Source organism: Ignavibacteria bacterium (genome assembly GCA_041649015.1).
GTDB lineage: Bacteria > Bacteroidota > Ignavibacteria > Tepidaquicellales > Tepidaquicellaceae > CAIKZJ01.
The window spans coordinates 115,344-346,029 of the sequence record JBAZNU010000001.1; the positions used below are offsets into that span (position 1 = coordinate 115,344).

At 35.6% G+C, this 230,686-nt stretch carries 201 protein-coding genes, 2 tRNA genes, 1 other RNA gene and 1 pseudogene (2 of these 205 only partly in view); 65 read left to right on the forward strand and 140 right to left on the reverse strand.

Going from position 1 to position 230,686, the window contains the following annotated elements:
• On the reverse strand, positions 1–325 hold the beginning of the coding sequence (locus WC644_00415) for a N(4)-(beta-N-acetylglucosaminyl)-L-asparaginase (GenBank protein ID MFA5010390.1). Its footprint begins 665 nt before the window's first position; only the first 325 of its 990 coding nucleotides appear in the window; the start codon lies at positions 323–325; the stop codon falls past the left edge of the window.
• A 246-nt stretch (positions 326–571) separates the two neighbouring features.
• On the opposite strand from WC644_00415, the gene WC644_00420 reads away from it, so the two are divergent.
• Genes WC644_00420 through chrA form a run of 3 tightly spaced genes read left to right on the forward strand, consistent with a single transcriptional unit; the run spans position 572 to position 3,479 of the window.
• A complete protein-coding gene (locus tag WC644_00420; GenBank protein ID MFA5010391.1) occupies positions 572–2,011 on the forward strand; it encodes an NADP-dependent isocitrate dehydrogenase in 1,440 nt (479 codons plus the stop codon).
• Positions 2,012–2,021: 10 nt separating this feature from the next.
• Positions 2,022–2,303, forward strand: coding sequence for a 4a-hydroxytetrahydrobiopterin dehydratase (locus tag WC644_00425; protein MFA5010392.1), 282 nt, complete (start codon positions 2,022–2,024; stop codon positions 2,301–2,303).
• A 3-nt stretch (positions 2,304–2,306) separates the two neighbouring features.
• Positions 2,307–3,479, forward strand: coding sequence for a chromate efflux transporter (gene chrA, locus WC644_00430; GenBank protein ID MFA5010393.1), 1,173 nt, complete (start codon positions 2,307–2,309; stop codon positions 3,477–3,479).
• Here chrA and WC644_00435 read toward each other — a convergent pair.
• The 8 genes from WC644_00435 to WC644_00470 form a co-directional block, all read right to left on the reverse strand.
• On the reverse strand, positions 3,476–4,861 hold the full coding sequence (locus WC644_00435; protein ID MFA5010394.1) for a HAMP domain-containing sensor histidine kinase: 1,386 nt from the start codon (positions 4,859–4,861) through the stop codon (positions 3,476–3,478). The two genes, chrA and WC644_00435, sit on opposite strands and share 4 nt — an antisense overlap.
• Before the next feature lie 69 nt (positions 4,862–4,930).
• The gene (locus tag WC644_00440; protein MFA5010395.1) at positions 4,931–5,128 is read right to left on the reverse strand and encodes a hypothetical protein; all 198 of its coding nucleotides are present in this window, start codon (positions 5,126–5,128) and stop codon (positions 4,931–4,933) included.
• Positions 5,129–5,154: 26 nt separating this feature from the next.
• Entirely contained in the window at positions 5,155–6,876 is a 1,722-nt protein-coding gene (locus WC644_00445) for an acyl-CoA dehydrogenase family protein (protein ID MFA5010396.1), read from the reverse strand.
• A gap of 17 nt (positions 6,877–6,893) precedes the next feature.
• Complete coding sequence (locus WC644_00450; GenBank protein ID MFA5010397.1) at positions 6,894–7,907, reverse strand: electron transfer flavoprotein subunit alpha/FixB family protein; 1,014 nt, start codon at positions 7,905–7,907, stop codon at positions 6,894–6,896.
• A 30-nt stretch (positions 7,908–7,937) separates the two neighbouring features.
• Positions 7,938–8,822, reverse strand: a complete 885-nt coding sequence (locus WC644_00455) for an electron transfer flavoprotein subunit beta/FixA family protein (protein ID MFA5010398.1) — start codon at positions 8,820–8,822, stop codon at positions 7,938–7,940.
• Between the two features lie 82 nt (positions 8,823–8,904).
• Positions 8,905–9,306 (reverse strand): nucleoside 2-deoxyribosyltransferase, encoded by a 402-nt coding sequence (locus WC644_00460; protein MFA5010399.1) that lies wholly within the window; start codon positions 9,304–9,306, stop codon positions 8,905–8,907.
• Between the two features lie 273 nt (positions 9,307–9,579).
• Complete coding sequence (locus tag WC644_00465; protein ID MFA5010400.1) at positions 9,580–10,809, reverse strand: PQQ-binding-like beta-propeller repeat protein; 1,230 nt, start codon at positions 10,807–10,809, stop codon at positions 9,580–9,582.
• 255 nt (positions 10,810–11,064) lie between these two features.
• On the reverse strand, positions 11,065–12,420 hold the full coding sequence (locus WC644_00470; GenBank protein ID MFA5010401.1) for a glycine--tRNA ligase: 1,356 nt from the start codon (positions 12,418–12,420) through the stop codon (positions 11,065–11,067).
• 183 nt (positions 12,421–12,603) lie between these two features.
• Here WC644_00470 and WC644_00475 point away from each other — a divergent pair, with 183 nt between their 5' ends.
• On the forward strand, positions 12,604–14,100 hold the full coding sequence (locus tag WC644_00475; GenBank protein MFA5010402.1) for a T9SS type A sorting domain-containing protein: 1,497 nt from the start codon (positions 12,604–12,606) through the stop codon (positions 14,098–14,100).
• 71 nt (positions 14,101–14,171) lie between these two features.
• On the opposite strand, the gene ispG is transcribed toward WC644_00475, so the two are convergent.
• The 12 genes from ispG to WC644_00535 are packed head-to-tail and all read right to left on the reverse strand — an operon-like array spanning position 14,172 to position 26,989.
• Positions 14,172–16,067, reverse strand: a complete 1,896-nt coding sequence (gene ispG / locus WC644_00480; protein ID MFA5010403.1) for a (E)-4-hydroxy-3-methylbut-2-enyl-diphosphate synthase — start codon at positions 16,065–16,067, stop codon at positions 14,172–14,174.
• Positions 16,064–16,999, reverse strand: a complete 936-nt coding sequence (locus WC644_00485) for a rhomboid family intramembrane serine protease (protein ID MFA5010404.1) — start codon at positions 16,997–16,999, stop codon at positions 16,064–16,066. Before WC644_00485 ends, ispG begins: the two co-directional genes overlap by 4 nt.
• Before the next feature lie 13 nt (positions 17,000–17,012).
• Positions 17,013–17,735 carry a phosphocholine cytidylyltransferase family protein gene (locus WC644_00490; protein ID MFA5010405.1) on the reverse strand — a complete coding sequence of 241 codons (723 nt, stop codon included), beginning with the start codon at positions 17,733–17,735 and terminating at the stop codon, positions 17,013–17,015.
• A 4-nt stretch (positions 17,736–17,739) separates the two neighbouring features.
• Complete coding sequence (locus tag WC644_00495; GenBank protein MFA5010406.1) at positions 17,740–18,597, reverse strand: CDP-alcohol phosphatidyltransferase family protein; 858 nt, start codon at positions 18,595–18,597, stop codon at positions 17,740–17,742.
• Between the two features lie 22 nt (positions 18,598–18,619).
• On the reverse strand, positions 18,620–20,761 hold the full coding sequence (gene ppk1, locus WC644_00500) for a polyphosphate kinase 1 (GenBank protein ID MFA5010407.1): 2,142 nt from the start codon (positions 20,759–20,761) through the stop codon (positions 18,620–18,622).
• The gene (locus WC644_00505; protein ID MFA5010408.1) at positions 20,758–21,330 is read right to left on the reverse strand and encodes a DUF192 domain-containing protein; all 573 of its coding nucleotides are present in this window, start codon (positions 21,328–21,330) and stop codon (positions 20,758–20,760) included. The genes ppk1 and WC644_00505 overlap by 4 nt, the downstream gene beginning before the upstream one ends.
• Positions 21,330–22,397, reverse strand: coding sequence for a histidinol-phosphate transaminase (locus WC644_00510; GenBank protein MFA5010409.1), 1,068 nt, complete (start codon positions 22,395–22,397; stop codon positions 21,330–21,332). The genes WC644_00505 and WC644_00510 overlap by 1 nt, the downstream gene beginning before the upstream one ends.
• A 31-nt stretch (positions 22,398–22,428) precedes the next feature.
• Entirely contained in the window at positions 22,429–23,199 is a 771-nt protein-coding gene (locus tag WC644_00515) for an enoyl-CoA hydratase-related protein (protein ID MFA5010410.1), read from the reverse strand.
• Between the two features lie 6 nt (positions 23,200–23,205).
• Complete coding sequence (locus WC644_00520; GenBank protein MFA5010411.1) at positions 23,206–23,994, reverse strand: ABC transporter ATP-binding protein; 789 nt, start codon at positions 23,992–23,994, stop codon at positions 23,206–23,208.
• A gap of 25 nt (positions 23,995–24,019) precedes the next feature.
• Complete coding sequence (gene sixA, locus WC644_00525; GenBank protein ID MFA5010412.1) at positions 24,020–24,511, reverse strand: phosphohistidine phosphatase SixA; 492 nt, start codon at positions 24,509–24,511, stop codon at positions 24,020–24,022.
• Between the two features lie 24 nt (positions 24,512–24,535).
• Complete coding sequence (gene mtaB, locus WC644_00530; GenBank protein MFA5010413.1) at positions 24,536–25,879, reverse strand: tRNA (N(6)-L-threonylcarbamoyladenosine(37)-C(2))-methylthiotransferase MtaB; 1,344 nt, start codon at positions 25,877–25,879, stop codon at positions 24,536–24,538.
• 57 nt (positions 25,880–25,936) lie between these two features.
• Complete coding sequence (locus WC644_00535) at positions 25,937–26,989, reverse strand: UDP-N-acetylmuramate dehydrogenase (protein MFA5010414.1); 1,053 nt, start codon at positions 26,987–26,989, stop codon at positions 25,937–25,939.
• A gap of 772 nt (positions 26,990–27,761) precedes the next feature.
• On the opposite strand from WC644_00535, the gene WC644_00540 reads away from it, so the two are divergent.
• From WC644_00540 to WC644_00550, 3 genes are all read left to right on the forward strand, one after another.
• On the forward strand, positions 27,762–29,465 hold the full coding sequence (locus WC644_00540; protein ID MFA5010415.1) for a glycosyl hydrolase family 8: 1,704 nt from the start codon (positions 27,762–27,764) through the stop codon (positions 29,463–29,465).
• Between the two features lie 88 nt (positions 29,466–29,553).
• The gene (locus tag WC644_00545; protein ID MFA5010416.1) at positions 29,554–30,843 is read left to right on the forward strand and encodes an aminopeptidase P N-terminal domain-containing protein; all 1,290 of its coding nucleotides are present in this window, start codon (positions 29,554–29,556) and stop codon (positions 30,841–30,843) included.
• A 178-nt stretch (positions 30,844–31,021) separates the two neighbouring features.
• Positions 31,022–31,504: a DUF255 domain-containing protein gene (locus tag WC644_00550; GenBank protein ID MFA5010417.1), complete on the forward strand. Its 483-nt coding sequence runs from the start codon at positions 31,022–31,024 to the stop codon at positions 31,502–31,504.
• A 174-nt stretch (positions 31,505–31,678) separates the two neighbouring features.
• On the opposite strand, the gene coaD is transcribed toward WC644_00550, so the two are convergent.
• The 11 genes from coaD to tmk all read right to left on the reverse strand — a co-directional run bounded on the left by coaD (position 31,679) and on the right by tmk (position 41,101).
• Positions 31,679–32,176 carry a pantetheine-phosphate adenylyltransferase gene (coaD, locus tag WC644_00555; protein MFA5010418.1) on the reverse strand — a complete coding sequence of 166 codons (498 nt, stop codon included), beginning with the start codon at positions 32,174–32,176 and terminating at the stop codon, positions 31,679–31,681.
• Positions 32,160–32,705 (reverse strand): RsmD family RNA methyltransferase, encoded by a 546-nt coding sequence (locus tag WC644_00560; protein ID MFA5010419.1) that lies wholly within the window; start codon positions 32,703–32,705, stop codon positions 32,160–32,162. Before WC644_00560 ends, coaD begins: the two co-directional genes overlap by 17 nt.
• A gap of 1 nt (position 32,706) precedes the next feature.
• Positions 32,707–33,588: a hypothetical protein gene (locus tag WC644_00565; protein ID MFA5010420.1), complete on the reverse strand. Its 882-nt coding sequence runs from the start codon at positions 33,586–33,588 to the stop codon at positions 32,707–32,709.
• Positions 33,589–33,597: 9 nt separating this feature from the next.
• Positions 33,598–34,086, reverse strand: a complete 489-nt coding sequence (locus tag WC644_00570; protein ID MFA5010421.1) for a helix-hairpin-helix domain-containing protein — start codon at positions 34,084–34,086, stop codon at positions 33,598–33,600.
• The gene (locus WC644_00575; protein ID MFA5010422.1) at positions 34,087–34,956 is read right to left on the reverse strand and encodes a carboxypeptidase-like regulatory domain-containing protein; all 870 of its coding nucleotides are present in this window, start codon (positions 34,954–34,956) and stop codon (positions 34,087–34,089) included.
• 246 nt (positions 34,957–35,202) lie between these two features.
• The gene (locus tag WC644_00580; protein MFA5010423.1) at positions 35,203–36,000 is read right to left on the reverse strand and encodes a TIGR00282 family metallophosphoesterase; all 798 of its coding nucleotides are present in this window, start codon (positions 35,998–36,000) and stop codon (positions 35,203–35,205) included.
• Positions 36,001–36,402 carry a YkvA family protein gene (locus WC644_00585; protein ID MFA5010424.1) on the reverse strand — a complete coding sequence of 134 codons (402 nt, stop codon included), beginning with the start codon at positions 36,400–36,402 and terminating at the stop codon, positions 36,001–36,003. It lies immediately after the preceding gene.
• Between the two features lie 9 nt (positions 36,403–36,411).
• A complete protein-coding gene (locus WC644_00590; protein MFA5010425.1) occupies positions 36,412–37,710 on the reverse strand; it encodes a dipeptidase in 1,299 nt (432 codons plus the stop codon).
• A 1-nt stretch (position 37,711) separates the two neighbouring features.
• Positions 37,712–38,836, reverse strand: a complete 1,125-nt coding sequence (locus WC644_00595) for a 5-(carboxyamino)imidazole ribonucleotide synthase (protein ID MFA5010426.1) — start codon at positions 38,834–38,836, stop codon at positions 37,712–37,714.
• Positions 38,836–40,488, reverse strand: a complete 1,653-nt coding sequence (locus tag WC644_00600) for a S41 family peptidase (GenBank protein MFA5010427.1) — start codon at positions 40,486–40,488, stop codon at positions 38,836–38,838. Before WC644_00600 ends, WC644_00595 begins: the two co-directional genes overlap by 1 nt.
• Positions 40,481–41,101 carry a dTMP kinase gene (tmk, locus tag WC644_00605; protein ID MFA5010428.1) on the reverse strand — a complete coding sequence of 207 codons (621 nt, stop codon included), beginning with the start codon at positions 41,099–41,101 and terminating at the stop codon, positions 40,481–40,483. The genes WC644_00600 and tmk overlap by 8 nt, the downstream gene beginning before the upstream one ends.
• A gap of 80 nt (positions 41,102–41,181) precedes the next feature.
• On the opposite strand from tmk, the gene WC644_00610 reads away from it, so the two are divergent.
• From WC644_00610 to WC644_00635, 6 genes are all read left to right on the forward strand, one after another.
• Positions 41,182–42,162 carry a YdcF family protein gene (locus WC644_00610; protein ID MFA5010429.1) on the forward strand — a complete coding sequence of 327 codons (981 nt, stop codon included), beginning with the start codon at positions 41,182–41,184 and terminating at the stop codon, positions 42,160–42,162.
• Between the two features lie 46 nt (positions 42,163–42,208).
• On the forward strand, positions 42,209–42,679 hold the full coding sequence (gene nusB, locus WC644_00615) for a transcription antitermination factor NusB (GenBank protein MFA5010430.1): 471 nt from the start codon (positions 42,209–42,211) through the stop codon (positions 42,677–42,679).
• Positions 42,669–43,922 (forward strand): MFS transporter, encoded by a 1,254-nt coding sequence (locus tag WC644_00620; GenBank protein ID MFA5010431.1) that lies wholly within the window; start codon positions 42,669–42,671, stop codon positions 43,920–43,922. Before nusB ends, WC644_00620 begins: the two co-directional genes overlap by 11 nt.
• A gap of 7 nt (positions 43,923–43,929) precedes the next feature.
• Positions 43,930–45,195 carry an Nramp family divalent metal transporter gene (locus WC644_00625; GenBank protein ID MFA5010432.1) on the forward strand — a complete coding sequence of 422 codons (1,266 nt, stop codon included), beginning with the start codon at positions 43,930–43,932 and terminating at the stop codon, positions 45,193–45,195.
• A 245-nt stretch (positions 45,196–45,440) separates the two neighbouring features.
• A complete protein-coding gene (locus WC644_00630; GenBank protein MFA5010433.1) occupies positions 45,441–49,304 on the forward strand; it encodes a hypothetical protein in 3,864 nt (1,287 codons plus the stop codon).
• 89 nt (positions 49,305–49,393) lie between these two features.
• Positions 49,394–51,937: a hypothetical protein gene (locus WC644_00635; GenBank protein MFA5010434.1), complete on the forward strand. Its 2,544-nt coding sequence runs from the start codon at positions 49,394–49,396 to the stop codon at positions 51,935–51,937.
• 751 nt (positions 51,938–52,688) lie between these two features.
• Here the strand turns inward: WC644_00635 and WC644_00640 are convergent.
• Positions 52,689–55,139: a T9SS type A sorting domain-containing protein gene (locus WC644_00640; protein MFA5010435.1), complete on the reverse strand. Its 2,451-nt coding sequence runs from the start codon at positions 55,137–55,139 to the stop codon at positions 52,689–52,691.
• 70 nt (positions 55,140–55,209) lie between these two features.
• Between WC644_00640 and WC644_00645 the strand changes: the two genes are divergently transcribed.
• Positions 55,210–56,412: a hypothetical protein gene (locus tag WC644_00645; protein MFA5010436.1), complete on the forward strand. Its 1,203-nt coding sequence runs from the start codon at positions 55,210–55,212 to the stop codon at positions 56,410–56,412.
• 169 nt (positions 56,413–56,581) lie between these two features.
• Here WC644_00645 and WC644_00650 read toward each other — a convergent pair whose 3' ends face one another.
• From WC644_00650 to nuoH, 15 genes are all read right to left on the reverse strand, one after another.
• The gene (locus WC644_00650; GenBank protein ID MFA5010437.1) at positions 56,582–57,211 is read right to left on the reverse strand and encodes a hypothetical protein; all 630 of its coding nucleotides are present in this window, start codon (positions 57,209–57,211) and stop codon (positions 56,582–56,584) included.
• A 205-nt stretch (positions 57,212–57,416) separates the two neighbouring features.
• Positions 57,417–60,470, reverse strand: coding sequence for a T9SS type A sorting domain-containing protein (locus WC644_00655; GenBank protein MFA5010438.1), 3,054 nt, complete (start codon positions 60,468–60,470; stop codon positions 57,417–57,419).
• A gap of 74 nt (positions 60,471–60,544) precedes the next feature.
• Entirely contained in the window at positions 60,545–61,438 is an 894-nt protein-coding gene (locus WC644_00660; protein MFA5010439.1) for a T9SS type A sorting domain-containing protein, read from the reverse strand.
• A 64-nt stretch (positions 61,439–61,502) separates the two neighbouring features.
• A complete protein-coding gene (locus WC644_00665) occupies positions 61,503–63,962 on the reverse strand; it encodes a T9SS type A sorting domain-containing protein (GenBank protein MFA5010440.1) in 2,460 nt (819 codons plus the stop codon).
• A gap of 484 nt (positions 63,963–64,446) precedes the next feature.
• Complete coding sequence (locus WC644_00670; protein ID MFA5010441.1) at positions 64,447–65,277, reverse strand: helix-turn-helix domain-containing protein; 831 nt, start codon at positions 65,275–65,277, stop codon at positions 64,447–64,449.
• A 479-nt stretch (positions 65,278–65,756) separates the two neighbouring features.
• Positions 65,757–67,064 carry an ABC transporter permease gene (locus WC644_00675; protein ID MFA5010442.1) on the reverse strand — a complete coding sequence of 436 codons (1,308 nt, stop codon included), beginning with the start codon at positions 67,062–67,064 and terminating at the stop codon, positions 65,757–65,759.
• Positions 67,061–67,978, reverse strand: a complete 918-nt coding sequence (locus WC644_00680; protein ID MFA5010443.1) for an ABC transporter ATP-binding protein — start codon at positions 67,976–67,978, stop codon at positions 67,061–67,063. Before WC644_00680 ends, WC644_00675 begins: the two co-directional genes overlap by 4 nt.
• Positions 67,979–68,023: 45 nt before the next feature.
• A complete protein-coding gene (locus WC644_00685; protein MFA5010444.1) occupies positions 68,024–69,199 on the reverse strand; it encodes a PQQ-binding-like beta-propeller repeat protein in 1,176 nt (391 codons plus the stop codon).
• Positions 69,200–69,323: 124 nt separating this feature from the next.
• The gene (gene trxB, locus WC644_00690) at positions 69,324–70,280 is read right to left on the reverse strand and encodes a thioredoxin-disulfide reductase (GenBank protein MFA5010445.1); all 957 of its coding nucleotides are present in this window, start codon (positions 70,278–70,280) and stop codon (positions 69,324–69,326) included.
• Between the two features lie 42 nt (positions 70,281–70,322).
• Positions 70,323–71,990 carry a tetratricopeptide repeat protein gene (locus tag WC644_00695; GenBank protein ID MFA5010446.1) on the reverse strand — a complete coding sequence of 556 codons (1,668 nt, stop codon included), beginning with the start codon at positions 71,988–71,990 and terminating at the stop codon, positions 70,323–70,325.
• Between the two features lie 300 nt (positions 71,991–72,290).
• A complete protein-coding gene (locus WC644_00700; GenBank protein ID MFA5010447.1) occupies positions 72,291–74,402 on the reverse strand; it encodes a helix-hairpin-helix domain-containing protein in 2,112 nt (703 codons plus the stop codon).
• A 22-nt stretch (positions 74,403–74,424) separates the two neighbouring features.
• Entirely contained in the window at positions 74,425–75,213 is a 789-nt protein-coding gene (locus WC644_00705) for an Omp28-related outer membrane protein (protein ID MFA5010448.1), read from the reverse strand.
• Positions 75,214–75,252: 39 nt separating this feature from the next.
• The gene (locus WC644_00710; GenBank protein MFA5010449.1) at positions 75,253–76,905 is read right to left on the reverse strand and encodes a DUF6029 family protein; all 1,653 of its coding nucleotides are present in this window, start codon (positions 76,903–76,905) and stop codon (positions 75,253–75,255) included.
• A 29-nt stretch (positions 76,906–76,934) separates the two neighbouring features.
• Entirely contained in the window at positions 76,935–77,429 is a 495-nt protein-coding gene (locus WC644_00715) for a TlpA disulfide reductase family protein (protein ID MFA5010450.1), read from the reverse strand.
• A 9-nt stretch (positions 77,430–77,438) separates the two neighbouring features.
• The gene (gene nuoH, locus WC644_00720) at positions 77,439–78,479 is read right to left on the reverse strand and encodes an NADH-quinone oxidoreductase subunit NuoH (protein ID MFA5010451.1); all 1,041 of its coding nucleotides are present in this window, start codon (positions 78,477–78,479) and stop codon (positions 77,439–77,441) included.
• Positions 78,480–79,075: 596 nt separating this feature from the next.
• On the opposite strand from nuoH, the gene WC644_00725 reads away from it, so the two are divergent.
• The gene (locus WC644_00725; GenBank protein ID MFA5010452.1) at positions 79,076–79,636 is read left to right on the forward strand and encodes a hypothetical protein; all 561 of its coding nucleotides are present in this window, start codon (positions 79,076–79,078) and stop codon (positions 79,634–79,636) included.
• A gap of 386 nt (positions 79,637–80,022) precedes the next feature.
• Positions 80,023–80,631: a hypothetical protein gene (locus WC644_00730; GenBank protein ID MFA5010453.1), complete on the forward strand. Its 609-nt coding sequence runs from the start codon at positions 80,023–80,025 to the stop codon at positions 80,629–80,631.
• A 99-nt stretch (positions 80,632–80,730) separates the two neighbouring features.
• Here WC644_00730 and WC644_00735 read toward each other — a convergent pair whose 3' ends face one another.
• The 3 genes from WC644_00735 to WC644_00745 are packed head-to-tail and all read right to left on the reverse strand — an operon-like array spanning position 80,731 to position 82,358.
• A complete protein-coding gene (locus tag WC644_00735) occupies positions 80,731–81,393 on the reverse strand; it encodes a hypothetical protein (GenBank protein MFA5010454.1) in 663 nt (220 codons plus the stop codon).
• Between the two features lie 29 nt (positions 81,394–81,422).
• Positions 81,423–81,929 carry an NADH-quinone oxidoreductase subunit J gene (locus tag WC644_00740; protein ID MFA5010455.1) on the reverse strand — a complete coding sequence of 169 codons (507 nt, stop codon included), beginning with the start codon at positions 81,927–81,929 and terminating at the stop codon, positions 81,423–81,425.
• Between the two features lie 57 nt (positions 81,930–81,986).
• Positions 81,987–82,358 (reverse strand): co-chaperone GroES family protein, encoded by a 372-nt coding sequence (locus WC644_00745; GenBank protein ID MFA5010456.1) that lies wholly within the window; start codon positions 82,356–82,358, stop codon positions 81,987–81,989.
• A gap of 125 nt (positions 82,359–82,483) precedes the next feature.
• On the opposite strand from WC644_00745, the gene WC644_00750 reads away from it, so the two are divergent.
• Positions 82,484–83,953, forward strand: a complete 1,470-nt coding sequence (locus WC644_00750; protein MFA5010457.1) for a potassium/proton antiporter — start codon at positions 82,484–82,486, stop codon at positions 83,951–83,953.
• Positions 83,954–83,995: 42 nt separating this feature from the next.
• On the opposite strand, the gene WC644_00755 is transcribed toward WC644_00750, so the two are convergent.
• From WC644_00755 to WC644_00775, 5 genes are all read right to left on the reverse strand, one after another.
• Positions 83,996–86,218 carry a glycoside hydrolase family 2 protein gene (locus WC644_00755; GenBank protein MFA5010458.1) on the reverse strand — a complete coding sequence of 741 codons (2,223 nt, stop codon included), beginning with the start codon at positions 86,216–86,218 and terminating at the stop codon, positions 83,996–83,998.
• The gene (locus tag WC644_00760; protein MFA5010459.1) at positions 86,215–88,266 is read right to left on the reverse strand and encodes a family 20 glycosylhydrolase; all 2,052 of its coding nucleotides are present in this window, start codon (positions 88,264–88,266) and stop codon (positions 86,215–86,217) included. Before WC644_00760 ends, WC644_00755 begins: the two co-directional genes overlap by 4 nt.
• 1 nt (position 88,267) lies before the next feature.
• Complete coding sequence (locus WC644_00765; GenBank protein ID MFA5010460.1) at positions 88,268–88,909, reverse strand: chloramphenicol acetyltransferase; 642 nt, start codon at positions 88,907–88,909, stop codon at positions 88,268–88,270.
• Positions 88,910–88,973: 64 nt separating this feature from the next.
• The gene (locus WC644_00770; protein ID MFA5010461.1) at positions 88,974–90,044 is read right to left on the reverse strand and encodes a M42 family metallopeptidase; all 1,071 of its coding nucleotides are present in this window, start codon (positions 90,042–90,044) and stop codon (positions 88,974–88,976) included.
• A gap of 2 nt (positions 90,045–90,046) precedes the next feature.
• Positions 90,047–91,039, reverse strand: coding sequence for a lipoate--protein ligase (locus WC644_00775; GenBank protein MFA5010462.1), 993 nt, complete (start codon positions 91,037–91,039; stop codon positions 90,047–90,049).
• An 800-nt stretch (positions 91,040–91,839) separates the two neighbouring features.
• Here WC644_00775 and WC644_00780 point away from each other — a divergent pair.
• The 3 genes from WC644_00780 (at position 91,840) to WC644_00790 (ending at position 95,072) form a co-directional block, all read left to right on the forward strand.
• Positions 91,840–92,004 carry a hypothetical protein gene (locus tag WC644_00780; GenBank protein ID MFA5010463.1) on the forward strand — a complete coding sequence of 55 codons (165 nt, stop codon included), beginning with the start codon at positions 91,840–91,842 and terminating at the stop codon, positions 92,002–92,004.
• Positions 92,005–92,009: 5 nt separating this feature from the next.
• A complete protein-coding gene (locus tag WC644_00785) occupies positions 92,010–93,668 on the forward strand; it encodes a T9SS type A sorting domain-containing protein (GenBank protein ID MFA5010464.1) in 1,659 nt (552 codons plus the stop codon).
• Positions 93,669–93,992: 324 nt separating this feature from the next.
• Entirely contained in the window at positions 93,993–95,072 is a 1,080-nt protein-coding gene (locus WC644_00790; protein ID MFA5010465.1) for an EFR1 family ferrodoxin, read from the forward strand.
• Between the two features lie 335 nt (positions 95,073–95,407).
• Here WC644_00790 and WC644_00795 read toward each other — a convergent pair.
• A tRNA-Phe gene (locus tag WC644_00795) sits at positions 95,408–95,480 on the reverse strand.
• Positions 95,481–95,688: 208 nt separating this feature from the next.
• Positions 95,689–96,318, reverse strand: a complete 630-nt coding sequence (locus WC644_00800) for an NAD(P)H-dependent oxidoreductase (GenBank protein MFA5010466.1) — start codon at positions 96,316–96,318, stop codon at positions 95,689–95,691.
• A gap of 186 nt (positions 96,319–96,504) precedes the next feature.
• Here WC644_00800 and WC644_00805 point away from each other — a divergent pair, with 186 nt between their 5' ends.
• The 7 genes from WC644_00805 (at position 96,505) to WC644_00835 (ending at position 103,678) form a co-directional block, all read left to right on the forward strand.
• Complete coding sequence (locus tag WC644_00805) at positions 96,505–97,299, forward strand: DUF4239 domain-containing protein (GenBank protein MFA5010467.1); 795 nt, start codon at positions 96,505–96,507, stop codon at positions 97,297–97,299.
• 85 nt (positions 97,300–97,384) lie between these two features.
• Positions 97,385–97,837, forward strand: coding sequence for a YhcH/YjgK/YiaL family protein (locus tag WC644_00810; GenBank protein ID MFA5010468.1), 453 nt, complete (start codon positions 97,385–97,387; stop codon positions 97,835–97,837).
• 162 nt (positions 97,838–97,999) lie between these two features.
• Complete coding sequence (locus WC644_00815) at positions 98,000–98,728, forward strand: hypothetical protein (protein ID MFA5010469.1); 729 nt, start codon at positions 98,000–98,002, stop codon at positions 98,726–98,728.
• Positions 98,729–98,845: 117 nt separating this feature from the next.
• A complete protein-coding gene (locus tag WC644_00820; protein ID MFA5010470.1) occupies positions 98,846–101,338 on the forward strand; it encodes a CHAT domain-containing tetratricopeptide repeat protein in 2,493 nt (830 codons plus the stop codon).
• A gap of 28 nt (positions 101,339–101,366) precedes the next feature.
• The gene (locus WC644_00825; GenBank protein MFA5010471.1) at positions 101,367–102,593 is read left to right on the forward strand and encodes a CHASE2 domain-containing protein; all 1,227 of its coding nucleotides are present in this window, start codon (positions 101,367–101,369) and stop codon (positions 102,591–102,593) included.
• A 19-nt stretch (positions 102,594–102,612) separates the two neighbouring features.
• A complete protein-coding gene (locus tag WC644_00830) occupies positions 102,613–103,434 on the forward strand; it encodes a hypothetical protein (GenBank protein MFA5010472.1) in 822 nt (273 codons plus the stop codon).
• 70 nt (positions 103,435–103,504) lie between these two features.
• Positions 103,505–103,678, forward strand: a complete 174-nt coding sequence (locus tag WC644_00835) for a hypothetical protein (protein ID MFA5010473.1) — start codon at positions 103,505–103,507, stop codon at positions 103,676–103,678.
• Positions 103,679–103,795: 117 nt separating this feature from the next.
• Here WC644_00835 and WC644_00840 read toward each other — a convergent pair whose 3' ends face one another.
• A complete protein-coding gene (locus WC644_00840) occupies positions 103,796–106,570 on the reverse strand; it encodes a glycosyl hydrolase (GenBank protein ID MFA5010474.1) in 2,775 nt (924 codons plus the stop codon).
• 166 nt (positions 106,571–106,736) lie between these two features.
• Here WC644_00840 and WC644_00845 point away from each other — a divergent pair, with 166 nt between their 5' ends.
• Complete coding sequence (locus tag WC644_00845) at positions 106,737–107,753, forward strand: glycosyltransferase family 9 protein (GenBank protein MFA5010475.1); 1,017 nt, start codon at positions 106,737–106,739, stop codon at positions 107,751–107,753.
• 3 nt (positions 107,754–107,756) lie between these two features.
• On the opposite strand, the gene WC644_00850 is transcribed toward WC644_00845, so the two are convergent.
• On the reverse strand, positions 107,757–108,575 hold the full coding sequence (locus WC644_00850; protein MFA5010476.1) for a glycosyltransferase: 819 nt from the start codon (positions 108,573–108,575) through the stop codon (positions 107,757–107,759).
• A gap of 259 nt (positions 108,576–108,834) precedes the next feature.
• Positions 108,835–109,461, reverse strand: coding sequence for a hypothetical protein (locus WC644_00855; protein ID MFA5010477.1), 627 nt, complete (start codon positions 109,459–109,461; stop codon positions 108,835–108,837).
• A 352-nt stretch (positions 109,462–109,813) separates the two neighbouring features.
• Here WC644_00855 and WC644_00860 point away from each other — a divergent pair, with 352 nt between their 5' ends.
• The 5 genes from WC644_00860 (at position 109,814) to WC644_00880 (ending at position 114,118) form a co-directional block, all read left to right on the forward strand.
• On the forward strand, positions 109,814–111,127 hold the full coding sequence (locus WC644_00860) for an LptF/LptG family permease (GenBank protein ID MFA5010478.1): 1,314 nt from the start codon (positions 109,814–109,816) through the stop codon (positions 111,125–111,127).
• 11 nt (positions 111,128–111,138) lie between these two features.
• Positions 111,139–111,235, forward strand: an RNA gene (ffs, locus tag WC644_00865) — signal recognition particle sRNA small type.
• A gap of 20 nt (positions 111,236–111,255) precedes the next feature.
• The gene (locus tag WC644_00870) at positions 111,256–112,263 is read left to right on the forward strand and encodes a Gfo/Idh/MocA family oxidoreductase (protein MFA5010479.1); all 1,008 of its coding nucleotides are present in this window, start codon (positions 111,256–111,258) and stop codon (positions 112,261–112,263) included.
• Between the two features lie 40 nt (positions 112,264–112,303).
• Positions 112,304–113,017: a response regulator gene (locus WC644_00875; protein ID MFA5010480.1), complete on the forward strand. Its 714-nt coding sequence runs from the start codon at positions 112,304–112,306 to the stop codon at positions 113,015–113,017.
• A 21-nt stretch (positions 113,018–113,038) separates the two neighbouring features.
• Positions 113,039–114,118: an ATP-binding protein gene (locus WC644_00880; GenBank protein ID MFA5010481.1), complete on the forward strand. Its 1,080-nt coding sequence runs from the start codon at positions 113,039–113,041 to the stop codon at positions 114,116–114,118.
• A gap of 6 nt (positions 114,119–114,124) precedes the next feature.
• Here the strand turns inward: WC644_00880 and WC644_00885 are convergent, their stop codons facing one another.
• Genes WC644_00885 through WC644_00895 form a run of 3 tightly spaced genes read right to left on the reverse strand, consistent with a single transcriptional unit; the run spans position 114,125 to position 117,084 of the window.
• Positions 114,125–115,153 carry an aldo/keto reductase gene (locus WC644_00885; protein ID MFA5010482.1) on the reverse strand — a complete coding sequence of 343 codons (1,029 nt, stop codon included), beginning with the start codon at positions 115,151–115,153 and terminating at the stop codon, positions 114,125–114,127.
• Between the two features lie 60 nt (positions 115,154–115,213).
• Positions 115,214–116,443 (reverse strand): phospholipase D-like domain-containing protein, encoded by a 1,230-nt coding sequence (locus WC644_00890; GenBank protein MFA5010483.1) that lies wholly within the window; start codon positions 116,441–116,443, stop codon positions 115,214–115,216.
• A 5-nt stretch (positions 116,444–116,448) separates the two neighbouring features.
• Positions 116,449–117,084 (reverse strand): phosphatase PAP2-related protein, encoded by a 636-nt coding sequence (locus WC644_00895; protein MFA5010484.1) that lies wholly within the window; start codon positions 117,082–117,084, stop codon positions 116,449–116,451.
• Positions 117,085–117,228: 144 nt separating this feature from the next.
• Here WC644_00895 and dnaG point away from each other — a divergent pair, with 144 nt between their 5' ends.
• Complete coding sequence (gene dnaG / locus WC644_00900) at positions 117,229–119,133, forward strand: DNA primase (GenBank protein MFA5010485.1); 1,905 nt, start codon at positions 117,229–117,231, stop codon at positions 119,131–119,133.
• Positions 119,134–119,829: 696 nt separating this feature from the next.
• On the opposite strand, the gene WC644_00905 is transcribed toward dnaG, so the two are convergent.
• The 8 genes from WC644_00905 to cysS are packed head-to-tail and all read right to left on the reverse strand — an operon-like array spanning position 119,830 to position 125,378.
• On the reverse strand, positions 119,830–120,276 hold the full coding sequence (locus WC644_00905; GenBank protein MFA5010486.1) for a DUF4870 domain-containing protein: 447 nt from the start codon (positions 120,274–120,276) through the stop codon (positions 119,830–119,832).
• 14 nt (positions 120,277–120,290) lie between these two features.
• Positions 120,291–120,488 (reverse strand): twin-arginine translocase TatA/TatE family subunit, encoded by a 198-nt coding sequence (tatA, locus tag WC644_00910; protein MFA5010487.1) that lies wholly within the window; start codon positions 120,486–120,488, stop codon positions 120,291–120,293.
• 23 nt (positions 120,489–120,511) lie between these two features.
• Positions 120,512–121,183 carry a phosphoribosylformylglycinamidine synthase subunit PurQ gene (gene purQ / locus WC644_00915; protein MFA5010488.1) on the reverse strand — a complete coding sequence of 224 codons (672 nt, stop codon included), beginning with the start codon at positions 121,181–121,183 and terminating at the stop codon, positions 120,512–120,514.
• Positions 121,184–121,438, reverse strand: a complete 255-nt coding sequence (gene purS / locus WC644_00920) for a phosphoribosylformylglycinamidine synthase subunit PurS (protein ID MFA5010489.1) — start codon at positions 121,436–121,438, stop codon at positions 121,184–121,186. It abuts the gene before it with no gap.
• A 9-nt stretch (positions 121,439–121,447) separates the two neighbouring features.
• Positions 121,448–122,257, reverse strand: coding sequence for a hypothetical protein (locus tag WC644_00925; protein MFA5010490.1), 810 nt, complete (start codon positions 122,255–122,257; stop codon positions 121,448–121,450).
• Positions 122,254–122,844 (reverse strand): sigma-70 family RNA polymerase sigma factor, encoded by a 591-nt coding sequence (locus tag WC644_00930; GenBank protein MFA5010491.1) that lies wholly within the window; start codon positions 122,842–122,844, stop codon positions 122,254–122,256. Before WC644_00930 ends, WC644_00925 begins: the two co-directional genes overlap by 4 nt.
• Before the next feature lie 45 nt (positions 122,845–122,889).
• Positions 122,890–123,957: a DNA polymerase III subunit delta gene (gene holA / locus WC644_00935; GenBank protein ID MFA5010492.1), complete on the reverse strand. Its 1,068-nt coding sequence runs from the start codon at positions 123,955–123,957 to the stop codon at positions 122,890–122,892.
• A gap of 5 nt (positions 123,958–123,962) precedes the next feature.
• A complete protein-coding gene (cysS, locus tag WC644_00940) occupies positions 123,963–125,378 on the reverse strand; it encodes a cysteine--tRNA ligase (protein ID MFA5010493.1) in 1,416 nt (471 codons plus the stop codon).
• A 45-nt stretch (positions 125,379–125,423) separates the two neighbouring features.
• On the opposite strand from cysS, the gene WC644_00945 reads away from it, so the two are divergent.
• Complete coding sequence (locus WC644_00945; protein MFA5010494.1) at positions 125,424–125,600, forward strand: hypothetical protein; 177 nt, start codon at positions 125,424–125,426, stop codon at positions 125,598–125,600.
• Positions 125,601–125,608: 8 nt separating this feature from the next.
• Here WC644_00945 and tnpA read toward each other — a convergent pair whose 3' ends face one another.
• The gene (gene tnpA / locus WC644_00950; GenBank protein MFA5010495.1) at positions 125,609–126,058 is read right to left on the reverse strand and encodes an IS200/IS605 family transposase; all 450 of its coding nucleotides are present in this window, start codon (positions 126,056–126,058) and stop codon (positions 125,609–125,611) included.
• A gap of 373 nt (positions 126,059–126,431) precedes the next feature.
• Here tnpA and WC644_00955 point away from each other — a divergent pair, with 373 nt between their 5' ends.
• Together WC644_00955 and WC644_00960 are read left to right on the forward strand one after the other, a co-directional pair.
• Positions 126,432–127,811 (forward strand): M20/M25/M40 family metallo-hydrolase, encoded by a 1,380-nt coding sequence (locus WC644_00955; protein ID MFA5010496.1) that lies wholly within the window; start codon positions 126,432–126,434, stop codon positions 127,809–127,811.
• A gap of 218 nt (positions 127,812–128,029) precedes the next feature.
• Positions 128,030–128,614, forward strand: a complete 585-nt coding sequence (locus WC644_00960; GenBank protein MFA5010497.1) for a DNA-3-methyladenine glycosylase I — start codon at positions 128,030–128,032, stop codon at positions 128,612–128,614.
• Between the two features lie 72 nt (positions 128,615–128,686).
• Here the strand turns inward: WC644_00960 and WC644_00965 are convergent, their stop codons facing one another.
• The 5 genes from WC644_00965 to WC644_00985 are packed head-to-tail and all read right to left on the reverse strand — an operon-like array spanning position 128,687 to position 133,086.
• A complete protein-coding gene (locus WC644_00965) occupies positions 128,687–129,334 on the reverse strand; it encodes a chromophore lyase CpcT/CpeT (GenBank protein ID MFA5010498.1) in 648 nt (215 codons plus the stop codon).
• The gene (purE, locus tag WC644_00970; protein MFA5010499.1) at positions 129,331–129,828 is read right to left on the reverse strand and encodes a 5-(carboxyamino)imidazole ribonucleotide mutase; all 498 of its coding nucleotides are present in this window, start codon (positions 129,826–129,828) and stop codon (positions 129,331–129,333) included. Before purE ends, WC644_00965 begins: the two co-directional genes overlap by 4 nt.
• Positions 129,829–129,845: 17 nt before the next feature.
• Positions 129,846–131,273 (reverse strand): PP2C family protein-serine/threonine phosphatase, encoded by a 1,428-nt coding sequence (locus tag WC644_00975; GenBank protein ID MFA5010500.1) that lies wholly within the window; start codon positions 131,271–131,273, stop codon positions 129,846–129,848.
• Between the two features lie 6 nt (positions 131,274–131,279).
• Complete coding sequence (locus tag WC644_00980) at positions 131,280–131,558, reverse strand: oxidative damage protection protein (protein MFA5010501.1); 279 nt, start codon at positions 131,556–131,558, stop codon at positions 131,280–131,282.
• 1 nt (position 131,559) lies between these two features.
• Entirely contained in the window at positions 131,560–133,086 is a 1,527-nt protein-coding gene (locus tag WC644_00985) for a bifunctional UDP-sugar hydrolase/5'-nucleotidase (GenBank protein ID MFA5010502.1), read from the reverse strand.
• A gap of 214 nt (positions 133,087–133,300) precedes the next feature.
• On the opposite strand from WC644_00985, the gene WC644_00990 reads away from it, so the two are divergent.
• Positions 133,301–136,684, forward strand: a complete 3,384-nt coding sequence (locus tag WC644_00990) for a PAS domain S-box protein (protein ID MFA5010503.1) — start codon at positions 133,301–133,303, stop codon at positions 136,682–136,684.
• Here the strand turns inward: WC644_00990 and crtI are convergent.
• From crtI to WC644_01060, 14 genes are all read right to left on the reverse strand, one after another.
• Positions 136,681–138,147, reverse strand: a complete 1,467-nt coding sequence (crtI, locus tag WC644_00995; protein ID MFA5010504.1) for a phytoene desaturase family protein — start codon at positions 138,145–138,147, stop codon at positions 136,681–136,683. The genes WC644_00990 and crtI overlap by 4 nt on opposite strands.
• A 3-nt stretch (positions 138,148–138,150) precedes the next feature.
• Complete coding sequence (locus WC644_01000) at positions 138,151–139,095, reverse strand: phytoene/squalene synthase family protein (GenBank protein ID MFA5010505.1); 945 nt, start codon at positions 139,093–139,095, stop codon at positions 138,151–138,153.
• A gap of 2 nt (positions 139,096–139,097) precedes the next feature.
• Entirely contained in the window at positions 139,098–140,588 is a 1,491-nt protein-coding gene (locus WC644_01005; protein MFA5010506.1) for a phytoene desaturase, read from the reverse strand.
• Positions 140,585–140,893 (reverse strand): lycopene cyclase domain-containing protein, encoded by a 309-nt coding sequence (locus tag WC644_01010; protein MFA5010507.1) that lies wholly within the window; start codon positions 140,891–140,893, stop codon positions 140,585–140,587. The genes WC644_01005 and WC644_01010 overlap by 4 nt, the downstream gene beginning before the upstream one ends.
• The gene (locus tag WC644_01015) at positions 140,893–141,213 is read right to left on the reverse strand and encodes a lycopene cyclase domain-containing protein (protein ID MFA5010508.1); all 321 of its coding nucleotides are present in this window, start codon (positions 141,211–141,213) and stop codon (positions 140,893–140,895) included. Before WC644_01015 ends, WC644_01010 begins: the two co-directional genes overlap by 1 nt.
• The gene (locus WC644_01020) at positions 141,203–141,967 is read right to left on the reverse strand and encodes a carotenoid biosynthesis protein (protein MFA5010509.1); all 765 of its coding nucleotides are present in this window, start codon (positions 141,965–141,967) and stop codon (positions 141,203–141,205) included. Before WC644_01020 ends, WC644_01015 begins: the two co-directional genes overlap by 11 nt.
• Positions 141,957–143,159, reverse strand: a complete 1,203-nt coding sequence (locus tag WC644_01025) for a glycosyltransferase (protein MFA5010510.1) — start codon at positions 143,157–143,159, stop codon at positions 141,957–141,959. Before WC644_01025 ends, WC644_01020 begins: the two co-directional genes overlap by 11 nt.
• Positions 143,110–143,793 carry a lysophospholipid acyltransferase family protein gene (locus tag WC644_01030; protein ID MFA5010511.1) on the reverse strand — a complete coding sequence of 228 codons (684 nt, stop codon included), beginning with the start codon at positions 143,791–143,793 and terminating at the stop codon, positions 143,110–143,112. The genes WC644_01025 and WC644_01030 overlap by 50 nt, the downstream gene beginning before the upstream one ends.
• Positions 143,794–143,825: 32 nt before the next feature.
• Entirely contained in the window at positions 143,826–144,689 is an 864-nt protein-coding gene (locus WC644_01035) for a cobalamin-dependent protein (GenBank protein MFA5010512.1), read from the reverse strand.
• 80 nt (positions 144,690–144,769) lie between these two features.
• On the reverse strand, positions 144,770–147,934 hold the full coding sequence (locus WC644_01040; GenBank protein MFA5010513.1) for an efflux RND transporter permease subunit: 3,165 nt from the start codon (positions 147,932–147,934) through the stop codon (positions 144,770–144,772).
• Positions 147,935–147,955: 21 nt separating this feature from the next.
• Positions 147,956–148,987 (reverse strand): efflux RND transporter periplasmic adaptor subunit, encoded by a 1,032-nt coding sequence (locus WC644_01045; protein ID MFA5010514.1) that lies wholly within the window; start codon positions 148,985–148,987, stop codon positions 147,956–147,958.
• Positions 148,988–148,996: 9 nt separating this feature from the next.
• Positions 148,997–150,331 carry a TolC family protein gene (locus WC644_01050; protein ID MFA5010515.1) on the reverse strand — a complete coding sequence of 445 codons (1,335 nt, stop codon included), beginning with the start codon at positions 150,329–150,331 and terminating at the stop codon, positions 148,997–148,999.
• A 4-nt stretch (positions 150,332–150,335) separates the two neighbouring features.
• Positions 150,336–150,959: a TetR/AcrR family transcriptional regulator gene (locus WC644_01055; GenBank protein ID MFA5010516.1), complete on the reverse strand. Its 624-nt coding sequence runs from the start codon at positions 150,957–150,959 to the stop codon at positions 150,336–150,338.
• A 170-nt stretch (positions 150,960–151,129) separates the two neighbouring features.
• A complete protein-coding gene (locus WC644_01060) occupies positions 151,130–151,495 on the reverse strand; it encodes a cupin (protein MFA5010517.1) in 366 nt (121 codons plus the stop codon).
• A gap of 130 nt (positions 151,496–151,625) precedes the next feature.
• On the opposite strand from WC644_01060, the gene WC644_01065 reads away from it, so the two are divergent.
• Positions 151,626–151,967, forward strand: a complete 342-nt coding sequence (locus WC644_01065; protein ID MFA5010518.1) for a (2Fe-2S) ferredoxin domain-containing protein — start codon at positions 151,626–151,628, stop codon at positions 151,965–151,967.
• A 17-nt stretch (positions 151,968–151,984) separates the two neighbouring features.
• Here WC644_01065 and WC644_01070 read toward each other — a convergent pair.
• A pseudogene (locus WC644_01070) lies at positions 151,985–152,113 on the reverse strand (dienelactone hydrolase family protein).
• 89 nt (positions 152,114–152,202) lie between these two features.
• Between WC644_01070 and WC644_01075 the strand changes: the two are divergent.
• Entirely contained in the window at positions 152,203–153,672 is a 1,470-nt protein-coding gene (locus tag WC644_01075; protein MFA5010519.1) for a glycoside hydrolase family 130 protein, read from the forward strand.
• Positions 153,673–153,679: 7 nt separating this feature from the next.
• Here WC644_01075 and WC644_01080 read toward each other — a convergent pair whose 3' ends face one another.
• On the reverse strand, positions 153,680–155,920 hold the full coding sequence (locus WC644_01080) for a glycosyltransferase family 4 protein (protein ID MFA5010520.1): 2,241 nt from the start codon (positions 155,918–155,920) through the stop codon (positions 153,680–153,682).
• A 326-nt stretch (positions 155,921–156,246) separates the two neighbouring features.
• Here WC644_01080 and WC644_01085 point away from each other — a divergent pair, with 326 nt between their 5' ends.
• Entirely contained in the window at positions 156,247–158,754 is a 2,508-nt protein-coding gene (locus tag WC644_01085; GenBank protein MFA5010521.1) for a pyruvate formate lyase family protein, read from the forward strand.
• The gene (locus WC644_01090) at positions 158,726–159,670 is read left to right on the forward strand and encodes a glycyl-radical enzyme activating protein (protein MFA5010522.1); all 945 of its coding nucleotides are present in this window, start codon (positions 158,726–158,728) and stop codon (positions 159,668–159,670) included. Before WC644_01085 ends, WC644_01090 begins: the two co-directional genes overlap by 29 nt.
• A 736-nt stretch (positions 159,671–160,406) precedes the next feature.
• Here the strand turns inward: WC644_01090 and WC644_01095 are convergent.
• The 10 genes from WC644_01095 to WC644_01140 all read right to left on the reverse strand — a co-directional run bounded on the left by WC644_01095 (position 160,407) and on the right by WC644_01140 (position 168,611).
• Positions 160,407–161,666: a HipA domain-containing protein gene (locus WC644_01095; GenBank protein MFA5010523.1), complete on the reverse strand. Its 1,260-nt coding sequence runs from the start codon at positions 161,664–161,666 to the stop codon at positions 160,407–160,409.
• Positions 161,667–161,987, reverse strand: a complete 321-nt coding sequence (locus WC644_01100; GenBank protein MFA5010524.1) for a helix-turn-helix transcriptional regulator — start codon at positions 161,985–161,987, stop codon at positions 161,667–161,669.
• A 454-nt stretch (positions 161,988–162,441) separates the two neighbouring features.
• Positions 162,442–162,618 (reverse strand): hypothetical protein, encoded by a 177-nt coding sequence (locus WC644_01105; protein MFA5010525.1) that lies wholly within the window; start codon positions 162,616–162,618, stop codon positions 162,442–162,444.
• Between the two features lie 136 nt (positions 162,619–162,754).
• Positions 162,755–163,288 carry a hypothetical protein gene (locus tag WC644_01110; protein ID MFA5010526.1) on the reverse strand — a complete coding sequence of 178 codons (534 nt, stop codon included), beginning with the start codon at positions 163,286–163,288 and terminating at the stop codon, positions 162,755–162,757.
• A 194-nt stretch (positions 163,289–163,482) separates the two neighbouring features.
• A complete protein-coding gene (locus WC644_01115) occupies positions 163,483–164,214 on the reverse strand; it encodes a hypothetical protein (GenBank protein ID MFA5010527.1) in 732 nt (243 codons plus the stop codon).
• A 58-nt stretch (positions 164,215–164,272) separates the two neighbouring features.
• Positions 164,273–164,728, reverse strand: a complete 456-nt coding sequence (locus WC644_01120) for a hypothetical protein (GenBank protein ID MFA5010528.1) — start codon at positions 164,726–164,728, stop codon at positions 164,273–164,275.
• A gap of 45 nt (positions 164,729–164,773) precedes the next feature.
• Complete coding sequence (locus WC644_01125; protein ID MFA5010529.1) at positions 164,774–165,388, reverse strand: hypothetical protein; 615 nt, start codon at positions 165,386–165,388, stop codon at positions 164,774–164,776.
• Positions 165,389–165,406: 18 nt separating this feature from the next.
• Positions 165,407–166,153, reverse strand: coding sequence for a hypothetical protein (locus WC644_01130; GenBank protein MFA5010530.1), 747 nt, complete (start codon positions 166,151–166,153; stop codon positions 165,407–165,409).
• Positions 166,154–166,171: 18 nt separating this feature from the next.
• Positions 166,172–167,431 (reverse strand): ATP-binding protein, encoded by a 1,260-nt coding sequence (locus WC644_01135; GenBank protein ID MFA5010531.1) that lies wholly within the window; start codon positions 167,429–167,431, stop codon positions 166,172–166,174.
• Positions 167,432–167,621: 190 nt separating this feature from the next.
• Positions 167,622–168,611: a WYL domain-containing protein gene (locus WC644_01140; GenBank protein MFA5010532.1), complete on the reverse strand. Its 990-nt coding sequence runs from the start codon at positions 168,609–168,611 to the stop codon at positions 167,622–167,624.
• Between the two features lie 144 nt (positions 168,612–168,755).
• On the opposite strand from WC644_01140, the gene WC644_01145 reads away from it, so the two are divergent.
• Positions 168,756–169,172, forward strand: coding sequence for a hypothetical protein (locus WC644_01145; GenBank protein ID MFA5010533.1), 417 nt, complete (start codon positions 168,756–168,758; stop codon positions 169,170–169,172).
• 123 nt (positions 169,173–169,295) lie between these two features.
• Here the strand turns inward: WC644_01145 and WC644_01150 are convergent, their stop codons facing one another.
• Entirely contained in the window at positions 169,296–170,810 is a 1,515-nt protein-coding gene (locus WC644_01150; GenBank protein ID MFA5010534.1) for a DUF2779 domain-containing protein, read from the reverse strand.
• A gap of 155 nt (positions 170,811–170,965) precedes the next feature.
• On the opposite strand from WC644_01150, the gene WC644_01155 reads away from it, so the two are divergent.
• From WC644_01155 to WC644_01195, 9 genes are all read left to right on the forward strand, one after another.
• Complete coding sequence (locus WC644_01155) at positions 170,966–171,532, forward strand: hypothetical protein (protein ID MFA5010535.1); 567 nt, start codon at positions 170,966–170,968, stop codon at positions 171,530–171,532.
• 349 nt (positions 171,533–171,881) lie between these two features.
• Positions 171,882–172,085 (forward strand): hypothetical protein, encoded by a 204-nt coding sequence (locus WC644_01160; GenBank protein ID MFA5010536.1) that lies wholly within the window; start codon positions 171,882–171,884, stop codon positions 172,083–172,085.
• Positions 172,086–172,089: 4 nt separating this feature from the next.
• On the forward strand, positions 172,090–172,389 hold the full coding sequence (locus WC644_01165; protein ID MFA5010537.1) for a hypothetical protein: 300 nt from the start codon (positions 172,090–172,092) through the stop codon (positions 172,387–172,389).
• Positions 172,390–172,459: 70 nt separating this feature from the next.
• A complete protein-coding gene (locus WC644_01170; protein ID MFA5010538.1) occupies positions 172,460–172,705 on the forward strand; it encodes a hypothetical protein in 246 nt (81 codons plus the stop codon).
• 140 nt (positions 172,706–172,845) lie between these two features.
• Positions 172,846–173,649 (forward strand): hypothetical protein, encoded by an 804-nt coding sequence (locus WC644_01175; protein MFA5010539.1) that lies wholly within the window; start codon positions 172,846–172,848, stop codon positions 173,647–173,649.
• Positions 173,628–174,299 (forward strand): ThiF family adenylyltransferase, encoded by a 672-nt coding sequence (locus tag WC644_01180; GenBank protein MFA5010540.1) that lies wholly within the window; start codon positions 173,628–173,630, stop codon positions 174,297–174,299. Before WC644_01175 ends, WC644_01180 begins: the two co-directional genes overlap by 22 nt.
• A 27-nt stretch (positions 174,300–174,326) precedes the next feature.
• Positions 174,327–175,178, forward strand: coding sequence for a hypothetical protein (locus WC644_01185; protein MFA5010541.1), 852 nt, complete (start codon positions 174,327–174,329; stop codon positions 175,176–175,178).
• Positions 175,179–175,210: 32 nt separating this feature from the next.
• Entirely contained in the window at positions 175,211–175,408 is a 198-nt protein-coding gene (locus tag WC644_01190; protein MFA5010542.1) for a hypothetical protein, read from the forward strand.
• 191 nt (positions 175,409–175,599) lie between these two features.
• Entirely contained in the window at positions 175,600–175,920 is a 321-nt protein-coding gene (locus tag WC644_01195; protein ID MFA5010543.1) for a DUF2958 domain-containing protein, read from the forward strand.
• 102 nt (positions 175,921–176,022) lie between these two features.
• On the opposite strand, the gene WC644_01200 is transcribed toward WC644_01195, so the two are convergent.
• Positions 176,023–179,745 carry a hypothetical protein gene (locus WC644_01200; protein ID MFA5010544.1) on the reverse strand — a complete coding sequence of 1,241 codons (3,723 nt, stop codon included), beginning with the start codon at positions 179,743–179,745 and terminating at the stop codon, positions 176,023–176,025.
• A gap of 297 nt (positions 179,746–180,042) precedes the next feature.
• Here WC644_01200 and WC644_01205 point away from each other — a divergent pair, with 297 nt between their 5' ends.
• The 5 genes from WC644_01205 (at position 180,043) to WC644_01225 (ending at position 186,821) form a co-directional block, all read left to right on the forward strand.
• Positions 180,043–183,201: a type ISP restriction/modification enzyme gene (locus tag WC644_01205; GenBank protein MFA5010545.1), complete on the forward strand. Its 3,159-nt coding sequence runs from the start codon at positions 180,043–180,045 to the stop codon at positions 183,199–183,201.
• A gap of 50 nt (positions 183,202–183,251) precedes the next feature.
• A complete protein-coding gene (locus WC644_01210) occupies positions 183,252–183,893 on the forward strand; it encodes a hypothetical protein (GenBank protein MFA5010546.1) in 642 nt (213 codons plus the stop codon).
• Between the two features lie 218 nt (positions 183,894–184,111).
• Positions 184,112–186,007, forward strand: coding sequence for a DUF4209 domain-containing protein (locus tag WC644_01215; protein MFA5010547.1), 1,896 nt, complete (start codon positions 184,112–184,114; stop codon positions 186,005–186,007).
• A 24-nt stretch (positions 186,008–186,031) separates the two neighbouring features.
• On the forward strand, positions 186,032–186,409 hold the full coding sequence (locus tag WC644_01220) for a hypothetical protein (GenBank protein MFA5010548.1): 378 nt from the start codon (positions 186,032–186,034) through the stop codon (positions 186,407–186,409).
• Entirely contained in the window at positions 186,399–186,821 is a 423-nt protein-coding gene (locus WC644_01225) for a hypothetical protein (GenBank protein MFA5010549.1), read from the forward strand. Before WC644_01220 ends, WC644_01225 begins: the two co-directional genes overlap by 11 nt.
• A gap of 195 nt (positions 186,822–187,016) precedes the next feature.
• Here WC644_01225 and WC644_01230 read toward each other — a convergent pair whose 3' ends face one another.
• The 11 genes from WC644_01230 to WC644_01280 all read right to left on the reverse strand — a co-directional run bounded on the left by WC644_01230 (position 187,017) and on the right by WC644_01280 (position 195,343).
• A complete protein-coding gene (locus tag WC644_01230) occupies positions 187,017–187,766 on the reverse strand; it encodes a hypothetical protein (GenBank protein ID MFA5010550.1) in 750 nt (249 codons plus the stop codon).
• A gap of 234 nt (positions 187,767–188,000) precedes the next feature.
• On the reverse strand, positions 188,001–188,294 hold the full coding sequence (locus tag WC644_01235) for a polyhydroxyalkanoic acid system family protein (protein ID MFA5010551.1): 294 nt from the start codon (positions 188,292–188,294) through the stop codon (positions 188,001–188,003).
• Positions 188,281–188,571, reverse strand: a complete 291-nt coding sequence (locus tag WC644_01240) for a hypothetical protein (protein MFA5010552.1) — start codon at positions 188,569–188,571, stop codon at positions 188,281–188,283. The genes WC644_01235 and WC644_01240 overlap by 14 nt, the downstream gene beginning before the upstream one ends.
• Before the next feature lie 40 nt (positions 188,572–188,611).
• Positions 188,612–189,949, reverse strand: coding sequence for a GTPase (locus WC644_01245; protein ID MFA5010553.1), 1,338 nt, complete (start codon positions 189,947–189,949; stop codon positions 188,612–188,614).
• Positions 189,950–190,362: 413 nt separating this feature from the next.
• On the reverse strand, positions 190,363–190,851 hold the full coding sequence (locus WC644_01250) for a hypothetical protein (GenBank protein ID MFA5010554.1): 489 nt from the start codon (positions 190,849–190,851) through the stop codon (positions 190,363–190,365).
• 28 nt (positions 190,852–190,879) lie between these two features.
• Entirely contained in the window at positions 190,880–191,494 is a 615-nt protein-coding gene (locus tag WC644_01255) for a GxxExxY protein (protein ID MFA5010555.1), read from the reverse strand.
• A 482-nt stretch (positions 191,495–191,976) separates the two neighbouring features.
• A complete protein-coding gene (locus WC644_01260; GenBank protein ID MFA5010556.1) occupies positions 191,977–192,936 on the reverse strand; it encodes a hypothetical protein in 960 nt (319 codons plus the stop codon).
• Positions 192,937–192,963: 27 nt separating this feature from the next.
• The gene (locus WC644_01265) at positions 192,964–193,503 is read right to left on the reverse strand and encodes a hypothetical protein (protein MFA5010557.1); all 540 of its coding nucleotides are present in this window, start codon (positions 193,501–193,503) and stop codon (positions 192,964–192,966) included.
• A complete protein-coding gene (locus WC644_01270; protein MFA5010558.1) occupies positions 193,490–193,699 on the reverse strand; it encodes a hypothetical protein in 210 nt (69 codons plus the stop codon). Before WC644_01270 ends, WC644_01265 begins: the two co-directional genes overlap by 14 nt.
• 341 nt (positions 193,700–194,040) lie before the next feature.
• Complete coding sequence (locus tag WC644_01275; GenBank protein ID MFA5010559.1) at positions 194,041–194,565, reverse strand: hypothetical protein; 525 nt, start codon at positions 194,563–194,565, stop codon at positions 194,041–194,043.
• A 217-nt stretch (positions 194,566–194,782) separates the two neighbouring features.
• Positions 194,783–195,343 (reverse strand): hypothetical protein, encoded by a 561-nt coding sequence (locus WC644_01280; GenBank protein ID MFA5010560.1) that lies wholly within the window; start codon positions 195,341–195,343, stop codon positions 194,783–194,785.
• Positions 195,344–195,897: 554 nt separating this feature from the next.
• On the opposite strand from WC644_01280, the gene WC644_01285 reads away from it, so the two are divergent.
• From WC644_01285 to WC644_01300, 4 genes are all read left to right on the forward strand, one after another.
• Positions 195,898–196,509 (forward strand): ATP-dependent Clp protease proteolytic subunit, encoded by a 612-nt coding sequence (locus tag WC644_01285; GenBank protein ID MFA5010561.1) that lies wholly within the window; start codon positions 195,898–195,900, stop codon positions 196,507–196,509.
• Between the two features lie 61 nt (positions 196,510–196,570).
• On the forward strand, positions 196,571–197,017 hold the full coding sequence (locus tag WC644_01290; protein ID MFA5010562.1) for a hypothetical protein: 447 nt from the start codon (positions 196,571–196,573) through the stop codon (positions 197,015–197,017).
• Positions 197,018–197,148: 131 nt separating this feature from the next.
• Positions 197,149–197,469, forward strand: a complete 321-nt coding sequence (locus tag WC644_01295) for a helix-turn-helix domain-containing protein (protein ID MFA5010563.1) — start codon at positions 197,149–197,151, stop codon at positions 197,467–197,469.
• The gene (locus tag WC644_01300; GenBank protein ID MFA5010564.1) at positions 197,469–198,545 is read left to right on the forward strand and encodes a tyrosine-type recombinase/integrase; all 1,077 of its coding nucleotides are present in this window, start codon (positions 197,469–197,471) and stop codon (positions 198,543–198,545) included. The genes WC644_01295 and WC644_01300 overlap by 1 nt, the downstream gene beginning before the upstream one ends.
• A 59-nt stretch (positions 198,546–198,604) precedes the next feature.
• Here WC644_01300 and WC644_01305 read toward each other — a convergent pair.
• Positions 198,605–198,677, reverse strand: a tRNA-Lys gene (locus WC644_01305).
• A gap of 467 nt (positions 198,678–199,144) precedes the next feature.
• Here WC644_01305 and WC644_01310 point away from each other — a divergent pair.
• The 4 genes from WC644_01310 (at position 199,145) to WC644_01325 (ending at position 203,807) form a co-directional block, all read left to right on the forward strand.
• Entirely contained in the window at positions 199,145–199,852 is a 708-nt protein-coding gene (locus WC644_01310; protein MFA5010565.1) for a Crp/Fnr family transcriptional regulator, read from the forward strand.
• 88 nt (positions 199,853–199,940) lie between these two features.
• On the forward strand, positions 199,941–200,669 hold the full coding sequence (gene ric, locus WC644_01315; protein MFA5010566.1) for an iron-sulfur cluster repair di-iron protein: 729 nt from the start codon (positions 199,941–199,943) through the stop codon (positions 200,667–200,669).
• A gap of 284 nt (positions 200,670–200,953) precedes the next feature.
• Positions 200,954–203,215, forward strand: a complete 2,262-nt coding sequence (locus WC644_01320; GenBank protein MFA5010567.1) for a nitric-oxide reductase large subunit — start codon at positions 200,954–200,956, stop codon at positions 203,213–203,215.
• Between the two features lie 25 nt (positions 203,216–203,240).
• Positions 203,241–203,807 (forward strand): DUF6448 family protein, encoded by a 567-nt coding sequence (locus WC644_01325; protein ID MFA5010568.1) that lies wholly within the window; start codon positions 203,241–203,243, stop codon positions 203,805–203,807.
• A gap of 308 nt (positions 203,808–204,115) precedes the next feature.
• On the opposite strand, the gene WC644_01330 is transcribed toward WC644_01325, so the two are convergent.
• The 22 genes from WC644_01330 to WC644_01435 form a co-directional block, all read right to left on the reverse strand.
• A complete protein-coding gene (locus tag WC644_01330) occupies positions 204,116–205,291 on the reverse strand; it encodes a DegT/DnrJ/EryC1/StrS family aminotransferase (GenBank protein MFA5010569.1) in 1,176 nt (391 codons plus the stop codon).
• Between the two features lie 405 nt (positions 205,292–205,696).
• A complete protein-coding gene (locus WC644_01335) occupies positions 205,697–206,287 on the reverse strand; it encodes an N-acetyltransferase (protein ID MFA5010570.1) in 591 nt (196 codons plus the stop codon).
• A 144-nt stretch (positions 206,288–206,431) separates the two neighbouring features.
• A complete protein-coding gene (locus tag WC644_01340) occupies positions 206,432–207,580 on the reverse strand; it encodes a Gfo/Idh/MocA family oxidoreductase (protein ID MFA5010571.1) in 1,149 nt (382 codons plus the stop codon).
• A gap of 265 nt (positions 207,581–207,845) precedes the next feature.
• Positions 207,846–208,976: a nucleotidyltransferase family protein gene (locus WC644_01345; GenBank protein MFA5010572.1), complete on the reverse strand. Its 1,131-nt coding sequence runs from the start codon at positions 208,974–208,976 to the stop codon at positions 207,846–207,848.
• A 651-nt stretch (positions 208,977–209,627) separates the two neighbouring features.
• Complete coding sequence (locus WC644_01350) at positions 209,628–210,068, reverse strand: four helix bundle protein (GenBank protein ID MFA5010573.1); 441 nt, start codon at positions 210,066–210,068, stop codon at positions 209,628–209,630.
• 178 nt (positions 210,069–210,246) lie between these two features.
• On the reverse strand, positions 210,247–211,287 hold the full coding sequence (locus WC644_01355) for a sugar transferase (protein ID MFA5010574.1): 1,041 nt from the start codon (positions 211,285–211,287) through the stop codon (positions 210,247–210,249).
• A 233-nt stretch (positions 211,288–211,520) separates the two neighbouring features.
• Positions 211,521–211,910 carry a four helix bundle protein gene (locus WC644_01360; GenBank protein MFA5010575.1) on the reverse strand — a complete coding sequence of 130 codons (390 nt, stop codon included), beginning with the start codon at positions 211,908–211,910 and terminating at the stop codon, positions 211,521–211,523.
• A gap of 97 nt (positions 211,911–212,007) precedes the next feature.
• Complete coding sequence (locus WC644_01365; GenBank protein MFA5010576.1) at positions 212,008–213,780, reverse strand: capsule assembly Wzi family protein; 1,773 nt, start codon at positions 213,778–213,780, stop codon at positions 212,008–212,010.
• A gap of 566 nt (positions 213,781–214,346) precedes the next feature.
• Positions 214,347–215,150 carry a hypothetical protein gene (locus WC644_01370; protein MFA5010577.1) on the reverse strand — a complete coding sequence of 268 codons (804 nt, stop codon included), beginning with the start codon at positions 215,148–215,150 and terminating at the stop codon, positions 214,347–214,349.
• Positions 215,151–215,416: 266 nt separating this feature from the next.
• Entirely contained in the window at positions 215,417–216,469 is a 1,053-nt protein-coding gene (gene wecB, locus WC644_01375; protein ID MFA5010578.1) for a UDP-N-acetylglucosamine 2-epimerase (non-hydrolyzing), read from the reverse strand.
• Positions 216,466–217,506, reverse strand: coding sequence for a DUF354 domain-containing protein (locus WC644_01380; GenBank protein ID MFA5010579.1), 1,041 nt, complete (start codon positions 217,504–217,506; stop codon positions 216,466–216,468). Before WC644_01380 ends, wecB begins: the two co-directional genes overlap by 4 nt.
• Before the next feature lies 1 nt (position 217,507).
• On the reverse strand, positions 217,508–217,798 hold the full coding sequence (locus WC644_01385; GenBank protein MFA5010580.1) for an acyltransferase: 291 nt from the start codon (positions 217,796–217,798) through the stop codon (positions 217,508–217,510).
• Positions 217,799–218,145: 347 nt separating this feature from the next.
• A complete protein-coding gene (locus WC644_01390) occupies positions 218,146–218,295 on the reverse strand; it encodes a hypothetical protein (GenBank protein MFA5010581.1) in 150 nt (49 codons plus the stop codon).
• 532 nt (positions 218,296–218,827) lie between these two features.
• Entirely contained in the window at positions 218,828–220,660 is a 1,833-nt protein-coding gene (gene asnB / locus WC644_01395) for an asparagine synthase (glutamine-hydrolyzing) (GenBank protein MFA5010582.1), read from the reverse strand.
• Positions 220,660–221,628: a glycosyltransferase family 4 protein gene (locus WC644_01400; protein MFA5010583.1), complete on the reverse strand. Its 969-nt coding sequence runs from the start codon at positions 221,626–221,628 to the stop codon at positions 220,660–220,662. Before WC644_01400 ends, asnB (WC644_01395) begins: the two co-directional genes overlap by 1 nt.
• Before the next feature lie 7 nt (positions 221,629–221,635).
• Positions 221,636–223,489 (reverse strand): asparagine synthase (glutamine-hydrolyzing), encoded by a 1,854-nt coding sequence (asnB, locus tag WC644_01405; protein MFA5010584.1) that lies wholly within the window; start codon positions 223,487–223,489, stop codon positions 221,636–221,638.
• A gap of 35 nt (positions 223,490–223,524) precedes the next feature.
• Positions 223,525–224,616 (reverse strand): glycosyltransferase, encoded by a 1,092-nt coding sequence (locus WC644_01410; protein MFA5010585.1) that lies wholly within the window; start codon positions 224,614–224,616, stop codon positions 223,525–223,527.
• 84 nt (positions 224,617–224,700) lie between these two features.
• Positions 224,701–225,510 carry a methyltransferase domain-containing protein gene (locus tag WC644_01415; protein MFA5010586.1) on the reverse strand — a complete coding sequence of 270 codons (810 nt, stop codon included), beginning with the start codon at positions 225,508–225,510 and terminating at the stop codon, positions 224,701–224,703.
• Positions 225,511–225,677: 167 nt separating this feature from the next.
• Positions 225,678–226,778 (reverse strand): glycosyltransferase, encoded by a 1,101-nt coding sequence (locus WC644_01420; GenBank protein MFA5010587.1) that lies wholly within the window; start codon positions 226,776–226,778, stop codon positions 225,678–225,680.
• A complete protein-coding gene (locus WC644_01425) occupies positions 226,775–227,779 on the reverse strand; it encodes a hypothetical protein (protein MFA5010588.1) in 1,005 nt (334 codons plus the stop codon). Before WC644_01425 ends, WC644_01420 begins: the two co-directional genes overlap by 4 nt.
• A 239-nt stretch (positions 227,780–228,018) precedes the next feature.
• Positions 228,019–229,317: an oligosaccharide flippase family protein gene (locus WC644_01430; protein MFA5010589.1), complete on the reverse strand. Its 1,299-nt coding sequence runs from the start codon at positions 229,315–229,317 to the stop codon at positions 228,019–228,021.
• Positions 229,304–230,686 carry the 3' portion of an asparagine synthetase B family protein gene (locus WC644_01435; protein ID MFA5010590.1) on the reverse strand. 285 nt of this gene lie beyond the right edge of the window, so 1,383 of the gene's 1,668 nt are visible here — the last part of the coding sequence; its start codon lies beyond the right edge, outside the window; the stop codon is at positions 229,304–229,306. The genes WC644_01430 and WC644_01435 overlap by 14 nt, the downstream gene beginning before the upstream one ends.

The following is a 230,686-nucleotide window of genomic DNA, read 5'->3' on the forward strand; positions in this document are numbered from 1 at the left end:
CGCATCCGTAATTTTCATCCATGATGCATGCATCAAGCGTTACATGACCGTCACTGTCAGGCAGACCTCCGTAACCGACTGTGTTTACCTTTGGATCAGCTTCGGTTACTTTTACTCCCGATTCAACAGCATCCAGCGCCCGTCCTCCGTTTGACAAAATTCTGAAAGCCTCTTCATTTGCAGGTATACCGAAATTCCAAGTGGAAAGAACCAAAGGCATATTAACCGTACCTTTTGCAAACCTGCTCAGGTTAAGTGGTTTCACGAACGGTATTGCTCCCGCGAACAATGAAACGTTCCTTATAAATTTTCTTCTGTTTATCATAAGGTGTATTTGTTTTGTGTAATTAAATTATATTAGAGTAAATATTAAAGTCGTTAATAAGTACACAATTTTATTTGGGTTGCCCTTAAACGAACTAAAATAAAAACTTTATCGTTTAACCTATTATAAAGTCAAATATTAATTGATTTTTCACAATCTTAATTTAATCCATATAATTATTAATATTTACTTTATTTTTCTTATTTTGTAATTTGACAAATAATTTAATAATTGAAAGGTAGAAAAATGGCAAAAATCCCTATTACAGTTGCGTATGGCGACGGAATCGGTCCCGAGATTATGGATGCGACTTTAAAAATTATTCACGCGGCAGGTGCTGAACTCGATATTGAAACTATTGAGATTGGAGAAAAAGTTTATTTAAACGGAAACTCTACAGGTATTGCTGCTGAATCATGGGATTCACTTAAACGGACTAAGGTATTCCTAAAAGCTCCTATCACAACCCCTCAGGGCAGCGGTTATCAAAGCTTAAATGTTGCCACAAGAAAAATGTTCGGACTTTACGCAAACGTAAGACCATGTGTTTCTTATCATCCTTTCATCAGAACAAAGCATACTGTAATGGATATTGTTATAATTAGGGAAAATGAAGAAGACCTTTATGCGGGTATTGAGTACAAACAATCGAGACAGGTTACACAAGCATTGAAGATTATCTCAAGACCCGGAACAGAAAAGATTGTTAGATATGCATTCGAGTTTGCAACGAACAACAACAGAAAGAAGGTTACGTGTTTCATAAAGGATAATATTATGAAAATCACGGACGGTATGTTCCATAGGATTTTTAACGAAATAGGCGAGGAATATCCCGATCTTGAAAAAGAAGTTTGGATTGTTGATATAGGTGCAGCTAAACTCGCAACTACACCCGAGCAGTTCGACGTTATCGTTATGGAAAATCTTTACGGTGATATTCTTTCAGACGTTACTGCCCAGATGACAGGCTCCGTTGGACTCGCAGGCTCTGCAAACATCGGTGAGGAGTTTGCAATGTTCGAAGCTATTCACGGATCAGCTCCAAAAAGAGCAGGGCAGAATTCTGCGAACCCTTCAGGATTACTCCTTGGCGCTGTCATGATGCTTGTTCATATAGGACAACCGGAAGTTGCCGCAAAAGTTCATAACGCCTGGCTAAAAACTCTCGAGGACGGAATTCATACCTATGACGTTAACGACGAGGTTCATCACACAACACCCGTTGGCACAAAGGAATTCGCTCAGGCAGTAATTGAACGCATAGGTCAAATGCCATCGTCCTTTAAAGTTATTGAATATTCATCAAATCCTTCGCACAGAGTTGGTTCCGTTTCCGAAAAGAAACGGGATGAAGAAAGAAAGGACCTTGTGGGCGTTGACGTTTTCCTTGACTGGAACAGCGGTAAGCCTGCCGACCTTGGGAATATGCTGACACGAATTAAGTCTGATAATCTTAAACTTATTACTATCAGCAACAGAGGAGTCAATGTTTATCCGGACGGCTCTCCATACATAAACTGCGTTGACCAGTACAGATGCAGGTTTATGAGCAAGGAAAAAGGCGGGATAATAACTCACAACAATATAATTGACCTTCTTGCTAAATTAAGAGAAACCGGTTTTGATTTTATTAAAATTGAAAATCTTTACAACTTCGACGGCTCTGCTGGATTTTCTAATTAAATAACACACGATGGAAAAAATTAATCCTGATTTGGTTATTGAAAGAATTAAAGAAGTAAAAGGATGGTTCGTTGACGGTAATGCTATTAAGAAAACCTTCAAAACAAAAGGCTGGCCATCAACTGTGGGTCTCGTTTCAACAATAGGAACAATCTGCCAGCAGTTCGACCATCATCCCGATTATCTTTTAATGAAGTACGCTGAAATTGAAGTATCATTCTCAACACATACAGCCGGGGGCATTACACAAAAAGATATTGACATAGCTATTGAGATAAATAAGTATGCATAGTAAATGCAGATTACCAATCTAAAGATATTTAAGTATTTTTTATATCTTGGTGTAGCGGGCTTTGGAGGACCTCTTGCTATAATTGATTATATAAGACGCGACCTTGTTTTTGATAAAAAATGGATGACACTCGATGAGTTCAAAAGTTATTTCGGTTTCTCACAAATCTGCCCCGGTCCTCTTGCATTTCAGTTTGCTTTATATTTCTGTTATTTTAAAAAAGGATTCTGGGCGGCAGTACTTGCAGGTATCGGATTGGTTCTTCCCTCTTTCGTTTTCGTTCTTTTATTTTCTATCTTCTACAAAGAATTCAGGGACGTTAATTATGTTGCTTGGGCCCTTTACGGAATCAGTCCTGTTATTATCGCAATCATTTTTTATTCGGGTTACAACCTTAGCCGAAACGTGTTTCAAAAGGATGTATTCCAGTATGTTCTGTTCTTTTCGGCAATTGCAGTTTCAGTATTTCTTAAACTGCACATTCTTTTACTTATTGTTTTATTCGCTGCAATAGCTTTGATTTATTATTCTGTAGAAAAAGAGGTTAAAAGTAACAAGGTGAATTCCTTCAGTATTTTATTATACAGCGGTTTAATTCTTGCTCTGAAAGATTTCTCCGGAGCTATCCTCAATTTCCTTAACCACCTTAACAGCAAGCTGCTTGATATTGTTTACGTTTTTATGAAGGCAGGCGGACTGACGTACGGCAGCGGATTCGTTATAATAGGAGTACTCAGAGAAGATGTTGTTGTAAACTTTCAGTGGCTTACATCAAAAGAATTTCTTGACGGAATTGCATTCGGTCAGATTACTCCGGGTCCGGTGGTTATTACATCGACTTTTATCGGATACATGGTATCAGGGTTTTTAGGATCACTGCTCGCAACAGTTTCGGTCTTCCTTCCTTCGTTTGTTTTAGTAATGATTGTCGCCCAGATAATCGAAAAGATTAAGGACAACTTCTATCTTCTGTCGGCTTTGAAGGGCGCAAACGCAGCCGCAATAGCGGCAATCATTACAGTTGCATATTTTCTTTCTTATGATGCAATAATTGATTTGTGGTCTTTAGTATTATTTTTGCTGGCGGGGCTTGTTCTCTTTTCTACTAAACTCAAACCATACTATTTAATAATTATAGCAGCTGCTGTAGGTATAGTTATAAAGTTTTATACTTAAATATGCGGTAGCGTAATTACAAACTCTGTTCCTTTTCTTCCTTCTTTTGTAATCCTTGAGGGACTGTGAAAAGTTATCTCGCCGTCATGCTGTTCAATTATTTCCTTTACAACTGAAAGTCCCAGACCTGTTCCTTCAATTCCTTTTTTTCTTACATTGTTAGCTCTGTAAAAATCGTGAAACATTTTCCCCTTATCCTCATCTGGAATACCCATGCCGTCATCCGCTACAACAATCTCTATTTCACCGTTATCAATATTTCTCAGAAATATTCTGACTTCTCCACCGGGCGAATTATATTTAACTGCATTACCTACCAAATTTGATACAACGAGTTCAAAAAGAGGTCTGTCAAGTTTAACCTTTTTCTTATTATTTCTGTCATCTAAAATTTTAACATCGACATTCATACTATGGATTTGTGACTCTTTCTTTAAAATAGTATCGTTAAAGAGTTCAATTAAATCAACTTCTTCTTTTGAAAGTGTGTCCAGCAGCTTTAGTTTGGATATCTTTAATATATCATTAATAATCGCAATAGCTTCTTCTGTTCTTATTCTTGTCCGTTTAATTTTATCGCTTACTTCATTGCTTACCTCCCCAGTAAACCCGTTGAGTATCAAATCAATGTTCGACTGTGCACCAACAAGTGGACTCTTGATTTCATGTACGATACCCATAGTATATTTCATCTTGGTCTTTTCTGCATCACGAAGCCTGTTAATAGCAAGCTTTAATTGCTGCGACCTTTGATAGTGCGAGCGTGCAACAGTGTTGGCAAGATACACACTTACAATCATCATAGTGCCGAATGAAGAAATTACTATAAGTATATACTTGTAATTATCGAATAAAGGAGCCTCAAGCAGATTACCGAAACTATGATGTGGTACTACACCGTAATACTCCAGAAATGAAAATGTTCCGAGATATGCAACAATTATCCCGCATATTATATATACAATGTATCCCGGAAGTATAAGACTTCCGATTATCATGTGAAATACAAAGAACATGTAAAATGGACTTTCAATCCCGCCTGAATAGTAAGAAATTAGCGCTATAGCAAGCAGGTCAATTATTATCTGATTAAAAGCAAAATGCAGCTGGTTAAATCCGTATTCAGAGTTTTCAACAAAACCTGAATTTTCCATGAAGCTGAATCCTATATTTAGTACGAATAGTCCCACCGCAATCATTGCATAAGCCCAGAGTTGCTCGGATGTAAAATTAATGCCAAAAAATTCTTGTGTAAAAACTACAAAGAGTGCAAAGCCTGCAACGATAATGAATCGCAGCTTTATAAGCCACTTGTTTCGGGAAGATATTAGTGACCACAGCTGCTCGAAATCTATCGTATTTGGTGGTATGAAGTTTAGCACATTAAATAAGGTTTAGATTGTTATAATAAATTTATTTCATCTGTAAGGGAAATGAAATAAATCTATTTATTAATAATAAATGTTAGTAACATCTATTATCTCTGCTTCTTTGTCCCGCTCTTTCAGGAAATTTATAAACTCTGAGTTACGGTATTCATCCTTCGTTTTTTCAAATTCGCTCATCAAGGCTGCAATTTTTTCATACTTTAAGGAGCTCTTGAAAAAATTCAAATCCTCTTTATCGTCGAATATTCTGTAGTAAAACATTTTTAATCCTCCAACTATAAATAATTTTAAACTAAAATTTTATCGGCATGCAGCAGGTCAGAAAATAATTCGTTCTTTATTGTATCTGCATTCTTCTTCGCATTTGCAAGCGAAGTTATTATGTATCTGTTTGCAGTGAATATTTTCTTATCGCTCTTCTCTGCCTCGTCAAGCAGCATGTAACCAACGAATACATAAGAATAAAGCTCAACAAGGTCTTTCGCCGCTACATCCTGAAATGCCGTGTCTTTCTTATCCATTACGTATTTCAGGCAGTCATAAAAGATATTGCGGATTTCTTTTACGTAATTCGCAAGCCTCTCCAGCCCTCCTGGATATTGTTTCTTCTCTTTCTTATCAAAATGCTCTTTAAGAATATCATTAATAACTCCGCTTATTGCTGCTACTATCTGTAACTGTGATGTCCCTTCATATATATTTGTTATACGGGCATCACGTACAAGCCTTTCTACCCTGAATTCCCGCATGTATCCTGTTCCGCCGTGTATTTGTAATGCATCGTATGCTATTTTGTTTGCACATTCTGTTAAAATATATTTTGTAATCGGTGTTAAAAGGTTTGAAACTTTGGTTATATATTTTAATTCCTCTTTTAACTCTGTTACGGGCTTTCCTTCCTTTTTAAATTTTGTCATTTGGTAATCAAGCTTTTCTTTTAAATCAACATACATTCCCGCTGAATATAATAATGATCGGTTGTACTCAAGCATCACTCTCATATCAATCAGTATATTAGCAACCGCAGGTATGTTGTATATCGCCTTCCCGAACTGCTCCCTGTCTTTTGCATACATCAATGCTTCCTCGTATGCTGCTTGCGAAATGCCCAGTGCCTGCGCCGAAACACCCATTCTTGCTCTGAACATTAAATCTAACACATACTTTATTAGCCCGAATTTTCTCTGTCCAACTAATTCACAAGGTGTGTCATTGAACTGAAGTTCGCATGTCGGCGAACCGTGTATTCCGAGCTTATGCTCTATACGTCTTACTACTACTGTCTTGTCGGCTATACAGGCAAACATGCTCAGCCCGCGTCCGTCCTTTGTTCCCGCCTCAGAACGTGCTAATACAAGATGTACATGAGCATTCCCGTTTGTTATAAATCTTTTAACTCCTCGTAAAAACCATTTCCCGTTTTCATCCTGATACGCCTGAAGTTTCACTGCTTGCAAGTCAGAGCCGGCATCGGGTTCTGTTAATGCCATCGCTCCCGTATACTGCCCCGTGCAAAATCCGGGAATATATTTTTCTTTCTGCTCCTCCGTCCCGTATTTCTCAATCATCTCAGCAATATCCTGCAAACCAAAAATATTCATAAGCGATGCATCTGCTCTTGATATTAATTCCGTAGCCATCATGTATATCGTAAGAGGAAAATTCATCCCGCCGTATTTATGCGGAAGTACCATCCCCATCAGGTCTGCTTTCGTTAGCTCTTTCAGGTTTTCCTGTGTGCCTTTTGCATATTCAACTTTTCCGTTCTCGAAATGTGCACCCTCTACATCAACCTCCGATGCACGCTCTGCTATGTAGTTTCCGCAAAGATCTCCGACCATCTCGAGTACTTTTCTGTAATTCTCCATCGCATCTTCATAATTGACCGGAGCATGCTTGTATTCTTTTGAATACTCATAATTATTCTCAGCCATGTCAACTACCCTGCGGTAATCAAGGTTGTCGAAATGAAAGAGCAAATCGTTGTTATCAGTGAAAAAATTTGGCATTATATTCTGTTATATTTTTATTTCAGTTTATGTTTGTATGTTTCTATCAATAACGGTATTACCTGAGTTGCATCACCAACTATTCCGTAATGTGATACACTAAATATCGGAGCGTCAGGATCTGTATTAATAGCAATGATTTTCTTTGCCTCCTGCATCCCTGCTCTGTGTTGTATCGCACCTGAAATCCCGACTGCTATGTATAACTTCGGTCTTACTGTTACACCCGTCTGCCCTACCTGTCTCTCAGGACCTATAAAACCCGCATCCACAGCCGCCCTGCTTCCTGCAACCTCACCGCCAAGAACATGCGCAAGATCATGTATAAGTTTGAAGTTTTCTTTTGAACCAAGACCGTAACCGCCTGCTATTATTATCGGTGCGGCTTTCAGATTTACTTTGCTCTCTTCTCTGTGCTGTTCAATAACTTCAAGCAATCCGTCTATATCTATCGGCTTATATGGTACTTCAGTAATTTTAACTGGAAATGGTTTTTCGTAAGGATGCATTTCCATTACTCCTTCACGCACCGTTGCCATCTGAACTCGTACATCTGGAGTTATTATAGTCGCGACTATATTCCCTCCGAATGCCGGCCTGATTTGTAAAAGCAATTGCTTGTATTCCTTGCCAAGATATTTTACATCTGAAATTTTTAAATCAGTGCAGTCAGCCGTCAATCCGCTCTTTGTGTTTGAAGCAACTCTCGGAGCTAAATCCCTTCCATAAACCGTAGCACCAAAAAGAACTATCCTTGGTGTATGCTTTTTTATCAACTCATTCATTATCCTGCTGTATGGCATTGTCCTGAATAACTTTAAATCAGGATGGTCAATCAATACTGCCTCATTCGCTCCGTATTCAAAAGTCTGCTCTGCAATTCCTCTCGCCTCATGACCTATAACTATTGCCTTCAGGACACCTTTCAAACTGTCAGCAAGCTTTCTTCCCTTGCTCAGCAGCTCAAAGCTTACATCAGCTGGTTTACCGTTTCTCTGCTCTACGAAAACCCAAACTTCATTGTTATGCATTTATATAATCTTTAAAATTCTTTTTGTTATTTAAAATATTCTGTCTTCAATCAGTTTATCCACAAGCGATCCTATCCCCTCTTTTGTCGGTTCGACTATTTCCTGACTCCCCCCTGCAAGTACAACCGATTCAACCTTATGTACCTTCGTCGGAGAACCCTTTATACCGCATCTTGTCTCATCAACCTTTAAATCATCTGCCGAAAATGTTGGTATGAAAAGACCTCTTTCTTCGTACTCATGCTTTAATGAATCAATATACAATAATGAATTTCCTTCAGTCAGTTTCTCAAGTTCCGTAAGTGTCTTCGCTCCTTTGTATGCCATCATTCTCTTCGCCCGGAAAGGTCTCGGTTCTGCGGCACCCTTCAAAACTGTTATTAATACTGGCACCTTGCACTGTACAACCTCATAACCGCCGTCAATCTTCTTCTTTATCTTAATCTTTCCGTCTTTTATCTCAAGAATCTCTTCCGCATAAGTTATCTGTGGTATGTTTAGTTTCTCCGCAGTCTGCGGTCCCACCTGTGCTGTATCACCGTCAATCGCCTGCCTGCCCGCAAATATGAAATCATAATCTCCGATTTTATTTATCGCTTCGCTTAATACATAAGATGTAGCAAGTGTATCCGCACCCGCAAACTTCCTGTCGCTGACCGCATACACCTCGTCCGCTCCCATGTATAGGCATTCGCGGAGTATGTCCGATGCCCTCGCAGGTCCCATCGTTATTGCTATAACTTTTCCGCCGTATGTTTCCTTTACCTGTAATGCAAACTCCAAAGCAACCTTATCTTCATAGTTGAAAATCGCCGGTAGCATCGAACGGTTAACTGTTCCGTCGTCCTTCATAACTTTCCCGGAAATGTTTGCCGTATCAGGTACTTGTTTTACTAATACAATAGATTTATACATTGATTATTATATGTACTTTAATAATTAATTTTTAATATACCAAAGTTATGTTTTTATAAAAATGTTAATTTACGATTCTCCGCTAATCAAAAAAATCACTAAGTATTTCGTCTAAGTCATCCATATTTTCATACATCTCGAATTCAACATAATCGCATCCTGATATCATCGCTGAAAGTTTCTTACCATTCTTTTGCTTTAAACACAATATCCTTTTCCCTCTCTCAATTCCATACCTTATTTCATACCCTACTCCCAGCGACGGGTTTGTAACTTCTGCTGCAATCACATCACATTCATCAATCCATTTCAAATCTCTGTCATGAATCTCTTTATCGGATAAATCCGTCTCTCCGTCTGTTTTCATACTTGAAAAATGCTCCGTTAAAACCTCACCATATTTCTTTAACAAAGAAATCAGTTCTGCATTTTTTATATTGTTTTCAGCCGACCCTCTTATAGAAGTCGCATAATAAATTTTCATGGGGCTTTCCTTATAAATGAGATTTAAAATAATTATTTATTTCTACTTAAAAAACCACGAAATTACCCCCCTTCCTTAAAACCACCCCTAAATATTCCATTTCGACCCTAATTTCTGCCCCAAATACCCTTTTTTTCTGTATGCCTGCGTTATGACTGCGATATGCCTGCGATATGTCTACGATATACCTGCGATATCTTAATATGCCAAAAACACGCAAAAATCTTATCTTTTAGACAAAATGGTTGATGCTTTTAGAAAAGGTGTTTACTTTCAGTTTCCAAGACAATAAAGCCAGCCGTCTTTGGATGCTATGTAAACTTTTTGGTCGAAAACTATGGGTGTGGCTTCAAAATATAGCGGTTTCTTATCAAGAAGTGTAAAATTCAAATCTGCATCAAACTCAAATAAATATATCTCTCCATATCCCGCTGCAATAAGTTTGTCCTTAAAAATTATTGGTGTAGAAATCGACTGCCCTATTTTATATTGAAATACTAATTCCGGTTTATCAACAGTCGTCCTTCCGTCAAAACTTTTCGTCGTCCCGTCTGTGCTTTTATAATCAACAACATAAAGATACCCGTCTATCCCGGAAAACGCAGCAAGCGATTTCATTCCCTTCTCTTTGTATTTATCATTTATGCTTGCACTGCCTATCACTCCGCCGTTCCATGTTAATAATCCTTTATTACCCGTCGGGAAGTACCATACAAGTGCGTCTTGCGGCTCTTTGCTCGGATCAAGTTTCAGCATTCCCCCGTTACCCGCTATAAACTGCTTCTCTACAGAAACCAGCAAGCAGCCATCTTCTGTCACAACAGGCGAACCGTTTAAATCAGCCCCTATATAATATTCCCAGTCAATCTCACCGCTTGCAATATTATAACCGTAAACATACCCGGAACCCGCAGCAACATAAACTTTCCCGTTAAGATAAGAGGGCGAAGATTCTGTTATTAAATTTCCACCCCTTCTCGCTGCGTCTTTATCGCTGTATAAATTTAACTCTGTGTAAACCTCCGGCTCATAAAACTTACCGCTCTTAAATGCATAATCATCATTCGGATTAAATACTCTGAAGACTCCGTTCTCAAGCCCTATGTATGCTGTATCTCCAAGAATCAAAGCAGAACCGTCAACATCCCTGCTCATACTCCTTGTTCTTTCAATTCTCATTCTGAAAAGCTCTTCCCCATTTACCGCAGAAACACTTCTGTAATTATACTCAAGCCCTGATCTCTGCCGGCTTCCCTGAAGCACTGCAAGTTTTCCCTCTTCTCTGTCCGTCGTCTTGTTGTAATACAATGTTCCCGTTCCTTTTATTGCATCATCAAAAGAATATTTCCATTCAACCTCTCCCGTCTCTGCATTTATCTTTCTCAGTTTATAATCATACGAACCTTGAATTAAATACAACTCATCCTTTTCTTTAAACAATAGCGGCTGTCCTGTCCATCCCGCGCCGTATCTCATATTCGTCCCGCCGTCATTAAATGGCATATGCGATGGAGCCCCGTCAAGCCAGCACTTCCAGATTACATTCAGTTCAGAAGGAGGATTATCGCCATAGTAGCATCTCTTCTCATCACCGAGAAATGAACCTACTATTATTTCATAATCCCTTGATTGTTGTATAGTATCTGCTGCAACTTTCTTCGCAGTATCTGTGGTAGGAATATCATCCTTGATTTCACTCTTACATGAATATAAAAATGAAACAAGTATTGCTGATATTATTATAACGTATTTGATATATTACTTTATTTTCTTCAGCAGATATTCAACAAGGTTATCCTTGTTAATCCTTTCCTGAGCCATACTATCCCGTTCACGCACTGTCACAGTATTATCGCTCAAAGTATCCGAGTCAACCGTTATGCAGAAAGGCGTTCCGCATTCATCCTGCCTGCGGTATCTTCTGCCTACCGCACCCGAGTCATCATAAAACACTCTCATGTAATCCCTTAAATCTTCAGTAATGTTTCTTGCTATATCCTGCATTCCGTCTCTGTTCACAAGCGGAAACACTGCCGCCTTTATCGGTGCAAAAGCAGGATGCAGATGCAATACTGTCCTCACTTCCGAGGATTTAGTACCATCCGAATTCTCCTTTGCGACTTCTTCTTCGTCATAAGCATTAAGTAGAAAAGCCATAAAGCTTCTTGAGGCACCTGCCGATGTTTCAATCACGTATGGGGTAAACCTCTCCTTTGTCTGATCGTCAAAGTACTCTATCTTCTTTCCCGAGAACTCCGTATGTCTCTTCAAATCATAATCCGTCCTGTTATGAATTCCCTCTATCTCGCCGAATCCAAAAGGAAACTCATACTCTATGTCAACCGCTGCCTTCGCATAGTGAGCAAGTTTATCGTGTTCATGTATGTTCAGCTTCTCTTTTGGAATACCGTATTTTATAAACCAGTTAATCCTCTGCTCTTTCCAGTATTCAAACCATTTCCCGTCTTCATCAGGTCTTATAAAAAACTGCATTTCCATCTGTTCAAATTCTCTTGTACGGAAAAGAAAGTTCTTAGTATTAATCTCATTCCTGAATGCCTTTCCAACCTGTGCTATCCCAAACGGAAGCTTCTGACGCGAACCCTCCTTTACGTTTAAAAAATTAACATAAATTCCTTGTGCCGTCTCCGGTCGTAAATACACAATGCTCGACGATTCCTCAAGCGGTCCTATAAACGTCTTAAACATTAAGTTAAAATTCCTTGCCTCCGTAAACTTCCCCTCGTTAAAACACTTTATTGCCTTCCGCCCTTTGTAACCTTTATTCCCGCATTCCGACTCTTCAAGCTGGTCAGCACGGAAACGCCCTTTGCATTCCTTGCAGTCAACCATCGGGTCTGTAAAGTTCTCAACGTGTCCCGAAGCTTCCCAAACGCGGGGATGCATAAGTATCGCCGCATCAATCCCTTCAACATTTTCGCGGTAAGTCATTTCTTTCCACCATGCCTGCTTAATGTTATTCAGCATCTCAACTCCTAGCGGACCGTAATCCCAGCATCCGTTTAAACCACCGTATATCTCCGAAGACTGAAAAACAAAGCCTCTTCGCTTTGCTAGTGAAACTACTTTTTCCGTTATATCTACTTTTCCCATTTAAATTTTAACTTAATGAAGTCACAAATTTAAACATTTTGGCATTAAGATTAAGTGCATATAAAATATCAGGCAAGAAATCATTCCCGGCTTAAATCTTTTAAACTATAATTTTGCACTGTATTTATTTAAAATAATTATTATTTATGCATATATTTCTAATTTAACATTAAAGGAGTCATAATGAGAAAAGCATTACTGTTAGTTCTATTTTCTTTCTTTATAGTTTCAGGATATGCTCAGGAAGTGAAGATTGAAAATGCTATACCAACAGGTATTAATACAGTTCAAAGTCCATTATGGGGGAATGATGTCGTTATTAGTAATTTTGAACCTATTGGACCAATTACTGCAATAAAAGCAGCCTCGGGAACAATTTATGTTGCAATTAATGACACACTTGCAACTTCGAACCTTGGACTGATTATTATGCAGTCAACAAATGACGGAAACACTTGGTCTCTTTATCCGCAGGGTATTAATCTTAGAACACAGTACACTAAGTTAAAACTTATTAGTGCTGGTGGTGCTGCAGATTCAATATATCTGTTTATGCAAATTGGAAGTACAGTTTATTCTTGGAACTTCAGAAATCAAACGTTAAATGATGCTGGGTACGGTGGTATTTTGTCCACATTTGATGTTGTCGGTGCAACTAATGGAGCTTTATACTATTTTTATGATACAATCCCAACAGGAGTAAGGCGGTACAGCTCTATTGATGGCGGGTTATCATGGATTAACAGAGGTCTTATTACAAGTTCGGGGGTTAGACCCAAAGTAGCAACACAAACAGGTGACACAATTATTCTTAATTATTACGGTCCCGTTTTGTCAGATACGGTTACATCAAAAATCAGAGCTGCGAGGTATAGACAAACAGCACCCGGAACATTAACATCATCAGGCTTTCAGGATGTAGTAACAGAATTAGTTGCAAAAACAGAATTCAAATCAGTAATGTTTAATGGAGTTGTATGGTTCATCTATACTTCCGGAACAACAGGAGCAATAGATATTAAAGGTAGGATTAGTACAAACGCAGGTGCAAACTATGATGCTGCTATTGACATTGCAGCAAATCCGAATGTTGATGAATACTGGTTTGATGTGAACTTCTTCTCGGGTGGTGGTTTTGATTTATCCTATTATTCAGACAGTCTTCAAGCTGGGGCTCCAACAAATAATACAGATAAAATGATGTATTGTTTTGCAACCGTTGGCGGATCATCATTTGGTTCACCCACGCAAATCAGTTCAAATCCACCTTCATGGTCAGATAAAGGCTATATACCTGTTATTTGCGAAATTCCGCCTTCCGACTTAGGAATAGTTTGGGTTGGCATGAATGCAGGAGCAAAACTTTATTGGGACAGGTATAGTGCAATTACTAATATCGGAAACAGCGAAACACCAGTTAGTTACAGCTTAAGCCAGAATTATCCAAACCCGTTTAATCCAACTACCAAGATTAACTTTAATTTAGCAAAGAACGGAATTGTTACACTCAAAGTTTACAATATTCTTGGTAAGGAAGTTGCTAAATTAGTAAGCGGTAACTACAATGCAGGAAGCTACTCGATTGATTTCAATGCAAGCAAACTTTCAAGCGGAGCTTATTTCTATTCTATTGAAGTAAATGGTTTCAAAGATATTAAGAAAATGATGCTCGTGAAATAATCTCAACATAAACATAATTAAAAAGGCTGTCATTCACATGGCAGCCTTTTTGTTTAATAAAACTTTATAAATCATTCGGGTTCTACCCAGTCTTTATTCTCTTTGATGAGATTTATTAGTTCATCAACTGCTACTTCTGAATCAATGCTGCGTTTAACTACTTCCTTTCCTCTATAAAGGGTAATCTTTCCGACTCCGCTGCCAACATATCCATAGTCTGCATCGGCCATTTCACCCGGACCATTAACAATACAACCCATGATTCCAATCTTCAGCCCTTTAAGATGGTTTGTTTTTTCCCTTACCTTTGCCGTCGTTTCCTGAAGGTCAAATAAAGTTCTGCCGCATGATGGACAAGATATATATTCCGTCTTTGATATCCTTGTTCGAGATGCCTGAAGTATTCCAAAAGAAATGCTGTTCACAACTTTCTTCGATACAACATCTGACTCAAGCCATATTCCGTCACCAAACCCGTCTATCAGGAGCCCGCCTGCATCCGTTGCGGGATATACAAGAAACTCTTCCTCAGATAAGCTCTTATAGTTCTTCTTAATCACTACAGGACATTTTATATTCCTGGATATCAGCCCTTCACCAATGTCTCTTGCTTTCCTGTACGAAAGTTCTTCTGTACAGTTAAGTATAATAACTACATTTGAATCTGTAACTAAACTGGTTAATATATCATCTGATATATCATTCGTATTTAATACCAGAAATTTATTAAAATCTTTATCCGTTAAATCTAGATAGACGGATTTGTTTAGTAAAGGATATGATTCTTTGCTTGATCCCAAGTTTAGCCAAAAATTATAATTAAATATTTTCTTTAAAGTACCTGGGAGCTTATAATCAATATCCTGAGAACCAAGATATATAAAGTCAGGAGCCATATCACCGATGTTCCATTTATCCAGCGTCTCGCTGTAATAGTATCCGACCTCTTTAAGGCCTTTGTAAGAATCGAATACTTCTTTATCAGCCGATAATATTACAACAGGAACATTCGTACCGCCTATATTATTATCTGTGGTTATGCTTTCACGCTGATTATAAGTAAAAGGATTTATAACTTTTGGAAACTGAGTGTCCTCAGTTAATTCCTTTATATCTGCGTATCTGTTTATAAGTGTCTTGCAGACAGGTATTTCATACTCGGGTTCTTCCGTAAGTGAAACCCTAATTGTATCACCAAGTCCTTCTTCAAGCAATGTACCTATTCCAAGTGATGATTTAATTCTTCCGTCTTCTCCGTCGCCCGCTTCCGTAACTCCAAGATGAAGGGGATAATTCATGTTTTCACTTATCATTTGTTTCACCAGCAATCTGTATGCCTGTACCATTACCTGAGGATTGCTCGACTTCATCGAAAGAATAATGTTGTAATAATTCTCATCCTCACAAATCCTTAAAAACTCCATCGCTGATGCTACCATTCCTTCAGGTGTATCTCCGTAACGGCTCATAATCCTGTCCGAAAGCGAACCATGGTTAGTACCCACACGCATTGCCGTTCCGTACTCTTTACAAATTTTAATTAACGGAATGAATTTGCTTCGGATACGTTCGAGTTCTTGTGAATAGGATTTATCGGTGTACTCAATTGTTTCAAACTTCTTCTTATCGGCATAGTTACCCGGATTAACACGAACTTTCTCAACTATTCGTGCAGCTACTTCAGCAGCGTTTGGAGTAAAATGAATATCAGCAACGAGCGGAGTTTTATATCCCCTCTTTCTTAGTTCATTCTTTATTTCAGAAAGGTTCTTTGCTTCTTTTATACTGGGAGCAGTTATTCTTACCAGTTCACCGCCTGCTTCAATAATGCGTATTGACTGTTCAACAGTACCAATGGTGTCCATTGTATCTGTTGTTGTCATAGATTGAATGCGGATAGGATTAGCACCACCAAGAAGTAAATCTCCAATATTTACCTCACGAGTCCTGAATCGTTTATATATCATCTTAATTTCTTGCTCTCCTGAAACAAAATTCTCTTTTCTTCTTCCGTCAGACTTGCGTAACCATTCGCACCAAGTTTATCTAGAATTGCATCAATCCTTTTTTGAGCTTCCTTTTCATTTCGTCTCATATCATCTTCGTACTTGCTTTTTGAAAGGTCTTCGAAATTTGCATCATAAACATTCTTAGGTGGTTCATACCTCGGTGGCTCCGGTTTCTTTTCAAACATATCCCTGAGGTTATTAAACACATTGTTATCCTGACCCTGATTCTTAAAAAACTTTGGTTTACCTTTATTAAGTATAAAATAAACATAAAGGAATCCGACAACTCCTCCGCCAAGATGTGCGATATGAGCTATTCCCGACTGGGACTGCGATGCAACAGCGAATACTTCAATCAGAATGTATATAATGACAAGATATTTTGCTTTTATCGGAAGCATAAAGTATATATATATATACCTATTCGGAAATATCATACCGAATGCAATTAACACTCCATATATAGAACCGGAAGCTCCAACGGTTGGAACGTTAGGTGGAATATAACTCACAAGCGGTGCAAGGAAAGCATTTGCAATACCTGCACCTACCCCGCAAACAGTATAGAATATGAAGAATGTTTTGGAACCCCACATGTTTTCAAGTTCCATACCGAACATCCATAACGCAAACATATTAAAGAATAGATGAGAAAATCCGCCATGCATATACATGTACGTGAACAACTGCCAGGGTCTGAAAAATGGAGATTCATAAGTGAATAAGGCAAAGTTCTTTACAAATAAATCCCCTACAGGAACGCTTCCCGCCTTGAGTGTATCAAGGAAGAAAAACTGCAGTATGAAGACGCCTATGTTTGATATCAGCAGATATTTAATAACAGGCGGAAACATACTAAAGCCGCCTACCCCTCTCCTAAAATTATTCAATGTTTTTGCTTTTTTATTCTTGTTGTGCTTTTTGATAATCTTCCACAGTATCTATTTCAACGCACTCATACTCTGAAACATCTATGCTGAATATACTGTTCCGTGGGTCATTTCTTCCGATTATTTCCTCAAAGGTCTTTTCATAAAACTCATTAACATTATTTTCGTTTAATATTTTCCGGTCAAGTATCTTAAATATCTCATCACCGAAGCTTTTTGAAAACTTTTCTATACCTATTGATTCTCCAACAGCTTCTTGAATTGGAACATCCTTAGCCATTCTAAGAATTCTATTGTTATTGTCAACCGTAACCTTTATTTGTTCTTCATCAAGTTTCACTCTTGTATTTACGGCAGCAGCATTTTCATTCGTGTCATCAAGAAGTTTTCTAATTATTCTTGAATCAAAAAGTATATCACTGTCAAGCAGAATAAATCCGTCCTTTACGAAATTCTTAGTCATCCATAAAGAATAAGAATTGTTATTGTTAGAGTAATCAATGTTTGACAGAAACTCAATTTTAACATCCGCAAAATTCTTGTTAAGATAATCTTTAATCATATTTTCTCTGTAGCCTGTAACAAATATAAAATCATTAATTCCGTTTTTTAAAACATTTTCCATCGTCCGATGCAGTAGATTTTTTCCACAAACATCCAGTAAACATTTTGGAGTAGTATCTGTTAAAGGTCTAAGTCTTTTTGCAATACCAGCTGCTAATATTATCGCTTGCATATAATTATTTTGATATTCCGTTTAGTGTTTTCTTCTGAATAATATAAAGAACTAACAGCATTAGATTTCCGGCCGTAAAAGTAATCCATAGATAGATATCCAATCGGTTTAAGAAAGCTGCCAGTATTGCTGCCGATAAATGCGTGGTTGAACCAATCCAGCTCCATGCTCTAAGTAGCAATATGTTTTTTCTCTTGTAGAGTTCTGGGGAAACATTAAGCCTTTCATCTTTCGCGGCTCCGCTCTGAACTGATATGTATTTTAAATAAATATTAACGAGGAATTTCTCGACTAATCTTCCTTTAGATCTTTCGAGAACTTTCTTAAGTCTGGAAAACTCATCGAACTCATCCTCAAGATTATTACCTTTGTTGTAAACGTTCAGCATATAAACGTTTCTGTAATTATCAAAATACATGTTTTGAAATATACGTGAGACAGCCCCGGCCAGAGTTATTAACCAAACATATAGATAATCACCCGTTGAAATGCTCAATCCTATACCAATACCAAGAAACATTGAGAATCCCGTTACATAATCTATGAAACCGTCAATGATCCGTCCAATCCCGGTACCGTTTTTCTTAAGCCGTGCAAGCTGACCGTCAGCACAGTCCAGTATATTAGAAATAAGTAATGCTATTCCAGCAAATATAAAAGACTGAGGTGTTCCGAATGAAAATAACACTCCGGTCAAAATACCAAAAAGCATCGAGAATGCGGAAATCTGATTAGGAGTAATATTCGTGGAATATATTAACTTTACAAACAAGAATGAAAGAGGACGATAGAAATATATATCGAGTATTTCCTCAACATCAAAACTTTTTAAAGAACTTTTAAACTCTGTGTACCAACTCATTTTTTAATTACCTGTAATCCTTTTAATGTAATATTTTCTTTTGCTTAAGTTTCTTAAGCCTCTTTTTGTATTCCTTCTTAGATTCTGCAATATACTTCTTTTTAACCTGAGCTACAAAATACTCCTGTACGTTAAAATATTCCTTTTCACCTTTGTCATTTTCAGGAATCTCTATCTTAGAATAAGTGCCGTCGCTGTTTAGAATACGAGCTTTAACGTTATCTTTTAGATAGAGTGCAAGAATTTCTTCAAGGTCTTCTATTATTCTCGGATTTTCAATCGGATAAAGCATTTCAACACGTCTATCAAAATTACGTTGCATAATATCGGCTGAACCTGAATAAATAACCGGTTTACCATTATTGTAGAAATAATAGATACGGCTATGCTCAAGAAATCTACCTACAATGCTGATTACTCTTATGTTTTCGCTAACACCTTTTATGCCGGGTCTCAAGCGGCAGATACCTCTAATAATTAAATCAATTTTTATACCTGAATTAGATGCCTGAAAAAGTTTGAATATAAGTTTGTCATCAACAAGGGAATTTGCCTTAATAATAATTCTTCCGTTCTCGTTTACCTTATGAGATTCTATTTCATCATCAATGAACTTACTCAGATTCTTACGCATTGTGTAAGGAGCAACAAGAAATTTTTTGTACTCCTTTTGCTTCGAGTGACCCGTAAGATAATTAAAAAGGTCTGAAGCATCTTTGCAGAAATCCTCGTTGCAAGTAAAAAGTCCAAGGTCTGTGTAGATTCTTGAAGTTATTGGATTATAATTGCCGGTACTTAGATGCAGATACCGGGTCATCTTTCCGGATTCTCTTCTCACAACAAGAAGGAGTTTGCAGTGTGTCTTTAAGCCTGATATTCCGTAAACGACATGCACGCCTGCATTCTCAAGTCTCTTCGCCCAGATAATATTATTCTCTTCATCGAATCTTGCTTTAAGTTCAACTACGGCAGTGACCTGTTTGCCGTTTTCTGCTGCATGAATAAGAGATTTAATAATCGGAGAATCACCGCTTGTTCTGTAAAGAATTAATTTTATCGCGAAGACATTCTTATCCTCTGCTGCCTGTGCAATAAACTCGGTGACAGAAGAGAATGAATAGAAAGGATGATGGAGCATAATATCCCGTTTCCTTATTGCTTTAAAGAAATCATCCTCATCGAGGAAGAAAGATGATATCCTCGGCATGTATCCTTCGTCTTTGAGCGTCCTCTTATCTATACGGTATAGATACATTAAATCACCAAGGTTTAAAGGTCCATCAACTTTATATATTTCAGTATTATCAAGTTCAAGGTCATCAATAAGAAAGTTTAGTATTTTATCAGGTATTTTTTCCTCCACTTCAAGTCTTACGATGATTCCGAGCCTTCTTTTTTTCACTTCTTCTTCTATGAGGGTAAGGAGGTCTCCCGCCTCCTCTTCTTCAAGCTCAAGGTCGGCATTTCTGGTAATACGGAAAGCATAGCAGTCCGTAATCTTCATTCCGGGATATAGTTTATGGGCATTGGCTTCGATAAGTTCTTCAAGTAAAAGAAAATGAGTGCTGTTTTCTTTTCCGATAGGAATAAACCTAGGGAAGTTTCCCGGTATCTGAAGAACCGAAACTTTACCCTCAACTATTTCAGTATCTGGGTCATCAAGTACGATTGCGAATGCAAGTGTTCTGTTTACAAGATTTGGAAACGGGTGAACGTTATCCATAGCAATAGGGGTAAGAACAGGAAATATTTCCTCATCAAAATATTTATCCAGTTTTTTCTTTTCGTCATCAACAAGATCATAGTATTTGAAGAACTTTATATTTTGCTCTTCGAGATGAGGAACAAGTTCTTTATTGAACAACCTGTACTGCTCTTTAACCATCGGGCAAAGTTCCTGATAGATATATTCGCGTTGTTCCTGAGCAGTAAGCCCGTCGGATGTTGTTTCATTTACATCGCTTACAATCTGTCGTTTGAGACCAGATACGCGAATCATAAAGAACTCATCGAGGTTAGTGCAGAAAATAGATATGAACTTAACGCGTTCAAGAAGAGGCTGAGACTTATCCGCAGCTTCCTCAAGAACCCGCCTGTTAAATTCTATCCAGCTTAGTTCTCTGCTAAAGAGATAATCGGATCTTATTTTATTCTTACCGTTCAATAATTAGTTATCTGAAAATTTATTTTATCCCCCTCTTTAACTCCATACTTATCGGAAAATCCTGCGACAACTTCGACAACATACATTGCTTTCTTTTCAGAAGGTAAAGACTTTTCTGAAAAAGGTGTAGTATTCCTATGAATTTTTACTATCTCTTTGTTTTCATTTACAAACATTATATCGAGTGAAAGCGGCGTATTTTTCATCCAGAATGATTGCAATTCAGAAATAGGAAATACAAAATACATCCCCTGTGATTCATCCATAGACTTGCGGTACATAAGCCCCTGTGTTCTTTTTCTGTCATTATCAGCTATCTCAACATCTATCTTCTTTATCGCTTTTCCATCTTTGCTAGAGAGAAACTCAACTTCACCCTGCTTCACAAACTGCGGCTCAGTTGGTTCTTTCTTTTCAATAACCACCTTTTTTTCTATTGGTTTCTCTTCATTCATCATAGTATATATGAAATATCCTGCAGCAATAACAACGACTGCAATAAGCACATAAATAAAGTAGTTAGGTTTATTTGGTGCTGTTTTCTTTTCTGCTGCTTTCTGTTTTGCCATTATTTCTTTCCTAAGTATTCCTTAATTGAGTCTATTAAATAATAATTCTGTTCGCGAGTGCCGAGTGTTATCCTTGTTTCTGTTTTAAACGCTTCTTCGTCAAGGAATTTAATTAGGAGATTTCTTTCTTTTAGAAATTTATCGAGACCTTTTCTTATATCATGCGGCATATCAACAAGCATGAAGTTTGCGTAAGACTTATATGGAGTAAATCCATCCATTTTAGAAAACTCCTTGTAGAAATACTCTTTGTCTTCCTGCATCATTTTTGTAACTCTTTCATAGTATTCGGAATCTTTGTAAGCAATCTCGCCAAGTTTTTCCGATATCCTGTTATATCCAAGGTATCTTACAGTATAATTCATTAATTCTTCAAGATTCTTGCCGGCGAATGAATAACCGATGCGACAACCTGCAAGAGCAAAGTACTTTGAGAAGGTTCTGCATATAACGAGGTTAGGAAATTCATCGAGGAAAGGCTTAACATAATCATTCTCTGTAGAACCGAATCCCCAATAAGCTTCGTCAATCATAACGAGAGCGCCTCTGCATGCATCGAGGAATCTATGCAAATCTGTTTTAGAAATCTTGTTGCCTGTCGGATTGTTTGGAGAAGCAATAAGAACAATCCTTGGACTTTCTTTGTCATAGATTTCAATCATTTTATCAACATCATAGGCAAATGTTGCGATACCATCCTCTTCACTTCTGACCATAGGGTATTCAACGTTGAATCCGCCAACTTCATAAGCAACCTTCTTATAATACCACCATGCTTCTTTTGGAATAAGAATCTTTTCTTTCCTATCGAGATAATAGTGAATAATTTGTTTCAGCAGGTCTTCACTTCCGTAAGAAAGTATAACCTGCTTTTCTGGAAGTTTGAATTCATCTGCTATCATTTTTGATAGGCTAGATTTGATACCTTTCGAGAACTCCCTTGAATAGTTTGAAAGTTCATCGATAGTAACATGCTTGAGAAATTCATAGCATTTTGGTGATGGTCCGTACTGGGATTCATTCCTATCCAGATACTGAAGTTCTTTATATTTTTTGGGGTCTGTCATATTGTTTTAATATTTGATGTTAATAAATATATTACTTTTTAGTTAAAAACTTTTTAATACCGTTTTTACAATCTTCTGACATACGGGTAAGCGTGTTCATATCGACTGCATACTCAAGTGCAGCCTCAAAACCCATTGAAGAAATATTTTTAAACATTTCTTTAGTGAGCATCACAGAGCTTGACGGAAGCTGATTAAGGGAATCGCAGAGCTGATTTGTGTAGCTTTCAAGCATTGCCTGCTCAACGACGTAGTTAACAAATCCCATTTTAAGTGCTGCGGGAGCAGTTATAAACCTTGAAGTCAGCAGCAAGTCCTTTGCATGAGTTTCACTGACACGTTTGAGAAGGAAAATCATAACGATAGCAGGAATAAAGCCGATTCTAACTTCTGTGTAACCAAACTGAGCTTTATCAGATGCGACTATAAGGTCGCAGGCACTTGCGATACCGCATCCCCCAGCAAGAGCATAGCCGTCAACCATTGCAAGGGTCGGTTTCTTACAGTTATAGATTGCAAGCAAGAGATTTTTATAGTTGTTTGAATCTTTCTTATTTTCGAGAACATCAAAATCCTGAATCTTATTCAAGTAGTCAAGAAAAAGACCCGAACAAAAATTACTGCCGGCACCGGTTATAATCAAAGATTTAGTATCGTCATCTTCTGAAATGGTTTTAACTGCATAAGTAAGTTCACTAATCATTTCATCGTCAAGCGAGTTTCTTTTATCCGGTCGATTTAGAATAAGCTTCTTTGTCTTACCTTTATCCTCGAGTAGAATTTTATTAAAAATCTTTTTCATAGCCGTTTAGTTTGGTATAAAGTTTATGTGGAACTCGTTTTCGAAGTTAAGAATCTGAGACTTAATCCTAAAATACTTTTCAAGAGACTCCTGTGTAATAATATCGAGTGTTCTGCCAGATGAGACAATTTTACCTTTTTCGAGCAGTATGGTTTCATCTGTATACTTTAAAGCTATATTCAGGTCATGAATAACCGTCATAACGGTTAATCCCTTATCTTTATTTAGCTTTGCAAGAACGTTAAAGATATCGTACTGATAATTGACATCAAGATAAGTAAGCGGTTCATCGACAATTAGAATCTTTTCCGAGAGGTCATTTCTACAATCAAGCTGTACGAAGGCAAGTGCGATAATAACCTTTTGTTTTTCACCTCCGGAGAGTTCGAACAGCAGTTTATCCTTGAGGTTGACGATAGAAAGCATTTCGAGAGCATTACCAACGATTTCTTTTTCTTCGTTGTTAGTTCTGAAATCAGTAAATGATTTATACGGATACCTGCCGAGACACAGAAAATCAAAGACTCGAATATTCATATCGAAGAATTGAATTTGCTGCGGTATGAAAGACAGGTGCCGGGCGATACTTACTGAGGAAAGAGAATTAATGTTCTTTCCATTGAAAAGGATTTCCCCCTTATAATTTCCTATGATACCAGATAGAAGATTGACCAAGGTTGACTTCCCTGAACCATTCCTGCCAATAACGGCATAGAACTTTCCTTTGCTGATGCTAAGGTTAACATCGCTTAATATAAGTTTACCGTTTCCGTAAGAAAATGATACGGAATTCATAGACAGCAAAGGCAATGTCATAAGATTACTTTATATATTGAGAGTTCTTGTAATCATAAAACCACTGAAATTGACCTAAGCCCTTATCAGGGTCGAAATCGATGAAACAAACGCCTGATTTCTTAAACTGGAAGTTCGGTTCTTTCTTATCGGAAAGACCTTCAATAAGCAGAGAAATGAGAGGTTCATGTCCGACGAGAGCAATTGAATTAAAGACAGTGTTTCTCTTTAATAGTTGAGCAACTTTAGCCACAGAGCCGTTGAGGAGGAGTTCGTTTGCAACTTCCACATCATGCTTGTATTTAAGTGTAGATGCGAGAACTTCGGCAGTCTGGACGGCTCTAATCAAAGGGCTTGTAAAAATTTTATCTAAGTCCAATAAATAATCTTTAAGACTTTTAAAAACCGTAGTAGAGATTTTACGTCCTTTAGGAGTTATGTATCTTAATTCATCCGTACGGACTGATTCGGTTTCATAATCAATTGCTTCTGCGTGTCTAATCAAAAACAGTTTCATTTTTTAATATTTTAGTTTAGTATGTTAGTTAATTATGTGACTATCCACGGATTTAACACCGTTTAAATTCGTAAGCATAACTTCTGATATACTGTTATGCAATTTAATATCATTTATAGTTCTAACTCTAATGTAATTATCAGTCCAGCCCTCTATGTAATCGACACCATTAAAAGTAACGACTTTGTTTTCAAAGAGAACTTTCTGTTTAGTGTTCAAGTGTCTTGTGTAAAAATCATACTTCTTCTTCGCAGAAAGGTTTCTTAAAGTTTCACTTCTCTGCTTTCTTTTATTAATATCGACTTTACCGTCTAACGATACAGCCAGAGTGTTTTTGCGCTCAGAATAACTGAAAACATGCAGATAGCTGACTTTTAGTCCGTCGATGAAATCATAGGTGTTCCTGAAATTTTCATCTGTCTCGCCGGGAAAACCAATAATAACATCAACCCCAATTCCGAGACCCGGCAGTTCATTGTTTAGCTTTTCCACTAAGTCACTGAATAACTGTAAGTTATATCTTCTTTTCATAAGTTTCAAGATACGACTATCTCCACTCTGAAGCGGGATGTGAAAATGCTTACAGAACTTATCCGAGCTTTTCACGAGACTAATTACTTCGTCAGTGAGAAGATTCGGTTCAATAGAGCTTATGCGAATCCGCTCAATGCTTAGTTTATCTAGTTCGTAAAGGACATCAATAAGTTTTTTCGTTTTGTTGTTTTCGAAGTATTTATAATCGCCGGTATTAACACCGGTAAGTATTATTTCTTTGTAACCAGAATCAATAATCTTCTTTGCATTGTCAACAACTTCTTCCAATGGCAGACTACGCGAAACACCTCTTGCCATAGGAATAGTGCAGAAACTGCAATTATAGTCACAACCATCCTGAATTTTCAGAAAGGCACGTGTTCTTGAATCAGAGTCTGCAGAAAATGCACCTTTAATTTCGTCGTCTGCCTTGCCAACTTCCGAGACAAAGATACGCGGTTTATTCTCCTTGAAAATACATGAAATATCTTCGAGTTCGACATTATCAAGATATTCAAACAGCCGAAGCTTTTCCTTTGAACCGAGAATAAGGTCAACGCCTTCAATTTCTGCAATTTCCCCCGGCTGAAGCTGAGCATAGCAACCCGTAACAATAACATAAGTTTCCGGATTTTTGCGAAGAACACTCCTGATAATCTGCCTGCATTCTTTATCGGCATTATCCGTAACAGAACATGTATTTAGAACAAAAATATCAGATTCTTCGCCATAATTATGCAACTTCATACCCTTCAGCTCAAATTGTTTAGCCAGAGTAGAAGTTTCGCTATAGTTCAACTTACAACCGAGTGTATGTAAAGATACTCTCTTCATTAATAAATTTACAATTTTTCAATAGTATATTTAATGCAAAATATTTTGTATATCAAATCAGGAGATTAATTCCGGTTCACGGATGAGATTAATTCCGAATTTCAGAAAGACTTCACATTGAATTTTTTCTGAAAAGACGATTAAATCCTTCGTTGAACCGCCCTTATTAATCAATGCGAGAGAATGTTTTGAAGAAATCCCTATACCGTTTTCTAAAAAACCCTTATTAAATCCAGAATTTTCAATTAACCAGGCAGCGGAAACCTTGAATTGCTCCCCTGATTTAAAACAAACCGGCTGCAAATTCAATTCATTGCATTTGCTTAAAAACTCATTGTAAGAATCTTCATTAATAAGAGGATTGGTGAAGAAAGAGCCGCAGGAAATCGAGTTTTCATCGTTTTTATTGTAAATCATCGATTTAGCTGCTCTAATTTCAAGAACGGTATTTCTGATTAAAATATGTTTGCTAATATTATTTTGAAAGAAATGAAAGCTTGGGTGTGAGTTTATTTTATCTTTTAGTTCTTTATATTTTATAACGGGTACGGAATTAAATTTCAGTTTAAAGGTAACTTCGGTAATGATGTATTTTCCTTTATCATTTGATTTGAAGCGGCTGTTTCTGTAAGAAAATTCGCAAGACTCTTTTGGGAAGGTCTCGAATTCAAGGGTTTTCGTGTTGATGGCTTTCACAGATTCAATAACGTCGGAAACTTCCTGACCATAAGCACCAACATTTTGTATAGGGGTTGCACCTACGCTGCCGGGGATACCCGAAAGGCACTCGATACCTGAATAACCATTATTGACAGTGTGTTCAACAAATGAATCCCAGTTTTCGCCGGCTTTTACTGTAAACAAATCGTCTTTTCGCAAGATACCTTTTGAATTGATATAAATTATAACACCTTTGTATCCGTCATCGTTGAAAATTGTGTTGCTGCCGCCGGCGAGAACATGGTAAGACAGGTTTTCTTTGACAGCATAATTGACTGCATTGATAATTTCGCTGTCGTTTTTGCATTCAACAAATTTATCTGCAGCGCCTCCGAGATTAATAGTAGTAAAATCTGAGAGTTTAACGGATTTAAAAGAAATATCACTCATATTTTAAAATAGTGTTTTTTGAGGAAGAATAATATTCAGTAAATATTATACTCCTATTTTGGGGTGTAAGTTACGGCTTTAGAGATTTGATATTGGGGGAGGGGGTTCGGATTAGGTTGATTCGGCTCTAGTTCGAGAGAAATAGCCGAGAAATACGAGAGTACTCCGTATTATAACCGTACTATTATTGGAAAATTACCGTGTTATTATTGGAGATTTGAAAGAAGTGCTGTTTTTAAATGTATTTAAATGACTTTTTGTGTAAATCATTTACCTTTTTAAATGAAATATATGGATTTTCATTATGTTTTATGACTTAATAATTGTGACAATAAAAGTCAAGATAGAGTTCCCTTTTTATGTAAAATAGTATGAAAAGCTTATTAAATTTTGGGGGGATGAGATTACGTCAAGTATTCAGAAGAGATTTCTGAGTTTTTTAAGCAGGTTTTATCGACTGAGTAGTTGTTTGCGAAAGGTTCAGATTTGAGATTAACATTCGATTATATTTTTAATAACAAAGACTAGAATATTTTGGCGATATGTACAAAATAGTTATATATCTGCTTATAAATTACGAGACCAGATACTTTTACAAAAGAAATGAATTAATATTTTGAAAGAGAAATATTAATATGTGATTTAATTAAGCGGGGGGGATTATTTTACAGGTAAAATTTTTTAATGCTTTTAATAGAAATGTTTTGAATTGACACTCTGTATTTTTACACTTACCTTTTTAAAATACAGAAATACTTAATTTGTTTTGACTATGAAAACAACAATTTTAATAATACTATCATTGATTTGTTTATCTACAGTAAACTCTCAGAACTACCCTTTTCCACAGAACGTAATATACAAATACGGAATATACCCTTCGAATAAAAACCATATTGACTTGGATACAACATTCATTAACTGGAAAGCAAGGCATGTTACGAGTCAAGGAGCCGGCGGGTACAGAAGGGTGTTGTGGGATACATTAAGGATGACAGTATCTGAGGGAATCGGATACGGAATGCTGATTTCCGTGAATATGAATGATAAGCCATTGTTTGATGATTTACTCGGTTATTACAATATTCATTTAGGTCCAAACGGACTAATGAACTGGATAATAGATTCGTTAGGAAATAATTATTTCGGCTTGCAAGGTTCAGCAACTGATGCCGAAGAGGATGTTGCTTATGCTTTAATATTAGCTGACAGACAATGGGGAAGCGGCGGAAGTATTAATTACATGCAAGCAGCGATAAATGTAATAAATAAAATTTATGAGTTTGGAATTGATACAGTTTACAACCTGCCTAAATCAGGCGATGAATCGGGCGGACTTTACAGAGTAAATACATCTTACTTTGCACCAGCATATTACAGGGCGTTTGCATATTACACGGGAAACAGCGGTTGGGACAGTGTTATTAACGGATGTTATAATTACTTGGTATTTATTAATAATGATACGACGGGATTAGTACCTGATTGGTGTCTTCCTGATGGAAACCCTATGCCGCCGTGTCCTCCGCCATATACATGTAAATATTCATATCATTACGATGCAACAAGAACTCCGTGGAGAATCGGTATGGATTACCTCTGGTACGGAGACATGAGAGCGAACAATTTCTGTTCATTAATAACATCATTCGCAAGAAGCGTCGGGTCAGCAAACATACTTGATGATTATGCGTTGAACGGAACGCCGCTCGGGATGTATCATAATAATGCATTTGTAGGACCATTTGGAGTAGGAACGATGGCGACAGACGCCACATTTCAGAATTTTTGCGACAGCATATACAGAGAGAATGCGACGACTTATAGCACAAGATGGAATTACTTCAATTCCTCCTTAAAGACACTGACATTATTAGTCCAAACGGGAAATTTTATACCACTTGATTATCCGCTTCCTGTTGAACTTACATCATTTACGGCAAACGTAAATCAAAGAAACGTTATAATGAACTGGAGTACTGCTTCCGAAATCAATAATTCAGGTTTCGAAGTTCAGCGCCTTGATGCCGATGGCAGCTGGAATGAAGTAGCATTCGTCAAAGGACACGGCACTACATCAACACCTGTAAATTATTCTTACGAAGACAAGAACCTGACGACAGGCACATATTCATATTGCTTAAAGCAAGTTGATTACAACGGCAACTATGAATACTTCAACCTGAACTCAAAAGTTGAAATCGGTACGCCGCAGAAATATTCAATATCACAAAACTACCCGAACCCGTTCAACCCGGTAACTAAAATATATTTTGATATACCGAAATTATCATCAGTAAAAATTTCCGTGTATGACGTATCGGGACGTGAAGTGAAAGTGCTTGTGAATGAGAAGTACCAACCGGGCAATTACGAAACTGTGTTTGACGGCAGCATGTATTCAAACGGAGTCTATTTCTATAAAATTCAGACGGGCGATTTTACAGAAACAAAGAAAATGATTTTGATGAAATAAGGACATATGTCCGTATAGTAAGTAATACAATAGATTATTTTATTAAAATATTTTAACTTACAAAATAACAAGAAAAATATAACACTGTATGAAGAATATAACTATTGATAAAAGCGTTTATATCAGTAACAGAAAGAAACTGACGAAAGAACTGAAACCCGGGTCGATGGCAGTGGTGGTATCAAACGATACTATGCCGACAAATTCTGACGGGACGATGAAGTATAAGCAAAGCAGTGATATGCTTTGGTTGACGGGCGTGGGGCAGGAGGAGACGATACTGATAATGTTTCCTGACTCGCCTGATAAGAATTTCAAAGAGGTACTTTTTCTGAGGGAAACGAGCGAACTGATTGCAATTTGGGAAGGGAGAAAACTTACAAAAGAAGAGGCAAGGGAGAAGACGGGAATAGACAACATCATGTGGCTTTCGGAATTTGACAGAGTGTTCAGAATGTTGATAACAGATGCCGAGAATGTTTATATAAATTCAAACGAACATAAACGTGCAGTAATAGAGGTCGAGACTCGAGCGGCAAGGTTTATAAAGAAATGGAAAGAACAATATCCTCTTCATGAATACCAAAGACTTGCACCAATAATTAACAGGCTGAGAATGTACAAGTCGAAGGAGGAGATAGAAATGATGCAGCATGCCTGCGACCTTACAGAAAAAGGATTCAGAAGGGTTTTGAAATTCACAAAGCCGGGTGTTATGGAATATGAGGTTGAAGCAGAATTTGTGCATGAGTTTATACGAAACGGAGGAGCGTTTGCTGATTACTCGCCGATAATAGCATCAGGAAAAAGCGCCTGCGTGCTTCATTACATAGAAAACGATAAGGTTTGCAATGACGGGGATGTACTGCTGATAGATACGGGTGCTGCGGTTAACAACTACAATGCCGATATGACGAGGTCAATACCCGTGAAAGGAAGATTTACAAAGAGGCAGAAGAAGGTTTACAATGCAGTGCTAAATGTGATGAAATTTACGACATCACAAGTTGTAAAAGGCGGAATTTGGAAAGAAATACAAAAGGCAACTGAAGAATGCATGGAAAGGGAGCTTGTGAATCTGAAGCTTTTGAAAATGAGCGATATAAAGAAGCAAGATCCCGCCTGGCCTGCACTTAAGAAATATTTTATGCATAATGTATCGCATTACTTAGGGCTGGACGTGCATGATGTAGGATACTTTGAAACTCCTTATAAACCCGGTATGGTGTTTACCGTTGAGCCGGGAATATACATACTTGAAGAAGGGCTTGGAATAAGGCTTGAGAATAATATACTCGTAAAAGAAAAGGGCAACTTTGATTTAATGAGAAACATACCGCTTGAAGCAGACGAGATAGAAGAGATAATGAACGGGTAGTTTGTTATTAATAAAAGGGGATTTTCAAGAAGATCCGCCTACAAAGTGAATTAGACTTAGCTATTTATGACGCTGGATTCCCGCTTCCGCGAGAATGACAGGGGGAAATTGGCACACAAAAATGGAACAATTTTTGTTACATTTGGTATAATAAACAAAGAAAGAAATAAACAGAAAAATGAAATCAAGAATAATTAGTTTGTTAGTATTAGCTGTGCTAGCAACAAGTACTTTAAGTGCGCAGACTGGATTTCAGAGCGGGCTTGAGAATGCAAAGACTTCGAACAAAAAGGTTCTGATTAATATATATTCCAGTACTGATACCTGGTCACAGAAAATGGAGCAGGTTTATTCGACAGGAAATATTATGAATTACATTAATGAAAACTTTGTGTATGTTAAATTGAATGGCGAGGGTTCTGAGGTTATAAAATATAATGGTAATGATTACACATCTGCTTCACTTGCAAAATTTTTTGGTGCGACCGGATATCCTTCGCATGTATTTTTAGCACCTGACGGAACGGTTTTAAAATTCAGTTATAATGGTGAAAGTAATGGTGTGTTTTCAGGATACCTTGATGCTCCTGAATTTGAAAAGCTGCTAAAGTATTTTGCAGAGAATAAGTATAAGAATACTGATTTGAATAAGGTATTTTAGTTATTACACGATTGGACTAAAGCCCAAATATTGCAACTCTTTTATTCCGTCAGCTAAAGCAGACGGCAATTAAATAAGCATTGAGATAGGCCTCAGATGTTCCAGGCGGCATTTAAAGACATTAGATACGTATTATTTGCTGCTTACGGCAATTATAATATCAATAATATTAGATTACTTCTCATTAAATTTTTGCAGCAGTTTTTTTCTTATTAAGTCGGGAACAAAGTTCTTTATATCGGCATGAAAGCATGCAAGCTCCCTTACAAGAGATGAGTTCAGATAAGTGTACTTTTCGTTGGGCATTAGAAAGACTGTGGTTATCTGTGGAGCGAGTATTCTGTTTGTTAAGGACATCTGAAATTCAAATTCGAAATCAGAAATTGCCCGCAATCCTCTTATGATAACCTTAGCTTTTTTCTTCACGGCAAAATCTACAAGCAATCCGCTGAATACTTCAACTCTTACATTCCTGTATTTCTTAACAACTTCAAGAACCAGTTCTTTTCGCTCCGATTTTGAAAACAAAGGATTCTTGTTTATGTTATGTGCTATACCGACAATGACCACATCGAAAAGCTTTGATGCACGCTCGATTACATCAAGATGTCCGTTTGTAATAGGGTCAAACGTTCCCGGATATACTGCGATATTATTATTGTTCTTTTTCATTTTTTAAAAAATTATAAAAGCTGAAAGATGTAATGCCTATATCTTTTCTTTTGACGAGATACTCTTTGTACTTATCAATATTGATAAATTTTTTCGAATGTTCAAGAATAAAGTAAGTGTCCAGTTTCGAAATATTATCAAGCAGTTTATTATAGTTTGCGTAATTATAGGGTGGGTCGGCGAATGTAATGTCATACTGCTCTTCGGAATTATGCTTCAAGAAGTAAACAGCATCAGATTTAACAACATTTGTTATGTCTTTCAGTTCGAGTGACACAATGTTTTTTAAAATAGACTCTGTGTTTTTATCGACGAAGCAGCAAAACCCGGAGCCACGTGAGATGCACTCTATACCAAAACTGCCCGAGCCTGCGAATAGGTCGAGTATCCTGCACTCATTAAGGTCAAAAGAGTTAGAGATAATATTAAACAAAGTTTCTCGAGCCCTATCAGTCGTAGGTCTTACACTGAGCGATGAATTAGAAACCGCGAGAACCCTGCTTTTAAGATATCCTGATATTATCCTCATATTACAACAATCCAAAAACCGAGGTGAAAGAATGAGACTGTAGTTTATCCGACCTGTTTTCAAGGAAAAGCGAATCGGGTTTGTATAATTCAAACGGGTCTGCAAGACTTACTTTTTGCTTAAGCTTTGCTTTTTCGAGAAAGCTTAGAAAAGCATGTGCCTTATCTTCACCGTAAAGAAATATATTGTTAATTTCTTCAAACCCCGATATCTGCAGCATTTTCTTCAGCTCTTCAAGCACAACGTCATAATTATTTTCCCTAACATTAACGGGCATAAAAAGGGAGACCGAACCGTTAATGTAGAAAGTAATATCTACGCGATCATTCCTAACGCCTACAGATACGAAATTTTTCGCATAGTTCTTTGAAATAAAATTACCCGCCGTAAAGACGTCAAAGTTAACACCGGATATTTTCAGCGATGAGACCTCAGAAATTCTACGTGTGACTTCAGTTATGTTTTTGTGATATGCAATAATAAGAGTATTACCGAGAAGATTAAGTTCATCGTTTCCGCGATTAATCTTCTGGAAGTTTATCTTAAAGTTCTTATAATTTTCGGGATAGAAATTGGACAGTTCCCAAATAAGACTTGAGTTTATATTTTCTGCTTCATCCGAGAATTCAAGCGGAATGCAGCTGATGTAAGCGAGTCGAGAATCAAGTGCGAGCTTAATAGAATCCGCAATTACATTATGCTTGTGAAGATGTGACACGAGAAGCTCAGTAAATTCAGATACTTTTTTTGAGTTTACTTTTGGCTCAAGATAGAAGAAGCCGGATTCAATAAATTCAAGCTGGTCAAGATATATCACTCTTTCAGAATTAAACTGAAGGAGTCTTATCCTTGTACCTGAGTATTCAATTAGTAAATTATTCAAATTATAATTTTATTCAACAGTTATAAAATTTTTCATTTTATCAAACTTTTTCTGACCAATACCTTTTATTTTCATAATATCTTCTATCCTTTTAAAGCCGCCGTGCGTTTCGCGGTACTCGATTATTTTATCGGCAGTCGAAATACCAACTCCGGGCAGCTGAATTAGCTGGTCTTTAGAAGCAGTGTTTATGTTAATACTTTTTTCTGCGAGGTTCTCGCCTTTCTTTGTTTTTGTCTTACTCTTAGAATCTGTGGTTTTTAATGTGTCATCAGCAACAATAGTTTCAGAGTTTTGCGGATTAGTATCGTTAATATTTACACTTGAATTTTGAGAAAATATTTTCCCTGCTTTCTGATAATCGAAATTACTTTTGCTTGAAGAATTATTAACAAATAGTTTAAGCCCTAAACCTGCGAATAAAATAACCAGCAGAAGAAGAAGTACGCGTGTTTCGCTCCTTGTAAAATTCAGTTTGCTAAATATTGTATTCATCATTTATTCGTTTGGATTAAATAAATTTAAGCCGCCGCAATTAACTTTAACATCAATTATGAGTTTGAACTGATTCTGCGCAATAGTGTCAATGTATGAATAATTAAGAAAGAACATTCCGTAAACCGGAGGAGACAAATTTCTTCCGTTCAGCCAGAATGAATAAACACTGTTAGGCATGTTTGGTGTTTCGTTAAACGAAGGAATTCGGTCTTCAGTGAAATCCCTTACCGGGTATATGTTTCCATCAACAGTATAATATCTTGAAAGGGTATCAAACTGTTGTTTAGTGAAAGTATATGAATTATTTAAAGGATTCTTTAAAGCATTGCTGAACTTAGTTTGAAATCCTGTTAAGTGTTCTGCAAGGTCACCGGAACGCAGGTAGAAGTTATTGCTTGTGCCTGCCGAATCGCGAAGGTGCATATCGTACTGATTGGTATTTTCGTTCACGACAAAACCGAGGAAAAGGTCTATAGCGCTGAAAGAAAATGAATTAAAATATTCCGTTAGTAATTTATTGCTGAATATATAGAGGTTAGAAAAAAACATTTTTATGTTTACATTCACAGTATCATTACTGACTGAAACAGGAACACTTTTATAATTGTATCCCTGTTTTTTTAACGTTAATGTATAATCGCCGCTATTCACGCCAGTCATAAAGAAATAACCCGAAGGATCTGTAATAGAATTTGATATAAAGGGTACTGCAGATATTGTCACATCAGGAATACCTGAACCTGAAATTGAATCTCTGACAAAGCCTCTGATAACTCCGCTAGCAAGACCCGGCGAGGTAGATGAATCACATCCAATCATTGCTGATATGATAATAAAAATAAATAATGCTGTGATTAATTGTTTAGTCATTTAATAAATTAGTATAAATGAATGAAAATTTCAATTATAATGAAAAAATGCTGCAAACGTAAAAGAACGCACACTCAAAGAACCGATTTAATTATGATATACACTTATTGAGAACAAAGATTTAAAATTGAACGATGGAACACGGATGAGCACGAACTGCTTTTAGCAGTCCGGTTATACGGATTATCACGGATTGTATATTATAGCTTGAGAGCAAAACTAATAGTATTGCTTTTAACATAATAATTAAAACTCGGGGTAAAGAATTCTTTTTATTGAATTTGCTTTACCTGTTTCCGAATCTATATCGGCAATGATGCCGGCAAAACGAACGTCACCATCTGCAACTTCGTGTTTATGAGGCGTACCGAAGATGTACCTTCGGATTGATGCATCAGCTTTCATACCTATCACTGATTCATAAGGTCCGGTCATTCCAACGTCGGTGATATAAGCCGTACCTTTCGGCAGTACTCGGCTGTCTGCTGTCTGAACGTGAGTATGTGTACCGACGACAACTGAAGCACGTCCGTCTGCATACCATCCAAACGCAATTTTTTCGGATGTTGCTTCACCGTGAAAATCCACAAAGATTACTTTAGCTTCTTCTTTAATTTTTTCGTAAAGGCGGTCGAATGCCCTAAACGGACAGTCAAGAGGTTTCATGAACACCCGTCCGATAAGATTAACTACGGCTATATTAACGTCCTTGTTTGAAGCTTTAAAAACTCCGTAACCGTTTCCGTAAACACCTTTGGGATAGTTTAATGGACGCAGTATATTTTTGGATTCATCAATAAACTTATGCGACTGTATTTTATCAAGTGTGTGATTTCCTCCAGTTAGAACGTTAATGGGAAGTGTCAGAAGCGTATCGGCATCACGTTTAAGGATACCCATACCCTCTGAAATGTTCTCACCGTTAGCAATTACAAAATCTATCTTTTCTTTTTCAATTAATCCGGGCAGCACCAGCTTTACCATATTAAAACCGGGAACACCGATAACATCCCCTATAAAGAGTATTCTTACATTCTTATTCATCTAAAAATAATCCCCCGGATTCAAACCTCGCCACTGACAGTATTTGATAAGTTCGTCGCGAAGTGAGTTAAACACTAATGCAAGAACTATTGCATCGTCCGTAAACCCGATAACTCCCATGAAGTCGGGCATTAAGTCAAGCGGATTTATAAAATATACTATGGCTGTCGTAATGACAGCAATTGTTTTCCATGGTACATTCTTATAGTTCTTCTTTTTATAATCTTTAAGCATTTCAAAACCGAGTTTAACCTGCTTAAAGAGCATAAAGAACTTTTTAGGATTCAGATTACTTCTTTTTTCCTCGAATACCTTTTCATTACCTATAACTTCGTCAATCTTTTTCTCATCAATCTTATCGACAGATGAACTAAAGGTTTTTACGATATCTTCTTTTTTCATATATTAATATTATTTACTGCAAACCTGTTTCAGAACTCTCAGGAAATTCTCCCCAAGAATTTTTCGAATCTCCTCTTCCGTGTATCCCCTTTCCCATAGCCTTGCTGTGATTACAGGATAACAAGTGGCATCGTATATTTCATTCGGTGCTACAATTCCTCCGTCGAAATCGGAACCGATACCGATATGATTTATACCGACAAGAGATTTTATGTGATCGATATGGTCAATCAGGTCATCAAGAGAAGTTCCGCCATCAATCGGATGAGCTTTCATGAATTCATAACGTTTAACATTAAACGTAATTAAATCGTCTTTATATTCATTGTATAAATTATCGAGTTCTTTTCCATATTTTGCCTTGTAGTTGGCAACACGGTTAAATTTTCCGTTTTGATTTATAAAATCATCGAGAAAATTTACCATTATTACACCGCCTGTTTTTGCTATTGCAACAATCTGGTCATCTTTAAGATTTCTGTAATGCGGGTTTAAGACATAGCAGTTTGAGTGTGAAGCTATCACGGGATTTTTAGTCATTTCAATTACATCCCAAAAAGTTTTTTCCCCCGAATGTGATACGTCAACAAGCATCCCCAACTCCTCCATTCTTGCAACCACCTGCTTTCCGAAATTAGTCAAACCTTTGCCCGTTCCTTTTTCTGATTCATCCCGGGCAGAAGAACCAATTCTATTCGACTTATTCCATGTGAGGCCAATATACCTGACCCCGGCTTCATACAATTTATTTACGTTTTCAACATCATCATGCACCGCAACACCGTCTTCAATCCCGATCATTCCGCAGAATTTTTTCCCTTTCATTATTCTCATGACATCATCGTAGTAGTAAGCTATTTCAAAATCATCAGAATATTTATTTTCATAATCTTTTAACCGAGCAATCTGTTCGTTTGCGAATGCATATGCACGTTTGCTTTCGCTGCCCGGTATCCAGACTGCAAATACCTGCATATCAACTCCGCCCTCCGCAAAACGCGGAAGACCTGAGAAAGTAAAATTATCTTTTCTTCCCAGGTCAGCACCTTTATTAAAGACCTGATAAAGAAAATCATTATGAGTATCTATTACGAATGCTTCATAATGAAGTTTAAAAACATCACTTAAATCTTTCAAATTATTCTTTGTGTCCTGTTTAGTTTTATCTGTTGAATCAAGAGGAATGGTAATTACCTTTTTATCCGTCGATTCCTGCTTTATTTCATTCTTGCAATAAATTAAAAAATTAACTGAAAACGATAAAAGCAAAAATCCAAAAAGTATTTTATATTTAAGTCCGAATTTCATCTTAAAATTTAATTTGAGAATGATACTTATAAGCCCTGAATAACAAATCCGCCATATCGTTTCCAACAAGAGTAATATGTCCCATTTTTCTTCCAACGCGGGTTTCCTCTTTACCATAGTAATGAATGTATGCGTATTTGTCCTTTACTAGATTGTAATATCCTTCAAGATTTGCTTTACCGGCTCTGCTTCCGAGAAGATTAATCATTACTGAACATGGATATATCATATCCGTTGAACCGAGCGGAAGCCCTGTTATAGCGCGAACATGGTTTTCAAACTGAGATACATAACATCCTTCAATTGTATAGTGACCTGTATTATGAACGCGGGGAGCGAGCTCGTTTACATAAAGCTTACCGTCCTCCATAAGAAAAAATTCAACAGCAAGAACACCTATATAGTTTATGCTTTCAACGATTTTAACAGCAATATCTGTTGTTGTTTCCGTGTTTTTATTATCAAAATCTTTCGATGCTTTAACGATGCTGCAGATATGGTCCTTCTGAATAGATTCAACAACAGGATAAACTTTTACTTCTCCGCTAACACTTCTTACAACTTGTACGGCGAGTTCCTTCCTGAAGTCAATAAAACTCTCGCACATTAGTTTGCCGCGTTCAGAAAGAGCGTTAAAGGCTTCATCAATCATTCCTTCTTCATCAATCCTGAGGTTACCCTTCCCGTCATAACCCATTGTACGTGATTTAAGAATAACTGGATAGCTATGTATCCGTGCGAAATTTTTAATGTCATCTAATGTATTTACCTCTTCAAATTCAGGGACAGGAATGTTTAGCTCTTTTAATTTCTTCTTTTGTAATAACTTGTCCTGAATCAACCCGACAATATCCGAACCCGGAAGACATTTCACTCTCGATGCTTCAACGTGCTCAATATATTTTTTATCTATGAATTCATTTTCGAGTGTGACAAGGTCGCACTGTGATGAAAATTCATTCAACTTCTCAAGATTGCTGAACTTCCCTACAATTTCCCTGCTGCATATCTTGCCAGCGGGAGAATCGGGAGATTCGCTGTATATGACATATTCAAAACCATACTTAGAAGTTTCTTCGATTATCATTCTTGCAAGCTGGCCCCCGCCAAGTATCCCGAGTCTCATCAGTTGATTCCTAATATTGAATTATACCTTTGCGAATCGAGAATAATGCTAATGGCTTCCTGAAGTACCTTATCAGAGCTGAAAGTTGCTTCTATCTGTTCCTTTTCTTCCACTATCATTTTATTTATTTCCTCTTCGATACTCTGTTTTATTTCTTCCTTTGCTTTCTGCATCTCTTCTGATTCTTCTGTGTTAATTGTCTGTTCGATTGCATTAATATAATCCGAAAGAGTACCGTCGAGATTTTTTTCGGCTAATGATTTTTTCAATTCATCCAGCTTCTTTTCGGGTAAAGATTTAAAATCAAAATTTCTGACATTTAAAAAATTTATAAAATCAGTATAAGTTTCATCGGTTGCTTTGAAGACTTTTATTCCGGAATTGACCGCAACATAATCAGACGCATATTTAAAAAACATATCCTTCATGAGCAGAGCTTTGTGAATTTCGCTTTCTCCCGATGATTTAATTTCCACGTCCGGCATTATCCCACCGTTTGCATATACCGGCCTGCCGTTAAGTGTCTTAAACTCTTTGTTCCTGAAACTCTCAAGGTTATTGAATACTCCGTGTTTATTCTCGAGGAAATAGTCCTTGCTCTGAATCCATCTGCCGGAAGGAGTAAAGTACCTTGCGATGGTTATCTTAAGATTTGACCCGAAGTCAAGATCTTTTATATTCTGAACTAATCCCTTTCCGAAAGATTTCGTACCAACTATAACTCCCCTGTCAAGGTCCTGAACTGCTCCGGCCATGATTTCTGATGCTGAAGCTGTGCCCTCGTTTATCATCACAACCACGGGTACATCTTTATTCAGAAGTGGTGTATCTTTTGAAAAATATTTCGTTTCCGAGCCGCTCTTATTCCCTTCTGTAGTAAGCAAAAGATTGTTCTTTTCAACAAACATACCGAGCATATCAATTGATGCTTTAAGAAAACCGCCTCCATTATTACGCAGGTCGATAATGAGTCCCTGAATGTCTTTTTCTGACTTCAGAGTTCTAAGTACGTTTTCAAATTCAGTAGCCGAATTTGTCCCAAACCTGTCAAGTTTAATGTATGCAATGTTTCTATCATAATTCTTCAAGAAACCGTAATAAGAAATATCTTTTAGAATAATCTCCTGACGTGTAAGTTCAAATTCAAGAAGTTCTGTATCGCGTTCAACGACCATTAAGAGCTTTGTTCCGACTGTTCCACGGACACGTTTTCTTACAGTTTCAGTATTCAGTGATGTTATATCTGTACCGTCAATTTTTCTTATTATATCCCCTCTTCTGAGTCCTTTACGCATTGCCTCATACCCGTTCATTATATCAATAATAATAAGAGCTGAATCGCGGTAGCTTATTGTAATACCTATTCCTCCGTACTTCCCTGCTGTTATAAGGTCAAGTGACTCCTTGTCATTTTCGCTGTAATATACCGTGTATGGATCAAGCGTACCGAGCATACCGTTAACACCTGCTTCAAAAAATTTATCTGCATTAATCTTATCAACATAGTTAAGAAGAATTTCTTTATATACATCCCCGAAAATCTCCATATTCCTGTTTATCTTATCGTAAACATCCTCCTTATACTGAGCGGATGAGTTTACAGCAAAAAGAAGAGATATAAAGATTAACAGTATTCTCCTGTTTTTATACATTTGCGTTCCTTTTCCTTAATATGTTTAAAATTTCGGTTTGCAATTCTTCAATAGATTTACTTCCGTTTAATTTAACAAAACGGCTTTTATTTATTACCGCAAGTTTTCTGTAACCGTCAATGACTTTCTTGAAATAAGCTGATTTCTTGCTTTCCATTCTGTCTCTTGTTTTCTTCATCGCGGCACGGCGTCTTGAAGATTCCGCCATATCTATATCAACAAAAAATGTGATGTCAGGGTTTAATTTATTTGTAGCAATTTTATTAATTTCTTTTATGGTTCTTATCTCAATCTTTCCGCCGTACCCCTGATAAGCGGTCGATGAATCGTAATACCTGTCGCAGATAACTATGTATCCTTTTTGAAGATGAGGTTTTATAACTTCTTCCGTAAGTTGCTGCCGTGATGCTGAAAAAAGTAGGAACTCTGTCAGTGCAGTCATTTTCTTATGTGATTTATCCAGAAGTATATCTCGAATTCTTTCTGAAGTATGCGTCCCTCCCGGTTCACGGACAAGAATAACCTTTCGTTTTCTTCTACGGAGGTAATCGTACAATAGTTTTGCCTGAGTTGATTTTCCGCTCAGGTCAATTCCTTCAAACGTAATAAACATTTTGATTATAAAATAGATTTAAGCACTTTAAAATAAGTAATTTTTTATTAATTTACTTACGATAAATTAATCTTCAAATATTGTTTAAAAGCAAGAATTTCATATTGTTCTTTGTTTTGCTGACGGTTGTTTTCTCAGAATTTTTACTTACTAACCTGAGATACTCTAATCAGGAGCTTATGCTCGATAACTATTCGGTTTACATGACAGGAAACCTGATGACGGGTATAATAACATTTATCCTTGTTGTATTTTTGTTTTTAAATATCTTCTCTAAGAAAAAGTACAGGACGGGCGTACTTATGGCGCTCCTTTTTATATCCGTTGCGGATGTGGCAATTCTGCTGTTTTCGTACTCGATTCTGGATAAAGAAAAGAAAGTGATTCTGTTTGTTTTATACTTCCTTATAAAAGTATTTTTGTCAATATCTGTTATTGTACTATATTTTTCATCTTCAAAAAAGATGCATCTGCTGAACAATCTCGGTTATCTGCTCCTGTTCCTTGTAATTATATTTTCTTTAACTCTTTTTACTGTTTATAATTTTACCGACGACTCCCATAAATACAAGACAGGGGTCAGAAAAGCAGACGCAGGTGTTATACTGGGGGCCGCCGTATGGGGTGGCAACCGTCCTTCTCCGGTTCTTAGGGAAAGAATTAACAAGGGCTTCGAAATATATGAGAAAAAATACGTGACAAAACTTATTCTTACCGGTGGGGGGTCGCCGAATGAACTTACCGAAGCCGAGGTATCAAAAAATGAACTCATAAAATACGGTGTTGATCCCAGAAATCTGCTTATTGAAGCAAAGTCGAATTCTACGAATGAGCAAATTCAATTTGTAAGAGATAAGTATTACAAAAGGTTTAACTATCAGAAACTAATTTTGATATCTGACAATTTTCACCTTTTCAGAGCAAAAGAATTATGCAGGTTCAACAATATGAATGCCGACGCATTTTCATCGGATACTCCGCTCTCAACCGAAAGTTATCTGAACTTCTGCATTAAAGAATCTTTCGCCGTATTATTATTTTGGCTTTCAGGTATAGGTTAGCAATTTTTGTATAGATAAAATCATAAAATTTTAGTTCTTTAAATATATGTCTAAAAAAAGAAGACTTATCAGGATTAAGGCACTCGAAGTGCTGTATGCACACCAGATTTCAAGAGAGCCTATAGATAAAATAAAAAATGACTTAATCTCGGAAATAAAGGATAACGAAGATTATGAATTCGCATCCGGACTTATTGACTCCGTTCTGAAACACCAGAGAGCAATAGACCAGATGGTAAGAGAAAAAATTGATAATTGGCAGTTCGAAAGAGTTTCTATTCTTGACAAGATATTAATCCGCATGTGCATAGCGGAACTTCTTTTCTTCCCTGAAATACCCCCAAAAGTTTCGATAAACGAAGCTCTGGAAATCGCTAAAATATACTGTTCGCAAAGAAGTCCGACGTTCATAAATGGCGTCCTTGACGGAATACTCACGGATTTAAAGAAAGAAAACAAACTTAATAAATCAGGCAGAGGACTTATAGATTTTAAAAAACCAGAGAATGAAAAATAAACAGCAGGTTTTTATATGGACGCTTTTTGATTTCGCAAACTCGTCCTACGCTGTTATTATCGTCGCTTTTGTTTTTGCTGTTTACTTCACTGATGTTGTCTGTTCGGCTAAACCGGTCGGAGATTTCTATTGGTCGCTCGGTATAAATGTCTCGATGATAATCTCTGCGGTCTTAAATCCTATTTTCGGCGCTATCGCCGACCGCTCTTCAAACAAGAAGCATTACCTTTTTATCTTCACACTGCTTTGTGTTATACCAACAGCACTTATGTATTTCACTGGCGAAGGGACGATAATTTTTGCTCTTGTTCTCTTCGTGCTTTCAAACATAGGCTTTCAGACAGGTATTACATTTTACGACGCTTTTATATCCGACATGGTTGACGAAAAGGACTATAACAAAGTTTCTTCTTACGGTTACGCTGTCGGTTACGTAGGCTCGCTGATATCTGTTCTGCTGGTATTTCCGCTAAAAGATAATTACAATCTTTTGTTTCTTATAACTGCTTTATTCTTTCTCGTATTTTCTCTTCCTTTGTTTTTATTCCTTAAAGAGAAGAAAAAGGATAAGCAAATTAAAACCGGTGCATTAGATAACATCACTTATGGTTTTAAAAAAGTTTTTAACACTATTAAACATATTAATAACTATAAAAACCTCAGAAACTATCTGATTGCTTACTTTCTCTACATTGATTCTGTAAACACTATTATATTTTTTTCCGGAATATACGCAAGAAAAACCCTCGGGTTTGAAACAATGCAGCTTGCAATTTTCTTTATACTCGTTCAGTTAACCGCAATGATCGGTTCACTCGTATTTGCTAAACTCGGAGATAAACTCGGTATAAAGAAATCCATAATTATTAATATTTTATTCTGGATTGCTATCTTAATATTCATTTATATATTTGTTGATGTTGAAACTTATCTTATAATGGGCAGTTTCAAAATCCATTATTTCTTCATAGTCGGCGGATTTGCAGGACTATTCCTCGGCTCAACTCAAAGCCTCTCTCGAACGCTGATGACGGAACTCACGCCATTTGAAATTAAAACAGAGTTCTTCGGCTTCTATTCTTTATTCGAAAAAACATCTACTCTTATAGGTCCTCTGACATTTGGTTTAATATCGTGGCTCACCGGCTCACAGAAGCTCGCTATATTTTCATTAACCGCTTTCTTCTTGCTTGGCCTCTGGATGCTAAAGCATGTAAAGGAAGAATCCGCATGTAACGTATAACATGGGTATAAAAAATTTCATTAAAGACCTCAGAAACAAGAAAGAACATCGACCGGTTTTCGGAGGACTTGAAATTTTTAAATATATCGGACCGGGACTGCTCGTTACGGTCGGTTTTATCGACCCGGGCAACTGGGCTTCAAACATTTCTGCAGGGGCAGATTTTGGATACACACTTCTATGGATGGTAACGCTTTCAACTGTAATGCTAATCATACTTCAGCACAACGTGGCACACCTTGGAATCGTTTCCGGTCTATGCCTGTCTGAAGCAGCAACTTTTCACACGCCTAAACCTGTTTCAAGAACTATTTTAGGTTCTGCGGTACTCGCATCCATATCAACCTCACTTGCAGAAATTCTCGGTGCTGCAATAGCATTAAATATGCTTTTGAAGATTCCGATAAAAATAGGTTCTTTAATTACCGTTATAGCGGTCAGTATTTTACTCTTCACTAATTCATACCGGCGAATAGAAAAATATATCATAGGTTTTGTTTCCATTATTGGAATCTCATTTATATACGAATTGTTCATCGCTGATGTTGACTGGGGAAGTGCAGCTATGGGTTGGATTACACCAAACATGCCCGACGGCTCTATTATGATAGTAATGGCAGTGCTGGGTGCTGTCGTTATGCCGCATAATTTATACCTTCACAGCGAAATCATCCAAAGCCGTCAGTGGAACCTTGAGAATGAAGATGTAATTAAGAAGCAGCTCGATTATGAATTTTATGACACTCTTTTCTCAATGGTAATCGGATGGGCAATTAATAGTGCAATGATAATTCTTGCTGCTGCTGCATTTTTTAAAAACGGACTGCCTGTCAGCGAACTCGAACAGGCAAAGTCACTTCTTGAACCACTGCTCGGAAACTACGCTGCAATTATCTTTGCTGTTGCACTGCTCTTTGCTGGGTTTGCTTCAAGTATTACCTCCGGTATGGCAGGAGGTTCAATTCTTGCCGGAATGTTCGGTGAACCTTATGACATTAATGACAGCCACTCAAAACTCGGTGTCGGCATTTCTCTTATTGCTGCTTTGATAATTATTCTTTTCATTAGCAATCCGTTTAAAGGACTTATTATATCACAAATGATTCTAAGCATTCAGCTTCCATTCACAATATTCCTTCAAATATATTTAACCTCTTCTAAAAAGATTATGGGTAAACATGCTAACAATGTTTTCACAAAATATTTATTACTGCTTATAGCGGCTGTCGTAACTTACCTTAATATCCGGCTTTTCATTTCATTCTTCGTATAAGAATTTACGGTTTATTAATATTTTTCTTATTTATTTTATTTGTGTTTACATTTGATTCCTAATAATACATATTATCCCCTGTTTAGTTTTTGAATATTTACAAGATCTTTTCAATTTTATTGCTGAACAAGGAGGAATGTCTTTTATGTTTGTTCTTGACATAAGGCAAACAAAAGACTAAATTAAATCAGAGTTTAATATCTGATATAAAACGGATTTATAATCTCATAAACTAAACGGAGAACATGAAAAACAACTTTACAGAATTCACTCTGAATTTTGCTTCATTGCATTTGTTCAGACGTATTTCTATTGCCTTTGCTGTTATATTATTTGTTACATCGGCTGTGCATTCACAGTCGTCAATTCAAATAAAACTCCAGCAGCCTCCTCCAAATCAGTTAAGTATAGCAGACCTTTACAACATTGAACTAAATAACACTTCAAATAATGATGTTGAGTTCTATCTGTACGGTACTCTAAATGAATCAAAAGCAGGGCTAATAGCATCTGCAACCACCACCCCCGTTAAACTAAAAGCAAAAGAAAGAAAACGATTCAAAGCAAGCGACCTGCCGAAAACTCCTGAGGTATCCTATCCAAGCAGGGATAGCCGGTATAAAGATGCTCTCATGAGAAAAGGCTCTTTACCCGACGGTAACTATACAATCTGCGTCTATGCAAAGCAGACAGGTACAAACGATGAACTCGGAAGCGATTGCAGAGATAATGAAATCAAAATCGAACAGGAAGTTGAAATAAGTTTGCTAACCCCGGAAAATAAATCAGAAATAAACACAGATGAGCCGCTAATGTTTAGTTGGGTTAGTATGGGAAATCTTAAGGGGAGTTATAAAATTAAGATTGTAGAAATATCCTCAGACGAATCTCCCGAAGCAGCAATGATTCATAGTAAACCTTTTTTTGAGAAGGAATATTTAAAAACAAATTTCGTGTATCCCTCAACCGGACAAAAACTGCAGCCCGGGAAAAGGTATGCATGGCAAATCAGCAATGGGAAAGTCATAAGCGGAACTTCAACCTTCATGATAGTATCAGGCGGGGGTCAAATAACTGTTTCCCTTACACCTGTAATTGCCGCTAACTGCTGTTTTGCTGTAAACGTAAACAACAGTACTGGAACGCTTTCCTATGATGCTTTTAGAATGGTTCTACCTGCAAATTACATTCAAAGTGCAAATCCGGTAAATTGCAGTGTAATGCCAGCCGCGCCACCAATTACTAATCATATGCTCTGGAAAGGGCTCGGTGACTTTCAGGCAGGAACAAACAATTATGGAACAGTTTGTTTTACAAGTGCTTCAGCACCGTTTCAAATTTTTATTCAATGGTCAACAAACGGGGGCGAATCATACGCTAATATTATGGATACGCTCACGGTTAACTGCGGTCAAACGACTCCAACCAGTTTCTGTACTGATTTCGAGAACAACACAATATCAAACTGGAAAACATACACCAATGACGCTGGGAATATCACAAATTCAACTAATAATATGTATGTCTTTTCACCAGGTTCAACAATAGGTTCATCAAATTATTCTCTTCGTGTAAACGACGTTGCCGGATCTACATTTATTTATAACAAAGTAAACTATGTAGGAAATTATTCACAATTTACGGGAAATTGTTTATGCTATGATTTTAAACTTATAACAGATGCCATGGGAATGGTTGTAAATCCAAGAATATATTTAGTTCAGAATTTTGACGAAACACAACCAATGGTATGGGGAACAAACCCGCAGATAGCCGCCGTATTTACTGCTTCGACTTCTGTTCAAGATAGTTCAGACTGGGTGCATATATGCGCACCTTTAGGACCATGCGCTAACGGATCTCTACCTTTAAGTTCGGAAGGAACCTGGAAAGTATTAAATGGTGGGGATACTTGCACGAACTGGACTAACTTACTAAGCAATGTAACTGCAGTAATGTTTTTAGTCGATATGAGCGGCTCGTCAGGGAACGAAAAATTTCTTATAGATAACGTCTGTATCATGAACTGTAATCCACCCCATGGTTCATCAAATCCATGCGATTCATTAACAGCAACCATTTCTCCGTCTCCAGTCGGAAACTGCTGCGGTGTGATTAATTTAAGCCAACCGCAGAATTTAGCTGGTGTCAATACGATTGAGTTTCTGCCGCTTGGACAAAACACATTCGTGTCTGGAAGTCTCGGAAGCAGCTACACGGGCTGGATGTACACATCATCAAGTCCGCAGAATTACACTGTTAAAAAGAATTCTGGCGTACCCGGCGGACAGCTCAACGGATTCTTTAATTTCTGTCTTTCAACGCTTTCAAGTCCTCAGCAGATTGTCGTTAGCTGGAAAAATGATAATACTATTATATGTTCAGACACTGTGAACGTCAATTGTAATATCCCTTGCGTAACCTTTAAACAGGATACGCTTGTTTGTAACGGTAGTAATTACGATCTGACATATTCGATTACTAACAATTCTAATTTCAGTATCGGTGTCGTAGAATATACAGTTCTTTCTCCGACGGGTGCTGTGATAACTCCGGTTTCATCCGCTATATCACCCGCGCTGGGTAATAATCAGACATCAGGTTCTATCACAGCAGTAATAAGCGGTGCAGATGAAAACACGAATATCTGCATACTCATGAAATACATTAGTCCTGACAATTGCTGCTGGTGCTACGATACTTTATGTATAACAACACCATCATGTATTTGCGAAGATGTAAGCGCTTCGATTACAGGAGACCCATATAATTGCTGTTACGATTTGAACCTGATTAATAACGCTCCCGCTAATTATTTTACTCAGGTGAAACTAAAAACAGAATCAGGAACTATGTTCAGCACGTGGACAGCGGCTTCTGGAAGCGGCTGGGGTTCGATGAATATATTTCCTTCCAACGAAATACAGTATGTTCATTCGAGCGGATTTATTCCAACCGGTAATCAAAACAATATTCTTAATTTCTGCCTGGCAGGATTTACAACATCTCCGCAAAAAATTCTCGTCGAATGGATTAAAGACGCTGAAATTGTTTGTATAGATACACTTACAACAACCTGTCCTCCAAGAGAAGAACCGAAGAATAACTGTGCACAAATAATAAACGACTCGATCGAATGCCTTGCAAACGGCACTTTCAAGTATAATTTCCAGATACAAAATAATTCGAATAATACAACAACAGGATTTATACTTAATCCTATATCTCCATCCGACCTGACGCTATCTCCGGTAAACTTCCCGAACGTAAGTATAGGACCAAATGGTATTTCAACTCCTCAATCATTAATTATCAGCGGTGTCGGCGAGGGAGTCAACGTTTGCTTTGAAACAGCTATTTACAAACACATCGGACAAAACTATAGTTGGTGCTGCCACGGAGATACTGTTTGCATCACAACTCCTGTTTGCAAGCCGCCCGAAGTGCCATGTAAGTTCAAGGCTAAAGTTCTGGATGTTAAATGCGAAGATGACCATGGTAATGCAAGATATTCTATAGAATTTAAAATAAGCAACCCAAACAGTAATCCGGTAATGTTAAGCAATATTACGTCAAGTAATCTTACTTTAATTTCACCTGCTTTACCAAGCATTTTAAGTCCGGGAACAAGTAACATTACTTGTGTTTTTACTTCAAATGGTGCGCCGGTAAATCCTGCTTGTTTTACATTTAGTTTTGTAGATGATAAAAATCCAAAAGATACTTGCAATGAAACAGTATGCAGAGATTTACCTCTCTGTGTTAATCCAATAGATTGCGGCTGCGACAAGAACTGGTCAGGTAGCATAAAAATCGGTTCAACTACTATTGGCTGTAACTCTAAGATAATAAAAACTGTTAACGCCGGACAGAATACGGTTACAGCACCTGTTTATAGTTGTATTGCACCATGCGTACCAAAATATCAATATACGGTAAAGAAATCCGGGCAGACTGTAACAAGCGGAACAAGTAATAGCAATAGTTTCACTTATAATTTTCCTGCAGGTACATACACAATAACTTATGAGGTGTTCTGCGGTGAAAAACTCTGCGGTGAATGCAAGATAACTGTTAATTTTAGTGGCGGTACAGAGGGTCCTAAGTAAACAGTTATTTATTGAAATAAATGAGCGGAAAGGTAATTCTGCTCTTTATTTCTTTTTAATTAAGAATTAAAATATATTAATTATAAGATATGAAGAAAATAATTTTTACTGTTGTCTCATTAATACTGTTTACGGTAAATTTGTTCGCGCAGGTAAATGTTTATCTCGAACAGCCTCCTCCATTTCAGTTTAAGGCTGATAATCTGTGGAAAGTTACGTTATCTAACAGCGGTTCGGCTGTTAACGTTTATCTCTTCGCTCAGGTTACTGACATAAAAACTAATCAGAAAGTTGCAGAGGGAAGAACTTCAAGCTTTTTACTTCCGACTGGCTCCAAAAAAGTTAATGCTTCCGAAATAAGTCCTATTGATATTAAAAAATATGATAATAACGTCGAGAAAACTTTAAACAGTACAGGTACTTTCAAGAGCGGAGAGTATAACATCTGCATTTATGCAAGAAACTCTGCAGATGGTTCCGACCTCGGTTCTTTCTGCAACGATTATGAAATTCTTAACGTCACTCAAACAGAATTGATTATGCCGGAAGATAACGAAGAAGTCAGTACTTTCCAGCCGATGTTTTCATGGCTGCCGCCAACGCCCTACCCGACTGGAGTTAGAGTTACTTATGAAATTTCATTTTATACAATTTTAAACAGGCAATCCGCTTACTATGCTACCATTTCAAACCCCGCTTCTTACGTTGAGAAAAACATTAAATCAAACTTGTTTCAGTATCCTCTCGTCGGTAGAAGATTCGTTCACGGAATGAAATATGCTTGGCAGGTTAAAACTTATTTCGATGGATCGCTCATGAATCAAAGCGAAATAAGAACATTTTTGTACAAGGACTTAACATCGGATGAACTCAGCAGCGACAGTCTTTTAAAATCTAACACTCGTGATTTCGGAAAAAATTATGACAACGAAAATGTGCAGAATAATTATAACCTGAGATTAAGCACCGGAGGCACAACAAAAAACTCAGTGTTCGGTACAAAATCTTTTGATTTCGGTCTGTCGTATAAAATTGGAAGCAATTTTCAAAACGAACAATCAAAAAATTCCGAATCTCCCGCAAACTTTGGATATATTAACATTAGTCCAACTGTCGCATTCTATGGAATACCTTTTAAAATGGACCTGTATTTAGATACTAAACAAAAAGATTACAGACAAAATATTAACAGCTTCGCCTTGTTATTTGACCTGAACAGTCTAAAAAATCAAATAAAGGAAAAAATCGGCGATGAATCTAAAAAGTTACCGGGGCACTTAAAATTTATTTCTATGTTCAAGGAAATTGGTATTTGGGAAACTTATCCGACCTATACCGAATACACTGTCAGCGGTGTTAAAGTTAAAGGTCTTGATTTTACTTTTAATCCGGGCTTGCTTTACTTGAAAGCGACTGGTTTAGGTAACCTCGACGCTATTCCGGATTCTGTCTATGCAAGAAATCTGTACGCTGGAAGCATTGGTGTCGGCGAGAAAGAAAACTCCCATCTTCATTTCACGTACATGAAATCTTTTGATAGAGAAAATACCATAAATCCGTCAACTGTCAGTTCATCATTAGGCCCCCCTTCAATCATCCCAACCCCGGGTGAAAACACATTGCTTGGTGCAGATGGAAAGCTTAATCTGTTGAATGAAAGAATATCACTTGAATCTGAAGCCGTCGTCACAGTTACTACACGTGATAAGTTCGCTCCAAAACTTGCAGCCGGCGATATACCATCGTTTCTCGAAAACCTTACAAATGCTAACACAAGCAGCCAGTATGACCTAATGTACAGAATAAAAGGTGCATTTAATCTCCCTGAGACAAAGTCTAATCTCGGTATTGAGTATAAACTCATCGGACCGGGCTTCATTTCTTACGGCGCACCAGGTATTTCTGGGAAAGGACAGATGAGGCTGAAAGTTACTCTCGATCAGGAATTTCTAAATGGCATCATTTTGTTTAACGGCGGTTATGAACATAAAAATGACAACGTCGGCGAATTAAATTCTATAACAACTTATACTAACAAGTATGATTTCAAAGTTAAATTCAAATTTGATAAAACAGCAAACTTAACTCTTAGGTACATGCCTATTAGGTCCTTTAATAACGGTCCTCATGTCGATTATTATGAAAATGACCTCGATATCCTTTCATTAGTCTCGGGATATAAGTTATCCGCAAAATCCTTCTTTGCAAATTCACTCCTGATTATTACATCAACAAAAAGTTCTGACAATAGACCGCAGGATTCGGCGTATTTCTCAATCGTAGATTTCACTTTCAGGGAAGATATTAACTTTAAAAAACTTCCGTTGACTTTATCCGCTTCACTTACATATAACATAAAAAATACTCCTCTGGATAATACTAACATGACCGGTTTTGGTATTATGGGTTCTTACACTGCTTTCGATATCTGGAATAATTCCCTTGGCTTTGATTTCACAAATGAATGGGGAACGAACAGAAAATTCGGAATATCGTTTACCTCTAGCGTTCCGTTTTGGAATGTCGCTGATTTTTATTTAACCGCGGAACAGAATTTTTACAGGGAGAAATATTATCTTTACGGAAATAACGATGAGTTCGTTCTTACAGCAACATTATCCAAAAGTTTTTAATTTCTTAATGAAATAGCCCCGCTGCATACGACAATAATTTTTATCTTTACCCGCAAAGCGAATTTAAATACATATCGCTTCCTGCAGGGCTAAAGTTTTATGCCTTACCCCCTTCAGCAGGTTTAAACAGATATACGCTCTGTTCGTGTTTCTTTATATCTCCCCAAGATTCTCTTATTTAATTTCATACTTGAATTTTGGCTTACAGTTTGGGCTAACAAACAACAACTAACAACCATCAACCAATATACCTTCCTACTTATAATCACAAAATTTTTCGAAATTGTGCCACGAAAATTCTCATTTCTAAAATATTTTCGCCCTTAAAAAAATCTTTTTCATTAAATAATTCCATGTATTTCTTGTCACTTATAATCCGTACAAAAAAATCGACAAAAATATGCCGTGTCCAGATTTTGGTTCTTGTAGTGATTAATAATGAAGGGAGTGAGTAAAATATTGTAATAAATATTTCTCTGTTATTTTTTAAGTTTTATTCCCCGAAAATGCTCAAAAATCGCACTTTCGTTTTTTCTTAATCTTTCAGTCACCTTGTACTCAGATTGGTCTTAAATTGGTCTCGAAAAATATTCCTGTTTTATTGTCCGATTAGTGCTCACTGCTTTTTATCATAAAAAAAGCCCGTAAAAACGGGCTTTCAAATAATTTTAAATCTTTCTCAACTGTTTACTGACCACTGTTTACTGATCACTGATTATGCGTTCTTTGCATCCCGACTTGTCGGGACTGATTACTTCACAAGCATCATACGCTTTGTCTCGGAAAAATTCTCCGACACAAGTTTGTAAAAATAAATTCCGCTGCTAAGATTATCACCTCGGAATGATGCCTCGTATGTTCCTGCATTTAGATTTTTATTTACGAGTACTGCAACCTCCCGTCCGAGAGCATTATAAACCTTTAGGGTTACAAATCCATATTTGACAATCCCAAAGGAAATCTTTGTTGATGGATTAAACGGATTCGGATAGTTCTGGCTTAAATAATATTTATCAGGAAGTTCGGAATTATAGTTAGTAATGCCAAGCAACGAACCGTTAAGCTCCCATGTACCGCGCCCGTGAGTCCCGATGCGTAATTTACCTGATGCTGAATTATAATCCATATGCATCGCCACTGTGTTAGGAAGACCGTCCGCGAGTTCAGTCCAATTTGTTCCATTATTGGTTGTCATAAAAACTCCAACATCCGTTGCTGCAAGAATAATGTTTGTGGCAAAATTCGGATAGTAGAACATACCGTCGTTTATCGGAGAATCAGGAAGATTTCCGTAAATGCTGAACCAGTTCACTCCGCCGTTTGTTGTTTTGTGAATTTTATTACCGCCGAAACCGGACATCGTAACGAGAGCAACATCAGAAGAATCAGGATGAATATAAATACTTGTTATTGTCTTATTCGGTAAACCTGAATTCGATAATGCGAATGTATACCCTCGGTCGTTTGATTTATAAACAGAGCTTCCCGATGTAGCATACATAACTTTTGTGTCAGATTTGCTTATTGCCATCTCACGTATTGTCCCCGATGTGCCTGAGGATATTGCAACCCAGGACGATCCCATATTTGTCGATTTAAACACCTGCCCTCTCGCAGTATAAAATATTGATACCGAATCCGGATGTGCTATAATCGGACCGACCCAGGCACCTGAACCCGTAAGACCGGTTGTTGCACTCGACCAGGATTCCCCGTTATTAACCGACCTTCTGACACCGTTATTCTGAGTCTCGCCTAACACGTAATTTGAATTCAACGGATGGAAACATACCTCTCCTCCGTCACCGCCGAAAGCAGCATTCCAGTTTGCAGTACCTTTCGTTCTTTGTGTACCGTTGTCTTGAGTACCGCCTGCAAGATGATTAGCGTTTGATGGGTCAGAGGTCATTCTGTAGAACTGTGTTAAAGTCAATCCGGCATTTCTGTTCATCCATGAATCGCCTTTGTTTGATGAATACCATATACCGCCGTCGTTAACTGAAATACACACATTTGAATCGGTTGGATGGAAATCCATGTTGTGCTGGTCAACATGAACGTTCCCGCCTGAATAACCGTTTGTGTTGTTCACAAAAGTGTTACCGTTTGTTGTTCTCCATATATCTATCGAGCCGACGTAAGCTATATTCGGATTAAAAGGATTTACGTGCATGTAAAAATCGTACCATGCCTGTGAACCGCTGAAATCAGTCCCCACGGATATCTGCGAATAATTCAGTCCGCTGTCTGTCGATTTGTAAACAGTAATTGAAGAACCTGAATATTTTGATATATAAAGAACATTCGGAAATGATTTACAGATTGCTATATGATTTCTTGTTCCCATACCTGGTGTAAATGTAACAGTATTGAAATTTGCACCGCCGTCGGTTGACATCTTGTATGATGTTCCGGAACCGACTATATAAGCCTTTGTTCCGTCTGGGGAGAATACAATGTCATCACATCTTCCGCTTACAACAACGGACCAGGTTAAACCTGCATCCGTACTGACATGAAGACCAGACGTACCGAGGGCTGCAAATAAAGTATTCGAATTACCGGGTTTAATAACAAGCCTCGAGAAATATGAACTGAAAGGTAAACCCGCTGTAATGCTTGTCCAGCTTTCTCCGCCATTTGTCGACTTTAGCAGTCCTCGTCCGTAGTATGAAGCACCGCTGTATGTGGCTTCTCCCGTACCGTAGTATATGATATTCGTATTATTCGGATCAATCGCAAGTGCTCCGGATGAAAGAGACACTTCAAAGTCAGATTTTGAAACCCAGTTTAATCCGCCATCTGTTGACTTCCAGATTCCGCCGTTTGCCGCACCGACATAAATGATATTCGGGTTTGAAGGGTCAAACTTAACGGTCACTATTCTTGATGAAATATTTCCATAATCGAAATAATATCCGGGTGTAGGTCCAAGGTTAGTCCAATTTACAGTTGGATAGGAAACTCCGCTTTCTCTCCGCAGTTTCATTTTTTCATCAAAAGCTTTCTGATACGCACCATCCGGTATAAAATTGTTGGGATACATCCGTTGCTCATGAAACCACCTTTCACGGTTAAAAGCCTTTCGTGACTTTGTGTAGTCGTCCGCTTTATCATATACATTGTTTGGAATATTTAGATCCTGTGCTGTTATAACCACAGGTATAATGATAAACAGTAAAAGAACAAAATACTTTTTCATTGCATTGTAGCTTAATTTTAAAATTGATATTTGTCTATAAAATATATAACATACACGAATAAATAAAGTTATGATTAATTCCGATTTTGAGCTTATAAAACTGAACAGAAATTTCGATAAAGCAAACTCCGTTCTTGATGATATTCTCGACGGTAAATGTCCAAGCATGAATCTTCTCGATTCTCTTTACGGAGTAAAGAAATCGAGGGCGATTCATTCACTAATAAAAGAATTTCTTGTGTCGGGTAATTTTTTCAACAGAATCAAAAGAAGAACCGACATAAACGCTCCTGCGGAAATCACACTCGCAAGAAGAGAAATTGAAAACGACCATAACTATCAGAAGATACACTCAGCAATACTGCTTAACAAACTACCCGACTTGAAACTACTTGAAACGTTTTACGGTGAATATTCAACATACGTTAAAAATATAATAACCCTGTATGCCCAAAAAAACCTCAGAAGAAAATGTGAGATAAGCGCTGCTTCTCACCTGAACCGTGTTGGAGCATGCGTTTTCCAGCTGAAGATGAATGATACAGGTAAATACGACTACAGCTCCACAGCAGTCTTGCACGATTCAATAGAGGACCTGCTTACATTAACTAACTTGAAATCAGGAGAAGGAATTGATGCGGACGTTTACAATAAGTTTATTGAAGAGTATATACCCGCAGACCTTCAGCAGGCTGTAAAGATTCTGACAAACCATTATGACCTTTTAATATCATATATAAGAGAAAAACTGCTTGATGAAGATAAGGCACTTACAAGAAAGAATATACTTGCTGAACTTGAATCAATAGAAATACATAAGCCTGCTGAACTTATAGTCTATGTGCAAAAGATGATAGAACTTCTTGCTGAAGCTGATGTAGAAGAACACGACTTTGAGGGTATTAAATGGGAATGCTACAGAAACCTTTATCTCGAGGGGATTGCTCATACAACTTTGCTAAATGACGACCACAGAATATACGAAATAAAAGGTGTTGACCTGTCGGATAATTCTCACGGTAAAGGCTCTCTCTCTGTTGACGCAAGAATTAGGAACATAAAGAAAAATCTGATGTGGGGAATAAAAGGTTACGCTATGCAATCGACATGGAAACCTTTCAATGATCATATTCAAGAGATTGTACAGGATACACTCGAATCGGCACAGTATATTATTCTAAGTGATTTGTTAAAACCCGATTCGTCTATGGATTTCATGATGTCAACACTCCTTAAGATAGAAAAACTCGAAAACGTGTTTTTTGTGAATTAGTGAGAATGTTATTCTTAAGAGAAAATGATTTGAAAACTCTCGATTAAGGCTTTATACTTTTAAAATGATTTTCCCATTGATAAACAACTTCATCTTTTTAATTTCATCAGTGTGTATAATCATTTTGCGTGCAATTGGCAGTGAACTTATTTAGACGTAAATCAAAAATCTAAATCCAAAACAATCCTATAAAAAACGCAGATATTAAAAGCGTTATTAATATCCATACTCTCGATACAAAAATTGATAAACTTATATTAGGCGAAAGTATTTTATTTCTAATTAGGGTTAAAACTGGTATGCTTTCTTCTTTAAGAATTCTAAACACATTTTTCACCGAGTATATACATATCGCAAAAAGCGAAGCCATTAATCCTGCACCAACACCATTTAATGAAAGCCCGAAAGCATGATTCATGCTCCATGTATTGTGATTTACCAGAAGTATTAAATTTATAAATATAATAAGAGGAATACTTGTATAAAGTCCGTATATTATTATTTTAGACACACTCTCATCTTGTTTTACAATCCAGATAAATGATATGTTAATAGCAATCATTAAAAAATAAAATATATACATAATAAAATTCAGTCCGGTGATTGATTCAATTCTTTCCTGCTCGTCAATATCTGGTATTATAATTAGAGTTTCAAAGATACTGCTTGAGTAAATTGACTTGAAAGATAATGTTGATTTAGAAGGACTACAGTGACTTTCGTTCATAATGTGTAATAACAAATATACAGTAATTATTACTACAACACCAATAGGAGTGGCTTTATAAATATTGTTCAATATTTTTGTTTTAATAAGTGTAAGAAACCGAACTCAACAAGAATAATGCTTAAAAAAAGAATAACCGCATAATAAAAAACAAGTAGGAATACCATCTGATTAAATGAAGTTAAATCATAGTTAAATTTAACAAAAAGGCGGACTTTCGTCCGCCCCCCTGTCTATATCGCTCTCTCTTTGCTTTTCACTTTTTTCTACTTACCGTTTACCTGATAAGCATCATCTTCTTCGTCATACTATAATCACCACCCGATGACTTTGCCGTTATCCTGTAGAAGTATGTTCCGCTCGATAAATTCGATACATTAAATTGTTCGGTGTAAAAACCCGCTGTTCTTACGTCATTTACAAGCGTTATAACTTCCCTGCCTGTTATATCATAAAGTTTGATATTCACTTTACTGTCAAATGGAAGTGAGAAGTCAACCTTTGTTACAGGGTTGAAAGGATTCGGATAGTTCTGACTCAAATCGAACTTAGTAGGTAAACCTACCTCTACTGTATTTGATAGTGTATGATACTCGAAGTTTCCGTTGTTATCAATCTGCTTCAGACGGTAGTTGTACTTTCCGCTGTTGAGCTTCTTGTCTTCAAAAGTATAAGTTATATTTAAAGTTGAATTTCCTTTTCCTGCGACATAACCTGCTTTAATCCATTGTTTATCTCCTGATAGGCTTCTTTCAACTTCAAAACCAGAATTGTTATTTTCACTTACTGTCTCCCATGTGAGTATTACATCTCTACCCTTGAGTGATGATGTGAATGAAGTAAGCTTAACCGGAAGCGGATTGTCACTATCCGTAACTGTGAACGCGGAGAATGTAGTTAAACCATACACTTTAATCGTATTATTTGCCGTATTCAATTCATATTGTCCGGGTCCTGTTCCTTCTGTAAGGTAAGGCACCCATGTAACGCCATTGTCGTCTGATTTTGCAAGTCTAACTTTATCCTCAGCACTCACTGTACCAAGTTGTGACTCAGAATATGTATAAGTTATATCGTATGTATAACCGGCTCCACCTGTTTGAGTGACAGTAAAATATCCATTCATGAATTTTTCACCTGCTTTTCCACTCGTTCCGGGAGGCGGAACACCCGGATAATTAATTACATCCAGGTTTGCTATCCCGCCTAAATTACTGAAGTTTAAATCAAGTATGCTTAATCCATTAACTGTAACAATATTTGAACCGGTTACTGGTGGTGTTATCGAAACAGGTGTCGGAGATACACTCGGTTGCCCAAATTCATACGCTCCGATATCCGGTGTACCTAAAGCAACCGTTAAAGGTCTTGGATTACCTGCATAATCGTTTGTAATTTCTGCAATATGGGTCCCGTTATTGTAAACTGTCCAACTGTTAGCATTCGTACCATCCGGAATTAAATTTGTTGATGATGTGAATCCGGGATATCCGCTTACTGAATAAGATTCTCTTGTCGGTCCTACTGCTGCTTTGAAATCTGCAAATGTTTGATATGAGGTTGTTCCGTCGTAAAATATTATATTGCTCTCACCCGGTGTACCAGCATAAAACAAATTGTTATTTGATAAATCAGAATAATTATTCAAAGTTGTTCCGCCCCTTCTAAATGCACTGGCTATACCTGTTCCCGATGGCACGGAGGCATTTACTAAAATATTGTTCCGCATATCGAGTGTAGCCATTGTTGACGTTGTAAACGCTGAATCATAAACACAAGTCGTCCAGAAATCAGCACCTCCTGTCAATGCATTCAAATATATTGTGTTATAATAGATACCTATATTTGAAGATGCAGTTTTTGATGATATACTGATTCCACGAATCGCATCAATCTTTGGACTTGTGTAATTAGAATTTATACCATAAATCAAGTTATTATATACTTTCACATCAACTCCGCCGGTTATATTTATTGGATAAACCCTGGCTGCGACTGTAGCATTAAAGTTGGATATTGAGTTACGATACATATTTATAACGCCGCTTCCACTGATAGTAAACGCAGTAGCGGTACCTGTACCGTAATTCACAGTAATATCTGAAATGTTATTTTCATAAACATTTGCAGTGTCAACCGAACCTAAAGAAAACAAAGAAACGGAACCCAAATTGATAGTATTATTTCTTACCGTATTTGAGTACACATTCAATGTTAAATTAGAAACGCCGTTAGTTAACGCACTAAACACTCCAGAACTGCCGTGAACACAATTCTCTATTGTATTGTGATGTATGTTCAAAGTACTGGTTGCATCACCGGCATTATTTCCAAACGCATATCCTGCTCTTGATCCTGCTGTTGTAAATGTAAGTGTATTATAACTATAGGTTATCGTAGCTGCTTTTGTGTAACTTGAATAAATTGCATAAAAGAAGCAAGTACTCGCTGCACCGCCGCCCGCTGTGTTGTTTATGTTATTATAAGACGCAATAAAATTGTTACAAAAAGAAGAATATATTGCATAGCAAGAACCCGAAGTACCACTCCACTGAAAATCTTGTATTGTGTTACCCGCTCCTTCCTTCCCAATAGTTATGTTCTGATCGTAAAAATCGTACGGTGACGCATGGTTATATCCCTGGATATAAATCCCCTGATTTACATTCTGTATTATGTTATTACTTACCTCAATATTTTCATTTCTGCCGCTGAAATCCGTCACTGTTACTCCACCATTAGTACTGGCGGTCAATGCTGTAGGTCCATTTGATATGTGTATACCGGCTACCACGTTGTATGTAGTACTTTTTAACATTGTTATAGTACAGTTCTTAATTATGACGTTTTGACATCCATCGGTTCCGCTTGGTTTATACGTGTAATAACCGTATTCTATCTTGGAATCACCCGATTGAACATCTACACCGTTGAATGTTATATAATCCGTACCGTTAATTTGTATTATTGCATCTCCATCACCTCCAAGCCCTGTAGTTGCTTTAGTTCCTTCATCTGTTCTTGTAATCTTAGGATTATCACCTGAAGTAGATTTATCCCTTTGGAAAATAATCATATTTGAAGACGTTCCTGTTGCGGTTATTATCAGAGGCGCAGTTATACTTTCAGTAAATCCAGCTTCAATATTGAAAGTAACACCGCCGGCTCCAACACCACTCGAGTTGAGGTCGGTAATTGCCGCTGTTATAGTTGAGTAATCCCCTCCCGCAGCTTTTATTGTTTTCACGCCCGTCAGCTGCGCTTCAGCACTTTGTAAGAATAAAACTGCGGAGAGCATTATAGCCACTATGAATAAATAAAATGTTTTCATTTGTTATTCAAGTTTTAATAGTTTTAAAAATATTATTTTATATCTTTGTATTTTATAATTACTTACATATAACGTCACTTAATTAACATCATTTTTCTTGTCTGAACAAAACTTCCACTTGTTAGTTCGTAGAAATATAACCCGCTCGAAATATTCGAGGCATTGAAATCAACTGAATAGTTTCCGCTATTCTTCACTTCATTTACAAGTGTTGAAATCTCTTTACCGAAAATGTTATAAATTTTCAATGTCACCAATCCTGATTTCGGAATTGAATAATTAATACTTGTTGTCGGGTTGAAAGGATTTGGAAAGTTCTGTTCAAGTTTATATTCTTTGGGCGTTTGTAAATTCACGTTCGGATCAATTGCGTTAGGTCCTATATCTACTCCATAATTAACAATATAAGCATCCTGTCCCTGAACACCAAACGGATTTGCCGTAGTACTGTATGTTCTCTTCTTCCCCGTAAGATATGTGTGGCCATGGATGTATGATGCCGAACCTGAAGCACCGCGATGTTCAAGCTGAATTATTAAACTTTTCGTATTGTCGTATACAAACGGATGATCTAATGTGAATACAAGCCAGGTCAACGGTGTCCCGGAAAGAGATACAGTTGCTCTATGATAAACAGTATCCATTGGTCCTGTATAAAAAGCACTTGTTGGTAAATCGTTAATCGTAGCCTGACCAAGCATAAGATTTACTTGATTATAAGTGAACGGACCAAAATTTTTAGCTGTAAGGATGTATACTTTTAAGATACTTCCGCTCGGTGCGGGTGTCGGATGATTTAAATCTCCGGATCTTGAAAGCCATTGTACCATCCTGCCTGCTCCAGTACCGAGAGGGAATGTGTTACTACCGGGGTTAGTATCATTGTAATTGTAAAAGCTCGGGTATTGGGCAGAAACACAAGCTGTTATAACAAACAGCAAAACAAATAGATAACTTCCTTTTTTCATTTTATTCCTTTTTTAATTAATAAGTTTATTGAACAAAAAATATGTTTTTAAAATTATGTTTTTACTATTTAATTAACACCATTTTTTTAACCATTAAAAATCTGGCTGATTCAAGTTTGCAGAAATATACTCCGCTTGATAATTTTGCCCCGTTGAAGGATACTATATATGTCCCCGCATTTAATCTGGAATTGTCGTAATATGATTCGACTTCTTTTCCCTGCATATTATATATCTTTAATGTAACATTGTCAGTTTGGGGAATACTGAATTGAATATTTGTAACAGGATTAAATGGGTTTGGATAGTTCTGTTCAAGAATGTAATTTTGTGGAAGATTTATACTTTCATTTATTCCGGTTGCGATTCTTTCATACGCTCCTAAATCGGGTGTGACAAGATGTCTCGGAATACTATCGTAATCAAATAAAATACTAATTGGTGTTGTAATAGGCAAACCCGCATCATCACACTGCGATGGACTATTTAAGTGTAAATTATACGGTGGAGTTATTACATTTATGAACGGAGGATTTGTGCTTATAGAAAGACTGTCTTTCGGAGTTATTAAAGCTTTATATTCCGTTAATGTCTGCAAATTGTTGGTGCTGTCGGTGTAAATTAACCTGTTTATTCCGGGAGTCCCGGCGTAAAAACAGTTGTTATTTGAAATATTAATATTATTAAATATACCCGCTCCGCTTCTTCTGAATACTACTGTTTTACCTGTACCATTTGGTTTGGAATGATTCACAAATATATTATTTCTCATATCTAGAGACGCTGTGGTTCCTGTTGAAGAGTAAGCGTGATAAATACATGAAGTTCCGTAATTTTCACCAACGGATATTGTGTCTTTCAAATAAATTGTATTATAATAAATCCCTATGGCAGAATTCACAGTGCTCGATGTTATACTAATTCCTCTTATAGCGTCAACATTACTTACTCCTGATAATCTTAAATCACTTATTAAATTATTGTATACGTAATCTGTCGCACCTCCCTGAATAGATATGCCGTATATAGATTGTACAGTCCCGGATAAATCATGAATCTTATTTCTGTGAATATTGCATAATACACCACCACTTACTTTAATTCCAATTAAACTTTCACCGAGCGAATTACAATTTATACCGGTAATTATATTATTATATAAATTTACTGTACCATTACTAATACTAATTCCCTCAATTTTTGCAGTACCTGTGGTGGTACTATAATTTGAGATGTTGTTGTTATAAGCGTTTACTACACCGGAATTAAATAGAAATCCATAACAGGTTCCGCTGCTTGAATTAACAATATTGTTTGAAATTGTATTATTGTACACATTTGCACTATCTACAGAGCCGGGAGCAATCAATGTAGAAGCACCATTATTAATTGTGTTGTTGTTGATTAAGTTAGAGTAAATATTAAGTGTAACAGAGCTAACTCCGTTATTTATTGCACTAAAACCTCCCGAATTACCTATGACACAATTCTCAATTATATTGTTATGTATATTAAATGTACTATTACTATCGCCGGCATTATTTCCTATTGCGTAAACTAACCTCGTCCCCGAAGTTGTTAAACTCAGTGTATTATAACTGTATGTTGTATTCGCTGCTTTTGTATAACTTGAAAATATTCCATAGAACCAGCACAAACTCGGCTCCCCGCCTCCTGCTGTATTAAATAAACTATTATATGAGGCATTAAAATTATTACAGTACGCTGAATATATACCAAAAGTTGATCCTCCCGTACCCGACCACGAAAAATTCTGTATTGTGTTTCCTGATCCCGATATTCCGATTTTTATATTTTGATCGTAATAATCGTAAGGAGCAGTAGTGTGTTTATATCCTGATACATAAACTCCATGATTGACATTAATTATCGAATCGCCACATACAACAATATTTTCATTTCTCCCTGTGTAATTCGATACAGTAACACCTGTATTCGAACCTAAGGAAGTAGGTCCGTTTGAGATATATATTCCAACGTTTATATTACTAACAGTACTTTTAATTAAGGTAACAGAACAGTTTCGAATGGTGTCGTTTTGACATCCATCAGTTCCACTGGGTTTATAAGTATAGAATCCGTATTCAATCGTTGATTGAATTGCTTGCACATCTATACCGTCAAATACAATATAATCAGTTCCATAAAATTGAATAATACCGTCTCCGTCACCCCCAACCGATGTGGTTGTTTTAGTTCCTGCATCTGTTCTGGTTATTTTAGGATTTGTACCGGAACCGCTTTTTTGAAATATTATAGGGGAAGTTGTTGTTCCTGTCGCAGTGATAGTTAACTGAGCGCTTGTACTTTCAGTATATCCTGCTGTTACATTAAATGTAACTCCACCACTTCCCACACCGTTTGTATTAAGGGCGTTTATAGCGGATGATATTGAAGCATAATCACCGGGGATGGTTTTTGCTCCGGATATTGGTTGCGATTTTACATTTTGTGCGCAAATAAAAATGAGAAGTGAAATAGATGTAATTATAAAATTTTTCATTTCAGTATTTTTGTTTAATAAATGAGGCGTATATTTTTATAACGCATTTATATTTAATAATAATAGAACCTTTCAAACCTTAAATCTTTATAGAGACAATTAATAACGAGTATTTTTTTTGATAACATATATTATTACCCCTCTTATGGGTAATAATATATTATGAATATATCTTATTGTCAATGTAAATGGAACATTATTACTTATGGGGGGGGGTAATAAAATTTATTACTCTATCTGTGGGTAACAGTAATTCGCTTACATTTTTATAATAACAGAAATATTTCGTTTGTAACGGTATTTGGGAGTTAATGATATATTAGTTTATCCGGAATCAACATGTTGGAAATTAATTCTAAATAAATTCTCGGTTTAGTTTCGAGGGATTCATAAGCAGCTAAAATGCTCTTTTGTTAATAATATTAATTAGAGTATTTATTTATTACGCTTTATAGAATTGTACTAGTATTCTCAAGCATAAATATTATTTAAATGGAAGTGATTTTTCCCATAACCAGTTAAATAACATTTTGCATGTTAATGCAAGCTCATGATGTTCCACAAAAATCATTGTAATATTATTCGATTCACCGAATTTTTGAAGTAGCGGGAAGATAACAGTTCTTTCGTCACACACGACCATTTTTATCGGGAGGGATGCGATTAGTCTTGCTTGTTGCCCAAGTTTTATCTGGTGCCGTAAATATTTCTGAAGCCATACTATCTCCATTAGCTCTTTCTCTTCATAAATATTCCTGCAAATTACTCCCCTTTTAATCAATTTTGCTTCTTCTTTTTCTTGCTCGGATAATCGTTTAGAAGTATCACAAACATATGGACCTTTGTTAAATGTCAAAAAATCATACTTGGTCTTTTTAATTGCCTGAACATACTTATTTTGTATTTGAACTTTGTCTCGAAACACTTCAACAAAATCCAGAGGACCAACAATATCTTTATTCTGCTCATAAATTGGTGTATATGTGCTGATAAGATTTTCTAACGCATCAATTTTTTTCTCTATCTCTGTTTGATACTCATTTTTAAATTCATTGAGTACCGTTCTGAATGCTGTCTTAGGCTCTACTGCTCCGTAATACTTTTCTCTCCCCGAGCCCCACTGTGTAACAATTCCTCTGGCAACCATTTTTTGTAATACTTCATACATTTTTGTTCGGGGTATATCTACTGAATCCTGAAGTTCTAATGTTGTAAATCCTTTCCTGGTAAGAAGTCTTATATAAACCTTTGCTTCTCTTTCGGTGAGCCCTAGATTAATAAACATTTGTATCTGCTTTCTGTTGTCGCGTACCATATTCTAATTCTTAATTTATTTAAAATAAGTTATGAGTTTAAAAAATAACTTAACCAATAAATATTATTTTAAATTCAAGACCCTGTCATAAACATTATATTTTTTTGGGGAATATATTTAGTTATTTTTTCATTTTTCAAACTTATTAAAAAGTTAGGATAAAAGCAATCATATAATTATTAGCGGTACAAAAAAATTTATTGATTGAACCGTCGCTCATATTTAATATACAGGATAGTATATTTGTAAATATTTTTTAAAATTCGCTGCACGATGATTTGCTGCTCAATGATTAATAAGGGTTTATGTATTTCCTGTTTTTAAACTTTGAAGTGGTTTTTGTTCTGTTTCTGATTTCTCAATTTGAGCTATTTGCAACATCATAATATAGTGATTCTTCCACATTATAGTGATCTAACCTCGTAAAAAATTTGATTATATAAGAAAAATAAAAGAGATGCTGAATTATGATTAAAGCTTTAATCGTTGAATATATTTCCCCTTTTGAAATTGAAATAGCTGATAATATTCACTAACACACCAATTCCGAGTAACATCCCGACATAAGGCAGAATTTCTATAAAACCCGAACCTCGCCATAGCACTGCAATAAATCCTTCAATCGACCAGTATGTTATCGTAAACCTGCTGAAGAATTGAATTATCTCAGGCATCATCGAAACTGGAAACCATGAACCGCCCACTGCGCTCATCGTCAGTATCAGTAGCGTTCCAAGTCCATTTGCTTGTGCTGAGGTTTTTGTGAACGAGGCTAAAAACATACCAAATGCCGTACAAGCTATAGATGAAGCTATGATTAAAAGTATTAGGTTATGAAAGTTTGAGAATATATCTATCTTGAATAAAAGAGCGCCGCAAAGGAAGAGAACTGTAAGCTGTAAAATACCAATTGCCATGTTATAAAGATATTTGCTCCAGAGAATCTGTGTCCTCGTAACAGGTGATGAAAGTAGTCTTATCATAACCCCCGTCTGCTTTTCTTCAAAAAGTGAACGAGCAGCTGCCGACAGTGAAAAAAGCAGAAACATCATCGCCCATCCACCCACGTTCCTCGTTGCCATTGAGTTCGCTACATTCTTACCCACAAGCTGATACTTTTCCATGTTCAGCATGTTGTCAAAGATATTAAACCCTTCTTTAACAGTGTCGGACTTAGATTTCGTGTTATTAATATTTCCAAATATATCCGCTGTATCAACATTAAAGTATTTGCTCACAACTTTGTTAATTTCCGAATTAAATTTTTTACTGCTGTCTTTCCCGAGTACATTTTCGGATTTCTTGTTCAAACTTTGTGTAAATACTTCTGGAATGCTCTGCATTATTGTCTGCTGTAATACACCTTCAATTATGTTGCTTTCCATATCGTTCTTAGGGTCATAATAATATTTTATTTTAAGACTGCCCGATGTATCAGTGAAAGCATCCTCAGGTAAAACTATAGCTGTAGAAAATTTTCCCGCTATTACAGCATTCTTAATCGTAATGGAATCATAATTTACAATTTCGTCCTTTTCATTTTTGAAAGTTTTTATCAGTTTAAATGTCTTGGTTGTATCAAGTGTACTTTCGATTCTTTTTGCAACAGAACTATTACTCTGATTAACAAACCCAAGTGCAAGTTTCTCAAAATCTCCTGCACCGCTGAACACCGAACCGAATAATGCAATCAAGACCATCGGTACTATAAATGTAAGGCTGAGAGCAACCTTGTCCTTAAAGAATTGTATAAAATCTTTCCTTATTAACTGTAAAATAATTCTCAATCGCGCAGCCTCCGTCCTGTCAGATGAAGAAACAATTCTTCAAGTGTTGGCTTTTGAAGAATTAAGTTTTCTGTTCCTATTTTATTTTCTTCGAGAGTTTTTATAAATGCAGAAAGATTCGTTCCTTCATTTAATTTGATTTCATACTTATCTGAATTTGTGTAAATGCTTCCAAACTTCTTAAAATCAAACGGAAAAGATTCGGGTGTTCGATTCTTTGATATATAAATATGTCCTTTTATTGGAAGAAGTCTCAGCAGTTCATCTGTGGTACCTAATGCAATAATTTTTCCGTTATCAATTATCGCTACCCTATTGCAAAGTCGCTCTGCTTCCTCCATATAATGTGTTGTGTAAACTATTGTAAGTCCTTCATTATTTAGTTTCTCGAGGAAATCAAAAATTGCATTCCTCGATTGCGGGTCAACTCCAACAGTTGGCTCGTCGCACAATAGTACTTTGGGCTGATGAAGTAATGCTGTAATAAGGTTAAGCCTGCGTTTCATTCCCCCGGAAAAATTCTTAACTGTATCCTTGCGTCTTTCATACAACCCGACTGCATTCAGATATTCGTTTATATTATTCTTGAGTTTGGATGAATCTATATTATAAAGTGAACCGAAAAATTTCAGATTCTCATCTGCGGATAGGTCACCGTATAATGCAACAGACTGAGGCACAAAACCAAGTTCGCTTCGGAATTTTAACTCTTTGCCATTTACTTCCTCCCCGTTAATATTAACAGAACCGGAATCAGCAGAAAGGTAACCAATTAGAATGTTCATTAGAGTCGTCTTGCCCGCACCGTTAGGTCCGAGCAATCCAAAGAATTCTCCTTTGTTGATTTCCAGACTCACATCATTCAATGCTTTTATTGTTTTGAATGATTTCGATATATTATTCAGTTTAATCATAGTCTGTAATTACTTATTTAATGCAAGCAATTCAAGACCAAAAATTCAATTCACTGATTGAATTCTTCCGGCTCTTTTCGGGGCAACAACCATTCTTCCCTGCGGCAAGAGGACAGGTGGAGGATTAGAGCCGGACAAATTTGTCGGGACCTCCCATCTCTTTACACCCAGAGATGAAATTGAACCTGCTAAAATGAGACTTCCGTCACCGATGTAATAAACATTGTCAGCATCATCGAGTAGCAGACCTTCAGCACCGAGTGAACTATTAAACGTGTTGCATCTCCACTTCTCTGCTCCTGAAGTATCAAAAGATACAACAAAACTTCCCATAGATACAATTATATAATTTTTTGATGTTATAACCGGCGACGAATAATCATTTGCTCCTGTTTTAGTCCACTTTGTTTCACCAATTTGATTCAGACAGTATAGTATATTATCAGAATGTCCAATAAAATATATATTCCCGAATCCATCCATTACGAGTCCGGTGGATGCTTTGGAATAACTTTTCTGCCAGATTACAGTACCCGATTTATCAGTTTTAACAAGAACAGAATTTTGTGCAAATGTATATATATTATCATCACGGTCAATCATTATTTTGGAATAATACATTCCTTTCAGTAAAGTATTTGTCCAAAGTATGCCTCCGTTTGGAGAAATTGCAGAGAGTCCGTTTTGTAAAAATGTATAAAGGGTTCCGTCTTTGCCTACTGCCGGAATACATACTTCGGCATTACTAATAAACCATTTTTCTGTTCCGGAAGAATCAATACAGTATAGCCTGTCTGCTATTCCGGGTTTAAATGCAACAAAGTATATATTCGTCTCATCCTTGTTCAGACTGATTCCTGCATAATTCCATTGAATCAGAGAATCTTTTTTCCAGACCACCTGCCCGTCAGGGGAGAATTTATACAATGCACCGAGAGGATAAATCTGATGTATATAATATATGAATCCGCGCGAGTCAACGCAAAACTCGCTGCCGTCGCTGTAACTCCCCGACGGAAAAGTGTACAACCAGCCAAGTGTACCGTTTGCGACAGGATTCATTACCGCATCGGGAGCATAAGGGCTTGAAGTATTGCGGGAGTTGTATCCTGGCATAGGCCATATCGGACTTGTATCCGGTATTGGGTTCAAAGGATTTGTAGATTCAGTGCAGCTGTAAAGGATTATTGATAAAAGTATAGCAGCAATTATATTCTTCATAATAAATGAGATTTTTATAGTAATGTTATTAAATCTATTTATTTAAAATTTGTAAACTATTTTACCTGTATCCCCGCATAGCTTTAAATCAATGCGGGGACAAAATTATTCGGATAAATAAATTCTAACACTCAAGTGACTCAAGGTAACGCTCTGCATCTATTGCCGCCATACAGCCCGTACCCGCTGCCGTTATCGCTTGACGGTAAACACTGTCCTGTGCATCACCGCATGCAAAGACTCCTTCAATGTTTGTTCTTGTTGAGGACTTCTCGGTAATAAGATATCCGACATCATTCATGTTAAGCAATCCGTTGAAAATCTGTGTGTTTGGCTGATGACCAATCGCCATGAATACTCCTTCGCATTCATGTAGTTTCACTTCGCCGGTCTTAACATTCTTTAATTTTATACCGGTTACTGCTTTCTTGTTTCCGTCTTGTGTACCGACAATTTCATCAATCACGGAATTTAAAGCAAATTTAATCTTGGGATTCTTCTGTGCACGTTCAAGCATTATCTTTGACGCCCTGAATCCTTCTCTTCTGTGTATGACGAGTACTTCTGATGCATGCCTCGTTAAATAATTTGCTTCCTCCATTGCAGTATCGCCGCCTCCGACTACTGCTACTCTAAGATTTCTAAAGAAAAATCCGTCGCATGTTGCACATGCTGAAACGCCAAACCCCATAAACTTCTTTTCAGATTCAAGTCCAAGATACTTTGCCGAAGCACCCGTTGCTATAATAACTGTATCTCCTGTATATTCCGTACCGTCGTCAGCCCATACTTTTAAAGGTTTTGCAGAAAAATCGACCTTTGTGATTGTTTTAAAATATGAAACAGCTCCAAACCTCTGTGCCTGCTTTCTCATAATGTCCATCAGAACAGGACCTGCTATTCCGTGTTCATATCCGGGATAATTTTCAATATCAGTCGTAATCATAAGCTGTCCGCCCGGCTGTGAACCCTCGAAAATCACTGGTTCAAGATTAGCACGTGCTGTATAAATTGCTGATGTTAAACCGGCGGGGCCGGTTCCGATGATAATAACTTTGTGTTGTCCTTTGTTATCAGACATTTTAATAATCCTTTCTGTAAATATTTTTATAAACTATGTAATCTATTCGTTGAATTGTATCTTACGCTTAATCTCTTCACTATTTGGGCTGAATTCAAGAGCTTTCTTCCAGTAGTAAACTGCTTTTTGCTCATCCTTTAAGGCAAAATGTACATCACCAAGATGGTCAAGCAGTACAGCGTTAGATGCGTTAATTGATACTGCTCGTTCTATGTATTCAAGTGCTGACCTGTAATCTTTCATCATATAAAGTATCCATCCGTAAGTATCAAGATATGAAGGATTGCCCGGCTCTTTGTTTACGGCTCTTCTTGACATATCCTCAGCCTTTTTCAGATTCTCACCGCGGGTTGATAGATTGTAAGCATAATTATTAAGCAGCAGAGCATTATCAGGATCTATCTGCAATGCCTTTTCATAGGTATCGTTTGATTCTTTGTATTGCTTGTTTGAATTGTATGCGAGTGCAAGAGATGATACAATACTTAAGTCGTTTGGATTAAGCTGCATAGCTTTTTCATAGAAACTTATCGCTTCGGGAAGCAAATTCAGCCGCTGAAGTGTAAGAGCATACGAGAAATTCATTCTATAATCATCGGGAGCAAGTTCAAGTCCTTTGCTTAGAGCTGCTTTTGACTCTTCATATTTTTCGAGTGTGAAAAGTCCGTAGCCCAACTGCAGATAGGCTTGCTTCGATGTGTCGGCATATGACAGCCCTTTCGTGAATTTATCGAATGCTTCGTTATTTCTTTTATTGATTATATCCAGCTCACCGAGATAATAATACGGAGCCCAATTTTCAGAGTATTTATTATTCAGATAAACAAAAACATATTCAACTATATCGGAAGTTTTAGAGTCCTGACTCATCATACCGAAATACATTTCCCCGAGCTGTATTTTCTCCTGAAATGTAAGAGAATCTTTACCTATGATTTTGGCAAACTCAATAAAACCTTTTTCAATTTCATTCTTGCGAAAATAAAGTTTCACAATCTCTGCCTGTATCTGTTTATCCTCAGGATTAAGAGCAGAAAGTCTTTCATAGATTAACTTTGCACCTTCCTCATTATTTAGCTTTGTGTACAATGAAGCAAGTTCAAGCAGCAGACTCTTATTGTACGGGTCAAGTTTGAGAGAATATGATAGAACTTCAGCGGACTTTTCATAATTATTCTTTGTATTGTAAATATCATACATCCTTTTGAGTACATCAGGCTCAAACCCGTAAAAATCAGTAATACGCTCATAAACAGCAACCGCATTATCCGGCTGACTCAGCTCCTGATATGCTCTTGCGAGTGAATACAGTACATAAACGTTTTCTGAATCCCGTGCGAGAACCGACTCGTATATCTGAACCGCCTTATCTACCTTACCGGTACCGTAATAAATGTTGGCTTTTAGAATAAGATAATCAGGATTGTTTTCGTTGTACTTTAAAGCATCATTAATATTGATAAGAGCATCCTGATACTTTCCTGTTTGCACTAATATATTTGCTATTGCAAAATATATTCCTCCTGCTTTCTGTTCCTGAAGAGCGGTTTTATACAGTTCCAGTGCTCCTTTATAATCATTCCTTAGTTCAGTAGACTTTCCTGAAATAAAATACTTAAGAGCATTTGTGTTCAGACTGTCACCATGCTGAGAAAAAACCGAAACAGTGGAAAAGCAAATTAGAAAAAATATTATCTTTATTTTAAGCATTCGGATAAAATATGCTTAATTCAGAAAATTCTAAAGTCAAAAAGGATGATGTGCAGTTACAACTTGACAAAGTCATAAAATGAAAAGTATTTATTAATCAGCAATAATCAGTCTCAATTATCTTCTATGTTGTGCTAATTTTTTCTACTATATACAGTTCCTATCTGTGTTAATCTGTATTAACCGTGTAAATTCGTGTTCTATTTATGAATACTTTCTCATTATATTTTCGTATTAATCAGCGATAATCAGTCTCAATCGTCTTTTATCTGCGTGCCATTCTTTTGTATTAAAATCTTTTTAAAAGAGTATCTCCAGACCGAGATTGAAACGGTTATTTAAATCACTCTGTATCATATCGTTGCCCGTTCCGATTGACTTCACACCGTCATAGTAAGTAGCAGAATATTTAGCGGCAAGCTCTGCAAAAGCAAACGGTTTGTACTTTAGAAGTATATACCAGCGTGTACCATTACCGTAAAGTCCGGTATTTGTCATTACACCGCGAAGATCTTCTTCAAACTCATAAACACGTGAATCATAGTCATCAGTCTGGAATACAATAAACCTTGTTGAAACCGAAAGATTCTTCAGTACAAAAGCTTTAAGGTCAGTGAAGAAAAGAAAACCTTTGTTGTTCCCTCCGAAGTTATCATACTTCACCATTACATATTCATACCTGGATCGAATCCTTAAAGTACCGGAAATGTCATAATCAAACCCAATCCGAACGTTTGTCTGGCTGCGGTTATCAATCTTCTGTACCTCGCGGTTGTACTCATCATTAACCGTTCGTGGCTCTTCTTTATTTTTATTCCTGTATTTCATATAAATAAGAAATCCCTTGCCTGCTTTGTATTCAGCGTTCAAAAGAAAGTCATTGCCTGTAGTCGGTACAGGATTATAGTAAGTTCTGTAAGGAAACTTGAACTGATCGAAATAAGTCTCTACTGAAAATTCTTTGAATGGCTTTAGACTCAGTCCTGCATAGAAACCGTTTTCATTATAAGTATTACCGTTGTTTTCTCCAAAACCGAAAGAATGAACAGGCACAAAATCTTCAGGATAATTACGATAGAGGAAAATTACTTCAGCAAACTTTGTTAACGTAACCTGCAATGCTGATAATGAGGCTACACGGCTCGATTGCGAACGAGCAAACTCGCCGAAGAGATTAAAGTTCTTGTATATGATATCATAATCAACGCTAATCATATTAGCTTTATCACCCGTGAAACTGAACAGTTGTTTTGAACTGTCTTGAGAAAACGATTTTGAAAACTTTGAAGTCCAGTATGTTGCACCAAGACGGAGAAAACCGTAATCCGCAAATATTCTCCCTCCGAGTAGCTGCTCCTTTGAAGAACCCTTTCTGTTTTGCTCGCTTATAGTTCTGTGGTTTCCGTCGAAGTAGATACTGGAGAGTTCGTTAAGTGTAGTATCAACAGTGGCATCAAAGTAATTATCTGAATAAAAGATGAAGAAGTTATAGTTTTTAAAAACTACGTTAGCAGCACCTCCGCGAAAGAATTGTATTTCATTAGTAGAACGGTAAGCGTCAATTTCATAGTTATTCTTTTTGACTATGTTAACAGCCTCAGCACCTTTTGAGAATGAAAGCGAAGTCCAGAGACCAAGTCCTTGTCCGAAATTCAGAGTGTAATCTCCGGCAATTATCTTGTTTACAAACTTCCAGTTGTTAAGCTCAAGATATCCCGAATAATAATCTGCATAGTTTGTTTCTCCAGGGTCTTTTTCCACCGTCAGATTTGCACCAAGAGAAAAGTCGCTGCCTTTATACAATCCCGTTAACCTATTATAGAACTTAAGCTTTGAGCCGCTATAATTACCGTTAATATATCCTGCCCTGTCCTGAAGGTCCTGCTGAACACGGCTCCTTATGTTTACATCAGTGTTCTTCAGTATATTATTCGTATAATATTGTTTCTGCGGAATAACTTTTCCCGTTTCCTCTTTTACAACGTCTGACTTTGAACTCTTTGCAAAAAGATAGACCTTCACCTTTTCGTAAAGGTCCTGAGTTACACCGTCTACTTTTAACATCTCCCTTTTTGACCTGAAACTTCCGTTCTCATTCCTGTAATCAATAATCTTCTTCGCAGTAATTGAATTCATATACGGAACTTCTTCAAGTTGTTTAAGAGTGACTGTATTAAGGTCGAGGGGATTTGCTTTAAGGTATTCCATTTTATCAAGAAGCTTGGAATCCTCAGAATCCTCAAGAACTGATTCAAGAAGTTTTTCTTGATACCTGAAAATGTTAAGGTCAGTGGTATCGGGAATTATCCGCAGTGTGTCAGTCTGCGCTGACAACCGTGAATAGCCTATAATACTGCCCTGAAGAATAATCATGAAAACAAAGAATATATATTTAAGTACATTCTTATTCACGGGGCAGTATTATTTTAAAAAATCAGAACCTGATTCTTTCTACGCCATAGACTGTTTTCCCTGAAGCACTCTGTACAAAGACTACTATGTAAGAGTTATTGTAATTTATCGCTGTATTTAAATTGTAATTTTTCGTTACGTTTAAAAGTGTACCCGTCTGTAAAGATACATTATCACCCGCATTATCAGTCAGGAAATTCCTGAAAGTGTTTTGATGATATTTTTCACCGTTCGTTCCCTGATAATACAATTCGCTTTCTGTGATTGCAATAAAAAGTTTTAGGTCGGAAACGGAGCTCGTTGCTGTCTGAAGAAGCGATACATTCACAGTACCGTTTCTTGACGACGTATCGTAAGTGTTAGATATTCCCACTTCGATTGAGTTCCTGTTCTCGAGCTGTGTATTTATCGTATTCAGCCATGCATTCTGATCGTAGCTCGGCATACCCTTACCCATTAAGCTTGCAGCGGGATTCCAGAAATACTGGTAGTAGCTGTGTCTCGCCGCACTGGCTGTTGAGTTGTATAAATAGTACGGGTCGTATCCGTTAAAGTTGGAATGATATCTTATTATAATTACGTTTGTGTCGTTAATCGTAATTCCTTTCAAGCTGTCAACATTATCGAGAAAATAACCCGGGGGCGGGCAGTTAGGACAATTGACTGCTGTGAAGAATTCAACGAGCACTTTGCTGTTAGCCGTTGAAGTATTCGTCTGAATAACTGGATTGTCGTTGGATTCGCAGGAAGATAAAAGCAGACCCGAAAGGAGCAATCCGACAACTGATAATATTATGTTTTTGATTTTCATATTATAATATCTTTTATAAGAGTAACAACTCTAAACTTATTAAAATTTTGAATTAACTGTTAATCGAAAACCTTCGAAAGGTCTTACATATCTGCATATACCGTTCGTACACTTTACACCGCCTCTTTCGGTTCCGTAAGAAACAGTAACTGAATTCGTCGGATTGATTTTGTAAGAAACCTCGCCGACCAGCCAGTTCTTTTTTCCTGTCGGCTCTTGATCGCTGGTTGTCCACTCGTAACTGATTGTAGCTGATACATTGGGTGAACGTGAAACGCTAAGCGATACAAGCTGATTTATAAAATTCGGGTCGTTCGGGTGTTGTGAGTTGTAAACGAACTGCTGTTCGAAGTTCAACTTCGCAGTATAGTCTTTAATAAAGGTGTACCTGAACTCAGTAGGTATTGTATGTATTTTCATCTTTTCAGAAGCGGAAGGATTTAGGTTATCATATATAACCGAATTCTGATAATCATAAGCGACTTTACCATAGAACTTATCCGAAAAATATCTTTCACCTTCAAGGAAAAACTCATACCAGGGAGAGAACTCGTCTCCGAGATCTGGCATCCAGCTGTTGCTCCTGTCAACTCTCTGATAAATAGTAAGCCCGCCCGGGCTGATATCTTCATAATTATAGTGCCTCGATGCTGCTGCAAGATTTACATTGAAAGTTGTTTTATCGTCAGGAGCGTAAACAACATCAAACTGTGCTCCAACCTCATCGTTAAAATCAACAATATGTGGATACCTTGAAAGTAAAGTCGTAGAATGTTCTTTAACCGCAGTCGGCGGATTCTGGAACGGCAGCATACGTGTCGGCCTGTCAAGACTCCTGTAATCGGGAGCCGTTAAATCAAACCTGTAGTTTTTATAGTCCAGAGTAAATCCTATCTTCGGAATTGAATAAGAAACAGACGAATAAAAACCGTCGCCATTAGCATGGAACGGAATAGGATATGTTGTATTCTGCATTGTGTTAGTGTGCTTATGAGCATAAGACGCAAAAACCTGTAGATTGCCGATGTTCAGCGATGCATATCCTTCAGGAATGTAACTCTGCAGTGCAGTAGTGTCAAACGCAGCAGGAACAGAGCCCTGTGCGTAAACATAGTTCGTTCCAAAAGTTATGTTCTTTATCGGTGATATCTCAAAGTTGCCCGCCCTTATATCATATGTTTCAACTCTTTCGGGTTTAAGATTATCATTGAAAACTATCCTGCCCAGCATAAGCAATCCTTTTGTCTTAACAGGTTTCTTCTCTCCGAAAGTTTTCTTGTAAGAAACCTTAACTCCGTCAACACCCGTATCGTAGAAAAGTGCTCTGTCTTCAAAAGTGTTGAAAGAAAGACCTTTGGCAACAATCTCCCAGTAATCTCCCGCGCGGAGGTTCAGTCCGACATCTGTATTGTTGTACTCAACAAACCTTTTTTTAATACCTCTGTAATTAACACCGTATTCAATAGGCTGGTCAATTTCATACCTCATACCAAAAATAATATCGTTCACCGATAGGCGTGCATCCGTGACGTTCTCAAAATATTCTTTAGAATACGAATTACCGAGGAAAGTCTCCGTACCGCTTCCATACCTTAGAAGATTGTTTACAGCTGCTTTAACATCAAGTTTAATCTGTGCATCGGCAGAAACAGCAATACCGAGAAATATTATACCTAATAATAATTTTTTCATAATGTAGTGGGGAAAAATTTATTTTATAATTATTTAATATTCAGACCCTCTTTTATTTCCTTTTCTATAATGACCTCATCGCCCGTCTTAAATCCGACATGCACGGCAATGATTTCCTTCTTTTTATTCAGCATAACAGAATAGGGCATTTCATCCTTACCGCTGTACCCTTCAAAAACACGCTTATCTGTATCAAGCAAAACGGGGAAAGAATAACCCTGCGCTGTTATAAATGCTTTTACTTTCGCCACTGATTTCTGATTGTCAACACTAAGAGCAACATACTCGAAACCCTGTGAATTATACTTATCGTACAGCTCCGACATCTTCTTCATTTCTTCTTTGCATGGCGTACACCAGGTTGCCCAAAAACTCAGCATTACGATTTCTGATTTCTCAAGAATCTTTTGCATGCTTACGTCGTTTCCATCAAGATCGGGAAGAGTGAATTCATAGTACATCTGTGCCTTTGCAAATGTTACAAAAACAAATGTTAAAACTAAAAGACAAATTACTTTTTTCATTTCTTTATATTATAAATTAAGTTTATAAAATGTCAGTACAAGAGCCGTTATTACCAGATTGGCAATAGCGAGTGGAAGCATAACCTTCCATCCGAGATTCATTAGCTGGTCATACCTGAACCTTGGTATAGTCCATCTAACCCATATAAACACGAACACCATAAACACAACCTTCAGTACAAACGCAAGCACCTGAAGAATACTCACCAGAATATCAGGCAGTCCTAATGTCTGTAAATAAGGCACCTGCCAGCCGCCGAGATATAGCGTTGCGATTACGGCAGAAGAAACAACAACAGACGCATATTCAGCAAGAAAGAAAAGAGCAAACTTCATACTTGAATATTCTGTATGGTATCCGCCCACAAGCTCCTGCTCAGCCTCGGGAAGGTCGAAGGGAGTGCGGTTTGTTTCAGCGAAAGATGCAACAAGAAAAATAATAAAACCAATCGGCTGAAGAATTATATTCCATTTCCACCCGTACTGATTTTCAACTATTGTATCCAGCTGTAACGAGCCGTTTATAAGTATAACACCAAGCACGGCAAGTCCCATCGAAAGTTCATAGCTTATCATCTGTGCCGACGCACGCAGTCCGCCGAGAAGTGAATACTTATTATTAGAAGACCAGCCACTGAGTGTAATCCCATAAACGCCGAGAGAGAGCAGCGCAAGAATGTAGAGAATGCCGATGTTAACGTCTGCAATCTGAAGCTTAATCTCTCTGCCCGCAATTAGAATCTTATCACCGAATGGAATTACAGCAAAAGTCGAAAGCGCCACAAACATTGAAATTGCAGGAGCAAGAGAATGCACAAACTTATTTGCTTTTGCAGGGACAATATCCTCTTTAAGTATCAGCTTTATCGCGTCTGCTAAAGGCTGTAAAAGACCTTTATAACCTACCCTGTTCGGACCTATACGGTTTTGAGTAAACGCGGAAACTCTTCTTTCGGCATAAACAGTGTACGCAACAGCAGTAAGCAACGTTATCTCCACAACTAAAATCTTTAATACAGTAATAATTATATCAATCAACCATTCGGACATAGAAAAGTATGTTACTAATTTTAATTTATTATAAAAGTTACTAAAAATATTTTTAAAATTTAAGTTAGAAATATTTAATAATTACAAACACACCATTTTATTTCTAACTATCTTATATTGTTACCTCTTCACTTTATTACTTGATCATCATTTTAACTATTTCCACTCTTCCTTCCTTCAAATCCATGTGTGTTTGTAAAATCCGTGAGGATCAACGTTCTATTTCTTTCTCTGCGTCTCCTCTGTGCTACTATCCGCAAAAACGTTGTAATAGAAACAAACTTCTAAAAATAATAAAATGTAATTTTATATGTTTATTAAACAATTTATAACTTTTACTATTCTCTTTGCTACCTCTGCGAACTCAGCGGTTATATTTAATCTTGTTCTTTGCACTGAAAAGTCTTGTTCTTAGTTATGAAAAAGATTTTCTTCTCAGCATTAAAAATTTTCTTGCTCTCTATAGTTAATATATCTATTCTCTGCGCCCTCCGTGCTACTACCGTAAAACCGTTGTAAGTAAACGCCCCTCTTCTTTTAAATCCGGCTCTGATCCTGCTTCAATTAACCGTATAAAGAGATTTAAGCTTAATTCTATGTTCGCAAAATCTGTTAAAGAGTTTCCGTCTGCTTATGATCTCTGGGCTAAAAAAACACGGAACAAAATGTCACCTTATAATTGTGTCTTTAAAAACAATTATGATGCTATCGAACATAATGATGTTTCTCAGTATGTTCGTATATTCCCCGATTCTAATTTCTTCGTACATCCGGAATCTTTCATTTTTAATAAAGATTATCTATATGTATCTTTTAATCCCGCTGAATCAAACATCTCAAATTACAACAACGTAAAATACTTTCAGGCTGCCGTAATTATCTTCTGTAAAGATTCAATTATAGATATTCAAGATGAATTTAGATTTATTAACTATTTGTCTCCGCTGCCTAAAGTGAAAAATAACGGAACAGTTTCTTTAAGCCTTGCTCTCAGCAATAATGAAATCATTAATCCGGAAATGCCCTCACTGTTGGATTATCAGAAATCAGAACTAACATTCTTCAGTCAGCATTCTGTTTTCATTGCCTTTATGACTCTCGGTTACGGCAAAAACATTATGCACAACTCTCAAACAATCAGCATTCTCAATCAATAACCCCTCACTCACCCTTCCCGTATTATGCTTCATGCATCTTACGGGAAGGTCCTTTCTTTCTTATAAATCACTCCAATCTATGATAGCAATGCAAACAATATGTTTTGATTGTAAATTCATCCTTGTTCATATAAATATGGAATACCTAACGGTATTCTATCTGTATGCGATATATCAACTACCGATATGGAATGCCTACGGAATTTTCTTCAATTACTACAATTATTAATCGCGTAGCGATTATATGTTGATAGCAGCATTATTTCACATTTACTTAATTGCAATGTTCATTTCAGATCGTGGGTTATTTTCATTGGCTTGATATTTTAGGAATATTCAGCGATTTTAAAACATGGTATCTTTTAAAAACTTTAATAATAATAAATATGAAGATAAAATTACTTATTGCGTTTGTTATTCTGACGGTATCAGGAATGGGTATTGCACAAGACATAAAAGATATTGGTGTTAAAGAAAGTGCATCAATTCAGAGTACTACAAAACAGTTTTCTGATAACCTATTCTTTGGAGGAGATTTCAGCGCAAGTTTCGGGACCTATTCTCAGATAACAATAGCTCCATCTATCGGATACAAGTTAAGCAGTATGTTCGCCGCGATTCTTAAAGTGGGTTACTCACACGGCTGGACGAGTGATTACAAAGACCAGAGCGGCAGCACTCTCGGTTATGATAATTTTGGCACGAACCTTACATTAAGATTTTCACCGGTAAGACAATTTTATGCATTACTCGAACCCGCATATTACAGCTACGAAGCACCGATTGCATATTCTTCCGGAACTACTCTGCTTTATTATGGAAAAGAAAGAAGGTCTGTACCATTTGTATTTCTTGGTGCAGGAGTTTATCAGGCTATACCAAATTCAAGATTTGGATTAACAGCTGAAGTAAAAGTTGATTTACTTAACGATAAAAACTCACCGTATAAGGAATGGACTCCAATGTATTCAATCGGTGCGACTTTCGGATTTTAGTTTTTTGAGAAGCTGTTAAAAGGTAGAACTTTATAAAAAGGCTTTTATAAAAAAGGCTGATATTTCTATCAGCCTTTTTTTTAAAATAAAATTAAATTGTTATTTAAGTAATACCTTGTTGTTCACAAGCTGCTCAGCCGTTGCTTTTACGAACGACTTCGTGAAGTCGGTTATTGAAGAAGGATTAACTGTTTCAGAGACCATTGAATAATCAACTTCACCGTTATCGTTATCATAGATGCTCGTTTCAATGTAAATCTCCGTGTCGGTTACGTAGTAACCCGGTGCGTACAGTGTGTTATAACTCATGAAGTAATAGCTGTAATAAGGTGCATAGTAGTATGAGGGCATGTATGTCGGCGTTCCGGGAACATACTTCTGTTCAGACTTCGCATCTTTAACCTTCATAATCATAATGCCGTCAATGTTGTTTTCTTTCATTTTTTCAACAATCATTTTTTCGGCTGCGCTTTTATCGTCAACCTTGCCGTCTTTATCTTTATCGAATGCATCATATGCAAATATATCATAGGTCGTGATACATTTTATTCCCGATGTTTTGAGTTCTTTAACCATAGCGTCTTCAATCGACCTTCGGGCAACAATGTTATCTTTTGTAACTGCAAGAATTGCTAATTTACTAAATTTCTTCCCCGTAAATCCTTTTGCTTTCCATGTATCGGTTATATACGTCATAGAACCGCATGAATAGAGGAATGACGAGAGTATAAACGCTGTAATAAATAGTGATAATTTTTTCATAGTATTAAAAAGTTAAATTTTAAAATTACTCATTCAAACTTTTTCTTCGCAAGAACAACTGCGCCTACAACGGCGGCAAGCAGAAGCATTCCTGCAGCAAGAACGTGGAATGAATATGTTGTGAATAAAACCTTACCAAGACTTTCTGCGGTGCCTATCTGTTCCGCAGTTTCACTCATCTGCTTCCCCTGGAACCCGAAATAAAACGAAATCCCGAGAACACTTAAAAGCAGTATTGAAATAAGTATTGACGTAATCTTTTTAATTGAAAGAGGTTCCGTAACCTTAGACTCTTTTCCCACATTTAAAAGCATGATAACGAAAAGGAACAAAACCATTATGGCTCCCATATACACAAGCACCTGAATTATAGCAATGAACTGAGCTTTAAGAAGCAGGTATATCACCGCAACCGTGAAGAAATTCAGGATTAAAAATATAGCGCTGATGATGGGATTTTTTCGTGTAACCATAAACAGTGCGGAAACAACAGCCGCCGCACCAAACACCAGAAATATAATCGTTTCGAAACTCATTAATTGTAATTTACCAAATATAAGATTAATAATACAAAATTATAACTCAAATTTTAATCAAAACTCTTCACGCTCCACCATGAGAATCTGGCTTTGCGGTACTATGTAATACTTTTCATCCCTGTAAACGACTTCAATAGAGCTTTTCTGAAGAAAGATTGCGAGGTCACCTTCTTTAACTTGCAGCGGAATGTATTTAACTTTTTCATCGTTCTGTTTCCATGATTCATCGAGGTCATCTGCAGGCTGTGCGAGCGGGTATCCGGGACCTACTTTCATTATATAACCCGTCTGTACGATTTCCTTTTCCTGAACTCCGGGCGGCAAATACAGGCCGGTTTTAGTCTTATCGGAAAGAGATTTAAGTTTTATTAGAACCCTGTCTCCTACTATTATTAAGTTTTTAAGTTTATTTTCTGTAAATTCCATTTTAAGATATTTAATAAATTTACATATAGATTTTTGAACAAGAAATGTATTTAAATAGTAAAAAAACTTAATGTTTTGTATATTAATAATTCAAATGGATAACATTTCAGATTGCATATAATTAGATGAGTTTAACAACGGAAAATGTTTTACTCGTAGGATCAATTCTGTTGATTATTTCCGTACTTGCGGGTAAGACTTCATATAAATTCGGAGTTCCGGTGCTTATATTCTTCCTTGCGATAGGCATGCTTGCAGGGTCGGAAGGAATTGGGGGTATTTATTTTGATAATCCAAAAGTTGCACAGTTTATAGGAATAATAGCATTAAACTTTATACTTTTCTCCGGCGGGTTCGAGACTGATATGAAATCTATTAAACCGGTGATGTGGAAAGGAATCGTTCTTTCAACTTTTGGAGTTCTTATAACCGCTTTTGCTGTCGGTTTATTCGTCTGGTATTTTCTCGGGTTTACTATTTATGAGGGATTACTTCTTGGTTCTATAATATCTTCGACAGACTCAGCCGCAGTTTTTTCAATACTGCGTTCAAAAAGTCTTGCGCTTAAACATAACCTCCGTCCGTTGCTTGAACTCGAAAGCGGAAGCAACGACCCTATGGCTTACGTACTTACTATAGTCTTTACGGGTCTCGTTATACATCCTGAAACAACTTTGCTAAGTTCGATACCGATGTTTATTCAGCAGCTTGTTCTCGGCACCGCTATGGGGCTGGGGCTTGGTTATGCAAGCAAACAGGTTATTAATAAAATTAAACTCGACTATGAGGGTTTGTATATCGTTCTTGTTATTGCTCTAATGTTCTTTATTTTTGCTTCAACTGATTATATTGGCGGTAACGGTTTCCTCGCTGTTTATCTATCCGCTGTTTATCTTGGAAATCAAGAATTGATTCACAAGAAAAAATTACTCAAGTCGTTTGATGGTTTTGCATGGATGATGCAGATTGTTCTTTTCGTTACGCTCGGACTGCTTGTTTACCCGAGCCACGTAGTTCCTATAATAGGAACAGGACTTATAGTTTCAGCTGTGTTGATTTTATTCGCCAGACCATTGAGCGTATTTATAACATTGTTGCCGTTTCAAATTACTACGAGAATGAAGATGTATATTTCATGGGTAGGACTTAGGGGTGCTGTACCTATTGTGTTTGCAACTTACCCTCTAATTGCAGGAGTCGATAAAGCTGGGCTCTTCTTTAATATAGTGTTTTTTATTTCAGTATCTTCTGTTCTTATTCAGGGAACAACTCTTCATGTTGTTGGGAAATGGCTGCATCTTACACTGCCCGAATCCGTGAAACCACGTACAATAGTCGATATGGAAAGGTTTGAGAGTATTAAATCATATCTGCACGAGATAATAATCCCTGCAAATTCATTAGTAGTGGGTAAAGAAATTGTAGAGATTGGATTTCCGAAAACCGCACTTATTTCATTCATAAGAAGAAACAGCAAGTTCTTTTCCCCGGGCGGCTCAACGGTTATTGAAGCCGGAGATAAACTTTTTGTACTCGCTGAAAGTAATGAGAGTATAAAAGAAGTTTATAAGTGTCTGGACGTGGAGGAGAATTAGAACATTAGGATGACGGTATTATAAATTGCTCCCGCGAATTCATTATTTTCTGTTTCTAATACTTGATATTTCTGTGCCGTCTTTAAAGACAAGCATAAACTCTACATCTCTGTAGTAAGAATTTGCAGCATCATACTCATAGTATTTTGCGGATGAGTTTGCGGGGATCTTCACATCAATAGAATCGAGTATATCTTCGTCAGAGTTTATGATGAGAAGCGATGCGTATTGTTCCGTCTGCTTATCAGAAACAATATACAGATTTAACTTTCCGTTTTCTTCCTTTGGAATCAGTATAGTTTCGGCGTAAAGTTCTTTCACGATGTTCAATGACGGCTTAGGGATACCGTAGTAATCAATTACAGACCATGAAACGACGGGATTGCAATCGTTGAACTGCCATAGAAGTGTTCCCATGCAGTAAGGTTTTGCAAGACGCTGTGCTTCGATTGCAGTAATCAGACAAAGTTCCTGAAGCTCCTGCGTGTTCCGTATATACTGTTGATAATCATCTGTGCTGATATCATACATCTTCATGTACTTTGATAGAATTTCATAGCCTGTCGGATGCCTCTGATGAGCTTTTAATACGTCTGAGAATAAGTATCTGTCCTTTGGTTCCGTAAATTTGTTTATTGTTGAAGTATCGGGAAAGCTCTGAAATCCGTATTCGCTCATGAACCGCGGTACTTTCTTTTCGAGTGTATCGAATTTTGACATGCCCCACCAGATGCCCCAGTAGTGAGAATCTCCATGAGTCATGCTTTCTTTTCTGCCCCAGCCGTACTGAGGAGAAGTAGTCACATAAGATGTTCCGTTGGAATAATTCTTAACCAGTGACGGAAGTAGTTCATGAAATACTTTCTTATAGCCATTCCATATTATATTTTTCTGGTCATCGTTATAAGAGTTCTGCCAACCCCAGTTTTGCCAGCCCTCGTCGTTTTCATTATTACCGCACCATAAAGCAAGCGAGGGATGATTGCTTAGACGCTTTATATTATACTCAGCTTCTGCTTCTACTTTTCCGAGGAAGTCGTTATCCCACGGATACATCGCACATGCAAACGTGAAATCCTGCCAGACGAGAATACCGTTTTCATCGCACTGATTGTAAAACTCATCATCTTCATATACTCCCCCTCCCCAGACACGAAGCATATTCATGTTAGATTCTTTTGCGAGTTTAATCAACTGCCTGTACTTTTCTTTGGTTACACGCGGAAGAAAGTTATCGGCAGGGATGAAGTTAGCGCCCTTCATGAATACAGGTAGGCCGTTTAGTTTAAAATAAAATGATTTGCCGTAAGAATCTTCTTCCTGAATTAGTTCAATCTTTCTTATTCCGGCTCTAATACTTTTTGAATCAAGTACTTCATCTGCATATTTCAGCCTTACTTCAAAGTTATACATGTATTGTTCACCGAGTCCATTGCTCCACCATAGTCTTGGTTTTTCTATTGTTATTGTTTTATCATCGCCGGATTGATATTTGTTAACAGTGTTGTCATTCTTATTTATAATTTCAATCTGATAGATATTGTCTGTTTCGGAATATATATTAGTTTTAAAATCAAGAATTACATTGCTTAAGTCGTCGCTTAAAGATTGATTTATTAAAACATTATTTAATCTGGCTTTATTATATATCTCCATATATACATCGCGCCAGATACCGCATGTAATAAAACGCGGCGACCAGTCCCAGCCGTAGTGGTAAGCCGCTTTGCGTGTAAATACTCTTTCGCTGACAGGCAGATTTGGAACTCCTGTATTCTCAAAGAATGTTTTTGCAAGACTTTCATCAATTGCGAGCGGAGAACGGAAAACAACTTCAAGAACGTTTGTGCCTTTTACAAGATACTGATGGAAATTGCTAATCCGATACTCAGTGAACATGTTATCCGTGCTCAAGATGTTGTTACCGTTTATGATAACCTGTGCGTAAGTATCAAGCCCTTTGAAGACAAGGTCTATGCGGGTTTCATCGTTTATAACATCGAATTCAAATTCTGTTCTATAAACCCAATCTTCTTTTTCTATCCATTGCACTTTCTTTTCATTGTCGCGGTAAAAGGGGTCTTCGATTTTTCCGTTTGCAAGAAGGTCTGTATGAACTGTACCTGGGACGCCGGCGGGCATATACTGCAAATCCTTTGCGTTCCTGAATGCCCAGTTAGTAAAGGGAATTCTTTTTAGTTGCGAATATGAATTCATACTGCTCATAATAATAATAACAAGTATATATGTATAAAGTCTTATCAATTTGATTTCTGTTTAACAAACTCAAGTAATTTCAAAAGATTATCTGCATAGGGTATTTCAAGCTCTGCAACCGGCGCTTTTATCCTTAAAAGTTCTTTCTTGTAATTATTATACTTCTCTTCACTCAAACCTGAATCTTTTTGTATTGTGAATAAATCTTTCAGGATTCTTACTGATACATTTATATTTTCAAACAATGGCAGAATTTCAGCGAGCTTTGGATATAATTTCATTAGTTCAATTTCCTGTGCGGTGAAATCTGTACCTAAATACTGTAAATCAGGGAGTACAATTTCGTCCCCTCTGAGTTTTCTGCCGATAGAATTATTAATAAAAACTCCTAACGGAGCGTCAGGCTTCAGAACATCAACAAACCTGTCAAACGGAGTAAACTGACTGTACTTAGTGTACTTATGACGGTTGTAGTATTCAACGGGTTCGGGAATGCTCAAATAAACTATTACTTTTACTGATAACTCTGGGAGTACAGATGCAGCCATCATTCCGGAAAATTTTTCATTCAGGTTTATCTTTACACGCCATAGCAAGGATTCATTAAATCTTTCAAACATAACTTCGTTATTGTAAATGGAATCCTGCCCGAACGTTTTTCTACCCGACCAGAGGACTTCAGCGATCGCTGCTGTACGGGGCCAAATGCGCGTAAACACGTTAGTTGAATCGACAAGTTCAGCCCACATTGTTGCTTCACCGCCGAGAATATATTTCTTCTCTTCATCCGTCAATCCAATGTCTGGCGGAAGAGGGTCGTTATAGTAATGGTCAACCATGCTCTGGCAAAGGTCAATATAATAACCGTTAGACAGTATTGAATAATAACCGCTCTTTGCGGCTGTCATCATTCCCTGCTTACCCTGCCATGAATGAATCATAATGCTTTTGGGTAGCTCTGTGCTGAGTATCTCATCCCAACCAATCATTTTCTTGCCGTGCTTTTCAATAATCTTTTGGATACGTTTATTGAAGTATGCCTGAAGCTCGTGATTATTCTTTATATTATTTGCTTTCTTGAATTCCTGAATTGCCTTGCTCGAATCCCACTGTTTGCCGCTGTTCTCATCGCCTCCTATATGAATGTATTCATCGTTAAAGAGTTGTGACATTTCTTTGAAAAACTTATCAAAAAACTCGTATGTTTCTTCGCGTGTCGGGTCAAACGTAGGGTCAAACACACCGTAGTGCCTCTCAATCTCGTACGTACCCGGAAGACTTGCATATTCCGGATAACCTACAAACCAAGCAGAAGAATGCCCGGGAATATCGAACTCGGGAATAACTCTTATTCCCCTGTCGTTAGCATATTTAATAATTTCTTTTACGTCTTCGTGAGTGAAGTACTGTCCGTCAGAGCCCAATTCATGCAGTTTTGGGAATGTTTTGCATTCAATACGGAAACCCTGATCTTCAGAAAGATGCCAGTGCAGAACGTTCATTTTGAACATAGCCATAGCATCAAGGTTTCTAAGGATAACCGACTTTGTGATAAAGTGACGGCAGACATCCATCATAAGCCCGCGCCACTGAAATCGGGGAGAATCCACAATCTTAAGACATGGAATGAAAACATGATTTTCACCTGTTTGAATTAACTGGAGCAAGGTTTCCACACCACGCATTGCTCCGATATCCGTTAGTGCTGATATTATAATCCTGTCACTTTTTACTTCAAGTGTATAGCTTTCATCGGTATTCACATCAGGACCAACTTCTGAAGAGCATTTTATTTCTATTACAGGTTTAACGCCACTGTTATCTTTATTAGTCCATGCCAATAATAAGCTTTTAATGTCGTCATCTTTTCGTTGAACATAATCAAGAAGCTTTTGAGATTTTACTCCTGTGTATTCTATTATGTATCCATTATTTAATATAAATTCTCCTTTGCCTTCAAGTGATAGCGACTGCGGATACGGCACAAGATAGTCGGTCGGCTTTAAGTCAGGTTTTGATAGTTGCGCATAAGAATAACTAATAGAAAGACACGCAACAACGAATAATAATAAAGTTATCCTAAAGTAATTTCTCATTTTAAGTATAATATTTATCGGGATTTGCGAGTATTTCAGAGAGCTTAAAATAATACTTAGAAACATGTATTCCGTCCATGAGACAGTGATTTACCTGCACGGAGAACGGCATCATAATTTTTCCGTCCTGCTTAAAATTCTTGCCGAATATAATACGGGGAACTGAATCTTTATAGCCTATTCTCATAGGGTTTGTAACACTTGTGAATGAAACCCACGGCAAAGAAGAAATAAAAATAAGGTCGTCTTTGCCTTCCTGGTCTTCACCGACGATGATTTTTCCCTTTGCTTCGTCTGACGTTTTCCGGTATTCATTGAGAAAGTCGCCGAATTTCTGTTTATACGGAATTATGAAGTTTGTATAAACATCCTGATCAGAAATCATAGCAACTCCCGGATGAACGATATCATGTATTACTATTTTATCCCCCTGTATTCTGTACCTGAATTCTTCTATCTCGTTGCAGGAACGCATAACTGCATAAAGAACGGTTCTAAAAAGTGAATACTTATTCTTCTGAGAGAACCTGAAAGTACTCGTAATGTTCAGGTTTGTACAGATATTAAAATAAGGTATTTCGAAATTCTTAAAGAATTCAAAATGCTTTTTTCGTTTCCAGTTTTCTTTGTCTAAGTATTTCATTTTCTATCACTGTTAGCAGTGAAAATAACACTGCATTTTATCACTGTGTATAAGGAAAAAGATTTTACTTAATATAGCGAAAATCGGTTCCTGCTTTCAGCTGAAGCAGGAATTCATACATCAGCTTAATTGTGTTTTCTATATCATTTTTATGAACCATCTCGACTGTAGTGTGCATGTACTTTAAAGGAATTGATATCAATGCCGAAGCAACGCCCATGCCTGAGTATGCGAATGCGTCTGTGTCAGTTCCTGTTGAACGTGAGACGGTATCGCGCTGGAATTTAATTTTCTTCTTTGTTGCAACATCAATGAGCATGTTCAAAACGTTGTTATGAACAGCGGGACCATACGTAAGAACAGGACCGCAGTCTGACTTAGTGTCACCCTGGGACTTTTTATCGTACATAGGTGCATGGGTATCGTGGGTAACGTCGGTTACGATTGCAACATTCGGATTTATTCTTCTTGAAATCATTTCGGCACCGCGCAGACCGATTTCTTCCTGAACAGAGTTTACGATATAGAGTCCGAATGGGAGTTTCTTCTTGTTCTGCCTGATTGTTCTTGCAACCTCGGCGATTACGAAACCGCCCATTTTATTGTCAAGAGCACGTCCGACAAAATACTTATTGTTCAGCATCATTAGTTCATCTTCAAACGTTGCTACGCATCCTACGTGAATGCCGAGTTTCTCAACTTCTTTCTTCGTAGTGCAGCCGCAGTCAAGGAATATATTCTTTAAAGTAGGTGCCTCTTCCTTCTGCAGGTTTCTAACATGAATAGCAGGCCAGCCGAATACCGCTTTAACGATTCCTTTCTTTGTGTGTATGTTCACGCGTTTCGAAGGAGCAATCATGTAGTCAGAACCGCCGTTGCGTTTGAGATATATATAACCGTCGTCAGTTATATAACTTACGAACCAGGATATCTCGTCGGCATGGGCTTCTATAACGACCTTATATTCAGCTTTGGGATTAATAACTCCGACTATCGTGCCGTAAGTATCGCTGATGTAAGCATCTATATATGGCTTTATATAGTCGAGCCAAACCTTCTGACCGGGAAATTCAAAACCGGTAGGAGATGCAATGTTTAAGTATTTTTCGAGGAAGTTTCTGCTTTCAGGTCTCATTTTTAATCACAAATAAATTTAACAAAATCTTTTAATTCAATATTGCCGAAATAATATTTAAGGTCCATATTTTTCAGTGCTGATTCAACATCTTCATCTTTGAAGAGAATGCCAGCCAGTTTATTTTCAATGTCTTCTGAATCGCCGTACCCGAGGAAATCGCCGTAAAACTTTATATTCTGAATCTCGCCGTCTTTAACGAAAATGCGTACATCAATCTGTCCAAAATCGAATCTATTAACTTTTTGAATGTTGAATTCGGGAGAACGTCCGAAATTCCATTCCCATGTTTTGTACCTCTGTTCAGACAATTTATGAACATGTTCCCACTCTTTTTCAGTTAATATGTATAAAGGCAGCGATTCATATTCTTTAAATATAGAGTTTGTTATCCTTTCTTTAAACTCATTTATTGTCATGCTTTCATCAAGAAACTCAGAAATGTTTGCCACGCGGCTGCGAATGGATTTAATACCTTTGCTTTCAATCTTATCTGCTTTAACATTCAAAGCCTGAACAACATCATCAAGGTTTGAATTGAACAGCAATGTACCGTGAGAGAACATTGACTTCAGGTTTGTAAACTGGGCATTGCCGGAAATCTTTTTTCCGCCGGCAACGATGTCATTGCGGCCGCCGAGCTCTGCATCCACACCCATTTCACGGAGAGTCTCGACAACGGGTTTAGTAAACTTTTCAAAGTTATGAAAGAATTCGGGAGAATATTTTGTAATGAAACTAAAGTTCAGGTTACCGAAATCGTGGTAAACAGCACCGCCACCTGAAATTCTTCTTACAATTTTTATTCCTTTATCATCAACATACTTTTTATTTATTTCTTCGATTGTATTCTGGTGCTTGCCGATGATTATGGACGGTTCATTTATGTAGAAAAGCATGTATATTTCATTTTCCACGTCGAGATTTCTTACACAGTATTCTTCGAGTGCAAGGTTGACGGTCGGGTCGTTATTGTCGTTAAGAATAAGTTTCATAACAATGAAAATATAAAAATAAGTTATAAGATTTAATTCAAAAGAGACTGCTACGAAGACAAAACGGATAATTTAGAGCTGTTATCAGTAATCTGTAATCAGTGATCAGGGGTTTTTCAGAGACCAATTTGAGACCAATCTGAGTACAAGATAACCGAAAGATTAAGAAAAAATGAAAGTGCGATTTTTGAGCATTTTCAGGGATTTGAAACTTAAAAAATAACAGAGAAATTTTATAAGCATATTTTACATACTCCTTTCATTATTAATCACAACAAAAACTAAAATCTGGACACGGCAACTTTTGGTCGATTTTTTTGTACGGATTATAAGAGACAGGAAATACATGGATTTATTTTAAGAAAAAGATTTTTTTAAGGCGAAAAATATTTTTAAAATGAGAATTTTCGTGGCACAATTTCGAAAAATTTTGTGATTAATAATGAAGGGAGCATGTAGTTGATGGTTGTCGGGTGATAGTTGATAGTTTTCTGCCGTGATTGATGAGGCAAGCAAAAAACATGCACTTGACGATGATAAATTATCATGATAAGATCCCCGATAAGAGCACTCGGGGATGACAGGATGGGGGGAGACAGTGTACAAAGTACAGCGTATAGCGGGCAGCGGGCAGCGGGCAGCCGACAGCGGACGGAAGAACTGTGAGCAGTAAGAAGTAAGAGATAAGAAGTGAAAGTGCGAAAAAAGTAAAAACCCCTTGATGAGATCCCCTGTAAGAACACCATGGGACGACAGAATGGGATTGGATTTAAATTGAGAGAGGAGGGACTGATGTTATCATGATGAGATCCCCGATAAGAGCACTCGGGGGTGACAGAATAGGGGGCAGCGACAGAATGGAAGAGCGGATAAGAGGAGATCTATATACAAAAATATTTATGTTGTATGTTTCGGGATTAGTTATTAGAATGCAGAAGAATATTTTAGCTCACTTTAATTTATAAGAATTATGAAGAAGTTAATTCTAACTACAGCTATAGCAATAATTCTGAATTTCATTTCTGCAGTTTCTTATTCACAGTCTTTCACGGACGTTGTTGCACTTCAAAGAGTTTACTTTACAGGAAATAATATATTTAATTACTTTCAGAACACGGGGATATTCAATCAAAACACAACAAACGGAAACACTGCCGGTTTATTCTGGGCGGCGGATTCTATGAAGAGTTACTGCTTTACGGCGGGGTTCAATATGTCGGCAATAATAAACGGCAAACTCGCACAGTTAGCAGGATCTTACAAGGGAGAATATGCTCCGGGTTATTTTATTGATTCATTGTACAATACAAATACGGATATGAAACTTTATAAAGTTAACAGGACTGATAATTCATGGAATAATCCTGACTATGCAAACTGGTATAAAATGATTCCGTTCGGCGCTCCCTTTGAAGACATAAACAATAACTGCATTTATGACGACGGTATTGACAAGCCCGGTGTACCAGAAGCGAGCCAGACTTTATTTATAGTATATGCAGACGGGGATTTGTCACAAAGAAGTCCAGGTGAAGGTTTTGGCGGCGGAATTAAAAATCCGATATTCGGTACAGAAGTACGCTTGACAGTATGGGCTTATGAGATTTATTTACCTGATGTACAATACATGAGATATCAGATTGTAAACAAAAGCAAAAATACATGGGACAGTACGTACTTCGGAATATTTGCCGATCCTGATTCTCCTCTGCCAGATTTTGCAAGTTATAGAGATATTCCCGGATGCGACACACTTTTAAATCTTGGTTACAGCTGGAATAATGATTCTACTTTTGTTTGCGGGGCTTACGGCGTTCAGCTTTTACAGGGACCTTATAATAAAGTTACCGGGGATACGATTGGAATGACAGCGTTTACTTTCAGCAGAATGCAATATCTTTGTCAAGGAGAAGCAAACGGAGAGCCGCGAAGTGCGTACAACTACATGAAAGGATACAAGACAGACGGTACGTCGTTTCTTGACCCAACATACACACCATACAAAAAGACAAAGTTTGCGTTTTCGGGAGACCCTGAAACGAATGCGGGATGGACGCCTGCAAAAGGATTTATCTTTAATTGCGGCGGGGTTGACACGGGGGCTATTATTCTGCTACCCGGATATGACGATAAATTTCTTTTAGGAACGGGAGCGGATAATTTGAGAATTATGCCGGGTGATACGCAGAATGTGTACTTTTCACAATTACTTGCTAAAGGAATAACGAATAAGAACTCAGTAACAAAGCTTAAGTCTCTTGCATATTCTAATATAGTGTTTTTCAAGTCGGGCATGGCACAAGACGTTGAGAAGAACTGCGGAAGCGTAAAACCAATACCTGATGATTTCGGGATATCGCAGAATTTTCCAAATCCATTTAACGGCAGCACGATTATACGGTATAGTATTCCGAGAAGTTCATACGTAAAAATTACCATTTATGATATGCTCGGGAAAGAGATTGCAGTGCCTGTGAACGGACAGATATCGGCGGGTTATTATGAAACGAGCATATCGGCAAAGAACCTTTCATCTGGGATATATTTTTACAGGATGGAAGTTACGGATAATACAGTAAGCAATTCTTTGAAACTCGGAAGGGTTTACAAGATGGCCGTGATTAAATAATGGGATATGTCCTTATTTTGTTAAAGTCATTTTCTTAATGTCATACAAAACGTTATCACCGATAACCGGCAGAAGTAAATCCCGCTTGAGAAGGCAGAAGCATTCAAGTCAAACTCAAACGTACCGGGAGAAAGTTTACTGATTAGAACGAGTTAGTTAATGTACAAAATCAGAAAACAGGATTTTTGAAGTTAAAGTACCGGTTAATTTTCAATGATTAATTCATTGAATCACAGTATTCTAACGAAACGATAAATACGTTGTATAAATTTGGGGAAAGCGATATTTTATATATATCCATTGTAAGGAGTATAATTATTATACATGAAAAATATTGCTAAGACGTCAGTTTTCGACTCGCTGGTTGTGTATTATTTTTCGGGAACCGGGAATGCACTGAGAGCTTCGGAATGGATTTCCGAAGCAGCCGAAAAGTACAATATGGTAATTCATCTTCATTCCATTGACAGGTTTGATAAAATCATTCCCCCGGAATTGAAAGACAAAACACTGATTGCTTTTTGCTATCCAACACACGGTTTTAATCCAGCTCCGCTAATGCTTAATTTTATTGTTAAATTTCCGCGGGGTAAATCATCCATTGTTCTTATCAACACAAGGGGTGGACTGAAATTCAGAAATGTATATTTTCCGGGTATAAGCGGACTGGCACAGCTTCTTCCGATGCTGATTCTTTTCTTGAAGGGTTATAAAATCAGGGGTTCGCTACCGTTTGATATGCCGTCTAACTGGATTTCTATTCATCCCGGCCTTACAGATTCTGCCGTAAAGGATATCATTAAAAGAAGAAGAGAACAAATCTTCAGGTTTGCGGAAAGACTTTTAGAAAAAGGCAGAGCGTTTAGTTATAAATTTTTTGTTTATATGCCTCTTGATATATTTGTTGTACCTATAACAGTCGGTTATTATTTCTGCGGAAGGTATATATTAGCAAAATCTTTTTTTGCATCTGCTGATTGTAATGACTGTAGAATTTGCGTTGATAACTGTCCAACACAATCAATCAGGCTAATAAATAACAGACCGTACTGGAAATACACATGCGAAAGCTGCATGAGGTGCATAGGAATCTGCCCCAAAAAGTCTATACAGACTGCTCATTCATTCGTTATTACTATGATTTATTTATTTTCACTTATTCCGGTTACTGCAGCGGCGGTTAATATACTCGATCTGAAATCTTCCGGCATATTGCAGGATATTATTGTACGCGTGATAAACTGGATAGCAGTGTTTATATTTATGGTTGCGGGATATTTTATCTTTTCACAGATGCTGCGCATAAAAATAGTTAACCGTATTTTCGAATATACATCTTTCACGCGATATTGGAAAAGATATATTGTTCCGGAAATAAAACCAAAAGACTTCCATTTCAAATAAATGATGTTCGGTTTTTCAAAATAAATGTTATAATGGAATGTATGTAAAGTACATACTTATAATTATTGTGGACAGGGCCGGAATCGAATCCCGATGTATCGGGACTTTTCAGAATTACTCGTTACCAATGGCGTGTGTCGTTAATCCTTGAAAATCCTTATTCAAAATTTGTTTGGGACATTTCTTTAATTTCTTGTTATCCGATAAAATCAACACGAATTCCCTCTGCATATACACACTTTTATACACAGTTGTAAAATGTTAAGGATTATGAGATTTTTCAGATATGAACTTAACTGCCTCAGAAAAGTGATACTTAGTGTACCAAAGATGAGTGGACAGGGCCGGAATCGAACCGGCGACACACGGCTTTTCAGGCCGTTGCTCTACCTACTGAGCTACCTGTCCTATATATTTTTTAACAACAACTTTGCGGCTTTTTCCCGAGAACTCGGGATTGCTCTACTCCCGATATATCGGGACTACCTGTCCTAAATTAAAGAGTTACAAATATATTAATTTAACGGTTTAAAATAAAGTAATAAAGATGTATTATTATCAACTCTTTTATTTTTATTGGGGCTGTTTGGTTATTTTTTAGATGTTCTCCAACTTTTTAAGTCATAATAATAAGTTTCTGTATAGGTCTGCGTACTTTCTTAGCCTTTGCAAGAAAATCGTTTTCTTCATCACGATAGCCGAGTGCAAAAAGGGCAGCACTTTTAAGCCCTCTATCTTTAAGGTTTAGAATTTTATCAACTTCATCAGGAGAGAAACCTTCTATCGGTATCGAATCAACGCCTTCAAGTGCTGCGGCAGTAATTGCCGTTCCAAGCGTTAAATATGTTTGTCTTACTGCCCACTCATGTTTTTCTTTTGCGGTCCGACTGTTTACAAACTTCATTATATGGTGCTTAAGTTTTTCAAGTTTATCAATAGTCAAGTTCCTTTCTGCGGCGACGAAACTCAGATAATCCTGAACATGTATTTCTGTCACATTATCCCAAGCTGCAAAAACTAATAAATGGGAGCATTCTGTAACCTGCGGCTGGTCAAATGCGGCTAACCTTATTCTCTTTTTAAGATCTTCGCTTTCAATCATATAGATATTATATGGCTGTAATCCGTATGCAGAAGGTGATAGTCTTACAGCTTCCAAAATTCTGTTTATCTTTTCTTCGGGTAGTTTAAAGCCGTTCATTCTCTTAACTGCATAACGCCAGTTTAGTGCTTCGAGTAATTGCATACATAATTTCCTTTACTAATTATTTTAAATGTTAATAAATTAATTTATTATCATTAACTTCATTAAATTGTAATTTAACGATAGAATGAAGAAGATATAATTTATATTTCTTTAAAACAGGGAACAAATTTTTAACGTTTTATTATTAAATATTTTTGATTAGTTTTTATCAAACAATACATTATTATGAAAATATTTCTTGATTTACCGTTTATAGCTTCTATTGCCATTCTTTCGGTTATTTTCATTGTAATATTTATCGTAACCGAAAAACTCGTTATCCGGAAACTCCAGCAAGACATACTTCTGGAAAATCATACTGTAAGCGGATTCATATATAACGCAGTTTGCGTTGTATATGCTGTATTAATTGCTTTTGTTGTTTTTGTTATATGGACAGATCTTGAAAACACAAATGCAAAAATCGAGGGTGAAGCGAATAACCTTCTGAATCTGTATTATGATTCAAATGCTTATCCAGACTCTATCAAAAAGGAGATTCAATCAACAATCCGGGATTACACAAAAGAGGTCACTCAGGATGAATGGGTCAGCCTGGCTGAGGGAAAAAGCGACCCAGAAGCACAAAGATTGTTCATAAAACTGAACAGAATATTTCTTAGCATAAAATCCAGTGAAGTGGCAAATACTGAGGTTCTTTCTCAGTCACTTGACAATATGAAAGAAATCAGAGAATACAGAAGGCACCGTATTTTAAGCAGCAAACAGAATATGCCCGACATATTATGGCTAGTTTTGATAATTTCAGCAGTTATTATTATTGCATTTACTTTTCTCTTTAGCGTAAAAGTGGCGTGGCAAAATAATGTAATGACTGCTTTTTTAGTGTTTGTCAATGTACTTGTTTTATACCTTATATATGTACTTGATAATCCATTCAAGGGTTATGATGCCATAAAACCGGATGCATTTCAGCCACTGATAGATATTATTACCAGAGTTGCCAAGAAAACACCTTAATAATTATTAATAAATAGTTGACAGCATATTGGATGTCAGGTTAATCTTTATCAACACAGCAATATAATTTTAAACTTATTATCTAATGATAATCGATAAACTAAGCAATTCAGGCATATATGAATTTAAAAATGAAAGAATAAAAAAGGCTATTACTTTTATCAAATCAACGGACATTGATTCACTTCCTGACTGCATGTCTGAAATTGATGGTGAAAATATTTATGTAATAAAAAGTGTTTACAAAACGAAAAACAAGGAAGAGTCTTATCTTGAAGCTCACAAAAAGTACATTGATATTCAGTATATAGTAAGCGGTACCGAAAAGATAGGATATGCGCCTTTGAATTCACAGAAAATACATAAGGACTATGATGAAAAAAACGATTACGAACTTTATGGGGGCGAATGCTCTTACATAACTTTCAGCAAGGGTATGTTTGCAATACTCTTCCCCGAAGATTTACATAAGCCTGGTATAATTAATGACACTAATTCCGAAGATGTGACAAAGATTGTTGTAAAGGTAAGAGTTTAGTTAAATATCATAATAAAGTGTAATAAGGTACGGAGTTGAATAATCCGAATAAGATATTTTAAATTTTATAGTATAATAATGAAATTAAAATTAATATTATTATTATTTTTCATTTTACTTATGACGCCCTATCTGTTAAAAGCACAGGACTGTTATATTATTATGAAAATTAAAGGTACAATAGTGCTTGAAAGCACAGGACAAGTACTGCAGAAAGATGACCAGATATGCGGAGACGATAAGGTCATATTCAAGACACCGGATGCTGCTGCATTAGTACACAGTTCTGCAAAAGGCAGGTACACGTTAAAAGCTAATAAAAGCAAAGTGGGTGAGCTTGAAGGTGTTATTACCAGTGCTGTCTCTTCCGCATTATCAAAAAAAACAGCCAACCTCGAGACAAAGAGCCTCGATTTACCTGTTAGAGATGTGTTTGATGTTGTTTATTGTGTAATTGACAAATTTGAGTATACTATTGATGATAATGTGTTTCCCGTCAATGATGATAATTATTTCTTGATTCGTTTTAAATACAATAATATTCTTCAGGAAATAAGGTTAAATAATAACAATAATATTGTCTATCTGAACAAACAAGATATATCAGAAAAAATAGCAAATAATGGAGAAATTAACCTGATAGAGGATGTTGCATTGTATTATTACAGTGGTCAGGACTCAGATAATCTGAAAATAGTGGACGCATTTGATTTATCGCTTCCTGATGAAAAAGCACTTGCGAATGAGCTTTCAAATTTTAAAGTACTACTTAAGACTTCCGGCAGGTCAGATGGACAAATTCAGGATGATCTTATTGTGTATATGTATAATGCTTACGGTAATGTAAACAAGGATAGTTTTCTTAAATGGGTAAGCGATAATGTTAAATAAACACCTCGTTTAAGCGGGGCTTTATTCATTATTGTTAGAATTAATTACTTCCGTGATATTTTATTGTATATTTTGATATACAATAATTATATATTTTAGTTCATAATAATATTAAGTATGAAACATGTATTTTTTACTATAATATTTCTTTCAATAATTTCATTTTCAACTCTCCCTGTACATTCACAGACACTTGACTCATTATTTGACAAAATAGATAATTACTTCGATGCAGCATCATACGAACAGGCAGTTGAATATTCTGAAAAAGCTTTGTCCAAAGCAGAGAAAGATTACGGCAGTAAAAGCAGCCAGTATGCAATTGCACTCGATAAAAGAGGCCGGTTATACTGGATATACGGAGAGTATGAGACTGCAGAAAAATACTATCTTCAATCACTTGAAATAATAAAAAATAATACAGGAATAACGAATTCTGTGTATGCAACTATTATGTTAAACCTTGCACAGCTTTATTCCTACATGGATAATTACAATAAATCTGAAAGGACATTTATTCAGGCCGTTGAGATAAGAAAACAGGTCTTTGGAGACAGGCATAACAATTACGCTGAGGCACTTTATCGCATGGCATCAATGTACTTTGATTTTAACCAGTTTGATAAAGCAGAAAAAACATATATTCAGGCTCTGGATGTAATAAAGAAAATCTCGGATTATGATTACTCTTTATTTGCTCAAATTTTGAGCGAGCTGAGTAACCTTTATGAAGAGCAAAACCAATTTTATAAAATGCCTCCGCTTCTTAATGACCTCTTACAGTCAACAGAGAGAACGAAAGGAAAAGAGCATCCAGATTATAGGTTTTATCTTTTGTGGTCCGCACAAATATTCTTCAAGATGAAACTAATGGATAAAGCAGAACCTTATATCCTCGAATGCTTATCGATTGACATTAAAGATATAAACAACTCATTTTACTATCTATCTGAAAATGATAAACTCAGAATGATGGATTATTATCTCCAAAACGCCAGCCTTTATTATTCGTGCGCATTAGAGAGAATAAAAGATAATGATGATATGCTGAAAGATATTACAAATTTCAGACTGATGACAAAAGGCCTGGTACTTTATTCAACTAACGGTGTAAGGAAAAGAGTGTTTTCAACAGACGATCCTTCTATTGCATCAATATACAGTGAACTTATTGAAGTCAGAACGGAGCTGTCAAAAGCATATACAAAAACAATAGAAGAACAGCAAAAAGCAGATTTAAATATTAAAATACTTGAAGAAAAAGCAGAACAACTTGAAAGAAATCTCAGCAATTTATCTGAGTACTTTAAATCAGAGAAAGAAACCTACAACGTAAACTGGGAAGATGTCAGAAACTCACTCAATTCAGATGAAGCTGCAATAGATTTTCTTAATTTCGAATACTTCGACAGTAATACAAACGATACTGTATACTGTGCAATTATCATTAAAAAAGATTTTCAAACCCCGATAATAATAAAACTTTGCAACAAACAAGATATTGATAAATATATAATTACTGAAGACGAAAACGATATTTATATCAAAAATGCTGTTGCCTGTAAAGGTCTTTATGAATTGATCTGGAAACCACTTGAGGGATATCTCGAAAACAGTAAAATTGTCTATATATCAACGTCCGGTATACTTAACAGAGTATCGTTTCACGCCCTTGCAACCGATGATAACACCTATTTAATCGATAAGTATGATATCAGATACACGGGTAATCTCAAAGATATAATAACACTCGCAAAAAACAGAAAAACCGGACAGGGTAATAACAAAGCAAGTATTTTTGGAGGGATAAAATACGATTTAGACCCTTCAGAAATGTCAGACAATGCAAATAGGTTTAGAAATATTCAGCAAGATGAAGCTGAGAATAAAGTGAGCATAAATGAAATCATCGGAAACTCTGAAGACAGAGGCAGGGGTTGGAAATATCTAAAGGGCACGGTGGCAGAAGCCGAAAAAATATATGATTTACTTCGAAAAAATAATTATGATGTCTCGATGTTTGCGGGAGGAGACGGTAACGAAGAAGCATTCAGGTCTTTGAGCGGTAGTAATTCACCTTCAATTATTCATCTCGCAACACATGGTTTCTTTTTTCCCGGTCCGCAAAAACTCCAGCAAGATGAGAAACTTGTAAAAAACATAAATAACTCAAGAAGTGCTTTCAAAAATGATATAAATCCTATGTTCAGGTCAGGAATTGTACTTGCAGGAGCCAACAATATTTGGAAAAACGGAAAGAATATTGAAGGTGTAGAAGACGGAATATTAACTGCATATGAAGTCAGCGGTATGAACCTTCTTAATACAGACCTGGTGATACTATCTGCCTGTGAATCAGGACTGGGAGATGTGCGCGGAGATGAGGGGGTATTTGGACTCCAGCGGTCATTTAAAATTGCCGGTGCAAAGAACATAATTGTAAGCTTATGGAAAGTACCCGATAAAGAGACAGCAGAATTAATGGAATTGTTCTATTCCAACTGGATTGACAAGAAGATGCAATTGGAAGAAGCATTTGCAGAAGCTCAGAAAAGTATGCGTTTAAAGTATATTGAACCTTATTACTGGGCAGCTTTTGTACTAATATAATAATTTTTCATTTAACGAATTATTAAAAATGTCAAGATTTAATGTACTGAAAATTTTTAAGAATAAGAGACGATTCAGGTTAATTGTTGCAAGTATTCTTCATGCTCTGTTTCTTGTTGCTGTAACACTCTGGTTACTTCAGAAAAATTATACATATGGAGATGAAAAGTTTGTTATACGCTGGAGCTCAATAATAAAGAAAATGGTCTTTAAAATAGATGATAAACCACCAAGGAACGATCTTCTCTTTATAAACACATCCTATGACAACATGCTTATTGACAGACTTGATGATGACGGATTCTCTGTGGGAAATCAGGTTATAACTGACAGGGAAAAGCTTTCGAGACTGTTTGAAATAATGAAAAATAATAACTCAAACCATAAATACGTAATCTGTGATATTTTCTTTAAAGACCCATCTCCTTATGACTCTTCTCTGAACGAAAATATTATGAAATTAAAGAATATTATAATACCTTATCATATCAGTTCAGATAGCGAAATTCAGGAGCCGCTTTTTAAAATCAATAAGGGCTTTTCAGACTACAACATTATCGAAGGTTCTTTCCTGAAATACTCACTGATTCAGTTGGATTCACTTCCGAGCCTTCCTCTTAAAATGTATATGGATTTATATAATGCAAGTTTTTCAGGTAAGGGAATTATATGTCTAATGAACGGAAAACCGGCATTCAATACAGTGATTATTGATTTCAAGGTAAGATATTATGATATACGAGAAGACATGTCCCCAGAGCCGTATCCTTATGTAAACCTTGGAGAGTTTATGTCTCTTCCAGATTCTGTAATTGCTAAAACAATTAAAGACAGGATAGTAATAATAGGTGATTTGCAGGAAAGAGACATGCATCAGACTTTAATTGGTACGATGCCGGGATCTATAATACTGTTAAACGTTTTTCTTACTTTAAAAGAGTCTGAAAATCTCATTAAACCGTTGTTTCTGGCTATATTGTTTTTAACTTATTTTCTTATTTCACTTGATGTTTTTTCCGACAAAAATATACTTGAGCGAAAATACATCAGAATGCTTTCACAGAATCGTATTGGTAAATTTTTTGTCAAACTTTTTAAGTATATTTCTTATCTGATTATTGCATCGGTTATTATTTACATATTGTATAATATTCATTTAAATATTTTAATAATTGCATTATACTTTAATTTTATTGATTCTCTTTTAATTAAAATACGAAACAAACAAAAGGCAAAATTTGAAGCCGGCATATAGAATCATTATATTTTAAATTATGAAAAATAAAATAATAATATTACTGATATTTGTTTTTCTTGTTTCTTCTATTCTTTTGAAGGGACAGGATTGCTACATAATAATGAAGATAAAAGGAACTATTGTACTTGAGAGTACAGGTCAGGTTCTTCAGAAAGACGACCAGATATGCGGAAATGATAATGTCATTTTCAAAACAGCGGATGCTGTAGCTATTGTACACAGTACTTCAAAAGGGAAGTACACACTTAGAGCTAATAAAAACAGAACCAGTGAAATTGAGGAGGTAATCATAAGTACTGTGTCAACAGTATTATCAAAAAACACGGCAAATCTCTCAACTCTCGATACAAGAAGTTCAGATAATCCCCTGATTGATGACTTCGGAACTTCATTTTGCGTTATAGATAATTATGAACTCTATTTAGATGAAGATAAGTATCCCTCAGGGAAAGACTATTACTTTATGATTTGTTTTATCTACAATGATTCCCCAATTGAAACAAAACTTGAAAATAACAATAACGTTGTTTACTTGAACAAGGAAATCATATTTAAACCATTATCAAAAGATGCAGAACTGACTAAATTAGAAAATGTTTCGTTGTATTATTGCAGCAATAAAAACCCGGATAAGCCCCTATTAATTAACGCCTTTGACTTATCGTTCCCTGATGAAAGGATACTTAAAGATGAACTTTCCAATTATATAATGCTGCTAAGAACATCAGGAAAAACAGAAGAGGATATTCAGGAAGAGCTGATAGAGTACATGTTTGATGTTTATGGAAGTGTTAACAATGAAAACTTTCTTAAGTGGGTAAATGAGAACGTAAAATAAATAAACCTGTTTTTCCGAAAGAGATTATGAACCTGAATAATTTTGATTTAACTAATAAAATTAGATACTTTTGACTGAGATACTAATTATAAGACCGCAAAGCATACAACTGGGTGATACTATTTGTTCACTCCCTATGTTCAAAGCACTGAAGAATAAATATCCTGATTCTTATAAAACATTTATAGGATGTCCGACTAATTATAACATTAATCTAAAGAAACTGAAACGGTATATAGATTAATTTATAATATTCGGAAAGATAACATCGAGACAGTTTTCTTAAATGGTAAAAGGATAATGTAAAATAAAACCCCCTTTTCTCGTTAAAGAATAAGGGGCAATAATTACTTGTTATTATTTATTTTAAAAGAATAATCTTTTTAGATGCAGCGAAACTGCCAGCTTGTATCCTGTAAACATACATACCGCTTGACAAACCTGCTGCGTTAAAATCAACAGTATATGTTCCTGTTTTCAGTTCCTGATTTACAAGAGTTCTCATTTTCCGTCCGAGAATGTCAAAAACTTCAAGCCTTACTAATCCGCTTTTCGGAAGTTCAAATTTTATAGTAGTTGCAGGATTAAAAGGATTTGGATATGCATCGTAAAGTTTAAACTGATTTGGTGTCACAGTACCGATATTATTTATGCCGACACTTGCATACATCCTTGTTAGAATTCCGTAGAATACATTTGATTTTGAAGTCCCGTCATCAAAATTTCCTGCAAATCCTCTGTAATTCTGGAAGTTTGCGTATGCGAGCTGCGGTACTGCAATTGCCTGCACAGGAATATTGTAGGTCATAACAGGCCATATTGCAATATTTTGAGTCGTAAATAATGTTAAATCCTGAAAGAGTGTTGATGGTTGATTGTTTGTATAAACTTTATTCCATACTTCAGATGCATAATTAAAGTCCCACATCTTTTCTATGAACGGGACAAACGGAAGCATATGCACGCCATAAATATATCTTGGAATATTACCGTATGTATTGCTTATAACAAGGCTATGCCATAAATTACCGACAACAAGATGTTTCGAGTTATAATCAGAATACGCAGGGTTCGTGCTTTGAAATGTTCTATAATATTTTCTAAATGCTCGTATTTCTGATGCAAGCATAAGCTTGCCAGTATTTTTTAGGTTATCATTTCCCATCGCAAGCCCGAAAAGATACATTCCATAATATGCCGTGGCTGCTTCACTCACGCTTTCCTGGTCTCTGCCAGCTCCCTGTGTCTGCACTCCGTTCATCCATGAGTTGCCGTCATACCAGTCTTTATGTCTATGCATTGGAAAGTAAGGGTCCTTAGTAGAGGCAGACGGAGAGGCAGGATTCCCTATATCCCTGCAAAGAGCAAGTACTTTGTTGAAATAGTCATTTCCATTATCGGAAAATAAATTCGGTTTCTTTTTAGCAACAACAGCCGCTGCATAGATCACATAACCATAATGAAATGCATGGTCATTGTATCTGGCATTTCCAAAATCAAAATTATACACAAGGGGGTCGCTATTATCCATAGCAACATAAGAAAGATACGAGATAATTCCTCCGTATCGGTTATCCCAAATCAGCTTGTTATTCTGTCCTCCAGACCAAGAAGGGGGAGGAGGATTCCATGTCAGATTTGTACCGTCAACCCATTTTTTAATAAAATTAAAAACAGTATCTCTCGCCGCCGATGAAAGGATTGTCAGAGTATCTTTTCTCCAGTTACCAGGATCCGAAACTTGATACCTCTCTATAAGTTCGTCGGCAATAACAATCACCCTTGCCATTCTGGTAATATTCTTTCCAAATCCATAAGGAGAGGTAGTAGGTTGATTTGTACCGTTTGGAATCTGATATTTAGCGCCCACGGTTGTATCAAAATCTGCTTTTAAATGAAAGTAAAGTGAATCATACCATTTTGTTGTATTGTTAGGAACATTCGTCAGATTACCTGCGGCTCCATACCATGAGTAATCAGGTATCATATTTTCTATCATGTTCCAAGTTTTACCGTAGACCTCCTTCATGTCGCCTCTCATGGTTTTGAACTTTAGTGTGTTTGAAGTAGCATTTGTGAGCATATCCTGATGATGAGGCAGTGACATCATAAGAAGTGAGTCACTATTGCTATTTGTAATAAAGTTAAAATTAAAATTGAATTTTGTAGTATCTGATGTAACAGAAGAAGAAATTTTTCCGCTTAAAGGTATATATTTAGAATATCTGTCGAGCAGATCGAGCCTTGCGGATGAATCTGCGGCATTCGGATCTGCATTCTGAGTTGTAACATATGCTATTCTTAAGTATCCGGTAAAAGGATTGGAGCATGTAATTTCTCCAGGTAGAAAAGAAAGCGTAACATCACTCGTTGAGTAAAGAACAAAAAGCTGCTTATTTGAACCAGCTCCCGCCAAATAGATCTTAAATCTGTTACCCGTTATAACAGTAGCCGGAGAAGCCTGTATTGGATTTCCATTAACAGAAAGCATTGAATTATATGGGGTGTAAAACAATGGCCTCAAGTTTTGATATTTCATAGTATAATAAGGCATACCTCTAACAACCGGACACTCCATGTAACCTGACCCTGCAGACCATCTGAATGTTGCGGATAAGTCATCATAATTATAAAGTGCTCCTTTTGTAATCAATGCACTGTCCAGTGTGCCGAAATAATAATAAACTGAGGACAACCAGTTGACCTGATTTGTCGTATCAGCCGGATTCCAACTCCAGTTAAAGAACTGATGGTCAGGGGTTACATATCCGAATCCGAAGAGTTTGGTGTTTGTAATTTCTCCTGATGATTTATAGGCGGCTATCATATAAGGAAAAGGGAATATCTTTTCCGCACCTACATCCTGCCTGCCCGGTACGTAGTTGAAAGACGGAAATGTACCCTGCTTCATTATTGCATTTGCAAACCATGCATTCGTCGGATATGGAAATTTTAACGAGTCATACATGTATGTCAGCGGAATTTTGTTCTGAACGGCACTTCCGAGCGTAGCAAGATAAGGCTGTGACGTCGAGAAAGGCTGTCCGTAGTTCCATTGCGAATATGAATCTTGATTAAGTACCAAAACGGAAATCATTGTTAAGATGACAAAGAATAGAAGTTGTTTTGCTCTCATTGTTTGTTTTTTGTGGTTTATAATTAATCCGTTATTTCAGACATAACTTATTAATTTAACAATAATTCTTAATAATAGTAATTACTTTTCATGTAAACATCACATCAATAATATCATTTATTTTATATTGTAATAGTTTTAAATTAATTTAATAAACTTAGAATTATTGACTGAAATATTAATAATAAGACCGCAAAGCATTCAACTTGGAGACACAATATGCTCCTTACCAATGTTCAAAGCTTTGAAGACTGAATATCCCGACTCATACATTACGTTTATCGGCTGTCCAACGAATTACAAAGTAGACCTCAGGAAACTTAATCCATATATAGACGAATTTACGGTATTCAGAAAGGATAACCTCAAAGTTGTATACTATTTCTTTAAATACCTGAGGAAGAAGAAATATGATTTGATAATTGTACCAACAACTATAAGAATTTCTTCGACATCGTACATTATTGCCGCACTCGCAAGAGGAAAAAAGAAAATAGGATTTGCAAGAGTTGATGAAAAGAAAAACAGGCTTAGATTTGTTCTTGACGTAAAAATTGAAACCAAATGGAAGCGTGACGGAACGAATCAGGTGTTTCGGTTTCTTGACAGCGTGAAGCCGCTTGGATGTGATATTTCAATTGACGAGATAAAGCTGATGAGAATAGATCTCAGTGAGGAGGATGTAGCATTCGGCAGCGCATTCGCTGCGGCAAATTTCCCCGATAAGAGCAGACTTGTTTTTGGATTTCATCCTGGCGCAGGAAAAGTTTCTTATATATGGGATGTTAACAACTTTTTTGAGCTTATAAAGAAATCTTACGAAAAGTATAATCCTTATATATTAGTTACTTCGGGTATTCTGGATAAAGATATTACGGAAAATCTTGTATTAAAGCTAAGGGAGTCAAATATCCCCTACATATACAATAAAGACATGGATGTTTACGGACTTGCCTCCATATTAAAACATGTTAACGCGTATGTTACGAGTAATACAGGTGTTATGCACCTCGCTGCATTCGCGGGGACTAACACAGTTTCTGTATTCCATAAAGGAGAAGCAAAAGAATGGCAACCGCTTTATAATAATTCTGTTTGTGTGGAATCAAGGACTGACAGCATCAATGGAGTAACAATGGAAGAAGTGTTTGAAAAAATTACTGGATTTAATTTTGAAAAATAACACCTAAGCTTTTATAATACCGTTTGTACAATAAAATTCCTTCTTAAGCTTTACGTTATTATGGAAGTAATCGTAATTAGTATTGCTTTCGGCTGTTTTAGGATGATACATATGAAAAGCCACAGCGAGATTTCTCACGGACTTAAATTCTGCATCAATAAGTCTAAGGCGATGTTCAACGTCGGAATCCTCACCTATGCCCGGTCCAACATAATTTTCATCAAATCCATTTATTTTATAAAGCAGCTCTTTTGAAACAGAAAAGTTACACCCCACTATGCGCATGTTTCTGCCAATAACTTTTCGGATGGTTTTGTTCTTTAGAATAATACCCTCTTCGGCTGTTGAAACGGGGTTGTTAAATCCTATAGATTTTCCGAGTGCTTTAATATAAAATCTATCAAAAGAATCTGATACAACCAGTTCTTCGTTTAATTCATCAGAAAGTTTCTTATTTAAATGCACTCTTCTGCCCACAAGAACAAGGTTCTCTCCAGAATTTTCGTAATGTGCTTTGATGAAATCTTTATGAGGGATGCAGTCGCTATCGAGAAATATTAAATAGCGGCTGTTTGAGGAAGCAACAGCTTTATTAAGTATTTTATTCTTCCGGAACCCAAGGTCTTCCTGTGTAATATATTTAATACTGTAATTAGCTTGGCTCTTATAATTACGGACAAAACTTTCCATTTCCTCTCCCGAGCCGTCGTCAGCAATAATAACATCAAAGTCTTTATGAGATTGTCTTGACAAAGCTGAAAGCAAAATTCCAAGTTCTCGTACCTTTTTATAAACCGATAATATTAATGTGATAGATTTCATAATCATTAAAAATTACATCATTTATGTGTAAAAGAAAATATACTTTTAATAATTACGAATGCCTATTTACTGTAACTTTATCCTCCTTATCATTGTTGAACACAAAACTCATATAATCATAAATATGCTTGGAAAGTTTTTTGATAGAAGTCTGAAAATTGTAGAGAATGTCGGTAATAAATTACCGGCTCCCTCGATACTGTTTAAATCTTAAATTTAAATTATCGAAAATATTATTTTTAATTATCCATAACTGTCATTAATTATCCATATTGTATGAAATATTCAGACCGATAGAGTATATATTGCGAGGATAGTCATGATTCCAATTAAAAATAAATTTGTTATCCAGACCTGCGGAAAAAGATTTTGAAAATTTATAATTTACTCGGAGTGAAACAATATTCTCTAAATATAATTGAGTCAGATAGAAATAACCGACACTGGTAGAAGTGAAAAGTATATCCCGAACGATATCGAAACCTACGCCAAGTGCAGCTTGAAAGGCAATACCACCATCACTTTTATTAAAGAGTCCATACACGCCCAGGTCTATATAGAAAATGTATACAGTGTTTATGTTAAAATCGAGTGATGTATAAAATATATTTTTGTTATCATCGTAACGCATAAGTCCTGATGAGAGAGTAAAATAACTATCTTGAGTAATACTCTTAACTAAAGTTTTCGTTGCATTGATAACAGTGTCCTTTTGTTTTAAAGTGTCCACCTGAAGAGTATCACCAATTCTATTTAGTAAAAGGCCATTAATCTCTTTAATCTGGAAATCGGAAGTTATATTTTTAGAAATGCTTTTAAGCGACTGTGAAAATATAGATGATGTTGAGATGAATATAATAACGAATAATATTATGTGTTTTTTCATAATTAGAACTACAAGTCGATGATTAACAAAATGTTTGTTTGATTTTGATTGGAAGTGGTTCGGATTCCATAATTCGATTCTGTGTTTTTTATGAGCCGTTATGGCTGCTTCGCTAATTGCGATTTGTTCATAATGAAATTTGAAATAATTTTATTCAAGGACATCTCTAAAAACATCATTTCTTAACTGTTTAATAATATAACTTGGTGCATTTTCTATTAAGATACAATACCCTTTTAAGCTGCTGATAAGTGCAAACTTTTTTCAATTTAATTGGTCAGTTCAAATATGGACTCTCTCAATATAGTGAATTTGTCTGTTTTATGATTTTCAATTTTAATATTTTCATTAGTTGATAATCTATAAATACATACTTAAAGCTCATGCAGGACCGTTCGTCTTTTCATTAATGACGCTGATGTTTCTATTTCTGTTTCAGTTCCTTATAAAATCAATCGATCAGCTTGTAGGCAAAGGTCTTAGTCTTTGGATAATCATACAGCTTATTTCTCTGAACCTTGCGTGGATGGTAACACTTGCAGTACCTATGGCTGTCCTTGTTTCAACGCTCATGGCTTTTGGAGGACTTTCGTCTGCGAATGAAATTACCATTATGAAAGCAGGCGGAATTAGTCTGAAGAAACTTATGATACCCGTGATGCTGCTTGCTCTTGTTGTGACATATTTGATGATTCTTTTTAATAACGATGTGCTCCCCGAGGCAAACCATCAGGCAAGAATACTACTTCAGGATATTTCAAAAACAAAGCCTACTTTTATACTCGAAGCAGGCAAATTTTCAGATGACATCGGCGGTGCAAGGATACTCGTAAAGAAGACTTTTGAAAACAGCAACAACATTGAAGGTGTTTTTATATACGATTATTCAAGTCCGGAAACAAGGAATGTGATTTCCGCAGAATCAGGAGATATAAGTTTCACGAGTGATTTTAAGTATATTATTATGAACCTAAGAAACGGAGAGATTCATCAAACTAATTTAAGAGACTTAACAAAAGATTACAGATTAGTCAAATTTCAGGAACACCGGATTACGCTCGATGCTGCCGGATTTGGGTTCCAAAGGTCGAACGATAACGCATTCTCAAGGGGCGACAGAGAGCTTTCTTCAAAAGCAATGAACGTTATGGTGGATAGCCTAAGAATATTTAAGAACAAGAACAGAGATTATTTCATCGAAGAAATCAGAAATGCCGTAAAAAGAATCGCAGGCATACAATATAAAGATACTGTTTACAAAGAAATCACTGAATCGGGAATGAGGTCAAGCAACAAGGATTCTATTATGGTGTTAATGAGTATAATAAAATCAAAGAAAGACATGTATGAAAATCAACTTCAATCGATATCGGCAATACAAAAACAGATTGATTCTTACGATGTAGAGATTTACAAGAAATACTCAATTCCGTTCGCATGTCTTGTATTTGCTCTTATCGGCGCACCACTGGGATACAGAGTTAAACGCGGAGGATTCGGTATTGCCGCAGGGTTTTCGCTTTTCTTTTTCCTGCTTTACTGGGCATCGCTTATCGGCGGTGAGAAACTGGCAGACAGGGCTATGTTAAGTCCTTTTCTTGGCATGTGGCTGGTTAATATTTTACTTGGATTGTTCGGATTGTATTTAATGTTTAAATCATCTTGAGTATATTGTTTTGTCAAGCCCCGAACAATATGATGTTGCCCAACCCGGTCAGGTCAGGAATGAAGCAGCCGTAAGTAACCAGTATGTGATTCGGGTGTCTTGACATTTTTAATATAAACTTCAATTATATGGAAAAAACCAAATTAGCAGTAATAGGTCTTGGAAGCATTTCACAGGTAATGCATCTGCCGATATTAAACAAGATTAAAGAGGCAGAATTGACAGCAATTTGCGATAAAAATAATTCAAAGTTTAAAAACATTTCAAAAAAGTACAGCGGGGCAAAAGCATATAAAGATGTAAGTTTACTGCTTCATGAAAATCCTGATATTGATGGAGTTGTCATTGCAACTCGCACAGACGACCACATGGAAACAGCTATAAAATGCATTGAAGCGGGAAAGCATATATTGGTCGAAAAACCAATCGGTCTTAATGCAGTTGAAGCAGCTAAGATTGTTGAAGCCGGAGAAAAAAACAAGAAAATTGTAATGGTAGGTATGAACAACAGATTCAGAACCGATGCGATGTTAGAAAAAAGCTTTGTCAGGGCGAAAGAATTAGGGGATATATTTTATGTAAAGACAGGATGGTTAAGGTCTCAAAGCTCAAACGAAAAGTGGTTCATGAACATGGAAAAAGCAGGCGGAGGTGTATTTGTAGATAATGGAATAGCAATGCTTGATCTTGGTATGTGGATGCTTGGTTTTCCTGACGTAAAAAGCGTATCTGCAATCAATTATTACCATAACTCGAAAACAGTTGAGGACTCCAATTTTACGCTCGTGAAATTCAAGAACGGTTCAACTCTTACCATAGAAGTAAGCTGGAGTTTATTAAGAAACGGTGAGTTTTTCTATTGTAATGTTTTCGGAACTAACGGAAGCGGATCTATAAATCCATTGAGAATTCACAAAAAGGTAAATAAACAAATGTTTGATATGACCCCGAAAAATATCAAGCACAATCCTGCGATATTCAAGTCAAGTTATGAAAATGAACTAAAGTATTTTATCGGGTCTATAAGAGGTACTCATACACCCATTTCCACAGGAAAAGAAGCTTTGGTTGTGATGGAGGTCGCAGACGCGGTTTATAAATCGGCTTCTGCGGATAAAGAGGTAATATTTAAATAACATTAAGATAACTATTTCTTAACATAGAAGGGTTACGTTTATGAAAAAACGTAAAATGAATTTTAAGATACTGGTCGTTGACGACGAAAAAGACATTGTAGATCTGCTTAAATACAACCTCGAAAAGGAAAAAGAATTCGAAGTAATTACCGCACTAAACGGCAAAGAGGCTCTTTCAAACGTAACCGAAAATAAACCTGACCTTATTCTGTTAGATATTATGATGCCTGAAATAAACGGTTTTGAGGTGTGTAAGAGATTAAAGAGCAACGCAGCGACATCCAAAATTCCGATAATATTCCTTACTGCAAAAGAGAATGAGATAGATGAAATAATAGGGCTTGAGCTTGGAGCAGATGATTACATTCAAAAACCTATCTCGCCGAGAAAAGTTATCGCAAGAGTAAAGTCTGTTATCAGAAGAACGTATGCCGAAGAAGAGAAAACTATAAAGACTGATGAGTACATAAAGTTTAAAAATCTGCAGATAGATTCAGTTTCTCATATAGTAAAGATTGACAGCGAAGAAGTGTTCTTTCCAAAGAAGGAATTTCAACTCCTTCATTTCCTCCTTTCAAACAGGGGTAAGGTACTATCCAGAGAAGTGTTATTAAACCAGATATGGGGCGAAAACATCTACGTTGTAGATAGAACTATAGATGTACACGTTGCAAAAGTAAGGGAAAAACTTGGTGAATATGCTGATTACATAGAAACGATAAAAGGTCTCGGATACAGGTTTAACGCTGAATAAATATTTTATACTGACCCATAATTGAAAAAGATAATATCATTCCATAACTACCTGCCGCTGATTATTGCAATCGAATCTGTTTCGCTTATGCTGCTCTATGGCAGAATTGATACAGTATCTTTTTCAATTACCTCTGCAACTTTTATCATTATAACCATTGCTCACATTTATCTGCATGCAAGGTCAAAGACAGAGCGTACAGATTTCTTCGGTAAATATTCAAAACTGCTAATGTCCGATGAAGAAACTCATGCATTAAACAACTATGAAGCAAAGATATCTAAAGTGAACAACATAGTAGAAGAAATGAATTCAAGTTTTGATAAACTGTCCGCGAATGATGAGTTTAAAGAAATATTCAACAGCTTTTCTCTTATTATTAACCGGCTTCTTGACGAGCTGAACACGGCGAAAATATTTAAAGTAAACAGGAATGAGTTTCTTGGCAATGTTGCACATGAACTTCGTACACCAATTTTTGCAATACAGCTTTCGCTTGAAACGCTTGCTGACGGCGCTATAAACGATACCTCTGTGAACAAAGATTTTCTTGAAAAAGCAAAAAGGCAATCGACAAGACTGAAGGAATTAGTTGATGACCTGATTCATATTTCTAAATTAGAAGAAGGCATGAAACTGAGCAAGAGATATTTTTCAATCAATCAGCTTATTAAGGATACGATTAATGAATTGAGCGAAATTACAAAGAGAAAGAGCATAAACTTATTGTTTGAGACAGAAATTAAAGATGTCTCTGTTGTGTTTGCCGATGCAGAGAGAATCAAGCAGGTATTAATAAATCTAATTGATAACTCTTCCAAATACACACTTGAAAACGGCAACATAACTATATCTACAAAGCACGTTGACAAATGCGTGTATGTATCAGTAGAAGATACAGGACTTGGCATACCAAAAGAAGATTTACCAAGAATATTCGAAAGGTTCTACAGGGTTGACAAGACACGGTCGCGCGATATGGGAGGAAGCGGACTTGGTTTATCAATCGTAAAACACATACTTGAGCTTCATAACAGTCAGGTTAAAGTCGAAAGCGAACCCGGAAAAGGAACAAAATTCGAGTTTAACCTGCCTGTATAATTTCTGTTACTTTATAATTCTGTCTTTCATTCCCGAATATCCGTTTATAGTCATCGGTGCACTCAAAAGAAAGTCGTGCGGAAATCCGTATTCAATACTGCTGACTTCATCAAGTTTTTGAATAATATCTTCTGACAGTTTAACATCGAGGCATTTCATGTTTTCAATAAGCTGAGTGTCTGTTCTTGAACCGACTATAGGAATAAAAAGCCCTTTCTTCTGTCTGACCCAGTTAAGAGCAATAACGGTACCGGGTATTCCTGTCTCATTGCTTATCTTCTTAACTTCTTTTGCTATATTTGTATTTCTCTCGTTAAGTCTGGCACTGCCCTCTTTAATTCTTTTAGGTGATTTATCATCATTCGTAAGATATTTTCCGCTCAGCGCACCTCCTCCGAGAGTACCCCATGGAGTTACTGCGAGTTCAAAATGATTTGCCATAGGAATTAGGTCGCGTTCAGCACCACGCTGAAAAAGGGAATACTCAATCTGCAATGCGACTACTTTAGCCCATCCGCGGATATCAGCCATAGTATTAGCACTTGATACAACCCAGGCGGGAGTATCGGAAATACCTATGTATAAAACTTTACCTGAAGATACAAGGTCGTCAAATCCTCTCATAACTTCATCTATCGGTGTAAGGTAATCCCATGCATGAAGCCATAACAAATCAATGTAATCAGTATTGAGTCTTTTCAAAGAATCCTCAACTGAATTCATCATGCTTTTTCTGCTGTTGCCCGAAGCATTTAAGTTGCCGGGACTTCCCGGATTTTTAAGCGTGTATTTAGTCGCGAGCACATAGTAGTCCCGCTGATGGGATATAAATTCGCCAGTATATTTTTCGCTTGTTCCTTCATTGTAAAGGTTAGCGCAATCAAGGAAATTGCCGCCCGCATTTACGAAAGCATCAAACACTTTCTTGGAGTCCTTCTTTTCAGTTCCGAATCCCCACTCAGTACCGAAAGTCATTGTTCCGAGGCAGAGTTCCGAAATTCTTAATCCTGATTTGCCGAGTAATCTGTAGTTCATATATTGATTTTAATGTATGCTTTTAAAATAATTGTAACAAATAAGGCGTGGAATAAATTCTTAATCCCTTTTTACTGATTTATATTCTTTGTTAACATCAACCATCCCGGCATAGCCGCTGTTCCAGACTCGCATAAATACACTTTCGAGATCTTCTCTTACTTTTCGGTTATCGATTATGAACGTAGCATTACGGCATTCGTAAAAATAGCTGCGTTCAAAGTTTGCAGTGCTTATCCATGAATACTTATCACTTACCATCATCTTGCAATGCTGGACGCGGGAATAAGGTATAAATCCATCGCTGTATTGTGGTATAGTTGAAAGCTTAACTTCGATTCCATTTACCTTTGAAAGTTCTTTAATCCGGTCAATTGCATCCTTTTTTATAGCCCAGTCAGAGAAAATAATTTTAACATCGACTCCCCTCTCAGCCGCTCTTCTGATTTCGTCGTCTATTGTTGTGAAAGGAGAATCTTTACTCTTGCCTTTTGTAGAATATGAAAAATAGTTGATATAAAGTTTGTCCTTTGCATTTCGAATAAATCTAACAAGTTCTGTTTCTTCTTTTGCAAACCCTTTGTTGACAAGGTCATTAGGACTGAATGCGGGATACAGTTTCACTTTGCCGTAGTCAAGTGTGTGAAGAGTTCGTTTATTCTTATAAGTGTAAATCCTCTTAGACGATTTAGATTTCAACTGTTTAATGTTTAGGTCAGAATAATCATCGCAAAGCTGCCAGTCAGTTTCAAAGATTCTCATAAACATTACTGCAAGGTTTTTATCTTTAACCCTCACGCCGAGTTCGTGTATGTGTTTTAAAGCGCGGTAATCAAAGTTCTGGCTTCCGAGAAAGAGGTCTTCTTTGTCAACGACAAAATACTTTGCATGCATTACTCCGCCTGCAATTTTTCCAAATGGAATTTTCTTCAGGAAAATATTCGGAATATTTCTGAACACTTTATCGCTTTCCGGATATCTGCTATAGAAGTTTTCGTCGATAATAATTCTAACCTGTACTCCCCTATTTGCGGCAACAATAATTTCGTTTATAACTAATTCAAGAGGTTCGCCCTTTTCATTTGCGATGTAGAATGTTTCCATGTCAATAGACTTCTTTGCAGACTTTATCATTTCAATCCAGACATCTGTTGTACGGGGTAATTTAGACTCTTCGAGAACTGTTTCCACAGGAACAGATTCCACAATCTGGAAAATGGATTGTGCACGAACGAATACTGTAAACAGAAGAAATAACAGAACGAGTAAAAAATGTTTTCTTATGTACATTGTGTTTATAATTGTGATTTCGGAAACAACTTTGTATTTAAATGAAGAATTATTCTGTAGCAACCGTAAGCAACGAATGGAGCGACAAAGACATCGATTGAATAATGAACTTTCTGAAGAATAACAAATGAACCCACAAGAAATGTATTTACAAGGTACACGTACTTCAGCCAGCGTTTATGTGTTACCAGAAAAATCATGAAGAGAGTTGAAGTATGACCTGAAAAGAAAAGGTCTTTAGTGATTTTTGTACCTGTGCCAATGACAAATACCAGAGGGTCATTAAGGTCTATAGTGCCAACAGGCGTCTCGAGAGGAACAACGTACATCATAGCCATGCGGACAAGAACGAGTAATGAGTATGTCTGTAGTGCAACAATTAAATCGTTCGGATGATTAACAGCGAGATACAACATACATGTCAATATTGAAAGATATATCAGGGCAAAAACCGGTATGTTCAAATCGACAGCATTAAACCAATAGAATACGGGGTCATCGAGTACTACTCCCGGGCGACCTTCGACATAAGCAATAAACTTTGCGAGCGAGGATACACATAAAATTAGTACAATAATCGTGATAATAAGAATCAGTGCTGAATTTTTCTGTTTGAAGTATGCGTTCCAATTATTTATCATAAAAACTTAAATTTAGTGATGAATAAATTAACTAAACGCTTTTAAGAATAAAATGAAGTAATGTTAATATTCACAGTATAATTTCCTTCAGTCAAAACAAGTTTCTGTATATTAACAAAAAATCAAATTAAGTATATTTTAAAAATGAAGATACCCGATGAAATATTTGAAGAGATACTAAGGTCAAACGACATTGTTGACGTAATTTCATCATACTTACAGCTCAGACGCAGAGGAAAATCCTTTTTGGGGCTTTGCCCCTTTCATCCCGACAAGAATCCTTCGCTGAACGTATCGCAGGATAAGCAACTTTACCACTGTTTTTCATGCAAGGCGGGCGGGAATGTTATCACGTTTGTTCAGGAGTATGAAAAAATCACTCCAATGGAAGCAGTTGAAAAACTTGCACAGAGGGTTGGAATAACACTTGGAAAGTTTTCATCAAGACCCGACATCTCAAATGAAATTACAAAACTTTTTGACATTAATCAAAGAGCAGCGAAATATTTTCATGAAAGCCTGATGACAGTTGGCGAGCAGGAAAAGGAAATGGTATGGGACTACCTCGACAAACGGGGGCTTGACAGGAGCATCATCACGAAATTCGGAATCGGTTATGCACGCAGCAGCTGGCATTCGCTCGAAAACTACTTTATAGAAGAAGGAGTTTACACACATTCAGATCTTGAACTTGCAGGGCTTGTAATCAGGTCGGAGAAAGATTTTAAGTATCACGACAGGTTCAGAGGCAGACTAATATTTCCCATCTTCAACGAAAGCGGCAAGGTTATCGGATTTGGAGGCAGAATTCTTAAGGGTGATGACGACACTGCAAAGTACATAAACTCACCTGAGACGAGAATTTATTATAAAAGTAAAACGCTTTACGGGCTTAACTTTGCTAAGGACAGCATACGCTCGAACGATTCTGTAATACTTGTTGAAGGATACATGGATGTTGTTTCGCTATATCAATCTGAAGTTACAAATGTTGTTGCATCGAGCGGAACGGCTTTGACAGAAGAACAGATAAGTTTGATTTCCAGATACACAAAGAATGTCATTCTTCTGTACGACTCTGACTTGGCGGGCATCAAAGCGGCGAAGAGAGGGATTGAACTTATACTTGACAAAGGATTAAACATTAAAGTAGTAACGCTTCCGGACGGAGAGGACCCAGATTCATTCGTAAAGACTCACGGTAAAGCAGCATTTGAAAGAGAAATTGAAAAGAGCCAATCGATAGTTTCTTTCATCAGTTCGATTTACGAGAGAGAAGGAAAACTTTCAACACCGGAAGAGAAATCTGACTTCGTGAAAGAAATAATTCAGTACATTGTGAGAATGCCAGACAGAATAAAAGGCATGTTTTACATAAAGGAACTTGCAGAAAAATACAAACTGTATGAATCCGATATGAGGGACGAGTACAACAGAGCAGCAAAGAAGTACAAGCAGACACAGTTTCCTAAATCTTCGGTAGTTATTCCAGAAAGAAAATCATACGGAAAGAGAGAAGGCGACAGAAGACCGCCGCAGGCAGAGATTGAATTTGTAAATATGTTTGTTAGAGGAGATTTTAAAAACCCAACATACTTAAAGGGTGTAAATTATCTTGTTGACAACGTTTACATAGATTACATATCAAACAAGATAATACTGAAAACCGTAGAAATGCTTCTCGACGTTTGGCACAACGAAGAGAAGATAGATGTTGCGATACTCATATCAACTATTGAAGACGAAGAAATAAAAGCTCTTTTATTAAGCCAGACAAAACAGAAATACGAAATAATACCAACAGAGCATTTGCCGCCAGACAGCATTTTATCTATAGTTGAACGGACACCGATCGATTACCAGAAAATGGCAAAGGATATAATCAACATGCTGAAACTGAACAGTGTTAACAGGAAAATCAGGGAGTCGATTAAGAAATCAAGCAGTATTGAAGAGAACAGGGAACTACTCGACGAGAAGAAAAAAGTTATCAGGAAAAGTGAAAAAACAAATTCACAAGAAAAAAGAAAGCCTGAAAAGAATAAATAGGTTATTACCACACAAATTTCACAAAAAATAAACCTCGCTGAATTGCTTTATTTTTTGTTAAAACTTGAAACCCAAATGAGACTAATTTGAGACCAAGGAGAGACTAATCAGGGTACAAGGTAATCGAAAGGTTAAGAAAAAACTATAACTTCAGATTTAAAGGCATTTTTATCACCAAAGCACTAAAACCACCAAAAGGAAATTTTTGACCATTTTCTATGTGTGCCCTTCTACTATTAATCACAACAAAAACGGAAATTTGGACACGAAAAATGTAGGAAAAATTTTTGCACTATGGATTTATACAAGAAAACAAGCCGGATTTAAAGGGTAAAAATTTCTACACTAAAAAACGGTGTCCAAATTACAAAAAATGTTGTGATTAATAGTAGGAGGGGCATAAGAGAAGTTGATAGTTGATTGTTGTTAGTTTACAGTCCCAATTATGAAAATGGAATCACGGAATGAGAAAACTTGGGAGTACGATGGAACATTAAAGTTTGCTTCACGTGTATTGCGGATTTGTGCATCTTAAAGTCTAAAATGAAGGACATGAACTGTAATGCCTTCCTAAGCCTGAGCTTGGGAAGGAGAGATAATATTAACATTTATTGAGAATTTTCAGATAGAATATGTGATAAGATTCCCTGCAGGAGCATCAGGGAATGACAAGTTTAATCGAGATTTTCTTTTTGTTTAGCTGCCGTAAACCTTTTTGTAGATTATGTTGCCGATTATTGGGATTTTGGTGTAGGCGCCGTGGTAGGATTTTACTGCGAGATAGATTTCGTAGCCCATAGCACCGAATAAGGAAATAAAAATCAATCCGTAAAATAAAACTATGAAAAGAATTAATGCTATAGATAATTCCCCCGAGCCGGATGTTGATGTTGCTGTAATAAGTCCGAATCCAAGACCAATAAATATTATGAGAAGAGCGAAAATACAAATAAGGAAAACAAGAAGGACAACGTAAGCTATTTGAAAGAATATTGATTGTAGAGCATGGTAACGAATAAAGCGTGATTTATCTTTCTGTGTTGCCCAGAGGATAATGGGGAGTATAATTCCGCCGAAAAGCAGAGACAGATGCGAGAGCATTGCCATTAATCTTTCTTCGTTAGAGAGGTTTTCCTGCTGCATGGAAACTGAAAGAACTATTCGGTTTTCTTTTCAGGTTTAACTTCTGTATTTGCGGCTTCAGTTATATCTTTTTCAATATCGGTCGTTGCTTTTTTGAATTCTTTAACGCCTTTTCCGATACCCTGCATAAGTTCAGGAATTTTCTTAGCGCCAAAAAGAACAAGAACGACTACGATTATTAATATTATTTCAGGTGTTCCAAGACCGAACATTTTAATACTCCGTTTTTAAATTTTTAAATAACACTTTCCGCTATGCCCTGCAGAAGCCTTACTCCGTCCGTACCGCCAACATTCGGGTCGGAGGCTCTTTCGGGATGAGGCATCATGCCCATAACATTACGGTTAAGGTTTTGAATACCCGCTATGTTATAGACAGAACCATTCGGGTTTTCATTGTACGTAAACAATATCTGGTTGTTACCTATCAATCCTGCGAGGGTATCTTCACTGCAGAAATAATTACCTTCGCCGTGAGCAATAGGAATGCTTATATTTTCCTTAATCCCGTACTTGTAGGTAAAAATACTCTTATTATTTTCCACTTTCAAGGACACAGATTTGCAAATAAACTTCAGGTTTTCGTTTTTGAGAAGTGCACCCGGAAGCAATCCTGATTCGCATAGTATTTGGAAGCCATTGCAGATACCGATTACTATACCGCCGTTGTTAGCAAATCTAACGACATCCTGCATAATAGAAGAGAAACGGGAGATAGCACCGCAGCGAAGATAATCGCCGTAAGAAAATCCGCCAGGGAGAAGGATTATATTTCTATCGCCAACATTTCCTTCTTTATGCCAGAGGAATTTAGTATCAACTCCTACTATATCCTTGAATACATGGTATGCGTCATGGTCGCAGTTTGAACCGGGGAATACGACAACGCCGACTTTTGCTTTTGACATCTACTCTCCGTCTTTAAAAATTTCGAAGGAATAGTCTTCCATGACGGGGTTAGCAAGAAGTTTTTTACATGCTTCTTCAGTAATAGTATTTGCCTGAAATTCATCAGGAACATCAATCTTAAGTTCAATATATTTACCGATACGTGTATCAACGATATTACCGTAACCGAGTGATTTAAGAGAGTGTTCAACTGCTTTGCCCTGAGGGTCGAGAATGGTTTTTCTTAGGGTAATCAATATCCTTGCTGTGTACATTATAGTAAGTTAATTATCAATAATTTTCTGCTTAAGTTTTTCAAGGATTTCTTTTGTTAAATTTTTCGACATCTTTTTCTTTACGTCTTCTTTTGCTTTGATTCCAGTATTTTTGTCAATATCGGATTTAATCTTATCGTTATCCTTAATCAAAGGTGCGGAAATTTTCTTATCCGGCTCGACACCTTTGTTATTATTCTCAATGCGTGATTCTTCTTTAATCATAGACTTTTCGACGGCTTTATCTATTTCTCCAGGAGGGTTTCCGTTTTTTTTGACTTCATTCCCTTTTTCGGGAGGAGTAGTTTCTTTTCTGGAATCGATTACATTAACCTTTGAAGGAGCTTCTGTTTTTGGCGAGCGCAGAATGTATGTCTCGTTATAGCCTTTATTAATTTCTTTCTTTTCCGGACTTGGAGACTTTCCTATTTCGAGGTCGTTGACTAAATCCTTTCCGGGGATACTGCTTTTTGTAGTTTCCTTCGTCAGAGCATCAGAAGAAGCGGGAAGTTTTTCGTTGCTCAAGGATAATTCAGATGTCTGCTTTTTCATGTCACCTGTATTAAAGACAGATAAGTAAATAGACAGCACAACGATTCCGATAACAGCAAGAGATACTGCGGGAATTGTCCATGCGAGAGATTTTTTGCCGAAAAGAATATCCCAAAGCCCGTTTTTGCCAGGTTTAGACTTAACGGAAAGAGGTTCAAGCAAATTAATCCTCCTTAAGAGTTCACTCTCGAATCCGTCGCGCGCTTTAATGCGCGGCAGTTTTTTGAGTTTTTCTCTCAGGTCAATATGTTGTTCGTCTTTATTCACTTTTCATTGTAAGGATAAATATCGCTTAAAATTTTCTTTAGTTTTTCTCTACCGCGGTTAATCCTTGATTTCACTGTTCCCATAGGCAAACCTGTTATTTTCATAATTTCTTCATATTCAAGGTCTTCAATATCCCTCAGAATAATAATGTTCTTAAAATCTTCATCAAGCGAATTAATTGCCTGTTGAATATGATAGTTCTCAATACCTGCGTTTGCTGTTTCTTCAGGAGTGAAACCTTTATCAGTGAGTTCATAGTCCTTATCATTCTCGGGGTCGAAGTCGCTTAAAGAAATTGTACTCATTTTGCTTTTTTTCTTAGCATTTGTTTTTGCTGTATTAACAGCAATAGTATAGAACCACGTTGAAAACTTTGCAATCTCTTTGTACAAATGCTTCGAGCGATAAACTTTAACAAAAGTATCCTGTGCCAGGTCTTCCGCTTCTTCCCTGCTGCCTGTGTACCTATAAAGAAAGTTTACAACTTTATTCTTATACCTGAATACAATTTCATTGAACGCATTGACGTCATCATTTTGAAACATCAGAATAAGTTCTTCGTCGGTATTACTCCTGTATTCCGGCAATATATAATATTTTACTTAAGTAAATGATATTTTGTTCCTAATATATTAAAGATTCACAAGGTTATGAATAAGATTGTTAATAACCAGTCTTTTATCTTTCTCCGAAAATTTTAAGGTTTTATCAGTTTGATAAATATAATCAAAAGCTCTTTGAATTTTAAGTTCATTCACGCCTGACATGTAGTTTTTATACAGATTGTACATTTTCGGACCCTCTTTGTACAATTTGAGCTCTTTATACAGGTTGAAACCCTCGGACATATTCTTTAAAATGGGGTCCTGAAGTTTATGAATGTTGATGAACAGATTATTCATGTAACCGACAAACCTAAGCTCGACCTCTTTAGATGAATCGGTCTGTTTTCCGCTCATGTTGTTGTAAATTTCTATGGCTTTTTCAAAGTTTCGGTTAAGAATAGCTTCGAAAAGGTTTTGTTCGGTAAAATCTTTTGTCATACCAACGCAAAGATTAACATCCTTTATCGTAATTTTTTCCGAATCCATGCAGAAGGTTTTGAGCTTTTCAATTTCAGTGAATATTTCGTCGTAAGAAGGATTTACAAATTGCAGAAGGTGGATTAGTGCATCCTCATCGACCTCGTAACCTTTAAGCTGATCGCGGCACCATTCGAGCAGTTCCGATTGTGTATCTTTTGAAACTACATAAATCTGTATACCAGTATTTTCAAACTCTTCAAAGTTAGAGAAAGTGAATTCCTTATCTGCGTTTAGAAGAATAAGCAGATTATCAGGATTCGGATTTTTGAGATAATTAAGAAAACCTGTTTTTGCATCTTTCTGCATACCCCTTGTGCCTGTTTTTTTGACTATCCTATATATGATTATTTTTTTCTCGGACAGGAAACTCAGGTTCGAGCATTCATTAATAACTTCTTCGATTGAAGTTTCATCCGAGAAAAATGTTTTAAGGTTTTCTCTGGGATTATATTTCTTCCCGATAAATTCTGCTGCAAGGTCGGAAATGATTTCTTTGATAAGAACCTTTTCGGAAAGAAACAGAAGCATAGCCGGGGGCGGCGATTTCAGGATTTTGTTCCTGAAAGCTCTGTAAGTTACGGAATATTTCGATCCCTGGTTGTTAGCTTTTGCCATTATGTCTATAACTTTTTAATATCAAATTCACCGCCTTTTTTATCGAGAAGTTCGTATCCAAGTTCTTTTATCTGCCGGCGGATATCATCGGCAAGTTTGAAATCTTTATTTAATTTTGCTTCTTTGCGTTTGTTAGCAAGTTCTGTGATTTCAGAAGGTATATCGCTGATTGCTTCTGCTTCAAGTTTATCCAGATCAAGACCAAGTATTTTATTGAAGTCGTTAACAAGAAATATTTTTTCATTGGGATTTAATTTATCATCTTTCATAACTTCCCATGTCAATGCGAGACCTTCAGATATGTTAAGGTCGTCATTTATGCTTTTCGTAAATTTATCAATGTAATTGATTACATTCTCATTTGAATCCGTGATTTCAATATTACTTGTGTTCGTTTTTATTTCTTTAATTTTATTTTTAAGATTTTGAAATCCGTTGCGGGCTGCATCAAGATTATCGAAAGAGAATTTAATTTTCTTTCTGTAATGAGTCATTAGCAGGAAGTACCTGTAGTCAAGGGGTGAATAACCTTTATTAATAAGTGTCGGCAGACGGAGGAATTCGCCAGCTGATTTTGACATCTTACCTTTCTCTTCGATGAGAAATTCGCCATGGAGCCAATAGTTCACAAACTTTTCGCCCGTGCATGCCTCTGCCTGTGCGATTTCGTTTGTATGGTGAATCGGTATATGGTCAACACCGCCGCAATGAATGTCAAAGTGTTTTCCAAGAAATTTTATGCTCATAGCAGAGCATTCAATATGCCAGCCGGGGAATCCTTTACCAAACGGAGATTCCCATTCCATCTGACGTTTCTGGTCTTTAGGAGAAAACTTCCAGAGAGCAAAATCGGTTTTACTTTTCTTTTCATCTGAGAAAGCAATTCTTTTTCCTTCTTCGAGACCTTCTACGTCGAGCAGAGCCATTTTGCCGTAATCGGGAAACTTGCTTGTATCGAAATAAACTCCATCGTTGGTAGTGTATGTATAGCCTTTTTTATCGAGGCACTCAACCATTTCAATCTGTTCTTTAATAAAGTCAGTTGCCTTGCAATAAACTGAAGGAGGAAGAATGTTTAGAAGTTGAATATCTTTCCTGAAAGCATCAGCGTAGAATTCGGCAATTTCCCATACGGTTTTTCCCTCGCGTGCAGAGCCCTTTTCCATCTTGTCTTCGCCCTCATCGTCATCGGAAACAAGATGTCCGACGTCGGTTATGTTCATGACGTGGGTTACGTCATATCCATTGTAGAGGAGAACTCTTTTAAGAATGTCTTCGAAGAAGTAAGCCCTAAGGTTTCCTATATGTGCAAAATTATAAACCGTAGGACCGCAGCAATACATACCTACTTTACCTTGCTCGATAGGGATAAACTCCTCTTTGGTACGTGAGAGAGTATTGTAAAGAAATAGTTTGTTCATTTTATAAATTACAACTTATTGCAGTGAAATTAAATTCAAATTGGAATGACGGAAAGGCATGAGAGGATATATGATAACAGGAGAGGAAAAGAGATATACAAAGCACAACAAACTGATTTTAAAACCTCGAAGAGGTTTAATATGAGTAACCCCCGACAAAGGTCGGGGGTATTTACTAATATTGACAACCCTGAAGTCCTGCCTGCAGCAGGCAGGGGTTAAACAAAACCTTACTTCATAAGATATTTCTCATTATACTCTATTCCATTATCAACAAGAAACTTTTTGTATTCGTCAAAGAAGTTAATCTTCTTATGGTGTTCCTTCTGATTTTTTATGTATGCTATAACGATATCCTTTTCCTTGATAGATATTGTTATTGCTGCATAACCTTCTGACCATCCTTTAAAGTCATTAAAATCAGTACTCTTCTTCAGCCACAAAGAACTCGCAACTTTTATATCCTTTACTAAGACCTCAAGTGGTACTGAAGGAGGCAGGTCGCAAAGCAAATGAATATGATCCTCTACACCATTAATTCTAAACAGATGGCAGTTATGGTTTTTAACTATCCCCCAAATATATTTATAGAGTTCAGCTGAGTGCGAATCGGTAAGTGTTTTTTGACGACCTTTAGTACCGAATACAATATGATAGAAAATTTGTCTGTAGCTGCTCATAAGTGTAATTGGTTTTTGGTGTAAAATATTTTATTTTGGTTTTATATTCAACCCCTTCGGGGTTGGATTTTTGTTTTACTTTCCCCCGGCTTCGCCGGGGGTTATTCATATTAAACCCTTTCAGGGTTTCTTTGAGAGGTGCTTCTTTAAAACCTTGCAGGAGGGTTTTGAGAGGTGCTTCTTTAAAACCTTGCAGGGGGTTTGTGAGAGGGGCTTTTTTAAAACCTTGCAGGGGGTTTGTGAGAGGGGCTTTATTAAAACCTTTTAGATGTCTTATAAAGTTGTTAAGATTATTATTTTTAGCAATTATTATTAAAATGGATTTTTATATATTGTTAAACTTTTGTTTATTAAAATTCGTATTATTATAATTATGAGATTATACTTCAGATACTTTTTCACATTCATATTGCTTTTTATTTCATTAAACGCTGTATCACAGGATAATGATTTGGTTGTGATACGGAGTATTTACTCAGAAGCTCTGACGAGTACTGTTTCTTATGAGATGCTAAGGGATTTATGCAAGGACATCGGAGGAAGATTAACAGGGTCGAAGAATGCGAATGATGCGGTTAAGTTCATTGAGAGCAGGCTTAAAGAAATGAAAGTTGATAATGTTTATTTGCAGGAATTGAAAGTAAGGAAATGGGAAAGGGGGGAAAAGGAAGTTGGATATGCGAACACAAACAAGGGCAGGGTAAATTTTAATGTATGCGCACTTGGAATATCGGTGGGGACGGGTGATAAAGGTATAGAGGCGAAAGTTGTTGAGGTAAAAAACTGGGATGAACTAAGAAACCTTGGCAAGGAAAATGTGCAAGGCAAGATTGTATTTTTCAGCAGAGCAGCAGACCAGTGCGGATACACAACGGGATACGGATACGGGAGTTCGGTTGACCAGAGAGTCAGGGGTGCAATAGAGGGAGCGAGGTATGGAGCAGTTGGTGTAATTGTCAGGTCGGCAACAGTATCTTACGATAATTATCCTCATACAGGAGTGATGAGATACAACGATTCATTGACGAAGATACCTGCAATAGCAATATCGACAAAAGATTCGGACTTGCTAAGCAATCTTTTGAAAGAAGATAAAGAAATGACGTTTTATTTCAGAACGACATGCCATCAGGACGAGGATACAGAATCTTTTAATGTGATAGGAGAATTAAGAGGCAGCGAGAAACCCGAAGAGATAATAGTTGTAGGCGGTCATGTAGATTCGTGGGATCTGGGAGAAGGGGCGCATGATGACGGCGCAGGGATAGTGCAAACGATAGAAGTATTAAGGATTTTTCAAACGCTTGGAATAAAACCGAGGCACACAATAAGGTTTGTAGGGTTTATGGATGAAGAGATTGACCAGAAAGGCGGGAGAAAGTATGCAGAGATTGTAAAAGCAAAAAATGAGATTCACCTTGCAGCTATAGAGACAGACGGCGGAGGATTTACGCCACATGGATTCTCTTTTGAGGTGAGCGAAGAAAAACTACAGCAGTACAAAGATCTGCAGAAATATTTTGAACCTTACTGGCTGCACTTATTTGTAAAAGGCGGAGGAGGTGTTGATATAAGTTTTTTGAAAGAAACGGGAACAACTCTGATAGGATTAATTACAGATTCACAAAGATATTTTGATTATCATCATTCTGCAAATGATGTGTTTGAAAACGTGAACAGAAGAGAGCTACAGCTAGGGAGTGCATCAATAGCCGCATTAGTTTATCTTATTGACAGATATGACATAAGATAAAATGATTTGAAGCGTTGACGCTATGTTTTTATTTTGATGTTAAAGAAAAGTGCGATTTCAGAAGATTTTAGACTGAAACTTTGAGTTGGTGATGTAGGAGCAGACTTAAGGCTATTTAAGAGCCAACTGAGAGCAAGTTATAGAAAAAAATCGAGACACGGAAATTTAATAGTATTTAGACTGTGTTTTCACTTTAACAAATTTTTATTTTATAAAATATGAAGAAAAATATAAAAGACTGTGAATGGACCGGAAACAATCCGCTCATGATAGAATATCATGATAAAGAATGGGGTGTACCGCTTCATGATGACAGAAAACTTTTTGAGTTTATAATACTGGATGCATTTCAGGCGGGGTTAAGCTGGAATACAATCATAAACAAAAGAAAGAATTTCAAAAAAGCTTTTGATAATTTTAATGTGAAGAAAATCGCGAAATACGATGAGAAGAAATATGAATTGCTGATGAATGATGCCGGGATAATCAGGAATCAGCTGAAGATACGGGCAACGATAACAAATGCAAAGGCGTTTCTTAAGGTGCAGAAAGAATTTGGGAGTTTTGATAAATACATCTGGCAGTTTACGGGGGGTAAAACGATAGTGAATAAATGGAAAACGTTAAAGGAAATTCCAGCAAAGACGAAAGAATCTGATGCTATGAGCAAGGATCTGCTGACGAGGGGGTTTAAATTTGTAGGTTCGACGATATGTTATGCGTTTATGCAGGCGGCGGGGATGGTGAATGACCACCTTGTGAGCTGCAGCAGGTATAAGGAAGTGCAGAAGATACAGCAATGAGATCATGGAATAGAAGAAGAGAAATACATGTAAATAAATTTTTAGAACAAGAGATTTTCACCACTAAGATTATTAGTTGTTGAGTTTTTTGAAGATATAGCCGCCTTTAGCGGTGCCCCATACTTGTTCATCCTTTTCGTTGAAACCTCTGTCCCAGCTAATCATGGCATCTTTTTTAATAATAACTTCGCTAGTTGCATATTTTGCACTGCGAAGGTCGCTTTCACAATTTTTTCCTTTTGTTGAGCCCGTGAATGAGCCGTCGTCATTTTTTCTCATAAAAACGGAACAACCTTTTCTCTGAGTAAGATTAGAAGGATTCAGGTTTTCAAGAGGTTTTTCACTTTTCCAATCTCCAGCATATTTCAAGGGATCAGGAAAAGTAAATACTGCACTTTCGAAAGAACCATCGGGCAGCTGAGTAAGTCTGTAAATCCTTTGCTTGTAAGGTTTATCGGCTGATGAAACGGAAGCCTGTTCGGCATAAATCCATATACCATCAGTTCTATCATGCCACATTCTTTTCATGTGAAGAACAATGTTGAAGTAAGTTGTGTCTTTTTGCGACTGCTCTTCGCTTGAGAACGAACCCTGCAGGTACGAGGCAAGAAGCGACAAATCATCCTGTTCAACATTTTCATCTTGATTAGGAATTTCTATCTGAGCGTTAAGACTTCCAATAAGAAGAGAAAATAATATTATTAAGAAATAATTTTTCATTTTGAGTTTCTATTAAGTTTATTATTCTTTCGAAGAGATTCTTTTTCGATATCTCTCTTAAACTTCAGTACCTTTGATAAAAGTTTCTTATCTGAAGTACCGAGAATTTCGACTGCAAGCAAGGCAGCATTACGGGCGTTGTTGATAGCAACAGTAGCAACAGGGACACCGTAGGGCATCTGTACGATAGAGAGAAGAGAATCAAGCCCCTTGAGAGCTTTTGTTTCAACAGGAACGCCTATCACAGGAACGGGCGAATATGCAGCAGACATACCCGGAAGATGTGCAGAACCGCCTGCTCCTGCGATGATTACTTTGATACCTCTTTTGTAAGCATTCTTCGAATAGGATGCCATAAAATCGGGAGTACGATGTGCAGAAGTAATTTTAACTTCATAGGTTACTCCGAACTTATCGAGTATTTCAGAAGCCAGATTCATAACCGGAAGGTCTGAATCAGAGCCCATGATTATTCCAACTACAGGTTTTGACATAATAATAATTTTTAATTTTAACTTCTCGAAAGAACAAGAATACTTATATCATCTATCTGTTCGGTGTTACCGGTAAACCGGTTAACGTCTTTAACTAAACCCTCGAGCAGCTCTGCGGGGCTGCTATCCGTATGCATATAAAGATAGTCTTCAAATTTTTCAAAACCATATTCGTTTTTGTTACTATCCATTGCTTCAATAATACCGTCAGTGTACAAAAGAAGCTTATCACCTTTTTTAAAATCGAAAGTAACCAGATTATCTTCATTAATACTTGCGAAAGCATCTACGGCCCCGAGTGCAACACCATGCCGTCTTATTTTAAACAGCTCATTTGAGCCAGCCGAAATCTTATAGGGAGGAAGATGACCTGCATTGAACAAAGTACACTTATTCCGATTAGAATCGATGACTGCAAAAACTGCCGTAACAAACATCTTTCTGTTTTGAGTACGCCGAATCATTTTGTTAAGTTTAATGAAAACCTCCTCGGGGTTTGCAGTATCCTCAAGAATCAGGTGCATACAGCTTCTGAGTCCTGAAAGCAGCAAAGCACTTGCGACACCATGACCAGACACATCGCAGATAAAGATTCCTGTTTGGGAATCAGATATCTTAAAATAATCATAGTAGTCACCACCGACTTCATTTGCGGGAATTGAAGTTCCAGCAATGCTAAGGTCTCCGATTGATTTAGCACTTTCCGGAAGCATAGATAGCTGAATCTCGCGTGCATAGTTAAGCTCCTTTTTCATTCTGATGCTTTCATAATGCCGCTTATAATAGACATCGTAGTTCTTGCTGAATTTATTCTGCTTTCTGCTTTCAGTAGAGTAAGCAATCATAAAACAGACTGAAGCAATTATGAGCCCCGGCAATATATCAAGGAAATTGATATTGCGGAAGAATATGAGCTCAGAAAGTGCAGGAAGTCCAAAAACAAGAGCAAATAGCCTTACGATATCACTTTTTTTAAAGCGGAAAAAAAGGAGGGACAGCGAAAAGAAGATAATAATATTAGTCGTATCGCTTTTTTCTTCATCGAGGGTTACTTTAACACTACTGCTTTTATTATCAAGTTTTTCAATGACAGTTTTAACAGGTGTTCTGCTTTCGACTATGTTTTGAAGAATATCTGAAAGCATGAACAGCAACAGGGCTGATATAACAAGGGTATAAATTCTTTTGCGTATATTCTTTTCGGTGAATATCCTATGATAGAAGATTTTTACAACGAGAGAAATACCGAAAATAAAGAATGTTGAATATGAGTCAAATTCGATTTCGCCGTCGAACAGAGTAGTAAGAGTAACAAATCCAAATACAATATTAAAGACAAGAACAAACTTTTTGAGGGCAGAATAATTTTTCTCATCCTGATGCAGTTTATAAGAATCCTCTTTAGAGAGTTCAAGATACCTATCGAATTCGAAAGCCGTGACCATGAATGATTACTTTTTTTCCGGTGTGTATTCTTTCGGCAGTTCACCACCAGAGCCGAACAAGTACTCTTTCATCTGATCCAGAAATATTTTATCTGTATCGGGGTTTGAAAGGTCGAGTCTGTATTCATTAACGATCATTTTAAAATAATCGAGAAACATTTTAAAAGCTTCTTTAGAAACATTATCGTAGACCTTTTGTCCGAGTTCTCCCTGCACGGGGAGCCTATCGAGGCCGGGGAGGTCTTTTTTCAATTTAATACAATGTACAATTCTTGGTTCTGCCATATTATTTTTCCTTTACTAAAAAGAGTCTTGTTTCAAATACGTTATTAATTACTTTTTGTTGCTTAACGGCATCGAGCAGGGCATCTCTATCGATAACATTTGTATCGAATGCATTAATCTCCTCACCGAAATCTCCGAAATATTTTTTAGCCTGCGAAGCGGTATAGCTGTTTGTTACTACAGAATAAATTTTTTCAAGGTCAATTTGAGAGCCATTGACTTCAATACTCAGGACGAAATCATCGTTATCATCTTTTATTTTATCGGGATCAACTCTAACAATCATCCCGGAGAAAATTATCATATCGTAACCGTTCAGCTCTTCATCTTTAGAAGCCATTCTTACGTTATTAGCAATCATCTTGCGAATAGTTTTACCCGATACAGAGAAAGTCATTATATTATTTCCGAAAGGATTTATTTCCCAAATATCGCCTACGGTTATATCACCCTTAAGCATATCTTTACGAATGCTTCCTGCATTCAGGAAAGCAATATCGGTATTGAACATTGCTCTTAAAGCGTCTGCAGTCCACTGACCGCAATTATTCTTTTTCCAGTCAACTTCAAGGGTGCCAATAACGCTTTTCATTACGGGTTCGATAGCAGCAATCATGGTATCAACTTTTGCTGCGGCGACTAAATCGAAGACAGCAGAATCGAGCACGGTTTCATTTAGTTTTCCGAAATAATCTACGATAGTATCTTTTTCAATATCAACCTTAAGGTCGAGTTTACCGAGAAATTTACCGTATGAGCCAGCCTGAACGATTAAAGTACCGTTGATGACTTTGGGTTTAAAAATTGGTGTATGTGAATGTCCGCCAACGATGACATCAATATCGTTATGAAACTTTGACGCAAAAACGCTGTCCATTTCAACGCCGTTATGAGAAAGGAGGACGATAAGGTCACAGTTAACATTTTTTAATTCAGAAAGGTTAGCTGTAATAACGGAATCGATATTCAGAACAACAATAGAATCGACGTTTTTCGGAAGGGTGAGAGTTTTTAAATCGTCCGGAGAAACACCGAGAATTCCTATTTTAACGCCGTTCTTTTCCTTTATAGTATATGATTTTGCAAAATTCTTATTTTTAGAGGGGATAAATATATTCGACGCGAGAACATCGCAGTTGAGCGAACTAAGACCATTAGCAAGCTCGGAAGAACCGTAGTCAAACTCATGATTGCCGATAACGAAAGCATCGATATTATAAAGGTTCAGAAGTTCAATCTGTGACAACCCTTTTGTTATGGAAGAAATGGGACTTCCCTGATAATCGTCACCTCCATGAAGAACGAGAGAATTCTCATTCCTGAATTTATTGAGGTATCCAAGCATGGAAGCAGTACCGCCGACGAAATAATTTATAGTTTCGCCGTCTTTCTTTTTTGATGTTTTATACGGTAAGTTTCGGGCATGGAAATCGTTCCAGTGCAGAATAGAAATCTCTTTAACGTTATCCTGAGAGAAGGAATAACCGCAAATAAAGGTTAATAATAATACAAAAAATGTTTTCTTCATAAATTATGAAATGATTGTTTATCAATAAAAATACTCATAATTTAAAACATAAAGAATGTATAAAGCGTTTAAGGGTAACCAATAAATTAAGGAATAGATAACATATTCTTTTATTAACCGGGTATGGTTTTTGCACAAGTAAACGATAAAAAATTGCTTTTTACATTATTGAATAATTTATTACATTATAAACGAGACAAAAAGGAGTGTGATTTTGAAAGAAACGGACAAAAAATCAAAAACCGACACTGTAAACAATGTAAAAATAACAGAGAAGATAAGTCCCGAAAAGTTATTTACATTTATTGAGAGCATACCTGATTACATAGCTTTATACGACAAGAAAGGAAACTATGTATATCTAAATCATTACGCAAAAGGTTATACACAAGAAGAAACCATAGGCAAGCACTATACACTCTACCTTCCGGAAGAATCCAAGAAAATTTACAGAAAAGCATTTAATCAAGCAAAAAAAACGGGCGAGACGCAGTATGTAGAGTATTTTGCACCCGGTAACGACGGAGCGGTGAAATATTATGAGAGCTATATTGTTCCTTTGACTGAATCCGGAACATTTTTAAACATGATGGTGATAGCGAGGGATATTTCGGAGAAAAAAGCCATTGAGAACTCGCTTAAGGAAAGTGAAGCAAATGCGAGGGCAATAATGGAATCAACTTCAGACTCGATAATATTAATAGATAAAAAAGGGTTTGTCCTCGATACGAATGAGGGGCATGCAAACAGGTTTGGTTTAACCCGAAAAGATTTAATCGGAAAAAATCTGAAAGAGTTTTTACCCAAAAATTTATACAGAACCAGGTTTAAGAACGTAAAAAAATGTTTGGAGACGGGAAAACCCGTTAACGGAGAGGATCTCCGTGATAATCGATACACAGAATTCGGTATATATCCAATCAAAACGAATAAGAAAAAGCCTGACAGGGTGTCAGTGTTCTCAAGAGATATAACAGAAAAAAAGCAATTGGTTGAAGAACTGGAAAGGATAAAAGACTTTTCAGAAAACCTTTTGCAAACTGCTAATACGATTATAGTCGGACTTGATATTAACGGCAGGGTAAAATTCATAAACAATGCCGGAGAAAAAATAACAGGTTATACGAAAGAAGAGATAAAAAATCTTGATTGGTTTGAAGTTCTCGTACCAAAAGACCGTTTTCCTGAAGTCTGGAAAATGTTTGATATACTTACAGCAGGAAAGGAATTAAAGAATTTCGAGAATCCAATAATAACAAAGTCCGGAGAAGAGCGACACATACTTTGGCAAAACAATCAAATGTATGAAAACGGGAAAATATCCGGCACGTTATCTTTTGGATTAGACATCACGGAAAGAAAGAAAGCAGAAGAGGAAACCAAATCAAGTTTTTCTCTGTTAAGAATTGCCGGGAAGACAGCAAAATTTGGTGGATGGAGTGTAGATCTTTCTAACAATAAATTAGAATGGTCGGATGAAGTTGCGAAAATTCATGAGATCCCTGCTGGATACTCACCTACTGTTGAAGAGGGTATCAATTTCTATGCACCTGAATACAGGGAAACAATTAAAAAACTCTATGGAGATTGTGTAAAAAGAGGTGTATCATTTGACAAAGAATTACAGATAATCACAGCAAAAAGAGAGAAACGATGGGTCAGGTCAATAGGAGAGGTGGAAAGAGATGCAGACGGGAAGATAATAAAAGTGTACGGAGGGTTTCAGGATATAACAGAACAAAAGAAAGCCGAGGAAGAATTACGAAACAGTGAGAATAAATTCAGACTGTTGTTTGACGACAGCCCAAGCATACTGTTTTTAATACAGGAAGACGGGAAGTATTACAATGCCAATAAAGCTGCAGTAAAAAGGTACGGATACACAGCCGATGAGTTCAGGAATTTAACACCAATGGACATCACACTTCCTGAGAATATGAGTGAAGCATCAAAAAAGGTATCGAACGCTTTAATAAAAGAGTTACACTTTGAATGGATACACGTCACAAAAGACGGGTCAAGCTTTCCAGTAGAAATATTTACAAAACCCATAACTATAAATAACCGTTCTTTTATTTTTGTCGAGGTAAACGATATAACAAAAAGAAAGCAGGCAGAAAATGAACTTAGGCTTTCGGAAGAAAAATTCAGAAGGGCATTCTTGTCAAACCCGGGAATAGCATGCATCAGTACTATCAAAGAAGGGACCTTTATTGATGTGAATGAAAAGTTCTGCAAAGGTATCGGTTGGGAGCGCGAAGAAGTAATCGGCAAAACATCGAAGGAATTGAACATTTTTGAAGACTATCAAAACAGGGAAAAAATTATTGCAATAATAAATAAAAACGCTTTTATTAATGATTTTGAATTAAGAATAAGAACAAAGAGCGGAGAAATAAAAGACACCATTTATGCAGCCGAGAAAATATATATGGACAACAAGGAATGCATACTTTCGCAAATATTCGACATAACAGAGAGGAAAAAAACGCAAGAAGCATTGAAAGAAAACAAAGAATTGTATCATTCTTTATTTGAGAAAAACACAGCGGTAAAACTATTGATTGACCCAAAAGACGGTGCGATAGTTGATGCCAACTCGGCGGCATCAATGTATTACGGATATCCGCATGACAAATTGACTGAAATGAAAATCAGTGACATTAATACTTTGACTGCCGCTGCGCTTTCGGAGGAGATGCAAGAGGTATTGTTAGAAAAGAAATCTTACTTTAATTTCAAGCATAGACTATCCGACGGAAATATTCGAGATGTAGAAGTATATTCGAGTCCGATATACATTAAAGGACGCGCGTTACTACAGTCAATAATTCACGACATCACAGAAAGGAAAAAAACCGAAGAACTATTAAAGAAGAGTGAAAATAACCTGCGCGAGATGAATGCGGCAAAAGACAAATTCTTTAATATAATTGCACATGATTTAAGGAGTCCCTTCAGTTCAATTTTAGGATTCAGCAATTTACTGGAAGAGCAAATGGAAACAAAAGATTATGAAGGAATAGAGGAGTATGCAAGTTTTATTCACAAATCAGCAACTCATGCAAAGTCATTATTGGAAAATCTTCTCAATTGGTCGCGTTCACAAACGGGTAAAATGGAATTTAGACCTGAATACATAGATTTGAAAGAGCTACTGGAAGAGACATTACTATCACTTAACGACGTTTCGGCACAGAAGACAATAACCATAATGACGAAAATGGACAAGAATGTTCCTGTTATTGCGGACAAGACAATGACGGGGATAGTATTAAGAAATTTAATTTCTAATGCCATAAAGTTCTCACATCCGAGTGGAGAGATTTTAGTGTCTGCTGAGCAAAATCCTGATGAAATACTTGTATCGGTAAAAGACAGCGGAGTTGGAATAGCAAAGGAAGACATAACAAAACTATTCAGGATAGATATGAATCATACTACGTTAGGAACAAACAGAGAAAAGGGAACGGGATTAGGGTTACTACTTTGCAAGGAGTTTATAGAAAAACACAGAGGAAAGATTTGGGTTGATAGCAAAGAAGGAAAGGGAAGCACATTTTATTTCACTCTTCCCAAGAACTGGGCTACAGGTTAATACTGTACGTCAGCAATTAATTCCGAAACGTTTTTCCCCGAGAGAATAACCAGAGGAATTCCTCCTCCCGGATGAGCAGATCCACCGCAATAAAACAGGTTTTTGAATTTCTTTGAACGGTTTGACTGTCTTTTGAAGGCAGAAAATCTGGTGTTTGAAGAATATCCGTACAAACTGCCTTTATAGCTTCCTGTCTGATGTTCCATAATTTCCGGATTCAGTACTTTTTCAAAAAGTATTTTACTCCTAATATCAGTTTCAATTACTGATTCAATTTTATCAATGATTAAAGCACGGTATGTTTCGGTTAGTTCGAACCAGTTCTGGTTAAGATTTGGAGGGGTATTAATCATTACAAACCAGTTCTCGCAACCCTCAGGTGCGTCAGCAGGATTAAACTTAGAGGATACGTAAATATAGATGGTGACATCATCGGAGATGGTTTTTTCAAGAAAGATGCTATTAAACTCTTTTTTATAATCTGCAGAGAACAAAATGTTGTGTGTATCAAGTTGAGGAAATTCCGTATTAATTCCCCAATAAAAGACCATAGCAGAGGATGAGAGTCTTTCCTCTTTTATTTTAAAATCACTTTCCGAGAAAAATAGTTTGTTAGCCGAGAGTGAATCAAGATTTGACACATAGTAATCAAAAGAATAAGGCTTGTTTTCTGATATTAGTGATTCAATTTTATTTCCGGATTTTCTGACGGATGAGACGTTTCGGCTGAGCATAAAATTAACGCCTTTCTTCAGAGCGAGATTCCACAGGGCTTTTACGAGACTATACATTCCTTCGGACAAGTAATATCCACCGAGAGAATTTTCGACATGAGATATAAGATTAAGTGTTGCCGGTGCAAGGTATGGATTAGAGCCATTATAAGTAGCATATCTATCGAACAATTGGACAAGTTTAGGGTCAGAGAAAAAAGACTTGTTTGCCTCATGCATTGTGCGGAACGAATCTATTTTACGGATTTTAAAAAGTGTTTTAACTGAGTTAAAATTTAACAACGATTTTATTCCCATATAAGGATCGTACAAAAATATCTTTTTAGTAAGGTCAAATATTACTTTAGAATACGAGAAATACTCAGATAAATTATTGGAAGTATCCGAGGTTTTAGATTCAATTTCTGCAGCAAACTTATTGAAATCACTATAGGCATTAAGTTCTATCCCGTCAGGATAGAAATATTTACAAAGTACATCGAGTTTTTTAACGTCAAGATAATCTGATAAATGTTCACCTGCTTCATCGAACAATTGTTCAACAACATCAATCATTGTAAGCAAAGACGGACCTGTATCGAAGCGAAAGCCCTGATGGGAAAACGATGATGCTTTACCTCCGGGGAGGGAGTTCTTTTCAAATACAGTTACTTCAAAACCTTTTGATGCGAGGTGAATTGCAGCAGATAAACCGCCGATGCCTGCACCGATAATTCCAACAGTTTTCAAGGATTAACTCTCCAAATTAACGGCCGGTTTACTGCCAGACTTAATGGCTGCTTTTCCTTTAGATGAACGCTTATCAGAAAATATTTTCATTGTCATCATAACTTTTGAGAAAGTACTAACATAATGACGTTTAGAATATACATCGTAATTATTGTTTTCAATTTCAGACAAGATTCCGGAATAGATTCTGCTCATCATTTTAACGGTTGAGCGAGAACCGTCATTAGGAAGATATTTAAACCCCTTTTCTGCGAGATTGTAATATTCCCTTGCCCTGTTTATCTGGAATTTCATCATTGCATAAAAGCGCTCGTCGATAATTTTATTCTTAATATCATCTTCTGTGTAGTTAAACCTGTCAAGTTCTTCTTTGGGCAAATATATTCTTCCCATAGAATAATCATCGGCTACATCTCTTAAAATATTTGTCAGCTGCATGGCTTTTCCGAGATGTACGGCATGTTCAAGTGCATTGTCATTAGAATACCCCATGATTTTAGTCATTATAAGACCAACAACAGATGCAACCTTATAGCAATAGACATCAAGTTCTTCAAAGTTATAATAAACTTTCTTATGTATATCGGAGGCGACACCATCAATAAGTTCCCGGAAGTATTCTTTTGGAATGTTAAATTTTTTAACAGTCAGAGTGAAATCTGAAATATACTTTGAGCCGTCATTAACATGCTTATAAACTTCATCAAGTATTTCAAGAAGGAAATTGATTTTGCTTTCAAGAAACTCCGGCGATTCATATTTAGAAATATCGGTAATATTATCAGCATATCTGCAAAATGCATAAACAGCATATGCGGCATTTCTTTTTTCCTTAGGCAATGCGAAAGAGGAGAAATAAAAACTCTTTGCATAGTATTTTGTATAATCCTTGTATTCGCTGTAAGTACCCTTCAGGAAATCGGGAATTATGTTTAAATCATATTTCATGATCATTTTAAGTTTAAATTTTTTATTAAATCATCAACTATCTTAGCAGAAGATACAACACCGGGCAATCCTGCTCCGGGATGAGTACCTGCACCAACAATGTACAGGTTTTCAAAATCTTCAGACTTGTTATGAGGTCTGAACCAAGCCGACTGTGTAAGAACAGGCTGTAGAGAAAATGCAGAGCCGAGATAGCTATTAAGTTTATTTTGAAAATATCTTGGGTCAACATAATGCTCAGCAATTATATTTTCCTGTAAGCCTGGGAGATAATTTTCCTCAAGAAAATTCATAATTCTATCTCTGTACTCTTTAGATTTCACGCTCCAATCAATATCGCCTTCAAGATGAGGAACGGGTGAGAGAACGTAAAAAGATTCAGATCCATCGGGAGCGAGTGACGGGTCGGTAATAGTAGGCATGTGCAGATAGAGAGAGAAATCATCTGCGAGAATTTTCCTGTTGAAAATATCGTTTAATAATTCTTTATATCTTGGGCCAAGAATTATGTTATGATGTTTAAGGTTTGAATCAAGGTATCTTTTCTTTGTCCCGAAATAAATTACGAACAGAGACATACTGTACTTTTTATTTCTTAGTTTAGCATCGGTATATTTCTTTCTTTTATCTTCAGAGATAAGGTTCATATAGGTTGCAGCAACATCTCCGTTAGATATTACAATATCTGCCATGTGCTTTGAACCGTCTGTAAGAATGATACCCTTGATTTTTCTATCTTCAACAATCATATCTTTTACTTCGGAATTAAGCAGTAATTTACCTCCCTGCTCTGTATACAATTTAACCAATGCACTGACAAGTGCGTTTGTACCACCCATAGCATAATGAACTCCCCACTGCCTTTCGAGGTAATGGATAAGGGCATATATAGAAGTAGTATCAAAAGGATTTCCGCCCACAAGCAACGGATGAAAGGAAAAGCACTGACGTAGAAATTCATTTTTAATAAATTTTGATACGTATCCATAGACCATTTTATAAGATTGAAGTTTAATCAGGTCGGGAGCAACCTTAAGCATATCAGTAAACTTCAAGAAGGGTTTATCGGAAAGTTCAACAAAGCCTTTCTGATAGATTGCTTTTGTTGTTTTAATAAATTTCAAGTAGCCGTCTTTATCTTCGGGGCTCCATTTATCAATTTCACTAAGAATAAAATCGTTGTCTGCGTTATAATCAAAGTGCTTACCCTCATGGTTAAATATCCTGTAGAAAGGAGAGAGAGGAACCAGGTTAACGTAATCTTTTATATCTTTGCCGGCCTCTTTAAAAATATCTTCAAAGAGGAAAGGAGCGGTTATAACCGTAGGACCAGCATCAAATTTGAATCCATTCATTTCAAAGAGATATGCACGACCTCCGGGTTTATCAAGTTTTTCGAAAATAGTTACGTCATGACCTTTTGAAGCAAGTCTTGATGCGACAGAAAGTCCGCCAAATCCGCTGCCTATGACAATTATCTTTTTCTTATTCATTTATTGTTAATATTTTTAATTTTCTTGTTAAAAAATTCCCAGATAATCAGGTTTAAACCTATCAAAGAAAATCCGAAGAAGAAATCTTCAACAGGAATAGTGAAGAGTCTGATACCGAGCATTTTTGATTCATTGTAAATTACAATAGGTCTCCATGTAAGATATCCGTTTACGACAAACATAAGAACGACAATAATTCCCAAGTAAATCCAGAATATTTTTTGCTTAAACAAATGTGTTTTTAAGATTACATCAAGAATAATCACGAGCAAAGTTCCGACGATTACCAAACAAGTGTATTCCATCAGGCGCTCCCTTTCTGCCTTTTGGCAAGATACTTGACTGTTTCCCATGTGAATATGCAAGCAAAAGGTACGAATATAAAGAAACTGACTTCTTCAAGGGGAAGACCAAAGAAATATATACCTATAACATAATCTGGATTGAAAGTCCATAAGTCTCTTATGACTGCAATTATATCGATGGTTACAAAAAGGACAAACGGAATTAGCATTGCGAATACGAATCTATTCAGAGGTTTGTAAAAATTTATTTCAGGGCTAAAGCTCTTAATAAACGGCACGGAAACGGTAAACAGCATAACTATTAAATATTCAAACTTCATTGGTCCTCCTGTAGATTAATATCAAAACGACTATTATGAGTATTATTCCCGAAACAGTCGGCAGAACATAGCTGTTGAAAATATTAATGATTGAAAACTGTGATATGCTTATAATGTAAAGAATTAAAGGGGTGTATGAGACCACTTTCGATTTATTAATTACGTTCGATTGTGGTACGAGATACTTTGAAAGAAATAAAGTGAATACAAATGCGATAACAAACCATGAGATATAGTTCTGGATGGGAACGAAAGAGAATGTCCATGTCCAGTAACCGTTAATAAATCCAGCAAAAGGTTCGAGCAATAAATCGAAAGCCAGAACCAATACCGATGAGTATGTAACGATTGCAAATACGTTAAGTGTTTTCAAAGAAGAAACAATCATAAAAGAACCCGTAACCACTACAACCCATGAAAGACTGATTGTTAAAGGCACCTGAAGAATCTGGGGCTGAAGCTTATCCGTGTAAACATAGCTTCCAAAAGGAAAGGATGTTTTAACACCGATTAACTCTAAAAAGTATCCGCTTAAGAGCAGAACAGTTAAATTTATAATAACAGATCTTCCGGAATAGTTTAGAAGCATATATGACAGCAGAGCAACAAACTGGATAGAAAGGAATATATTAGTTGTCCAGAGATATTTATCTTTAAGTTCAGGTATTAACATTATAATAACACCTACGGGAGTCATTATCATGAGAACATACAACAATTTCTGAAGAATAATATTTACCAAATTATAAGACATAGTTATCTCCTTTGGGATTAACGGGGGAATAAGTTCTACCTTTCCAAACCGAACCTTTGCCAAGCTTATTCCATCTCCAAGAGTTGAAACCTATCGTTGAAATAATAAATATTCCAATAGGGTGAAGCAAGGTTGATACTATACCAAGTTTAAAAAATGTATTAATAAGCAATCTCATTAATAAAACAAGAACAGACTGATACAGGAAATTGTACATAAGTAGTTCATTTGCTACAGCAGCCGAGATTACAAGTCCAACAAAGGGAACAAAAAACAGAAGAAGATAGACAGTAAAAACAGCGAACAGAAGAAATGAGTTATAGTTCATACCCGGAAATATGTTTTTTGAAAAGCCCTCCCAGATTTCGCCGAAACTATGATACATGCGACAACTAAGAATATCGAGACCTTTATTAACAACAACTTTTAAACCGTGTTTTTTAATACTCTTTGCAAGTGCAACATCTTCAACAAGGTGGGATTTTATCGATTCATGTCCGCCAATTTTTTCATACGAATCTCTTTTAAAAAGCATGTAAGGTCCGACACCCATTGCAAAAACAGGGCTTTTAAGATTCTCAGCGAGATAATAAGGTAAAAGTGTAAAAGACGTAAAGTGCATACCGGGCATAATACATTTTTCGGCAAAAGTCTCGAGAGTCATTGAAGGAATCAACGAATAAAGGTCGGCTTTACGATTAACAGCACGGATTACAGCATTACGCAATGAGTTGTTGAAATGAACTGTATCAGCATCGCTAAATAGAATATACTCCCCTTTTGAATGCAAATACAACTGATGGCAAGCGAAATTCTTTCCTGTCCACCCTTCTTCAAGGGGTTTGCCGTTTATAACATGTAGCTTCGGCTGATTAATCTGTATATCTTTGAGTATATCCAGTGTCATATCTTCGGAGTTATCGTTAAGCACAATAACTTCATAATTCGGGTAATCCTGTATCAGGAGTGACTCTACGCATTTACGAATGCTTCTTTCTTCGTTACGCGCAGGAATAAGTACTGAAATAAACGGCATTTCATTGTCGGACAGTTGTTTGTAGTTTCGTTTTCTAAATACCCATAAATTCCAGATTACAATAAGCAATATTCCGGTCAGAAAAAGTGATATAAAAGAGACAAACTCAATCATTTTGCCCCCTGTCCAATATGTTACCCGCTGAGTCTTTTCCATGAAGCATAATTTTATAAGATGATATTTTTCCGTTCAATATATTCTGTTTCTGTTCGTCCAGTGCAGATGTGATATAATTCTCAAGGTATTCAGTGTATGAAACGGCATCAATGTTATTGAATTTATTGAGCAAGGGCAGAATTTTAATAAAGACTTCGGGTTTTTGGTCTTTTAAAAACTCATAATTATAAATAAGAGGAATAATATTGACATCGCCTACTTCGTTAATGAGTTTTGAAAGCCCGTTCTCAAACTTCAAAGGTCTTAAATCGTTTGGGGGCATTGTACCCTGAGGATAAATCCAGAGGACATTTGTACCGGACTTTAGAAGATTAGCTGCATATTTAAAAGAACGATACGAATCAATTTTTGATTCTTTATCCACCGAGAAAACGCCAATCCATCTAAAGAATTTATATTTACTAAGCTGTTTATGATCCATCATTGCATAAGCGTTAACATCAAAGATATTATATGAAAGCCAGAACGGTAGCAATGCATCCCACCAGTTTGAATGATTTGCGAATATTATTGACGGAAGTGTTTTGTTGCGATTCAAAAAATTTTCATCACCGCTTAAATGTATTTTATGAAAATGTTTTTTGAGAATATGCTTAACATACACAGAAAACACTTTTTGAAAAACAATATTTTTATTAGCTTCAATCAAAAGAGAAAATTTTGTTTAAGATATTTAATTAATTCATCTGTGCTTTTTAATATCGCATCAGTTTTTAAAGAAACTGTATCCATTTTATTAACTCCTATACCTCCAAGTATGAGTTTTGAGCCTGTAGTTTTTGTAGCAGCATAAAGTTTTCCAGTATCATTCATAAACTTTTTTCTGTTGTTTATTATGGTAGCTGAAATGCAGACGATATCAGGTTTATGCTCATTAATACCCGACTGAAGAGCTTTTACGGGTACATTAGCACCGATATAAATTACTTTCCACCCGTAATAATTCAATACATTATTTACACTAAGTAAGGGCAATTCATGCAATTCACCTTCAAGACTCCCGCAAAGAGCAGTGAGACCATTAAAGGGTATTGGAGCAATCTTGTCATGAAGTCTGATTAGGGATTTAATAATTTTGTTTGCCGCAATATGTTCCTGGTCAACTGTAATCTCCTTATGTTTCCACTTTTCGCCGACTTCAAACATCGTTTTTGCAATGACATTATCATACAATTCAACGAGGTTAATACCGGAAAGGTGAAGAGAGTATAGAAAATCCGTTATTTCAGATTCAGAAGCAACGAACAGTTTCCTGTATAATGAATCAACGATAAACTTAAAATCTACACCGTTGTTTTGATGATTTTCACGGCTTCTGTCATTAATATCAGATTTCAGTTCGAATGAATATTTGCTGCTGAACAACAGGAGGTCCTCCTTTTTAAATTTTCTATGTCCTCCCGGAGTTTTATAACAGCTTAACATGCCGCTATCAGACCATCTTTTAACGGAAGATTCATTGACGCCGAGGATTTCAGCGACCTGCTTTGATGATAATACTGTGTTCATACCGATATAAACGTTTTGCACGTTTTAAACGTTCCCGACACACCAATAAAAAAGGCGGTTACAAACCGCCTTTAAGTTTATTATGCTTCTTGTTCTACTGTCTTCTTCTTCCGTTTAAATATTTTATTGTATAAATCGTCGCTATAGGAGTATATTGACGGAATAATAACAAGTGTCAGGAATGTCGACACCATAAGACCGAATATAATAGCCACACCCATAGGACGCCAGAAAGCAGAATTCTCACCTCCCACTATCCAGCTGAGTGTTCTCCAATCAAAGTCAACACCTGAGGCAAGAGGAAGAATCCCGAGAATTGTAGCAGCAGCCGTAAGGAAGATTGGTCTCATTCTAATCAGCCCTGCCTGAACGAGAGCTTCGTCACGATTCAATCCACGAGAAACGAGTTCTTTCTGGAAATCGAGCAACACGATAGCATTTCTCACGACAATGCCGGCGAGTGCTATAACGCCAATTCCCGTCATCATAATACCGAAGGGAGTACCGGTAATTAAAAGACCTATGAGTACTCCAATAAGAGACAGAATAACAGATATCATTATAATCAGAGGAACTCTCAGAGAATTGAACTCAATTACCATTAGGAAAAAAATCATCATCAAAGCGATTATCATGGCTTTACCGAGGAATGCTGAAGTTTCTGCCTGGTCTTCCTGTTCACCAGTATAGCTGATGGAATAACCATCAGGGAGTTTAAAATCTTTCAGTTTTGCCTGAACATCTTTAAGCACGTCGTTACCAAGCCGGCCTTCGGCGTTTGCCGAAACGGTAACAACTCTCTTAAGGTCTTTTCTGTTTATTGCACCGATACCGCCGGAGAACTCTATACTACCGACAGAAGAAATAGGGATTTTTTCGCCTTTTGTATTAGTAATATACATGTTATCGATAGTACTTATATCATTACGCTGTTCCTTATTCAGTCTGACAGTAACATCATATTCATCTTTGCCTTCTCTAATCTTGCTTGCGGTAGTGCCGTTAACGGCAGTTCTTATAGTTGCACCTATCATTGCAGTATTAAGCCCATAAAGAGCAGCTTTTTCCCTATCGACGACAATTTTAATTTCCGGTCTTGCTTCATCAAAATTATCAGTAAGGTCAGTCAGTCCGGGAATACCTTTTATCTGACTTTTTATTTCATCAGCAAGGATTCCGATTTTAACAAAATCATCACCCGATATTTCTATGTTTACAGGAGGTCCGGTTGGAGGTCCCATTTGCTCCTTTTCAATTTTTACTTCACCACCGGGAACCATATAAAGCGCATTTCTTATTTGCTCTATAGATATTTTAGAACTCTGTTCTCTGTCAAGTTTGTCGAAGAAAGTTACAGTTATAACGCTCTTTGTTGGAATTCCATCTCCGCTAAAATCAAGAGGATTATTAGATGAACCAACGTTTGTGACAATATACTTAATATCTTTAAGTTCCGGAATTTTTTTCTCAAGCTCTTTAGTTATCGTGTTAGTTTCATCTATGTTTGTTCCGACGGGTGTAGTAAGTGTAATAGAAGCCTGTCTTGGGTCGGTATCAGGAAAGAACTCAGTTCCGTAATTGAATTTCCCGTAAATTAGGAACACAATAATAAGCATAAGAAACGTAATTGATATTACTGTCCTTCTGTGAGTCAAAGCAATTCTTAAAACCTTTTCATAGATTCTTAAAGCTCTTCCAAAAAGAACTTCGTCAAAATGCTCAAGGAACCTGCCGATCGGTCTGAATTTTTTCTTTTGAGATCTTTCCCTATCCTTTTTATAATGAATAAAGACAGCTGCCTGAACAGGGCTTATAATCATAGCAACGAACAATGATGACAACAAACAAACAATCAGGGTGATAGGCAAATATTTCATAAAATCACCTACGATTCCAGGGAAGAATAGAAGCGGGAAGAACGATGATATGATAGTTAGTGTAGCAATCGTGACCGGGAACACAACTTCACGCGGACCTTCAATCGAAGCGTCATGCGGATTATAATTTTCTTTTTCCTGCAATCTATAGATATTTTCGATGACGACAATAGCGTCATCAACGATGATTCCAAGAACGAGTATGAGTGTAAACAGAACTATCATGTTCAGAGTAATACCCATTGCACCCAGAACAATAAACGAAATCAAGAATGATAACGGAATAGAAGTTGCAACGAGCAATGAATTCTTTATACCCATGAAGAAGAAAAGGATTAGCATGACAAGAACGACGCCTGTTACAATACCGTTTTCAAGTTCGTGAACAGTTGTTTTAATAAAATCGGATTGATCGCTGGTAACGCTGTAAGAAATGCCTTCCGGAATAATACCGTTATTGTTGGCTAAGATATCATGGACCTTTTCAGATATTTCAATTATGTTGGAGCCGCTGCGCTTTTTAACAGGCAGGGTTATACTTTCAATCCCGTTCTTTCTTGCATACGTTTGTCTTTCTTTATATCCGTAAGTTACCTGAGCCACATCATTTATGTAGACAGGATAATCACTGTTTTTCTTAACGATTATATTGCTCATTAACTCGGGATTTTCATACTCGCCTGGTACTCTAATAAGGAAACTTGATTTGCCAATATCCACCGCACCACCGGGTATATTCAGATTTTCAGCGGACACGGCATTTATAAGGTCGTTGAAACTAACATTATAGTATTTTAGTCTTTCAGCATCTGCATCAATTTTAACTTCCCTATCCACACCTCCGATAACATCGGCGGAAAGCACACCGGGAATTTCTTCAATCTTATCCTGAATTTGTGTACCAATTTTTTTGAGGTTAGCAAGACCTATATTCCCACTCAGATTAACGTACATCATCGGAAGCTCGGAAAAATTGATTTCGGTGATAATCGGCTCTTTAATATCTGTCGGCATTTTTGTTTTTGCCGTAGCGACTTTATCACGAACTTTCTGAATTGCGTCATCAATAATAACATCTGTGTTAAACTCAACCGAGATCGAACTGAAACTTTCCCTTGAAACGGATTTTATCTCTTTAACGCCGCTAATACTTTTAACTTCCTTTTCTATTTCCTGTGTTACGAGGTTTTCTATATCCTGAGGCGACACGCCCGGATAGACAGTCGCGATAAACACATAAGGAATTTTTATTGAGGGGCTTGATTCTCTCGGCAGGGATATATACGAGGAGGCACCGATAAGAACTATCATCAGCACGAGGATATAGACCGTAACTTTATTCTTTATTATTAATTCAAAAAATTTCATATAAGATAAACTTTTAGTGTTTTAATTAACCAGTGTTACTTTGTCGTTATCATTTAAGCCCTGAAAGCCTACGTTTATAAGCGTTTCGCCGATATTAAGACCCTCTTCAATCAGAACCATATTATCAGAACGTCCGCCAAGCTTTACAATACGTTTCTTTGCGATGTCGCCTTCAAGAACGAACACAAATTTTTCATCACCGTTATCAACAACATAATCCTGCTGCAGAACAACAGCATTATCAACACTCTTGTTCGTAAAAGTTATATTTGCCGACATCTCGGGTTTAAACTTACTTTCGGGATTGCTCATAACAAGTTCAATTTCAAAGGTTCTGTTTTGCGGACTCAATGAAGGTGAGACATAATCAATAACAGCTTCATACTCCTCATCGGGGAGAACGGGAAAAGTAACTTTGACCTTTTCGCCTCTTTTAACCTGAGTAACATATCTTTCGGGAACACCGCAGTTGATTTTTACTCTGGAAATATTGACAACATTGATAATAGGGGATCCGGAGGAGGTCATTTCACCTTTCTGCATGAACTTTGCGTCTACGATTCCCGAGATGGGGGATCTAACATAACCCTTATCGAGTCTAATCCTGTATAGTTCAACCGACTTTTCTGCGATTTCAAGCTGAAGTTTGGAGTTTGTATACTGCTGTTCGGTTGCAACTTCGTCATTAAAAAGGCGCTCTGTTCTCTGATAATTATCCTTTGCAAGTTCATACTGAGCGAGAGCCTGGAGATATGCTGCTTCGTCAGTATCCTTTTTAAGTTTTACGACAACCTCTCCGCGTCCGACTCTATCACCTTTATCTTTTGTAAGATAGACGATAAGTCCACCTTCTTCGGAAGAAAGTTTTGCGCTTTCATATGGTTTAACTATACCGCTAACCTTATAATTTTCCTCAAAATACTGACCCTGAATAACCGTAGTTTTAACTATAGGTAATTTTTTCTCTTCGGGTTTATTATTTTTATTTCTTCCGCATGAGCCAAAAGCAACCGCAATACTTAAGACCAATAATAATAATGAATATTTTTTCATATAATAAATTTATTTTCTTTCCAATAATTTTTCTAATTCTGCTTTAGCGTTGAGATATTCAACAATTGCACTATAGTATGACAGTCTTGAATTGCTCAGCTGAACACCGGCGTCTATGACATCTATTTGACTTACGACACCGTTTTTAAAGCTGAGAGCGGCGAGTTCATATCCGCGTTCCGCCATTGTTACTGTTTCGTATGTTGCTTTTATTTTATTTCGAGCCTCGTCCATTTTGAGAATTATACTTTGTGAAGTCAGTCGAAGTTTTTGTTTAACGTCAGAAATAGTTTCATCAGTCTTCTTAATGTCTATCTCCGTCTGCTGTTTCTTATAAGTATTTCTCAAGAAGTTTAAATCCCAGTTAAGACCGATACCGGCGTTTAAAACATTAAAGAACCTGTAACTTCCAATATTCTTTCCGTCGTTTTCCTGAGCCTGAAGGTTATACTGACCAAAAATATATAGTTTTGGGAGATAGTTTGCGTTATCAATATTAAGCAGCTGCTTATTAATATCCTGGTTAATTTTCAACTGCCTTATTGAGACGTTATTTTCTGAAATCTTATTAATTATTTCTTCTGTACTACCATAGACTTCGGTGCTGTCATATTCAAGAGATCCTGTAACATCAACGTCTATATTATCTTTGATACCTATAGCATTCTTTAGAATTTTTCTTGCAATTATAAGATTGTTTTCCGCTTCAACAACCGGAGGTTTTGAGTTTTCAACTGTTACTTTTGCTCTGAGAAAATCAAACTCTGTTGAAGTACCGTTGCGGTATTTCTTTTCAACGACATCATAATTTTCCTGTGCATTGACGAGGTTTTGCTTTCTTACAAACACGACTTCCTTCATAAAGAGAACATCGTTATAAGCCTGTTTAACATCAGCAACTACGTTTGCTTCTGCGGAATTAACATTTTCGTCCTGCAGAGCAGAATAATAATCGGCGATTCTAATGCCTTCAAATACGGGGGTACCAAGAACAGGAATAGGTTCACTTAGCTGGAAAGTGTTACTAAGTGTATTATCGGAACCTACTTCAAACCTTTGATTCATGCCACCGAAATCTATATCGAACACCTGTTTTTTAATTGCCCTGTTATACTGAGAGCTGAGGGTAATAGTCGGCAGGAGGCTTTCGTTATATACCTGTGATACTTTCTTTTCCGCTTTTAATTTATCATAAACTGCATTAACAAGCTCTGTGTTGTTGGACTTCGCGACGGCAATGGCTTCTTTCAGAGAATAGACCTTTACCTTGGTCGAATCCTGACCGAAAGAAATCCACGGGTACAGGGCTATAAAGGCAATTGTTATTAATATTTTATAATACATAGAATTATTTAAGATGTTTTTTCTGTTGACTGAAATACTTCTTTCTTCCCTTTTCGGTTATAATACCTTTCAGATGGAGTTCAAGAACATGTTTTAGTGCTTCTGCGGTCGAAAAATTGTTAACCATAAGAAACTTCGGGTTTACGACAGAGCTTATTGAGGCGCTGACAGAGACGATAACAATTTCGACGGGTATTTTTGTTATGTACTTTTCCCTGAATCCCTGTCTGAATAGTTTTTTAACGTAAAATATTATCTTTTCTTCCCTAAACGACTCAATTGAGGTCCACACATCGGGATAATGAATCTGCAAATCAGATATTGCTTTTTCTCCCAACTGAGTAAATTCGCAGGAATAATCCTCAAGAAGCCTGATAAACTTTGTCACGACATCAGTCTTACCGCGAACGATTTTATCAACTCTTTCGGTAGAAGATTCGAGCCAAAATTTAACAATTTCCCTAACCAGATTTTCCTTCGAGGGGAAATACCTGTAAATGGTTTTCTTGCTGATGTGCATAAGGGACGATAGTTCGTCCATTGATGTTTTGTACAGACCTGCTTCTCTGAATAATTTATCAGCAAACACCATAATTTTCTTTCTTTCGACGGGGCTATCTTTAACCATTTTGGAAACTATTATCGTTTATTTAGTTTCCAAATTAATAATGATAAGACAAAGAATCAAGTGATTTCTCCTTAACAAAAAACATTTTTGATGTTATATACGTAAAAAACCCAACATTGTTACGATGGGCTGATAACATCACTGTTATTATCTGTTAATTATATCGGGTACTATTTCGAGTCTCTATTCACATTATCAGGAGAGAAAGCAGGAATACATACTGCGACGTATTCAGCTCCTCCTGCATAGGGAGAACTATACTGCACCCACTCATTTTTTGAAACAAAAACTGCTTCTCCGGCTATAACATCAAATTCAGAAACCTTTGTTTTTATGTGAAGTGTCCCGCGTAATACGACAGTGTACTCATCGAAACCCGGAGTCTGACCGGGTTCACACCACGCTTCCGGACTATGCATATGAGCAATACTTATATTAGTATCTTTTGAACTGACTCTGCCGAAATACTCCTTTATTATTTTCTCTTTATTTCCTGCTGATTTAATCAATGCCGGACTGTCAATTTTTTTAATCATTGTTATGTCTTTTTGTTTTGCTGTGAAGAAAATAATTATTCAATCAGGGAATAGTAATTCAATAAGGATAAAGGATATTACATTTATTTTTAACGGCAGAACATATATTATTTTATAAAATAAACATAAGATGAGCAAGAAATTAAAGATAAAATTTGAAGAGCTTGGAATAGACAAAACACAAAAGCACATTTTTATTTGCTGCGATGCACAGGACGATAAATGCATAAAGAGAGAGGACGGGCAAAAATCATGGAAGTATTTAAAGAAAAGGCTTGCAGAGCTTAACCTTACGGGTAAAGGCGGCGTACAAAGAACAAAGGCAGACTGCTTCAGGATATGCGACAAAGGTCCGATTGTTGTAGTTTATCCCGAAGGAATCTGGTACCACTCATGCACGCCGAAAGTACTCGAAGAAATAATTCAAAAACACATAATCAAAGGCAAGCCTGTAAAAGAATATATTATATAGTTTAGTTGAATATTTCTTCAGAGATAGACTTCATAGTGAAGCCACGAGCGTTTATCAGCTTTATCATTGTATGCAGCGCCTTTTGAAGTTTTGTTACCCAAGACGGGATTTGTAACAGCACCTCTATAATTAATAAACTGCCAATCAAACCGTATAAAAGGAAAAAAGCATTAATAAAGAATATCCTTTAAGTTTAAGCAATGAACATATACATTTACAGAGAAAGGTTGTAATAATGAGAATAACAGTTAAGAGAAACAAGGAAAGGCTTTATCCAGATTCCAAAAGAGTAATAACTAGATTATTCAAGAACGGAGAAAAGAGAACAAAGTCTATTGTACAAAAAGTATTGGATTTTTCCGAGGCAGAAGCCAGTAACTCACTCAACGTTGTCTTAAGAGAATTTGCAAAACGCCACAGGAACATCACAAAAATATTCTTTAATAATTATATAAAAGTAATTCACTATGTAAATGAAGTAACCGGCAGTCAAAAGAAATTATCTTCAACAAAGAGGCTACTGATTGGTTCATACTTAACGATGGAATACTCAATCGAGTCAGCTGCTTTATTCAATCCATCAGTAGTGGAGCACCCGGACCAAAACGACCTTGAAGAAGGGCAGAAGCGCGTTATAATAAGCTTCAGGGCGACAGGGGAAAGCCACATATCATCGATAGTATTCAGAAGCGGAATAATAGACAGCAATTACAATTTGCACTTAGACCCGCCGGGCAAATACATCGGTGAAGCAGAAATAATCAAGAGACACATTTACAACAAAGAAGAATTTGCACTGATACTTAACGAGCACGGTGTTGTAAACGATATTTCTTCTGAAATACTGAGAAATCTCGGTGAATTTTTTTATTATTCAGACTTCAAGAAGGTGATAAAGAGCGCGCAGGAGACAAGGTCTCTAAACCTTGAACAGCAAAAGACACTTAAAGAAATGATGTGGCTGGCAAGGTCTCATTATGAAATTATTTTCTCACAGGATACTGATATATCAGAAAGAACCATCTTTCCAATTTCCAGCACAGAAAGCAACGGCATAGAGGACGCAAGGTTTGTACGGTTTACCGATGATGACGGAGAAACAATATATTATGCGACATACACAGCATACGACGGATACACAATTCTACCGAAACTTCTTGAGACAAGGGATTTCTATCATTTCATAAACCTACCGCTGCACGGTGAATGCACAAAGAACAAGAACTTTGCGCTTTTTCCAAAGAGAATTAACGGGCATTATACAATGCTTTCAAGGATTGACGGGATAAACCTCTACATAATGTTCTCTGACAGTATAACGTTGTGGGAAACAGCCCATCTGTTAAGGGAGCCTGTTTATAACTGGGAGCTAGTTAAAGTCGGGAATTGCGGCTCACCGATTGAAACACCGGAGGGATGGCTGGTTATCACGCATGGTGTCGGACAGATGAGAAAATACTCGATAGCAGCGATGCTGCTTGATTTGAATGACCCGACAAAAGTTATAGGAAGCCTTAAAGAGCCGCTGATAGTACCGAATGAAGATGAGCGAGAGGGATACGTACCGAACGTAGTTTACTCGTGCGGCTCGATGATACACAAAGACGTTCTTTTTATTCCATATGCAATTTCTGATTATGCTTCGAGCTTTGCAACGGTTGATTTGAGGACTTTGTTAAACAAATTAAAGGATGACAGTAAGTAAACTCAAATTACTTTTCATATTCATACTCAAGTTCGAATGCATTCAGAACAGTCAAATGAGAAACCAGATATGATATTGTACTTTCTGCACCCTGATTCCAGTTGAGACCATAGTCTTCGAGACCGTCATTACACCCGCCTGTTTCATAATCATAGACAGGAATACTGAGTTCGTTTTTTCCGAGAAACCACATATATGAGGTAAACATATCGTTAAGATATTTTTTATCTCTTGTCACCTTATACGCTTTTAAACAAAGCAAAATCATACCCATGACATCAATGCATTGCTGAGCATAATCGGCGCAGACACCTCCCTTTTTATACCAGCCATTGCTGCCAACGGGCTTCATGTATCCGTTTTTCATTATTACGCTTTCAAGAAACGCTGTTGATTCAACCGCAACTTCAATTATCTTTGCGTCCAAGAACATTTCGGAAGAATGAAAAAGTGCAAGAGGAATAATTGCATTATCATAAGTCAGTATATCGGTAAACCAATTCCAGATATCAGTTTTATTCAAATAATATTCATCAAGAAGTTTATTAGTCATTTCATAAACCATCTCTTTTGCGTTTTTATCTTCAGGAAACTTCTTGAGATAATATGACAATCCTATAATTGTGCTTGCAAGACCCCTTATTTCCTTCAGGTTATTAACATATCTAAGTGAGAGTTGAAAAATATCCAGGGCGGTTTTATGGTATGATTCATTTGGATAATTATTTATCATATAACCGAGCGCCCACATTGTTCGTCCAAAGCAATCATCTGAGCTGATATCATCAAGATAATTTCTGCTGAAGCTAAGAAAGTTTCTGAAAGAGCCGTTTTCATTCTGCATATAATGTATGAAGCTAAGATAAACAGGCATTAGCGAGCTCGCATCAGTGGTTCTCTTTTCGTGATGAGCCATAGCAAGCATTAAAAGAGCTCGAGAATTATCATCCAGACAATAGCCTTCTTTTAAATTAGGTACTCCGTATTTTGCATGCTGGACAATACCTGTATCATCGGAAAGCCTTTTGATATGAGACAGGTCAAAGTCAGGCAGCAGTAGAGGGTCAAGAATAGTACGCCTTTCTTTTTGTATAAAAGAATAATTACGAACTGCATTTTTTGCGACTTGAATATATTTTGCTCCAATCTTAGGCCATTTTAGTTTATGCCCGTATTCAGCTGCGGCTTCACGAAGATTCTCGATTTTGCTTTCATCGTTAAGAAAATCAAGAAGAATTTTCCCGAGTTGTTCATGATTATTAAAATCAAAAAGAACACCTCTTCCATCTGCAAGCAGCTCCTGTGCATGCCAGTAAGGAGTTGAAAAGACAGCTGCTCCGGCACCAACAGCGTACGACAGAGTTCCGCTTGTAATCTGAGCTTCGTTTAAATACGGAGTTATGTATATATCAGTAGCATAAAGATACTGCATGAGTAAGTCTTCCGACACAAAATTCTTATAGAAATAAACATAATCCTCAAGACCGAGTTCTTTAACGAGACGCATCAGGTACTCGCGGTACTCTTCACCGTACCTTGACAAAACTTTCGGGTGAGTATTTCCAAGAACTATGTAGAGAATATTTTTGTGTTTACTGACGACCTGAGGCAGGGCTTTAATAACCGTCTCAATACCTTTATTACGGCTTAACAGGCCGAAGGTAAAAAGAGCTTTTTTGTTTGTGAAGTTAAATTTTTCCCTGACGGTTTCTCGGTCATAGACTTTGCCCAATGAGACTCCATGCTCGATAATCTCTATTTTATCTTCGGGAATATGATAAACCTCAAGAAGGAATTTAACTGCTCTCTTACTCATTACGACGACTTTATAAGCTTTGCTACTCAACTCCTGAACGATAACTTTCTGAATGTGAGAAGGATCTCTTATAACTGTATGAAATGTAACTATCAATGGAATTTCAATACGGCTTACGAGCGATAGAACATAGACACCGCTCTCTCCTCCAAATATTCCAAACTCGTGTTCAAGAATACATGCATCTGCCCTGTTATTGTTTATAAACTTGGCAGCGCTTATGTAATCTCTCTGGCTGTTCTGATTAACGACAAAAGAAACTTCAGACGGATATTTATAATCCTGCTCACCGTCTGAGACTGCGATAACATAGAGGTTAGGATATAAATCAGAATAAGCAAAATTATCCGCAAGAGATTTTATCAGATTATGAGTGAATGTTCCAATACCACATTTCTGCGGTGGGTAAGTTCCAATAAATGCAAATTTCATAGTGGCTTCCTTTATAAACTTAGTAAAAATACACAGACATCACGGACTGAGAAAAGTGCAGCAGTAAAAAATGCAAACTATTAAAGCAATAATGATAAGCATTGAGAAGAAAACCTACTCATTACTTCCTTTCCCATTATATGTCCTTCAATAAGAACATAATAGACTTCTATTATAATATAAAACAAAAAGTTATTAAAATTAATTCTATGGTGCCATTGCTTTCAAATACTGTACCAAAAAACACCAGAAAAGGAAGGTATTAAATTTTGGATTTTCTAAATTTGTAAATAATAATTAAGTTATAGAAAATAATCCACAACATTATGGAAACAACTACAAAGCGAACTGAATACGAACTAAGGGAAATCAAAGGCATTCCTTCAACAAAGAGAATTGAATTAATGCGCAACAAGTATTTATCTGAGCCATTATACATTGATACGGAGTATATACAATTTTATACAGAGGCACACAAAAGAACAGACGGGCTGAATGTTCTGGAAAGAAGGGCTGAATGCAATTCATACGCGATAGAGAATTTAACGCCGGTAATAAAAGAGCACGAACCATTCGTTGGAAGTAAGACAAGATTTGTAAGAGGGGCAATCCCTTACTGCAACTACGCATCAGGTTATGTGCTTAGAGAATTCAATAAAGAAGAACATGAAGAACAGGACAAAGTAACCGATATAGGAACGGGAGGTGGAATAGCTAAATCTAAGGAGATGGCGTCATCGGGTGACTATGAATTCTTTGCAGGTAAGTTTCTTCTTGAAAAGCACGAGCGAAACATATTAAAAGACTGCGCTGCATACTGGCAGGGAAAGTGTATGCAGGATGTAGGTGATGACTTATGGAAAAAGGATTTTAAAGAAGCAGATTACATAGAGAAGGGCTGGAAAGCCGTACTTTATACTGCTCCGCACGACCCTGCACCCGAAGGAAGATATGTTCTCGATTTTGAAACAGCACTTTCTACGGGGTTGAGAGGTCTTATTAACCGGATGAAAGAGAAGATATCAGAATCTCATATAACAGATTATCATTCAGCCGAGAAAGTGTATTTCTGGAGAGCCGGGATAAGATCTCTTGAAGGGGTAATAAAATGGGCAAACAGATACGGACAAAAAGCATTTGAGCTTGCAAAAACCGAGAAGGATGAAACAAGAAAGATAGAACTGTTTAGGATTTCAGAAATCTGCAAGCACGTGCCGGAGTTCCCGCCACATGATTTCAGGGAAGCTATTCAGGCATTTTGGTTTATGTATCTTGCAGGGCATATAGAAGGAGCCCAGCTCGGATACAGTCCGGGAAGGTTTGACAGGTACATGTATCCGTACTACAAAAAAGATATTGATGCAAAAAAGATTAATAACAATGAAGTACTTGAACTACTTGAAGCACTTAGGATTAAAATGACAGAGATAGAATACGTTGCATCTTTTTCATGGGAAGGTCTGGGTTCTGGAAATCTTTACCAGAACATGATTCTCGGAGGGTTGAATGAAAACGGATTCAGAGCTGACAATGAACTTTCACTTCTAATATTGCAGTCTGCCATTAACTGCCAGACGACACAGCCGACTCTTTCAATATGGTATGACGATACGTTAAGCGAAGAATTTCTTTTAAAAGCAATTGAATGCGTTAAGACAGGATGCGGATTTCCTGCATGGTTCAACACAAAAGTATATATGCAGCACGAACTTGAAAAGACCGGACTTCCTGTATCGATAATAAGGAAGCATGCTGCGATGGGGGGGTGCACAGAACCAACACTTGAGGGAATGAGCTATGGCATTGTGCAGGCGGGTTTTATCAATCACATGAAGATATTCGAGATTGCGCTTAACGGAGGAAAAGATTTAAGAACAGGAATAGTTTTTGAAGCAACAAACATTCCGAAGACTTACGAAGAACTGAAGAAAGCATATCTGCATCATTTAAAGAATGCAATAAAGAACTGGCAGGAATACTGGAACTACGTAATGGCAGCACACAGACAGGTTTGCAACCTTATATATTCATCTGTCCTTATACGTGACTGCATAGAAAGAGGGACTTCGCTTGATGACGGAGGGGCGGTTAACAACAACACACCTACAACACTCTCAACAGGAATGGTAAACGTAGCAAATTCACTTTCAGCAGTAAAAGAAAATATAGAGAATAATAAAGTCTGCACGATGGATGAACTCAGAGACGCGCTTGCAAACAACTGGCAAAACTACGACAAACTTTACAGAAAATTTTACAACGCGCCTAAATGGGGAAACAATGACGATAAAGTTGATATAATATACAAGGAAATCTTTTATGAATACTGCAAGTATGTTTCTTCGCAGAAAAATTATCTTGGCAAACCTTACGACCCGTCGATGCTTGCGATAAGCACACACACACCGTTTGGCAAGGTATGCGGCGCTACTCCTGACGGCAGGCACGCTGGAGATTCTTTGGCAGACGGAGTTACATCACCATACCCGGGTACGGATACAAACGGACCGATATCGGTTCTTTTATCAGCAGGAAAAATTGACCACACGAAAATACGCGGCGGTCTCCATAATATGAAGCTGCATCCCGCAGCTGTAAAGGGAATACAGGGTTCGAAGAAATTACTGTCGCTTATAAAATCATACTTTCAGTATCCTGCTTTTCAGATACAGTTTAATATAGTTGACAGCAGAATGCTTAAAGATGCACAGGAACATCCCGATAATTATAGAGACCTTATAGTACGCGTTGCAGGATTCAGTGCATTCTTTGTAGAGTTGAGCAAATCAATACAAGACCAGATAATTGAAAGAACAGAGCATGGGTTTGAATAAACCCGGGGGTGTTATATTCGACATACAGGAATTTTCGCTTCAAGACGGCGAAGGAATACGCACAACAGTTTTTTTAAAAGGCTGCCCGTTAGTCTGCCTATGGTGTTCAAACCCTGAGGGACAGAGTTTCCATCCCGAATTACTATGCAATTTTTCAAGACTCAAAGAACACAAGGAATTTGAGAACATCTGTGATAAAGGAGCGATTTCAAAAGATGTTGAAGGAAAACCATACATCAAAAGAGAAATATGTAAAGTTTGCACAGATAGAGTATGCATAGAAAACACCATGAGAACAGAGCTTCGGCTTACAGGACAAAGAATGTCCGCAGAGGAAGTATTCAACAAGATAAAATCGTATGAAGTTTTTTACAAAAACTCAAACGGAGGAGTAACGCTTTCGGGCGGAGAGCCGCTTGCACAGCATGAATTCGCAAGGAATTTAATTGACCTCTGCATTGAGAACGGCATAACAATAGGAGTCGAGACTTGCGGATATTTCGAGTGGGAGAACGTGAAAGATTTCATTCACAAGTTTACTTTTATTTATTATGACATAAAACTGCTTGACCCGATTCAGCACGAGCGGATGACGGGAAGGAGTAACAAAATAATTGTAGAGAATCTGAAAAAACTTGCGGGAGTTGTACCGGAAAAAATAACAGTAACTATCCCCCTCATAAAAGAAATAAACTCTTCGCATGATTTGATGAATGAGATTGCCGTACTGTGCAAAGAATTAAAAATTACCAGAGTGAGGCTGCTTCCCTATCATGCAATGGGTACGGCAAAATACGAGAAGCTGGAAAAGCCATATAAACTTCATTACGCGGCTGCCCCTGATTATTCAGAGATTGAAGAAATCAAAAAGATATATAACGATATGGGTTTAGAGTGTTTTATTTCAGTAGATTAGATACAATTACTGAGCACCCTTTTCCATTCTCTCAAGATACCAGTTAAATGTGGCACCGTCAGAATATTTTGACTATGACCCTGAGGATTATTTGAATTGCTAAAAATGGATTAACCATCCAGGAAGTTGCATATCTTTTAGGACATGACAGCGTACAATCTACCGAAAGATTTTACACGGATGTCATTTCAGATAATGTAAGAAAAAAATCAATAATCATTGACAGGATAGACGGAAATGGTATCAAAATGGTATCAAAATACATTTACCCAAAACAAAAAGCCCTGTAACTACTATATTTTACAGGGCTTTATCGTCGTACACTCGAGGGGACTCGAACCCCTGACCCGCTGATTAAGAGAAATGGATGGGAAATAAAAACAGCGAAATATAGCTGTTTTTGAGGTTTTTTACTCTCCAATTTACCCAAAATGAACCCATTTTGGTAAAAAATGCTGACAAAAGTGCTGACACTTTTGAGCAAAAATATTGCGATTTTGATTAAATTTTGAGGGTGCGTCCTAATGAAAATTTTAAGGAGGACAATTATAAATAAAACTATGTAAAATCAATATTAAGTTTTTTAATTTTTAACTTTTATCATTTAATTGATTCTTTTTCTGTCAGTAATGTCTTATGGCAGAAGATTAGAATTAATAAATTTTTAATGGTATGTAAAAATACCTCGGAGTAATTTTCTTTAAAATTTCTTAACCAAATTAAATCCTTTTATCAACTAATCACATAGAAAAGATTTAGACATATATTCTTGCTCGTCTTTTGCCACCTTATATTTTTTCGCTAATGAATTCCAATTCTTAATTTCTTTTTTTATTGAGAAGATAATTTCTTTTGCTCTTGCTGATTTTATTCTGAAATTATTAGCAACACTTAGAGCTAAATCTATATCAAGAGAATTATCGGTTTCTGATATATTTAATTTTAATCCTGTTCCTTCTGGATTTGGATTGACATCATATGCAGGTGATAAAGTCCAACCAGCTGGAGTTAATAGAAACCCATGATTTCTAAGATGATCATCCGTATTTTTAACACAAATATTAAATACTATTCTTTTCCATATTTCTTCAAGATCGGCAGTTGTATTACTCCCATTTCTAATTAGAAATTCTACGATTTCCAAATAACTAACACCTTCTTCGTGGTCAGTATATCCCAGCATTGTCATCGCAGAAGCAAAATGTATTCTTTTTCCATCTTCGTCTCTATCAAATCTTTTTGTAAAATAAGTATGACCGTTACCGGTAAATTTTTTAACCATTCCTGTTGCGACATTTATACCGGATTTTGAAGCTATGACATTTGTTATCATTTCCCATAAACCTTTGTCAATCTCATCTTTCGTACTTGGAAATTTTGCAATCCATAAATGTTTCTTTTCATCTAAAACACTTGCTTTAGGTCTGGCTCCCCCCAACGAAGACCCGGGTGCTATTAACAAGTTCAGCCATTTCATATACATAGGGTCTTCACTAATATTCTCTTTTTCGAGTTGCAAACTAGCATATTCTAAATCTCTGATGTCAGCCCAGGGTGGAGCAGCCATTTCTTTATTATCGTTTAAGAATGGTCCATCATTATTATCTTTAAATCTTAATGCTCCCATTCTATGACTATCATATACACCAAGAAGAAAATCTGATTCCAATAAAGTTTTTTGGACTCTTTTCTCCAATTTAGCTAAGGCTGCTTCACGTCTAATCATTAATACTCTTCCCCATCTATCAGGTGATGAATCTAAAAAGACTCCGAAATTATCTTTTTCATCTCTTAAATATTGAGGTCCGCTAAAGAATTGCAAATCAGGATCGAGTGTTTGTGAACTACCTGATTTTAACCATTCTTTATCATATTCAAATGAAAAAATCTCTTTGCCTGAGATAACGACATTTAATATTCCCATTAATTTGGGTTTATCTAATTCTTTCCAATCAGCATATACGAATATTTGTTTTCTACTTTCCTTGCGTGCCATTTATTTTGTTTTTAATTTAGGAGCTCTTTTCTTTTCTAAAATTTTTGCATCTTGTAATTTTCTTCCAAGATTATCATCTTCCGCGACTTTTATCAAATCCTTTTCTAATCCTAATACAAAAAGTACTTGGGCATATGCCCCCATTGAAACACTTGGCAAACCTTTTTCGATTTGCCATAATGTAACTCTATTAATACCTGCTCTCTCAGCAACCTGAGTTGTACTTAGCTTTCTTCTTAATCTAGCTAGCTTTATTTTTATTCCCAGATCAATTAAAATTTTAACAACCGAAAGGGATAATATTGAATTTTCCTTTTTCATAATGCTTATTTATTTAAATAAATATCGTTATTTTGTTTAATATAATCAACATTATAAATAAATATGTTTGAATTGAGCCGGGATTCTGTTTGTTATATTATTTAAAAAAAGGGGGGTCCTAATGTTCTTATCAAGAAGAAATCAAGGAATTTATTATCTTAATTATTTTGCACTTATTGGTTTCCTTTAATGCTCCAATTTCACCCTAAATGGTATTAAAATGGTATCAAAATTTCTTGAACAGATTTCGATATTCTAAATTATCGTCTTTATAAATCTCACCACATGCAGGGCATTTCTTTCCATCACCTTCACCGCATTCATCACAGAAAACTTGTAAGTCATTTTTACAACGATAGACCGGGAATCTCACAGATTCATTTTCGCTTTCTCTACCGCAATGTAGACAAACTTTTAACCAGTAAATCATAATAAATAAAATCTATAATTCAAACTATTTCTTAATATAAGCATTCAATCCAATCACTAAATTCTTACCGTCAATCATAACATCGGTTGCTACGTTTCCATGGGTAGTTGCTACTACTAATGTTTTTCCTGATGCACTCGGTGTCGGCTCTTGCATATCAATTGCGATGATTAACTTTCCATTTTCTATTTTTGCTTCCATCTCTTTATACCTCTTTTATAAGTTAACATAATGTGAAAGATTCGCATTAAATATGCAAGTTAATATTTCGTTGACTTTAGTTATCCACTACAAGCTAAGAACAAATGAAAATAGATTACACTAACTAATGTATCAATTAACCAATACCTTCATATTTAGAATATTTATTTTTCCTATATTCCCTTAAATATCTTCTCACAAAATCCACGATACGTTTTCCTTCAACATGAAAACTGAAATCATCAAAGCATGACAGAAAGTCGCAGATAGCAATAGTCCTGAACTCCTTTTTAACAGACAATAAATTAAACACGAAGTGAATTTCTTCGTTAACAGACCAAATATATCTCTGTGGTATATCTGAAAATGTTTTACGATTAAAACGAGGAAGGGGAAACTCGGTTCTGCAGCCAAAATGTATTTTGTCTCTGCTGTATACCCTTATATAAGGAGCATATAAATTTTTTCTCAGCATGTTTGCAAAATAACAAACAGCACAATCGTAAAAGCCGAAAGTTTCTACATAATAAGGGAGTATGATCACTCCATCCGCATCTTCAAATAACTCGGTTTCTAAAATGTTCTCATTTTTAGCGAGGTTTTCGAATAAATTTGTAACTTTACGGCTAGTAAATATTGGTTCGTACGTTGGATCTCCGGCTAATTCCATTTTTATTTTCCTTTCGTTTAATTAAAAACGTATTAATAAGTTTCTATTAAACGAAATTTTCAGGGGTAAAATAATTTGGTTACTTTCTTATATAAGCATTCAACCCAATCACAAGATTCTTTCCATCTATGACCACATCAGTTTTTACGTTTCCGTGAGTGGTTGCCACTACTAAAGTTTTTCCTGATAAATAATTATTCAAGTTCCGCAAAATCTTCAAACCATTCTTTCTCAACAACCTCGTCAAAATTATTTTCTAATTTGCCACTATATGGCTCGTCAGATTGTATTTGACCAAAACAAGTATATTTCCCGTTATGATTATTTTTCGAATAATATCCATAATCTTTACCATATTCCTTCTGTATTCTACTTACAAGATGACTAATTAATTTGGCCTCAAAAGTTTTTAGATATTTTTCATACTCTTTATCTGATTGATTCTCCAGTTTATCTATATTTACAAACGCAAACTTTAATTTACCTAAAAAATATTTTCTATGATTATCTATTTCTTTATTTGTCTTATCTATATCTTTACCTTCGTAATATTTCCCGCTATACAAATGTTTATCAGTTATAATGTAATAAACTCCTTTGTTGTCTAAATCGTCGTAGCAACCTGGCCTGAAATATTCGTAAATATTTTTACCATTCATATTCTTTAAAACATAAGTAGAGAAATATTCCCTTTTGGATTTTGAATAATCTGAATTTTTATAGGCATCATAATAATCCATTAGTCTTCCGTATATGCCTTGTTCGTCTTCTCTTTTTGTTGCTGTGCCGACATAAATAATTCTTTTTTTCTTTGATCCTTCGACTTCTAAAAAATGAAGGTAAATACCTCCGTCTTTTATTCCCTCTATATCTTGAAAATTAGCAAGATCTTCTAAGGGGAACACCCCTTTCCATTTCAATTCCATAATTAGTAGTATAATATTATAATATAATGTATAATTTGTAAACGTTAAAGTGAAGATGTTATTTACTGTTTATTATCCTCTCAATTAAACTATGATCAATATTAATTAGATTTGCAAATAATTGTACATATTCCTTCTTAGGAAGTGTATTTGCAGTACTCTTATCTAGAACACAACACTCAAACTGAACTTCTTGTATAGTGTCTTTTTGTGAATATTCCAATAACGTGTTCCTTGCCTTCTCGCTAATTGGAACAAGATTAGCAAAAGAATTAACTTCGTAGGTTACGTTTATTGTAGCATTAGACTCTACTAGCATGATGAATCCTTTGATCAATACAAAATATAAATTATCCTTGTTAATACCACCATATACATTAAATACATTAAAAAGATTCTTCAGTTTCTTTCCTTCCTCAGTATCATTTAAATATTTAAAGTGATCATCAATATTATTTGATGATATATCAATTAATTCGCCTGCTGGTGTAATCCAGTATTTTTGTTCAGACATAATGTTTATTTAATAATTTAATTTTTAAGGAATATTTAATTCAACTCATATGATTACAAATCCAACCCTGGTATTACAATATCTTAATCCCATCTTAAATGCATCTTGGGATTTTGATAATATTGTAATGTTTTTATCTTTTGTTCTATTAAGTATCTCAGCTATATATTCATCTTTAAGACCATTATATTCATCAATAATCATTAAGAATCTTAATACATTCGGCTCTAGAGTATTTAGTTTATCTATATCGTGATAAATAAGGTTCATACCATATTCGGGTTTATTAAAATTGCAGTACTTTATTTCTATAATACATTGTAATGAGCCTAGCATCTTTTCCGGATTATCCCAGAGATAGTTATAATCTACATTATGAATTGAAAGATCAGCAATAAAACTATGATTATAATTATATGCACGAAGTTCTGAATGAACCGTATAATTGCCGTTAAAATCTTTGAGAAGTTCTAATTCAAGAAAGCCTCCAAATTTAACTTTAATGTCATCCTCCGTTTTTAAATATTGATTAATCCCATCATCTATAGATTTAATTTTTAAATATGCAGGATTGCTGGCAATACCGTATTTGTTAATAAGAAACTCATCATTGTAATATTGATATTTTGCAACAATGTATTCTTTGTTTAATTCTTTCATTTATATATGTTTATATTTTTAATTATTAATAAAGTTACCATCTAAAATATTATAACTTAATTGAAGCTTTCCGAGAATAACTATTTCTTCATTTCGATAATAATCATCTGTCATATACTTATCAATTTCGAAGAAAACATCCCGCATCAGTAGAGCACTTCCATTATCTGAAAACCCTTTAAATGGATATTCATATTTTATTATTTCTGCCTCTCCATTCACTACTATCTTGTCAAATAGATTTCCACTAAAATTCACCCATATACTATAAAGCTCATAATTATATGGCATTGATGCATAATAGTATCTCTCTGGCAGATTATCATCAAAAAAATCAAAATCAACAATACTCTTACCTGATTCATAAGCATTTTTAGCGATATCGTACTTAAATATATTGTTTTTATAAAATTCTTGTTCCTCATCATGATCATGTTCCTGGCAAAATTCGTTGTAGTCCAATCCGTTTTTATTAAAATAATCTTTGACCTTTATTCTGTCTTCATATCCATTTATAAGTAAAATATTATCATTTCTTTTCAAGCCCTTACTAAAAGTTTTTAACATAAACTCATAAAATTTTAGTGCAGATTCATTAACTGAAGCAATATCTCTATTCAGGATTCTTAATATATCTTCACAAACACCTTTTCCATTAAACGGGAGCCTGTTAAACACGAAAGAGTATTCAGAATTACTTCTTATTCCGCCCAATATATCATTCAGTTGAGCAATAGGGAATTCTCTAATAATGTCATATTTCATAAATATATCTGCTTATTATCAATTCCCAAATCCAAAGTTCTTATTCTCTTTAACCTGCGATTTATAGAACCCTTTATAATTTCTTTTTAAATATTCAATCAAGTTATCTTTGGAAAACATAGTATTTATGTCTTTAATTATCTTCAGCTGTTTAACTAGATTCACAATGTAAGCACCTGAAACTTTATTGCTTTCAAGAAAATCGAAAGCCTCTTCATTAAACAGATTAATTATATCTTCGTCCTGGGTTCTATTCTCTATCAATTTCAAATAAAACCTTCTCTCAAAATCACCGAAATCTATAACTTCGTCAAACCTTCCTGGTCTTGATGCGGCGAAATCGACTAATTTTTTGTCATTTGTGGTGGCGATGAGAAATACTTTGTTTTCAAGTATACCGTCAAGTTCTGTAAGAAAATCGCTTAAGGTTTTTCTACCATAACCTTCTTCTCTTTTACCAAACAACAAATCTATGTCATCAATACAAATAATTGCGGGTTTAAACAATTTTGCAAAATCAAACATTAACCATTCCGCACCTTCCATTTTCTTAGGGATAATCACAGTTCCATATTTAGAACATTCTTCAATTACACTTCTGATAACTTCAGTTTTACCAAGGCCGGGTCTCCCGGAAAGCAAATATCTTAATGGAAAATTATATTGATGATAATTTTTAAAAGTATGTATGAATCTGCTTATATCAATTTTGATATTTTCATTGATGAATACATTATTAATGTTACTGCTTGGGGGTACAATTTTATCCACTTTAAGATTACTGATTTCCTGAATCACTCCATTAAATGAAATATTGAGGCAGCCCGTTTTATATTTTGAAGTATTTCGAAAAGCTAATTCTAGTAGTTTACGTCCTATATTGTCGTCCGGGATACTATCCTCTTCATACGTATAGTTCAAAATATAATGCAAACAATCATTTCTATCCTTCTGAATCTGAAAAGATATAAGGTAGTAAACATCGATAAATTCTAATTCAACATATACATCGTCAGTTACCATATTATAATAACGACCTTCTCTAAATTTTGTTATTTTATGAAACCCATAACGCCCAACAGAGAATATTTTATACACATTGATTCCGGGAATAGAAATTAATTCCTGATGAATGTTAATTAATAATTTCAAGATTTCCTGATAATAAAACTTATTGTATTCCTGGTTAATTGGCTGAGATGATATTTCGAGTTTTTTGTGTAAATGGACTTTGCCGGTTCCGTTCACGTATGCTGTTCCGCTTTCTGTTTTATCCATATTATTATTTATTATATACTAATATGTAAACTATAGCAGGACATATGGTGTCCCGGTATAAATAAATTAAGAATATATCTTAGAAATGTTTATAAGAATTGTAGAATATATTAATAATTGATGTTTAACGATATATATGAAATGCTAAAACCTTGTTTTAATCTGTTTTATTACATTAATCTCTTTACTGTTACTTGTAGTTTTTCAATGCTTCTTTTAACTCTTTTATCATATCCTCCCTGAACTCTTTCGGACTTATAACTTCGCAATCCCTTCCTAATGAAAGAACAAAGAAAGATAAATCGGTTAAATTGTTAACTTTATACTCAAGAATAATCGACCCGTCTTTTTGTTCTGTTATTTTCTCTGAAATGTGCCCCTTCTTTTCCTTTACGTACCTTACGGACTCATTCATTATTTTCAGCTTAACGTTGTATAGTTTGTCGCTCTCAAAAATACCAAAACTGTTCTCAAAATACCTTTCTATGCTAAAGTCATCAGGCACGTCAAAATACTGGTTTGTCAGTTTTATTTCCTTAATTCTGCTTAACGCAAAAACCTTAATTTTCTTTGCTTTATGGCAGTATCCTATTAAATACCAGTTGCCGTTAAAGTTTTTTAAATGATAAATATCTATTAACCTCTCGGAAACTGCACCGCTGTATCCGGTCATATACGTCATCTTGCACCTTATGTTCTCCCTCAAACCCCTCTCACATACGTTCATTACTTCTTCAGAAACATACCTTACCGGACCCACATAAAAACTAAGAATTTTATCTATATCATTTATATTAACTGAAAGCTTTCCCTCAAATATATTCTCAATTTTTCTGTAAAAATTCTTGAAATACTTGCTGTAAGGAGTGTTCTTATACTGCTCAAGCACTTTCTCCGTAACTGCCACCGCCAGAAAATCGCTTGCATCAACCGTTAAAGGGTTCAGATTGAATCTGTCATCTGTATAATAGAACCCTCTGCGCAGTTTGTCAAACTCAATCGGAGCATTATGCTCAAACTTCATGTATTCAATGTCCCGCTGTATTGTCTTTGTGGATACGCTCAGACTCCTCGCCAGTCTTTCCTTATTCGGAAACCTACCCGCTTTTATCTCCCTGTTAATAACCGCTATTCTTGCCAGCAGTTCTTTGCCGACCAGTGTCTTATTTTGCTTTGCCATGAGTTAGATGATTATATTATGTTTGTTCCAATTCTAAATTAATTATTAGTTATTTTAAAATAAACACATTACAGGGACATTGTTTGTCACCCCGTCTGTTATATTTATATAAATATATTTCTAATAACATAAATATTAAGAAATATGACGGGACAAAAATATTGGATTACACCAAAAGGTGATTTAATTGATATTTCATCAATAAATATTGAAGACCACTATAAATATATAAATGACACTGAGGAAGGAAAGAAACTGATGCGTCTTTTTAATGTATTTTATCCGTATGGTGGAATTAACAAGGATAACTTGTATTTCTTACTTATCAAAGGATTCATAATGGCAGAAAAGATTAATACAACACTTTACGTAACCTATGGCGTTAGAACTTCTGCAGATAATGTTCCTGTCAGCAAAAAGACAGCGAACACGTTGTTGGAATATTTGTTAAAAGACACAATTAAGGAAGTTTACTTTAAGTGTTGTGTTCTAGACAAGGGTATTACAAAAACACTTCCAAAAATGGAATATGCCCAAATATTTACTAATCTCGAAAGTTGATACAAGACATTGTAAGGTTGCTGAATATGTTGGTTTTAAAACAAAAAACTCCGGGAAATTCAGACCAGTGCTATTATCATATCTGATTAACAGCGCTCTGGATTTCCCGGATTCATAAGAAACTTAATACATTTTATTTGAAAGTTCAGTTGTACTTTCAATCATCAACTCCTCTAATATCACTGCCATTCCCCATGTATCTCTTTTACAATATTCCAAAAGATTTTTTCTTATTTTACTTTTCTCTTCCTCATCGCTTAAGGAAGACATCCTTAAATATTCCATCCCTGCAGCACTGCCTTCCTGTATCTCTAAATTCTCGTATGTGTAATCCGGATTAATCGCGGGCAGGACTTTCTTAATAGAATAACCGCCTTTCATCTCAGGTTTGTAATATGATTTATTCCGAAACGGAACCATTAGGTCGGCAATCCTCGGAAGCATTTTATTCACTCCTTCCTCATACTCCGGAAAATCTCTTGCAATCTCTTTTAATCTCTGTATCTCAAAACTTGCATTATAAACTAATATCGTCCCTTTATTACCCGCATCCCTTAAAAGATTTTCAATGAACTCTCTCCTTGGGTCGCTCTTACCGTCCCCCAAAAACTCATAATGTACTGCATCTCCTTCCCTGCTGTCTTTGCGAAACATCGAATACTGAAAACCAATCTGCTGATACGGTCTTGAATTATCAAACATGGGCACTGCATACTGAATCGTCTCAAAATCCATGAAGTACATAGGGTAGGAAAGTCCATCAAGAAAACTTTTTATTTCATTCCTGTCAATATAATTCTTGTTCTGAAGAAAACACTCCCTCTCAATCGCCTGTGCTGTTGTCAAGGGAAAGTCATTGGGAATATCTTTTATTTCGGTGATGCCGTTTCTGTAAAGTTCAAACGCTTTCTTACTTATCCTGCTTAAATCAAAAAGAGAATACTCGGGTATATGTTTCCAGCAGTGTCCTTTAAATTCACACTCAAACGGATAATCGCATTGTTCTCCAATATCAATCTCAGGTATATTTTTTCCGGCGAGCACTTCCTTGAACCTTGTAATATTAGTATCCACGAAATCCTGAATCGGTACCACCTGCTCCTTTACAGACTCAATAGTAAATAACTGCTGAACATCTATCTCTCCTTGCCTGACATACTGATTGTTAATATAAACAATAGAAATATCATCAATATCAATCCCGCATTTACTTATAACAAAATACTGTATCGCAGTATCGTTAATCTGATATTCCTCAATCTTAGTAGAACTCTTTACTTCATAAACTTTCCATTTGTTCTCATTCTTTGTCATTATATCCGCTATCACAAGCACACCTTCAAACTGAAATGCAGCTTCGTATATCACATCCTTTCCTTCCCTGATAGCACTTGCTGTAAGCTCAACTGATTTCTGCCCGCTATTTGTTACCCCAAACCCGCAGTCAACACCGCCTGTAAAAAGCTGCTGAGCCAATTCACCAACTTCATGCCCCGTTCTAAACACCTGCTCCCTGCTTGCCGGTATCTCATCCTTTAGTTCGGGATTATACTTATTTAGATAAAGTGACTTCTCGCACTGAAGCCCCTTTGTAAACGTTGATTTCGATAACACGTGAAATGGGAGTTCCTTGTTCATAATTGATATTTTTTACTATTAATTTAACTAATTAGTTTAATAAAAAATAATTATATTCTATTACTACTAATAAAATTATTAAATTAATATGTTTACATTATTTATAATGTTAGATTTAATAATGTGGAAGTTTAAAGTAAATATTTTTAATTGACATGAAAGATTACATAAAATACTATGATTTAGAAAAATATTTGTTCGATGAAGTTTATAAGAATTATCATAAAAGCAAAAAATTAAATACATTTGAATTTTTTGCTATTGTAATATGGAAAGCAAACCGGGCGAAATCAAAGACAGCAAAACGTCTTCTGAAATTACACCAAGAACGAAATCATAACACAGATTTAGGTAAATGTGTTGAAGAAATAACAAGCAAAGTATATTCCGCAAAAACACATAAAGAAAGAATGAGAATACTATATGAAGAGTATGAATTTAAACTTCCTATGGCTTCAGCTATTTTGACTGTGCTTTATCCAAAAGACTTTACGGTTTACGATGTAAGGGTATGTGAAATACTTAAAAACGATAAGAATATAAATAACCTTTCAAATTTTGATAATGTATGGAAAGGATACCAAGAGTTTGTTGAAGATGTAAAGAGCTCTACAAAGGAAAAACTATCTTTAAGAGATAAAGATAAAGCATTATGGGGTAAGTCATTTTATAATCAATTAATACAGGATATAAAGGAAAATTTTCCCAAACGAACTAATTAAATAAAATTTCTCTAATATAAATTTATATATTTCTCGACCTAACTCTTTTACTTAATTATACAAAGCTAAGAATAATTGTAATTATAACTACTATCGATACTATCATAAAATAGAATTTATTGTCCGCCATAAAATTATTGTTGTTTATATAATTTCGGGATTGAATATATTTACTTTCATCTTGTCTCTGGAAATTGCATGTTATTAATACCCTTTCTCATAGACTCAATCTTATATATCATAATATATTACAATCCTCCTGTTTTTTGGAAAAATATCTTCTGCGGGACAAACTTTTTCTGGTATAATATACATACAAAACTAATTATCCAGAAAGGAGCTATTAAGAATGTATTCACCAAAAATCAACCCCGAATTGATCTCTCCGCTTTACCACGCGGCAAAAAGCAGGGGAATACCAATGACAAAGCTGGTAAACCAGATTATTTACGAGCACCTTGAGTCTCTCCCGGTGCCAGAGCCGGAGCCTCAGGAGAAAGTCATCCCGATGGGGTTTAACCCTAATGATGCAGTTGCAAAGGAGGCGGTATAGTCAAATGAATAAATACACCGTACGTATTCCTTATTCGTATTCGAGATACGGCACACTAACAGCTACTGTTTATGCCGAAGATGAGGACGAATGTTCTGACCTTCTATACGAATGCGAAAACAGGTACAGCGAAGATTACGACGACGGGGATAATGACGGAGATACTACTTATGAGTATTCTGATGCGGAAATCGAGCTTGACGAAGAAGACGTTGTATCTCCCAATGAAATAAACAGTGTTTCAAAAATAGATTATGATTTAGCATTACCCTGCAGATTTATAGAAGATTTAGTTCTGATATAAATCAGCAAAGCAGTTTATTAAAACCAAAACAACCTAAAAACCAATTAAACGTAAAAGAAAGGAATCCATCATGGCATGGGAATCAAACGGCAGTACAGAACAAAAAACGTCTGTATATTGCAACGGTAAATCGTACGACATCACAGGTCTCTATGGTCTTGGACTTGTGGAGAAATTGAAATCAGTAGCCAGAGAAAACGGCATCAGTAAGTTTGATATTTTCGACAGCACAAACAGAACATTGTCACCCGGAGAAATCGAATCAGGCTCTTTCAATGGTGATTTGAACCTGGTAAGATTCAATGTAGCGGCATAAACCCACCTAATCTATTTTAAAGAACACATTTACTTTACCCTTTAAGTAAATACAAGCAATACAAACGGGGATGCCGTTAATTGTATAAAAGCATAAGCACGGCATTCCCTTTCCCGTCTTATTAAATTAATATTAATCATATGAACGATTCAAAACCAAAACCCTTAAATCAGGACTTCTTCAGACGTATCGGACAAAATGAAGGTGAAACAAATTTAGATTTAGTACCTGCTGCCGATTACATGAAGAACTATCTGACAAAGGAAATTAAATTCAAAGACCTGAACGAGAAGCTAATGAAATCACGGCAGGAGAAGGTAGTAATAAAGGAAATCCTGCTGGAATCTGAAGTTGAACTGATCAGTTCTTTGAAACAATTGAAAACAGTCTTTAAGGATGAGCTTAAGCAGGCGATTGACAAACTAAACGACATGTACACAAACGAGTTAATGAAACTTCAGCAGTTGTACAGAAGCGAAGTTATAGGAGATAAACTGCTTGAGATAGTAAAGACTGTAGCAAGTTCAGGCTGGTATTTGCTGATGAAAGACTCATCTGTGAATTTGTGTAAGTTTTACGACCCTCCGTTTGAAGTACAAACAGGTATTTCATCGGATAAAGGACACATAAAGGAATACGTATCTCCCGTATGTTATCTGAAAGCTATATTCGTTAATATTCTTCATACGAAAATCACTACGGGAACAATCCGCTTAAGTACAGAAAATCAGCATCCTAATGCAGATAAGAATAATTTCGGTACAGCCTGTAACGGAACATTTGAAGACAAAGAGATTCCTTTGGACGATCCTGAGCAGCTGCGTGTCCTTTTGGATGAAATTTCGTCAACATATGAAAGAATTCATCTGGACTCATGTTATTACACACCTTTAGAACAATCAAAAACAAGAAAGGACAACACATGGAAAGTGAAGACAGCATAACATCATTCGCAGAAGAAATAAACAAAAGACAGAAATCACTTATAGGAGATTACTCATGCCAGACGGCAATTGTGGTCGGATTGGGAGGAATAGGTTCTTGGCTGGCGATTGATTTAGCTTTAATAGGAATTGGTACGCTTATACTCTTTGATGATGATGTAATTGAAGCTTCTAATCTAAACCGTACATTATTCAAACTTTCACAAATCGGTGAGTTGAAAACGAAGGCGGTTAAGGACTTAATTATGGAAAGACGTAAGGATATACTCGTTGTCTTATGCAACGAACGATTTACAACTGACCATCTCAACAAATACAGAGATTCAGATTACTTGTTCGATTGCAGCGATACCTCTAAACTAAAAGATTCAATCGGAGAATGCAGAAGTGAGTTCGTAATTCCTAAGTATATGAAACTCGGCTACGATGGCTATGAGGGCACTCTGAGCATGAATGATTTCAACACAGGGCTATGGGGCGAAGACAGTTCTTACACGATAACGCCAAGCTTTTTCGGGACACCACAGATACTCAGTGCCTTCGCTGTAATAGAAATGGTGATGAAGCATAAGGCAGTATCTAAAACTGTGAATATGAACGTAAAGAGATTTATCAATTTACTTGAAACAACCGGAGCGATGAAAAATTAACAAACTTTTAAATTAATTTAAAACTAAATGGAAAATAAGAAAGAGATCAAACCGGAAGATACAGCACTGCTCAAACCATCGTCTGACAAACACAGCAAGAAATCTATGAAATCAAACAAGCTTGTTTCATTTACTGAGCAAAAGAAAGAAGCTTGGGACTCAGGTATTAAAGTCCTTACATCAGTTGATATCATTATTCCTGTTAAACTATTACACGTTTGTAATTACATAGCAGATAAGGTAAGAGGCGATGAGTTCTCAATACTCACAAACATACTCGAAAAGGATAACGATACTATTACTTTATCTGAGGAGTATTATATTCCCAAACAAAAGGTAAGCACATCTTCAATAGATTATCTGCCTGACCCTGAAGCAGCATTGTTTAACACTGTAATACACAGACATCCCAATGGAATGAATGGTTTCTCATCAACAGACAGAAATTATATCAACCAGAACTTTGAGCTATCAATACTTTACACTAAGTCAGATGCTTTTGTAAACGGAATCTTTAATCTCAAGCATAACGACTATCTGATACAGATACCTGTAGAGATATTTCTGGACTACGGTATAGAGGACATCGACATAAAGAACATCGAAAAGGAAACTGATTTCGGGATTACTTTCAACCGTGACCGTAAGAAGAGCAAAATCGACGAATGGCGGGTCAATGCAAAGCCGGAATTATCTTCTGGTAATAGAAATAGCGAAGAGAGTCTGTTTCCGGAAGAGAAGCTCGATTACAATATGATGCGTGAGTTACTCTTGGAAGAAGTAAACGGAGAGTTACAGAATCTTGATTACCGTGTTACGAGCATCGAAGACAGCATGTTCCATGGCGGATTTTCTATGCTGGGTGAAGCGCCGTTTTAATAAACACAAAGACCGGAAAGGACAAAGCTATTATGAAGAAACCAATAATCTCAAAAGAAGTGGCACTGCTGATGTTTAACCTTGGAATTGAACTGCTAAAATCAGTGAAAGACATTTACGAAACTAAAACTGAAGAAAGGATTTTAACAGATGATGATACCACCACGAATACCGTTAGAGATAGCAAGAAGGATAATAATCTTTCTGATAGAGTTACTGATACTCGATAAAATTAAAAAGCGAAAGTAACACCAAAGGCGGCATTCATCCACAAAATGCCGTCTTTCTTATTTTGTGCAAAAAATTTACACGGAATAAAAATCCCAACGAGTCCCCGGCTCCCCTTGGTACTATTATAAAAAGGAGTATTTAAAACACTCCATTTTCACTAACTACTTTATAAATTTAACACTTAATAAATATGAAACTATTCACAAAGGGAATTGAAGCTATAGCACAGGCTCAGAACCCATTAGGTGCTGATATGAAAAAACAGGTTATCGTTGCTAAATTCTTTAACCCAACAGGTGCAGGTACATGGTATCTGATGAACCAAGACCCAAACGATCCTGACTATCTCTGGGGAGTCGTTGAACTGTTTGAAGTAGAAGTTGGAAGTTTTTCTAAATCAGAGTTAGAGAATCACGTTGGGAATTATGGTTTGGGTATTGAGCGGGATTTATACTTTGAGGAGGTGAATGCGAAGGTGTTGTTTGAGAAGATGAAACAGATTGTAAAATAAAATATGTAATATCTGACAATATATTAACATGGAATTAGATATTGCCACCTATTTCTTGCACAATAGCATTTCAAATAAATAACAGTACTATGTTGTTACATTTCAATATTCATTTAAAAAATTGTTCTTAAGTTCTCTTTTAATTTCTTTATCAAATAATAATATTTTAGCTTGCACGAATAATAAGGATTTTTGCTGATTAAATTCTATTAAAATTGATTTTAGTTCTTCCCAAAATCTTTTCCGTTGCTCATAAAGATTAATCATATTGCTACCAGAATAGAATATTGAGTCTAATTGCATCTTTTCCAATCCGTTATAATTACAATCGACTTTTTCAAATATATACCTTATCAATTCCAACCTTTTTTCTGGGTAAACTTCTACTACTATTGAAAATATAAAATTAAGTTTCTTTAAATTATTTATATTTATTCCAATATAGTTTTTTATGAATAATTCGACTTTCCCTTCAAATGGTACACCTTTAAAGAACCCAATTTTATAATCTCGAATTTGATCATACTTTGTTTTTGTTCGACAATATTCAAGTGCTTTATCAAATATTCCAATATAATTATCAAACTCCCATAATACTTTAAAATTCCCAAATTCGTCATGTGAAGAAACAAACTCCTTATCCCTAAATCGGGATTCAATGTAGTCGATTATGAAATTCTCGTCTTTACTTATTATGACACTTAAGACTTTTTTGTTATAATCCGTCGGGTCGGTGCTTACTTGATACAAATATATTCTTTTTAGTATCTCTAAGTTATTATAAAGGAAATTATTTGTTATGCTATCATCTTCAATATGATATAGTAAATATCTGAAATCTACTTTAAAACCCTTTTCCTTTGTTCTTTCTAACAAACAGTTAAAAGTATTGGAAAAAATATTGATATCATATTTGTAATATCTATTTAAATAAGTGAAATCTGTAAGACAAACATATTGGAATTTCTTGTTTTTTATAACCGAGTAATATTCGTTTATATAATATTCGTTTATATAACTTTCGGGCATATTACAGAAGAAGTTTATTAGCCAACCATATTTATGTTCATAATCACCTTTTTTAATAATCTTATAATATCTGCTGATAAACTCCCCTCCATAGTGATAAACTTGACTGTTCGATTCATATATATTTATTCCGATTTTATTACTGTTTGAAATTATGTTATGTAAAAGTTTAAGAAAAATATTTTTATCCTCAGTTATAATGTTTGAAAGAATTATTTGAATAGATTCTTTAATCTGATATTCAATATTATTCTCGCAAAATTTAGTGATTTCGGCGAACCAATTGAATAACTGCTTATATTCATTGATACCATATCCGACAAATTCCATTTTGAATTTATTATGGAGGTATAATCTAAATTTTTCAACACCCATTTTTAATTCACGTCGTTCATCCCATCTTAATAATCTATAGACTCTATAAATATCGTTACTAAAAATATCTTTCAAATATGAAGCATCCTTAAGTTTTATTCTATTTTCAAGAAAGCTGACATATTCATTTACAATTTTGCAATGTTGAAAACTATTTGGATCTAAAAACTTTTCCATAAAGGGTATTACAAATTGAGAATCATAATGATAAATCTCTCCTATTAGTTCATACTCTGATGGATGAATATACTGTGTAATAAACTTCAACACCTTATCTTTGTCGGATTCATAAATGGTAAAAATATATTCGAATATATTTTTACGCAAGAGCTTCATACTTTCATTTAATCGAAGTGGTATATTAGCCATTGTGACTTGACGATTATCCGATGTCCAACTCACATACTTAGTTGTAACTAGATAAGAATTAGCTATTGATAATATTATGTTATTAAAAAGTAAGCCGTTGTGAGTTGCGCACCTTATTAAATAATTAAATAATTCATTTTGGTAATAATAATCTTCAATTGCGGAATTTTTATCGTAAATTGTTTCTTCATTAAAATACTTAATAATATTATCATATAACTCTGGTTTTTTAGTTAAATACAAGAATATTGAATCAAGAGATATTACAAAGTATTCTGAAGACTGTTTAAATAGTTTTAATATATTAAAATAATCATCGGTTATAATCTGATATTTAATTTTGCCATATATTTCTATTTTCAAATTATAGTTAATATTACTAATCTTTCCGTCGGGAAGTGATTTTATATAGTTATTAATACTTATTAAAGTATTTAGCGGATTAACAAACCAAAATATCCTAAATATTCTCAGCTTATTATCATCGTTTATTACATTACGTTCTTCCCAATTATTTATATGCTTATCAAGTATATTTTGAATTTTGATAAAATCAAAATTACTAGTTGCAGGGTACAAAGAGTCTTTTATTAACTCTTCATACTTAAAATCATTTGAAAAATTACTTAAAAGCAGTCCATAGTCTAACAATTCTTTCTCGAAAAACACTTTGTAAAAGACATAGTTCTGAAATACTTGATCTGAAATTTTAGCATAACTATTTTCATACATATCCACTAATTCTAAATGATGTAATTCGTATAAGGTATCCCACAATGTTGTTTTGTCAATGTTATATACTGAATTAATCTTAAGAAATATATCTTCGTTGGATTTATCTAATGTTCTAAAATAAGATAAAAGACCCATAACTTTAAGAATTTTAGTTCTTTTCTTTTCAGATATATCATTTAATATTGTGGTATAATATGTATCAAATATATCGAGAACATTATTTAAGGAAAAAATACTGTTTGTATTCAGTGCGTGCTTTGCACACATTATTGCTAACCTCGGATTCCCTAAAGTTATTTGGTTTATTTTGATATATGCTTCAAACCGTAGTTTAAATGTTCTTAGTAACTTTTCAATGTCGTTGTAATTAAAATTCTGAATAATTATTTCTGATACCAGTTTAAATTCCTTAATAATATCCCATATTTTTTTGTATGCATAATCTCTAACGGTAATTATTATTTTCACTTCAATGTTAGTGTTATTTAATGTTGATAGCAAAACATTTAAATGAGGGATATTTCTGTTAGCATCATCAATTATAATTAAATATTTATGACCTGATTTAAAGTACAATTTAGAATCATGATATATGTCAGCAATGCCTCTATTCAATATTACGAATGCCTCGTAATCCTGATTGATTCTAACATATTGTTCCTGTAAGTATAAGGCAAACCTTGTTTTACCTGAACCAGCGGTCCCTTTAATTATCAATATGCTACTAGTTTTAAGTTTCTCAATACCATCCTTAAATTCAGTTTCGCGATTTATAAACTCGTTATCAAAGCCAGTTGTTAATTTATTCCTACTATATTCATTTATAAACTGAGAAGGCCTTAATATCTGATTTGTGTCATGTTGAATACCTAAAAATTCTTTTGATAAATGTGGATAAATCCAACAAAGTTCATTTGCCAATACAGAAATGTCGATTAATTCTAATTTGCTATTATTTATTGTTGCTATTTCATTTAATGTATCGTTATCTCTAGGGGATAAATTAAATGTAAATATAAGTATAACTTTGATTATTCGATTTGATTCAACTCCTGTTTTCTTAATTTGAAAACAATCTTTTAAATCTTCTTGCAGCTTTTTTGATTTATTTGACGAACTTGTAGTGCATTCAATGAATATATACTTATTCCCCTTTTTAATATAAAGATCTGGTTTCCCTTTCCTCGTTTTATTATTACCTACGGAACTACCAAAAGAATGAACTTTATGCCCTTTCTCGGTTAAAAAAGCTTCACACAGCTTTTGAAACAGACCAGCTTCAATTTCTAATAGTTTTTTCTGAATTTCGTTTATCATTGACATAATTTTGAATACTATATTTAAAAAATACTTAAACTAAATTCTAAATAATACATATATTTCTTAGATATGTAATCTCATATTTATTGTAATAATTAGTAATATAATCAGAAAGATATTAATAGTTGATTAATATTTATTACACTCCCTTTTGTAATTCCAGCATGAGTTGCAGATATCCTTGAATCACATAAATTCGTATAACCATTTATCTGGCATCACTCTCGAAGAAAAAAGAATCATTCGTAGATAATTCCAACTTGAATATAAAACTCAAATCTTATAAGTTTACACATGACGATACAACAATACATTGACAACATAATCAAACGCTACAAACTCGGTAATGCCACCGAGCACACTTTTCGTGGAGATTTACAAACACTTATCGAAAGTATTGTTCCTGCTATCCGCGCTACTAACGAACCTAAACGACAGAAATGCGGTGCTCCCGATTTTATTCTTACTAAAAAAGATATTCCTATCGGCTTCATAGAAACTAAAGACATCGGTGACGAAGACCTACTTGGTACTAAGAAAACCGGCAACAAGGAACAGTTCGACCGCTACAGGGCTTCGCTGAATAATATTATTTTCACAGATTACTTAAATTTTGTTTTCTATCGCGACGGTGCATTTGTTACAAATATTGAAATTGCAAAAGTTCAGAATGATAAAATCGTTCCGGCTCCTGAAAACTTTGATGTTTTAAATAATTATATAAAAGAGTTTTGTTCTCATATAGGTCAAACAATCAGTAGTCCAAAGAAACTTGCTGAAATGATGGCAGGCAAAGCCCGTCTGCTTGCAGACATAATTGAGAAAGCAATCGTGTCCGATGAAAACTCCAACGAAAACAGCACACTCAAACAACAGATGACTGCCTTTAAGCAGATTCTTATTCATGATATCACTCCAAAAGCTTTTGCAGATGTTTACGCTCAGACAATTGCCTATGGTATGTTCGCCGCCCGCTACCACGATACGAGCATTTCAAACTTCAGCCGTCAGGAAGCCGCCGAGCTTATTCCAAAGTCTAATCCTTTTCTTCGAAAATTGTTTGGTTACATCGCAGGTCCCGACCTCGACGACCGTATCAAATGGATTGTGGATTCTCTCGTCGATATTTTTCTCGCATGCAACGTAAAAGATATTCTTGGCAGCTATGGCAAGGCTACTAAAATGGAAGACCCTATCATCCATTTCTACGAAACCTTCCTTAGCGAGTACGACCCGAAGCTTCGCAAAGCTCGTGGTGTCTGGTACACACCACAGCCCGTTGTAAATTTTATCGTCCGTGCAGTTGATGATATTCTGAAAACCGAATTCGATCTTCCGCAGGGCTTAGCAGATAACAGTAAAACTAAAATCATAATTAATCAGCAGGGGAAAATGATTGAACAGGAAGTTCACAAAGTTCAAATCCTTGATCCCGCAACAGGCACGGGAACTTTCCTTGCCGAAACCGTTAAGTACATTCATAAAAACTTTGAAGGACAGCAGGGCATCTGGAGCAACTACGTCGAAACACATTTGCTTCCGCGTCTCAACGGTTTCGAATTGTTAATGGCTTCCTATGCAATGGCGCATCTGAAAATGGATTTGCTCTTATCCGATACTGGCTACAAACAAACGAATAACCAGCGTTTCAGAATTTATCTTACTAACAGTCTCGAAGAGCACCATCCCGAAACAGGCACGTTGTTTGCCAACTGGCTCAGCAATGAAGCAAGAGAGGCAAACGAAATAAAGCGTGATACACCTGTAATGGTTATTATGGGTAATCCGCCGTATAGTGGCGAGAGTGCAAACAAAGGTGAATGGATTATGAATCTGATGGAGGATTATAAAAAGGAACCTGGCGGAAAAGAAAAACTTAAAGAACAAAACTCTAAATTTATTAATGATGACTATGTGAAATTTATAAGATATGGTCAGCATTTTATTGAGATAAATGGAAGCGGAGTTTTAGCTTTTATAAATCCTCACGGTTTTTTAGATAACCCAACATTCAGAGGTATGCGTTGGAATTTGCTCAATACATACGATAAAATTTATACAATAGATTTACATGGTAATGCTAAAAAGAAAGAAACAGCGCCAGATGGTTCCGTTGATGTAAATGTATTCGATATTGAACAAGGGGTATCAATTAATTTCTTTATTAAAACAGGTAAGAAAAACTCAAATGAATTAGGGAAAGTTTTTCATTTTGATATGTTTGGAAAAAGGGAGTTTAAATATGATTTTCTCCTAGAGAATAATTTGAGTTCAATACCATATTCGGAATTAAAATATACTGAACCAAATTATTTTTTCAAATCGAAAGATTTAGAAGAGGAAATCGAATATAACAGTAATGGTTTTCTTATAAAGGATTTGTTCCCATTAAATTCATTAGGACTTCTTACTAAACGTGATGACTTATCTATAGATTTTAATGAGTCTAATTTAGAAAATAAAATAATATTCTTTTTAGATGAAACTAAAACTGTTGATGAGGTTTGTAGAAGATTTAATTTAGTAATTAAGGATAATGATAAGTGGGATGCCAATATAACTAGGGACAAAGTTCCTTTAAAGGATATAAAATCTCAAATTAAAGATTTTCAATATCGACCATTTGATAACAGAAAGGTTTTTTATAATCCTTATTTTGTTGCAAGACCCAATACAAAAGTTTTGGGGCATTTCATAAAAGATAATTTCGGATTAATAATATGTAGGCAAGGACAAGCAGTTGGTGGAGGTGAATGGAACACAGTTTTCACTTGTAAATATCTTGTTGATCAGAATATTTATAGAAGAGGTGGTGGAACGGTATTTCCTCTTTATCTCTATCCCGAAAACACTGGTCAAATGGAATTTGGACAAACTAACGAAAGAACTCCAAACCTGAACATAGAAATCGTAAATAAAATAGCTGAAGGTCTCGGCTTAACATTCACAAATGAGAAAGAAGAAACAGAAAACACATTCGCACCAATCGACATACTCGATTACATATATGCAGTTCTGCATTCACCATCATACAGAGAAAAATACAAAGAATTCCTGAAAATAGATTTCCCAAGAGTGCCTTATCCAAAAGACAAAAACACTTTTTGGCAACTAGTAAAACTCGGAGGTGAACTAAGACAAATTCATTTATTAGAAAGTCCTAATGTAGAAAAATTCATAACACAATATCCAATAGACGGTGACAACAAAGTTGGTAAGATTAAATATCAGGACAACAAAGTTTTCATAAATGATACTCAGTACTTTGCAAACATTCCCGAAGTAGCATGGTCATTTTTCATTGGCGGATATCAACCAGCCCAAAAGTGGCTCAAAGACAGGAAAGAGAGAGTGTTGGATTATAATGATATTCTACATTATCAAATAATAATTGCGGCATTGACGGAGACAAATATATTAATGAAAGAAATTAATAACATAGTTATAGAATAAATTATTAAGCTAAATTTATATTATTATTCAAACATTGATTTTTGCCCTGAATGAAATTATTTAAAGTTATAATTGGGTTGTTTGTGGCATTGTTTTACTTCTTACCAAAGGCGATTTATCTTAATCTATTGATAGCTTATTATACATTTTTTAATTATAAAGAAAACCTTACAGCCGATCCAAATGTACATTTGAAAAGAGCTAAGAAATTATTAAAGAATGCAAGAAATCATTTACTCCTTTATGCTGCTCTCGAAATAAGATTTGCTCTGGAAAGAATCGTTCACAATGAATTAATATTTTCCGAAAAGGCTTCAAATCATGCTTTAGATATGTATGATCCTTCAAAGAAACGAAAAATAATGAGTACTATTGATGATAATGTAAACTACCCACATGAAATATATTTTGTTGATAAGAAAACAAACGAAAGGATTTATTGGGGCATGTATAAACCTTTACCACAAGAGAAAGTTAATAATATAAAGGGAAGGCTCGGTGATTTGCTTCATGCTAGAGAAGGCATTAAGTTGGGTATTAGCAACGATAATTGGTACATTCAAACGAGGAAGTTCCTTTATGATTCATTAGAAACATTGACGAGCCATCTAAAATCTAATGAAAAATATTTTAAGTATGCTGAATTAAATCACTTTGAAATGGAAAAATTGCCTTATTATAATAGTAATTAATGTATTAACGCTATAAAAAGTGAATTCTAAAAAACAAGCAGTGCTACCTGCTCATTCCTTTTCAACAAATGACTCCATCGCCTTAGTTCGAATTGTTTCTTCAATCGTATTCCTAATAGGTTTTAATAAACGATATATTATGGTTTCTTAAATTAAGTTATGACTTACAAATATTATATTATTAAATTAACTTAAATTAAACCATATGAATAAGATATATGAATAAATTAGAAGAATATATTTTACTTTTAGACAACAGTAATCTAGATGATACAAATCATTTAGAAATAGAAAACAATTTTCAAAAAATAAGAGATGATTTTGTCAATAGCGGTGACAATGACAATGCTGATTTAGCCCAGCTTGAAATGGAAGTTTATAGCTTTACAAAAAATTATGAAAACAATAAAATAAAGTTATCGTTTAGATTTAGTGGAAAAAGAAAAGATACCGATGGAAAGGATATCCCTTTCGAATGGCCAAACAGTGATTCTTATGATGAGGATAAATATTCGTATATACATAAGAGGTTTATCTCAACAAATAATAGTTATTGCAAAAAAGAATATGGATTATTTTTGCTATTAGCTAAAAATAGTAAATACAAAAATAATGATATTGCAAAAGAGGTTCTTAATGCACTTTTCAATTTAAGTTCTATTTACATAGGTTATATACAATCAGACATTAACGATGATAAACATTATACTATATTTCTAATTAACTCAGTAAATATAATGTTTATACTTTCAAAATCCAGAGCAAACAATGAAAAAGAAATTAACGAAATATATTGTAAGGTGAAGGATTTTATTTTCAATATGTTAAGTAATTGGGATATTAATCATAAAATGTCTTTAGCTCCAGTGGGAAGAATATCTGAGCTTATAATTAATAATATTGACGATTTTAAATATTACGATATCAACCTTATTTTAGAAAAAATCTTTTTATGTGTCGTAGAGATTTCTAAATATTATTTATATGGTGGTATTGATTTAGCAAAAATAGGACTTAGATTTGAAAAAAAAGTTCTTAAAGGAAATAATCCTCGCTGGATAAGATTGATTGCCGAGTATTATGAAAAATTAGCTAGATTAGCTGAAGAGAAAAAAGATAGCACGGCTGTTGTTTTTTATGAGGAATCATTAAAAAATTATAAATTATTGAATGATCAAGTAAAAATCAACGAAATTGAAGGTAAGTTTGTCGAATTAAAGAATATGGGGTTTGGTTTTGGTATCATAAAAACAGAAATTCCCCAAGATGAAACAAATCAAACATACGAAAAAATTTTAAAGCTAGTTAAGGATGCAGGTGACACTGACATTATTAGCTTTTTAATTTCGACACCTATGTTTATGAATTTAGATCAATTAAATGTGTTAACAGAAGAGCAATATCAAAAACCATCATTACTCAATCAGATTGGGAAAAATGTAATTGATAAAAGAGGTTACACAGTTGAAGTATTTGAAACAGAAGAAGATAAAAAAGAGTATTTAAAGTTAGAGTTATTTGGAATTAACTTTCAATTATCAACTGCTGATTTATGGTGGTTTTTTATAGAATCTATACGAGAGCATAAGCTCAACCATGATTTAATATATAATTATCTGGAGACTACATGGATTGGAAAAACTTATAAGAAAATGTACAATGGGAAGTATTATGATATAAAACCATTAGAAATTGTCAATCCAGGATTAATATTAATATTCGATGAATTTGAGAAAGCTATTAGCGATTATGAGCATAAACCAAATCTAGTGTGTGCAATAGATTCACTTACTCTGAAAATCGAATATTTATTAAGATATTTTTGTGAGGAATTGGGGATTGCTACATACAAAGACAAAAATATGGAATTAAATTTAAAAGAAGAAAAGAACATTTATGACTTTCTAAGTGATGAGAAACTTAAAACGAGTATTCTTCAAGACGATATATTTTTTATTAAGTATGTGTTGTTAAGTAAAATGGGAAAAAATTTAAGACATAATGTTGCTCATGGATTAATGGATTTTCATGACTACGATTCGTATTATGCAATATTACTTATTTGTATAATAATGAAATTAAGTTCTTATCAATTTGTTGTTAAACTTAATTAAATTAAATAATTAAATATATATACAATGGAAGCTTCATTAATTTCTGAAATAGGTACGAATTATTCAAGACTAGTTGAGTATAGGGTGGATAATTTATATAAGTTGAATACTATTCGTGTAAAGTTTGAATATCTCTCTAATATATGGAAACAGGATACAAGTTTTTCGTCTAAAAAATACGAAAAATACTCTCATCCAGCATACAAAGAAATAATCTCTATGGGATATGGAGTTGTGCCTTTTATAATTACTGATTTAAAAAAGGAGCCTAATTTTTGGATAAATGCATTAAAGGAAATAACAAAAACGGATCCTGTTATTAATGAACACAAGAGCAATATTATGTTAACAATAAATGATTGGTTAAACTGGGCAGAAGAAAACTATCTCAATGAAAGATAATAGATTCCCGAATAGTTTTACCGATGAATATGATATTACTAGTCCTAAAGATATTAAGTATAATTGTATCGCATGGGCGGTTAATGATATTAATAATTGGTGGGAGCCGTCTGGTAATCACGAGGATTATTGGCCAGAGAATACGAGATTCGATTATACATTAGATTGCTTGATTGAGGCATACAGAACATTGGGATATGAACTTTGTGAGGATAGTAAATTTGAAGAGTTATATGATAAAATAGCTATTTTCTCTATAGATGGCATTCAATACAGCCATGCTTCAAAACAAATAGATGATAAATTATGGGCTAGTAAAATTGGTCAGGAGGAGGATATCGTTCATTCTTTGTTTTGCATTTGTGGTGGATATTATGGGGATGTATTTTATTACTTAAAGAAATTAAAGTAAATATTCGTATGTTGAACTGTTTATACGATTGTAACCTAGAAAGTAATGCTTGTTAATATCTTAATAATATCTAAAATAAATCTGATTTAAAGCTGGTATTGGTAGCATTATAGATAAGTAAAACTAATTATTACTTTAAATAACAGAATTAAGTCCTTTAAATAATTGATGAACTGTGTTTAATATATAATAATATTAAATTAATATTCTTAGCTTTTTTAGTAATTCAGTAGTATTTATACCTATACTATTAGTATCAAAAAAATTCACATAATTACCTTCTTTAGAGTACATCCATTTTTGAACTTGGAGAAAGTAATTTGTGAACCAGTGAGGTTGATAAGGAATGCGAAATATTGCAAGTTTATCGAGTTTTTCTATGGAAGATAAAGAAGGTTCTTTTTTGTTTCGAAAAAGAAGGCAGCATTTGAATAAAGATAATTCTTCTAAGGATCGATATTCAAAATAATCAGTAAATGATAAAGCAGGCTGAGTATGTGTATTTTCAATTTTTATTATTTCTTTAAATCGTTTTCCTAAAGAACCATTATCTAACTCTGGAATAATATCTTTAACTTTTTCTGTATATGCAAAAGGAGTTAGAACAGGATAATCTTTAAGTATATCTTTTTTAAAAAAAGCAAAGCCAATAGGTCTATTTTTGGAGGCAACACGATTAAATTCAAATGGATGAAGTGCTGTTAAAGCTACGTATGGTTTCTTTTTTATTTTTACTGTACCAGATGATATAATCTCTTCGGCATTTTTAATACTTGTGAAATGTACTAACAATAGTGGTTGTGGGCGACGTGCCCCCAAAATTCTTTTATCGTTTCCTCTTAATTCTCTGAAATAACGATTTGCCTCATTTTTAAATATTTCCATTTCTGTAATCGTTCTAATTGCCTTTTTAATAATGATTCTATTTGTTGTAGATAATTTCACAATTCTGTTGTTATGGATATTTATAAAAGTGAGTAAGCAAATAAAAGCTCTTAAATTTAATTATAATATTAAATATCGATGAACTTGCCACCCAAAATGTAAATTTTTTACTCAAATTGTTCAATTCATTAATTAGAGTTAAATAAGTTGTAAAGCTTATTTAATAAGTAGTAGGAATATCATAAATAAAGAGTGATGTCTCAAATATCCATGGGTCACTCATTTATATGTTTCTCACAGTAAATATTTCTCCCCAAGTAACTCCTCAGCCTTAGCTCGAATTGTTTCTTCAATCGTGCCTTTAAAAAGTAGTACTGCGAAAGGTATCTCACCGTTAATCAAAACAAATTTATCATCTACTTGCAAAGTCCCGGATATTTTAAACCCTGATATTTTGAATTTAAATTCTCCGGTGTTACCATTCCAGGATTCTTGTAAGTCCTTTACTCCGTCGGAGTGTTGTTCCTTTAGTTTAGGCAGGTTATTTTGAATACGGGTGAGAGCTTTTTTATACTCACCAGGATTCAATCAATTCCATAAACTCAGACCAAGGGCGGCCACGTTTTTCAAAATCGGTATTTTCATCCTCTACATAGCTAATAGATTCACCTTGCCAATAAAGGTCTTGGAATCTCTCGTTGCGCCAAAATTCTATCTTGAGTAATGGCAGACCTGATTTGGTGCTCTCCAGACTGTCGGAGTTGACAGGTGGAGTCGGTGGATTGTCATCTTCGTAATTGTCCTTCAAATACAAAGCGAAATCACTTTGGGTGTAAGGGTTGTTGATTATGCTGATTATTCTCATTTGTCGTAAATATTGATATTATTAAATAGTATAATTTGTTTTATGAAACAAGGTTTTGTTCCGCGTCCCCCTCGTTTTTAAAAGAACTTAGTTTGCTTTTTATATCTTCAATTGAAATATCATCAATAAAATAAGCAACAGCAGCTTTTCCTATAGTATAAGTGCCAGTATAAGCTATTGCACCGCTTATTGCACTACCAAAGCCAGGAAAGGGGGCATTTAAAAATTTGGAAAGTTGTTGAGCTGTCCATCTAAATAACATTCCAACACCAGTAATAAGGCCCATTGCTGATAAAAATTCTCTTGCGACATTCCAGTTTAATTCTCTGCCCGCCAAATAGGCGATTAACATTGTTAGCATTATTTGTAATGGAAGTAAAACAAAAATATCAGAAAAGGGAATAGGTGCAAGACCAATAACTGATGAAGCCGATGAAAAAGAATGGATAAATCTATTTGCAATTTTTTTAACTGCATGTTCACACCTTGATAACATCATCAAATAAATAGCTGCAGACAAATCAATATTATTTTCTATTAAATTTAACAATTTATCAATTTGATATCTCCCATCAAAAGAAATTTCTAATTCTTGTCTTTTAGACTCACTTAAATCTGATGGATGACCTTCACAATTCCATTCTAAATATGATGAAACAGAAATTATCTCAACGGCTTGAATATTATAATTAATAAACAAATCAGATAATTGTTTTTCTGAATCTTTAATATTTTTAAGTTTACGGTTGTCATATTCTTCCGGTTTTTTTAAACGAGCGGGCATTAATTCATCTGATGCATTTAGTACAGCTATTAAAGGTATATTTGTATTAAAAGTATTTTTTACGAAATCATTAATTTTATTTAAAACTTTACTTAACGCCTCTAAGTCTTTTTCCAAATTATCCCTATCGTTTGCCCTTTTAACATACATTACTCCATCGGGAGCAAAAATGCCTACTGCATTTATTAATACATCAATTGAATCTTTGCCCAAGTCTGCTATACCTCGTGTATCTAAAAACTCAAAAATCAATTTTCCATTTAAGTAATAATCGTATTTCTTAATTTTATATGTACCGACCATAACATCAGATGTATGAGCTAAATATTTCCCAAACAGTGCATTTATTAAACTACTTTTCCCGGAACCGGTTCTTCCAACTAATATAAATCTAGGAGCTCGTCTTTCTTTAATCCCTTTTATTAAGACTTTCAATCCTTCATTACCTGATATTGTATTAACAATTTTTTCTTTAATCGCATCAGGTACTGCATCTGGAAGTTTATCCAATAATTCATTTAGATAGATATGAATATTAGTTACTCTATCTATTCTTTTTTCAAACTCGTCTGAAAATTCAATAGTATTCGGCATTATTTATCCTTTCAGTAATGTTTTATAAAAAATATAACATCTGGTATAATAAAAAAGGGACGCATACTTTAAAAGTAAACACATCCCTCACGAAGGCACTGGTATGCCATGTTCAAGGAAACATGAAAACAAATAAAGCAGCGTCCCAAAATATATATGGGACGCAGCCTTTTGTTACACGTTTTCCTTAAAATGAAAATTTACCAGTTTTTCGTGAGGAAACGTTTAAAAGCTACGTACAAATTCTTATGCAAAGAACGTAATAATCTCTACTTCGAAAAGGAGATTATTAATATTAACGTAAATTAATAATTTGTGTTAATAAATCAAATGGAATTTTTTTGGTGGTATAACATTAAAGAAGGGGGATTAACCTTCCCCTTTTTTGTTGGTGTGGATTGTGAGTCAAATAATTATCTTTTGTAAATCCTATGACATCGACCGAATGTTTTAACAAATTTATAATGACATTCTATGCAAAGAGTCCCTTGATTAATACGGTTGAAAATTTTATCAAGTATTAATTCAATTTGCTTTGAGTAGTAAGGTATTATACTGCTTGTAAAAATCTGGCTAATGGGTTTATCTCCTTTGTAATTAACATCGATACGGTCTATGATAATGTCTTCATCAACTCTAAAGATAAGAAAAAATTCAATGGTTATAGTACTATCGTCTTTTTTAATGTATTCGAACGATATTTCTGTACGGGGGTTATGGTCATTATATTCATCTTGATTTGAATCGTAATATCTAAAATCATTTGTATTTAGTTCAGGGGTATCGTCTTTGTCATCAACTGGTACATTCAGCATTAAAAAACATTTCGCTTCATGTCCATTCTCGTAGTAACTGTTCAACTCGGATTGACTGAACTGAACTTTGAATTTCAATCTGTTCATTCCAAAACCACTGCATATAACATTCATTTTACTTTGTCTTTTTTGTAGCTTTAGTTTTTTTAACTTCCTTTTTAGGAAACTCTGGAAATCTAGCTATGAGATTCATTGCCTCTTTTGTACTGTCGAATTCCCATAGTTCCATTTCAAATTTTGGTTTTTCTTTTGGTGGTTTCTTCTTAGTCTCGTCTGTGGTATCAGTTTCGGGTTCTTCGTCAAGTAATTTAAAGTCTTCAGTTTTTGTAAATTTAACCAACATCCCTAAAGTTATATTTCTAATATCATGATTCTTATTTTTAGGTAAAGATTTGAAGTAACTTTTCAGTTGTGCTCTGTGGTCAGAACTAATTGCACCTGTAACAGCTTTTAATTCTAATACTAAAGGTACATTTAATTTGATCGCATTATCCGAGGAAGGAAACAAGACAAAATCTGGTCTATCAACACCAACATAATGTCCCTTGTAAAATACTTCTATGTTTAACTCTTTTAAATAACTAATACTGTTTTCTCTGAATTCAATAGCAAAAGCATTTTGTACGACTGACTCATCAAAACCTGCCCCAAGTTCTTTGTAAATGTTCTCGGTTATTTTACCAAGCCCTACAAAAATTGATTCGTAATTTGGTTTTATAGTTTTTGCCATAATATTAAATTTTTTAACAAAGATAGTATAAGCTAATTAAATTTTTAATTCAAAAAATTTTTATTTAATCAGAATAAGGAGCTGTGCATCCGGGCCCCTGTGAATCTCTACACTTCCGTAGTTTAAAACGAACCAACTAAAGTAAGTATTGCGTGTGCTAATTAAACGACCCACCTAAAAATGTAAGTAATCACAAAAAAATCTTTTAACAAACCCCGGTTCGAAGAACCGTATATTTAATAATCTATTTATTATATATTAATATCTATTAAATCTATTAGGAGAAGGACAAACCCCCTGAAACCCTTTACTGTATTGCATTGTAGCTGTTTTTATGTATTTAAAATATTGCATGAGTCCTTATTTCATTTGCACAATTACTAATCAGTGATGCACAGTTACTTATAAATGATTGCATGAGTCCTTATTTCAATTTGCACAGGTACTAAGACTGTGCACCACTACTTAGCATTTATTGTGCATTAATTGTTACTCGTAGTGCAGTCATAATTGAAATTTAAACGATTGCCAAATTCTGAGAATTCGTCCATCGGGTTATCATAGATGAATCCGCCAATACGTCTGCCCTTCGGTTCTTTTCCTTTCACTTTGGTTTTTACTATCTGATAAGCTTCTACTTCTTCGTTCCAAACATGATCTTCCTTAATGTAAAACTCTTCTTCCGGTTGCAACTCTTGTTTTTGCTGTATGTTTTCTATGGGCCAGAAGTTTTCTTCTTCTGCTTTAGGTATATACGGCTTATTATCCGTGTCTTTTTTATGCTCAAAGTAAATATCTATAGTAGTAATTTTTATATCAGCACCCAATTTGATATAGCTGGAATTTTCCAGTACTGATAGGATGTCTTTCACAGTTCTGTTATCATAGTTTAGCGCTTTGTGAATCGAATTTATACACTCTTCTGATGCAACCATTTCTCTATCTAAAAGAAAATGTCGGTTTTTAGATATTAAATAATAATATGTCTCGAAAATCTTCAAAATGAATTTATTAGATTTATACTTCGCTGGAATATAATCTCGAACACGGTATATCATTCTGTCTAAGTGTTCAAAATACACTTTTATAAAATCAGGATACTTAGTTGTAAAAGCTTCTCCATATTCAGGTTTGTATTTAGTTTTGTACAGTACTTCATCTTTGATTTTGTAAAGTTTACCAGTTTTCTCCAGAAATCCTTTTTGAGTCAGTTCTTTTACAGCTCTTGATACTGTTGAAGAATTTATACCAAAGAAACTCGTGATATCCTCAGTAGGGATTTTGAATCTTTTATCAGGAGCATGCTGCAGGAAATAATTGAACCTGAATTTTAATGATAAATATACCCAGGGGGTGTATTCGCTTATAAAAACATCGTACTCATCAAAAAGAAATTCAGGTGTTATTTTTATAAAATGTTTTTTTGAATCGTTGTATGCCATAATTAAGTCCTTTCCTATATTAAATGGTTAGTTATTATAAAAATTATGTGGTACCTCTGTAGAATACAGTACTTTCTTAGACTCTGAATCGAAAGCATAGATGTAGAAATCGTTGTAAACAAGAACGCTTCGAGTCGACTTGTGCAATGGTTTTATGTAGTCTGTTTCTTCAATGAGGTTCAGTTGTATTAGCTCTTTATAGGCTGTACGTATCGTGTTACGGCATACCCCTGTTTCTTTGCTCAGCTTGAGAATATTAAAATCCTGTGCAATCGCAATTTTGTAATATTCCGGCATATCACAAAAGTCTATAAACCTGACTCGAGATTTAAGAATCAGATACAGATAAAAACCAAACGAACACCGCCATGGGATATCAAACAACTTGTCAGAGAATGTGACTTTCAAGGAGTCGAAAACAGTTGCCAATTTAGGAGAATTAACGTGGTTCAGTTTTTTCTTGATGAACTTAGCTTTTCGTTTATCGTTTTCTTTTCGTAACTGTTCTTCCAAAATAAACTTCTGTTGTTCGGTAAGCATCATAGTACATACATTAGCAGGCGTCATACTTATCCCCGTTATATTTTGTATTAAGTCTTTCGATATCTTTCTTCAGCCTGCAAAGTTCAGCATCACCGTCCATAGTGGTTAGGTACTCCGCAACCACAGCGCCTAATTTATCAATACACTTTTTTTCGAGGTAACCAGAGTCGTAAACGTAATAGTAATCGCCAGTAGTTGTAATTTTGTTTGGTTTTTCCATTTTCAGTAATTTTAGATTTATAAATGTGTTCATTAATGTATAGATAGCATTTGACTTTTTTGAACACAAATGCAAACTACAAATCCATATTACAATTTCGGCTAAAACCTTTTGAAGGGTATTAACAAGGGTAAGTTTAAATCAGGATGAAGTTTTAAGCAATACCTTAGTTTTTATATACAAACATAAAAAATATAAAATTAAAAGTCAAGTCTAAATTGCTGATTAAACAGTTAAATAAGTATGTTTTGGCCTAAAATATGCTGTGATATTAGTTATTTTCTATTTGAAACATGTAAACTTGTATGCTTGTGAAGAAAATTCATACTAGGTATATTGGGCTAAAGCAATTTGTAAAGTTTATCTTTACAATATTCAACACCGCTTATAATCAATTTATGTTTATGCGGGCATGCGACACTACAAGGCGGTATTTTTTCATCAGGTACTCTTCTTAACTTGCTCAGATAATTCAACCAGTTTTCAAAGTTGGTTGAATACCTTTTTAAAATCACTTTATCTATAAATTCTTGTTTAGCTGGTTCAAGTAAACTGATATTATCCGATAGATGACCATCCCAAACTGATTCGTACATGTCTATATTTTTTTCCAACCACTCAACTGTAGCTTCTGGAAATTCTGGTGGTGTTTTGTATTCAGGTTTGTATATATTCACTGATATCTTTAAAGTAACAACACCAGTACTCATGTTTATTTTAAATTCAGTAACAAAACTAATACCATCTACATAATCATAATACACTATTATTTTTAAGGTATTGTAATCGGGTTCATTTGAGGCAAAATCAACTTTGCCGTAATGACCTATAGGTGCTAAAGTATTTTTATGAATATCGGGTAGCATATTTAAGTGCTCTTCTTTAAGTGTGAATTCCTGGTTTTCGTTTTGAAATCCTTTAACCAATTGACATTTTAAGAACCAAAAGTCCTTAAACAAATCTGATTGAAGAGTATATTCACCAAAGTTATTATATTGAAATTTCATGGTATAGTTTAAATAGAAATTTATATCTTCAGTATTTTAAAAATAAAAATGTCAAAATGAAATACATAAGAAATAATCATGTTAATCTTGTATCCGGATGCCATTTCAGACAATATCCTCTCTGTTGGTATTCAGGATAAAATTTACAGTTTTTACATAATTGTACTTTCTTAGGTAATTCAAATATATTTTGGAGCAGTGTATCCAGTTCAGCTAAAAAGCGATATTCGGGCTCAGGAAATGGATACAAATACTGCCTTTTAAGGGGAGAATATGTATTGTAAATATACATATCTCGTATTTTTATCTTCCCATCATATTTATAATCTATCTGAATGGCGATAATATAGTTCTTCTTTGTTTTATGTGAAAAAAGTAAACCGAATTCAGGATTAAAGTATGATAATTTTTTTGAAACAGAACTTGGAAAAAGTCTGTCCTTAAATTCTAAATTTTTTGTATCCAGTTCTTTTCCAATGTCAAATATCAGTGATAGAGTTGCAATACACTTTAGTTGAAAAATGAAGTTTTCAGCTTCATATAATTTTCTTTTATCTTCATTATTTAGTACCACTCTATAATATAGAGTAACTGATTTATCAATCTTGTCTTTATATTTATAAGATTTAATTACCATGATATTTATTACAAAATTAAGAAAAATACATATAATAGTCAAGTTATATATTATTGATATAACATATAATAATACCTTATTATATTAGTAATAGTATATCAATATAGATATTATATTATTTACTATATTATCAATTATTTATAATCTATTATTAAATAGCTTGACATTTAATTAATTTCATTATATATTGCTTTGGATTCTGATTCCATTCAAGCCAAGACCGAGAAAGCGTGGTCTTTTAAAAACCGAATTACAATCGTTCTTTAAAATAATGTGATACCTTACAAAGTTGAGATATTTTGTAAAAGTAAAGCAGAATGTATTTTACTAATGTTAAATTATTTGTATTAAAACATTAGTGGAACATTTTTTTAATTCGGGTAACAAGTTCGAAAAAGTAGTTTATAAAAAACACATCGATAAACACCTATCAAACTTACCCCAATTAATTTTTCTTCAAGGCAATTCTTAATTAGGATTTTTCTTATTCTAATTCAGAATTTTAAAAACCCGAAAATATTGTAAAAAATACTGCAAATACGCAGAAAATATTTATGAATAAAATAGAAGTAATAAATTCAGAGGAAAGATTATTCGAAAGAAGAAAAATCTTTTTAAATACAGTAATCGAAGAAGCCACTGCTTCAGAAATAATTCCGAAATTTATTTATTTAGATTCTGTTTCTCACGATCCGATAGAATTCTATATAAATAGTCCGGGTGGAAGCGTTACTGCCGGCCTGGCTATTTATGATATCATGTGTTCTATTAGTTCAGAAGTTTCAACAATCTGTTTCGGACAAGCTAGCTCTATGGCTCAGGTACTTCTCACAGCGGGTGCAAAAGGAAAAAGGTTTGCTTATCCACATGCTCAGATAATGATGCATCAACCTATGGGTACAATCCAAGGACAAGTGACCGACATCCAGATACAGATGTTTGAGATACAAAAGCTTAAGCTCAAATTATCTGAAATCACAGCATTACACACAGGTCAACCTTTAGAAAGAGTACTTCAGGATGCTGAAAGAGATTTTTATTTTTCAGTAGATGATGCTATAAAGTATGGCTTGATTGACGAAATAATAACACTTAGAAATGTCCCTGTTTTAAATGATAAGAATAGAAATAACAGGAAAAGTAAAAACAATAAGAAAACAAAGTAATATTTATAAACAGGGCTTGTATAAATGCAAGCCCTATTTAATCAATTTAAATTTAAACCCAATGAAGATAAGAATATTAGGTAGGCAAATTGAGATTAAAGATGCCAAAATCAAAGCGATATTTGATAATGCATACAAAAAATTTAACGAATGCGATGTAAACAGAAATGAATTTGATCAGAGTGCATTAGTTTTTCTCGAATTATTCCTCGAGGATGATTTTATAAGTAAATTAGAAAGTTTAGTAAATGAATCTGTTTCTTTAATGAAGGACATAGCAAAATATAAGTGTTTCGAGAAAACACCACCCTTTAAAAAACCAATCCATGAATTAAATCCGGACGAATACCCTGTACCCTATGAGCTCTCTAGATCTTTAAAAAAATATGTGGAAAAATTAGGGTTAAGTCCTTGTAGAGATGAAGAATTAATTAATAAAAAGTTAGAAGAACTTAGAAAAAAGGATTTGGCGAAGTTCTTTAACGAGATTGAGAATAAGGAAGGCTAAGGAGTATAGCAAATAAAGAATGACAAGAATTTATGAGATAATATTTGTAATAAATAAATTAATACTCCTTAAGGAGAATTTATTAAATAAAAAGCACAAAAGATGTTTTCGAAATTTAAACAATGTAACAAATGGTGAGTTCTTCGGAACTCACCCAAACTTCGAGTCAGGAAATATCGACCGAAAGTCTTAGATTACTTTCGGTCAACGAGGCTCGCGAATTACTAAGAGTAAGACATGATACTGTTAAAAAGTTAATTGAAGAAGGCAAGATTGAAGTACTGATAATAGGTAAACGTACTAAAATCCCTTATATCAGCCTTAAGAAATTCGTCGAAGAAAATGCCAGAACATTAAACGAAGAACAAAAGGAAGAACAACTTGCTACATCAAGAGAATTCATAAATAAAAAAGTGGATTCAATAATTAATAAACATACAAGGAGAAACTAATGGCAACTAGATATAAAAAACGAGATTTGTGGTATATAGACTATCTTGTTGAAGGAAAGCGTTATTCAAAGAATACGTACCTTAAAGCTACAAGAGCAAACGAAAAAGAGGCGGATAAGATTAAAAGAGAAATTGAGGATTTAATCTCATCAAAGAAATACATTGTCTCGACAGGTAAAACGTTAATTAATTTTGTTGAAATATTTAAACGCGAACATTTGAACTTAAAATCAGAGTCACATCAGGGCGTCTTTCGGGATGCCTTGGGACACTTCTTGAAAGTAGTTCCGCCAGAAACAAAGATAGAAGATATTACATCAGAACACATAGCAAGGTTCATTGAAAACCTGAAATCGAAAGTAGCAAACTCTTCTATGCTTACATATATTAATTACATGAAAATCTTCTTCAACTTTCTTGTAGAAGAAGAAATCATACTTCGTAATCCGATACGAAAGAAACAAATACCGAAGAGAGTGAAGAAGAATATAGTGTTCTTTAGCGAGAAGATGCTTGAAGACATTCTCCAGACAGCGAAAGAAAGAGACGAGTCATACTACAAGTTCCTTATGATGTTGCTGTTAACCGGTCAACGGCCTATTGATGTATTAGGACTCACTGTTGGTAATATCGATATGGAGAACGGTAAAATTGTTGTTAACATCTCGAAGACCAATAAACAGATTATCTTTCCGATATATGATAAGTTAAAAGAATTTATCGAAACAGAACTAAGCCATTTAAAAGATGCTGATAGGACCGAAAGGATATTTAAGAATTTTAATTCTGAGACTGTAAGAAAAAGATTTCAAAGAGTTAAAAAACATTTAGCAATCACGGAAAAAAATATTTTTACGTTGAAGACTTTTCGCAAGACATTTGCTTCTTATCTTGCTTCGAAAGGTGTTGATCAAGCTAAGATAGCAGACTTGCTCGGTCACGATGATGCTCATACAACGCGTAAATATTATGCGGCGGTTTCTACAGATAATTTACGTAAAGAACTCAACATTATCTTTGATATACAGAACTCTGCAAAAAGTGCTGACAAAACTGCTGACACCTGCAAGAAATAGATTCGTTATAAAGACAAAAAAGCCCTGTAACTACTATATTTTACAGGGCTTTATCGTCGTACACTCGAGGGGACTCGAACCCCTGACCCGCTGATTAAGAGTCAGCTGCTCTACCAACTGAGCTACGAATGCGGGTTAATTTACCATAATTAAGATATTATTTCAAGACAGAAGTATAAGCGATTTTTGGCTTCGTATACGAGGGAGTTATACAAAAGAAGAATTTTGAATGCACGAATACACTTCAGGAGAGAGAATCCGAGTGTCATTTTGAAAGAATGTGAATTAATACTACTATGATGGCAAAAAAATAGGAGAGCTGTTTTCCCCGTCAGCCCTCCTCATCTACCTCATTTATTAGGAGTGTTTTTTGTAGGTAATTGAAAGTATTACATTTAATCTGTATAACACATCAAACTCTCATTTAAATTCCCGGAAAATTAAATTTTTATTCTGAGCAGTTTCTGTTTCTAAATTTATGAATTACTATTTTCCTGTATCTTCTTGATGTATAAATCATTTAGCTGCTGCATACATTTTTTATCAACTAATATTCTCTGTTTATTGTTGTTACTAATACAGTTCCATTTAAAATCAGAATGATAAATTTCGACTTAAAAAATATTTTCTTATTCTCAAACCTTAACGATACAGAAGCAGATTCAATAAAGGAATTTTCTTCTTTAAAAAGGTATTCGAAGGGTGAAATAATTTTTTTTGATACTGAACCTTACACGGGTATATACGGCATACTTGAAGGTGTTGTGAAAATTTTTAAAATCTCGAAAGAAGGTCGTGAACATCTCATTCATCTTGAACATCCGGGAAGTACTTTCGGCGAGGTACCGATGTTCGAGAATTTTTCTGCTATAATAGAGAAGGAGAGGACTTATCCCGCAAACGCTATGGCACTGGACACTGAGACGGTTGTTGTCAAAATCCCGGTAAAACCGTTTACGGAATTCATAAAACAGAATAATGATGCCTGTCTTAAAATGCTTTCAAGCTTTGCACGAAGACTGAGGTTTTTAAACACTCACATAGAAAATCTTACACTCGGAGATGTTACTAAACGTCTTTCAATTTATCTTGTTACCGAGTATGAAAAGAAGTTAAGTTCTGATTGTCCGGGTATTAGATCCCTTGAACTCGGCATATCAAAGTACGACCTAGCCTCACACCTCGGCACGATAAACGAAACACTTTCCAGAGTTTTTAAAAAACTTCAGAATGAAAGCATTTTGGAAGTAAGAGGTAAAACGATTGATATTATTAATTTTCCGGCTCTAAAGAAATATGCTAAATAAATTTTATTTCTTTGACTTAAGTCAAACCCTTTCAACACTTTTCTGAGTAATTTTGTATAACGAAAATTTTAAAAGAAAGGATTAACAAATGAAATTCACAACTCAAAATACACTTGCTGATATCGTAAAATCGGATTTCAGAGCAGCACGCATTTTCGAAAACTTTAATCTTGATTTCTGCTGCAAGGGTAATAGGCCTCTTTCGGAAGCTTGCATCGAAAAGAAACTTGATGCAGATGCTGTTCTTCAGCAAGTCAATGCTGTTCTTAACGGTGCAACGGTTGATAAATCCCCTGATGAATGGACAATTGGCGAACTTGCAAACCATATTCTTAACACACATCACGTTTATACAAAGGAAATGCTTCCGGTTATTTATGCGCACTCACAAAAAGTCAGCAATGTGCACGGGAAAAATCATCCCGAAGTTGTTGAGATAGCTGAGATATTTTCACGGGTTCACGATGAACTTAATTCTCACATGATGAAAGAGGAAAGAATGCTTTTTCCGTTTATTCTTTCAATGGCTGAAGCTGAGAAGAATAACACGCATACTGCCCCTCCTCCTTTTGGGAGCGTCTCAGGTCCCATAAGTGTAATGGAAAGGGAGCATGTAGAAGCAGGTGATGGTCTTTATAGAATAAGGGAATTGAGCAATAATTACTCTGCGCCTGAAGATGCGTGCAGTACATACAGAGTTCTCTATCAGGAACTGAATGAATTTGAAAACGACCTGCACAGGCATATTCATCTCGAAAATAATATTCTGTTTCCGAGGGCGATAGAGCTTGAGAAGCAGCTAACAGCTCATAACTGATATCTGTACGCTGTACGCTGTACGCTATGATTAATGCCTGTATGCTGTTTTCTGTACGCTGAACGCTATGGTTAATCGCTGTACGCTGTTTTCTTAACGCTGCACGCTATGTTTAATGCCTGTACGCTGTTTACTGAACGCTGGCCGCTGAACGCTGAACGCTATGCTTAATGCCTGTACGCTGTTTTCTGTACGCTGAACGCTGGCCACTGACCGCTGTTTTTTGAACGCTATGCTTGACTACAATATATTGTAAGAGACAAACAAACTAAAAATAATTTAATATGAAAACAAGAAAATTATGGTGGGCTTTTGCAGGAGTAATTATTTTCTCCTTTGGTATCCTGGGTTATTATGGATTTGACCTGTACCTAAAAGCTCCCCCGATTCCCGATAAGGTTGTAACCACTGACGGTACTGTGCTTTTCACAGGTCAGGATATTAAAGACGGTCAGAATGTATGGCAGTCTATGGGCGGACAGGAGGTCGGCTCTGTCTGGGGGCATGGCGCATATCTTGCTCCCGACTGGTCAGCTGATTGGCTTCACCGCGAAGCTGTACATATACTGAATACATGGGCAAAAGAAATCTATAATATGGATTATGAATCGCTCTCCGGTGAGAATAAAGCCGTACTACAGGCGCGGCTGAAAGTCGAACTTAGAACAAACACTTACAATCCTGATACAAAGGAATTGAAAGTTTCAAAAGTCCGTGCCGATGCCATTAAAGAAATCGGCAAGTACTATGCGGGCCTTTTTATGAATGACCCCGCACTCGCGAAAACTCGTAACGATTATTCCATTCATGAAAACACAATAAACGATAAAGACAGAATGGAAAAGATGAATAACTTTTTCTTCTGGACTTCGTGGTCTTGTGTTACGCAAAGACCCGGTAACGATATTTCATACACTAACAACTGGCCGCATGAAGAACTTGTCGGTAATACACCGTCGTCTTCTCTCGTTATCTGGACAGGCTTCAGCGTTATAGTGCTTCTGTTCGGTATCGGACTTCTTGCATTCTATTATGCAAAGAATAAAGATGAAGATAACCTGGAAATTACTCTTCCAAAAAATGATCCTCTCTCGGGAAGCAGCCCTACTCCTTCTATGAAAGCCACGCTGAAATATTTCTGGGTTGTATGCGCTCTCATAGTAGTACAGGTTATAATGGGAGTAATTACTGCACACTACGGTGTTGAAGGAAATAGTTTCTATGGTCTTTCACTCGCAAACTTACTTCCTTACTCTGTTTCAAGAACATGGCATGTACAGCTTGCAATATTCTGGATTGCTACATCATGGCTCGCAACGGGACTGTATATTGCTCCTGCTGTTTCGGGACACGAGCCGAAGTTTCAAAGATTCGGAGTTAATTTTCTCTTCATTGCATTGCTGATTATTGTAGTCGGATCTATGTTCGGACAATGGATGGGAATAATGCAGAAACTCGGATACGTCGAAAACTTCTGGCTTGGTCATCAGGGGTATGAATATGTTGACCTCGGAAGATTCTGGCAATTGTTTTTATTCACAGGTTTACTTATCTGGCTGTTCCTTCTTGTCAGAGCGTTAATGCCCGCACTGAAAAAACCCGGTGAGAATAGACAGCTTCTTGTTATGTTTCTCATAGCATCTATCGCCATTGCCGCCTTTTATGCTGCTGGACTTATGTGGGCAAGACAGACACATCTGACAATCGCTGAATACTGGCGCTGGTGGGTTGTGCATCTCTGGGTTGAAGGATTCTTCGAAGTCTTCGCAACTGTCGTTTCCGCTTTCCTGTTCGTAAGAATGGGTCTGTTAAAGATTAAAACCGCTACGAGTGCAGTACTCTTTTCAACGATCATCTTTCTTGCAGGCGGTATTATCGGTACGTTCCATCATCTTTACTTTGCTGGTACGCCGACTGCTGTAATCGCTCTCGGTGCAACATTCAGCGCTCTCGAAGTTGTTCCGCTGGTGTTCATGGGATTTGAAGTGTTTCACAATCTGAAAATCAGCAAGTCTACTGAATGGATAAAAGCGTATAAGTGGCCGATTTACTGCTTCATTTCAGTAGCATTCTGGAATTTTGTCGGTGCGGGAATTTTCGGCTTTTTAATTAACCCGCCTATAGCTCTTTACTATATGCAGGGTTTAAACACTACTCCCGTTCACGGACACACGGCACTGTTCGGGGTTTACGGTATGCTTGGAATAGGCCTCATGCTTTTTGTTATGAAAGGTCTGACTGCAAAATATGTCTGGAAAAATAATGTTATAAGTTTCGCATTCTGGTCTATAAACATCGGACTCATGCTGATGGTTTTGATTAGTCTTCTGCCCGTTGGTCTTATGCAGACTATTGCAAGCATTGATCACGGGATGTGGTATGCGCGTTCGGCTGAGTTCATGCAGGATCCTGTTCTTCAGGTATTCCGCTGGCTAAGGGTAATCGGTGATACGATATTTGCACTCGGAACACTTGCACTCGGATGGTTTGTAATAGGATTAAAAACAGGGTGGTCAGTTGATAAAGCGGCTCCGGATCTGGAATAATTTTTAAAAATTAAATAAATAAGATATGAAAATAAAATCAGTTTTTTATCTTGCTGTAATTTTACTTACGGCATTCGCAATGAAGTTCTCTTATGCTCATTGTGACACAATGGAAGGACCTGTTATTGCCGATGCAAAGAAAGCAATAGAGTTGAATAATGTAAACTATGTTCTAAAATGGGTTAAAGCAAGCGAAGAAAAAGAAGTTGCGGATGCATTCGCACTTACAATGAAAGTGAGAAATCTAAGTAATGATGCAAAGGAACTTGCCGATAAGTATTTCTTTGAAACACTCGTCAGGATTCACAGAAACGGTGAGGGAGTTCCTTATACAGGAATAAAGCCGTATGGTACCCCTATCGACAAGAAAATAGCAGCTGCCGATAAAGCAATAGAAATCGGTGACCTCACTCCGCTAAAGACTCTCGTATCATTTGATATGATACCCGAATTAACAAAACGGTTTGAAAAAGTTATGTCACTCAAGAATTTCGACGTTAATAATGTTGCCGCAGGCAGAGAGTATGTTGAAGCATACGTACAGTTCTTTCATTATGCAGAGCAAGAAGGAGAGGGATGTAATCATAAATAGCTCTTAGCGAACAGCGGGCAGCTGAAATCTGTCCGCTTCTGATTAACTTAAATAAGTTATTGGTTTATCATAACCCCATTTGTCATCCCCGCTTGCTCTTAGCGGGGATCTTATCAAGATAAATTGTTCTTCTCTGCATCCGAGTCGCAGATCCGACATTTCTTTGGCGGACGATCCTTGCGGTTAAAATCTCTATCATTTGTTTACTCTGTCTTATTTTCTTCTTTGTGTCCTCCGTGTTTTTGTGGTGAAAATCATTTCTTCTCTGTTTTTGCTTTGTAACAAACACCACAAAAATAAAAAATAATCTAAAGATTTTTTGAGATTGTTTGGACGACGAAGTTTATCATTTCTTCTGTGAGTTCAGGGTAAATAGGAAGAGCGATTGATGTTGAAGCTGCATTCTCGGCAATCGGGAAACCTGATTGATTGAGGTCCCGGAAGCATTCCTGTTTATGGAACGGAACGGGATAATAAATTTCAGAACCAATTTCATTCTCAGAAAGATGTTTTCGCATTTCGTCTCTATTCTGAACGCGGATAACGTACTGATTGTAAATGTGGTAGTTATAGATACCGCCCGTGATTTGTTTTGGGACTGGATTTTTATAAAGTGCTTTTGGCAGCAGTACTTTATTTTTGTCGTCGTAAGAAATTCTGCCTTCATCTTCCGCAAGACCTGCTTCGATGAAGAGTTTTGTGTAAAGTTCGGCATTAACTCTTCTTTTGGCTGACCAGCTGTCGAGATGCGGGAATTTCACGTTAAGAACAGCCGCCTGAATTTCATCAATCCTGAAATTACCGCCTATCATTTTATGGTAATACTTCGGTTTACTGCCGTGAACCCTTAAGATTCGGAGCTTTTCGCCGAGAGCATCGTCGTTTGTAGTAACAATACCGCCGTCGCCGAATCCTCCGAGGTTTTTACTCGGGAAGAAAGAGAAGCAGCCAATATCTCCGATTGAGCCGAGACGTCTGCCGTCTTTATAGTTAACGCCAATTGCCTGAGCACCGTCTTCAACGACCCTTAGATTGTGTTTTTTTGCTAAAGTCATGATCTCGTCCATTTCTGCGGACTGTCCGTAAAGATGAACGGGAATAATTGCTTTTGTCTTCGGAGATATTTTCTTCTCTATAATTGACGGGTCGATGTTAAAAGATACGGGATCCGAATCGACAAAGACCGGAATTGCATTCAGTCTTGCAACGACGCCTGCAGTAGCGAAGAAAGAATAAGTCGGGAGAATAATTTCATCGCCGGGTTTAATATCGATTGCCATAAGTGCGATAAGCAAAGCATCGGTGCCGGAAGAAACTCCGACTGCATGTTTTGTACCTGTATATTCGGCAACCGTTGCCTCGAGTTTTTTTACTTCAGGACCGAGGATAAAATACTGTGATTCTGCGACGCTGATAAGAGCTTTATTGATTTCATCTTTGATAGCCGCATATTGAGCTTTAAGGTCTAATAATGGTACTTTCATTTATTGATATTTATTTGGTTAATGTGTAATTTAGAGCCGTGACGCTAAGAGTCCGCCAGAGAGCTTACCTCAAAACCACCCCCATTTGTCATTCCCAAATGTTTTTATCGGGAATCCATTTCATTTTTGATGTTTCTTTTTTACTTTTAAAAAATACTTTTAGTTTTGAGACGGACTCCAGGGAACTTGCCTCAAAATCAACCTCCTTTGTCACCTCGTTTGTCATTCCCGTTTGTTAACCTCGTTTGTCAACCTCGTTTGTCATTCCCGAATGTTTTAATCGGGAATCTAATCTATTTCATATATATTTTTTTGCTTCTATCAAAAACTATATGTTTTGAGACAAACTCCGCGGAAGGCATAGAACGCACCGTGACGAGTAAAAACGGGACGCTGATTTAAGGATTATTTAACTTCCGAAACTATTCCATCTTTCAGTAAGTACTTCTTGTTTGCTTTCTCGCAGTACGCGAACCCGTCTTTATCGAATTTGAGGCGTTTGCCTGCTTCGCTCATCCAGCCGATTATTTTCGCAGGATTACCCACAACGAGTGCGTAGTCGGGAACGTCCTTTGTGACAACGGAACCGGCTCCCACGAATGCAAACCGTCCTACAGTATGACCGCAGACGACTGTTGAATTAGCTCCGAGTGAAGCACCTTCTTTAACGAGCGTATTTATGTAAAACTCGGCACCGACTTGCGGGTATTTGCTTCTGGGGTCCAGGATATTTGTGAACACCATAGACGGACCGCAAAAGACATAATCTTCAAGAGTTACCCCTTCATACACGGAGACATTATTTTGAATTTTAACATAATTTCCGATAGTTACGTTATTAGCAACGTTTACATTTTGTCCGAGAACACAGAATTTACCGATTTTTGCGCCGGACTGGACGTGGGAGAAATGCCAGATTTTTGTTCCTTCTCCGATTTCGACGCCGTCATCAACGACGGCATACTTGTTTACCACAAAAGGTTTTTTTTCTTCCATTGTATTTATAATTTTAAGTTACGTGTATGAACGGGAAACGATATGAGTATAGTAGAGAAATCTACAAACAAAGAAAAGATTTATCACTGAGAACACAGAAATAATAACAGAGGACGGTGTTTGCAAACGCATAAATATTTAATATTAACGAGGTTTTAATTCGTTTGAAGCTTTTTCGAGAATTTCAAGAACTTCGAGAGCATGTCTGCCGTCCGTACGCGGTTTTTCATTATTTAGGATACAATTGAAGAAATGTTTTTGTTCTTCGGCAAGGGGCTGGGCAGTCTCAAAATCAACAGATTCATAATCTGCATCAAACTTTTCAATGTTCCCGTTCACCATCTTAAATCCCTTCTTGTAAAACTTCAGCTTTTCTGTCTTTAGTGTATCCTCAAAAGTCAGCATACCTTCCGTTCCGATTACCACCATTCTTTGTTCCTTAAAAGGATGCAGCCAGCTCACATAAATATGCGCATGAACATTATCTGGATACTCAAGAATTGTAAGGGTTGAATCCTCAATATTTTCCTGTACGAACCTTGCGCCCGAAGCTTTCACGCTCACAGGATTCGTGCCGGTCAGAAACTGAATCACGGAAATATCATGCGGTGCAAAACTCCACAAAATATTCTCTTCCGTTCTTATCGCACCAAGGTTAAGTCTGTTGCTGTAAACATATTGCAGTTTACCAAGCTTTCCATTTATGACAAACTCTTTCATCTTAAGAACCGCAGGATGAAACAGCAGAATATGCCCGACCATCAGCTTCAATCTTTTCCTCTCCGAAATCTCAACCAGCTCTCTTGCTTCAGCAGTCAGCAAAGTAATCGGCTTTTCAACCAAAACATTCTTTCCCGCCTCCAGCGACCGCTTCGCTAGTTCAAAATGCGTCTCCGCCGAAGTCGCAATAATCACGGCATTCACCTCATCATCCTTTATCACATCCTCAAAATCCGTCGTAAATATAATCCTCAAATCTCTCGCACTCTCTCTTTCTCTTCCGTCCGCTGCCCGCTGCCCGCTGTCCGCTATCTCTCTATCTCTTCCGTCCACTGAACGCTGAACGCTGAAACCTGAACGCTGTAAGCTATCCGCTGTACGCTGTTCCTTGTCACAAACATATCTCAGTCCGCTTCCAAGAATTCCATTAGCAGTCTTAATATGGTTAAACCCCCATCTCCCTGCCCCCGCAATCCCTAATTTAATATCCCTATCTTTAATATCTCTATCTTTATTATCTCTATCTTTAATATCCCTATCTTTAATATCTCTATCTTTAATATCCCTATCCATAATATTTTTAAAATATATTTTTAAAATTCTCTTCCTCACCTACTCACCTTCTCACCTTCTCACCCGCTCTTCCCTACTCACCCGCTCTTCCCTACTCACTTACTCACCTGCTCTTCCCTACTCACCCGCTCATCCCTACTCACTTACTCACCTGCTCTTCCCTACTCACCCGCTCTTCCCTACTCACTTACTCACCCACTCACCTACTCACTTGCTCTTTCCTACTCACTTACTCACCTGCTCTTCCCTACTCACTTGCTCTTTCTCACTTAATCACTGCTCTCAAATACCTCCAATACCCCCTCACTCCCCCGCTCCCATAATTCGCCGCAAGCCACCTCCTCGGAGGTACCGCAATCCTGTAAACATACCTCACCTTGTTCCACACACCCGTAATCGACCTCATCTTATACAAAAAAACCGTACCCTTCGAACCCTTCCCCGATACAAACAACCTCTCAAGCCCCGAATCACCCTCATTCACCAGCCTCTCATCAAAATACCTCTCCTCCGTCTCCGTCCCTAAATAAAACCGTGCATACGTCAACCCAATCCTCAAATCACTCTCCAGTTCCGTCCCCTTTACCGTCCTGTCAACCTCCGCCCGGTCAATTTCCTTCCCATACAGCCTTACAAGCTCATTAATATCGCAAAGATGCCTCAGCGACGCCCCCGTGTACAAATGCCGCCTGAAATGATTGCAAAGATGAACCAGTTTCATCTCATTCGAAAGTACATAAACATTATCCCTCACACGCACTGCCTTCTCAAACGCAATCTTCGTTATCGGATAAAGTAACCCCACACCAAAAAGATTCCAATGCACCTCAACAGTAAAAGCATCCGTCTTCAATTGCGGCAAATGGGAACAAACATCCTTATGCACATCAGACCTGTATTCAATCTCATCACCCGACTCCGCCGCAAACCCGCTCTCCAGCAATCCTTTCCAAACCTCCTCCGCAAACTCCCTCTCAACAAGAATATCCACATCCCCCATCGACCTCATCCCTGTCGACGGATACATCGACAAAAACAAATCCGCCCCCTTCACAAACACAACCTTCCTCCCAATCCTCTCCGAAAGCAGCGCCACCGCCTTCTCCGCCGCCATATTCCTCACCGCATTCTCATAATACCGCTCCCTCATCCTCTCCTCAAACCAGCCCGGCACCCCCTCAAGCAGCCCATACCTCCTCATCGAATAAAACACAATCCCCTCCACACCATGCATCACACAAATCCTCATCACCCCTTCCCAATCAATCCCATCCGCAGCAGCATCCCTCGCATCCCTTACATCCGCATCACTCATCACAACCCTCGCCGCCACCCTCACAAACCTCTCTTCCCCCTTCATAATCCTCTCTTCCCCTTCATAATATATTCTTACCATTCATAATCCTCTCTTCCCCTTCATAATATATTCTTACCATTCATAATTCTCTCCTCCAATTCATAATTCTTTATTCCTCTTCATAATATTTTCTTACCATTTATAATTCTCTCCTCCAATTCATAATCCTTTCTTCCCCTTCATAATATTTTCTTAACATTTATAATTCTCTCCTCCAATTCATAATCCTCTTTTTTCTTTCATCATCATATTATCTTTATATTCTATTATCTCTTTATATTTATCTGCTCTTCCCACTCACCCTGCTCTTCCCACTCACCTACTCTTCCCTACTTACCTACTCACTTACTCACTTACTCACCTGCTCTTCCTCACCTACTCACCCTCTCGCCTGCTCTTCCCTACTCACCCACTCACCTACTCACCCACTCGCTTTCTCACCTGCTCTTCCCCACTCACCTGCTCTTCCCCACTCACCTACTCACCTTCTCACCTTCTCACTTACTCACCTTCTCACCTTCTCTCTTTCTCACTTACTCACCTGTTCTTACTCACCTACTTACTTACTTCCTCACCTACTCACTTACTCACTTACTCACCCGTTCTTCCCTACTCACTTACTCACCCACTCACCTACTCACTTACTCACTTACTCACTTGTTCTTTACTCACCTGCTCTTCCCTGCTCACCTACTCACTTGCTCTCCCCTTTAAATACTTTATCAATCCCATTAATTGTGCTTTAATCATCAATAATTTTTCAGTAACCTCAGTCAAAACCATATCATTAATAAAACCTAAATTAAAACTAATAATAAATTGAGTTTCAACTTCCGACAAAGAACCTAAAGAAATATATAAAAATTGAATATACTCTTTATCGGAATTTCTTGCAGACCCCTCTGCAATATTTGAAGGAATTGATACAGAAGCTCTTCTTATTTGATTGGTCAAACCATATATCTCAGAACTGGGAAAAGACTTTGTTATTTTATAAACATCTGTAACAAACAAAACAGAATTTTTCCATACTTCCAAATCTTTATGCGTCCTTAATTTTTTCTCCATATTATTCTGATAATTTATTGCCTTCTTTTTTCTTTCTCCTTGATCCTGTTCTTCCCTACTCACCTGCTTTTACCTACTCACCTACTCACTTGTTCTCAACTGCTCTTCCCTACTCACCTACTCACCTACTCACTTGTTCTCACCTGCTCTTCCCTACTCACCTACTCACCTACTCACTTGTTCTCACCTGCTCTTCCCTACTCACCTACTCACCTACTCACTTGTTCTTTACTCACCGCTCTCAAGAAGATCGTGCTCTCTTCACAAGTATATTCCACATCGCTTTCCAGAAATACACCCACTGCGTCTTCCATGGCGACCTCTCATACGCCTCCAAATACCTCATCTCCGAACTCTGTATCTCCTCTATCGTCTTCGGCATATCAACATAATACGGCGGCACAAGCCCGGGCTTAAACTTCACCCGTTTTTCCTGAACCTTCTTATCATACAAATTAAAATACTGCTTACTCAAAGGCCTCACACCCACTATCTTCATCTGCCCCTTCATCACATTCCATAACATCGGCAGCTCATCTAGCCAGAACTTCCTCAAAACCCTTCCCCAACCCGTAATCCTGAAATCATCCTGAAACTTTCCCCCCTCAGCCAGATTATTATTCTCATAAACATAATCCTGCAAATACTCAGAATACGCATACATCGTCCTGAACTTACTCACATTAAAAATCACCCCGTCCTTCCCCACTCTCTTCAGCTTAACAAACGGACCGTACGTCGGCTCCGTATCATACTTCGGCTTACTCACCTTCTCAAAACTAAAATACAAAATATTGTTAATATCCTTCTCACTAACTATCTTAAACCCGCATGAATAAAGCCTCCCAAACGCCTCCTCCCTCGAAATCGCTCTGTTCTGCCCCCTCGTCAGAAAAAAATAAATCCACTGCGTCAGCTTCAGCTTCGGAAAAATCCTTTTCACAACAAAATCCCCCCAATACAAGGGATAAGAAATCAGCGGATGATGCTTCCTCAAAATCCTCTTCTTCCTCTGCCTGTAAATCTCCACACACCCAGTAATCATCCCCCCCTTAACCAGCTTCCTGTTAATCGCCTCAAAATACTTATTTACATACCTGATATCATTAATCTTATGCACATTAATAATCACATTCTGCTCAGCATGAATAATATCAATATTAAAAATACTCTCGCTATCCACCACATAAGCATCATCAAAATCCCTCATACTCTCAACAATATAATCAAACACATCCCTGCTTAGGTGCTTCTCCAGCTCCCTGATATGCGCATTCTGCATCACCCTCTTAATATTCTCATACTGCGTCAAATCCCGCGCAGCAATAGCTCTCCCCGGCACCTCTTCATTAACAATATATTTAATCTTTTCTCTCATTTTAATTTTTCTATACGCTGCTCGCTAACCGCTATTTCTCTTATCTCTTCCTTCATCCCTTCTTTTAATTTCTTTTCTCTTTTTGTCACACATTACACGTCTCTCCCTTCACATCTCTCTCGTCACATCTCTTCCCGTCACATCTCCTTCGTCACGGCTCTCCCGTCACGCGTCACTGCTCTTATCAATCCTAATATCATCCTTCTTAAATCGAACAGCTTGTCAAGAAATAAATCTAATTTTTCCTTAGATAAATAATTAATTTTGAAACTAATTATTAATTGTGTCTCTAATTCTGAACAGCTACCTAACGAAATATATAAAAACTGTACAAACTCCTTTGTGTGATTTCGGCTGGCTCCCTCTGCAATATTAGAAGGTATAGAAATCGCGGATCTTCTAATCTGATTGGTTAAGCTATATATTTCCTCTTTAGGAAAATATTTAGTAATTTCATAAATATCAGTTACCAGGTCAACACTTTTCTTCCAGACATCTAAATCCCTATGTGATCTTATCTCACCCATATGTTTTAATGTTTTAATTTCTTAATCCTGGCACTTGTCTCTTCCGTCACGTCTCTCCCGTCACGTCTCTCACGTCACGTCCCTCACGTCTCTCCCGTCACAATTCCACACCCACAGTCAAGTATAACCAATTGTCAATAACCCTCCTCCCCTCAAACAAATTATTCACATTCCGCATAACCCACCTAAAATCCACCACATACTGATACACCGGCATCCACCTCAAACCCACCGTCACCAAATCCCTATCCACACGCTTCCCCTGCAAAAACTTATCATCATAGCTGACATCCGCATCCCCCCTATGAATATACCCGCCGTAATTCCTCACAAGCGAATCCCCGCTAAACTCAAACCCAGTTCCCGACCTCTGATGCTGATACATAACATTCACATTCAGCCTGCTCGTAACATCATAGCTAAGCTTCAGAGCAACCTCATCAGAATTCGGCGGCAGATTATGCCCAAGCGGCAGCGTCCAGTTCGTGTACTGGCTCTTATTCGTCCTGTGAGTATAAACAAACGGATTCAGCCGTGTATATTCAGTCGTAAAATTTAGATTCGGCAGCGTAAAAGCATCAGTCCAAACCGCCCCTACCTGCCAGGCAAACCTGTTATCATTCGCCGGCTTACCGTTATCCCTTTCATTCGAAAAAATAGTAGAGAAGTTCAAATCATCAATTAATAAAGACCCCTGCAAAGCAAAATTCTTCACCGGCGTAACCTCCACATCAAACCCCATCAACGCATTATTCAGCCCTGACTGTTCAGTACCGGCGTTATAATCAGCGGACCTTATAAACGAAAAAGGATTTAAATATGTAAAATTAAAAGGTCTATCCGCAGTAATCAGCGCCTCATAAAAACCCGCCTTAAAATATTTCGAAAAATTAACACTCAGCCTATGAGTTATTATATTCTTCATCGCAATATCTTTTATCGCAAGCGAATCCCCCTTCAAACTCCCATAAATAAAATTATACGTAAACGCACCAAAATTCAAATCAAACTTAATAAAACTGAACGGCACAGAATTCCCCGAAAGAAACAGTTTATCCATATACCCAAACCCATAATTAACATAGTCCCTACCAAGCGTAACCGCAAAATTGTCCTTCCCAAGCCTATACCTTAAATAGCCCTCAAAATAATCAAAATTATTACTCTCGCCTTTAAACTTCGGAAAACTCCTAAACTTCGGCAGCGTTTCCGTTACAAAATCCAGACTCTTCTTATCCCCTGCAATCTTCTGCCCGTTCGAAGCCTTCAAACTAAACCCCACAGTATTCAGCACCGTCCCCCTCACCTGAAACCCAAGATTCCCCAGCGTCACCGCATTCTTCCCCAGCGAATCCCCCGACGAAACCCCCTGCGAAAGAAACCCCTGCAAATTCACAAACACCGCGCCCACAGAATCATCATACTTATAAAAATACTTCTTCCTATCCTCAATAAAAAATCTCCCCCTCGGCTCATTCAAAAACCCCACACTCTCCTTCGTCCTCCCCGTCAACTCATACTCATACTCCTTCATAAAATCCCTCAGCATCTCCCTCTCCACCTTACTCAGCTCTATCTTCTTATTTCTGTTCTTCATCACTTTGTCACTCGTCACTCCGTCACTGTTCTTCGTCTCATCTCTAAATTCTAACTTCTCACTTCTAACTTCTAACTTCTCACTAACCTCTCTTAAAAAAGAAGCAACTTTCTCCCGCGACAACGGTAAAATAGATGAATTGTAATCAATCACTCCTTTAAGCTGCATCCGCTTTAGATAATCATACACTTTATCATAAGCAGGCACAATCTCCACCTGTCCATAAACAGCTGTACTTATTAATACAATTATTATTATTAATATTCTCTTCACTTTTTTCCCTTCATAACTTCTTAACTATATAACTACTTAACCCTGTCACTTTGTCGCTTTGTCACTTTGTCACTGCTCTTATCAACTCCATAACTTCATAACTTTATAACTGTATAACTGCTCTGCAATCATACGCCGGCACCGTCTCCACCTGTCCATAAACAGCTGTACTTATTAATACAATTATTATTATTAATACTCTCCTCATATTTTTTGTTTTACTATTCACTGTTTACTGTTTACTGTTTACTGTTTACTATTAACAGTTCTCCATAACTTCTTAACTTTATAACTACTTAACCCTGTCACTTTGTCACTCTGTCACTTTGTCACTGCTCTTATCAACTCCATAACTTCATAACTTTATAACTGTATAACTGCTCTGCAATCATACGCCGGCACAGTCTCCACTTGTGCGTAACCAACACCAGCAAATATCAATAATATTAAAATTATCTTTTTAATCACTTTTATTTTTTAATCGCCTTTAATCTCTTACTTATTAATTCTTAATTATAACTTATTAATTATTACTTATTAATTGCTCTTCAAGTGCCTATTAACTATTAATTATTAACTATTAATTTTTTCTTAAAGTATTTCACTCCATTCTTGAAGTTCTGCCAAACCAGCTCCTTTACCCAAAGTACATTATCATCCGTCCACCTTTGCGGATGAACTGTAATCATCATCTTATCCGGCAGCTTATCAACATTCTTTATAATATCATCCGTCGTCTTAAAATCAAATTTAAACCTCGAATTCACCTTATCCCTGAAACTATACTTATCCCCATTCCATCTTCTCCCCGTATCCGTCAAATACCCAAACTCATTCCAGTCAACATCAAAATACGGCTCACCAACAATCCCCAGCTCTCTATAATCAAACTTCTCCCAAATCATCTTATTATCATACTTCGCCCTCGGACTCCCATGCATACAAACCGTCTCCACCGTCACAATTTTCCTTAATTTTTCAAGATTGTCACAAAAACTCTCATATGCCAAATCAATCAGCTCTTCTTTATCCTTTAAACTATTAATTATTAATTTATAATTATTAATTACTAAATCTACATCTTCGTAGTGATATCCCACCTCATGCCCTAAATCAGCTATTTCTTGAATAATCTCCAGTTTAAACGTTTCAGGAGTAATCCTAAAATAGTACGTACCTGTTACCCCCAAGGAATTTTCTAACTTCGCCGTCGCTAAAGAATTTTCCGGCAATAAATCCACATCATGTCTAAGAATAACAATCTTTGAATCCTCAATATTTTTAAAATCCTTAAACTGTATAAATTTATAATCTGCACTTTTTAATCGTTCAATTAATAACTCTAAACTCTTTATTGTAAAATCTTTCAATTATGTGTTTTTTATCTTTTATTTCCTGTTGTTCTTAATATCAGCTAATGAGCCGTCAGCTAACTCGCTCTCCATAACTCCTTAACTTCATAGCTTTTTTTTCTATTAGCTATCAGCTAACTCGCTCTTCATACAACTCCTTTGCTGTTCATTGCAACTCCATAACTGCATAACTTTATAACAGTTCTTAAAACTAACTCGACTATTCACCTTCTTACTGCTTTCCCTCACTTCATCTATGTAATGTGTAATTTTGTTGAAATTAATTAAATTTTATTTATTATTTCTGCCATTTTTTGTGCAACATTCTTACCAAAAATACTGGGGTGATCAGCAGCTGGCATAAACAAATTTATTTTTTCAGAATAATTCTTTTCATTAGTTGGATTTATCAATAAATTCCAACCGGAATTTACTGTTTCCACCCATTCAGTTTCAGAGCGAAGAGTAACGCAGGGTTTTTTAAGAATATATGCTTCTTTTTGGATGCCTCCGGAATCTGTTATTATCTTTTTACATTTCGATTGAAGTTCGACAAATTCTAAATAACCAACAGGTTTAGTTAAAATAATATTTTTCGGAAAAGTAATAGAATTCTGATCTATTATACTTCTTGTCCGAGGATGAACAGGAAAGAGAATTTTTGCATTTAGTTTACCTAATTCTGCAAAAATAGAAGAAAGATATTTAGGATTATCAACGTTATATGGACGATGAAGTGTCAATAGGTAATACTTATCAATTTCAACAAAATATTTATCTAAAGAATTAAGATTGGCTGCCTTTTCAACCGCTGACAAATGAGCATCAACCATAATATCACCGGTAAGAAATGATTTACTAGAGAGATTTTCTTTTAACAGATTATCCACAGCTGTTTTAGTAGGAGCAAATAAATAATTTGAGGTGTGATCTGCAACTATTCTATTGATTTCTTCGGGCATAGACTTGTTAAAACTTCTTAAACCAGCTTCAACATGAACTACTGGAATATGTAATTTAGAGGCCACTAAAGACCCAGCTAATGTCGAATTAGTATCTCCAAAAATAATAATAATATCAGGAGTTTCTTTTACGACTATGGATTCCAATTCGACTAACATTCTGCCGGTTTGTTCGCCATGGTTACCAGAATTAATATCCAAATTATATTTAGGTTTTGGTATACTTAAATCATAAAAGAATAACTCAGACATTTCTTTATCAAAATGCTGACCGGTATGCACAATAATTTCTTTGTGGAACTTCCTTAATTCATTCGAAAGGGGCGCTAATTTTATAAATTGAGGACGAGCACCTACTACTGATAATATTTTCATTTTTTTTTCAATACGGCGTTTATTAGCTTTAGCATTTCTTTATTCGTATCACCAACTTCTTTGAAGTATGTATTAGCTTTTTCTTTCCATTTCTTTCTAGCATTTGAGTTCCTTATTATTTTTTCTGAATAATTGATCACATCTTCAAAGGAACAACAATTTATTAACAAATTATATTTTTCTTGTAATAAATTGAAATTTGACATATCATTCTTACCGACAAATGAATTGTAACGTATTGAAGGAGTACCAAGAATTGCAGCTTCTGTAGCCATTGATTGTGAATCTCCAACGTATAAGTGCGCAAAACTTAAAAGATGATGTATTTTTGATGGAGAAATTCTCATTATATATTTATCCAATTCGACAGGTAAATTTTTTTCGGATGTAATAATAACTCGTCCATATTTTTCTAAACATTTCACAAGATCTATTTTTTGTTTAGTAGAAAACCCAAATTGATTTACATCGTGATTAGCATCCCAACCAATAAATCGAATAATAAAATATTTTTCTCCATCTTCTAAGTTTTCTTCTGCTATTTCATTTTTCATAGGCCGGAAATAATTGGGATGTAAGTATGTGGTTTCAAAAAAACCGCTTATATATTTTTGATTTTTACTCAAACGTCTGTTAAAACTTCTTTGGGTAATTGTTAGCGAGCTTAGTGGTGCAACTAATTGATTAAGAAAAACAACTTCAGAATCGGGTGTTATCACTGTTGGTATTTTTAATAAACGACCAATAATAGCCGCAAAAGGCGAAGCTTTGCTAATTACAACATCAGGTTTTATTTTTTTAACTATTCTATAATAGTCATACAAAGTTTTTGGAACACTAAAGAGTTTACTAATAATAGTATTCCCACGTTTACCAAAAATGTAAAATGGAATTTTATTTTCTTTAATGAGAGCCAGTAAAACGTCTTTATCACGAGCAATCACATCGAAAGAATCTTTATTTCTAATAATTTGATCAAATAGATTCTTAAATTGATGAAAATGCTTGGGATGATTTAATTCAAAAAGGTAATGCAAATTACACTCCGAATGTTTTTATCACTTTTGCCGGGACTCCAACAGCTAATGAGTATGGGGGTACATCCTTATTTACAACCGCATTAGCACCAACTATTGCACCTTCACCAATCGTCACTCCTGGCATAATAATAGCACCAATACCTATATGCGCCCCATCTTTAATAATTACTTTTCCTTCTTTAAATGGGCAATGCATAGCATACATACCAATTTTGTAATCTGATAAATCTCTTTGATGAGTTAATATCATCACACCGGTTGTTATTGCTACTCCATTCCCAATCTCCACTAACTCCGGATTTCTATCGTCTATTGAAACTAAACGGGCAATATGGGATTGCTTTCCAATTTTCACACCACGCAAACGATGAAGAAGGACAGTTATCTGGTAGGGAAATGTAAAATATGCAATAATATGTAATAACCTATTAATAATACCTTTGAATATTTCTCTGATTGATCTTCTATATGATACTATTGACACCTCGCACCTCTGTTAGTATATTAAATACAAAAATTATTCGTAGCTATCCGATATTTACTTTTCACTCCTATGGCTATTCAAATAAACCTTTCCCAACAATGTACAGAATCAGCGAAAATTGGATTATATAAAAAAAGGATATTTTTTGATATTTACTTGACATTTGCCGTCTCAGATCCGAGCGCTTTTTCTCTTAAAAGTTTCTCTTCTCTTTCTTTTAGCTTTTGCTCTTGTCTTCTCATAACACAGTCTTCCGGAGTTAAACAATTCAAAGCACGAGGATACATTATAGATGTCTTCATGTGATTTACTCCAAGTAATTTTAAATAGTTTGAAAATCACTCGAAATAAACCGAGACCCATTTTCGTTTATTATTTTGGGTCTTGCAATAAAATACTTATTCACTGCACACTGAACTGTTATGAGCCATCAGCTATCAGCTTTTTTTACTGATTAAAGCTTTCTGATCACTTTCGGAAAATCCGGCATTAATTCTTTCTATCACAAATTCAATGATTGACTTTGATCAATTCCATCGAAGCAACACAAAAGGAGCGATGTTTATTGAACTTCCTATTCCAAATTCTATATTTTTTATCTTGTACAATTTTGAGAATTTTTCCATTCTGTTCAATTAAGGCAAAACCTTTACCAATAATAATATCACTTCTATATAAGATTAATATATTTTTAATACTTTTATATTCAAGTAAGTATAAAGCGGAGGTAATATTCTTGCATGTTACAGTCAAAAAAAGTCCTTAAAAATCATAACTTTGAAAAATACCTGAAAATAATAATAGGACAGGAATGCTTTATATCAATTAATATGCTCAATCTATAAACTTTCTAAACCAAAGTTCCAGATGAACCCATTTCCAAATTTCTTTGGATGCCTGAATTTTCTTATCAAGATGATTTTGATAAATTACTTTTGCTTTTTTTACATCAACAATATTTCTACTTGAAAACGAATCTGATGATAATAGTTCATTTACAAATTTTTGAAACTTTTGCTCTCTGAACCATTCATCATCAGGAGTCATAAAACCTATCTTATCCTTTCTAAGACGTATCTCTTCAGGAAGGATTCCTTTCATTGCTTCTCGGAGTATATATTTAGACCATCCTTTATTAATGATTTTATCAGAATCTAATGCCAGTGTTTTTTCTACTAAACGGAAATCTAAAAAAGGGACTCTAGATTCAAGTGAAAAAAACATTGAGTTTCTGTCTTCCCACTTTAAAAGATGCTCTAGTTTATACTCAAAATGATCAAATAATGCTTTATTAAGAGTATCAGAATTATATAAATTTGTAGAAATTGTATTGTTACTAGAGAAATGCTTAACAAATGAGTCTTTAATGTATCCCTTTTCATTTACTCTGACAAATGTTCTTAAATTTGAAGGAAGCAAAAAGTAAAGAAATGTTTTTAGACCATAAACTGATTTGTGAAGGCTCAAATAATGAATAATCTCACTCAGCAACCTTAATAACCTAAATCTTCTTAGAAGATCCTTATAATAGTAACCATAGAAGTAATGATATCCGGCTAATTTTTCATCTGCCCCCTGACCATCTAAAGTAACAACTACGTATTTTTGAGCTAATTCCATAACCTTAAACTGAGCATAAGGGGCTGTTGATGGAATAGGTTCTGCATGTACTAGAATGAAATTTTCTAAATCATTTAAAAGTGTCTCAGCAGTTGGGTATGTAAAATGCATCATGTTAACGGATTTTTTATATAGCCGGATAAAATATGATTCATCACCCCGCTTACCTTCTCCATAAATCGCTGAGAATGTGTTTAAGTCATTCTTTCCATACTCTTTTAGCAGAATACTGACAATACTTGAGGAATCCAAACCACCGCTTAAACACACACCAATAGGAACGTCGCTCCTTAATCTTAATCCTACAGCCGAACTGAATAATTCACGATATTCTTCTGGTGATTGGAATCCATCATTTTGAGAAACATTTGCTCGCAAATCATACCATTTTTGGATTGACAACTGATTACCTGATATTCTAATTAAAGAACCGTGTTGTAATTTTTTGATGCCATTAAAGAATGTGGTTTCAGTTTGATCTGTTCTATTAAATGTTAAATAATCAAATATTGCATGAACATTTGGCGAAGATTTTTGATTAAGAACTGCCAGAATTGCAGGTATTTCAGATGCAAATACAAATATGTTAGTATCCAGATAATAGTAAAATGGTTTAACTCCATATCGGTCTCTTGAAAAAAAAATATCTTTTGTTTGTGTATCAAGAATACAAAATGCCCACATGCCGTTGAATTTATGCAGGCAATCTTCTCCCCATTCTATAAATGAATATAAAATAACTTCTGTATCTGTATTTGATTTAAAATTATAACCTTTTCTTTTTAATTCATTTCTGATCTCTAAAAAATTATATACTTCTCCATTATGAATAATTATATATCTCTTAGTTTCATCAAACATTGGTTGATGCCCTAGAGGAGATAGATCTAAAATACTAAGTCTTACGAAACCAAGACCGATATTTCCATCAATAAAAAAACCAACGTCATCAGGTCCACGGTGTTTTATCTTCCACATCATCTTTTTGATTAGATATTCTTCAACTGGTTTTTTATCAAAGTTAATTATTCCACAAATTCCACACATTATTCGCTGATCCTATGATAAATTTCATTTATTCTTTTTGCCACTGCTACTGAATCTAATCCTAGCTCAATTATTCTATCTCTTCCATATGTTCTCCCATTCTCTTTGACAAAGTTAAGGGCAAATAATATTTGCGCCAAAACATCTTGAACATTAAATTTAGTGATAAAACACCCAGGCGTTGAGCCGATAACCCAACTAATATCGCCAACATTTGTGGTAACTATAGAACAATTGCAAGCCATTGCTTCTTTTATAACATTTGGAGATCCCTCATGAAAAGAGGTCATTAACACAATGTCAGCGGCATTGTAGTATAAGTACAATTCAGAATGAGTGGTTTTATAAATAGTTCTAAACTCAAGATTATTAATCTTTGACAATTTTACAGCCTGTTCCGCTAATTTATAATTTTTTTCATGTCTTTTTGGATCAGCCACAAATATTATTAATTTAGAGTCCGATTTGATTGCTAGTTTTTCTCGTGCACTACTTTTATCCAATACTGGAAATTTTAATAGATTTACACCATTCGGAACAATTTCTACTTTATTTGTTCTAATTTTTTTTCTCATCTCTTTCGATTTCACTATTACAAAGTCATAAAAAATATTAGCGAGAAATATGTTTATTTTGGCTATAATTCTACTAATAATTTTAATTTTTCCGCTATTAGTATTTGAACCTAAAATATCATCTCCCATAAATGAAACGACTAATTTTTCTTTTCCCTTTGCACATAATGCAACTATTCCACTTAATCCGTAATGGGCGTGAATTAAGTCTAATTTATTAATTTTTAAATACTTTTTTAACGAAAAAATATTTTTAGTATATCCTAAGATTCCACGCCCTTCAATTAAAAAACTTTGAACTTCTATTCCGATAGACCTCAAATCGTCAGCTTGAGCTTTACAAATTATACTTAATCCTCTCTGGTTACCACTTGAAACAAAAAGTACTTTCATAGTTGTTTTATTTAATATAAGCATTTAGCATAAAAAGGGTCCAAATAAAATTGCCGTGATCATGGTATTTACTCGTATTTTGAGCGATGATAATACCGATCGTATTCCTATCTAATATTTTTCCAATATTATTTGTATTTTCCTCATAAAAAGGGAAATCTTTTGTGAACCAATCTCTTAAAGGTATAGTAAACCCTCTTTCTGATTCTTTTAATAAAGGAGGGGGAAGGCTTTTCCCAATTGTATTTCTTAAAATACTTTTGCGTTTCCACCCTTCAAGTTTTACACTCTTATCAACCTTAACCAAAAATTCTATAAGTCTGAAGTCTAAAAATGGTGCTCGAGTTTCTAATGAATTTGCCATGCTCATTCGATCAACTTTTACAAGATAATCATTGGGTAAATCACACATAAAATTTATAAACATATGTTTATAAAAATCATTTCTGTAAGGGATTTTGTTCAGAATTTCGGACACATAGTCTTCAATGGATATAATATCGTTTATATTTTTGGTTAAACTCTTAATATTGTGAAAAGATGTATAACTTCGTTTTATTGGAAATCTCTCCTGATAGGATAAATTTGCAGTAAAAAGTATATTGGATATTCGATTTAATTTATAACTTAAACTATTCCCTGAAAATCTTTGACCAATATTAATTAATTTAGGAATATTCGCTCTAATTATATGAGGCAGAGATTTATAGTAGTTTATGAACTTGATTCCAACATAAGATGTATAGCCTGAGAGAACTTCATCTCCACCATCGCCGGTCAACACCATTTTAACTTTTTTAGATGCATAGTTTGAAACCTGCCAGGTGGGAATTGAGGATGAATCCCCAAATGGTTCGTCGAAGTAATAAACTGCTCTCAACAGAGCCTCTTGAAAGGAATCTGAGTTTACCATTCCTAAATTGTGATTTGTATGAAATTTTTGTGAAACGAGCTGTGCCAAATTAGATTCATCAAACTCTTTTTGTGGAAATCCAATTGTAAAAGTTTCGATAGGATGGTCAGAATTTTTTGACATTAATGAAACAACACATGAGGAATCCAGTCCTCCGCTCAAGAAGGCTCCGTAAGGAACATCACTTCTCATTCTGATTTTTACAGAATCTTTGAAAAGTCTTTCAAATTCATTGTAAATATCCGATTTGTTTTTTAACATATCAGATTCATCTATTTCAGGCAGTGACCAATATTTTAGTTCACGCAACCCGGAATAATTTGCTAAGATATAATGCCCTGGTTTTAGTTTATAAATATTCTTATAAAAAGTATCAGGGGAAGGAATATTTGTGAGTACTAAATAAACCTCTATCAATTCAGTTCTAATATTTTTAGGAACCCCATATTCGAATAGCGATTTCATTTCAGAAGAAAATACTAAGGTGTTGTTAATTAAGGAATAGTGAAGTGGTTTTTCTCCAACCCTATCTCTCGATAAAATAAGTTGTTCGTTTTTTAGATCCCATATTGCGAAAGCCCACATCCCATTAAATTTATTTTGGCACTCTATCCCCCATTCTTCATACGCTTTAAGTATTACTTCAGTATCGGACGATGTTTTAAATTTGTAACCAAGATTTTCCAATTCAATCCTAAGTTCAATATAATTGTAAACTTCGCCATTAAACACCACTACTGTATCTCTTTCTTCATTATACATCGGTTGATCACCGGATTTCAGATCAATGATGGATAATCTTCTGTGCCCTAATCCCATATTTTTCTTGATATAATAGCCTTCACCATCAGGTCCTCGATGTTTAATTACATTAGTCATGTTTTTCAAAGTAGTCAGATTTACTTCTCGGTCTTTATCTAAATGGAAAATCCCCGTAATACCACACATAAATTTTTTATAATTCTTTTTTGATGAAAATCATTTTATTTATAAACTTGACTATATGAAATTATAAATTCTTTCACCATTCTTTCAATTCCAAATTTTCCTTTTACAATTGTGTTTGCTTTTTTTCCCATTATAATCCTTACATCATTATTATCCAATAAAAACTCAATTTTTTTACATAAATCATCAACATTAAAAGGAACCAACAAATATCCATTTTGACCTTCTTCAATTATTTCTGACGTACCACCACCAGCTGATGCGACTATAGGCTTCCCTAAAGCTGAAAATTCTAATAATGCATTTGATATTCCCTCTCCATGTATTTTAATGTTTGTTGTTAGTATTCCAATATCACAAATATTCATAATATTTTCTACATCTTTTTGACGATCAAGAAAAACGACATTGTCTCGGTTTTTTATTTCTAACATGGCCTCATATTTTGAATATTCACCTGAGCCAATACAAAGAAATGTGATATCACTTCTTTTATTTAAGATACTATTGGCAGCAAGTATGTAAGTTGTATAATCTTTAGAATCTGAGAATGAAGCAACCATACCAATAACATATTTTGTGCTAATTTTGTTTCTTTTTTTTACTACGTCTTTATCCTGTAAATCATTAATCCTGCTGAAATCAAAACCATTATAAATTACAAAACTTTTCCTCTTAGGTGGTTTATATGTTTTTATACCTGCAAAACTATTTGCAATCAGAAGGTCGGAGAAAAAAAAACTTAGTTTGCGACTCATCAATCCCCTTGTAATTCTTGATGGAGCGTCTGTTATCTCATTATTTATCATTGGTATTCTCAAAATAACTTTTGCAGGGATAGCATAGATAGCCACCACTCTCCCCCATACATGAATTATATTTGGTTTAAATTTCTTAGCAATCTTATAAAATTTATAAAATACAGAAAAATCTTTTTCACCTCTCTTTCGAAGGGTAAAATGGATTTTATTGACCGAAGGCAAAATATCTTTATAATGGATGTCATTTTGAGTCACAACCAATTCAATCTCATAATCCGGATATTTAGAAAGTCCCTTTATTAACTCAACTAACCTTCTTTCTTTGCCTCCGGATTGAAGACTCTCAATATAAAACAGGATTTTCATAAATAAACGTTAATGTAAGCTAATTGAAATATTTATTCTAAATGAATATGCTTATTATTATATATTAATTTACGATTAACATCTTCAGTAATCCTTTTTTTTAAGAAGGAATAAAACACTAGAGCAAAACTTGTCAATCGGTCTCATTGTGGATATGATTGGAAATTCAGATGGACCATATAATAAAAGGGGAATGGTTTTTACCACGTCAAATCCATTTTCGATAAAATTTCTTTCCCATGCTTTTATTCTAAAAGATTTATAACAATCAATAAATTTTTCAGAGGTACCATGACCTTTGGGAAATATTTTAGAGTATATTTTATAAAATCTTTCACTATGATTTATACTTATTTTACGATCGTAAGATTTAATATTTGAATTTTTTATTTTATTTCCCCTAAATTTATTTAAGATCATTCCTATAATTTTTCTAACAGACGAATAATATTGTGCGGGTATTGTAAGAAGTAACCATATATTCGTTGGCACTGCAAAAGCATAAACACAATCTTTTTTTCCAATTCTAATTAATTCAATAAATGCATCATGTAAATTCTCAACATGTTCAATAACATGATTGGAATATATGAGATCAAATTGTTTATCTCTAAAAGGCGTTTTTTCTATGCTAGTTTGTATGAAGTTGGAATATCCAACTTCACCAATATACTCGTCAATATAAATATCTGAAGCAATCACATCCCCGAGTTTTCTTAAATATGGTATCTGATATCCCTGTCCACTTCCAAATTCCAAAATGGCAATGTTATTTTTAAATTTCTCGTTGATACTCCTTAAATAATCTTCAATAATTGAAAAAGATATAGATATTTCAAGTTCTCTCTTTCGTTTTCTATGTTTCTTTTCACCTTCAAATGTTTTTGGTAACATGATATTCCTTTCACTTGTTTTTAACTATGTTTTGTGCTATGAAAAATTTTATTTATATTAATTTCTAAAATATACATACAATTATATTAGGGTTTATACAATTATTTTAGATTGAAATCAGTATTAATTCTATTCAGCTATATTTTTTAACTATATCAATTTAAATTCTATTCAATAGTATTTAATGTATTCATTAATAAAAATAATTTTTTAACGAGTAAATCTGGATCATGATATTTCTCTATATATTCCTTCCCTTTTTTATTATACTTCCTTTTTCCCTCCCTAATTATTTTTAGAATACACTCTGGTAGTGAATTAAAATCTTCAGAAACTAAGCCTAAATTATGTTTAACAATAATTTTATCTGGATCATTAGTTTTTAGAGTCACAATAGGAGTATTTACCATAATAGCTTCCAAAAAAGTATTAGAAAAACCTTCATAATAAGAAGTATTTAATAGACAAAATGACTCGTCAAGAAAATCAAGGATTTCAATTCTTGGTAACAGACCTACAAATTCAACATTAGGCAGACATTGAAGTTCTTCTAAAGCAATTTTTGTTATTTCATCAATGTTACCACTTGTTTTTCCAGCAATTTTAAATTTTATATCAGGTAGGATTTTAGCAATATTTAGCAGAGCCGAAAGATTTTTTTTACGCTGAAAAAGACCGATCCAGGCGACATAATTTCCCATTCCAAAATACATTTTATTATTTTGAATAGAGAATGGATTATAAAGTTTCAATATATTTTTTTTAGGGAATTTGTTTTTAATATTTTCTTGCTGGTATGAATTTTGAACCAAAATGACATTAACAAAATAAATCCCCCTCAAAAACATAAAATATTTTAGTCTACCAATTTCATCAATAAATCTGTCATCAACCATAAAATCATTTGAAATTCTTTGGATTAAAAATGCGTTACTGACTTTACTAATGATTCCCCATACCAATGTATGCCAACCCGGAATACTTACATAAATAATATTTGGAGAAAATATTTTAACAGATTTGTATATAGAGTAGAAATTAATAAACTTTTTTAATAAACTGTTAATAACATTTCTATTATCAATTCTAATTATTTTATAACTACTTTTATTCTCTATGTCAGCATTTGAAAATATTGCGACTTCGCAATTATTCTTCAAAAAACCTTTCAGCCAATTATACGATTGTATTGAAGCTCCTCCGGTCGGGAAAGTTACATTATTTAATAAATATGGCAAATTTTCATCAATAATAAGTACTTTTTTCATTTATTAAGATTAAACGATTTTTTGAAACTTGTATTTTTAGCTGAAAAGTATTTGTAATAATAAACTAAATATGCGATTACAGCAAAATAGGAATCGGCTTGCCTAAATATATAAGCTGTAAATATAAAAAGAAAAAAAGATAGTAATATTGGATTGGTTATTAGTCGTTTAATAGATGCTCCAAACATTCTAAAGTTAAATAAATAAAAAACAATAAAAAAGATTAACCCGTTACCTCCCAAGATTTGAGAATATTGGAAATTACTCGTTGTGAATCCCTCTTCTGCAGAAGATGCTTGCTCATACCCAACCCCGATGATAGGACTCTTAAGAAAGTTCGCTACACTTCCAATCATTTGAAACCACACACCTTCTTCTGAGATATTTTGTTGAACAAATCTTTCGCCTATTCTCAGACGGATTAATATTGATTCTATTTGTTCAGTTGATAATATTACCACAAGTAGAAAAAATAAGAACAGTATTAAACCAATTTTCCCCCTTGGACTCAACTTTCCCCAAACATATAAAATGTAAACAATCAAAAGCAAAAGTAATATGATAACTGAACCTCTTGTAGCATTTAATAATACCAAGAAAATAAAATATAAAATTACAATTTCAATTCTGACTTTTATATTGAATACTTTTAAAGGAATTCCTTCTAATTTTAGAAGAACAGTAAGAAATATTCCCAATATATTCATATCGGAAAAATAATTCATGTTTGTCGTTGCTGTCAACCGTCTAGTTAGTTCACTTTGCTCTAATTCAAACACATTAATAACACCTAATATAGCAAGATAAAAAATAGTTGTATTAAAAAGTATTAATACCCATGATAATCTAAGTATTCTCAGATATGTTTGTCTATCAGTCCCAGCATTTACTAAGCCAATAAAGATAAAATAAATCGGCACCAAACGTAATAAAAGATCGAAACTCGGTTTATATTCCAACCCATAAAAATATTCCTCAAGAATTACAAATAGAACTACCATAAAAAGAAAATTCCATAAGTAGGGTAATTTAATGGTTTTTGATTTCCTTGTATCTAATAGAATATAAACTGGTATAATAAATAGAAATAATTTATGATAAGGTAGTAAAGGTACTCCAAAAGAACTCTTAAGCAAACTCATCACAATACTACTTGTCATGAAAGCAAATACTAACAACAGGAATATTGAGTTCCGAACTATTGGGAACTCTTTTCTTACCACAACCATAATTTCATATTTTATTGTTGCACATAAATGTTATAAAAATGTTTTTTATATAAAACAATTACTGTAATTTTATAAAATGCCGATGAACATATGTAGATAATAATAAACTTCTCTAAAGTTAGTATACCCCAATAATATAAAATAATAGTAAAGCATATCAACAATCCTGTTGAAATTAATCTATAAAGAGGTAATATCTTTTGTTTATTTACCAATGATGATATTAAAACTATAGAGACATAGTTTGGAATAACTTCGAGTGGAAGCATAAATAAATATAACTGTGCTGAATAAATACCATCTATCCATTTCGGCAATAATAGTGGGGTAAATATTTCTATTGATAGCCATAACAGTGGAATTAAAAGCAATGAGATGATTGTAAATAAGGTTGTTTCTCGTAATACAATTTTATGAACTCTTGTATAATCCCCTTTTCCAATACCTTCAAAAATATCTTGCATTCTTACTTTAACTGAAGTTGAAAATAAAATTGTAAAATGTCCGACAGCCATTGATGCAAATGCAAAGAACCCAAGTGCGTCCATACTTAAATAACGAATGATAAGTATTCTTTCAGCATATCTAAATGTGCCAAAAGCTAGTGTGTTGAAAGTTAAAGGAATACTTATTCCAAGTATTTTTTTGAATTCATCTTTGTTAATTTTAAATTGGTAATTAAATGTCAGCGATTTGAAGTAAAATATAATTGAAAGTAGACCACTTATAATATTAGTTAATAATACAGCATAAATTTTCAAATAGGGTACAAGTATTATTACTAAAATAGCGGCTATTAAATTGGTAAAAAATATTATTTTACTTGTTAGAATAAATTTTTTTTGAATTACCGCTTCTGTTGCGAAAATTGCCCTAAATTTAGAGACAAGCATTCCAGTTGAGGCCATTATAATTAGTACAGAAAGCATTACTGAATCAAAAAAGATAGTACTACTTAATCCTATGAAGAAGAGTACTAAAATTAATAAAGATTCAGATGAATAAGCAGTATTTCTAATTGTTTCGACTTTTTTCTGATTATTGGCACCTAAAGCATTACCAATTTCTCTTGCTGCAGTGGTATTGAATCCAAGACTCCCAAATTTATCTAGCATCTGAATAAGTTCAACAGATTTTAAGATACCATAATCAGAAGGGCCTAAAAATTTTGCGACAAGTAAACCCTTAATAAATTGAATTGGTTTTAACGCAAAATTCGATCCAACTAGCGCTGAATAGTCTTTTACAATTTTCTTTCGAAAAAGTGATCTGTCAATCTTAATCCCACAATTTTTTTTAATGAATTTCATTTGTATTAAATAACTCCATCAGATAATATTTAGAAAAATACGAAACTGTGTTTCGATGATATTTAGAATCCTCTAAATATTCAGAAAACTTAGATTGAGGGTACATTGGTGAGTAAGTCATAAAATATAAAAAATATTTCCGATACAAATAATCAGGTTGATTACTACTAATTTTCGAATAAGACGTAATAGCTGGCCGCAAAAGTTTTATCCATAACGGATAATATGAAAATTGAGGAGGTAATGTTATATCCTCAAAAACTTTTCCAAAATTGTATTTCTTTAAATATTTTAATAATAATCCTTGCCCAAATTTAATTTTCCAATCAACCTTCATCCAAAATTCTATCAACTCATCGCTCCATAAAGGCAACCTCCATTCATATCCAAACCAGTCATATGCCCGTTGTCCATTCACCACAAACTTTGCTTGCCTTTCTTCGCATTCGTGTAATTCATAATATTTTGCAAATTGATCTTTTGTAAATACTTTTTTATTAAATAAATCTAATAGTCTAATAATTTCATCAGATATTATTTTATTATTTGAAATATCATTTAGATTTGACCAAAGAGAGTAATGTTTATCAATAATTACTTTAAGGAAAGTGTTAATATCAATTTTTTCAGAATTATTTTCTAAAAGTAATTTTGGAATATGCCCCCCTGAAGTGAAATCTCCAGACTGCCCATTAATAATAACCGCGTTTTCCGGGATATAATTTTTCCTTCTCAATTCTAAAAGCGCGTAATATTCTGCAAGGTGTGGTGCTGAATTCAATCCACCAGCATAATTAAAGTACTTTTTCCTATCGAAAGTATTGAAGTATTTTCTAATTTTTAAAGGATTGAACTTAATAAAATGCCATTTAACATTTAGGAACTCAGCTATAAACTTTGCTCTTTCAATTTCCCAAATACCACTTTTGCCATATGTATAAGTAGTTATATTGTCGTACTTTAATTCTAAAAGTAATGCTAAAATTAATCTTGAATCTAACCCTCCACTCAAAGGGATCCAAACAGGGGCTCCATTCAACGATGTAATCATTTTTGTAAAAGTTTTTATTGTCTTTCCGTGAAGTTCCTCTAATAGATTTTCTTCCGATTCAGTGGATGTTTTATCAACAAAATATCTAAAATAACGGTTTGAACTGACGCTATTTGTTTTTAAGTCAACAATAATAATCTCAGCTGATTGTAATTGTTTTATCTCGACTAAAATGGTTGAGTCTCCGATTGTGTATCCTGCCATCTTGAATATAAGAATAGATGAAGGATCATAGTCTTTTAACGAAAACTTTCGTTGAAGAGTAGGTGCCGAGTTTGAAAAGTAAATATTATTATCATTTCGAAAATAATAAATTGG

Coding starts and splice junctions, on each gene's coding strand:
- purQ (MFA5010488.1), bottom strand. CDS start 121,183: ATGTCAAAAGCAAAAGTCGGCGTTGTCGTATTCCCCGGTTCAAACTGC.
- WC644_00445 (MFA5010396.1), bottom strand. CDS start 6,876: ATGCCAAATTTTTTCACTGATAACAACGATTTGCTCTTTCATTTCGAC.
- WC644_01310 (MFA5010565.1), top strand. CDS start 199,145: ATGATAAATTTCGACTTAAAAAATATTTTCTTATTCTCAAACCTTAAC.
- WC644_01275 (MFA5010559.1), bottom strand. CDS start 194,565: ATGCTACCCGATATTCATAAAAATACTTTAGCACCTATAGGTCATTAC.
- WC644_00580 (MFA5010423.1), bottom strand. CDS start 36,000: ATGAATAAGAATGTAAGAATACTCTTTATAGGGGATGTTATCGGTGTT.
- WC644_01025 (MFA5010510.1), bottom strand. CDS start 143,159: ATGGAAAAGACTCAGCGGGTAACATATTGGACAGGGGGCAAAATGATT.
- WC644_01040 (MFA5010513.1), bottom strand. CDS start 147,934: ATGAAATTTTTTGAATTAATAATAAAGAATAAAGTTACGGTCTATATC.
- WC644_01255 (MFA5010555.1), bottom strand. CDS start 191,494: ATGGCAAAAACTATAAAACCAAATTACGAATCAATTTTTGTAGGGCTT.
- WC644_00635 (MFA5010434.1), top strand. CDS start 49,394: ATGAAGAAAATAATTTTTACTGTTGTCTCATTAATACTGTTTACGGTA.
- asnB (MFA5010584.1), bottom strand. CDS start 223,489: ATGTGTGGTATTACGGGGATTTTCCATTTAGATAAAGACCGAGAAGTA.
- WC644_01265 (MFA5010557.1), bottom strand. CDS start 193,503: ATGACGCCTGCTAATGTATGTACTATGATGCTTACCGAACAACAGAAG.
- WC644_00825 (MFA5010471.1), top strand. CDS start 101,367: ATGTCAAGATTTAATGTACTGAAAATTTTTAAGAATAAGAGACGATTC.
- WC644_01160 (MFA5010536.1), top strand. CDS start 171,882: ATGTATTCACCAAAAATCAACCCCGAATTGATCTCTCCGCTTTACCAC.
- WC644_01250 (MFA5010554.1), bottom strand. CDS start 190,851: ATGAACAGATTGAAATTCAAAGTTCAGTTCAGTCAATCCGAGTTGAAC.
- WC644_00455 (MFA5010398.1), bottom strand. CDS start 8,822: ATGTATAAATCTATTGTATTAGTAAAACAAGTACCTGATACGGCAAAC.
- coaD (MFA5010418.1), bottom strand. CDS start 32,176: ATGAAAAAGAACAATAATAATATCGCAGTATATCCGGGAACGTTTGAC.
- nuoH (MFA5010451.1), bottom strand. CDS start 78,479: ATGTCCGAATGGTTGATTGATATAATTATTACTGTATTAAAGATTTTA.
- WC644_01335 (MFA5010570.1), bottom strand. CDS start 206,287: ATGGAAGAAAAAAAACCTTTTGTGGTAAACAAGTATGCCGTCGTTGAT.
- WC644_00765 (MFA5010460.1), bottom strand. CDS start 88,909: ATGAAATACTTAGACAAAGAAAACTGGAAACGAAAAAAGCATTTTGAA.
- WC644_00695 (MFA5010446.1), bottom strand. CDS start 71,990: ATGCTTAAAATAAAGATAATATTTTTTCTAATTTGCTTTTCCACTGTT.
- WC644_00595 (MFA5010426.1), bottom strand. CDS start 38,836: ATGAGACTCGGGATACTTGGCGGGGGCCAGCTTGCAAGAATGATAATC.
- WC644_01325 (MFA5010568.1), top strand. CDS start 203,241: ATGAAAATAAAATCAGTTTTTTATCTTGCTGTAATTTTACTTACGGCA.
- WC644_00805 (MFA5010467.1), top strand. CDS start 96,505: ATGAAAATATTTCTTGATTTACCGTTTATAGCTTCTATTGCCATTCTT.
- WC644_00705 (MFA5010448.1), bottom strand. CDS start 75,213: ATGAAAATCAAAAACATAATATTATCAGTTGTCGGATTGCTCCTTTCG.
- tatA (MFA5010487.1), bottom strand. CDS start 120,488: ATGTTCGGTCTTGGAACACCTGAAATAATATTAATAATCGTAGTCGTT.
- WC644_00570 (MFA5010421.1), bottom strand. CDS start 34,086: ATGATGAATACAATATTTAGCAAACTGAATTTTACAAGGAGCGAAACA.
- WC644_00585 (MFA5010424.1), bottom strand. CDS start 36,402: ATGAAAAAAGAAGATATCGTAAAAACCTTTAGTTCATCTGTCGATAAG.
- WC644_01280 (MFA5010560.1), bottom strand. CDS start 195,343: ATGGTAATTAAATCTTATAAATATAAAGACAAGATTGATAAATCAGTT.
- WC644_01205 (MFA5010545.1), top strand. CDS start 180,043: ATGACGATACAACAATACATTGACAACATAATCAAACGCTACAAACTC.
- WC644_01135 (MFA5010531.1), bottom strand. CDS start 167,431: ATGGATAAAACAGAAAGCGGAACAGCATACGTGAACGGAACCGGCAAA.
- WC644_00885 (MFA5010482.1), bottom strand. CDS start 115,153: ATGAACTACAGATTACTCGGCAAATCAGGATTAAGAATTTCGGAACTC.
- WC644_00440 (MFA5010395.1), bottom strand. CDS start 5,128: ATGTTTTACTACAGAATATTCGACGATAAAGAGGATTTGAATTTTTTC.
- chrA (MFA5010393.1), top strand. CDS start 2,307: ATGCAGATTACCAATCTAAAGATATTTAAGTATTTTTTATATCTTGGT.
- WC644_00965 (MFA5010498.1), bottom strand. CDS start 129,334: ATGAAAAATTATTTCTTAATAATATTATTTTCTCTTCTTATTGGAAGT.
- WC644_00960 (MFA5010497.1), top strand. CDS start 128,030: ATGAAGAAAAATATAAAAGACTGTGAATGGACCGGAAACAATCCGCTC.
- WC644_01095 (MFA5010523.1), bottom strand. CDS start 161,666: ATGGCACGCAAGGAAAGTAGAAAACAAATATTCGTATATGCTGATTGG.
- WC644_01390 (MFA5010581.1), bottom strand. CDS start 218,295: ATGAAGACATCTATAATGTATCCTCGTGCTTTGAATTGTTTAACTCCG.
- WC644_00840 (MFA5010474.1), bottom strand. CDS start 106,570: ATGAGAGCAAAACAACTTCTATTCTTTGTCATCTTAACAATGATTTCC.
- WC644_01290 (MFA5010562.1), top strand. CDS start 196,571: ATGAAGATAAGAATATTAGGTAGGCAAATTGAGATTAAAGATGCCAAA.
- WC644_00520 (MFA5010411.1), bottom strand. CDS start 23,994: ATGAATTCCGTATCATTTTCTTACGGAAACGGTAAACTTATATTAAGC.
- WC644_01180 (MFA5010540.1), top strand. CDS start 173,628: ATGGAAAGTGAAGACAGCATAACATCATTCGCAGAAGAAATAAACAAA.
- mtaB (MFA5010413.1), bottom strand. CDS start 25,879: ATGAAGAGAGTATCTTTACATACACTCGGTTGTAAGTTGAACTATAGC.
- WC644_01330 (MFA5010569.1), bottom strand. CDS start 205,291: ATGAAAGTACCATTATTAGACCTTAAAGCTCAATATGCGGCTATCAAA.
- WC644_00545 (MFA5010416.1), top strand. CDS start 29,554: ATGAAGAATATAACTATTGATAAAAGCGTTTATATCAGTAACAGAAAG.
- WC644_00475 (MFA5010402.1), top strand. CDS start 12,604: ATGAGAAAAGCATTACTGTTAGTTCTATTTTCTTTCTTTATAGTTTCA.
- WC644_01425 (MFA5010588.1), bottom strand. CDS start 227,779: ATGGTAGTTCTATTTGTAATTCTTGAGGAATATTTTTATGGGTTGGAA.
- WC644_00550 (MFA5010417.1), top strand. CDS start 31,022: ATGAAATCAAGAATAATTAGTTTGTTAGTATTAGCTGTGCTAGCAACA.
- WC644_00540 (MFA5010415.1), top strand. CDS start 27,762: ATGAAAACAACAATTTTAATAATACTATCATTGATTTGTTTATCTACA.
- sixA (MFA5010412.1), bottom strand. CDS start 24,511: ATGAAACTGTTTTTGATTAGACACGCAGAAGCAATTGATTATGAAACC.
- WC644_00660 (MFA5010439.1), bottom strand. CDS start 61,438: ATGAAAAAAGGAAGTTATCTATTTGTTTTGCTGTTTGTTATAACAGCT.
- WC644_00510 (MFA5010409.1), bottom strand. CDS start 22,397: ATGACAGACCCCAAAAAATATAAAGAACTTCAGTATCTGGATAGGAAT.
- WC644_00740 (MFA5010455.1), bottom strand. CDS start 81,929: ATGAGTTTCGAAACGATTATATTTCTGGTGTTTGGTGCGGCGGCTGTT.
- WC644_01120 (MFA5010528.1), bottom strand. CDS start 164,728: ATGTCTGAACAAAAATACTGGATTACACCAGCAGGCGAATTAATTGAT.
- asnB (MFA5010582.1), bottom strand. CDS start 220,660: ATGTGTGGAATTTGTGGAATAATTAACTTTGATAAAAAACCAGTTGAA.
- WC644_00770 (MFA5010461.1), bottom strand. CDS start 90,044: ATGAGACCTGAAAGCAGAAACTTCCTCGAAAAATACTTAAACATTGCA.
- WC644_00680 (MFA5010443.1), bottom strand. CDS start 67,978: ATGATTAAACTGAATAATATATCGAAATCATTCAAAACAATAAAAGCA.
- WC644_01270 (MFA5010558.1), bottom strand. CDS start 193,699: ATGGAAAAACCAAACAAAATTACAACTACTGGCGATTACTATTACGTT.
- WC644_00630 (MFA5010433.1), top strand. CDS start 45,441: ATGAAAAACAACTTTACAGAATTCACTCTGAATTTTGCTTCATTGCAT.
- cysS (MFA5010493.1), bottom strand. CDS start 125,378: ATGAACAAACTATTTCTTTACAATACTCTCTCACGTACCAAAGAGGAG.
- WC644_00665 (MFA5010440.1), bottom strand. CDS start 63,962: ATGAAAAATTTTATAATTACATCTATTTCACTTCTCATTTTTATTTGC.
- WC644_00870 (MFA5010479.1), top strand. CDS start 111,256: ATGGAAAAAACCAAATTAGCAGTAATAGGTCTTGGAAGCATTTCACAG.
- WC644_01195 (MFA5010543.1), top strand. CDS start 175,600: ATGAAACTATTCACAAAGGGAATTGAAGCTATAGCACAGGCTCAGAAC.
- WC644_00460 (MFA5010399.1), bottom strand. CDS start 9,306: ATGAAAATTTATTATGCGACTTCTATAAGAGGGTCGGCTGAAAACAAT.
- WC644_01155 (MFA5010535.1), top strand. CDS start 170,966: ATGAAAGATTACATAAAATACTATGATTTAGAAAAATATTTGTTCGAT.
- WC644_00450 (MFA5010397.1), bottom strand. CDS start 7,907: ATGCATAACAATGAAGTTTGGGTTTTCGTAGAGCAGAGAAACGGTAAA.
- WC644_01360 (MFA5010575.1), bottom strand. CDS start 211,910: ATGGGTGAGATAAGATCACATAGGGATTTAGATGTCTGGAAGAAAAGT.
- holA (MFA5010492.1), bottom strand. CDS start 123,957: ATGGCAAAAGCTAACAACCAGGGATCGAAATATTCCGTAACTTACAGA.
- WC644_00505 (MFA5010408.1), bottom strand. CDS start 21,330: ATGGCAAAACAGAAAGCAGCAGAAAAGAAAACAGCACCAAATAAACCT.
- WC644_01050 (MFA5010515.1), bottom strand. CDS start 150,331: ATGTATTATAAAATATTAATAACAATTGCCTTTATAGCCCTGTACCCG.
- ispG (MFA5010403.1), bottom strand. CDS start 16,067: ATGATATATAAACGATTCAGGACTCGTGAGGTAAATATTGGAGATTTA.
- WC644_01430 (MFA5010589.1), bottom strand. CDS start 229,317: ATGAAATTCATTAAAAAAAATTGTGGGATTAAGATTGACAGATCACTT.
- dnaG (MFA5010485.1), top strand. CDS start 117,229: ATGAAGATACCCGATGAAATATTTGAAGAGATACTAAGGTCAAACGAC.
- WC644_01150 (MFA5010534.1), bottom strand. CDS start 170,810: ATGAACAAGGAACTCCCATTTCACGTGTTATCGAAATCAACGTTTACA.
- WC644_00575 (MFA5010422.1), bottom strand. CDS start 34,956: ATGACTAAACAATTAATCACAGCATTATTTATTTTTATTATCATATCA.
- WC644_00655 (MFA5010438.1), bottom strand. CDS start 60,470: ATGAAAACATTTTATTTATTCATAGTGGCTATAATGCTCTCCGCAGTT.
- WC644_00425 (MFA5010392.1), top strand. CDS start 2,022: ATGGAAAAAATTAATCCTGATTTGGTTATTGAAAGAATTAAAGAAGTA.
- WC644_00890 (MFA5010483.1), bottom strand. CDS start 116,443: ATGTACATAAGAAAACATTTTTTACTCGTTCTGTTATTTCTTCTGTTT.
- WC644_00810 (MFA5010468.1), top strand. CDS start 97,385: ATGATAATCGATAAACTAAGCAATTCAGGCATATATGAATTTAAAAAT.
- WC644_00855 (MFA5010477.1), bottom strand. CDS start 109,461: ATGAAAAAACACATAATATTATTCGTTATTATATTCATCTCAACATCA.
- WC644_01145 (MFA5010533.1), top strand. CDS start 168,756: ATGACGGGACAAAAATATTGGATTACACCAAAAGGTGATTTAATTGAT.
- WC644_00780 (MFA5010463.1), top strand. CDS start 91,840: ATGATGAGATCCCCGATAAGAGCACTCGGGGGTGACAGAATAGGGGGC.
- tmk (MFA5010428.1), bottom strand. CDS start 41,101: ATGTTTATTACGTTTGAAGGAATTGACCTGAGCGGAAAATCAACTCAG.
- WC644_01125 (MFA5010529.1), bottom strand. CDS start 165,388: ATGAAAGAATTAAACAAAGAATACATTGTTGCAAAATATCAATATTAC.
- WC644_00490 (MFA5010405.1), bottom strand. CDS start 17,735: ATGCAAGCGATAATATTAGCAGCTGGTATTGCAAAAAGACTTAGACCT.
- WC644_00495 (MFA5010406.1), bottom strand. CDS start 18,597: ATGAGTTGGTACACAGAGTTTAAAAGTTCTTTAAAAAGTTTTGATGTT.
- WC644_01300 (MFA5010564.1), top strand. CDS start 197,469: ATGGCAACTAGATATAAAAAACGAGATTTGTGGTATATAGACTATCTT.
- trxB (MFA5010445.1), bottom strand. CDS start 70,280: ATGTCTGATAACAAAGGACAACACAAAGTTATTATCATCGGAACCGGC.
- WC644_00750 (MFA5010457.1), top strand. CDS start 82,484: ATGAGTTTAACAACGGAAAATGTTTTACTCGTAGGATCAATTCTGTTG.
- WC644_01015 (MFA5010508.1), bottom strand. CDS start 141,213: ATGAAGTTTGAATATTTAATAGTTATGCTGTTTACCGTTTCCGTGCCG.
- WC644_01020 (MFA5010509.1), bottom strand. CDS start 141,967: ATGTCTTATAATTTGGTAAATATTATTCTTCAGAAATTGTTGTATGTT.
- WC644_00985 (MFA5010502.1), bottom strand. CDS start 133,086: ATGAAGAAAACATTTTTTGTATTATTATTAACCTTTATTTGCGGTTAT.
- WC644_01170 (MFA5010538.1), top strand. CDS start 172,460: ATGGCATGGGAATCAAACGGCAGTACAGAACAAAAAACGTCTGTATAT.
- WC644_00685 (MFA5010444.1), bottom strand. CDS start 69,199: ATGAAGAATATAATTGCTGCTATACTTTTATCAATAATCCTTTACAGC.
- WC644_00600 (MFA5010427.1), bottom strand. CDS start 40,488: ATGTATAAAAACAGGAGAATACTGTTAATCTTTATATCTCTTCTTTTT.
- WC644_01245 (MFA5010553.1), bottom strand. CDS start 189,949: ATGCCGAATACTATTGAATTTTCAGACGAGTTTGAAAAAAGAATAGAT.
- WC644_01190 (MFA5010542.1), top strand. CDS start 175,211: ATGAAGAAACCAATAATCTCAAAAGAAGTGGCACTGCTGATGTTTAAC.
- WC644_01055 (MFA5010516.1), bottom strand. CDS start 150,959: ATGGTTAAAGATAGCCCCGTCGAAAGAAAGAAAATTATGGTGTTTGCT.
- WC644_01200 (MFA5010544.1), bottom strand. CDS start 179,745: ATGATAAACGAAATTCAGAAAAAACTATTAGAAATTGAAGCTGGTCTG.
- WC644_00820 (MFA5010470.1), top strand. CDS start 98,846: ATGAAACATGTATTTTTTACTATAATATTTCTTTCAATAATTTCATTT.
- purS (MFA5010489.1), bottom strand. CDS start 121,438: ATGTACACAGCAAGGATATTGATTACCCTAAGAAAAACCATTCTCGAC.
- WC644_01415 (MFA5010586.1), bottom strand. CDS start 225,510: ATGTTACCAAAAACATTTGAAGGTGAAAAGAAACATAGAAAACGAAAG.
- WC644_00710 (MFA5010449.1), bottom strand. CDS start 76,905: ATGAAAAAATTATTATTAGGTATAATATTTCTCGGTATTGCTGTTTCT.
- WC644_01215 (MFA5010547.1), top strand. CDS start 184,112: ATGAATAAATTAGAAGAATATATTTTACTTTTAGACAACAGTAATCTA.
- WC644_01285 (MFA5010561.1), top strand. CDS start 195,898: ATGAATAAAATAGAAGTAATAAATTCAGAGGAAAGATTATTCGAAAGA.
- WC644_01220 (MFA5010548.1), top strand. CDS start 186,032: ATGGAAGCTTCATTAATTTCTGAAATAGGTACGAATTATTCAAGACTA.
- WC644_01100 (MFA5010524.1), bottom strand. CDS start 161,987: ATGAAAAAGGAAAATTCAATATTATCCCTTTCGGTTGTTAAAATTTTA.
- WC644_01355 (MFA5010574.1), bottom strand. CDS start 211,287: ATGCAGAATGCGCATATCAGGGAGCTGGAGAAGCACCTAAGCAGGGAT.
- WC644_01115 (MFA5010527.1), bottom strand. CDS start 164,214: ATGGAATTGAAATGGAAAGGGGTGTTCCCCTTAGAAGATCTTGCTAAT.
- WC644_01185 (MFA5010541.1), top strand. CDS start 174,327: ATGGAAAATAAGAAAGAGATCAAACCGGAAGATACAGCACTGCTCAAA.
- WC644_01085 (MFA5010521.1), top strand. CDS start 156,247: ATGGAAACAACTACAAAGCGAACTGAATACGAACTAAGGGAAATCAAA.
- WC644_01400 (MFA5010583.1), bottom strand. CDS start 221,628: ATGAAAGTACTTTTTGTTTCAAGTGGTAACCAGAGAGGATTAAGTATA.
- WC644_00560 (MFA5010419.1), bottom strand. CDS start 32,705: ATGAGGATAATATCAGGATATCTTAAAAGCAGGGTTCTCGCGGTTTCT.
- WC644_01240 (MFA5010552.1), bottom strand. CDS start 188,571: ATGAGAATAATCAGCATAATCAACAACCCTTACACCCAAAGTGATTTC.
- WC644_00775 (MFA5010462.1), bottom strand. CDS start 91,039: ATGAAACTTATTCTTAACGACAATAACGACCCGACCGTCAACCTTGCA.
- WC644_01295 (MFA5010563.1), top strand. CDS start 197,149: ATGGTGAGTTCTTCGGAACTCACCCAAACTTCGAGTCAGGAAATATCG.
- WC644_00470 (MFA5010401.1), bottom strand. CDS start 12,420: ATGGGAAAAGTAGATATAACGGAAAAAGTAGTTTCACTAGCAAAGCGA.
- WC644_00815 (MFA5010469.1), top strand. CDS start 98,000: ATGAAAATTAAAGGTACAATAGTGCTTGAAAGCACAGGACAAGTACTG.
- WC644_00760 (MFA5010459.1), bottom strand. CDS start 88,266: ATGAGAAATTACTTTAGGATAACTTTATTATTATTCGTTGTTGCGTGT.
- WC644_00645 (MFA5010436.1), top strand. CDS start 55,210: ATGATTAATTCCGATTTTGAGCTTATAAAACTGAACAGAAATTTCGAT.
- WC644_01005 (MFA5010506.1), bottom strand. CDS start 140,588: ATGAATAAGAAAAAGATAATTGTCATAGGCAGCGGATTTGGCGGACTT.
- WC644_00515 (MFA5010410.1), bottom strand. CDS start 23,199: ATGAAAAAGATTTTTAATAAAATTCTACTCGAGGATAAAGGTAAGACA.
- WC644_00420 (MFA5010391.1), top strand. CDS start 572: ATGGCAAAAATCCCTATTACAGTTGCGTATGGCGACGGAATCGGTCCC.
- WC644_00535 (MFA5010414.1), bottom strand. CDS start 26,989: ATGAGTGATATTTCTTTTAAATCCGTTAAACTCTCAGATTTTACTACT.
- WC644_01410 (MFA5010585.1), bottom strand. CDS start 224,616: ATGAAAATCCTGTTTTATATTGAGAGTCTTCAATCCGGAGGCAAAGAA.
- WC644_01175 (MFA5010539.1), top strand. CDS start 172,846: ATGAACGATTCAAAACCAAAACCCTTAAATCAGGACTTCTTCAGACGT.
- WC644_00725 (MFA5010452.1), top strand. CDS start 79,076: ATGTTCGCAAAATCTGTTAAAGAGTTTCCGTCTGCTTATGATCTCTGG.
- WC644_00670 (MFA5010441.1), bottom strand. CDS start 65,277: ATGGTACGCGACAACAGAAAGCAGATACAAATGTTTATTAATCTAGGG.
- WC644_00465 (MFA5010400.1), bottom strand. CDS start 10,809: ATGCCATTTAATGACGGCGGGACGAATATGAGATACGGCGCGGGATGG.
- WC644_01165 (MFA5010537.1), top strand. CDS start 172,090: ATGAATAAATACACCGTACGTATTCCTTATTCGTATTCGAGATACGGC.
- WC644_00715 (MFA5010450.1), bottom strand. CDS start 77,429: ATGAAAAAAGTAATTTGTCTTTTAGTTTTAACATTTGTTTTTGTAACA.
- WC644_00785 (MFA5010464.1), top strand. CDS start 92,010: ATGAAGAAGTTAATTCTAACTACAGCTATAGCAATAATTCTGAATTTC.
- WC644_00745 (MFA5010456.1), bottom strand. CDS start 82,358: ATGGAATTTACAGAAAATAAACTTAAAAACTTAATAATAGTAGGAGAC.
- WC644_00590 (MFA5010425.1), bottom strand. CDS start 37,710: ATGAAATTCGGACTTAAATATAAAATACTTTTTGGATTTTTGCTTTTA.
- WC644_01065 (MFA5010518.1), top strand. CDS start 151,626: ATGAGCAAGAAATTAAAGATAAAATTTGAAGAGCTTGGAATAGACAAA.
- WC644_01340 (MFA5010571.1), bottom strand. CDS start 207,580: ATGGATAGGGATATTAAAGATAGAGATATTAAAGATAGGGATATTAAA.
- ric (MFA5010566.1), top strand. CDS start 199,941: ATGAAATTCACAACTCAAAATACACTTGCTGATATCGTAAAATCGGAT.
- WC644_00955 (MFA5010496.1), top strand. CDS start 126,432: ATGAGATTATACTTCAGATACTTTTTCACATTCATATTGCTTTTTATT.
- nusB (MFA5010430.1), top strand. CDS start 42,209: ATGTCTAAAAAAAGAAGACTTATCAGGATTAAGGCACTCGAAGTGCTG.
- WC644_01140 (MFA5010532.1), bottom strand. CDS start 168,611: ATGGCAAAGCAAAATAAGACACTGGTCGGCAAAGAACTGCTGGCAAGA.
- WC644_00800 (MFA5010466.1), bottom strand. CDS start 96,318: ATGCAATTACTCGAAGCACTAAACTGGCGTTATGCAGTTAAGAGAATG.
- WC644_01010 (MFA5010507.1), bottom strand. CDS start 140,893: ATGGAATACACTTGTTTGGTAATCGTCGGAACTTTGCTCGTGATTATT.
- WC644_01320 (MFA5010567.1), top strand. CDS start 200,954: ATGAAAACAAGAAAATTATGGTGGGCTTTTGCAGGAGTAATTATTTTC.
- WC644_00790 (MFA5010465.1), top strand. CDS start 93,993: ATGAAAAATATTGCTAAGACGTCAGTTTTCGACTCGCTGGTTGTGTAT.
- WC644_01225 (MFA5010549.1), top strand. CDS start 186,399: ATGAAAGATAATAGATTCCCGAATAGTTTTACCGATGAATATGATATT.
- WC644_00830 (MFA5010472.1), top strand. CDS start 102,613: ATGAAAAATAAAATAATAATATTACTGATATTTGTTTTTCTTGTTTCT.
- WC644_00640 (MFA5010435.1), bottom strand. CDS start 55,139: ATGAAAAAGTATTTTGTTCTTTTACTGTTTATCATTATACCTGTGGTT.
- tnpA (MFA5010495.1), bottom strand. CDS start 126,058: ATGAGCAGCTACAGACAAATTTTCTATCATATTGTATTCGGTACTAAA.
- WC644_01035 (MFA5010512.1), bottom strand. CDS start 144,689: ATGAACACAGTATTATCATCAAAGCAGGTCGCTGAAATCCTCGGCGTC.
- WC644_00905 (MFA5010486.1), bottom strand. CDS start 120,276: ATGCAGCAGGAAAACCTCTCTAACGAAGAAAGATTAATGGCAATGCTC.
- wecB (MFA5010578.1), bottom strand. CDS start 216,469: ATGAAAATATTATCAGTAGTAGGTGCTCGTCCTCAATTTATAAAATTA.
- WC644_01075 (MFA5010519.1), top strand. CDS start 152,203: ATGAGAATAACAGTTAAGAGAAACAAGGAAAGGCTTTATCCAGATTCC.
- WC644_00980 (MFA5010501.1), bottom strand. CDS start 131,558: ATGGCAGAACCAAGAATTGTACATTGTATTAAATTGAAAAAAGACCTC.
- WC644_00875 (MFA5010480.1), top strand. CDS start 112,304: ATGAAAAAACGTAAAATGAATTTTAAGATACTGGTCGTTGACGACGAA.
- WC644_01000 (MFA5010505.1), bottom strand. CDS start 139,095: ATGAAATATGATTTAAACATAATTCCCGATTTCCTGAAGGGTACTTAC.
- WC644_00850 (MFA5010476.1), bottom strand. CDS start 108,575: ATGAAATCTATCACATTAATATTATCGGTTTATAAAAAGGTACGAGAA.
- WC644_01260 (MFA5010556.1), bottom strand. CDS start 192,936: ATGGCATACAACGATTCAAAAAAACATTTTATAAAAATAACACCTGAA.
- WC644_01105 (MFA5010525.1), bottom strand. CDS start 162,618: ATGGAAGCAAAAATAGAAAATGGAAAGTTAATCATCGCAATTGATATG.
- WC644_01130 (MFA5010530.1), bottom strand. CDS start 166,153: ATGAAATATGACATTATTAGAGAATTCCCTATTGCTCAACTGAATGAT.
- WC644_01080 (MFA5010520.1), bottom strand. CDS start 155,920: ATGAAATTTGCATTTATTGGAACTTACCCACCGCAGAAATGTGGTATT.
- WC644_00975 (MFA5010500.1), bottom strand. CDS start 131,273: ATGGTCACGGCTTTCGAATTCGATAGGTATCTTGAACTCTCTAAAGAG.
- WC644_01210 (MFA5010546.1), top strand. CDS start 183,252: ATGAAATTATTTAAAGTTATAATTGGGTTGTTTGTGGCATTGTTTTAC.
- WC644_01060 (MFA5010517.1), bottom strand. CDS start 151,495: ATGATTAAAAAAATTGACAGTCCGGCATTGATTAAATCAGCAGGAAAT.
- WC644_01110 (MFA5010526.1), bottom strand. CDS start 163,288: ATGGAATTAGCCGGAGATCCAACGTACGAACCAATATTTACTAGCCGT.
- WC644_00945 (MFA5010494.1), top strand. CDS start 125,424: ATGACGGAAAGGCATGAGAGGATATATGATAACAGGAGAGGAAAAGAG.
- WC644_01345 (MFA5010572.1), bottom strand. CDS start 208,976: ATGGTAAGAATATATTATGAAGGGGAAGAGAGGATTATGAAGGGGGAA.
- WC644_00895 (MFA5010484.1), bottom strand. CDS start 117,084: ATGATAAATAATTGGAACGCATACTTCAAACAGAAAAATTCAGCACTG.
- WC644_00620 (MFA5010431.1), top strand. CDS start 42,669: ATGAAAAATAAACAGCAGGTTTTTATATGGACGCTTTTTGATTTCGCA.
- WC644_00735 (MFA5010454.1), bottom strand. CDS start 81,393: ATGAAAAAATTATCACTATTTATTACAGCGTTTATACTCTCGTCATTC.
- purE (MFA5010499.1), bottom strand. CDS start 129,828: ATGTCAAAACCTGTAGTTGGAATAATCATGGGCTCTGATTCAGACCTT.
- WC644_01045 (MFA5010514.1), bottom strand. CDS start 148,987: ATGAAAAAATATTCATTATTATTATTGGTCTTAAGTATTGCGGTTGCT.
- WC644_00730 (MFA5010453.1), top strand. CDS start 80,023: ATGAAGATAAAATTACTTATTGCGTTTGTTATTCTGACGGTATCAGGA.
- WC644_01420 (MFA5010587.1), bottom strand. CDS start 226,778: ATGAAAAAAGTACTTATTATTGATGAAAATTTGCCATATTTATTAAAT.